The organism is Thermus kawarayensis JCM 12314 (assembly GCF_055393575.1).
Map to the genome: position 1 here is coordinate 57,672 of NZ_AP043756.1, position 207,372 is coordinate 265,043.

Genomic DNA, 207,372 nt, shown 5'->3' on the forward strand with positions numbered 1-207,372 from the left:
GCGTGGGCCTCGCTAAAGCCCGTGCGGCGCTGGAGAAGGGAAAGGAGTTCGCCGGGGTCCACGGGACAAATGTACCTCCTCGCCCCCCCAGTCGTCTAGAAAGGCCCCGGGCCTAGGCCCGGGGCCTCCCAGCCGAGGTACGCAAAGCGCTACACTTCTCCTTCCAGGCCCAACCGGAAAGCCACCTGGTGCCGGAGGGCCTCAAGGTCCCCCCCCCGGCGGGCCACCTCCAGGGCCCGTCGCGCCACCTCCTGGGCATGAGCGGGGTCGTCGGGGCTGAGGAGGGCCATACGGGGGCCCATGCTCATGTAGGCCCCGGGAGGCACATGGGTGATGTCGTGCCCAACCTTCACCAAGCGCACCCGGGTTCCCGTGAACACCGAGTCGCCGGCGATGTAATCGGTGAGGGAAACGTCCTTGAGGTAAGCGTCCACCGCCATGGCCGGGTTGGGCACGAGCCCTTTGCCCCGGGCAGGGTCGCCGGGAATGCGCACCCCGTCAATCTCCACATCGCTGGCCCCGTAGGCCCAGTGGCCGTAGTGCCAGGATACGGCCACGGAACCGGGGGCAATCCCCTGGATGACCTTTACCTTCCCCTCCACCCGGGCTTTGACCCCAGGGGCCACCTCAAACTCCCCGTCAAACCCGGGCGACTGTAGGCGCACCACGTCACCGTCCACAAGGCCCAGGCGTTTGGCGTCCAGGGCATTCAGATAGACCAGGTTCTCGGGGTGGATGGCCAGCTGGCCCACATAATTGGAGGCGGTGCGGGACTGGCCGCCGAAGATTTCCTTGTAGGTGAAGAGGATAAGGGGGTACTCCTCCGGGAAGCGCACCTCGGTACCGTCAAAGTGCATCTGCCGCTGGTAGAAAGGCACGCCGGAGAGCCGCTTGCCGGTAACGGAGTGGAAACCCGAACCGATGGGCTCCACATAGAGGTTAAGCTGGTTGCCCCAGGGGTGGTTGGCAAAGCCGTCCTTGTACTCCTTGCCCGCCGCTTCAAAACGCCCGCCCCTGTTGAGGAGGTAGACCACCCGCCGCCACAGGACCTCATCCCCCACCGCCCTCCTCCAGCGCTCCTCGTCAAAGACCGCCTTGGGCAGATGGCGCCGGGCCTTTCGGAAGAGCTCCATCTCCTCGTCGCTGGCCATAGGCGCCTCGTCTCCTGGCTTATCTCCCGCCGCCAGGTTGGCGATGAGCTTAAGGTACCAGTCCTCGGGCCGGTCCAGAGGCAGGCCGGGGCCAAAGGCATCCTTGCCAAAACCGGAAAGCCCCAAGCGCTTGGCCACGGCGATGACCAGGGCCTCCATGGACAGGGGCATCTCCTCCCCCTCCACCTCCACGATCTCCGTGAGAGGCGCGGCCACAGGTTGGCGGAACTTGCTGATCTTGGTGAGGACCACGGGGCTAGTGCCGATGGGATTCCCCCAACGCTCCAGGTAGGTAAGGTCGGGGAAGATGTAGTCGGCGTACATGCTGGTTTCCCCGATCACCACATCGGTGGCGATGATGAGAGGGAACTTTTCCGTGTCCTGGAGCATCTTGATCTGCAGGTGCCCCGCGGGAGAGGCCAGGGCCGGGGTGCCGTAGTGGAGCCAGAGGATCTTTATGGGGTAAGCGTAGCCAGCGTAAGCGGAGGGGATGACCTCCTGGTAGACGTCATCGGTGTAGGGGAACCAAGGCCGCTTGGCCGGGTAGCCGTCCCGCTTGAAAAGGGTGCTGCTCTCGTAAGGGCCCGAGTCTTCACGGTTCAGCTTGACCCCGAAGGGGGTGAGGGCCCCAGGGTGCATCTTGTCCACGGGGAAGGGTTGGCCCTCCTTGGTTCCGCTCCCGTCCCAAGCGCCACCCCCCTTCACGAGACCGCCCTGGTGGTCCACATTGCCGATCAAGAAATTGAGGATGATGATGGCCTGGGCCGCGTAGTACCCCCAGGTGAACTTGATGGGCCCCCGGTAAAAATCTATGGCGGCCTTCTTTCCGTGGGCGGTGAACTCCCGGGCTAGATCGGCGATGGTCGCCACAGGAAGCCCCGCCTCCTCCGCGTAGAATTCCAAGGAATGGGCGAAGGCCGCCTCCTTAAGGAGCTGGAAGGCGGATTTCACGGGAATGCCCTGGAGGGTGGTATGGACCTCGAGGTCCCCCACCACAGGGTTGACCTCGTCATTGGGATCCAGGGCCACGGGACGCCCTCCCACCAAAGCCACGAACCGGTCCTCGCTGCCAATACCCACCTCGGAGGCCCGCAGGAAGCGCCCATTGTCCGTGCGCACCAGCCACGTGGCATTGGTCCAGGACAACTCGCCGCCCGCCTTGGCCGCAGCCTTGTTGGCGTGGCGAAGGAATTTCTCGTCGTAGCGCTTGTTCTCCAGGATCCACCGGATCATCCCCATGGCCAGGGCCAGGTCCCCCCCCGGGCGGATAGGAATCCACCAGCCCTTGGCCGCCGACTTGTTGAGCCGGGGGTCTATAACCGCGATCTTGAGTTTGCCGTCCACAATAGCCTGGGACACCCGGGGAGAAAGGGGCGTGGGGCCAAAGTTGGCCTCGTTGTAGGTGGTTCCCCAGAAGATAACGAACTCCGCCTGGGTGTAGTCCGGCTTCATGTGGTTGGGGCCCTTCTTCCAGGCGTACTTGCCGTTCTTCTCCGTCCAGGCGGCCAGGGCGTACTTGAAGGCCACGTGGTGGGCCTGCTCGCAGATGGTGGTGTGGCCGTACCAGTTCACCGAGCCCAGGGCCCCAAAGGTGAAGCGCTTGGTGATCATCTCCCGGTCCGGACTGATGCGCCCGCCCAGCAGGACGAACTGGTTGTTCTTGGGGCCCAGGTCGGGATGGTCCGGGTCAATGAGGACATCCAGGTGGTCTTTGTACTTGGCCTTGAACTCCTCCACTGACATCTTCCCCGCCCGGATCTGGGCCACGTCTTCAGCCATAGCCTTGGAAAGGGCGGGGTCCTTGAGAACGAAGACGTCCTTGAAACCGGGCACATACCGGTCCTCGCCGATGTCGGCGAAGAGCCTTCCCCCTTCGGTGATCTCCTTGATGGCTTGCTCAAAGGAAATGGTCTTCCACTTCCCCGAGCCCCTGGGTCCTGCCCGCTTGAGAACCCGCCGCACCCGGTAGGGGTCGTAGAGGGTCTCCACCCCTGCCTGGCCCTTGGGGCAGACAGAGGCGTCCACCTTGGCCGCCTCCACCAGAGGGAGCTCGTAGGGCAGGTGGGGGAAGAGGTTCATGGGGCTGTAGGGGTTGCCGTCTATCTTGGACACCACCCCGTCCTGCACCTTCACCTTGAGGGTGCACTGCGTGTTGCACTGCAGGCAGACGGTGTAGAGAATGTTCTCCGGCTGGCTCAGGAGGTAAGCCCGCTTCTTCAGGGCCTGGGGGTTCCCCCCTTGCGCCAAAGCCTGGAGAACCCGCTCTCCGCTTTTGCCCAGAAGGGCTCCACCTCCTGCCAAAGCGCCCGCCTTCAGCAGGTCGCGTCGATTGACCTTGGTCCTCATCAAGCCACCTCCTTCTTGTTCACCAAGGGCAGGTACCTGTAGCCCAGGTAGAAGAGGGCGATGCCTATGGCTATTACGCCCATTAGCACCTGCCACTCAAAGAGGCTGGGAAAGTACGTGTAGCTGAGCCGATTTATGGCACCGACAGGGTCTTGGTAGCTGTGCTCCAGGCCCCTGAGCTCAGGGGTGATGAGGCCGGGTATGACCAGGTTGAGGCGGATGGCGAAAAAGGTGACCGCCACCAGGAAGGTAGCCAAAGCGATGGCCGCAGGGCTTCTGCGGGTGGCCAGCAGGTAGACGGGAATCACCACCCCCAGAAGGATGTGCACCACCCAGTAGACATACCAGTAAGGACCAAAGAGAACGTAGGTGAGAAGCTTGTATTCGCTGCCCACCCCGTACCACATGGGGATGGAGTACTCAGCCCACTCCAAAAGGAGGTCAAACAGGATGAGGCCTAGGACGATGCGGCCTAAAAACTGTAGAAGCTCGCGCCAATCGGTGTCCTTCTTGGGCCAAAAAGCCGCGGTGATGAAGGTCATCAGGGCCCCGCCGGAGACCAAGGCCCCGGTGAGGAAGAGGATGGGGTAGATGGGGCTGTGCCAGTACTCCCGGGCCACCACCGTGCCAAAGAGGGCCCCCACACCTCCATGGAAGGCGATGGCCAAGGGCACCCCGATGGTGCCCAGGACCCGCAGGATCCGGTCATCTCGCGCCACCTGCTCGGGGGAGAGAGGGACCATGTCCCGCCTCAGGGCGAAGAAAAGCTCCCCTAGAAGGAGCAAGAAGTACGCGGTGTATAGCCACACCATCCAGGCCATCATGGAGTGGAACTGGGGCCTGAGGAACACGTAGTAGAAACGTTCCAGGTGGCCCAGGTCAAACCAGATGGTCATGAGGGCCATGACCAGCGTGATGGCCGCCACATAAAGGGCCAGCTTGGCGATCCTTTCCAATCGGTGCACGCCGAAGACGTACACCAAGCTGGAAAGCAGGAAAGCTCCCGCCGAAAGGCCGATGAAGTAGATGTAGGCCGCCACCCACATGCCCCAAGGCACGTAGGAGGTGTACGCCGCCAGCCTGTGTCCCGTGGTGAAGCGCAGGAGGATCCCTGCCCCACCCACCACGGCCAGGACCAGCCACAGAACCCATAGCACCGGGGTCCAGTTGAAGCTCTTTGTCTGCCTGCTCACCATACCCACCTCCTAGACCTTTAGACCAGGTAATAGACTTTGGGCTCGGTACCCAGCTCTTCCTTCAAGCGCACGGCGTTGTTGCTGGCCAGAAGCTGGGAAACCAAGCTCTCTGGGTCGTTGAGGTCGCCGAAGAAGGTGGCCCGGCCGATGCAGGTGGTCACGCACATGGGAAGCTCCCCTACTTCTAGACGGTGGGCGCAGAAGGTGCACTTGCGGGCGTTTCCCACTGGGCTCTTGGGCACGACCCCCTCCCCGCGGGTCCAGGTCTTGCCGTACTCAAAGTTAGGAAGCTCCTCGTAGGCCTTGGCCGCATCCAGGACCAGCCCTCCAGGAAGTCCCTGAGCAGCCCCGTCCGTCCAGTTCTCCCCAAAGTCAAAGGTGCGCGCCTGATAGGGGCAGGCGGTGATGCAGTAGCGGCAGCCAATGCAAGCGTTGTAATCGATCTCCACGATCCCGTCCTCCCGCTTCCAGGTGGCGCCCACCGGGCACACGGGAACGCATGGGGGGTTTTCGCACTGCATGCAGGGCCGGGGAAGGAACTTGCGGGTCACGTTGGGGTAGGTACCTACCTCGAGGTCGATCACCGGCCGGTAGACCACCCCTGGGGGAAGCTTGTTCTCCATAACGCAAGCCACGGTGCAGGCGTTGCACCCCACACACTTGCGGGTGTCTATCACCATGCCCCACTTCCGCTCGCGCATGGGCTTTTGCAAGGCCCGCTCCAAGTCCTTTTGCATGCGGACAAGAACGTCCTCCTCCGCCTCTCCGCTCACCCGAAAAGGGGGGGCTGGCATCGGCCCGGGTGCTGGCGCTGGGGAAGCGGCCTCGGCCCTCACCTCCGCTCCGCTCAACACCATGCCGGCGAAAACCGCCGAGGCCACTTTCTCTAAAAAGGCCCTCCGGCTTTCCGCGCTCATGCTCACCTCCAAGGAGCAGACTAGGCACCCCACCCCCGCCCCTCATCGGGACTTCTCCCACAACCCTCCGGTCATGTGCCCTAGGGGAAACTCCTACAGAGTATAGGACAAAGGTCCTCCTGCCCTTCCCTATACTGAGGCTGATGCGGCACCTCTGGCTGGCCTGGCTCCTGTTCCTGGCCGCCTGCGCCTTCCCCCCAGAGGCGGGCCCCCTGGAGCCCCTGCCCCAGGTGCGTCCTGAGCCAGAGGGCGCCTTCCGCATAGCGGTGGCGGGCATCTTGTCACCCCGGAGGTCGGCTCCTTACTGGAAACTGGCCAGGGAGCTCTGGCCCGAGGGCGTGGTCCAGGGCCGCAAAACCTATGCGGAGGTGCTGGCCCTTTTGCGGGAGGGCCGGACAGACTTAGCGTTTCTCTGTACCTTGGCTGCGGCCCAATCCGTGAAGGAAGGCTATGGCGAGGTAATCGCCAGGAGTGTGCCCGCTTCCTGGACCCGTTACCGCAGCGTGGTAGTGGTGGGAAAGCAAACCTCCATCCAAGGCCTCGAGGACCTGATGGGGGCCAGGGTGGCCCTGGTGGACCCCCTTTCCAACACCGGGCAGGCCCGCTTCTTCCGCGCCTTGAGGAATCTGGGCTACCGACCCGAGGCCATGTTCCGGCACCTGGTGTACACCTATAGCCACGACCGGGCCATAGAAGCCGTGGTCCGGGGCCTGGTGGAGGCCGCCGCCGTGGACGGGATGGTGCTGGACGCCCTCATGCGGGAAAACCCAGGGTGGCGGGACCGGATACGGGTCATCTGGGAAGGCCCGGAGGATCCTCCCCCACCGGTGGTGGTGCGTAAGGGACTCTCTCTTCAGGCAAAGGCTCAGATTCTTGACCGCCTGCAGGGGGTCGGCGACCGGCTGCTGGCGGTGGGGGTGGCGGGGTTCGCCCCAGCGGGAGATGCCCCCTACCTGGCGTTCTTGCAGGGGTTTTAGCCGTGTTGCGCCGCAAGCTCATCCTTATCTCCGCCTTGGGCATCCTCTTCTTCGGACTAGGCGTAGGCGGTGGTGCTTTTCTTCTGGTCAAAGACAGCCTAGAGCAGGGCCTCGAGGCCCAAGGGCAGGCCCAAGCCGCCCGCACCGCTACCCTTTTAGAAGAAGATCTCCTCCTCAACGACCTCTACGCCGCCTTCCGCAAGCTGGAGGAGCTTTCCAGCGAAGGCGTGCTGGGCTTCGTCTTAAACCCCCAAGGGGAGGTGGTGGTGCACACCTTCCCCGGGGGCTTCCCGGTGGGGCTGAAGGCGTGGAACGGGAGGTTCCGCTTTAAAGGGCAACCTTACCGCCTCTTCCGCTATCCCATCGCAGGCGGGGAGTTGGGCCTCCTGGCCCTGGCCCTTCCGGAAAGGCCCTTGTGGAACAGCCTTCTCCGCTTCGCCGTTCTGGGCTTCTGGTTGGCCTTGGGAATCGGCGGCCTCGCCTTTGTGCTGGTAAGCCGGAGCGCCCGAACCTCCCTTCGGCCCCTAGAGGACATGGTGACCGCCGTCTTCGCCTGGGAAAAGGGCGAGGCGAAACCCTTGCCCCAGGTGGAAGGGGAGCTAGGCGTTTTGGCTAAAGCCCTGGGCGACTACCGCCAGGCCGTGGCCCGGCGGGAAGCGGAGCTTTCCCTCCTCAACCAGGTAGCGGAGGCGGTGAACCAAGGGGGCACCTCTGAGGAGGTACTCCGGCAGGCTCTGGAGGCCTTAGCGCAAAGCGGCTTCTTCCGCTGTGGAGAAGCTTGGCTGGGGGAGCGGGAGGTGGCCCGGGTCCTTTGCCCCTACCCGGAGGGAGAGGCCTGCCCCCTTCGGCGGGCGGGGAACGGTTACCACCTCCTGGAGTTTCCTGGGGCCCGCTTGGTCCTGGTCAGCGAGGCCCCCCAGGCCTTCTTGGAAGCCATCAGGTCCCCGGTAGAGGCTGGGCTTCACCGCGCCCGTTATGCAGAAGCCCTTAAGGAGCGGGCGGAAGAGCGCTCCCGCCTTCTCCAGGCCCTCCTCGAGGCCCAGGAGGCGGAACGGGCCCGCATCGCCCGGGACCTCCACGACCAGGTGGGCCAAGTCCTCACGGGGATTGACCTGGGCCTGAAGGCGGTTAAAGAAGGAAAGCTAGAGGCCATCCCTGCCCTGCAGGAGCTGGTGCGGAGCGCCATTCAAGACGTGCGCCTCCTCTCCCGTTCCCTACGTCCTTCGGCCTTGGACACCCTGGGCTTGGAAGCAGCTCTTAAACGCATGGCCGAGGAATTTACGGAACGCACTGGCATTCAGGTCAACCTCTTTTGCCACCTCCCAGGGCGCCTGCCCGAGGCACACGAAACCGCCCTGTACCGGGTCATCCAGGAGGCGCTCACCAACGTGGCCCGCCATGCGGGAGCCCGGGGGGTTTCGGTGATCCTGCAACAGGAAGGGGACGAGGTGAACCTGGTGGTGGAGGACGACGGCCGGGGCTTTACCCAGGGAGCCCGACCGGGGCTCGGGCTTCTAGGAATGCGGGAACGGGTGGAACTCCTAGGCGGACAGTTTCAGGTGGAGAGCCTCGAGAACCTAGGCACCACCCTCTACGCCCGCATCCCCTTGCGCGAGGTGAGGGCATGACTCGCGTCTTTCTGGTGGATGATCACCCCGTGGTCCGGGCCGGGATCCGCTATCTCCTGCAGGGCCGTGTAGAGGTGGTAGGGGAAGCCGAGTCTGGGACCGAGGCCTTAAGCAGGATCCCCGAGGTAAAACCCGACGTGGTAGTCTTGGACATCGCCTTACCCGACATGGATGGGATTCAGGTGGCAGAGAGACTCTGCGCTCTCCTTCCCAAAGTCCGCCTTCTCGCCCTTTCCATGTACGCCGAGCCCGAGTATGCCGAGCGCTTCCTTCAGGCTGGGGGTTCCGGCTACCTCCCCAAGGATGCGGTGGAGCGGGAGCTGCTGGACGCGGTTCTGGCCGTGGCCCGAGGCGAGCACTACCTGCCCCAGGACCTCTTATACCGCATGATCCAGGCCCAGGCCAACCGCAGGCCCGGACCTGAGGTTCTCACCGAGCGTGAGCTCCACGTGGTTCGCCTCCTGGCCCAGGGGCTTTCCTATAAGGAAATCGCAGCCCACCTAGGCATCTCCGAGAAGACGGTGGCTACCCACCGCGAACGGGCCGGGGAAAAACTGGGCCTGAGGAGCCGGGCTGAGCTGGTGCGCTGGGCCCTGGAGGAAAAACTGGTCTAGATCCCCCGCCCAAGCCTACCTGCGGCCTGGGTGGGACCACCCTATCCTGGCTACGCCAGGATAGGGGCCCCGGCCAAAACCTTCTTGCAGCTTCCTTGGGCGAAAAACTCACGAAAAAGGGTGTTAGAGGCTGTCGTAAAAGGGTGCTATACTTGTGGGGTGGTTCTTCGCAGTGTACTGCGCCCCTAAATTTGGACCACCTCACCGGTCAGTTTAGTCAGGGCTCCCACCCCCTTTCAACAGGCTGTCCACAAAAGCTTCAGGCGTCAGGTACCCTAAGGCCGAGTGCGGACGCTTGCGGTTGTACACCTCAAAGACGAACGCCTCCACCGATGCTCGCGCCTCCTCCAGAGTCCGGTACTCCCGCAGGTCCACCCACTCCTCAAGGTAGCTTCGCTGACCCTTGATGGTCCGGATCAGCCGCTCCGCGTGCCCGTTCTCCCAGGGCCTCCCCGTCCCCGCGTAGCTCAGCCTCACCCCTAGCCCCAAAAGCCGCTCCACATAGGCCCTGGAGGTGTACTGCACCCCCCGGTCCCAATGGTGCACCTCGGGGCATCCCTCCCTAAGGGCCATCTCCAGCGCCGCAAGAGCAAGCCCCTGGGACAGCCTCGGCCCCAGGGCCACCCCCAGGATCTTGCGGGTGTGGAGGTCCATCACCACCGCCAGATAGGCCACCCCCTCCCCCAGGACCACGTAGCTCAGGTCCGCCACCCACACCTGGTGAAAGCCGGTCACCTCAAGCCCAGGCAGGAGGTTCTTCACCCCCTCCGGGAGAAGCTCTTCCGGGAGAGTGGTCCTGGGCTTGAGGGGCTTCCGGGTAAGGAGCAGGCCTTCCCTCCGCATCAGGGAGCGCACCCGCTTCTCCCCCACCCCGAAGCCCTCCCCCCGCAAGAGAGCGGCGAGGCGCCGGTATCCATACCGGGGCCAAGCCCTCGCCAGGGCCCGCAAGCGGCCTCGGAGGACCGCCTCCTCGGGATTGAGACCCTTAGGCCGGTAGTAGAAGGTGCTCCGGGGCACCCCAAGGGCCCGGCACAGCAGGCGGAGGGGGTAGGCTCCCTGGAGGGCCCTCACCAGCTCCCGCCTTTCCTTTGCCGGTAGAGTCCCGAGGCTTTTTTTAGGACCTCCAGCTCCAGGGCCATCTGGCCGACCAAGCGTTCCAGTTCGCGGACGCGGGCCTCTTGTTCTGCGCAGCTATGGGAGAAGGCGGCATGGGCGTTATCCAAGAATTCCCGTTGCCACCTGTAGAGTACGGACTCTGCGACCTCGTGAGCTCGGCAGGCTTCGGCCACGGTCCTTTGACCCGACAAGACCTCCAACACAATTTTTACCTTTTCCTTCGCTGACCACCTGCGCATCTCGCTACCCCTTCAGGATACACCCCTCGGTCTCTCTCTTGGGGTGGTCCAAATTTGGGGCAGCACTTCACTTGTTGGTGAAGCGGCTGGCCAGGGCCGCGTAGCTTCCGTGGAGGGGTTTTACGACAGCCTCTTAGGCCTCCTCAAGCCAGCGGGCGGCCTCCAGGGCGTAGTAGGTGAGGATCCCCTGGGCCCCGGCCCGGCGGAGGGCGAAGAGGCTTTCCAACACCGCCCGCCTCTCCTCCAGCCACCCCTTGAGGGCGGCCGCCTTCAGCATGGCGTACTCCCCGGAGACCTGGTAGGCGAAAAGGGGCTTGGCGAAGCGCCCCTTGAGGGCGGAGAGCACGTCCAGGTAGGGGAGGGCGGGCTTCACCATGAGGAGGTCGGCCCCCTCGAGGTCGTCCAGGGCCGCCTCCCTCAGGGCGTCCCAGAGGCCCGCCCGGGGGTCCATCTGGTAGCCCGAGCGGTCCCCAAAGCTCGGGGCGCTTTGGGCCGCTTCCCGGAAGGGGCCGTAGAAGGCGGAGGCGTACTTCACGGCGTAGGAGAGGATGGGGACGTGGGCAAACCCCTCCCGGTCCAAGGCCTCGCGGATGGCCTTGACCTGCCCGTCCATCATGGCGCTGGGAGCCACCACGTCCGCCCCAGCCTGGGCCTGGGAGAGGGCGGTCTTGGCGAGGAGCTCTAAGGTGGCGTCGTTGTCCACGTAGAAGCCCAGGGGACCCTCCTTCACCACCCCGCAGTGGCCGTGGTCGGTGTACTCGCAGAGGCAGGTGTCGGCCATGACCAGAAGCTCGGGGAGCTCCCGCTTGAGGAGCCCGATGGCCCGCTGCACCACCCCGCCCTCGGCGTAGGCCCCCCTCCCCAGGGGGTCCTTGGCCTCCTGGGGCAGGACGCCGAAGAGGATCACCCCCCCAAGCCCGGCCTTCAGGGCCTCCTCCCCCACCCGGGGAAGCTCGGCGAGGGGGTGGCGGAAGACCCCGGGCATGGAGGGGACCTCCTCCTTCCCCCCTCCCTCCTTTACGAAGAGGGGGAGGATGAGGTGCCTCGGGGAAAGTTCCACCTCGGCCACCAGGGAACGGATCAGGGGGGACCGAAGCCTTCTTGGGCGCTCCATGCCTCCACTATACCCCGGGTGGGGCTTCGCCTGCAGACTTGACCGGTATACCCCAGACTTGACCGTTATACCCCTCTTGGGGTAGACAAGGGGCATGACGCTGCGCGAAGCCTTGTCCCAGATCCCCGACCCCAGGGCCCACAACCGGCGGTATCCTTTGTGGGGTCTCTTGACGCTCATCTTGGTCAGGAGTTTTCACCCCGTATGCATTTCCGATGAGGAACGGACCTCCTGACCGGCCCCCTTGCCAGAAGACCGGTCAGTAAGGTATCCGTGCGAGGTGTCCAATCCCGCATCCACCAGTCTAACCCACTTCACCCAGGCCTACATCTCCGGCCTTCTCCTCAGCCAAAGGAAAAACCCCCACGCCATGTGGGAAGAAGGCCTCCTCCCCTTCACCCCAAGCCGCACCAGCCCCCTCCCCCCACACCGGCCCCCAAATCCAGGGCCTGGGCCAGGTCTACCACACGGGCCGCAAGGCCCCCTCTGGGGCCACCTCTTCCTCTCCCTCACCCTGGTCTACCCCCACAGGGACCCCTACCCCCTGGCCCTCAAGCCCTTCCCCACCCCCGGCATGGGGACGCCCCTCTACCCCCAGAAGACCCCCTCCGAGGCCCCCCTGGATGAGGTCTTTGACCTCCTGGCCCTGGAGCCCGGCCTGGACTTCCCTTCGTGGGCCGGATGCGGAGCCGGGTGAAGGTCCGGCCCCTGGACCCGGAGGCGGGGGAGGTCCTTCCGGTGGGGGAGCTTCTCCTGGCCTACCCTCCCGGGAGGGCCCGCTACTACCGGCGCTTTGGGGCCTACGCCAAGCGGGTGCGGGTGGAGTGGCCCCAGGTGGGGCCGGTGGACCTGGTGCTGGTCTGGGTGGGGCGTGGGGCTGGGTGGCGGGGCTTTGCCCTGGTCTCCACCCTGGCGGGGGGTGTGCAGGAGGTGCTGGAGGCGTGGTTTTGCCGTTGGAAGGCGGAGGTGGTGCATAGGCTTTACAAGCAGAACCTGGGGCAGGGGAGGAGCCAGGCGCGTTCCTTCGCGGCGCAGCTCATGCACGCGGAGCTGGTGGTACGGGCCTTTCACGCCATGAGGGAGGTGCGGTTGGCCTTTCCGGGGATGGCGTGGCGCCACGCGCAGAGGATAGCTGGGGAGAGGCTACTGACCGAGATAAAAGCCACCTCGCCCCCAAGGAGGAAGCTCGGGAAGGGGGGTGAGAGGTAGGGTGAAAACTCCTGTGTAGAGGTCAATGACGGGCCGGCTCGCCGCCTGGCTGCCCAGGGCCTGGCGGAGGAAGAGGACGTGGGCCTTCTCGTCGTCGGCGACCTCGTTGGCCAGGGCCAGGAGGTCCCCCGTAAGCCCCGGAACCGGGCTCGTGCCGTTGAAGCCCGAGGGAAGGACGATCTGGGCGTTGCCCCCCACCTGGCTGAGCTCGCCCAGCCGGCCGGTGGCCGCCAGGTAGAAAAGGCCCTCCAGGTACTCCAGGTTCAGGGCGAAGTTGAGAATGGCCACGTCCAGGTTGGGCTGCTGGGCGGTGGTGGTGCAGGCGGTGACCGCCCCGCCCAAAACCGCCCCCGCCCCCAGGGCCCCGGCCCGCCTCAGGGCCTCCCTGCGGCTCAAGCGCGCCTCCAAAACCGTCTTGCGCATACCTAACCTCCCTCGAGGGGCTTGGGTTTTTCCCCCTCGTCCTTCCGTACGGACCAACCCCCGGGTTCGGATGTGGCGAAGGCCCCGGGGCCTCCCCCGGGGCCTCTCCAAAGTAGGCTCACTTCCGGATAAATCCCGAAACCGCCTTCTGCGCCTCCTCCGGGGTGATGGCCACCTCAAAGGCCCGGTCCGCGGGGGAGCGTGGCCCGGGGAGCTCCTGGTCCCCAAGGAGGATCCGCGAGGCCCGCACTGTGGCCCGGTGGGCCGCCTCGTTCCCCAGGATGGCCCCGGCGGCCTTGAGGACGTCCTTGCTCTGGATGAGAGGCAAGGCTCCGAGGTAGGCCCCCACGAAGGCGTCCTCCAGGGTGTTCAAAAGCCTCAGGATGGCGAGCTGGTTCCGGGGGAGGAACTCCACGGGGTAGACGAAGCTGGGCTTCTCCACCGGCTTCACCCCGAGGGCGCTCAAGGTGTCCCGCAGGGCCTTCACGTGGGCCTCCTCCTGGGTCAGGGCGACCTCGAGGTAGTCCTTCACCAGGCCCTGGAAGCCGCCGAAGAGGCTTTTGGTGTAGGCGTCCGCCGCCAGGTACTCCGCGGTGAGGGCAAGCTGCAGGATGTCCAGGTCCGAAGGCCCCCCGTGGGCCGCCAGGGCCCGGTCCAGAAGGGACCCGGCAAAGGCCGAGGAAAGCCCCGCCGCCGTCAACACCCGCATGAACTGCCTGCGCGCCAAAACTCCTTCCGTCCCCATAGCCACCTCCTATGAGGGGTCTTCCCCCTCACCCTTCCCTACGGCCGGGAGGGCCCCCTTGGATGTGGGGCATCCAGGGAGCCCCTGTCGGCCATAGAGAGGGACAGGATGCCACCTCGGCTCCCCAAGCGCCCGTCCACCCCGACCCCAAAGCCAGCCCAGGCCCTGGGAGGGGGAGGCCTGGCCGCGGCGGGACCCTACCGCCGCTTCCTCCTGGGCCTGACGGGGGTCACCCTGGCGGGAGTCTTGGCCCTGGCCGGGGGCCTCAACCTCCTCCTCCACCGCTATCTGGTGCACTCCAAGGCCAAGGTCACCCAGGAGGCGGTGGTCCTGCACCTCAACCAGGTCTTCCCCCAGTTCCTCTCCCCCCACGCCCTGCACGCCCCCAACCCCTACGGGGGAGGCTGGGACCCCGACCGGCTCCACGCCCTGGTCCGGCTGCACCTGGACCTGTACCACATCATCCGGGCCACCTTCTTCCGGAAGGACGGCACCGTGGCCCTGGCCTACGAGCGGGGGCGGGAAGGAGGGCGGGCTACCCTAGAGGAGGAGAGGGCCATGGCCCGGGCCCAGAAGGGCCCCTGGTTTCGGGAGGAGGGCGTGCGGCTCGGGATGTGGCTGCCGGTGCCCGGCGGCTTTGTTCACCTGGTCCGCGACCTCTCCCCGGAATGGGCCCTCCTGCGCCCGGTCCAGGTGGGGGTGTTGCTTTTGGCCCTGGCCCTGGGGCTGGCCCTCTTCCTCCTCCTCCGGGGCACCTACCTTCGGGCCGAAGGGGCGCTTTCCGCGAGCTACGAGGCCCTCCTCCTGGCCCTGGCCCGGGCCCTCGAGGCCGAGGCCTACGAAACGGAAGGGCACTCGGAGCGGGTGACCGCCTACGCCCTCAGGCTGGGCCGGGCCTTGGGGCTGAGGAGGGAGGCCCTGGAGGACCCCCGCCGCGGGGCCCTCCTCCACGACCTGGGCAAGATCGGCATCCCCGACGCCGTCCTCCGCAAACCCGGCCCCCTCACGGAGGAGGAGCAGGCCCTCATGCGCGCGCACCCCCTCATCGGGGACCGGATTCTGGAAGGCCTGCCCGCCCTTCAGGGCGCCCGGGGGGTGGTGCGCCACCACCACGAGCGCTTTGACGGCCGAGGCTATCCGGAGGGCTTGCAGGGGGAGGAAATCCCCCTCTTGGCCCGGATCTTCGCCGTGGTGGACGCCTACGATGCCATGACCAGCCACCGGCCTCACCGCAGGGCCCTGGACCCGGAGGAGGCCCTGGCGGAGATCGCCCGGGAGGCGGGGCGGCAGTTTGACCCCCGGGTGGTGGCGGCCTTCCTGCGAACCTTCGGCCTCGAGGCCAAGGAAGTGGAATGTGGAACTCGCCCGCAGACGGTTCCTGGCCCTGCTGGCCCTGGGTGGGATCCCGGTGGTCCCTAAGGCCCAGGGAGCCCCGCTAGAGGAGGAGGTGCTCGCCCCGGCCCTCGCCGCGGAGGAGCTGGCCCGGGAGGCCTACCGCCAGGCGGTGGCCGCCCGGCCCTTCCGGGGTCCCCGGGCCGCCTACCTGGAGGCGGCCCTGGCCCAGGAGGAGGAGCACGCACGCCGCCTCCGGGAGGCCCTGGGCCGGCAGCCCGCCCTCCGGTTCCAGCTCCCCGAGGCCTTCCAGAGCCCCATTCTCCTCATCCGCCTCTTGGAAAGCCTCGAGGAGGCCTTCGTGGGCGCCTACCTGGGGGCCCTGCCCCTTCTAGAAGGCGAGGCCTTGCGCCTGGCGGGGGCCATCCTGGGGGTGGAGGCGGGGCACCGTGTCCTGGTGCGCCAGGCCCGCCTGGAGCTCCAGGACCCCCTGCTCCGCCCCCCCTTTCGTGGCCAACGACCGGGCCCTGGAGAGGGCCCTCCCACCCGAGGAGGCCAGGGAGGCCCTTAAGCCTTACCTGCCTTAGGGCTGGGGCAAGCCGAGGATCTCCGTGGGCCTCCGGCTTCCCCCCGGGGGCTCGAAGGGAAACCGCCAGGGCCTTGGCCCCCGGGGGAAGTCGGAAGGTCTTGAGGGGCAGGCGGAAGGTGGAAAGGGGCACGGGCTCCCCCTTCCCCAGACCCCAGCCCTGGTAGACCCGGCCCGAAGGCGGCGGCGCCTTCAGGACCACCAGGGCCTCCCCGTCCCCCCGGACCACCGTCCGGCCCACGGGCGCCCCATCCGGGCCGACCAGGGTGAGGACCCGGGTGGAGGCCTCCCCCAGGGCCAGGGTCCAGGAGAGGCCGAAGTAGGCCCCATAGCCCAGGACCACCAAGAGGAGGGCTGCCGCGGCCGCGAGGAGGGGGCGGCCCCAGGAGGGGCGAACCCTCCGGATCCGGCGGAGGACCCTGGCCTCGAGGCCCTCGGGTAGGGGCTCAGGAGGAAGCCCGGCGGCGAGCTCCGAGGCGGTCTCCAAGAGGGCCTTGGCCTCGGGCCCGAGCTCGGGGTAGCGCTTTAGGGCCTCCTCTACCCGGGCCCGCTCCTCGGGAGTGAGGGCCCCCAGGGCGTAGAGGGGGAGGAGGTCCCGGGCCTCCTCAGGGCTCACGGAGCACCTCCTTGAGCTTGAGAAGAGCCTTCCTCGCCCAGGTCTTCAGGGTGCCCAAGGGAAGGCCGAGAAGCCTCGCCGCCTCCTGGTGGGTGTAGCCCCGGTAGTAAAGCGTCTCCAGCACCCGGCGCTCCTCCGGGGAGAGAGCCTTCAAGGCCCGGTGGAGCCGGGCCCGGTCCAGGTGGGCCTCCTCGTCCAGCCCGGGCCCCGGGAGGTCAAAGGCCTCCTCCTCTTCCGGATCAGGCTCCAGGGGAACGGGCCTCGCGGCACGCCTACGCACCTCGTCCACCGCCGCGTGGTGCCCCAGGGTGAGGAGAAAGGCCCGGGCGCTCCCGCGCCGCGGGTCAAACTCCTTGGCCTTTTCCCAAACCCTTATCATCGCCTCCTGCACCACATCCTCTCCTGCTGCCCCGTCCAAGCCCATCCGCCGGGCCAAGGCCAGGAAACTCCCCGCATAGCGGCGGAAGAGGGTGCGAAAGGCCTCCTCGTCGCCTCGCGCCACCAAAGCCAGGAGGGCTTCGTCGGACAAGGCCTCGGTCGGCAGCTCGGGGCCCATCGCTCCTACCCTAACCATACGCACCGCCTCCCCTTTCGGTTTCGGGGGCGATGGGCCCGGGCAGAGGGAGGTCCCGGGACGGGGCGTAGCCTGGGCCACATCCAGCCCCGGGGTCCAGGCCGTAGGGTAGGGTGGAGCCCTAGAGGGCTCCTAAGGAGGTAGGCGTATGAGGAAGGCGAAAACGCTCGTGCTGGTCTCTTTGGCGGTAGTCCTCGGCCTGGGCCTGGCCCAGATGCTCCAGGTGCGCAAGGCCCCCCCTTCGGCCCCCTACGTGAACGTGAGCGAGGCCCTGAAGGGGGCGCTCCCCAACTTCATCCCCGGCCTCGGCACCCTCTACGTGGACCCCTCCAAGCTCCCCGAGGGGCCCTTCCTGGCCTACGACAAGGCGGGGAACCTGGTGAAGGTGGTCTTCATGGTCCCCCTCAAGAAGCTCAACGAGAGCCAGAAGTACGTGGACATCGGCACCCAGACCCTGAGGGCCCTGGGGATCACCCGCATTGACCACGTGAACCTCATCCCCTCGGGACCCCACCCCGGGGTGAACGAGCCCCACTACCACATTGAGCTGGTCCTGGTCTCCGTGGACCAGGAGCGGAAGGTGCTGGAGGGCGAGCCCTACTAAGGGGCCTTGCGGGAGGGGCGGGGCCCGAGGCCCCGCCCCTTTCCCACGGACCCTAGGCCCGCCCCGGGCCCTGCGGGTAGGATGGTAGGGGAGGGAGCATGAACCTGCAAAGGCTCTTGAAGGAAGCCCAGAAGGCCCAAAAGAAGGCCGCCGAGGTCCAAGAGAGGCTGGAGAGGATGACCGTGGTGGGCTCGGCCCAGGGCCTGGTGGAGGTGGAGGCCAACGGCCACGGCAAGATCCTGGCCTTGAGGCTCAAGCCCGAGGCCCTTAAGGCCTTCCAGGAGGACCTCGAGGGCCTGGAGGACCTCCTCTTGGTGGCCATCCAGGACGCCCAGAGGAAGGCCCACGAGCTCTCGGAAAAGGAGATGGCCCGGGAGCTTGGGGGCGTGGGAGATATGCTGGGAAAGCTCTTCTAGATGAGGTACCCGGAAAGCCTCCTCAAGCTCACCCGGGCCCTTTCCCGCCTGCCCGGCGTCGGTCCCAAGACCGCCCAGAAGCTGGCCCTCTTCCTAGCCTTCCACCGGGAGGAGGCCGAGGAGCTCGAGGCGGCTCTGGCGGGCCTGGAGGGCCTGGGGGTGTGCCGCCTCTGCGGCAACCTGGCGGAAGGACCCCTGTGCCCCATCTGCCAGGACGAAACCCGGGACCCCACCCTCCTCGCCGTGGTGGAGACGGTGGCCGACCTCTACGCCCTGGAGCGAAGCGGGGAGTTTAAGGGACGGTACCACGTCCTGGGCGGGGCCTTGAACCCCCTGGAGGGAGTCGGGCCCAAGGAGCTGAACCTGGAAAGCCTTTGGCCAAGGCTTTCCGAGGCCCAGGAGGTGATCCTCGCCACCTCCATGACCGTGGAGGGGGAGGCCACCGCCCTTTACCTGGCGGAGGAGCTCAAAAAGCGGGGGGTGAAGGCCACCCGCCTGGCCTATGGGCTGCCCGTGGGGGGGAGCCTGGAGTATGTGGATGAGGTCACCCTAGGCCGGGCCCTGGAAGGGAGAAAGCCCCTCTGAGGCCACCCCTTGTAGCCCCCGGCGAGAGCGCCTTTTGCGAAGATGAAGCACCCCGAAACCCTTACCGAAGCCCTCCTCCATGAACTCCTGGACCGGGTGGACGGGGCCTTCGCCGCCGCCTTGGGCACCCTGGAGGGCCTCTTGGTAGAAGGGGTGGGGCGGAAGCGGGTGGACCTGGAGGCGGCCGTGGCGGAGCACGCCGCCCTCCTGCGCCAGGCCCGGGCCGCCTACGCGGGAAGCCTGGGCACCCCCAGGGTGGAGGAGCTTCTGGTGGGGGGGCATCCCGTGGTAGGCTATGCCCGAATGGTGCGCCCTTCAGGCTCCCCCTCCCGGACGGTTTCCTCCCCGCGGGGCCCCACGGACCTCTTCCTTCTCCTCCTTCTAAGCGCCGAGGGCAACCTCGGCCAGGCGCGCTTCCAGGCGGCCAAGGCCGCGGACAAGCTGGCGGAGGTGGCGGGATGGCTTACCTAGAAAGCCTGGCGCCCCTGGGGGTGCGGCGGGCGGTCCTCACGGGGCTGGACGGCCTGGTGATCGAGGCCTTGGGCCGGGGATCGCCCCCCGCCGAGGTCCTGGCGGCGGAGCTCGCCTCCCTGGCGCGCCACATGGCCCCCCTGGCCGAGGCCCTCTCCGGGGAGGTGCGGCGGTTCACCCTGGCCACGGACCAGCAGGAAATTCTGGCCCTGAAGGTGGGGGAGTACATCCTGGGAGCGGTGATTGAGCGGGGCATGGACCGCAAGGCCATCGGCCAGGAGCTTTCCCGCATCGCCCTTAAGGTGCAAGGCCTCTAGGAGGAAAGATGGTGGAGGAAGCCCTCAAGGAACTCAAGGCCACCCGGGGAGTGCGGGTGGCGGCCCTGCTCAGCGAGGACGGCTTCGTGGTGGAGGAGGTTCGCGAGGAGGGGGCCCCCGATCCCGGCCTCCTCTCCGCCCGGGCCGCCACCGTCTTGGGCGCGGCCCAGGCCCTGGCCCAGACCCTGGGCCAGGAAGGCCCGGGTCACGGGCCTGGCCCGTATCTTGGTCACGGGCCTGGCCCGTATCTTGAAGAGGTCATGGTAGAGTACCCGGAAGGGGCGCTTCTTTTGGCGCCCCTCCCTGGGCACCACCTTCTCCTTTTCCTGGACGGGGTGAAAAGCCTAGGCCGGGCGCGGCTCACCCTAAAAAGGGTGCTGCCCAGGCTAGAGGAGGCCCTTAGATGAACGAGATCAAACTAGACATCCAGATAGACAAGGACACCGCCCTAGGCCGTTACACCAACCTGGCCCTCATCGCCCACACCAAGAACGAGTTCATCCTGGACTTCGCCCTGCTCCAGCCCCAAGGCGGGGCCATGGTGGTGAGCCGCGTCATCACCAGCCCCCAGCACGCCAAGGCCCTTCTCCGCAGCCTGGCCGAGAACGTGGCCCGCTACGAGGAGACCTTCGGCCCCATCCCCGAGCCCGTGGCGGAGAACCAGGCCTAAGTACCCCCTAGAGGTTCTCCCTCCACCAGTCCAGATAGGCCCTAAGCCGGGCCAGGCGGCGGTCAGGGCGGCCCGAGCGGGAAAGCTCGTGCCCTTCCTCGGGAACCCGCAGGAAGCGGGCCTTCACCCCCAGGTGGCGCAGGGCCGTGTACCAGGTCTCCCCCTGGTCTATGGGGCAGCGGTGGTCGGCCTCCGAGTGGACCACGAGGGTGGGCGTCCGCACCTGGTGGACAAGGCGCAAGGGGCTCTTCTCCCAGAGGACCTCGGGCCTCTCCCAGGGCTTGGCCCCAAGCTCCAGGTAGGTGAACCGGGGGCCGATGTCGCTGGCCCCGAAGAAGCTGAACCAGTTGCAGATGCTCCGGTCGGTGACCGCCGCCCGGAAGCGCCCGGGGTGGCGGGCGGTGAGCCAGTTCACCATGTACCCCCCGTAGCTCCCCCCCGCCACCCCCACCCGGCCGGGGTCCAGGGGGAAGTGGGCCAGCACGTGGTCCAGGAAGCCCAGGAGGTCCCGCTCGTCCCGCTCCCCCCACTCCCCTTCCAGGAGGGCGAAGTCCTGGCCGTAGCCCGTGGAGCCCCGGGGGTTGCAGAAGGCCACGGCGTAGCCCGCCTGGCGGAAGAGCTGGAGTTCCAGCATGGGCGCGGCCCCGAAGGCGGTGTGGGGCCCTCCGTGGATGTAGAGGATCACCGGGTGGGGGCCCTCCCCCTCCGGGAGGAGGACCCAGCCCGGCACCTCGTGCCCCTCGGGGCTTTTCCAGACGGTGGGGGTGGGTTCGGCCAGGGCGAGGAGGCCCTCGTTGGGGTCGTAGGGGCCCAGGGGCCCCTCGAGGCGGGCCGCATGGGTAAAGCTCTCGGTGAGGAGGAAGACCCCCTTCCCGGTGAGGGCGAAGGAGAGGACGCTTCCCGAAGCTGTCAAGGCCTCCCTTTCCCCGTCCAGGCCCACCCGGTAGAGCCGGGCCACCCCGGCCTCGGTGCGGAGGAGGTAGACGCCATCCCCGCCCCACCTGGGCCCTTGGGTGTGGGCACCGTAGCGCAGGTCGGCGTTGATGGAGTTCTGCAGGCTTCCCTCCAGAAGCACCCGGGCCTTTCCCTCCTTAAGGTGGTAAAGCCTGGCCTCCGTCCCCCCGCCCCGCTCAAAGGCGTGCCCCAGGAAGAAGAGGCCCTCGGGGCTCCACTCCAGGGCGTAAATGGGCCCCACGCCGCCGTAGACCTTCTCCAGGCGCCCCTCCCGGAGGAGGTAGAGGGCATCCCGCCCCTCCATCTGGGCCTCGAGGTCCTCGGGCATGACCAGGTAAAGGCCTTCGGGGGCGTAGACCATCTCCTTGGGGGCGGGGTAGCGGTCCAGGAGGAGGCGCCTTTCCCCCTCCTTCAGGAGGTACAGGGCCACCTTCCCCTCGGGCAGAAGGCCCCTCCCGTCAAACTTGAAGGGCCAGCCTTCAAAAAGGCGGGGAACCCCGGGCCTGGGGGCCTCCTTCAGGGCCAGAAAGGCCACCTCGCCTCCCGGCCCCAGGACGTAGTCCAGAACCCCTGGGGTCTCGGTGAGCCGCTCCGCCTCTCCCCCCCGGAGGTCCAGGCGGAAGAGCTCTTCCCCTTCCCCCACCTTGCGCAGGAAGTAGACGTAAGGGTGGGCGTAGCGGGGCCTTTTGGCCTCCTCCTGGGTGAGGAGGCGCAAGTTCCCGTCAAAGAGGGCCAGGCGGGAGCGGTAGCGGGGCGGGTCCCCCTCTAGAACGTCGGTGAGGAGGAAAAGGGGCAAGCCCTCGGGGCCGGGCACCAGATCGGACAGGAAGCGGAGCTTCCACAAGACCTCGGGTTCCATGCCCCCATAATACTGACCGGTCATTCGCCCCTCGGGGCCTCCGGGGGGGCATCCGGTAAGCTTTCCCTATGGACCGGGACGAGCTGGTGCGGTACCTGGACGCCTACCTGAGGATCCAGGCCTTCCCCCAAGACCCCGCCCAGAACGGCCTCCAGGTGGAGGGGAAAAAGACGGTGCGCAAGGTGGGGGCGGCGGTGGACGCCGGGGAGGCCATCTTCCAAAAGGCCCTGGAGGAGGGGGTGGACTTCCTCCTGGTGCACCACGGCCTCTTCTGGGGCAAGCCCTTTCCCATCGTGGGGCACCACAAGCGCCGCCTGGAGCTCCTGCTTCAGGGGGGGATCAGCCTCTACGCCGCCCACCTGCCCCTGGACGCCCACGAGGAGGTGGGCAACAACTTCGTCCTGGCCCGGGACCTGGGGCTGGTGGACCTCGAGCCCTGGGACGTGGGGGTGCGGGGGCGCTTCCCCATCCCCACCCCCCTCCTCCAGGTGGCGGACCGCCTGGGGCAGCTCACGGGGATGCAGCCCCTGGTGCACCAGGGGGGGGCCGACCGGGTGGAGACGGCGATCCTGGTCTCGGGCTCGGGGGCGGGCCTCCTCCCCAGAGTGGACGCCGACCTCTTCATCACCGGGGAGCCCAAGCACGCCGTCTTCCACGAGACCTTTGAGCGGGGGCTCAACGTGATCTACGCCGGGCATTACGATACGGAGACCTTCGGGGTCAAGGCCCTCGCCGCCCACCTGGAGGCCAGGTTCGGCCTCCCCTGGGTCTTCCTGGACCACCCCACGGGGCTTTGATGAAAGGGGTCTTCCTTACCCTCGAGGGCCTAGACGGAAGCGGCAAGTCCACGCAAGGAAAGCTCCTCGCCCGCTTCCTGGAGGAGAGGGGTCTCAAGGTGCGCCTCACCCGGGAGCCGGGAGGCGGGATAGAGGGGGTGCGTCTCCTCCTGCGAGGGGACCTTTCCCCCGAGGCCGAGTACCTCCTCTTCAGCGCCGACCGGGCGGAGCACGTGCGCAAGGTCCTCCTCCCCGCCCTGGAGGAGGGGGCCTTCGTGGTTTCGGACCGCTACCTGGACTCCAGCCTGGCCTACCAGGGCTTTGGCCGGGGGCTTCCCCTCCCCTGGCTCATGGAGGTGGCCGAGAGGGCCACCCTGGGCCTCAGGCCCCACCTCACCTTCCTCCTGGACCTCCCCCCGGAGGAGGCCCTTAAGCGCATAAGGGGAAAGGCGAAGGACCGCTTTGAAGAGGAGGGGCTGGCCTTCTTCCGGCGGGTGCGGGAAGGGTACCTGTACCTGGCCCAGCTGGAGCCCCATCGCTTCGCGGTGCTGGACGCCACGCGGAGCGTGGAGGAGGTGCAGGGGGAAATCCGGGCCCGCCTGAAGCCCCTCCTGCCATAATGGGCCTATGCGCCTCCTGGCCCTCCTTGCCCTTCTGGGCCTTCTCGCCCTGGCCCAGGGGCTTACCTTTCCCAAGAGCACCCTTTACGTGGAGCAAAGTGGCAAGCGCCACCTCCTCAAGGTGGAGGTGGCCGACACCCCCGAGCGCCAGGCCCAGGGCCTCATGTTCCGCCAGAGCCTGGCCGAGGACGAGGGCATGGTCTTCCTCTTTCCCAGCCCCACCGCCTCCGGGTTCTGGATGAAAAACACCCTCATCCCCCTCTCCATCGCCTTCTTCAACCGGGAAGGGATGGTCCTGCGGATCCTGGACATGGCCCCCTGCAAGGCCGACCCCTGCCCCGTCTACTACCCGGGGGTGGTCTACCAGGGGGCCCTGGAGGTGAACCAGGGCTGGTTCCGGAGGCGGGGCCTCGGCGAGGGCGCCCGGGTAGGCGGGGAGGCCTTGAGGCTTTGGCCCAAATAGTGGAGCGGAACCCCCTCTTTCCCCTGGCCGCCTTCCTCCTCCTCGTTCTTCTCTCCGTCTTTTCCCTTCTGGGCTACCTCCTGGCCTTCCGCAGGCTCCCACCCATCCCCCCCACCACCCCCATCCGGGTGGAGACCCGGGAGGGCACCAAGACCCTGGAGGGCCGCCTGGCCCGCACCCCCGAGGCCTGGGCCCGGGGGCTTGGCCTACGGCAGGAACCCGTGGGCGCCCTCCTCTACCTTTTCCCGGAAGCCACCGACGCCCCCTTCAACACCCAGGGGTACCGCTTCGGGGTGGTGGTGGCCTTTCTGGACGGGGAAGGCCGGGTGTTGCAGGTGGTCCACCTGAGGCCGGGGGAAACGTACACCCCCGGCACCGCCTACCGGGGAGTGCTGGAGGTGCGGGAAGGGCTCCTCTCCCTGCGCCCCGGGGACCGGGTAACCCCCAAGGGGCTGGCCCCTCCTGGGAGAGGCCCCTGAGCCCCCGACCGCAAAACGGCGGCCTCCTGCCTCCGTGCCGCCGCTCGGCAGCGGGGCCTACTCCTTGGCCTCCGACCCCTCGGACTTGCCCCCGTCCTCGGAACCCTTCTTGGCGTAGTCCTTCACGTGCCAGCCTGACCCCTTGAAGACGATGGCGGGCGGGGTGATGACCCGCTTCAAAGGCTCCCCGGTCTCCGGGTGCGCCTTCAAGGGTTCGTCGTGGAATCCCTGCTCAAACTCGTAGTAGTTGCCCGTCTCCAAGCCCTTGTAGACGTAGACCGGCATAGGCTACCCTCCTGGGCCCCATTTTGACACTCCCTTCCCTTGAGTGTCAAGGAAGGGGCGTAGTACCCTCCCTCCGTGGACAAGCCCGCCTTGCGCCGCCTCGCCCTGAAGGTCTGGCGTACCCTGGACCGGGAAGCCCTCTCCCGCCAGGTCCTGGAGGCCCTCCTCCCCTGGCTGGCCAGGGAGGGCTTCCGGGACATCCTCCTTTACCACCCCCTGCCCCACGAGCTGGACCTCACCCCCCTGGTGGAGGCCTACCCCGCCCGCTACTACCTCCCCAAAGTGGCCGGGGAAGGCCTGAGCGTCCACCCCTGGGGTCCCTTGGCGCCGGGACCCTTCGGCCTCGAGGAGCCCACCACCGAGGCCGTGGACCCCGGGGTCTTGGAGCTGGTGGTGGTGCCGGGCCTGGCCTTTGACCGGGAGGGCTTCCGCCTGGGCCACGGCAAGGGGTACTACGACCGGTTTCTGGCCGGGGTGCGGGTCCCCTCCCTGGGGGTGGTGCCCAAGGCCCTTCTCCTGCCCTGCCTTCCCCGGGACCCCTGGGATATCCCCGTGGCCTTCCTGGCCACGGAAGAGGGGGTACGGCGCCCGGGAGCCCCGGGGTGCTAAACTCACCCCATGCGGGGTGCCCTCCTGGACCGGGATGGGGTTCTGCTCCTTTTAGACGAGGAGGCCCTTTACAAGAAGGCCTTGGAGCTTTCCGCCCACGGGGCCGGGCTGGAGAAGAGCCTGGCCGTCCTGAGCAGGGTGATGGGCAGGCTCTTGCGGGCGGTGCGCCACCTGGAGGTGCGCACCCTGGAGGAAGAGGAGGATCTCTGGCAGGACCTGGTCCGGGAAGCGTCCCGGGAGCTGCGGGTGCCCGAGGCACACCTTCTGCCTTGGCGCTACTACCGCTTCATGAAAAAGACCCCCCAAGGGGAGGCCCTCCTCCAGGGGCTCAAGGCCCAGGGGCTTCGGATAGGGGTGCTCTCCAACACCCTGCCGAGCCTGGAGGCAAGCCTGGCCTACCACGGACTGGCCTCCTACGTGGACGGGTTCTTCGCCTCCTGCGCCCTGGGGGTGGCCAAGCCCGACCCCCGGGCCTTCCTCATGGCCCTGGAAGGCCTGGGGCTTTCGCCCCAGGAAACCCTTTACCTAGACGATGACCCCGAGAACGTGGACGCCGCCCGGAGGCTGGGCCTCCGGGCGGAGGTTTACCGGGCTACAGCACGGGAAGCTCGGCCACGGTAGCCACCTCCAGGGAGGGGTTTCCCTGCCTAAAGGCGGCGATCCGTCCCACCACGTGCCCCCCTGCCCGGACCACCACCTTCTCCATGGCCCTCATGGTCTCCCCGCTGGAAACCACATCGGAAACCAGGGTCACCTTCTGGTTGAGAAGCTTCTCGGCGAAGCGGCGGTCCAGCCAGAGCACCTCCCCCACCCCCAGGGTCAGGGTCTGGACCTCCTGGATGATGGGGTCTTCCATGTAGGGACGGCGGCGCCTGCGGGCCACCACGTAGGAGAGGCCCAGGGTCTCCGCCAGCACGTGGGTGAGGGGGATAGGGCTCGTCTCGGTGGTGAAAAGGATCTCGGTATCCGAAGGGACCAGGGGCCTCAAGGCCAAGGCGGCGGCCCGGACCAGCTCAGGGTCCCCCAGAAACTCCACCAAGGGAATGCGCCTTCCCGGCAGGGGCTCGATCAAGGGCACGTGCCGGGTGATGCCGCCGATGGCGATGGGGTAGGTTTCCATAGCCTCCTCCTATTCCGGCTTGAAAAGGGGCAGGTGGCCCAAGGCCACCACGTCCCGGCGAGGGGTACCCTCGGTGAAGACGGCGAGCACCGCCACCACCTCTCCTCCCACGCTCTCAATGAGCTCCCTGAGGCCCGCCAGGGTGGAGCCCGTGGAGACCACGTCGTCCACGATGGCCACCTTCTTGCCCCGGATGAGGGGAACATCCGCCCCGTCCAGCACCAAAAGCTGGGGCTTCCCCGTGGTGATGGAGAGCACCTGGCGGCTTATGGGGTTGATCATGTAGGGCTTCTCCGTTTTGCGGGCCACCACGTAGGGCTTGCCCGTGATGCGGGAGAGGGCGTGGGCCAGGGGAACGGCCTTGACCTCCGGGGTGACCAGGGTTTCCACTTCCGGGGGTAAGCGTTTGGCCAGCTCCTCCGCCGCCGCCTCGGTGAGCTCGGTGTCGCCCAAGAGGTTCAAAAGGGCCACGGCCACATCCGGCCCCACCTGGACGATGGGAAGGTCCCGCTTGACCCCGGCGATCTCCACAGGGTAGGTCCTCACGGGCCCAGTCTATACTGAAGGCATGCTGAGCGCCAAGATTGAAACCCTGGGCGTGGACCCCCAGAACGGGAGCGTGGTGGTCCTGCTCAGGACGGAGAACGACAAGCTTTTGCCCATCGTCATCGGCCCCCTCGAGGCCCACCACATCGTGGTGGCCCTGCAGGGGGAGAAGCCTCCCCGCCCCCTCACCCCCGACCTCCTTCTCTCGGTCATGGAGATGCTCCAGGCCAAGCTGAAGCGGGTGGAGATCATAGACCTAAGAGACGGCACCTTCTACGCCCGTCTCCTCCTGGAGCACCGGGGGATTGAGCTGGAGGTGGACGCCCGCCCCTCCGACGCCATGGCCCTGGCCCTCAGGGCCGGAGCGCCCATTCTGGTGGCGGAGGAGGTGGTGGAAAAAGCCGGGGTGGAGGAAGCGAGCCTCAAGCCCCACGGGGCCGCGGAAGCTTAGGCCTTGCGCCTTCTCGCCCTCCTCCTTCTCCTCTCCCTGGCCCAGGCCCAGCGCCTGGCGGTCCTGGGGGACTGGGGAGCGGACACGGCGGGGCGGGCCCGGGTGGCGGCCCTCCTCCAAAGGGAGCATGCCAGGGAGCCCCTCGCCGCCCTCCTCACGGTGGGGGACAACTTCTACCCCAAGGGCGCCGTGGTGGAGGCCTTCCTGAGGGAGCTACCCCCCGTGCCCCTCTACCCCGCCTTCGGCAACCATGACGCTCCCCACCTGGCGGAACAGCTTCGCCGCTTCCGCCTGGAAAAGCCCTACTACCGCCTGCGCCTTGGGAACCTCGAGGCCTTCTTCCTCTACACCGAGGAGGGCCTTCTCGCTCAGAGGGCCTGGCTGGCCCAGGCGCTCCAGGCCTCCACCGCCCCCTGGAAGGTCCTGGTGCTCCACCGCCCCCTTTACTCCTCGGGGCTCCACGGGGGAAGCCCGGCCCTAAGGAGCCTCCTTAAGCCCCTCCTCCGCCAGCACGGGGTGGCCCTGGTCCTGGCGGGGCACGACCACCACTACGAGCGCCTGGAGGTGGGCTCCACCACCCACCTGGTGGTGGGGGGAGGGGGAGCGGGGCTCTACCCCACCCGGCCCCCCCTCCCCTGGAGCCGGACTCTGGCCGTGGCCCACCACGCCCTCTTCCTGGAAGTCCGCCCGGAAGGCCTTCTGGGCTACGCCCTGGACCCCGAGGGGAGGGCTCTGGACCGCTTCCTCAGGCCCAGCCCCCCATGACGTGCACGTGCACGTGGAAGACCTCCTGGCCCCCCTTCGCCCCCACGTTCACCTGCACCCGGTAGCCCTCGAGGCCCAGCCCCCGCGCCACCCGGTTGGCGGTGCGGAAGAGGGCCCCCAGTTTCCGCTCCCCCTCTTCGCTGTCGGGGTAGTCGGAAAGCCTCTCCACGTGCTCCTTGGGCACCACCAGGACGTGCACGGGGGCCTTGGGCCTTATGTCGTGGAAGGCCACGAAGCCCTCGTCCTCGTAGACCTTCCTGGCGGGAAGCTCCCCGGCGATGATGCGGCAGAACACGCACCCCATGGAAGGCATCCTACCGCACGGGAAGCTCCAGGGGCCCCTTTACCTCCTCCTTCACCCCTTCCACCCGGCCCAGAAGGACGTACCCATCCACCCCCAAAACCCGGGCCCAGACCGTCTCCCCGGGGCGGGCCTCCCCGGAAAGCCGGGCCTCGTAGTAGTCCGGGGTGTGGCCCAGGGCCTCGCCCCCCTGCACCCGCTCCACCAGGACCTCCGCCCGGCTTCCCAGCTTGGGCTTAAGACGCTCCTCCGCCAGCCGCTGGGCCAGGGCGATGAGCTCCTTGGTGCGGCGCTTCCTCACCTCCGGGGGCACCTGGGGCAGGGAGGCCGCCCGGGTCTTGGGCCTCGGGGTGTAGGTGAAGGCGTGGACCCGGGTGGGCCTGAGCTCCTCCAGGAAGGCCAAGGTCTCCTGGTGCTCCTCCTCGGTCTCCGTGGGGAGGCCGGCGATGACGTCCGTGGTGAGGGCGAAGCCGGGGATGAGCTCGTAGGCCCTCTGCACCAGGCCCCGGTAATAGGCCTTGTCGTAGCGGCGGCCCATGAGCCTAAGAAGCCGGTCCGAGCCCGTCTGCAGGGAGAGGTGCAGGTGGGGCCGGACCCCGGGAGCGTAGCGGGCCATCACCTTAAGGAGGTCCTCCCCGGTGTCCTCGGGCTCTATGGAGGAAAGCCGCACCTTGGCCCCCAGGTGGTAGAGGTCCTCCACGAGCCCCGCAAGGCCCTTGGGGTGGCCCTGGTAGCTTCCCAGGCGCACCCCGGTGAGGACGATCTCCTGGATTCCCATGCGGAGGAGAGCCTCGGCCTCCGCCAGGGCCTCCCGGTGGTCCCGGTGGCGCTCCTTGCCCCTTAGCCTGGGGATGATGCAGTAGGCGCACCCCGCCTGGCAACCGTCTTGCACCTTCAGAAAGGCCCGCACCCGGCTATTCAAAAGCCCCCTTTCCCCCGCTCCCCAGAACTCGTTGGGGGGGGTGGTGATGGGGTCGGAAGGCAGGCCGAAGCGCTCCAGGATCACCTTGGGAAGCTCAGCCTTGCGGGCGTTGGGCACCACGGCGTCCGCCCCAAGCTCCTTAAGGGCCTCCGGGGCGAGCTCGGCGTAGCACCCCGTGACCACGATGAAGGCGTGGGGGTTATACCGCCTGGCCCGGCGCACCTCCTTGCGGGTGTCCGCCTCGGCGGTGGTGGTGACGGCGCAGGAGTTGATGACCACCAGGTCCGCCCCCCCGGCCTCCACGGGCACCACCTCGGGCTCGAGGGCCTTTAGGAAGCCCAAAAGGGCCTCGGTCTCCACCTGGTTCACCTTGCACCCCAGGGTGCGGAAGGCCGCGCGCATCCTTCCCATTCTGGTAAGCTTGAGAGGCCCCGTCAACCGTTCAGGCCAGAGTGTGGCCCCCCCCACTTGCCATGAAAACCCAAGGAGTTGTAGCCTCTTGCCATCTAGCCCCAAGATCTGGGGGTATAGGGAGGATTTATGGAGCCAGCCTTCTTTGACGAGCACGCCCAAGCCATTGCCAAGCGCCAGTACCTCCAACCCGGTGACGGGGACATCCTGGGCATGTTCCGCCGGGTGGCCCGGGAGATCGCCCGCCCCGAGCACCCCGAGGAAAGGGCCCACTGGGAGGAGAAGTTCTACGAGCTCATGGCCAGCAAGCGCTTCTCCCCGGGGGGCCGCATCCTCGCCGGGGCGGGCACCCCCCACGGCAACCTCCTCAACTGCTTCGTGCAGGGGGCCACGGGGAACCCCCCGGAGAGCTTTGAGGGCATCATGGAGGTGGCCAAGAAGCTCGCCCTGGTCACCAAGGTGGGCGGGGGGAACGGGGTGAACCTGGACCCCTACCGCTCCAAGGGAGCCGGAAAGCGCCGGGAGGTCCGGGGCGTGGCCTACCTCTCCGCGGAACACCCCGACCTCGAGGACTTCCTCCGGGGCCTCATGCGCCCGCCCATCAACCCCGACGGGCCCAAGGAGGAGATCCGGCTCAAGAACTTCACCCGCGTGGTCTACGGGGAACTCCCCCCAGAGCTAAAGGCCCTGGCGGAAGAGCGGGGGGTGCGGGTGGTGGAGGACCCCCCCGAGGGGCGCATCCTGGTCCCCGACGACATGGGGGGGATCGTGGAGGCGGCCAGGGAGGCGGCGGACCTGGCCCGGCGGGGCCTCACCCCCCACGTGGACTTCTCCCTCCTCCGCCCCGAGGGCGCCCCCATCCGGGGTAGCGGGGGAACGAGCTCGGGACCGGTGAGCTTCCTCTTTGAGATCTTTGACCACTTCCTGGAGTGGGTGGCCTGGGGAGCCGAGGAGGCGGGCCCCGTGGCCACCTTGCGCTACGTGTACGCCCCGGTCCTCCGGGTGGTGCGGCAGGGGGGGACGAGGCGGGGCGCCGGGATGGCCACCCTCTCCATTGAGCACCCGGACCTCCTGGACTTCCTCACCGCCAAAGACCTGGACCGGGAGAAGGCGGAGGGGGACATCTCCACCTTCAACATCTCCGTCCTGGCCACGGACCGCTTCCTGGAGGCCGTGGAGAAGGACGAGCTCTGGCCCGTGACCCCCGTGGAGGTCCCCGGGAAGTACTATCCCTACCCTGTGGAGGGCCCCTACACGGGCAGGCTCCCTCCCCTCCCCGAACGGGAGGACGGGGCCAAGGCCATCCCTCTCTATGGGGGAAAGGTCCCCGCCCGCTGGCTCTGGCACGAGATCGCCTGGCACGCCTGGGCCACGGGGGAGCCCGGGCTCATCTTCGTGGACCGGGTGAACGCGCTCTCGGCCTTGAAGGGTTTAGGGGAACGTTATTGGATTCGTTCCACTAACCCCTGTGGTGAGATCCCGCTCACCGTGGGCGAACCCTGCGACCTGGGGGCCATGAACCTGGCGGCCTACGTGAAGGGCGGGGAGTTCCAGATGGAGGCCTTCCGCCAGGACGTCCACACCGCCATCCGCTTCCTGGACAACGTCCTGGAGGTGAACCAGTTCGCCCTCCCCGATAACGAAATGGCGGCCAAGAAGCTCCGCCGCCTGGGCCTCGGGGTCATGGGCCTCGCCGACGCCCTCATTAAGATGGGCCTCCCCTACGACTCCGAGGAGGCCAGGGAGAAGGTCCACGAGATCATTTCGGCCATGCGGGAGGAGGCCATCCGGGCCTCCGAGGCCCTGGCCGAGGAGAGGGGCGTCTTCCCCCTCTACGCCGAGCACGAGGGCTACTTCAAGGCCCTGGGCGTCCGCCCCCGGAGGAACGTGGCCGTCCTCACCGTGGCCCCCACGGGGACCACCAGCATGCTCATGGGGGTCTCCTCGGGGATCGAGCCCGTCTTCAGCCCCTTCGTCTGGCGCAGGATCGGCGGGGAGTACAAGCCTCTCCTCCACCCCCTCTTCGTGGAGCTCATGGAGGCCTACCCGCCCGCTCCCGGTTTTGAGAAGGACGGGAAGTGGGACTGGGAGAAGATCGTGGAGGAGATCCAGAAGGACGGGCACGGCTCGGTGCAGGGGCTCCCCTTCGTCCCCGAGGCCATCCGCAAGGTCTTCCTCTGCGCCCACGACATCCACCCCCTGGACCACGTGCGCATGCAAGGGGCGGTGCAGCGGGCCTTTGACGCCGAGGGGTATGCCGCCAACTCCTTGTCCAAGTGCATCGCCAAGGGCACCTTAATCCCCACCTCCAAGGGCCTCATCCCCATTGAAGAGATCGCCCCACCCCATCCCGAGGACACCTTCGTCCCGGTGGAAGGCCTTTACACCGCCGAGGGGTACCGGATCACCGCCCACTACTACGCCGGAAAGAAGCGGGGAATCAGGGTCCGGCTAGACAACGGGGCCGAGCTTGTGGGCGCTTGGGAAAGCCACCGCCTCCTCACCCCGGAGGGCTGGCGGCTCATGCGGGAACTGAAGCCGGGGGATGTAGTTCTAGGCAAACTCGTCCCTTCCCACGGGGAAGGCGGGCTCCCCATCCCGGAGGCCAAGGGCCTCTCCTCAAGGACCAACGCCCGCAACCTTCCCTTGCCCGAAAGGATGTCCGAGGACCTTGCCCTCTTCCTCGGGATGCTGGCCGCCGACGGGTCCACGGTGGAGGCCACGGGCTTCGTGGGCATCGCCACCAAGGACCCTGATGTGGAACGGGTCTTCCAAGAGGTGGCGGGCAGGCTGTTCGGCGTGGAACCCAAGTGCACGGTAGACAAGCGCACGGGGGTGCGCAACCTTTACCTCACCTCCCGCCGCCTGGTGCGTTTCGTGGAGGCCCTGATCGGAAAAGGGGCGGCGCAAAAGCGGGTGCCCCCCCAGATCCTCCAGGGAAGCCCTGGGGAGAAGCTGGCTTTCCTCCGGGGCCTCACCCTGGATGGCTATGTTCACGCCAATGTGGGCCTCGTGGTCTACGAGGGCAGGAGCCAACGCTTGGCCTACGGGGCGGCGGAACTCGCCCGCAGCTTCGGTCTTCCCAAGGTCTACCAGGGGCGGAAGAAGGTCCTTGCTCCCAAGGAAACTTACTACGTCCACTCCGTGGCGATTTCCGGACCCCTCCAGGAACTCCTCGAGCCCCTAGAAGCCCACAAGCGGGCCAAGGTGGAGGCCCGGTACAAGGTCTTCGTTCCCCAAGAGGTCCTGGCCACCACCCGCGTGGGAACCCATCACCCGGGATACACCAACTTGAAGTCCGTGCGGCAAAGGAAGGCCCAGGCAGTCTATAACACCACCGCGGAGCGCCTAGGCTGGCCCACGGAGATCCTGGCCCACCGGGTGGTGGAGGTGGAGGAAGTGGGCGAGGTGGAGATGTACGACATCGAGGTGGAGGAGGTCCACCGCTACGTGGTCAACGGCCTTATCTCCCACAATACCATCAACCTCCCCAACCACGCCTCGGTGGAGGACGTGGAGGCCGCCTACCTCGAGGCCTACCGCACGGGGTGCAAGGGGATCACCGTCTACCGGGACGGCTCCCGGGAGTTCCAGGTGCTCACGGTGAAGAAGGACTCCCCGGCGGAGGCCAAGGGAGAGGCCAAACCCCAGGCGAAGGCCGCTTCCCCGTCAGGGGAACACCTTGCGGAAACCCCCAAGGCCCCCGAGCCCCTTAAGCCCCTCCCCGGAAAGCCCGTCCACGAGCGCCCGGGCCGCCTCCTGGGCTTCACGGACATGGTGAAGCTCATGACCCCCGAGGGGCAGAAGCGGAGCTTCCTGGTGACGGTGAACGTCTTGGAGGGAAAGCCCATAGAGGTCATCCTCACCTCCGGCAAGGCCGGGGACGAGGCCAACGCCGACTCCGAGGCCCTGGGCCGGGTGGTGTCCATCGCCCTGCAGTACGGGGTTCCCCCCGAGGCCCTGATCCGGACCCTCCGGGGCATCAACGGGGGCCTCTACGGCACCTACCAGGGGCGGCTCGTCTCCAGCAAGGCGGACCTCATCGCCGTGGCCCTGGAAACCATCCCCCAGGCCCTCAAGGGGGCCCCAGGGGTGGAGGAGGTAGACCTTCCCGCCCTCTCCGGCGGGGGCCTGGCGCTTCCCGGGGCCTCCCCCTGCCCGGTGTGTGGGGAAAAGGCCCTGGTGCGGGAGGAGGGGTGCTGGAAATGCCAGGTCTGCGGCTACTCCAAGTGCGGCTAAACGCCCGCACTTTGGCTTCGCAACTTGGGATGCCCAAGCCGGGGCTGGGGGAGACTTTTTTGGGGCCCCCACCGCGGCTTTCGCCGCGGTGGGGTACTTAGAGGCCCGGGTCCATGGGGGTTAGGGTAAGGGTCAAGATCTGCGGCATCACCCGCCTTCAGGACGCCCTCTTGGCCGAGGAGCTCGGGGCCTATGCCCTGGGCTTTGTCCTCGCCCCGGGCTCCAAGAGGCGGGTGGACCCCAAGGCCGCCCGGGAGGTGGCCTCCGCCCTCGGGCCCTTCACGGTGCGGGTGGGGGTCTTCCGGGACCAGGGGCCCGAGGAGGTCCTCCGGCTGATGGAGGAAGCCCGCCTCCAGGTGGCCCAGCTCCACGGGAGGGAGCCCCCGGAGTGGGCCGAGGCCATCGGGCGTTTCTTCCCCGTCATCAAGGCCTTTCCCCTGGAAGGCCCCGCCCGGCCCGAGTGGGCCCACTACCCCGCCTCGGCCCTCCTCCTGGACGGCCCCACCCCGGGGAGCGGCCAGGCCTACCCTAGGGCCTGGGCCGAACCCCTCCTGGCCCGGGGCCTCCGGGTCATCCTCGCCGGGGGCCTGACCCCGGAAAACGTGGGGGAGGCCCTGGCCTTGAGGCCCTACGCCATAGACCTGGCCAGCGGCGTGGAGGAGGCCCCGGGGGTGAAGAGCGAGGCCAAGCTCAGGGCCCTCTTCCAGAGGCTCTGGGGCCTATGATGGAAGGGTGATGGGCAAGGCTCACCCCTTTTTTCCCCACCTCGAGGCCATGCTGGAGGCGGCCCGGCTGGCCTGGGGCATCCACCACTACTACCTGGAAAAGGGCTTCACCCAGGGGACCAAGTCCGGCCCCACGGACCTGGTGACCCAGGCGGACCAGGAATCCGAGGAGGCCATCAAGGCCCTTCTTCTGGAGCGCTTCCCCGGGGCGGGCTTCCTGGGCGAGGAAGGGGGGGGTGAGGGAAGCGCCGCCTTGCGCTTCATCGTGGACCCCCTGGACGGCACGGTGAACTACGCCCACGGCTTTCCCTTCTACGGGGTCTCCCTGGCCCTGGAGGCCGGGGGGGTTATCCAGGCGGGGGTGGTCATGGACACCGCCCGGGGGGAGACCTTCTACGCCCTGAGGGGCGAGGGGGCCTACCTGGACGGGAGGCCCATCCGGGTCACGGAGAGAAAGGAACTTCTGGGAAGCCTTCTCGCCACGGGCTTTCCCTACGACGTGGCCAAGGACCCGGAAAACCTCACCTACTTCGCCCGGGCCCTGCGGCGGGGGCTTTTGGTGAGGCGCCCGGGGGCGGCCGCCCTGGACCTGGCCTACGTGGCCGCAGGCCGCCTGGAAGGCTTCTGGGAGGTGAAGCTGAACCCCTGGGACGTGGCGGCAGGGTGGCTGTTGGTGGAGGAGGCGGGGGGCAGGGTCACGGACCTGGCGGGGAGGCCCTACACCCTTGGGAACCGCTACATCGTGGCCAGCAACGGCCTGATCCACCAGGCGCTCCTAGAGGCCCTCCTCACCGAGGTAGAATAGGGGCATGGACCTCGAGGCCAAGAAGAAGGCCCTACGCAGCTTCACCTACGGGCTCTACATCCTGACGGCAGGGGACGGGGAGGAAACGGCCGCGGGCACGGTGAACTGGGTCACCCAGGCCTCCTTCGCCCCGCCCCTCCTCGCCCTGGGGGTAAAGCGGGAAAGCCGCCTCCACGCCCTCATAGAGCGCACGGGAAGGCTCGCCCTCATGACCCTGGCCCACGACCAGAAGGCCATTGCCCAGGACTTCTTCAAGCCCACGGTGCGGGAGGGAGACCGGCTCAACGGCCACCCCTTCGTCCCCTCCCCCACCTTCGGCCTTCCCCTCCTCACCGAGCTCCCCTACTGGCTCGAGGCCGAGGTACGCCACCTGTACCCGGGCGGGGACCACAGCCTGGTGGTGGCCGAGGTGGTGGAGGCCGGGGTGCGCTACGAGGCGAGGCCCCTCGTCATGTGGGACACGGGCTGGTTCTACGGGGGCTAAAGCACCGCCACCGCCACCTCCCGCCCCTCGGGCAGGAGGAAGGCGCGGAAGCCGTCGGTGCCGAAGATCACGTAGGGCACCCGCCAGCGGGCCTCCTGGATGTCCGTGGGGCTTGGGAGGGCGGGGCCCTGGGGGTGGGAGTGGTAGATGGCGAGGAGGGAAAGCCCCTCCCGCTCAAGCTCCCTCAAAGCCTTTAGGAGGGCCAGGGGGTCTGCCAGGTAGGCGGTGAGGGGGCTAGGGTGGACGTTGGGCAGGGGGATGACCCGCTCCACCTCCCGCCTGCCCGCCCAGAGCCCCACCCCCTCCCTGGGGGCCTCCCCCTGGAGGTGGGCCTCCGTTTCTTGAAGAAGCCTCCGCGGCAGGTAAAGCACCTGGGACAATCGCCCCCTCCTTGGCCCTATACTATGGGCACCAAGAAGGAGGCACCATGATCCGAACCGTCGCCCTGGTAGGGCACGCAGGCAGCGGCAAAACCACCCTCACCGAAGCCCTTCTTTTCTACACGGGGGCCAAGGAGCGCATGGGCCGGGTGGAGGAAGGCACCACCACCACCGACTACACCCCCGAGGCCAGGCTCCACCGCACCACGGTGCGCACCGGGGTGGCCCCCCTCCGCCACCGGGGCCACCGGGTCTTCCTCCTGGACGCCCCGGGCTACGGGGACTTCGTGGGGGAGATCCGGGGGGCCCTGGAGGCCGCGGACGCCGCCTTGGTAGCCGTGTCCGCGGAGGCCGGGGTGCAGGTGGGCACGGAGAGGGCTTGGACCGTGGCGGAAAGGCTCGGCCTACCCCGGATGGTGGTGGTCACCAAACTGGACAAGGGCGGGGACTACTACGCCCTTCTCCAGGACCTCCGGGACACCCTAGGCCCCATCCTCCCCATAGACCTCCCCCTCTACGAGGGGGGAAGGTGGGTGGGGCTCATAGACGTCTTCCACGGGAAGGCCTACCGCTACCAGGAGGGCAAGGAGGTGGAGGCGGAGGTCCCCGAGGCCGGGAAGGAGGCAGAACGCTTCCGCCAGGAGGTCTTGGAGGCCATCGTGGAGACGGACGAGGGCCTCCTAGAGAAGTACCTAGAGGGGGAGGAGGTAACGGGGGAAGCCCTGGAGAAGGCCTTCCACGAGGCGGTGCGGAAGGGCCTCCTCTACCCGGTGGCCATCGCCTCCGGGGAGACGGGGATCGGGGTCTCGCCCCTGCTGGACCTCATCCTCGAGGCCCTCCCCTCCCCCGAGGAGCGCTTCGGGGAAGGCCCCCCCCTGGCCAAGGTCTTCAAGGTCCAGGTGGACCCCTTCATGGGCCAGGTGGCCTACGTGCGCCTCTACCGGGGGAGGCTCAGGCCCGGGGACAGCCTCCAGAGCGAGGCGGGGCCGGTGCGCCTCCCCCACCTCTACGTGCCCATGGGCAAGGACCTTCTGGAGGTAGAGGAGGCGGAGGCGGGCTACATCCTGGGCCTTCCCAAGGCGGAAAGCCTCCACCGGGGCATGGTCCTCTGGCAGGGGGAAAGGCCGGAAAGCGAGGAGGTGCCCTTCGCCCGCCTGCCCGAGCCCAACGTGCCCGTGGCCCTCCACCCCAAGGGGCGCACCGACGAGGCCAAGCTGGGGGAGGCCTTGCGGAAGCTCCTGGAGGAGGACCCGAGCCTCAGGGTGGAGCGCCAGGAGGAGACCGGGGAGATGCTCCTCTGGGGACACGGGGAGCTCCACCTCACCACCGCCAAGGAGCGCCTAGGGGACTACGGGGTGGAGGTGGAGTTTTCCGTGCCCAAGGTACCCTACCGGGAGACCATCAAGAAGGTGGCCGAGGGCCAGGGCAAGTACAAGAAGCAGACCGGGGGCCACGGCCAGTACGGGGACGTCTGGCTGAGGCTGGAACCCGCCCCCGAGTACGGCTTTGAGTGGCGCATCACCGGCGGGGTCATCCCCAGCAAGTACCAGGAGGCCATTGAGGAAGGCATCCTGGAAGCCGCCAAAAAGGGCGTCCTGGCGGGATTTCCGGTTATGGGCTTTAAGGCCATCGTCTTCAACGGCTCCTACCACGAGGTGGACTCCTCGGACCTCGCCTTCCAGATCGCCGCAAGCCTTGCCTTCAAGAAGGTGATGGCCGAGGCGAACCCGGTGCTTCTGGAGCCCATCTACCAGATCAAGGTCCTCGTTCCCCAGGAGCGGGTGGGGGACATCCTCTCCGACCTCCAGGCCCGGCGGGGGCGGATTCTGGGCATGGAGCAGGAGGGGGCCTTGAGCGCGGTGCGGGCCGAGGTGCCCCTGGCCGAGGTCCTGGAGTACTACAAGACCCTCCCCAGCCTCACCGGGGGGGCGGGGGCCTACACCCTGGAGTTCAGCCACTACGCCGAGGTCCCCCCGCACCTGGCCCAGAAGATCGTCCAGGAAAGGGCCCAGGAGGGCTAGGGTGGGCCTGGCGGGGTTGAGGGAAGCCCTGGAAGAGGCGCTCTTCGGGCAGGAGGAGGCCATAGAGGCCCTCCTGGCCACCTTTCTCGCCGGGGGGCACGCCCTCTTGGAGGGGACGCCGGGCCTGGGCAAGACCCTCCTCGCCGAAAGCTTCGCCAAGGCCAGCGGCCTCTCCTACAAGCGCATCCAGTTCACCCCGGACCTCCTCCCCCAGGACCTCACGGGAAGCGAGATCTTCAAGGAGGGCCGCTTTGAGTTCACAAAAGGCCCCCTCTTCGCCCAGGTGGTCCTGGCGGACGAGATCAACAGGGCGCCCCCCAAGGTGCAGTCGGCCCTCCTCGAGGCCATGCAGGAAAGGGCCGTGACCGTAGGAGGGGTGCGCTATCCCCTGCCCAGGCCCTTCTTCGTCATCGCCACGCAAAACCCCTTGGAGCTGGAGGGCACCTACCCCCTGCCCGAGGCCCAGCTGGACCGCTTCACCGCCAAGATCCCCTTCCGCCCCCCGAGGCGGGAGGTGTGGCTCCGGATCCTCACGGAGGAGCCAAAACCCCCGGGCCCCGTGGAGGTGGACCTCCTAGGGGCCCAGGAGGAGGCCAAGGGGGTGCGGGTGGCCAAGGAGGCCCTCTTGGCCATCACCCACGTGGCCTTCCTCACCGCCGAGGACCGGCGCCTCCGCATGGGCCTCTCCCCCCGGGGGGCCAAGGCCTGGCTCGCCCTGGCCAAGGCCCTCGCCCACCTGCGGGAGAAGCCCTTGGTGGACTGGAAGGAGCTCAAGGACGCCGCCCTCCTCGCCCTGCCCCACCGGCTTTTCCTCACGGAAGAGGCCCTGTACGAAGGGGAAAGCGCCGAGAAGGTGCTGAAGGAGGCCCTAAGAAAAGGAGGGATCCCATGAAGTGGGTGCGGTTTTTCCAGGAGGTGGGCCTGGAGGACGTGCCCCTGGTGGGGGGCAAGAACGCCTCCCTGGGGGAGATGATCCGGGAGCTTGGCCCCCTGGGGGTCAGGGTGCCGGAAGGCTTCGCCACCACCAGCGAGGCCTACCGGTACTTCCTGGCGCACAACGGCCTCACGGAGGCCATGGCCCGGGAGCTAACGGGGCTCAGTCCGGACGACCCCAAGGCCCTGCAAAGGGCGAGCCGCCGCCTTAGGAACCTGATCCTCAAGGGGGAGTACCCGCCGGACCTGAGGGAGGAGATCCTCCTGGCCTACCGCAGGCTTTCCGAGGAAGCGGGGGAGGAGGAGATCCCCGTGGCCGTGCGGAGTAGCGCCACCGCCGAGGACCTTCCCACGGCGAGCTTCGCCGGCCAGCAGGAAAGCTACCTCTACGTGCAGGGGGAGGAGGACCTGCTCCTCCACGTGAAGCGGGCCATGGCGAGCCTCTTCACCGCCCGGGCCATCAGCTACCGGGCCCACATGGGCTTTGACCACCTCAAGGTGGCCCTCTCCGTGGGGGTCCAGCGCATGGTGCGGGCGGACGAGGCCGCAAGCGGGGTCGTCTTCACCCTAGACCCCGACACCGGCCACCGGGGCTTCGTCTACCTCACGGCCATCTACGGCCTGGGGGAGAACATCGTCCAGGGCCGGGTGGTCCCCGACGGCTACTACGTGCACAAGGAGACCTTCCGGCAGGGTTACCGGGCCGTGGTCTACAAAAAGCTGGGCGCCAAGGAGCTCACCCTGGCCTTTGACCCCAGGGAGGGAAGGCTCAAGAACCGCCCCACGCCCCCCTACCTGCGGAACCGGTTCGCCCTGAGGAACGAGGAGGTCCTCCTTCTCGCCGACTGGTCCTTGCGCATAGAGGAGCACTACTCCCGAAAGCGGGGAAGCCCCACCCCCATGGACATTGAGTGGGCCAAGGACGGCCCCACGGGGGAGCTTTTTGTCCTCCAGGCCCGGCCCGAGACCGTGCACTCCCAGAAGACCCCGGTCCTCCGCGTCTTCCGCCTCCTCCAGAGGGGAGAGGTGCTGGCCGAGGGCCTCGCCGTGGGAGAGGCCATCGCCACGGGGAAAGCCCGCATCCTCCAAGACCCCAAGGAGATGGACCGCTTCCAGGAGGGGGAGGTTCTGGTCACCGAGACCACCAATCCCGACTGGGAGCCCATCATGAAGAAGGCGGCGGCCATCGTCACCGAGAGGGGCGGGCGCACCTCCCACGCGGCCATCGTGGCCCGGGAGCTGGGGGTGCCGGCGGTGGTGGGGGCGGTGGGGGCCACCCAAAGCCTCCCCGAGGGGGAAGAGGTCACCGTATCCTGCGCCGAGGGGGAGGTGGGGCGGGTCTACCGGGGAAGGCTTCCCTTTGAGGTGGAGGAGGTCCGCCCCGAGGCCCTGCCCAGGACCAAAACCAAGATCCTGGTCAACGTGGGCACCCCGGAGGAAGCCCTCAAGGCGAGCCTCCTCCCCACGGACGGGGTGGGCCTCCTCAGGATGGAGTTCGTCTTCGCCAGCCACGTCCGCGTCCACCCCCTGGCCCTGACCCGTTTTAAGAGCCTTCCCAAGGAGGTCCGCCGCCAGGTGGAGGAGGCCACCGAGCCCTACGCCGACAAGCGGGCCTACTTCGTGGAGCGCCTAAGCGAGGGCATCGGCCTCATCGCCGCCGCCTTTTACCCGAGGCCGGTGATCCTCCGCTTTTCCGACTTCAAGACCAACGAGTACGCCCGCCTCCTCGGGGGGCACCTCTTTGAGCCCAAGGAGGAGAACCCCATGTTGGGGTGGCGGGGGGCGAGCCGCTACTACCACCCCGACTACAAGGAGGGGTTCCTTCTGGAGGTGGCGGCGGTGAAGCGGGTGCGGGAGGAGATGGGGCTAAAGAACCTCATGGTCATGGTCCCCTTCTGCCGCACCCCGGAGGAGGGGAAGAAGGTGCTCGAGGTCATGGCCGAGGGGGGGCTCAGGCGGGGGGAGGAGGGCCTCGAGGTCTACGTGATGGCGGAGATCCCCTCCAACGTCCTCGAGGCCGAGGCCTTCGCCGAGTTCTTTGACGGGTTCTCCATCGGCTCCAACGACCTCACCCAGCTCGCCCTGGGCCTGGACCGGGACTCCGAGAGGGTGGCCCACCTCTTTGACGAGAGGCGGGAGACGGTGAGGCGCCTTGCGGCCATGCTCATTGAGAAGGCCCACGCCAAGGGGAAGAAGGTGGGCATCTGCGGCCAGGCCCCCTCGGACTACCCCGAGTTCGCCGCCTTTTTGGTGGAAAGGGGGATTGACTCCTTAAGCCTCAACCCCGATGCCCTCCTGCGCACGGTGCGGGAGGTGGCGGAGATGGAAAGGAGGCTCGGGATCGGGTAGCTTCGGGGTGTGGCACGTCCTCGTCCCCCTGGAAAGCCTCTTCATGTACCTGGCGGTCCTGAGCCTCTACGCCTAAGTACCCCGCTCTGGCTTTCGCCAGAGCGGGGGCCCCAAAAGGGCTTCCTTGGGCCTTTAGGTAGAGGCTTACATGCCGCAGAACCGGGGCGCGGGCACCTAGCTTTCTCATGAGAAAGTAAGTACCATGGGGACATGGAACCCCCTCTGATCCTCATCGTGGAGGACGAAAAGGACATCGCCCGCTTCATAGAGCTGGAGCTCCAGGCGGAGGGCTACCGCACCGAGGTGGCCCACGACGGCATCACCGGGCTTTCCCGCTTCCGGGAGGTGAACCCCAACCTGGTGATCCTGGACCTCATGCTTCCCGTCATGGACGGGATTGAGGTGGCCAAGCGCATCCGCAAGACCTCCAACGTGCCCATCCTGATCCTCACCGCCAAGGACCGCGTGGAGGACAAGGTGGCGGGCCTGGACGCCGGGGCCGACGACTACCTGGTGAAGCCCTTCTCCATTGAGGAGCTCCTGGCCCGGGTCAGGGCCCACCTCCGCCGGGTGACCCCGGCCATCACCGGGGAGATCCGGGTGGCGGACCTCATCATCAACCTCGAGGGCCGGGAGGTCTTCCGGGGCGGGCGGCGCATAGAGCTCTCCAACAAGGAGTTTGAGCTCCTGGAACTCCTCGCCAAAAACCCCGGCAAGGTCTTTAGCCGCTACGAGATAGAGGAAAAGGTCTGGCCCGGTTACCAGGGCGGGAGCAACGTGGTGGACGTCTACATCGGCTACCTGCGCAAGAAGCTGGAGGCCGGGGGGGAGCGCCGCCTCATCCACACCGTGCGGGGCGTGGGGTACGTGCTCCGGGAAGACTAACGCCACCCCAGGCCTAGGCCGCCGGTCCCCCCATGACCCTCAGGGCCCGCATCACCCTCCTCACGGCAGGGCTTCTCCTGGTGGCCCTCCTGGCCCTGGGCATCGCCCTGGAAGGCCTTCTTAGAAGCTTCCTCTACCGGAACCTCCGGGGCGAGCTCCTGGAGGCCAGCAACCAGGTGGTGCGCCTCCTCAACCTGGGGGGGCAGGCCCTCCTGGAGGCGGGCCTGCCTCCGAGCCTTTACGCCGAGGTGCAGCTTCTCCCCGAGGAGAACCCCGCCCTTTTGGCCAAGGAAGGGGGAATCAGCCTGCAGAGGAGCCCCGCCCTGGGGCAGGGGCGGCTTCTTTTGGGCGAGGCCCAGTACCGCACCCTCCTGGAAAAGGGCGAGGTCTGGGCCCATGTGGCCCTTCCCCGGGAGGGAAGCCCCTTGCGCCTCCTGGTCTACGCCCGCCGGGTGGAGGTCAACCTCTCCGGGGCGGTGTGGAAGGGAGCGCTCCTGGTGGGCAAGCCCACGGAGGACCTGGAGGCCACCCTAAACCAGTTCGCCCGCATCTACGCTGGCACCGCCCTCCTCGTCCTCCTCCTCTCCCTCCTCCTGGCGAGAGGCCTGGTGGCCCGGGCCCTGGAGCCCCTGGAGTGGGTGGCCCGAAGGGCCGAGGCCATGCCCGAGCGCCCCGAGCCCCTCCCCGAGCCCGAAGGCAGGGACGAGGTGGCCGCCTTGGTCCGGGCCCTGAACGGCATGCTTTCCCGCATGCAAAAGGCCTTTGAGGCCCAGACCCGCTTCCTCCAGGACGCCTCCCACGAGCTCAGGACCCCCGTCACCGCCATCCTGGGGCACGTGGGCTACCTCCTCCGGCGCACCCCCCTCACCGAGGCCCAGCGGGAAAGCCTGGAGATCGTGAGGCGGGAGGCGGAGCGCATGGGGAAGCTGGTCTCAGACCTGCTGGACCTGTCCCAAAGCGGCACCTGGCGCATAGAGCCCGTGCCGGTCAGGGTGCGGGACCTTCTGGAGGAGGTGCGGGAGGAGTTCGCCAGGAGCTTTGAAGGGGAGATCCGCGTGGAGGCCCCGGAGGAGCTCTACGTGCGGGGGGACCCGGACCGGCTTCACCAGGTCATGGCCAACCTGGTCTCCAACGCCCTTAAGGCCGGGGCCAGGCACGTGTGGCTCCGGGCCTTTGACCTGGGGGACAAGGCGGTGGTCCGGGTGGAGGACGACGGGGAGGGCATCCCTGAGGAGCACCTCCCCCACCTCTTTGAGCGCTTCTACCGGGTGGACAAGGCCCGGGACCGCGAGAGGGGCGGGTCGGGCCTCGGCCTCGCCATCGTGAAGGCCATCCTCGAGGCCCACGGGGGAGAGGTCTGGGTGGAAAGCCAGGTGGGCAAGGGCACGGCCTTCAGCTTTTCCCTTCCCGAAGCCGCGCCACCGCCTCCTCCACGCTGATCTCCCCCCGGCGCAGGGCCTCCAGGACCCGCAGGCGGTCCTCCCCCGCCCTTTCCTCCTCGTAGCCCAGGGCCTTGAGGAGGGCGTCCAGCCGGGCCCGCACCGTGGGGTAGGACACCCCCAGGATCCGCTCCACCTCCTTGAGGTTCCCCCGGGTCTTGAGGAAAAGCCGCAGAAAGTCCAGGTGCTCCCGAGAAAGGAGGGCGAACTCGTTCAGGGCGAAGCGCCCGTGCACCTCGGTGCCGCAGGCCGGGCAGAAGAGGGCCTTCACCGCCAAAGGCCCCTCGCAGGCCGGGCAACGCGTAGGAAGGGGCCGGATCACCATAGCCCCACCCTCACCCCCACCCCCTCCCCCTCAAGCTCCAGAAGCACCAGGGGAGGAAGCCTTCTAAAGGCAAAGACCGCCCCCAGGGGCCCCGCCAAGGCGGCCTTCCCCCGAAGAAGGGCCCGGGTCTTGAGGAGGAAGAGGGCAAGGAGGAGGCCCCACTCCAAAGCGAAGAGGGGAAGCGCCAGGAAGAGGGGCCGGGGGAAAGGCCCCCGCACCACCAGGTAGAGGAACCTGGGGCGCAAGGGGGGGAGGCTCGGTCTCACACCACCTCCACCAGGATCTCCACCGGCTTCCCCTCCTCCTCCGCCGCGATCTCCACCAGCTTCCCCTCGGGTACCCCCTCCCGCACCGCCCCGAGGAGGTCCTTGAGGTTCACCCCCCTCCCCGCCAAGGTGGCCTTGGCCCCCTCGGGCAGGAAGCCTTCCAAAAGCTCCGCCAGGGCCAGGGGCAGGTTCACGTGGATGCGCACGGGCTTGCCCTCGTCGTAGGCGTGGACCCGCACCCTGAGGAGCCGGGCAAGCCCCTTGGGCCTCTCCTCGAGGGCCTCCAGGAGGGAAAGCGCCTCCTCCACGCCGATCTCCCCCGACCGAAGCATTTCCAGGACACGCCTCTTCTCTTCCACAAGACCCCCCTTCCACAAGCCGGACGGGCCTGTTGAGGCATAGGCCGATGTCCCGCCCTTTGGGAGGATTGTAAAGCTATCCTTTACATTTTGTCAATCCCCACTTGAGTTTTCTAAAACCCCAGCCTCGAGGGGTGCCGGGAGCCCAGGAAGGGGGCCCCCAGGAAGGCGAAGAGGAGGAGGCCGTACGCCAGAAGGAGAAGCCCGGCCCGGGGAAGCCCCTGAAGCCTCTCCTCCAGGAGGAAGTAAAGGGTGAGGAGAAGCCAGCCCAGGAGGACGGAAACCTCCTTGGGGTCCAAGCTCAAGGGGCTTCCGAAGTAGCCGAAGGCCCAGGCCATGCCGCTCCCCAGGCCGAAGGTGGCAGCCAGGTACCCCACCCGGAGGTACCCCCGCTCCAGGCGGCGCAGGCTCCAAAGGGGGGCGCCCCTCACCGCCTTCTCCGGGGTGCGCCGCAAGCGCAGGTCCTGCAGGGCGCACATCACCCCCGCCCCCACCCCCACGCTCAAGGCCAGGTAGGCCACCAGAAACGCCCCCCCGTGCAGGAGGCTGAGGAAGGGAGAGAGGCCCTCCCCGGGGTGGGGCAGGGCCTTGAGGGCGAAAAGCCCCAAGAGGAGGGAGAGGAGGACCAGGTAGCGCCTCAGGGGGGCAAGCCAGGGCCTCTCCAGAAGGGTCCCCCCCCGCAGGGCGAGAAGCCCCCCAAGGAGGAGGGCAGGCTGGGCGGGCCCGGAAAAGGGCCCCTTGAAGAGGGCATCGGCCAGGGCCGCCCCCAGGTAAAAAAGGGCTCCCCACCCCACCCCTCGAGGCCAAAAAAGCCCCAGGGCCAGGAGGACCACCCCCAGAAGGGCCAGGGGGCTCGCCGGGGTCATGGCCGGGCCCGGGCCTTGAGGGCCAGGATCAGGGGGTGGGCCCGGCGGCCCGCCTCCTTGTGCCAGGTGAGGGGGTCGGCCTCGGGCAGCTCCCGGGCCACCTCGTGGAAAAGCCTCTCCCGCAGGGCCTGGATGGCCTCCCGCACCCGGTGGCCGGCGTACCACTCCAGGTAGTCGGCCAGGGCTTTCTCCACGAGGGCCTCCACCTTGGGAACCTCCCCCTCCCGGGCCTTGCGGTTCTTCTCCACCACCCGCTCCAGGTCGTCCAGGTTGTAAAGGTAGGCGTGGGGCAGGAGGGCCACCCGGGGGTCAATGTTCCGGGGAAGGGCGATGTCCACCAGGAAGATGGGCTTGGGCCTTTTGGGCAGGTCCTCGGGGCCCACCAGGTAGTGGGGAGCCGCCGCCGAGGCCACCACCACGTCCGCCCGCCTCAGCACCTGGGGCAGGGCGGAAAGGGGGTGGGCCTCCCCCCCAAAGCGCTCCGCCAGGACCTTGGCCCTTTCCTCGGTCCGGTTCACCACCAGGACCCGACCCACCCCGTGGGCCTTGAGGTGGGTGAGGAAGAGCTCCGCCATCTCCCCCGCCCCCAAAACGGCCACGGAAAGCCCGTAAAGGTCCCCGTAGACCGCCAGGACCAGGTCCAAGGCGGCGTAGGCCACGCTCACCGCCCCCGCCCCGATCCCGGTCTCGCTCCGGGCCCTCTTGCCCAGGGCGATGGCCGACTGGAAGGCCTTCTCCAGAAGGCTCTCCGTGGCTTCATGCCTCCTGGCCAGGAAAAGCGCCTCCCGCACCTGGCCCAGGATCTGGGCCTCCCCCACCACCAGGGAGTCCAGGCCCGCCGCCACCCGATAGAGGTGGCGCAAGGCCTCCTGGCCCTCCTTCACGTAGAGGTGGCGGGGAGCCACCCCCCGCTCCAGGAGGAGGGCCCGGGCCTTCTCCGGGCTTCCCACCCCGTAGAGCTCCGTGCGGTTGCAGGTGGAAAGGACCACCCCCTTGCCCAGGCGGCGAAGAACGGCGGGGAGGGCCACCACCGGGTCCAAGGCGGCCCGCTCCCGCACCTCCAGGGGGGCGGTCTTGTGGGAAAGGCCCACCAGGTAAAGGGGCAGGGCCATATTCTCCCGAGAGTATACGCCAAGGGGGTGGGGAGGGAAGCCCCTACCCCTCGAGGGCCCGGAGGATGGCCCGGAAGAGGCCCTCCAGTCCCGGCCTTTCCGCCTCCACCATGGGAAAGCCAAGCCGCCTGGCCTCCTGCCCGGTGCTCGGGCCGATGCAGGCCGCCTTGGGGCGGCGATCCGTCCAGCGGGCGTAGGCCCTGGCCCCGCTCGGGCTAAAGAGGGCCACCACCTCCGCCCGCGCCAGGAGGGCCACCTCCTCCGGGGCCAGGGGCCTTTCCCGGGTGGCGTAGACCTCCTCTCGCACCACCTCCACCCCCCGCGCCCTAAGCCCCTCCTCCAGGTCCCGCCCTGCCAGGTCCCCGGCCACGAAGAGGACCCTCCTTGCCTCGGGGAAGCCCTGGGCCAGGTCCCAGGCCGTGGCCCTTTCCGGCACGAAGGCGGGGAAAAGCCCCCCTTCTGCCAAGACCTTCCCCGTGCCCTCCCCCACCGCCGCCACCCGGAGGGAGGGGCGCCCCGCCTCCTCCCAGGCAAGGAGGAGCCTTTTCGCCCCCTCCTTGGAGGTCACGGCCACGAAGTCCCAGCCCTCCCTAAGCCTCTCGGGCAGGAGGGCAAGCCCCGGGAGGTCCACCTGCTCCAAAAGGGCCACCTCCACGGCCTTAAGGCCCAGGGCGGCGAGCCTCTCAAGAAGCGCCCTATCCTTTCCCCTCGTGAGGAGCACCACGGCCCTTGAGCACCTTCTGGAAGAGCTTCATGGCGGCCAGGGCCCGGGGGAAGCCGAGGAAGAGGGCGGACTGCAGGATGGCCTCCCGCACCTCCCTTTCCGTGGCCCCCACCCTCAAGGCACCTTCCAGGTGGGTGGCGAGCTCCTTGGGGCTTCCCAAGGCGATCAAAGCGGTGATGGCGAGAAGCTCCCGCGTCTTCAGGTCCAGACCCGGCCTGGCCAGCACCTCCTCGTAGGCGAAGTCCCGGATGTAGCGGAAAAGGTCCCCGTCCACCTCCTTGAGGGCTTCCTCAATGGCCCCGGCCTTCTCCCCCCAGATGGCCTCCCGGACGCTCATGGCAGAAAGTCTAGCACCGCCTGGAGGCGGGAAAGGGCCTTGGGGTTTTCCCCCAAGGGGTCAAAGAGGAGGGCCTTCATCCCCACGGCCTCCGCCCCCAAGAGGTCCGCCTCCGAGTCCCCCACGTGCACCGCCTCCTCCGGGGAGGCCCCGAGGGCCAAGAGGGCCTCCTGGAAGAGCCTGGGGTCGGGCTTGGCGTAGCCGGAGAGGGCGCTTACCGCCAGGTGGTCAAAGTACCGCCTCAGGCCCACCACCTCCAGAATCTCGGGCAAGGTAGCGTCCCAGTTGGAGACCACGGCCAGGGGGTACCCCTTCGCCTTCAGGGCCTTCAGGGTCTCCTCCGCCCCCGGGGCGAGGGGCCAGAAACGGGGGTCTCGCCAGTGGGCCACAAGCTCTTGGGAGAGGGCCTCGGCGTGGTCCTCGAGGCCCATCCCCACAAAAAGCCTCCGGTGGAACTCCCGCCAAAGCCCGAGGGCCCCTTCCAGGTCCCGGGCCAAGAGGTGGTGGTCCTCGTAGAAGCGGAAGGCCTCGAGGGCCGCCCGCCTGGGGTCCAGCCGGGGCTTAAGCCCCCGCTCCTCCAGGAAGGGCAGCAGCCAGAAGCGCGGGCTTGCCAGGATCAGGGTGTTGCCCACGTCAAAGGTCAGGGCCCGGACCATGGCCTTAGTCTATACCGCTTCTAACCCGGGCCTAATGCCCCTTCGCTATGCTGGTCATAGCGCAAAGGGAGGTGGAAGATGAGAGGATGGCTCTTCGCGGCGGCGATCTTCGCCCTATCGGCCCTGGCCCAGACCTTTGAGGTGGTCTCGGGGGAGGCCCGCTACCGGGTGCGGGAGGAGCTTCTGCAGGTGGGCCTCGCTGACGCCGTGGGCACCACCAAGGCAGTGCGGGGGGAGGTCCGGCTCCAAGGCAGGCGGGTGGGCGGGGAGTTTGCGGTGGACCTGAGGGAGCTCAGAAGCGACCAGGCCCGGCGGGACAACTACCTGCGCCAGAACACCTTGCAGACCGACCGCTTCCCCTTCGCCACCTTCCGCCCCAAGGAGGTCAAGGGCCTTCCCAACCCCTTGCCGCAACGGGGCAAGGTGCCCATCCAGGTGGTGGGGGACCTCACCCTCCGGGAGGCCACGGAGGAGGTGGTCTGGGAGGGAGAGGCCGAGTTTCTGGGCCAGGAGGTGCGGGTCTTTTTGAAAACGGAGTTCCCCTTTGAGAAGTTCCGGCTCGCCCAGCCCCGGGTGCCCATCCTCCTCAGCGTGGAAAACCGCATCCGGCTGGAGGTGGAGCTCCTCTTGAGGCGCAAATGAGACGGCGTGCCTTTCTAGGGATTTTCCTCCTCCCCCTGGCCCGGGGACAAGGGACCTGCGCCCCCACCCCGGCCCTCACCCAAGGCCCCTACTACCTCAGGGAGGTCCCCGAGCGGGAGGATTTGAGGGAGGGGCTTCCCGGGGTGCCTTTGCGCCTCCTTCTCCGGGTGCAGGACCGGGCCTGCAGGCCCCTAAAGGGGGCGCGGGTGGACCTCTGGCACACGGACGCCCTGGGCCGCTACTCGGGGGTGAATGCCCCCGGGGTCTTCTGCCGGGGCTTCCGGCGCACGGACGGGGAGGGAAGGGTGGCCTTCCTCACCCTCTTCCCCGGGTGGTACCCAAGCCGCACCCCCCACCTCCACCTGCGGGTGGAGGCAGAAAATCGGGTTTTCGCCACCCAGCTCTTCTTCTCCGAGGAAGTCCAGCGCCAGGTCTACGCCCTCCCGCCCTACTGGGAAAGGGGGATGCCCCGGGTGAACAACCGCCAAGACGGCCTCTTCCGGGCGGACCTCCTCCTTCCCCTGGAGCGGGAGGGGGAGGGCTTTCGGGGAACCTTCGCCCTCGCCTTACCCGGCTGAGGCTACCCTCCCCCTAGCTCCGCCATCATCCGCCGTAGCGCCTCCTTTAGATCCGGCAAGCTCTGCCGGACCACGGTCCAAAGGATTTCCACGTCCACGGCAAAATACTCGTGCACCACAACGTTGCGCAGGCCGATCACCCGCCGCCACGGAACCTCCGGGTAGCGCTCCCGAATCTCCAGGGGGATTTGCCGGGCCGCTTCGCCGATGACTTCTAGGTTACGGACCACGGCGTCCACGGTGCGGTCATCCTGGGCGAAGCGTTCCGGGGTTAGCCCGGCGGTGTAGCGCTCAATCTTTTCTAAGCTTTCCAATATATCTCGGAGAAGGAGGCGCGCGTCCCGCCTAGACATAGACCAAGTCCTCTTGCACCACCTGCCACAAGTGCGGCTTACGCCGTAAGGCCCCCGCAGTGAGCAGGTCCACCGGAAGCCCCAGTAAGGCTTCCAGGTAATCGCGTAGGTCCACGATCTCCCACCCTAGGGGGCGTTCTAGCGCTACCAGGATGTCCACGTCGCTTAAGGGAGTGGCCTCCCCCCGGGCGTAGGAGCCGAAAATGGCCAGCTCCCCCACGCCGAAGCGTGCCCGAAGCTCCGGCTTGTGTCGGGCCAGGATGCGCCGGATCTCGCCCAGGGTCTTCATGGCCTGCTGCCCCCTAGTGGGGGGAAAACATCCCGCCATCTCAAGTATACACCCCCCACCTAAGCGCCTGCACTTTGGTTTCGCAACATGGGATGCCCAAGCTGGGGCTGGGGGGGACTTTTTTTGGGGGGCCCCACCGCGGCGAAAGCCGCGGGGGGGTACCTAGGCCCCTCCTCCAGGCTTCCTTGGCCAACCCCTGCCCGTTCCCTGGTACCCTAAAGGGCATGATCGCCCGCTACCAGACGCCGGAGATGGCCCGCCTCTGGTCGGAGGAGAGCCGCTACCGGATGTGGGCCCTGGTGGAGGCCTACGCCCTCGAGGCCTGGGAGGCCTTGGGGGAGGTGCCGAAGGGCCTCTCGGGAAGGCTTTTGGGAAAGCTGGAGAAGAGGCCCCTGGACGGGGCCTTCGCCCGGAGGGTGGCCGAGCTGGAGGAGACCACCCGCCACGACCTGGTGGCCTTCACCCGGGCCCTCACCCAGTGGACGGAAGACGAGGAGGTGGGGCGCTACCTCCACCTGGGCCTCACCAGCTCGGACGTGGTGGACACGGCGCAGAACGCCCTCCTGGTGGAGGCCCTGGACCTCATCCTGGAGGAGCTAAAGGGGGTAGAGGAGGCCCTCAAGGCCCTCGCCCTCCGCCACAAGCACACCCCCGCCATCGCCCGCACCCACGGGGTCCACGCCGAGCCCACGAGCTTCGGCCTCCGCTTCCTCTCCTTCCTCGCCGCCTTCCAAAGGGACGAGGAGAGGCTTGGGCGGGCGAAGGGCACCATCGGCGTGGCCATGCTCTCGGGCTCCGTGGGCAACTACGCCCACGTCCCCCCCGAGGTGGAGGCCCACGTGGCCTTTAGGCTCGGCCTCCGCCCCGAGCCCCTCTCCACCCAGGTGGTCCCCCGGGACCGGCACGCCGAGGTCATGGCGGCCCTCGCCATCCTGGGGGGCAACCTGGAGCGGGTGGCGGTGGAGCTAAGGCACCTCCAGCGCACGGAGGTCCTCGAGGTCCAGGAGCCCTTCCAAGAAGGCCAGACGGGAAGCTCCAGCATGCCCCACAAGAAAAACCCCGTGGGCCTGGAGAACCTCACCGGGGTGGCGAGGCTCTTAAGGGGCTACCTAGGGCCCGCCTTGGAGGACATCGCCCTCTGGCACGAGCGGGATATCTCCCATTCCTCGGTGGAGAGGGTCATCCTCCCCGACGCCACCACCCTGGCCCACTACGCCCTGAGGCGGCTCAAGGGGATCCTAAAGGGCCTCGTGGTCTATGAGAAGAACCTGAAGAGGAACCTGGACCTCACCCGGGGCCTCGTCTACTCCCAACAGGTCCTGAACGGCCTCATCGCCCGTGGCCTCTCCCGGGACAGGGCCTACGCCATCGTCCAGCGGAACGCCCTAAGGAGCTGGGAGGAGGAGAAAGGCTTCCTGGAGCTTCTGGAGGAGGACCCCGAGAACCCCCTCAAGGGAGAGGCTCTGAGGGCCCTCTTCAACCCAAAGCCCTTCCTCCGGCACGTGGACGCCATCTACGCCCGGTTCGGGCTCTAGAATGAGGACATGCCCCGTTTTAGCCGGATCACCCACGATCCTCGCCTCTTCGGCGGTAAGGCCACCATCCGGGGGATGCGCCTCACGGTGGCGGCCTTGCTCCGGCGGCTGGCCCACGGAGAACGTCCCGAGGACCTCCTCCGGGACTACCCGGAGCTTACCCCTGAGGACATTCGGGAAGCCTTGGCCTACGCCGCTTGGAGGCTAGAGGAAGAAGAGCACGCTTTGAGCCCGTGAAGATCCTGGTGGACATGAACCTCTCCCCGCGCTGGCGGGAAGCCCTCCAGGCCTCGGGGTACGAAGCCATTTGGTGGCGCGATGTGGGCCCGGAAAACGCCCCCGACGAGGTTCTCTTCGCTTGGGCCAGGGAGCGGGGCTATACGGTCCTCACTGCCGATCTGGACTTCGGCTACCTCCTCTCCCTCACAGGAGAGGAGGGACCTAGCGTGATCCTCCTCCGCCTCCCCTACACAGAACCCCCTGAGGCCCTACCGCAGGTGCTGGAAGTCTTAAGTCGCTTCTCCGAGGCTTTGCAGCGGGGAGCCCTAGCGGTGATCGGCCCCGAAAAAACGCGGCTTCGCCTCCTGCCGCTACAATGAGGGCAAAGGGCCCTGCGCCCCTTTGAGGAGAGGCATGGAAAAGCTTTACGAGGGCAAGGCCAAGGTGCTCTACCGGGAAGGCCCGGACACCTTAAGGGTCTACTTCAAGGACGAGGCCACGGCCTTCAACGCGAAGAAGCGGGGGGTGATCCCCGGCAAGGGCGTGGTGAACAACAAGGTCTCGGCGGCCCTCTTCCGCTACCTCGAGGCCCACGGGGTGAGGACCCACTTCCTGGAGGAGGTCTCCGAGCGGGAGATGCGGGTGAGGCGGGTGGCCATCCTCCCCCTGGAGGTGATCCTGCGCTTTAGGGCGGCGGGGAGCTTCGCCCGGCGCTACGGCCTAAAGGAGGGGACCCCGCTGAAGATGCCCCTTCTGGAGTTCTCCCTCAAAAACGACGCCCTGGGGGACCCCTTGATCTGCGAGAACGCCGTCCTGGCCCTGGAGCTCGCCACGGAGGAGGAGCTGGGTGCGGTGAAGGCCACCACGCTCCGGGTGGGGGAGCTCCTCCAGGCCTTCTTCGCCAAGAGGGGCCTGGAACTCGTGGACTTCAAGCTGGAGTTCGGGAAGGAGGACGGGGAGATCCTCCTCGCCGACGAGATCAGCCCCGACACCATGCGCCTTTGGGACGAAAGGGGGGAGCCTTTGGACAAGGACCGCTTCCGCAAGGACCTAGGCGGCGTGGAGGAGGCCTACCAGGAAGTGCTGAAGAGGGTCCTCTCGGGCCCCCAGTAGGGTAACCTATGCCTCGCTACCAGGCCACCCTTTTGATTGAGCTCAAGGACGGGATCCTGGACCCCCAGGGCCGGGCGGTGGAGGGGGTGCTTCGGGACCTCGGCCACCCGGTGGAGGGGGTGCGGGTGGGGAAGGTGCTGGAGATCGTCTTCCGGGCGGAAAGCCTCCTCGAGGCCGAGGAGAAGGCCAAGGCCTTCGGCCAGCTCCTCGCCAACCCGGTGATGGAGGTCTACGCCTTGGAAAGCCTCAAGGAGCTCCCATGAGGTGGGCCATCGTCCGCTTCCCGGGCGCAAACTGCGACGAGGACGCCCGCTTCGCCCTGGAGAAGGCGGGGGTCCAGGCGGTGTTCGTCTGGCACACGGAGCGGGACCTCCGGGGCTTTGACGGGGTCTTCCTCCCCGGGGGGTTCAGCTACGGGGACTACCTGAGGGCGGGGGCCCTCGCCGCCAAGAGCCCGGTGATGGAGGCCGTGCGCCGCTTCGCCCGGGAGGGGCGGTACGTGGTGGGGGTCTGCAACGGCTTCCAGGTCCTCACCGAGGCGGGGCTCCTGCCGGGGGCTTTGCTCGCCAACCTCAACCTCCACTTCACCTGCAAGGAGGTGGGGGTGCGGGTGGAGCGGGACGACCTCCCCTTCACCCGCCTCTACCGGAAGGGCCAGGTCCTGAGGCTCCCCATCGCCCACGCCGAGGGACGCTACTACGCCGACCCCAAGACCCTGGAGCGCCTGGAAGGGGAAGGCCTCGTGGTCTTCCGCTATGCGCCCCTAAAGGGGGAGGCCGACTACAACCCCAACGGGAGCCTCCACGACATCGCGGGGATCGTGAACGAAGCGGGGAACGTCCTCGGCCTGATGCCCCACCCCGAACGGGCCGTGGACGAGGTCTTGGGGAACACCGACGGGCTTCCCTTCTTCCTGGGGCTCGTCAGGGAGGTGGTCCGATGAAGCCGAAAGCCATCACCTTTGACTTCTGGGGCACCCTCTTCACCGAGGGGGAGGCGTTTTTGGAAAAGGTCATGCCCGCCCGGTACGAGGTCCTTTTGGACGCCCTCTCCGAGGCCGGGCACCCGGCGGAGGAGGCCGAGGTGCGGGAGGCCTACCGCCAGGCCTCCTTGGCCTTTGAGGAGGCCTGGAAGGCGGGGGAGCACATGCCGGTCTACGAGCGGGTGGCCCGCATCTTCGCCCTCCTCGGCGCCCCCCACGACCCGGGCCTCATCGCCCTCACCGCAAGGCGCCTGGAGGAAACCTCCCTCCTCGCCCCCCTCGAGCCCCTCCCCGGGGTGGAGGCCCTGAAGGAGCTCGCCAAGAAGTACCCTCTGGCCCTGGTCTCCGACACCGGCATGACCCCGGGCCGCCTTCTCAGGGAGCACCTCAAGCGGCAGGGCCTGGACGTCTTCCAGGCCTTTAGCTTCTCCGACGAGACCGGCCACGTGAAGCCGAAGCCCGAGGCCTTCCGCGTGGCCCTGGAGGCCCTGGGGGTCGCCCCCGAGGAGGCCCTCCACGTGGGGGACCTGCCCCAGACGGACATCAAGGGGGCCTTCGGGGCGGGCTATCCCTGGGCGGTCCAGTACGTGGGCCTGAGGGAGGTGAACGGGGAGGTGAGGCCCACGGCCAAGGTGAAGGACCACCGGGAGCTTCTCTCCCTCCTCACGTGATGGAAGCCCTAGCCAAGGAGATGGGGATCCCCCCGGAGGAGTACCGGGAGATGGTAAGGCGGCTTGGGCGGGAGCCAGGCAGGGTGGAACTCCTCCTCTTCAAGGTCATGTGGAGCGAGCACTGCGCCTACAAGAACTCCCGCCCTCTCCTAAAGGAGCTTCCCAAGGAGGGGGAAGCGGTCCTCCAGGGCCCGGGGGAGAACGCCGGCGTGGTGCGGGTGGGCGAAGGGTGGGCCGTGGCCTTCAAGATCGAGAGCCACAACCACCCCTCGGCGGTGGAACCCTTCCAGGGGGCGGCCACGGGGGTGGGGGGAATCCTCCGGGACATCATGAGCATGGGGGCCCGCCCCATCGCCCTCCTGGACTCCCTGCGCTTCGGCCCTCCGGAGGACCCCAAAAGCCGCTACCTCCTCAAGGGGGTGGTCTCGGGCATCGCCTTTTACGGCAACGCCATCGGGGTGCCCACGGTGGGCGGGGACCTCTACTTCCACGAGGGCTACCGGGAAAACCCCCTGGTGAACGCCATGTGCCTGGGCCTCCTGAGGGAGGAGCACCTGAAGAAGAGCCGGGCCTCCCTGGGCCGCCCCATCTACTACGCCGGGGCCAAGACGGGCCGGGACGGCATCGGTGGGGCGGCCTTCGCAAGCCGGGAGCTTCGGGAGGAAAAGGAGGAGGACCGCCCGGCGGTGCAGGTGGGGGACCCCTTCCTCGGCAAGCTCCTCATGGAGGCCACCCTCGAGGCCATAGAGCTGGACCTGGTGGAGGGCGTCCAGGACATGGGGGCGGCGGGGCTCACCAGTAGCCTCGCCGAGCTTGCCCACAAGTCGGGCCTCGGGGTGGAGCTTAACCTGGACCTCGTCCCCACCCGGGAAGAGGGGATGCGCCCCGAGGAGCTCCTCCTTTCGGAAAGCCAGGAGCGCATGGTCCTGGTGCCCAGGGAGGGGAAGGAAGGGGCCTTGGAGGAGGTCTTCCGCAGGTGGGGCCTGGACTGCGTGCCCGTGGCCAGGACCATCCCGGAAAGGGTCTTCCGCGTCCTCTTCCGGAAAGAGGTGGTGGCCGAGGTCCCCACCGAGGCCCTGGCCGAGGCCCCCACCTACGTGCGCCTTGGGCGGGAGGACCCGGAGGTGCGGAGGCTCCGGGAAACCCCCCTTCCCCCCCTGGAGGCCGACCCCCGGGAGGCCCTCCTGAGGCTCCTGGCCTCCCCCAACCTGGCGAGCCGGGAGGCGGTCTACGAGCGCTACGACCACCAGGTGGGGACCCGCACCGCCCTCCTCCCCGGCAAGGGGGACGCCGCCGTCCTCTGGATCAAGGGAACCCGCCTGGGCGTGGCCGCCAAGGTGGACCAGAACCCCCGGTATAGCCGCCTCCATCCCCGCCTCGGGGCCATGCACGCCCTGGCGGAGGCCTGCCGGAACGTAAGCGTGGTGGGGGCGAGGCCTTTAGCCTACACCGACGGCCTCAACCTGGCAAGCCCGGAGACCCCCGAGGGCTACCACGAGCTCCAGGAGACCATCGCGGGCCTCAGGGAGGCCAGCGAGGCCCTGGGCATCCCCGTGGTCTCGGGGAACGTCTCCCTCTACAACGAGGCCTCGGGAAGGCGCATCCCCCCCACGGCCATGGTGGGGGTGGTGGGGGTCCTGGAGGTGGACAAGCGGGCGGAGATGGGCTTTAGGCGCCCGGGAGAGGTCCTCCTCCTCCTCGGGGAGGAGGAGGGGGAGCTTGGGGCGAGCGAGGTCCTCTACGTCCTCACGGGCCTCGAGGCGGGCCACCCCCCCAGGCTGGACCTCGGGCGGGAAAAGGCGGTGCAGGAAGCCATCCGGGAGCTCATCCAAAGAGGCCTCACCCGCACCGCCCACAACGTGGCGGAAGGAGGGCTCCTGGTGGCCCTGGCGGAGATGACCTTCCCCTACGGGGTGGGGGCCACGGTGGAGATGCGGGGGGGGAGCCTAAGGGCCCTCTTCGGCGAGGCGCCAAGCCGCATCCTCTTCACCGTGGACAAGACCCGCCTCCAGGAGGCCACGCTTCTTTTGGAGGAGCGGGGCCTTCCCTACCGCATCCTGGGGGAGACCGGGGGGAAGACCCTCACGGTCCTCACCCCCAAGGGGGTGCTAGAGTGGGGCCTGGAGGAACTGCTTTCCGCCTGGAAAGCGCCCCTCAGGGAGGTCTTGGATGGATAAGCCCCAGGAGGAGTGCGGGGTCCTCGGGCTTTGGAGCGAAAGCCCCCTGGACGTGGCGGGGCTTCTGCACCTGGGGCTTCTCGCCCTGCAGCACCGGGGCCAGGAGGCCGCCGGCATGGCCGTCACCGACGGCCGGGAGTTCCTGGTGGAGAAGGACCTAGGCCTGGTGAACCAGGTCTTCACCGAGGAGCGCCTGGGGAGGCTCCGCCTCCCGGAGGTCCACCTGGGCATCGCCCACACCCGCTACTCCACCACGGGCTCCAACCTGCGCATCAACGCCCAGCCCCTCACCGCCCGCACCGCCCACGGGGTCCTGGCCATCGCCCACAACGGCAACTTCGTGAACGCCAAGCCCCTAAGGGACCGTCTCCTCCGGGAGGGGGCCACCTTCCAGAGCACCTCGGACACCGAGGTCATGCTCCTCCTCCTGGCCCGCCTGGGCCACCTCCCCCTCCCCGAGGCCGCTGCCGAGGCCATGCAGGGGCTGGAGGGGGGGTACTCCATCCTCCTCATGGACCGCAAGACCCTCCTCGCCCTCCGGGACCCCCACGGGGTGAGGCCCCTGGTCCTCGGCCGGGCCCCCTGGGGCTACGCCTTCGCCTCCGAGCCCCCGGCCCTAAGCCTCATGGGGGCGGAGTACCTGCGGGAGGTGCGCCCCGGGGAGGTGGTCTGGGTGGAGGAGGGGGAAGTCAAAAGCCTCCAGGTCCTCCCCCCAAGCCCCACCCCTTGCGCCTTTGAGTGGATCTACTTCGCCCGGCCCGACAGCGTCCTGGACGGCACCGAGGCCTACGAGGCCCGGGTGCGGATGGGGGTGGAGCTCTTCCGGGAGGCCCCCGCCGAGGCCGACCTCGTGGTCCCCGTGCCGGACTCGGGCATCGGGGCCGCCGTGGGCTACGCCAAGGCCAGCGGGCTTCCCCTGGAGTTCGGCCTCTACAAGAACCCCTACGCCGGGCGCACCTTCATCCAGCCCACCCAGGAGCTCCGCGACCTGAAGACCAGGCTCAAGCTCTCCCCCACGGGGGCGGTGAAGGGCAAGCGGGTGGTCCTGGTGGACGACTCCATCGTGCGGGGCACCACCAGCCGCCGCATCGTGGGGATGCTGAAGGAGGCGGGGGCCCTCGAGGTCCACTTCCGCGTCAGTAGCCCCCCCATCCGCTTCCCCTGCTACTACGGCATAGACACCGCCGCCCGCAAGGAGCTCATCGCCGCCCAGAAGAGCGTGGAGGAGATCCGGGCCTACATCGGGGCCGACTCCCTGGCCTTCCTCTCCGAGGAGGGGGTGAGGCGGGCCATCGGGGGGCCCGTCTGCCTGGCCTGCTTCAACGGGCGCTACCCCGCCGGGGTTCCCGTGGAAGGGGAGAAGCTGGTCTTGGAGCTTTAGGCCCGCGGCGGGGCGTTTCGCCTCAGGAAAAGGCCAAGCACCAACCCGCCCAGGAAGCCCACCAGCAAAAAGGCGAAGGCGAAGGCCCCGGTGGAGGCCAGGTGCCAGCCGAAGAACCAGTAGCTGCACACCGCATACCGCTCCACCTGGACCCGCACCAGCTCGGGGAGGTCGCGGCTCGTGGTGAAGTTGATGAGGAGGATGGCCAGGAGGAGGACCAAGAGGGTAACGAGGGCCGCCCACTTGAGAACGGTCCAGGCATTCGCCTTCATGGCCTAAGCTTACCAGCCCCTTGGGGTCCAGGGCCTATAATCGGACCATGGTCGGCACGAGCCTAAGGGACGAGGCCCTCTTTGCCCTCATCGCCCTGGAGGAGAAGCGCCAGCGGGAAGGCCTGGAGCTCATCGCCAGCGAGAACTTCGTATCCAAGCAGGTGCGGGAGGCGGTGGGGAGCGTCCTCACCAACAAGTACGCCGAGGGCTACCCCGGGGCCCGGTACTACGGGGGGTGCGAGGTCATTGACCAGGTGGAGTCCCTGGCCATAGAGCGGGCCAAAGGGCTTTTCGGGGCCGCCTGGGCCAACGTCCAGCCCCACTCCGGCTCCCAGGCCAACATGGCCGTCTACATGGCCCTCATGGAGCCCGGGGACACCCTCCTGGGCATGGACCTGGCCGCCGGAGGGCACCTCACCCACGGCTCCCGGGTGAACTTCTCCGGAAAGCTCTACAAGGTGGTCTCCTACGGGGTCCGCCCGGACACGGAACTCATAGACCTGGAGGAGGTGCGCCGCCTGGCCCTGGAGCACCGCCCCAGGGTCATCGTGGCCGGGGCCAGCGCCTACCCCCGCTTCTGGGACTTTAAGGCCTTCCGGGAGATCGCCGAGGAGGTGGGGGCCTATTTGGTGGTGGACATGGCCCACTTCGCCGGGCTCGTGGCGGCCGGGCTCCACCCCAACCCCGTCCCCTTCGCCCACGTGGTCACCAGCACCACCCACAAGACCCTGAGGGGCCCCCGGGGCGGCCTCATCCTCTCCCAGGACCCGGAGCTCGGCAAAAAAATAGACAAGCTCATCTTCCCGGGAATCCAGGGAGGGCCCCTGGAGCACGTCATCGCCGGGAAGGCGGTGGCCTTCTTTGAGGCCATGCAGCCCGAGTTCAAGGAGTATAGCCGTCTGGTGGTGGAAAACGCCAAGCGGCTGGCGGAGGCGCTCGGCAAGAGGGGCTACCGCGTGGTCACCGGAGGAACGGACAACCACCTCTTCCTTTTGGACCTGCGCCCCAAGGACCTCACGGGCAAAGAGGCGGAGGAGCGCCTGGACCGGGTGGGGATCACGGTGAACAAGAACGCCATCCCCTTTGACCCCAAGCCCCCCCGGGTCACCTCGGGGATCCGCATCGGCACCCCGGCCATCACCACCCGGGGCTTCACCCCCGAGGAGATACCCCTCATCGCCGAGCTCATAGACCGGGCCCTCACGGAAGGCCCCTCGGAGGCCCTGAGGGAGGAGGTCCGGCGGCTCGCCCTGGCCCACCCCATGCCCTGAGGCCTCCCCTAAAATAAGGGGGATGCTCCAGCGCCTCGAGGTGAGAAACCTCGCCGTCATCCGGGAGGCCGCCCTGGAGCTCGCCCCGGGCCTCAACGTCCTCACCGGGGAAACCGGGGCAGGAAAGAGCCTCCTGGTGGACGCCCTGGCCCTCCTCCTGGGGGAGAAGCCCGAGGGGAGGGTGGGGCCCTTTGGGGAGAGCCTCCTGGTCACCGCCTTCTTCCAGGGGGAGGGGGAGCGGGTCCTCTCCCGGAGGGTGGGAAGCCGCTCCACCCCCCGGATTGACGGGGAGGTGGTGAGCCTCAAGGAGCTCCAGGAGGAAGGGGAACGGTGGCTCTCCCTCCACGCCCAGCACGCCGCCCTCGCCCTCCTCTCCCCCAGGCGGCAGAGGGAGCTTCTGGACGCCCTCCTGGACCCTGCGCTCCTCGCCCGCTACCAGGAGGCCTACGCCCGCCACCAGGCCCTGAAGGGGGAAAAGGAAGCCCTGGAAGAGGCCTTGAGGGCCAAGGCCGAGCGGGAGGACCTGCTCCGCTTCCAGCTGAAGGAGATCGCCGAGGCCAAGCCCCGCCCGGGGGAGGACGAGGAGCTTCTGCAGGAGGCCAGGAAGCTCCGCCACCTGGAGGCCCTGAGGGAGCGGGCCTCCCGGGCCTACAGCCTCCTGGAGGAGGGGGCCTTGGAACCCCTGGAGGCCGCCCTCAGGGAGGTCAGGGCCGGGGGGCGGTTTGACCGGGCCCTGGAGGCCCTAGCCCAGGACCTGGAGACCGCCCTCCAGGGGGCCCAGGCCGTGGCCCGGGAGCTTGCGGACTACCTGGAGGGCCTGGAGGGGGACCCAGAGCGCCTCCTGGCCCTGGAAGCCCGCCTCTCCCTCCTGGAGCGCCTCAAGCGCAAGTACGGGCCCACCCTGGAGGACGTCCTGGCCCATGGGGAAAGGGCAAGGAGGGAGCTTTCCACCCTGGAGGGCGGGGAGGCCCGGCTTCAGGAGGTGGCCCGGGAGCTGGCCGAGGCCGGAGAGGCCCTCCTCCTCGCCGGGGAGGCCCTAAGGGAAGCCCGGGCCAAGGCGGCGCGGGAGCTTGTGGCGGGGATGGAACGGGAGCTTTCCGAGCTCGGCTTTCCCAAGGCCCGCTTCCAGGTAGACCTCAAGCCCCTCCCGGAGCCGGGGCCCTTTGGCCTCGAGGAGGTGGCCTTCCGCTTCTCCGCCAACCCCCACCTCCCCCCCGCCCCCCTCGCGGCGGCCAGCGGCGGGGAGCTTTCCCGCATCGCCCTGGCCCTGGCCCTCCTCACGGGGGCCGAGGCCCCCACCGTGGTCTTTGACGAGGTGGACACCGGCATCGGCGGGGAGACCGCCTGGAAGGTGGCCGAGCGCCTGGCCCGCCTGGCCCAGACCCGGCAGGTTCTGGTGGTCACCCACCTGCCCCAGATCGCCGCCCGGGCCCACCGCCACCTGAAGGTGGTGAAGGAGGGGGAGGAGGTGCGGGTGGAAGTCCTGGAGGGGGAGGCCAGGGTGCGGGAACTGGCCCGCCTCCTCTCCGGCCAGTACACCGAGGCCGCCCTCTCCCACGCCCGGCTCCTCCTGGAGCGCCCCGGGGTCTAGGGCTGAGCCCAGGATGGGGTGGGCCGCGGGCCTAAAGAAGGCCCTTGACCCCCTGGGCCACGTACTGCACCGCCAAGGCGGCGAGGAGGATGCCCAGGACCCGGGTCACCACGTTGACCCCCGTGCGCCCTAGGGCCCGGCGCACCCGGATGGCCGCCCGCAGGAAGAGGTAGGCCAGGGCCAGGACCAAAAAGGCCGTGAGGAGGACCACCCCCACCCCCAGGGGCACCCGCGTGGCCTCCGCCCCCAGGACCAGCACGCTGGCCAAGGCCCCGGGCCCGGCGATGAGGGGGATGGCCAGGGGAAAGACGGAGATGTCCGCCCGCTCCAAGGCCTCCTTGGCCTCCTCCTCCGTCTCCCGCTCGTGGTGGGCGAAGACCATCTCCGTGGCGATGCGGAAAAGGAGGATACCCCCGGCCACCCGCAGGGCGTCCAGGCTGATGCCCAGGTAGCCCAGAAGCCCCCGGCCGAAAAAGAAGAAGAAGGTGAGAAGCCCCCCCGCCACCAGGACCGCCTTGCGGGCGATGCGGGCCTGCTCCTTGGGGGAGCGGTCCCCGGCTAGGGCCAAAAACACCGGCACCAGGCCCACCGGGTCCATGACCACGAAGAGGGTGAGGAAGGACTTCAGGAAAAACTCGGGCACGGCTCAGGAGGGGGCCAGCCTCGGCCCCAGGCCCTTCCCCGAAAGGAGAAGCCCGCCGAACTCCTCCTCCAAGGCCTTGGCGTCCTCCTCCGTGCGGGCCACCACCAAAATGGTGTCCTCCCCCGCCAGGGTGCCCACGATCTCGTCCCGCTTCAGGCGGTCTATGAGGAGGGCGATGCCCGAGGCGTGCCCCTCGGCGGTCTTGAGCACCAAGAGGTTGCCGCCCCGGTCCACGTCCTTCACGAAGAGGCCCACCTGCCGCTTTAGCTCCTCGTACACGTCCTCGGGAAGCTCCATGGAGGGGAGGGCGTACTTGTGCCGCCCCTTGCCCAAGGCCACCCGGGCCAAGCGGAGCTCGGCGATGTCGCGGCTCACCGTGGCCTGGGTCACCTCAAACCCGAGCTGGCGCAGGCGCTCCACCAGCTCCTTCTGGGTGCTGATCTCCTCCTTGCGCACGATCTCCTGGATGGCGCGGTGCCGCTCCGCCTTGCTGCGCATACCCACCCCTTAGCGCTTAAGCTCCTTGACCAGGTCCAGTATACGTTCGGCCACTTCCCGCTTCCTCATCCGGGGAAGCTCCAGAACCCGCCCGTCCCTGAGGAGGAGGACCACCTGGTTCTCCAGGCTCCCAAAGCCCACCCCCTCCCGGTTGACCCAGTTGAGGACGATGAGGTCCAGGTTCTTGCGCTTTAGCTTCTCCCTGGCCCGCTCCAGACCCTCCCCGGTCTCCATGGCGAAGCCCACCAGGACCCGGCCCTCCTTCTTCTCCCCAAGCTCCTTGAGGATATCGGGGTTCGGCACCAGGCGCAGGACCTTTTCCGCTTCGGCCTTGGGCTCCTTCTCCGCCAGGGTTTTCTCCGGGCGGTAGTCGGCCACCGCCGCCGCCATCACCACGGCCTCCGCCCAGCCGTAGCGGCCGAGGAGGGCCTTTTGCATCTCCAGGGCGCTTTCCACCCGCACCACCTCCACCCCCCAGGGGTCGGGAAGGGAGGTGGGGCCCGAGACCAAGACCACCTCCGCCCCCCGGTCCCGGGCGGCCTCGGCCACGGCGTAGCCCATCCGCCCGGAGGAGGGGTTGGAGATGAAGCGCACGGGGTCCAGATACTCCCGGGTGGGCCCGGCGGAAACCAGGAGGCGGAGGCCCTTCAGGTCCTTGGGGGCGAGGAGGGCGTGGAGGCGCTCCACCAGCTCCTCGGGCTCCAGCATCCGCCCCCACCCCTCCCCCTCCCCCACCGCCGCCAAGGGCCCGTAGGCGGGGCCGAAGAGGGCGTGGCCCAGGGCCTTAAGCCGCTCGGCGTGGGCCTGGACCTGGGGGGAAAGCCACATGGCCTCGTTCATGGCGGGGGCCCAGGCCACCCGCCTGGCCCCGGCGAGCAGGGTGGCGGAGAGGAGGTCGTCGGCCAGGCCCAGGGCGGCCTTGGCCATGGCGTCCGCCGTGGCAGGGGCCACCAGGACCGCCTCCGCCCAGCGGGCGAGCTCTATGTGGAGGGCCCGTCCATCGGGCCGGAACCAGGCCTCCTCCGTGGCCACCTCACCCCCCGCGGCCACCGCCAGGGAAAGGGGGGTGATGAAGGCCAAGGCCCTCTCCGTGGCCAGGACCCGGACCTCGTGCCCTCTCGCCCGGAGGAGGCGGAGGAGGTGGGGGGCCTTGAGGGCCGCCACCCCTCCCGTGACCGCCACCAGCACCCGGGCCACTAGGCCTCCTCTTCCCCCACGGGGTAAAGCTTCTCCATCTCCTTTTGCAGGCGGTCCTCGGGGACCAGCCCCTCCCCGAAGACGAGCCTCCCCACCAGAAGCTCCTTCATGGCCCAGGTGACGGCGTTGGGGTCGTCAAAGAGGCCCTCGAGGGTGCGCATCTTCGGCCTTTCCTCCGGTTCCAAGACGGTGTTCTTGAAGCGATGGCGCAAAAGCTGCTGGGCCCTCTTGGCCACCACCACCGTGAGCCGGTACTTGGAATCCACCATGCCAAAAAGCTTGTCAATCCCCGGTTCCGCCATGGCTCCTCCTAAGAACCTCGTCCAGATCCCTTTCCAGAACCTCGTCCCGCGCCAAGGCCCGCCCGATGGCCTCCTCCATCCGCGCCTGGCGGCGGCGCTCGGCGGTGAGGATGGCCAAGAAGTCGGACACGGCCTCCTCCAGAACGTCGTTCACCACCACGTAGTCAAAGCGGTGGGCGTTCCTCATCTCCCTCTCCGCCTGCTCCAGGCGCTTCCGAATCCTCTCGGGGTCGTCCGTGCCCCGGTAGACCAGGCGCCGCTTCAGCTCGGAGAGGGAAGGGGGCACCAAAAAGATGAGCACGGCCTCGGGCATCCTCTCCTTCACCTGGAGGGCCCCCTGGACCTCAATCTCCAAGAGCACGTCCTCTCCCCTGGCCAGGGCCCGCTCCACCGGGGCCTTAGGGGTGCCGTAGAGGTGCCCCACGTACTCGGCGTGCTCCAGAAACCCCCCCTGGGCGAGGAGGGCCTCAAAGGTGGGCCGGTCCACGAAGTAGTAGTCCACCCCGTGCCGCTCCCCCGGGCGGGGGGGACGGGTGGTCATGGAGATGGAGTAGAAGAGGCGGGTGCGCTCCAGGACCTTGGCCCGCACCGTGCCCTTGCCCACCCCACTGGCCCCGGTCATGACGAAGAGCTGGCCCCGCATACCCCTCACCCCGGGAGGATACCAAAAGCCCCTGGACCCGGCAAGGATTTTTGTGATCTGGGCACATTCTTCCTGTGGTACACTCTGGCCCATGGCCTGGTACGAGGGCGCCTTCTTCTACCAGATCTTCCCCGACCGCTTCTTCCGCTCAGGCCCACCGGGCAGGCCCGCCCCCGCGGGGCCCCTGGAGGCCTGGGAGGCCCCCCCCACCCTCCGGGGCTTCAAGGGGGGGACCCTCTGGGGCGTGGCGGAGAAGATCCCGTACCTTCTGGACCTGGGGGTGGAGGCCCTCTACCTCAACCCCGTCTTCGCCTCCACCGCCAACCACCGCTACCACACCGTGGATTATTTCCAGGTAGATCCCCTCCTGGGAGGCAACGCCGCCCTCCGCCACCTCCTGGAGGTGGCCCACGCCCACGGGATCAGGGTCATCCTGGACGGGGTCTTCAATCACACGGGAAGGGGCTTTTTCGCCTTCCAGCACCTTTTGGAAAACGGGGAGGCGAGCCCGTACCGGGACTGGTACCACGTGAAGGGCTTCCCCCTCAACGCCTACGGCCTCGAGCCCAACTACGAGGCCTGGTGGGGCAACCCCGAGCTTCCCAAGCTCAAGGTGGAAACCCCGGCGGTGCAGGAGTACCTGCTCTCCGTGGCCGAGCACTGGGTGCGCTTCGGAGCCGACGGCTGGCGGCTGGACGTGCCGGGCGAGATCCCGGACCCCGAGTTCTGGCGGGCCTTCCGCCGGCGGGTGAAGGGGGCGAACCCCGAGGCCTACCTGGTGGGGGAGGTCTGGGAAGAAGCCGACTCCTGGCTCCAGGGGGACATGTTTGACGCCACCATGAACTACCCCCTGAGCCGGGCCCTCCTGGGCTTCGTGGGCGGGGAGGCTTTGGACCGGGAGCTTTCCGCCCGCTCAGGCCTGGGGCCCATTGAGCCCCTCCAGGCCCTGGCCTTCAGCCACCGCCTGGAAAACCTCTTCGGCCGCTACCGGGAGGAGGTGGTGCGGGCCCAGATGAACCTCCTCACCTCCCACGACACCCCCCGCCTCCTGAGCCTCCTGCGGGGCAGCGTGGAGCGGGCAAGGCTGGCCTTGGCCCTGCTCTTCCTCCTCCCCGGGAACCCTACGGTCTACTACGGGGAAGAGGTGGGCATGGAAGGGGGCCCCGACCCGGAGAACCGGGGCGGGATGGTCTGGGAGGAGGCCCGCTGGCAAAGGGCCATCCGGGAAACGGTGAGGCGGCTGGCCCGGCTCAGGAAGGAGCACCCCCTCCTGCGCACCGCCCCCTACCGGCGCGTCTACGCCGCGGACGGGCACCTGGCCTTCACCCGGGGGCCCTACCTGGTGGTGGTGAACGCCACCCCCCACCCCTTCCGCCAGGACTTCCCCCTGCACGGGGCCCTGCCCCGGGGGGCCCGGGCGGTGGACCTCCTCTCGGGAAGCCTCTGCACCCCCATGGGGGGGCGCCTTTGCGGCCCCGAGCTTCCCCCTTTTTCCCTAGCGGTCTGGGTGGAGGTTTAGGACCCCTTCAAAGGCGAGGAGCCAGCGCTTCAACCCCTCCTGCCCGGCGAAGCCCCCGAGGCGCCCGTCGGCGTGGATCACCCGGTGGGCCGGCACCAGGAGGAAAAAGGGGCAGGCCCTAAGGGCCGCCCCCACGGCCCGGGGGGCAAGGCCCAGCTCCAGGGCCAGGCTCCCGTAGCTTTCCGTCTTCCCGTAAGGGATGCGCCGCACCCGTTGGTAGAGGGCGGTGCGCCCCGGGGAAAGGCCGGTGTAGTCCAGGGGCAGGTCCAAAAAATCGGGCCTCTCCCCGGCGAAGTAGGCCTCCACCCTTTCCCGCACCGCCCGGGCCAAAGGACCTGCCGCCTCTTCTCCCCGGGGAAAGAGGGCGGGCTCCAGGCGCCGCACCCCCAGGGGGGAGACCTCCAGCCAAAGAGGCCCTAGGGGCGTGGGAATCCACACGGCCTAGCGAAGGGCCCAGGCCGGACCCGGAAGCCCGCCTAGGAGAAGGTCCGAAAGAAAGGTGCCGGGGAAGTAGTGCCCCAGGATCTCCCGGTGGCCGTACCCCGCCTCGGCCATGCCCTTGGCCCCCCACTGGGAAAGCCCCACCCCGTGCCCCGCTCCCCGCCCCAAAGCCTCAAAACCCTGGAACTCCACCAGGGTAGAGGGAAGCCCCAGGAGGCGCAAGAAGCGGCCCGCCTCGAGGCCCCGAAGCTCCACCCCCAGAAGCCGCACCCGCCACACCCGGCCCGAGGGGCTCCGCTCCAGAACCTGGGGGGGGTCCTCCCCCGTGGGGCCGAAGCCCAGGGCCTGGAGCACCCTGGCCGCCTGGGCCCTTTCCACCCGCATCCGCCACAGGCTTTTGGGGCCCTTGGCGTAGGGATCGGGACGGGGGCGCAGGTAGGGCAGGGCCTTGCCGAAGACCTCCTCGCTCCCCGCCGTCATCCCCCCGGAGTCGGCGTGGTAAAGGGCGGAGATGGCCTTCCCCCCGTAGCTCAAGACCTGGCCCCGGGTGGCCGCCACCGCCACCCGGTACCGTTCCCTTTCCGCGGAAAAGCCCAGGTAGACTTGGCAACGCTCCTCCGCGCAAAGGTCATAGGAGGCCCTGGGGTTCAGGCGGCTTACGGCGAAGGTGCGGGCCACCACCGCCTGGGCCTTGAGGGCCTCCAGGGGAAACCCCTCGGGCATCTCCCCGGGCAGGACCCCGAGGAGGTAGTCCTCCAAAGGGACCAGGTTCAGCAAAAGAAGCCTCCCCCCCTCCACCAGGAGGCGCACCCCGCCCCGGTAAGCCCGGCCCTCCAGGGCGAAATAGGGGGCGGGAAGGTCCAGGGAGGGGTAGACCTTCCCCTCCACCACCACCCCCTGGGGCGAGGCCCAGGCCCGCACCTCCCCCTCGGGAAGCTTGAGGACCACCTCCTGGCCTGAAGGGGCCTCCTTCAGGAGGACCCGCAAGGTGAGGTCCTGCTCCTGGCCCGAGGCGGGAAGGAGGGCCCAAATCAGGAGGAGCCCCAACAGGCGCTTCATACTCCTTTGCATCTTACTCCAAAACCAGCACCGCCCGCCCCTCCAAGGGCGCCGCTTTCAGCTTCTCCATGGCATCTTGGTGGCGCAGGGCGTACATGGCGTAGGGGAAGACCCGCTCCTGGGGAAGCCCCAGGGGAAGGAGGTGGCGCTTCAGGCGCTCCAGGTGGCGGAAAAACACCGCATCCCGGGAAAGGCGGGCGCGGAGCACCTTGCGAAGAAGCCGCTCCCCTTCCCCCCGAAGCCGGGCACGGAAACGGCGGAAGGGGCGCTCCAGGGTGGGCTCCAAGGCCCTGGCCCTTTCCGCCAGGGCCTGGGCCTCTTCCAGGAGCCGGGCGAGTTCCTCCTCCACCTGCCGGAAGCCCCCCAGGGTCTCCCGGAGGGCCTCGAGGAAGGCCTCCTCCCCCCGGTCCACCAAGGCCCAGGGGTCCAGGCGGTACCGCTCCAGGATGCGCCGGACAGGGGGCTCCAGCACCACCCCCCGCATCCTCAGGAAGAGGGCGGGCATGGAAAGGCCGTGAAGGGCGTAGACCCGGGAGAGCTCCGCCACGTAGCGGAACTCGTTGGGGCCCACCACAAACCCCGCCGTGGGGAGGACCAAGTCCTGGAACACGGGCCTTAGGCCCGCCGCCGGGGTTAGGCGGGAAGGGTCGGCCCTTAGGACCTCCCGGAGTTCCTTCAGGGTGTAGCGCCGCACCCCATCGGTGAAGGCCCCCTCTTGGTAAAAGAGCAGCCGGCGCTCCTCCGTTTCCAGGAACAGGTTGGTGGCCCCCGGAGGGCGGCCCAAGGGGGGCTTTTCCCCTAGGGCCCTGAGGCGCCGGGCCTCCTGGTTGATGGCCTCGGCGCTGGCCAGGGGGTCGGAGAGCTCCCGCTCCAGGGCCTCCTGGAACAGAGGGGCCAGCTCCTCCGCCATGGGGTCAAAGGGGAGAAGCCCACGCTCCCCCAAAAAGGCCAGGAGGACCCGGGCGAAGAACTCGGAGAGGGTCCCGGCCTCCAGGGCGTAGGCCAGGCGGGGGTCCTCCGCCCAAGGGCCGAGGAAGCCCGCGAGGGCCTTGCGGTGGGGCTCGAAGGGGAAGGCGCCCCGCGGGGCGGGGCGGGAGAGGGAGGGAGAGGGTGCGCACCTCCTCGTCCAAAAGGAGGTGAAGGTGGCGCACCTCCTCCACGTCGTGGTCCTGGGAGGCCACCCAGAAGACTCCGGCCGCCCCCACCCGCTCCGCCAGGCCCAAGGCGGTGTGGGCCTTGTAAAAGGTGAGGGCAGGCCCCCCCAGAAGCCCCGCCTGCTGGCCCGTGACCACCGCCCCCACCTCCAGGCGCTCCAGGGCCCTGAAGGCTTCCTCCGGGGCCCGGAGGCGCTTGAGGTAGGCCCTCAGGGCCTCCGCGAGCCTGGGGTGGCCCTTTCGGCCCAGGCGGAACCTTAGGGCCTCCTCCCCTTGGGGCAGGTTCAAAAGGCGGGCCAGCTGGGCGGGCTCCATGCTTTAGAGCCTAAAGCGCCTCCGCCAGGCGGGCAAGGGCCTTGGGGTCCAGGACCTCCACCCGGCGGTAGCCCAGCTCCACCCAGCCCTCCAAGGCCCACTCCCCCAGGAGCTTGGTCACCGTTTCCCGGGTGGCCCCCACCATGCGGGCCAGGTCCTGGTGGGAGAAGGGGATCTCCCCCCCTTGGGCCAGGCCCAGGAGCAGGCGGGCCAGACGCCCCCCCACGGAGAGGTGGCGCATCTCCCAAAGCCGGGCCTCCGCCGCCTTGAGCCGGGCGTAAAAGGCCTTTAGGAGGAAGGCCTGCACCTCGGGAACGCTTAGAAGGGGAAGGAGGGCCTCCTGGGGGGCGAAGAGGAGCTCGGTGTAGGTGAGGGCCAAGGCCCCCGCCGTGCGCCTTTCCCCCACCAAGGCCTCCTCTCCCAAAAGCCCCCCGGGGCCCACCACCCCCAAGGTGGCGGGCTCCTCCAGGGGACCGGAGCGCTCCAGCCAGACCCACCCTTCCCGCACCAGGTAGAGGCCATCGGCCCGGTCCCCCTCGGCGTAGAGGCGGGCACCCCGCCGCACCCGCAGGGGCTGGAAGGCCCGGAGGGCGGCCTTTTGGGCCTCGAGGGGAAGCTCCTGGAACATGCTCTCAGTCTATAAAGAGGGGCTCGGGGGAAGGGGGGAAAAGCCCCCGGGCCTCGGCCTCGGCGAAGAGCCGCCCCACCGCCCTCTCCCCCTCCTCCCCCACGTCCTGGCTAAAGGCGTTCACGTAGGTGCGCACGTGGGCCCAGATCACCTCCTCGGAAAGCTCCTGGGCGTGGGCCTTGAGGTAGGGAAGGGTCTCCTCCGGGTGGGCCCAGGCGTACTCCAGGCTCCGGCGCACCGCCTGGTCCAGGACCCGGATGCGCTCCCCCCCCAGGTCCCGCCGGGCCAGGATGGCCCCCAGGGGCAGGGGCAGGCCGGTCCCTTCCTCCCACCACTCCCCCAGGTCCACCACCTTGGCCAGGCCGTACTGGGGGTAGGTGAAGCGGCTCTCGTGGATGATCAGGCCGGCCTCCACCTCCCCCTGGGCCACCAGGGGAAGGATCCGGTCGTAGCGCACCTCCACGGGGTGGAAGCCCTGGGCGTAAAGGGAAAGGAGCAGGAAGGCGGTGGTGTTTCGCCCCGGGACCGCCACCCTAAGCCCCTCCAGGGTCCGTAGGGGCCTTCTGGCCACCACCAGGGGCCCCACCCCCCTCCCCAGGGCCCCCCCGCTCCTCAGGGCCACGTACCGGTCCCGCACCCGGCCGTAGGCGGCGTAGGAGAGCTTGGTGAGGGGAAGCCTCCCCTCCAGGGCCCAGCGGTTCAGGGTCTCCACATCCTCCAAAACCGGCACCACGGGAAAGGGGCTTTCCACCCGGCCGTAGGTCAGGGCGTAGAAGATGAAGGTGTCGTTGGGGCAGGGGGAGTAGCCAAGGGTCAGGGCTTCCATAGGCCCTACTGTACCCCCTTTAGGGCCTTCTTGAAGACCTCCGGGGCGAAGGTCTTGAGGGCCCGCAGGAACCCCGTGGCCCCCCGGGCGCGCCCGGGGATGACGTACACGGGCACCCCCAGGCGCTCGGCCTCGAGGCGCACCGGCTCCGAGAGGTCGTGGCCCACGTAGCTGGAGACGATCATGAGGCCATGGGCCTTCTCCAGGCGGCTTTGGATGCGCCTCAGGGCCTCCTTGCCCACCCCGGCGCTGTCGGCGTCGTACCAGTCCACCTTGAGGCCCCGGGCCTCTAAAAAGGGCACCAGGCGGCTCCGGAGCTGGGTGTGCCCCCCCACCACCAGAAGGTGCTCCCCGTGGAAGCGGGGGAGGTCCTCCTCCAGGAGGTCCCCGGGGGACTCGGGCAGGCGGGGCGCCTCTTCCCCCAGGGCCTTCAGGCCCTCCCCCACCGCCTTGAGTTCCTCCAGGTAGAGGGCGAGGCTTTCGTCGTGGGGCTTGAGGAAGAGGAGGCTCCGGAGAAGCTCCCGGGCCAGGGCCAGGTCCTTCTGCCGGTAAAGGGCCACCTCCAGGGCCTTCTGCCAGTACTCCGCCGCCCGGCGCCAGTCCCCCTGGGCCTCGTGGTGCTCGGCCAGATCATAGAGGACCTCCAGGGCCTGGGGATGCTCCTTGAGCTCGGAAAGGAGCAGGGCCTCCGCCTCCTCCGCCCTCCCCGCCCCGTAGAGGGCGGCCAGGTACTGCCCCCGCACGGCCTCGGCCTCGGGGCTTTCCCGGAAGGAGCGGGAGAGGCGGTAGGCCAGGGCCAGAAGCTCCAGGGGAGGGGCCGGGGTGCGGCCCAGGGCCTGGTAGAGCAGGCTAAAGGCGGCCCAGGGCCCCTCCAGCCTCTCCAGAAGGTGCAAAAGCCCCAGGAGGTCCTCCTCGGCCACGGCCTCGAGGCCCGCGTCCCGGGCCCGGGAGAGGAGCTCCCGGGCCAGCACCTCCTCCCCCCCGGCCAAGGCCTCCCGGGCCAGGCGGAAGAGGTAAGGGGCCGGGTAGGCCCGGTGGGCGTGGGCGCGCTTGTGGTCCCCCAGGACCTCCCTTAGAGGACGCCCCAGGATCCGCTTCACCTCGGCCAGGTGGTGGAAGGCCAGGCCCGCCACCTCCCCCTCCCCGTGGCGGGCCGCCTGCTCCAGGAGGTGCAGGGCCTCGGAGAGGCGCCCCTCCCGCTGGCGGAGGATGCCGAGGAGCAAGGAGGCCTCGGGGATCTCCGCCCTGGTCAAGGTCTCGGTGAGGTAGGGCTCCACGGCCTTCAGGTCCTCCCCCCGGTACGCCAAGGGGGTGCGGAGGCGGAGGGCGCTCAAGGCCAGCCCCAAAAACCCCTCGGCCTCGTCCAGGTCGGCAAGCCTTCTGGCGTAGCGCTCGGCCCGGGCGAAGAGCCCTTGGAAAAGGGCCGCCCGAAGCCCAAGCCGGAGCATCTCCCGGGTGAGGAGGCCTGGGGAAAGGTCCTCCACGAACTCCACCCTGCGGCTCACCTCCGCCCACTCCCCTTCCCGGGCGAAGCGGCGCATGCGCTCGGCGATGCGCTCCAGGGCCTCCCGGGTGAAAAGCTCCGCCTCGGGGAGGCCCGACTCCACAAACTGCCTTAGGGCGTCGGCGTACCGCCCCTGGGCCAAATACACCCGGCCCAAGGCCAACCGGTACCGCCCACCCCGAACCGCCAGGGCCTCGAGGCGGGGCTTGGCCCGCTCGTACTCCCCAAGCTCCACCAGGACCAAGGCCCGGAGGTCCTCCGCCTCCTCGGAGAGGGCCCGCCTCAGGGCCTCCTCCGCCTCGGCGTAGCGGGAAAGGGCCAAGAGGGCCCGGCCCCGGAGGTAGGCCGCCTCCCCCGCCGCCTCCTCGGGCAGGCGGGCCAGGACCTCCTTGTGGTTGCCCGCCTCCAAAAGGGCCCGCACCTCCTCCAGGTCTACCCCCCCGGCCAAGACGGGCTCGGGCTCCTCCCAGGGCACCTCCAGGGCCTCCTCTAAGAAGGCCTCCGCCAGGGCCTCGGGCCTGCGGGCCAGGACCAGGAAGTACTCCCCCTCCCCCACCCGCTCCACCTCGGAAAAGCCCAGGCGCCGAAGGCCCTCCTCCACCCCTTCCGGGCTCTTGCCCAAAAAGGGCCCGTGCCCGTAGACGAGAAGCCCCCCCGGGCGGAGGAGGCGGAGGAAAAGGGGGAGGCGCTCGAAAGAAGGCGAAGCGCTTCCAGAAGGCCTCGGGAGCCAGGCGGCTTTCCAAGCCCTGGTCCACGAGCCCCTCAGGGAAGACGGAGAGGAGGAGCAGGGTGTCAAAGGGAGGGAGCGCGGCCTCCTCCGCCCAGCCCAGGTGCCAGACCACCTCCGGCACCCTTTTCTGCCCCACCTCCACCGCCTCCTCCACCCCCTCCAGGGCGTGCCAGGCGAGCTCGGGACGCTTCCTCTGGAGGTAGCCCACCAAGGCCCCGGTGAAGGGGCCCACCTCCAAGACCCTCCCCTCCACCCGGGAAGGCACCTCCTTGGCGTAGAACTCCAGGAAAGGCAGGTGCATGCCGTAGACCAGGGCCTCCCCCTTGGGGACCTTGAGGACCTCGCGGTAGAAACTTCGCACCGCCTCCCGCCCCCCGCCCCCCAGGTAGGCCCGCCAGGCCTTGAGGAGGGGGGCCCGCCGGGCGGGGCTTCCCACCCGCTTGGCGAGCTCGGCCTCAAAGCGCCCCGGGGACACGGGCCCCGAGACGCCGAAGCGCTCCTTCAGGTAAAGCCTTAGCTCCTCGGGCATTTGCCGGGAGTGTACCAAAGGAAAAGGGGGTTGGTAAAGCCCGGGGCGCCTTGGTCCCGCAACACGAAGGCCTTAGCCGAGAACCCTCTTTTGGGGTACTTAAGCCGGTGCGGGGTGCGCCTTCGCCTGGAAGAGGTCGGCGTAGCGCCGCTTGGCCCGCTCCCGGGCCCGGTGGTAGACGTAGGAGGCGAGGAGGGGAAAGGCCAGGGTGGCCTCGGCGAAGACCATCTGGGAAAGGGCGGCGTCCACCTTGCCCCAGCTTTGGGCCTCGCTCAAGGTGGAGCCGGAAAGCCCCCCGTCCCGCTCGTCCGCCACGGTGATCTGGATGGCGTACTTGTGCATCTCCACCCGGTGGCCCAGGACCTCGGCGGCCACCACGATGTCCTGGGCGAAGTTCTTGGGCACCCCACCCCCCAGCATCACGAGCCCCGTGGTGCCCGCCCGAAGCTTGATCTCGGTGAGCTCGCGGAAGTCCGCCACGGAGTCTATGGTCACGTGGGCCTTGGGGTTTTTCACCTGGTGGTATACCAGGCCGAAGCCCGCCGAGGAGTCGGAGAAGGCGGGGACGAAGATGGGCACCCCCTCCTCGTAGGCCGCCCGCACGATGCTCCTCTCCCCCAGGCCCCTCTCCGCCAGGTAGCGGCCCATATGCCAGATGAACTCCCGGCTGGAGTAAGGGCGGGGCTCCAGGCCATCGGCGATCTCGGCCACGGTGTAGTCCGTGTGGCGGAGCTCCTCCTCGTCGATGTAGGTGTCGTAGATGCGGTCAATCCAAAGCCGCCTCAGGGTCTCGTCGTCGGCCCTGGGGTCCCCCTGGTAGTGGCGGTGGCCTAGGGCCTCAAAGAAGTCCTGGTCTACGATGTTGGCCCCCGTGGCCACGATGACGTCCACCAGGCCCTTCTTGATGAGGTCGCGGACGATGAGGCCCTGGCCTGCCGAGACCAGGCTGCCCGCCAGGGTAAGGATGACGCAGGCATCGTCCTCCAGCATCCTGAGGTAGATCTCCGCCGCCCGGTGGAGGTTCCTCGCCTGGAAGGCCGTCTTGCCCATGGCCTCGAGGATGGGCCCGGCGTCAAAGGCCTTGATGTCTATGGGGACCACGGGCGTAGAGAGGAGTTCCTTCTTCTGCATGCTTCTCCCTTCTACGCGGGGTGGGCGTTGGGCGGCTCCCCCCCTTTGGCGCCCCCTGCCTTTTGGGGCAGGACTTTAAGTATACCACCCCCCGGCGATGGGAGGGTAGACCTCCAAAGGACCCTCCACCTCCTCCTCCAGGTCCACCGCCCTATCCCCCACGGCGAGGAGCCAGACCTCCTCCAGGGGGATGCCGAGCTTTTCCAAGGCCTCCCTGGGCGTCCTCGCCTCCACCCGGAGGCGCTCGCCAAAGCGGCGGAGATCCCCGTGCAAGACGACCTCCACGCCACCCTCCACTAAGTGCCTGCGCCCTGGTCCTGCATGAAGGGCCGAGAGCGTCCTTTGGGGGCCCCCACCTTAGTACCCCTCCCGCACCACGTTCAAAAGGGGCTCCCCCCGGAGGTAGCGCCCCACCTGCTGGGCCAAGAAGCGGGCCGCCCGGCGGGCGAAGCCCTCGGAAAGCCCGGCCACATGGGGGGTGATCCCCACCCCCTTGGTCCGCCAGAGGGGGTGGTCCTCCGGCAGGGGCTCGGGGTCGGTGACGTCCAAAAAGGCCCGCACCCTCCCCGCCTCCAGGGCCTCTAGAAGGGCTTCCGTGTCCACCAGAGGGCCCCTCCCCGCGTTCACGAGGAGACCTCCTTCCTTCATCCGGGCGAGGAAGTCCCGGTCCACGATGCCCCGGGTCTCGGGGGTGAGGGGCAGGAGGAGGACCACGGCGTCCGCCTGGGGGAGGAGGTGGGGCAGGTCCTCCCGGGTGTAGACCCCGGGGCGGGGGTGGCGGGCCACGGGGAAAAGCTCCACCCCAAAGGGTTTAAGCCTCTCCGCCACCGCCTTCCCGATGGCCCCGTAGCCCAGGAGGAGGACCTTTCTGCCCTCGAGGTCGGAAAGCCTCCTGGGGGCCCACTTGCCCGCCCTTTGGGCCTCCAGGAAGCCCGGGAGGTCCTTGAGGAGGGCGAGGAGGGCCAGGACCACCCACTCGGCCACCGGGGCGTCGTGGATGCCGGAGCCGTCACAGAGGACCACCCCTTGAGGGACGAGGGGCAGGATCCAGTCCACCCCGGCGGAAAGGGTCTGGACCACCCGGACCTCCACCTCCCCCAAGACCTTCCGCACCACCTCTTCCTGCCCAAAGGGGGGGAGGAAGAAGTCCGCCGTCTTGGGCCAGGGCCCGTCCAGAAAGCGCACCTCCACCTCCTCGGGCAAGAGGGCGAAGACTTCCTCCCTAAGCCTCGGGGCCAAAATCCTCACGGCGCACCTCCATGTACACGTCCTCCCTTCCCTTGGGGCCAGGGCCCAGGCCCACCTCGCGGAACCCCGCCTTCTGGAAGGCCCGCCTCGCCCTCAGGTTGTGGGCGAAGGTGCGGAGCCTCACCCGTTTCAGGCCCAAGGTGGAGAAAGCGTACCCCAGGGCCGCCCGCACCGCCTCGGTACCGTAGCCCTGCCCCCAGCGGTCCTTCCTTCCGATGAGGATGCCCAAGGTGGCCTCCTCCGGGGTGATATCGTAAAGCTCCACCGTGCCCAGGTACTCCCCCTCCTCGTCCAGGATGACGAAGGCCAGGCGGTCCTTCCTGCGGACCTCCGCCTGGACGAAGCGCTTGAAGAGCCAAAGGGGGGAGCGTAAAGGGTTGGAGCCGTTCCACTCCGCCACCTCGGGGTCGCGGAAGGTCTCGTAGAGGCCCTTCCACTCCTCCTCGGAAAGCCCCGCGGAAAAGGGCTTGAGGACCACGCGGCCGAAGCGGGGCCAGTCCACAAGGATAGCCTACTAGGGGTAGAGGCCCCGGAGGGCCCGGGCCTCGAGGACCCGGGTGGCCGCCACCACGTAGGCGGCGGTGCGCAAGGAGATCTTCTTCTCCTGGGCCACCTGCCACACCGCCTCAAAGGCCCCCCGCAACACCCTCTCCAGGCGGGCGTTGATCTCCTCCTCCGTCCAGAAGTAGGAGTTGAAGTCCTGCACCCACTCAAAGTAGCTCACCGTCACGCCCCCGGCGTTGGCGATGACGTCGGGAACCACCAGGACGCCCTTCTCCTGCAGGATATCGTCGGCGGTGGGGGTGGTGGGGCCGTTGGCCCCCTCGGCGACGATCCGGGCCTGGATGCGCCAGGCGTTCTGCTCGGTGATCTGCTTCTCCAAGGCGGCGGGGATGAGGAACTCCGTGGGTATGGCCCAAAACTCGGGGTTGGGCAGGGGCTCGGCCCTGGGGTAGCCCCGCACCCCCCCCATCTCCGCCACGTGGCGCTGCAGGTCGTAAGGGTCAATGCCCGCCTCGTTGTAAACGGTGCCGGTGTGGTCCTGGACGGCGATGACCCGGGCCCCGTGGTCGTGGAAGATGCGGGCGGCGGCGCTCCCCACGTTGCCGAAGCCCTGCAGGGTCACCCGGCTCCCCTCCACGGGAAGACCGATCTTTGCGGCCGCGGCCGCCGCCGTCACGAACACCCCCCGCCCCGTGGCGTCCCGCCGGCCCAGGGACCCCCCCAGGGCGATGGGCTTCCCCGTGACCACCCCGGGCACGGTGCGGCCCACGTTCATGGAGAAGGTGTCCATCATCCAGGCCATCTCCCGCTCCCCGGTGTTCACGTCGGGGGCAGGGATGTCCCGGTCCGGGCCCAAGAGGATGCCGATCTCCGAGGTGTAGCGGCGGGTGAGGCGCTCAAGCTCCCTCACGGAGAGCTTCCTCGGGTCCACCCGCACCCCTCCCTTCCCGCCCCCGTAGGGCAGGCCCACGGCGGCGTTCTTGATGGTCATCCAGGCGGCCAGGGCCATGACCTCGGAAAGGGTCACCTCGGGGTGGAAGCGCACCCCACCCTTGGCGGGCCCGCGGGCGGTGTTGTGGTGGACCCGGTAGCCCTCAAAGTGGGCCACGGTGCCGTCGTCCAGGTGAATGGGCACGTCCACGATGAGGATGCGCTTGGGCCGCTTGAGGCTTTCCGCCAGGGGAGCAAGCCGCCCCAGATAGGGCACCACCCGGTCCACCTGCTCCACGAAGATCTCCCAAGGGCCGCCGTCTCTGCCCAGGTAGGAAAGAGGTTCGCTTCTCATACGCGCTCCTTCACGGATAGACGCCCCTAAGCCGGGTGGCCTCGTTCACCCGCTCCAAGGCCAGGGCCATGGCCCCGGTACGGAGGTCTGCGGAAAGGGCCTCGGCCCTTTGGCACACCTCGGCCACCGCTTTGGCCACGCTCTTGGTGAAGCTCTGGCGCACCTCCTCCTCGCTCCAGAAGAACATGTTGAGGTCCTGCACCCACTCCAGGTAGCTCGCCAGAAGCCCTCCGCCCCCGGTGAGGAGGTCGGGGACCACCCGGACCCCCTTGCCCAGGAGGTAGGCCTCCCCCTCCGGGGTGAGGCCGAAGTTGGCCGCCTCCAGCACCACCCTGGCCCGGACCCGCCTGGCCCTTTCCCCGTCCAAAGCCCCCTCCAGGGCCGCCAACACCAGGTAGTCCACGGGCAGGGCCAGAAGCTCCTCCGGGTCCAGGTCATGGCGGGGAAGGACCCCCGTGGCCTCGTAGTGGGCCAGCACCTCCTCCACGGGGAGCCCCTCCTCCTGGTACATCGCCCCCCGGGAGGTGGAAACCGCCACCACCTTCAGGCCCATCCTCCGGGCGTGGAGGGCGAAGGCGCCGCCCACCTGGCCGAAGCCCTGGACGGCCACCCTAGCGCCCCCCAGGGGAAACCCCCACCTCCGGGCGAGCTCCCCCAGGACCAGGGCCACCCCTAACCCCGCGGCGTCGTCCCGGCCCTCGGTGCCCCCCAGGGCGTGGGGCTTACCCGTCACCACGCCGGGCACCGTGGCCCCCAGGGTCATGGAGTAGGTATCCATGATCCAGGCCATGACCCGTTCGTCGGTCCCCACGTCCGGGCCCAGGATGTCCGTATCGGGGCCGATGAGGTTGACCAGCTCTGCGGTGTAACGGCGCACCAGGCGCTCCAGCTCTCTAGAGGAAAGGAGCCTGGGGTCCACGGCCACCCCCCCGGCCGCCCCGCCGAAGGGCAGGTCGTAGACCGCCGCCTTGAGGGTCATCCAGGCGGCCAGGCCCGCCGTCTGCCCCAGGGTGACGGAGGGGTGGAGGCGCACCCCACCCTTGGCGGGCCCCCGGGCGATGTCGTGCACCACCCGGAAGCCCTGGAAGACCCGTACCTTGCCGTCGTCCATGACCACGGGAAGGGAGACCGTGACCAACCGCTTGGGATGGGTCAGGTACTCCACCGTGGTGGGGTGGAGGGGGGCCACCCTCAAGGTCCGCTCCAGCCGCTCCAAAAAAGCCTCCCAGAGGCCCGGGTCCTCGGGAGGTCGGTAGGCGGGCAGGCTCATAGCATCACCGAAGGGGATTATACCCGCGCCTTGGTTCTGCGACCCGAAGGCCTCTACCTGAAGGCCAGGAAGGCCCTTTTGGGGTACCTAAGAGAGCCTTTCCGCCTCGCGCAAGGCCAGTTCTTCCAAAGCCGCCTTAAAGGGCGAGGGAGGAAGGGGCTTTAAGGCCGCCACCGCCTCTTGGGCCCTCTGCCGGATGCGGGCCTCCACCTCCTCCACCACCCCGCCTTCCCGGGCCAAGGCCCTCAGGCGCTCCAGGTCCCCAGGCTCCCGGCCCCTCCGCCTCAGGATCGCCCGCACCTCGGGGAAGCGTTCCATGAGGAGGAGGGGGATGAGGGTGGCCTTGCCCTCCCTCACGTCCCCCCCCACGGGCTTCCCCAGGGCCTCCGGGGTGCCCATCAGGTCCAGGTAGTCGTCCCGCATCTGGAAGGCCTGGCCGTAAAGGAGGCCGAAGCGGTGCAGGGCCTCCCGAACCCCTGGGGGATCTCCCCGGAGAAGCGCCGGGCCTTCGGTGCAGAGGGCCATCAAGGCGGCGGTCTTGGCGGTGATGATCCTCTCGTAGTTCTCCAGGGAGTAGTCCTCCAAAGCGGCCACCTGGAACTGGAGCACCTCCCCCTCGGAGAGGGTCTTGGCCACCTCGGCGAAGCGCTCCACCAGCTCCATCCGGCCCGTCTTGGCGATGACGTGCAGGAGCCTGGAAAGGAGAAAGTCTCCGGAAAGGACGGAAACGGCGTTCCCGTACTTACGGAAGGCCGCCTCCTTGCCCCGCCTGGTCTCGGCGTCGTCTATGAGGTCGTCGTGGAGGAGGGTGGCGGAGTGGAGGAGCTCCACCGCCAGGGCGAGCTCCATCTCAAAGGGCGCCCCTCCCAAAGCCCTCGAGGCCAGAAACACCAGCCTCGGCCGGATCCGCTTCCCTCCCGCTGTCACCAGGTCCTGGTGGATAAGGCGGACGAAGAGCACGTCGGACTGGACCAGCTGGGAAAGGGCCTCCTCAAACTGGCGGAGGGAGGCCTCGAGGGGACCCAGAACCGTCACGTCCTCCAGTATAAACACCAGGGCCCCGGCCAAGCCGAGGCCCTGGCACGGGAAACCGCCTAAGGCAGGAACCGGACCCTCACGCCATTCGTCCAGGTGTCGCCTCCCGTGTAGTAAACCCTAGCGGTGATTACCCGATCTCCGGAAAGAGCAGGGTCATGGCCCGGAACAGACTGGGTGGTATCCCAGGTATAGATGTAAATCTGGGAACCATCGCCAGCCGTGCTACTCGAGGCATCCCCCACGGGTTGGCCATTGATGTAGATCACCACCCTACTCACGTTCACTCCAGGGGGAAGGGTACCGTTAATGCCAACGGTTACGGTTACGATGGCCCTCTGGGTACCGGGCCCCACCTGGTCTCCATCCTTGGGAGTAGTGATGACAAAAGCCGAACCCACCCTCACGGGGATTGAAGCTTCCGCACGGGATCCCATGCCATCTACCACGACAACCTTCAAGAGATAGTCTCCAGGGGTGACCCGAAGCACATCCCAATCCAGAGAGTATACGTTGCCAGACTGCGAAGGCGCGCCAGCGATCTTGGCCATGGAGTTTTCATCGGCACCGAAGTAAAACTCCACCCTGTCCACCGGGCGATTGGCGCGCACTTCCACTCGAAGGGTAACCAGTCCAGCCACCTCCTGGTTGGGAACGGGATTGATCCAGAAGACACCAGGCTGGTTCGCCACCGTCACCGTGAGGGTGGCCTCCGCGGCGTTCCCCGCAGCGTCCACCGCCCGCGCCTTCAGCGTCACCGGACCATCCGGGTAGCTCAGAGTGTTCCAGCTAAAGGTGAAGGGCGCAGAAGTGGCCCCCCCAAGCTTCGTGGACCCGGCCAAGAACTCCACCTTGGCCACGCCCACGTTGTCCGTGGCCTCCACCTCCAGGGGCACCGTCCCAGAAACCTCCGCCCCGTCCGCCGGCCGCCGCCACACCACCGCAGGCGGCGTCCGGTCCACATTGGCCCGAAGAGCCACTTCCCCCGTGTTTCCCGCCTTATCCTCAGCCTGGACCCTGAGGTCCAAGGAACCGGAGGGTAGGGAAGCCGGGTCCACCGTAAAAGTGTACACATCCCCTGCTCCAGCCTGCTGGGAACTCAGGAGCTGTGTTCCAGCATAAAGCCGTACTTCCCTCATTCCCACGTTGTCCCGGGCCCTGACCCTTAGAGTCAGGGAACCCGCCCCCAGGGTCACGGGTCCGGTGGGCTCTAGAAGCTCCAACTCGGGAGCGATCAGGTCCAGGAGGAAGGTTACAGAAGACGATTCTTCTTCCTTAGAACCAGCCCTGGCCTTGGCCCTCAAGGTGTAGGTTCCTGAAGGAAGGGTATCGGGCAACTGCCCTACCCAGCGCCCGCCCGAGGAAACCAGGGTTATTGAGCCACTTTGAGGCCCGGAGTAACTAACGGTGACCTGGGATACAGTAGCCCCAGAAGCAGACGCCCTCACCTGGACGCGCCGATCCTTGGTCACCGAACTGCTGGTTGGGCTTTCTATGCCCACGGCAAGGGCGATGCTTTCTGAAGAAGCGCTTTGCCCCTGCCAGGTACAGGCGGAAAGAAGGGTAAGTCCCCCTGTCAAAAGCAAGGCTGGCCAAAAAACCTTGGGCCTCATACTTCCCCTCCTTCACTTAAGCGGGTACTTTATCTGGTACTCCTGAACCCAGGAAACCGCTCTTCCGTTCCCAGTTTTCGCGTACCATGTCACCCGGGCCCGCCAGTTGAGAGGAGCTCCTTGATTCAAATGCTCCCTAGCCACGGGCCCATCCAAACTAAAGCGGAAAGGCTGGGACTGTTTGCTCACATAGCGGACCTGGCCCTCCGCTTCCTCCCGCCCCGGGGGGATTTCCACAGCAACGAAACCACTTCCCAAGGAAGCCCCGGCGAAGATCTCGTTCCCGGAGTCGTCCACCACCACGTACTCGTAGCGCTCCAAATACCCCCCAGGCGCCCCTGGAGCCACTTGCACATAGGCGTTGTTGCCAACCACGATGATCTTGCCCTGGTCGTCCACTTCGTAGCCAAGTTGGGGCGGATCCAGAAGTACCCGGTACGGTTGCTGGAAAAACACATCCGAGCAGGCAAAAAGTGCCAGGGCCAAGAAGAAACCCGTGAGGAGCTTAAAACCTTTCATAATCACCCCATCATCTCCTCTCTCCACTTAGGGTTCAGTATAGCAAAGGATAGCCGCGTGAGCCCGGCCAGGAAGTCCACGTTTTCCACCGCCACCTCCTTGGGCACCTCCAGGACCGTGGGGGCAAAGTTGAGGATCCCCTTAATCCCCGCCGCCACCAACCGGTCCGCCGCCTCCTGGGCCGCCTCCCGGGGTACGGTGAGGAGGGCGATCTCTATACGGCCCGGGACCCTCTCGGGAAGGCGGTCCACGTGCTCTATCACCCCTTTGCCCACGGGCCGGCCCACCTTGGCGGGGTCCGCATCAAAAAAGCCCCGCAGCTCAAAACTTTCCCCAAACCCCGGGTAGTCGGCGAGGGCGCTTCCCAAACGGCCCATCCCTACGATGCAAAGCCCCCACCTGCGGTTTAGGCCCAGGATGTGGCGAAGCTCCCGCTTGAGGACGGGGACGGTGTACCCCACCCCTCGGGTGCCGTAGGAGCCGAAGTAGGAGAGGTCCTTCCGCACCTGGAAAGCGGTCACCTGGGCCTCCTCCGCCAGTTGCTCCGAGCTGGTGCGGTGGATGCCCTTGGCCTCCAGTTCCTCCAGGATGCGGAGGTAGGTCACCAGACGGCTAATGGCGGCGCTAGGAACCTTCATCGCACCTCCAAGGCCTGAAGGCCCAGGGCCTCCACGCGGGCCCTGAGGGCCTCCTTTTCCTCTGGGGCCACCGGCCCCACCCGGACCCTGTAGACCCCGTCCTTCACCAGCACCACCGGAAGCCCCGCCTCTTTAAGCCTGCCCGCCAGGGCCAGGGCGTTTTCCTCCTTCTGGAAGGCCCCCACCTGCAGGTACACGCTCCCCCCGGAAGCGGGGGCCGGGGCCTGGCCCCGGTAAACCTGGGCCCCGTAGGCCGAAAGGGCCTGGGCCACCCGCCTGGCCTCGGCCTCGCTGGCGTAGGGGCCCACCACCACCCGGGTGAGGGAACTGCCGGCCTCGAGGCGGGCCGGATAGCCCTTTTGCGCCAGTTCCCGCTCCAGCCGGGCGGCGTTTTCCGGGTTGGCGAAGGCCCCCACCACCACGCGATAGCCCCCGCCCGAGGGCCTGGAAGAGGCGCCTTTGAGGGTTTCCTCCCTGGGCGGGGAGGCCTCCTGGAGCTTGGGTGCGGAGGCCTCCTGGGGCTTAGGCTCCTCCGGGGCCCGGGGCAGGGGCATCACGGTCACCACCGGCTCGGGGGGTTTCACCTCCCTGGGGGCGGGCGGGGGCGAGGCCTGGGCCGGAGGGGGCGAAGGAGGGGCCTGGGGGGTGGGGGAAGAAGCCTGGGGCCGGGCGAAGGGGTTGACCCCGGTGAGGTAGAGGACGATGCCCGCCGCCACCAAGGCGATGAGGAGGAAGATGAGGGCGTCCAGCCAGTTTTCCTTGAGCCAGCGCATCCTACCTCCCAAGAAGGGCCTGGGCCTCCTTAGAGCCCAAGGCGGCGGCCTGCCTGAGGGCGCGCTCCGCTTCCCCCTCCCGGCCCAGGCCCCTCAGGGCCAGGCCCAGGTTGTACCAGGCGGCGGCCTGCTTAGGAGCCCGCCCCAGCACCTCCCTGAGGACCAGCTCCGCCTCGCCGAAGCGCCCCAGGGCCACCAAGGCGGCGGCCAGGTTCACCCCCACCTGGGGGTCCCGCCCGGCCTCGTACAGGGGGCGGAGCACCCCCACCGCCTCCTCCCCCCGGCCCAGCTCCAGGAGGAGGGCGCCCTTAAGGGCCTGGGCCTCGAGGGTGGAAACCCCTTCCAAAAGCCCCAGGGCCTCCTCCCTCTTCCCCAGGGCATAGGCCGCCTGGGCCTTCAGGAAGGCCCCAGGAGGCCCCGCCTCCTCGGCGTAGCGGTAGGCGTTTTTCGCATCGCCTAGGCGCAGGTAGGCCACGGCCAGGGCCTGGGCCACCTCGGGCTCGGGGCTGGAGCGGTAAGCGGCGAGGAGGGGGGCCAGGGCTCCCTTGGCGTCCCCGGCCCGAAGCCTGGACTGGCCCAGGTAGAAAGCGGCCTCCCAGAGGCCGGGGTCCAGCCCGTAGGCCTCCTTCAAGAGGGGCTCGGGGGCTTCGGAGAGGAGGGCCTTGCGGAGGAGAAGCCTAGCCCTGGCCCTCCCCTCCACCTGGGCCAGGCCCCGGTCCAGCTCCCTGAGGGCCCGGGCCTTCAGGCCCTCCTCCGCCAGAATGCGGGCCAGAAGCTCCCAGGCCTCGGCCACCTTGGGGTCTTGGTTCAGGAGCCCGTAGAGGACGGGCACGGCCTCCGCCCGGCTTCCCGCGGCGTAGAGGGCCTGGGCCAGGGCCAGGCGGTAGGCGAGGCTTCGCTCCGGTAGGAGCCCCTTCCTCAAGGCCTCCGCCGCCTCCTTGGCCTTCCCCGCCTGGCCGAGGGCGGCGGCCAGGGCCAGGTAGGCCTCCTCGGTGGGCTTTATGGACACCGCCTTCTGGAAGGCTTCCGCCGCCTCCTGGGGTTTACCCAGCCGCAGGTAGACCTGGCCCAGGTTGAAGTGGCCCTCGTACCGCTCGGGGAAGACCCGGACCATCTGGTCAAAGGCGAAGCGGGCCTCCTCCAGGCGGCCCGCCCGGAAAAGGGCCACCCCCAGGCCCAGGTGGGCCTCGAGGCGGCCGTAGTCCCGAGCCAGAACCTCCTCAAAGGCCAAGGCCGCCTGGGCGTAGTTCCCCGAACGCAAAAGGGCCTCCGCCTCCTCCAGGGAAGCCGCCAGGGCCAGGCCCAGGAGGGAAAGGAGCGCAACCAAGGGTTTCGTCATAGGGGCCTCCCAACCCTTCGTTGCCCCCAGCATAGCACAAAGCCTTTGCTATCCTAGAAAGCGTGGGGCCAGCCGAGGAAAAGCCCCTAAACCTAGACGCCCCCCGCGTCCTGGTGCTCAACGCGGGGTACGAGGTGCTGGGCCTCGCCAGCATCAAGCGGAGCGTGCTCTTGGTGCTTTCGGGAAGCGCGGAGATGCTTTCGGAAAGCGGCCGCTACCTCCACACCCCTTCCACCCGGATTCCCGTGCCCAGCGTCATCCGCCTTAAGCGCCTGGTGCGGCGGGGGCCAAGCCGCATCCCCCTGAACCGCAGGAACGTCCTCCGCCGCGACCGCTACACCTGCCAGTACTGCGGCCGCCAAGGGGGGGAGCTCACCGTGGACCACGTCCTCCCCAAAAGCCGGGGGGGCAAGCACACCTGGGAAAACCTGGTGACGGCCTGCCGGGCCTGCAACCTCAAGAAGGGGGACCGCACCCCCGAGGAAGCGGGGATGCGCCTCCTCAGACCCCCCAAAAGCCCCCGCCTTCCCCTCTTCCTCTCCGACCTCAAGGAGGTCCCCCAGGACTGGGAGCCCTACCTCGAGGCCTTCCTGCGGTAGGCCCCTACCGCCTCACGCTGAGGAGGACCGCCAGGAGGACCAGGCCCGCCCCCAGGTAGCCCAGGGAGGAGAGCACCTCGCGGAAGAAGAGGAAGGCGAAGAGGTTGGCCACCACGGGCTCGAGGGTGGCCAGGACGCTGGCCCGGGTGGCGGGAAGCCGCCTAAGCCCCGCATAGTAGGCCAGGTAAGCCCCGTAGGTGGAAAAGGCTCCCAAGAATACGAGGGCGTAAAGGGCCTTGGCGCTTAAGGGAGCGAACTCCACAAAGGGCAGGAGCCCCAAGGCCCCCACGGGCAGGGCGTAGAGGAAGAGGGTGGGGGTGGCGTAGCGGGGCAGGTAGAGCTTGCCGAAGATGTAGTAAAGGGCGTAGGTGAAGCCGGAAAGGAGGCCGAAAAAGAGGGCGGGCCCAAGGGCCCGCACCTCGCTTCCCCCGCCCAGGCCCATGAGGGCCACCCCCAGGAGGGTGAGGGCCACGGAGAGAAGCCCCAGGGCGTCCAGGGGCTCCCGGAGGACCAGGTGGGAAAGAAGGGCTACCCAGGCGGGAGCGGTGTAGAGGAGGACCGAGGCCAGAGCCGCCCCGCCAAACCCCACCGAAAGCTGGTAGGCCCCGTAAAACAGGGAAACCCCCACCAGGCCGAAAAGGAGCAGGACGGGAAGGTCCCGGGGGGCCACCCGCACCTGGCGCAAGGCGAGGGCGTGGGCGGCGAAAAAGAGCCAGGCGAGCCCCGCCCGAAAGAAGGCCACCGCAAGGGGGGTGAGCCCTTCCCCAAAGGCCAGGCGGCTTACCGGCCCCAGAAGGCCCCAAAGGGAGGCGGCCAGAAAAAGGTAAAGGTAGCCCATGGAAGGCAGTGTATAATCCCCCCGGTGCCCTTATGGAGGTCAAGGCATGAGCGCCCGCACCCTTTTTGCCCTCCTCGTGCTCCTTATCCTCGCCCTCTTCGCCTGGCTCAACTGGGGGGAGATCACCAAGCCCACCTCCCTCTCCCTGGGGCTCACCCGGGTGGAGGCTCCCTTGGGCCTGGTCCTGGGGGTGGCCCTGGTGGTCCTCAGCCTCCTCTACCTGGTCTTCACCATCGGCCTGGAGACGGCGGCCCTTCTGGAGGTCAAGCGCTACGCGCGGGAACTCCTCTATTACAAGAAGCTGGCCGAGGACGCCGAGCAAAGCCGCTACACCGAGCTAAAGCGTTACCTCGAGGCCGAGCTCGCCCGCCTGGCCGAGGCGGAGCGGGAGGAGATCCGGGCCCTGGAAGCCCGGGTGGAGGAGCTTCTGGAGAAGCACGGCAACACCCTGGCCGCCTACATCGGGGAGCTGGAGGACCAGCTTCTTAGGCTTCTCGGCCCCTCGCAAAACGAGAAGGGCTAAGTGCCCGCGCCTCGGCTTTGCGACACGATACCCTTCCTTCCCCCTACCGGCTCGGGGAAGCCTGCCTAGGGGCCCCCATGCTGGCCCAGGCCAGCATGGGGTGGTATGAAGCCCCCGCTCTGGCTTGGGCCTACTCCACCAGCTCCACCAGGGCCAGGGGCGCCCCGTCCCCGCGGCGGCGCTCCGCCAGCTTGAGGACCCGGGTGTACCCCCCGGGGCGGTTATGGTACTTGGGGGCGATCTCGTCAAAGAGCTTGCGCACCAGCTTCACGTCCTGGAGGTCCCTAAGGACCAGCCTGCGGGCGTGGAGGTCCCCCCGCTTGGCCAGGTGGATCAGGTGGTCCACGAAGCCGGTGAGCTCCTTGGCCTTGGGCACGGTGGTGGTGATGCGGCCATGCAGGAGGAGGCTTTTGGCCTGGTTGCGGAAAAGGGCCAGGCGGTGGGAAGAGTGGCGGTTAAGCTTCCTTCCGGACTTTAGATGGCGCATGGTCTCACTCCTTTAGGGTAAAGCCCCGCTTGGCCAAGGCCTCGCGGATCTCCTCGAGGCTCCTTTCTCCGATGCCGGGGATGTTCCTCAGGTCCTTGAGGTTGAGGGCCAGAAGGGCGCGCACGGACTCAATCCCCTCCTCCTTGAGGCTGTGGAGGACCCGGGTGGAAAGGCCCAGCTCCTCCAGGGGGAGGTCCAGCTCCTCCTTCTCCTCCCGCTCCGGCGGAGGCTCGGCCACCGGGAGGGAAGGGGCCGCCTGGGGGCTGGCGAAGTAGGAGAGGTGCTCCTTGAGGATGGCCACGGCCTGGTTCAGGGCCTCGAGGGGGGTGATGGAGCCGTCCGTCCAGATGCGCAGGGTGAGCTTGTCCAGGTCCGTGCGCTGGCCCAGGCGGGTGTCCTCCACCTGGAAGGCCACCCGGCGCACCGGGGAGAAGAGGGCGTCCACGGGGATGGCGTTGATGCGGTCTTTGATGCCGTGGCGCTCGGCGGGCACGTACCCCACCCCCCGGTCCACCCGCACCTCCATGTAAAGCCGCCCCCCCTCCTCCAGGGTGGCGATGTGGAGGTCCGGGTTCAGTATCTCCAGGTCGGCGGAAGGGACGAAGTCGGCGGCCTTCACCGCCTTAGGCCCCTCGGCCCGGAGGACCAGGGTGGCGGTCTGCATCTTGGGGTCCAGGAAGCGGACCACCAGCTCCTTGAGGTTGAGGACGATCTCCACCACGTCCTCCTTCACCCCGGGGATGGTGGAGAACTCGTGGAGGACGTCCTCAATGTAGACGCTGGTGACCGCGGTCCCCGGGATGGAGGAGAGGAGGATGCGCCTCAAGGGGTTTCCCAGGGTGACGCCGAACCCCCGCTCCAGGGGCTCCAGCACGAACTCCCCGTACTCCCGCCCCTGGGTACGCACCGTAAAGACCGGGGCTTTGAGCTTGCTCTCTAACATAGGCCTCCTTACCGGCCAGGGACTACCTGGAGTAGAACTCAATCACCAGCTGCTCGTTCACGGGCAGGGCCAGCTCCTCCCGGTCGGGCAGGCGCAGGAACTTGCCCTTCATCCCCTCCACGTCCAAGGAGAGCCAGGGGCTTACCTTGCGCCCCTTCATGGCCTCGAGGTTCTCCCGGATGAAGGCCAGGTTCCTGCTCCCCTCGGCGATGGCGATCTCGTCCCCGGGCCTCACCCGGTAGGCCGGCAGGTCCACCCGGCGGCCGTTCACCGTGATGTGGCCGTGGCGCACCATCTGCCGGGCCTGGCGGCGGCTTTGCGCGAAGCCCAGGCGGTAGACCACGTTGTCCAGGCGGGACTCCAGAAGGCCCAGGAACACCGTGCCCGTGACCCCCTTCTTGCGGCTCGCCTCCTCAAAGAGGTTGCGGAACTGGGTCTCGGAGATCCCGTAGATGCGGCGAAGCTTTTGCTTCTCCCTGAGGCGGACCGCATAGTCCGAGGGGCGCCGCGTGCGGCGCTGCCCGTGCTGGCCCGGGGGATAGGGGCGGCGCTCCATGGCGCACTTGGGGCTATAGCACCTCTCCCCCTTCAGGTAAAGCTTGACTCCCTCCCGACGGCAAAGGCGGCAAACTGGTCCGATGTAACGACCCATCTTCTCCTACTCCTTACGAGGCCTTGCGGAACTTCTTCTTAGGCCGGCAGCCGTTGTGGGGCACGGGGGTATCGTCCACGATGGACTTCACCTGGAGGCCGGAGGCCTGGAGGGCCCTTATGGCCTGCTCCCGCCCCGCTCCCGTACCCCGGACCACCACGTCCACGCTCTGCATGCCGTAGGCCATGGCCTTCTTGGCGGCGTCCATGGCGGCGAGCTGGGCGGCATAGGGGGTACCCTTGCGGCTCCCCTTGTAGCCGATGACCCCGCCCGAGGACCACGTGATGGGATTGCCGTCGGGATCGGTGATGGTGACGATGGTGTTGTTGTAGGAGGCGTGGATGTAGGCCTTCCCGTTGGCCACCTGCCGTTTGACCTTCTTCTTGGTCGCTTTTCTGGCCATACTCTCCCTCTCGGAGTATCTGCTGGCCCCAAACCGCCTTCAGGGCTTACTTCCTCGGAGCCTTCTTCTTGCCCGCCACGGTCTTGCGGGGACCCTTGCGGGTACGGGCGTTGGTGCGGGTGCGCTGCCCCCGGACGGGAAGCCCCCGACGGTGCCGGAGGCCCCGGTAGCAGCCGATGTCCATCAGGCGCTTGATGTTGGCCGCCACCTCCGCCCTAAGCTCCCCTTCCAGCTTCCAGGTGTTCTCCACGTACTCCCGGAGGCGCACCACCTCCGCCTCCGTGAGGTCCTTCACCCGGGTGGCGGGGTTGATCCCCGTCTTCTCCAAGGCCTCCTGGGCCCGGGCCTTGCCGATGCCGTAGATGTAGGTGAGGGCCACGTCTACCCGCTTGTTCCTGGGAATTTCCACGCCTGCAATCCTCGCCACGTTGCCTCCTTAGCCCTGACGCTGCTTGTGCTTGGGGTTCTCGCAGATCACGTAGACCCGGCCGTGCCGGCGCACCACCTTGCACTTCTCGCAGATCCTCTTGACCGACGCCCGTACCTTCATCGCGCCTCCTACTTGCGATAGACGATCCTTCCCCGCGTGGGGTCGTAGGGGGTGATCTCCACCACCACCCGGTCCCCGGGCAGGATGCGGATGTAGTGCATGCGCATCTTGCCCGAGATGTAGGCCAGGATCTCCGGCCCCGAGTCCAGCTTCACCCGAAAGGTGGTGTTGGGCAAAGCCTCGGTGACCACGCCTTCCGCCCGAATGGTGTCCTTCTCCTTCGCCATACCCCTCCTACCGCGCCCGCACCAGGGGAACCCCGGTGAGAAGCTCCGGGCCTTCCTCCGTCACCAAGACGGTGTTCTCGTAGTGGGCGGCGAGGTTGCCCCTCCCAGCGCTCGCCGTCCAGCCATCTTCCAATATTACCACAGGGGCCGGCCTCAAGGTGACCATGGGCTCGAGGGCCAAGGTCATGCCGGGCCGGATCTTGGGGCCGGTACCGGGCTTGCCGAAGTTGGGAAGCTGAGGGTCCTCGTGGATCTCCCGCCCCACCCCGTGGCCCACGAACTCCCGCACCACCCCGTAACCCCGGCTTTCCAAAAAGGCCTGCACGGCGTGGGCCACATCCCCGATGCGAAAGCCCGGGCGGAGGTACTGCATCCCTTCAAAGAAGGCCGCCTCCGTGTCCCGGATGAGCCTTTCCGCCTCCGGGGAGACCCGGCCCACGGGAAAGGTGCGGGCCATGTCGGCGGCGAAGCCCTGGTAGATGAGGCCCACGTCCACGGAGAGGATGTCCCCCTCTTTCAGGGGCTCCTCCGAAGGGATGCCGTGGACCACCACCTCGTTCACCGAGGTGCACAGGGTGGCGGGGAAGCCGTAGAGGCCCAGGAAGGCGGGCTTGGCCTTGCGCTTCCTTATGGCCTCATGGGCGATCTGGTCCAGCTCCTTGGTGGTGACGCCCGGCGCCACGTGGCGGGCCACCTCCTCCACCACCTCGGTGAGGAGGGCCCCCGCCTCCCGCATGCGCTCAATCTCCCAAGGGCTTTTCAGCTTGATGGCCATCAGATTCCCAAGGCGGCCCGGATGCGGGCGTAGACCTCCTCGGGGGTGCCGAGGCCGTCCACCCGCCGCAGGGCCCCCTTCTTCTCATAGTACTGGACCAAGGGCTCGGTCTTCTCCCGGTAGACCTGGAGGCGCCGCCTTATGGTCTCCTCGTTGTCGTCGGAGCGGCCCTCGAGCCCGGCCCGCCGGAGCATCCTCCGCACCAGCTCCTCCTCGGGCACCTCCACCAGAACCACCCCCAAAAGGCGGGTCCGGGTTTCCTCCAGAAGCCGGTCCAAGGCCTCCGCCTGGGGCAGGGTGCGGGGAAAGCCGTCCAGGACGACCCTTTCCGCCAGCTCCTCCCGTATGAGGGCCAGGATCAGCTCGTCCGGCACCAGGTCTCCCCGGTCCATGATGGGCTTCACCCGCTGGCCCAAGGGGGTCCCCCGGGCCACGTGGTCCCGGAGGATGTCCCCGGTGGAAAGCTTCTTAAAGCCCAGCTCCTCCGCAAGCCTGGCCGCCTGGGTGCCCTTGCCCGCCCCCGGCGGCCCCAAGAAGATCACCGCTTCGCCCATCCTGCCCCCTTAACGCGTGCGGCCGCGGATACGGCCCTTGGAGAGGAACCCCTCGTAGTTCCTCAGCATGAGCTGGCTCTCCACCTGCCGCAGGGTGTCCAGGGCCACCCCCACCACGATGAGGAGGCCGATCCCCGAGAAGGCGATGCTCTTGACCCCGGTGAGGTTCTGGATGATCTGGGGAAGGGCCGCCACCAGGCCCAGGAAGAGGGCCCCCCAGAGGGTGAGGCGGGAGACGATGTGCTCCAGGAACTTCACCGTGGGTTCCCCAGGACGGATCCCCGGGATGAAGCCCCCGTACTCCCGCAAGGACTCGGCGATGCGCTTGGGGTCAAACTGCACCGCGGTGTACACGTAGGTGAAGAGGACGATGAGGGCCACCTCGAGGAGGAGCCCCGAAAGGTGGGTGGGGTTGAAGAAGTTGGCGATGGCCCGGAGGACGGGGTTGTCCTGGAAGGGGGCGGTGAGGAAGATGGGGATCTGCAGGATGGCGGCGGCGAAGACGATGGGGATCACCCCGGCGGCATTGAGCTTGATGGGGATGTAGGTGGCCTGCCCCCCGTAGACCCTCCGGCCCACCACCTTGCGGGCGTACTGCACGGGAATCCGGCGTTCGGCCTGCTGCACCGCGGCCATGCCCGCGAAGGCCAAGACGATGAAGGCCAGGAAGAAGAGGAAGGCCACCAGGTTGATCTCCCCGGTGCGGATGAGGCCCACGGTGCGGAAAAGCTGGGGCAGCCAGTCCACCACGATGCCGGCGAAGATGATCATGCTGGTGCCGTTGCCGATGCCGTACTCGGTGATGCGCTCGGCCATCCAGAGGAGGAGGGCGATGCCCGCCACCTGGGTAACCACCACCACCAGCCAGAAGAAGGGCCCGGGGGACCAGCCGGGAAGGAGGAACCGCCCCCCTTCCGCCCCCAGGAAGGCCGTGGCCAGGAAGAAGCCCTGGAAGGCCCCCAGAGCGACGCCGCCGATACGGGTGTACTGGTTGATGATGCGGCGGCCCTCCTCCCCCTCCTTGGAGAGTTTCTCCAGCGCGGGCACCACCGTGACCAAAAGCTGCATGACGATGGCCGCGGTGATGTAGGGCATGATCCCCAGGGCGAAGATGGAGAAGCGCTCAAAGTTACCCCCGGAGAAGAGGTTGATGATGCCGAACACCCCTCCCTGGGTGGTGCGCAGGAACTCCTGGATCTTGTCCAGGTCCACCCCCGGGGTGGGGATAAAGGCCCCGAGGCGGTAGGCGGCCAGCACCAAGAGGGTGAAGAGGATGCGCTGGCGGAGCTCGGGGATCTGGAGGGCGCTCCGGAAGGCCTTAAGCATCTTAGGCCTCCAGGAGGACGGCCTCGCCGCCTGCGGCCTTCAGCTTCTCCAGGGCGCTCTTGGAGAAGGCGTGGGCCACCACCCTAAGGGCCTTGGCCTCCCCGTCCCCCAAGATCTTGAGCCGATGGCCCTTCTTGAGGAGGCCCGCCCGCACCAGAAGCTCGGGGGTCACCTCCCCCTCAAAGCGGGCCAGATCCCTTAGGTTCACTCCCTGGTACCGGGGGCGCTTGATCTCCCCGGGCACCTGGCCCTGCATGCCCCGCTTGGGCAGGCGCATGAGGGTGGTGGAGCGCCCGCCCTCAAAGCGGCGGGGGTCCTTGAGGCCGCCCGAGCGGGACTTCTGGCCCTTGTGGCCGCGGGTGGCCGTCTTGCCGTGGCCGGAGCCGGGTCCGCGGCCCACCCGCTTGCGCCGCTTGTTGGCCCCGGGGTTGGGCTTGAGGTCCGTAAGCTTCATTCCAACACCTCCACCCGGAGGAGGTGGGCCACCTTGCGGACGTTACCGCGGATGGCCGGGGTGTCCTCCAGGATCCTCTCCCTTTGCAACTTGGTCAGCCCCAAGGCCTTAAGGGCCGCCTTCTGGTCCTTGGGGTAGCCGATGGGGCTCTTCACCAGCTTCACCTTGAGCCTGGCCATCACTCCTCCCCGCCCTTCCTGAGGCGCTTCACGTCCTCCTTGGTCTGGAGCTGCCTTAGGGCCTCCATGGTGGCGTAGGCGATGTTGATGGGGTTGCGGCTCCCCAGCTCCTTGGTGAGGATGTCGGTGACCCCCGCAAGCTCCAGGATGGCCCGGGGCACCGCCCCGGCGATCACCCCGGTGCCGGGGGCCGCGGGCTTGAGGAGGATCTTGGAGGCCCCGTACTCCACCTCAATCTCGTGGGGAATGGTGCCGTTTTGCAGGGGGACCTCCACCAGGTTGCGCCGGGCGTAGTAGCCCGCCTTCTGCACGGCCAGGGGCACCTCCTTGGCCTTGCCCAGACCCAGGCCCACCCGGCCCTGCCGGTCCCCCACCACCACCAAGGCGCCGAAGCGGAAGCGGCGTCCGCCCTGGTAGGTCTTGGCGGTGCGCCGTACCAAGATCATCTTCTCCTCAAAGTCGGTCTCGGGCATGGTCCCTCCTTAGAACTCGAGGCCCCCCTCCCGGGCCCCCTCGGCCAGGGCCTTCACCCGGCCGTGGTACTTGTAAGGGCCGCGGTCAAAGGCCACCTGCTTGATCCCCAGGGCCTTGGCCTTCTCCGCCAAGGCCCGGCCCACCTGGCGGGCCACCTCGGTCTTGTTGCCCTGGAGCTTCAGGGCCAGGCTGGATTCGGCCACCAGGGTCTCGCCCTTCTCGTCGTCAATGATCTGGGCGTAGATGTGCTTGAGGCTCCGGAAGACGGAGAGGCGGAGCCTGCCCGTGCGCTTGATGCGGTTGCGCACCCGGAACTTGCGGCGCTCGTAAGCGGTTAGCCGTGCCATGCTTCCCCCTACTTCTTGGCCCCGGCCTTGCCGGGCTTGAGGCGGACGGGCTCGCCCGCGTAGTAGATGCCCTTCTCGTGGTAAGCGCTGGGCTTCTTCACGGCGCGGATGTCCGCGGCCACCTGGCCCACCCTTTGCTTGTCAATGCCCAGAACCCGGATGCGGGTGGGCTCGGGCACCTCAAAGGTGATGCCCTCCGGGGGCTCCACCACCACCGGGTGGCTAAAGCCCACGGTGAGCTCTAGGGCCCGCCCCACAAGCCGCGCCCGGTAGCCGATGCCCTTGATGAGGAGCTCCTTGGCGTAGCCCTCGGAAACCCCCTTGACGGCGTTGGCGATGAGGGTGCGGGTCAGGCCGTGAAGGCTTTTGTGGCGGCGCTCGTCCGAGGGGCGCTCCACCCGGACGCGGCCCTCCTCCACCACCACCCGCATCTCCGGAGAGACGGGGACCTGGAGCTCACCCTTGGGGCCCCTGACCTTCACGAGCCCCGGGGCCACCTCCACCTGGACCCCCTTGGGAAGGGGAATGGGAAGCCTGCCGATCCTAGACATCACCACACCTCGCAGATGAGCTCGCCGCCCACGCCCAGCCTCCTGGCCTCGCGGTCTGTAAGCACACCCTTGGGCGTGGAGAGGATGGCGATACCCAGGCCCCGGCGCACCCTAGGGATCTCCTTGACCCCCACGTACACCCGGCGGCCTGGCCGGCTGATGCGGCGGATGTGCTTGATGACCTGCTCGGGCCTGGGGTCCACCCCCTGGCGACGGGGCCCGTACTTCAGGTGGATGCGAAGCACGGGCTTGCCGTCCACCTCCACCCGCTCGTAGCCCTTGATGAACCCCTCCCGCGCCAGGATCTTCAGGATCTCCTCCTTAAAGCGCGAGGCGGGCACCTCGGTGCTCTCCTTGTAGACCCGGGTGGCGTTCCTGATCCGGGTCAGCATGTCGGCGATGGGGTCCGTCAGCATTTCCTCTCTCCTTTTACCTCACTCCTGGACCATGCGGTCTCGAGGGAACCCCCCCGACCGGCCACGGCCTACCAGCTGGCCTTCTTCACCCCGGGAAGCTGCCCCTTGTGGGCGAGCTCCCTGAGGCAGAGCCGGCAGAGCCCAAAGTAGCGGTAGACGCTCCTGGCCCTCCCGCAGCGGACACACCGGGTGTAGGCCCGCACCTTGAACTTCGGGGTCCTCTTGGCCTTCTCGATCAGCGCTTTCCTCGCCATGCTCGCCTCACTTGCGGAAGGGGAAGCCCAGAAGCTCCAAGAGGGCCCGGGCCTCCTCGTCGGTCCTGGCGGTGGTCACCACCGCGATGTCCATCCCCCGGAGGGCGTCCACCATATCGTAGGTGATCTCGGGGAAGATGAGCTGCTCCTTGAGGCCCAGGTTGTAGTTGCCCCGGCCGTCAAAGCTCGTGGGGCTGACCCCCCGGAAGTCGCGGATGCGGGGCAGGGCCACGCCGAGGAGCTTCTCCAGGAAGATCCACATGCGGTCGCCGCGGAGGGTAACCCTAAGCCCGATGGGCATGCCCTTGCGGAGCTTGAAGTTGGAGATGGACTTCTTGGCCCGGGTGATGGCGGGCTTCTGCCCGGTGATGAGGGCCAGCTCCTTGGCGGCCTTCTCCAGGATGCGGGCGTCCTCCTTGGCCTCGCCCAGTCCCTGGTTGACCACCACCTTGGACAGCCTGGGCACCTCCCAGATGTTCTGGTACCCGAAGCGGCGGATGAGCTCGGGGCGAACCTCCTCGTAGTACTTCCTCTTCAGGGCAACGTCCAGGGGCATCTTACTCCTCCACGTCTAGGGACCCGCCGCACTTGGCGCAGACCCGGATCTTCCGCCCGTCCTCCAAGAGCTTCTTGCGCACCCGGGTGGGCTTGCCGCAGGCGGGGCAGAGGGGGCGGACCTTGGAGGCGTGTAGGGGCGCCTCCTTCTCAATGAACCCCCCCTGGGGGTACTGCGGGCTCACCCGCACCGCCTTCTTGACGATGTTGACCCCTTCCACGATGACCGCCTGCCTCCTGGGCAGGACCTGCTTCACCTTGCCCACCCGGCCCTTGTACTTCCCGGAGGCCACCAGCACGGTGTCCCCCTTCTTCACGTGCACCTTGGCCCGCATCAGAGCACCTCCGGCGCCAGGGAGACGATCTTCATGAAGCCCTTCTCGCGGAGCTCGCGGGCCACCGGGCCGAAGACCCGGGTGCCTCGAGGCTCCAGCTGGTTGTTGATGATCACCGCGGCGTTGTCGTCAAAGCGGATGGCCGAGCCGTCGGGGCGCTTCACCTCTTTCTTGGTGCGCACCACCACCGCCTTGACCACGTCCCCTTCCTTCACCGCCCCCCGGGGGATGGCCTCCTTGACGCTGGCCACGATCACATCCCCCACGGTGGCGTACTTGGCGTTGGAGCCCTTGAGGACGCGGATGCACATGATCTTCCGGGCCCCGGTGTTGTCGGCCACCTCCAGGTAGGTTTGCGGCTGGATCATGCCTTACCCCCCCGCTTGGAAAGGCTTTGGTAGTTCTGGCGGCGCACCAGGTACTTTTCCACCAGGTCCATCCGCCCGCCCTCCACCAGGCGGAGCACCCTGAAGCGCTTGCGCTTGGAGATGGGGCGGGACTCCACGATCTCCACCACGTCCCCCACCTTGTACCGCTCCTCGGGGTCGTGGGCCAGGTACTTCTTGGAGCGCTTGATCACCTTGCCGTAGAGGGGGTGGGGGAACTGGCGCTCCACCAGGACCGTGACGGTCTTCTGCATCTTGTCGCTCACCACCACCCCGGTCAGGACCTTCTTAGGCATTGGCCCTCCTCTTCTCGTTCAAGACCGTAAGGAGCCTGGCGATCTGGCGCTTGAGGTCCCGGATCTTGTGGTTCTGGGAAAGCTGGCCGATGGAGGCCTGGAAGCGGAGTTCCATGAGCTCTCGCTTCTTCTCCCTCACCAGCTTCTCCAGCTCCACCGGGGAGAGCTTCCGGGCCTCCTCCAGCTGCTTCTTCACCTCACTGAGCTTCATCGTAGGCGTCCCTCCTCACGATCTTGGTCTTGATGGGGAGCTTGTGGCCGGCGATGCGCAGGGCCTCGAGGGCCTGCTCCTCCGTCACCCCCGCCACCTCAAACATCACCCGGCCCGGCTTCACCACGGCCACGTACCCCTCCACGTTGCCCTTGCCCTTACCCATCCGCACCTCCAGGGGCTTCTTGGTGTAGGGCTTGTCGGGGAAGATGCGGATGAAGATCTTCCCCCCGCGGCGGAAGTGGCGCACCATGGCCACACGGGCGGCCTCAATCTGCTGGGAGGTGATCCAGGCGGGCTCCATGGCCACCAGGCCGAAGTCCCCGAAGGCCACGTAATCCCCCCCCTTGGCCGCCCCCTTCATCCGGCCCCGGTGCTGCTTGCGGTACTTCATGCGCCTGGGCATCAGCATGGCCTACTCCTCCTTCTTCACCCGCACGGCGGGGCGACGGCGGCGGGGCCTCTCCTCGGCCTTGGCGCCCTCGAGGCGGGCCTTGGCCTTCTGGCCGCCGATCACCTCACCCAGGAAGACGTACGCCTTGACCCCCAGCACCCCGTAGGTGGTGCGGGCCAAAGCGAAGCCATAGTCTATGTTAGCACGCAGGGTCTGGAGGGGCACCCGGCCCTCGGCGGCCCACTCCGTGCGGGCCTGCTCCGCCCCGCCGATGCGGCCGGAGACGATGACCTTGGCCCCCTTGGCCCCCGCCTCCATCACCCGCTGCACCGCCTGCTTGATGGCCCGGCGCACGGCGAAGCGCCTTTCTATCTGCTCGGCCACCCGCTGGGCCACCAGGGGGGCGGAGAGGTTAGGGTTCTGGATCTCCTGGACGTTCAGGGCCACGTTCTTCCCGGTCATCTTGGCCAGGGCGTCCCGCAGGACCTTGATCTTCTCCCCGCCCCGGCCGATGACCACGCCCGGCTTGGCCACGTGGACGGTCACGGCCACGTTGTCCGCCGCCCGCTCAATGTCAATGCGGGCCAGACCCGCGGGGTAGAGCTCCTTGGTGAGGTAGTTGCGGATCTCCTGGTCCTCCCAGAGGAGGTGGCGGTACTGCTTCTTGCCGGCGTACCAGCGGGACTCCCAGTCCCGGGTGATGCCAAGACGGAACCCGATGGGGTGGATTTTATTTCCCATGCTTCTCCCCCACGATCACCGTGATGTGGCTGGTCCTCTTCTTCATGATGTCCGCCCGGCCCCGGGCCCTGGGAAGGACCCGCTTCAGGGCAGGGCCCTCGTCCACGAAGGCCGCCTTCACGTAAAGCCGGTCCTCCAGCATATCGTGGTTGTTGACGGCGTTGGCGGCGGCGGACTCCAGCACCTTGGCCACGTAGTAGGCCCCCCGCTTGTTGGTGTAGCGCAGGATGTTGCGGGCCTCCTCGAGGCTCTTCCCCCGGATGAGGTCCACCACCAGGCGGACCTTCCTGGGGGCGATGCGCACGTAACGGGCTATGGCTTTCGCTTCCATGGCTACTTCTTCTTGGTGGCCTTGGCCTCTTTGCCGTGCCCCCGGTAGGTGCGGGTGGGCGCGAACTCTCCCAGCTTGTGCCCCACCATGTTCTCGGTGATGTAGACGGGCACGTGCTGCTTGCCGTTGTAGACCGCGATGGTGTGGCCCACCATCTCCGGAACGATGGTGGAGCGGCGGCTCCAGGTCTTGATGAGCCGCTTCTCCCCCTTGGCGTTAAGCTCCAGCACCTTCTCCAGGAGGTGGTCGTCTACAAAAACGCCCTTCTTCAAGCTACGCGGCATGGCTCACCTCACTTCTTCCGCCGGGCGAGGATGAAGCGGCTGGAAGGCTTGCGCCGCTTCCGGGTCTTGAGCCCCTTGGTCTGCCAGCCCCAGGGGGAGGCGGGCGGACGCCCCCTCGGGGCCCGGCCCTCACCGCCGCCGTGGGGGTGGTCCACCGGGTTCATGGCGGCGCCGCGCACGTGGGGCTTGCGGCCAAGCCAGCGGGTGCGGCCGGCCTTCCCCAGGACGATGTTCTTGTGGTCGGCGTTGCCCACCGCCCCGATGGCGGCGTAGCACTCCCCGTGCACCTTGCGGAGCTCCCCCGAGGGCAGGCGAAGGATCACGTAGTCCCCTTCCCGGCCCTGGATCTGGGCGCTGGTGCCGGCGGAGCGGGCGAGTTTGGCCCCCTGCTTGGGCACGAGCTCCACCGCATGCACCACGGTGCCCACGGGGATGAAGCGGAGGGGCAGGGCGTTGCCCACTTGAATGGGGGCGTCGGGCCCCGCCACCACCTGCTGCCCCACCTGGAGGCCCTCGGGGGCGAGGATGTAGCGCTTCTCCCCGTCGGCGTAGTGCAGGAGGGCGATGCGGGCCGAGCGGTTGGGGTCGTATTCAATGGCCGCCACCTTGGCGGGGATGCCCGCCTTGTCCCAGCGCTTGAAGTCCACGATGCGGTAGAGGCGCTTGTGCCCTCCCCCGCGGAAGCGCACGGTGATGCGGCCCTGGTTGTTGCGCCCTCCCGTCTTCTTGAGGGGGACCACCAGGGACTTCTCCGGCTCGGTCTTGGTGATCTCGGAGAAGTCGGCCACCGTCATGAAGCGGCGGCTTGGGGTGTAGGGTTTGAACTTCTTTACTGGCATTGCCGTTCCTCCCTTGCCGGATCAGGGCCGGGCTCCCTTTCCCGGCGGGGTCTAGATGAGGCCCTCCAGGGCCTCAATCCTCTGCCCGGAGGCCACCTGCACGATGGCCTTTTTGCGGCCGGGGCGCTTGCCCAGGTAGCGGCCCAGGCGCTTCTTCTTGCCCCGCACGTGGAGGGTGTTCACCCCCACCACCTTCACCTTGAAGGCCTCCTCCACCGCCTGCTTGATCTCGGTCTTGGTGGCCTTAGGGTGTACCCAGAAGGTGTACTTGCCCTGGGCGAAGCCCGCGTAGGCCTTCTCGGAAAGCACCGGGGCCAGGATCACGTCGTAGGCGGTCTTCATCGCTTACCTCCCAGGCGCTCCTGGAACGCTTCCCAAGCCTTCAGGTCCATCACCAGGCGCTGGGTGCGCAGGATGTCGTAGACGTTAAGCCCCTGGGGGGCCAGGGCGACCACCCAGGGAAGGTTGCGGGCAGCGCGGCGCACCAGCTCGCTTTCCGCCACCAGAAGGACGCTTTCGGAGCCGTCCAGCCCCGCGGCCTTGGCCCAGGCCAAGAACTCCTTGGTCTTGCCGTTCACCCCGGCGAAGTCCTCCACTAAAAGGAGCTTCCCCTCCTTGGCCCGGTCGGCCACGGCCATGGCCAGGCCCGCCTTCCGCACCTTCTTGGGAAGGGTGTAGCTGTAGTCCCGAGGCTTGGGCCCGAAGGCGGTCCCACCCCCCACGAAGATGGGGGCCCCGATGTCCCCGTGGCGGGCCCGCCCGGTGTGCTTCTGAGGGTAGATCTTGCGGCTGGAGTAGGCCACCTCGCCCCGGGTCTTGGTGCTGGCGGTGCCCCGGCGGCGCTTGGCCAGCTGCCAGCGCACCACCTCCCAGAGGAGGTGGGGGTTCACCTCCTGGGGCAGGTCGGCCGCAAGCTCCCGCTTGCCGGCAGAGGAAAGCACAGGTATCTGGTACACAGCCATACCCTCCTTCACTTGGCCACCTTCTTGGCCTCCCGCACCAGCAAGAGGCCCCCGTTGGGCCCGGGGACGGCGCCTTTCACCAAGAGGAGGTTCTCCTCGGGGAGGACGTCCACCACCTCGAGGTTTTGCACCGTAACCCGCTCGGCCCCGTAGCGGCCCGCCATCTTCTTGCCCTTGTAGACGCGGCCTGGGGTCTTGCGGTTGCCGATGGAGCCCGGGTGCCGATGGATCTTGTGGGCCCCGTGGGAGTCGGGACCACCGGCGAAGTTCCAACGCTTCATGACCCCCGCCGTGCCCCGCCCCTTGGAGGTGCCGGTCACGTCCACCCGCTCCCCGGGCTGGAAGATCTCCACGGTGACCACATCGGCCTCGGGATTAAAGCCGCGGATCTCCTTAAGGATGCGCACGGGCTGGACCCCGGCCTTGGCGAAATGCCCCTTCATGGGCCGATTGACCCGCTTGGGCTTCTGGGGAAGGAACCCCAGCTGCACCGCCAAGTAGCCGTCCTTCTCCGGGGTACGGCGCTGCACCACGGGACAGGGCCCCGCCAGGATGACGGTAACGGGGATGGCCCGGTCCTCTTTGTAGATCCGGGTCATGCCCACCTTCACGCCCAGGATGCCCTTCACTTGCCACCTCCCACGGTCTTGATCTCGATCTCCACGCCGGTGGGCAGGTCCAAGGACATGAGGTTCTCTATGGTCTTGCGGTTGGGGTTGAGGATGTCCACCAGGCGGTGGTGGGTACGGAGTTCAAAGTGCTCCCGGGAGTCCTTGTGCTTGAAAGGCCCCCGGATCACGGTGAACCGCCGCACCCGCGTAGGCAAGGGCACGGGCCCTGACACCTGGGCCCCGGAACGCCGGGCGGCCTCCACGATCCTCTGGGCCGAGGCGTCCAAGGTCTTGTGGTCAAAGCCCCGTAGCTTGATGCGGATCTTGGGCATGCCTCACCTCACTCCAGGATCTTGGTGACCACGCCTGCGCCCACGGTGCGGCCGCCTTCCCGGATGGCGAAGCGGAGGCCCTCCTCCAAGGCCACCGGCTTGATGAGCTCCACCGTGAAGGTCACGTTGTCCCCAGGCATCACCATCTCCACCCCCTGGGGCAGCTCCACCACCCCCGTCACGTCCGTGGTCCGAAAGTAAAACTGCGGCCGGTACCCCGTGAAAAACCCCGTGTGCCGGCCCCCCTCCTCCTTCTTCAAAACGTACACCGAGGCCTCAAACTTGGTGTGCGGCGTAATGCTCCCGGGCTTCGCCAACACCTGCCCCCGCTCCACCTCGTCCCGGCCCACACCCCGCAAGAGCACCCCCACGTTGTCCCCAGCTATCCCCTCCTGCAGGGTCTTCCGGTGCATCTCCACCCCGGTGACCACCGTCTTCCGCGTCTCCGGAGCCAGGCCCACAATCTCCACCTCGTCCCCCACCTTCACCTTCCCCCGCTCAATCCGCCCCGTGGCCACCGTCCCGCGCCCGGTAATGGTGAACACGTCCTCCACCGGCATCAAGAACGGCTTGTCCACGTCCCGCACCGGCGTGGGAATGTACTCGTCAATGGCGTCCAAAAGCTCCCAAATCTTGTCCACCCACTCGTTCTCCCCACGCCGGGTCTTCGGGTTCTTGTGCATCTCCTCCAGCGCCAAAAGAGCGCTCCCCCGAATCACCGGCACCTCGTCCCCAGGAAACTCGTACTGGTTCAGGAGGTCCCGCACCTCCATCTCCACCAGGTCCAAAAGCTCCGGGTCGTCCACCATGTCCACCTTGTTCATGAACACCACGATGTACGGCACCCCCACCTGCCGGGCCAAAAGGATGTGCTCCCGGGTCTGCGGCATGGGACCGTCCGCCGCCGACACCACCAAAATGGCCCCGTCCATCTGCGCCGCACCCGTGATCATGTTCTTGATGTAGTCCGCGTGCCCAGGGCAGTCCACGTGGGAGTAGTGCCGCTTCGCCGTCTCGTACTCCACGTGCGCCGTGTTGATGGTGATCCCCCGCGCCCGCTCCTCCGGGGCCTTGTCAATCTCCCCGTAGTCCTTCACCTCCACGTTCGGGTTCTCCGCCGCCGCCACAAAGGTCAAGGCCGCAGTCAGCGTCGTCTTCCCGTGGTCCACGTGCCCAATCGTCCCCACGTTCACGTGAGGCTTCGTCCGAATAAACTCGCCCTTGGCCATCTTCGCTCTCCTTTCAAGCAAGGGGCGGGCCCAGAGGGCCCACCCGCAAAGGATCTACTGGCCCTTGATGAGCTTCTCCTGCACCTGCTTGGGGACCTCCTGGTAGTGGTCAAAGAACATGACGAAGGAGCCCCGTCCCTGGGTCTTGGAGCGCAGGTCGGTGGCGTAACCGAACATCTCCGCCAGGGGCACAAAGGCCCGGATCACCTGGGCGTTGCCCCGGGGCTCCATGCCCAGGATCTGGCCCCGGCGGGCGTTCAGGTCGCCGATGACGTCGCCCATGTACTCCTCGGGGGTGGTGACCTCCACCCGCATGATGGGCTCGAGGATGACCGGGTCCCCCTTCTGCACCGCCTCCTTGATGGCCATGGAGCCGGCGATCTTGAAGGCCATCTCCGAGGAGTCCACCTCGTGGTAGGAGCCGTCGTAGAGGGTGACCTTCACGTCCACCACGGGGAAGCCGATAAGGGGCCCGGACTGCATGGCCTCCTCAATGCCCTTCTGCACCGCGGGGATGTACTCCTTGGGGATCACCCCGCCCACGATGGCGTTCACGAACTCAAAGCCCGAGCCGCGGGGCAGGGGCTCGGCCTTGATCTTCACGTGGCCGTACTGGCCGCGGCCGCCGGTCTGGCGGATGAACTTGCCCTCCACGTCCACCGGCTTAGTGATGGTCTCCCGGTAGGCCACCTGGGGCTTGCCCACGTTGGCGTCCACCTTGAACTCCCGCTTCAGCCGGTCCACGATGATCTCCAGGTGGAGTTCGCCCATCCCACTGATGATGGTCTGGCCGGTCTCGGGGTGGGTGGAGACGCGGAAGGTGGGGTCCTCCTCCGCCAGGCGGGAGAGGGCCTGGGAGAGCTTGTCCTGGTCGGCCTTGGTCTTGGGCTCAATGGCCACGTCAATGACGGGCTCGGGCACCTCAATGGACTCGAGGATCACCCGGGGCGCATCCTCGCCCACCAGGGTGTCCCCGGTGATGGTTTCCTTAAGGCCCACTACCGCCCCAAGATCGCCCGCCCTAAGCTCCTCCACCTCCTCGCGGTGGTTGGCGTGCATGCGGAGAAGCCGGGCCACCCGCTCCTTGCGGCCCTTGGTGGTGTTGTAGACGTAGGACCCCGAGGTGATGGTCCCGGAGTAGACGCGGATGAAGGTCAGGCGGCCCACGTAGGGGTCGGCCATGATCTTGAAGGCCAGGGCCGCCAAGGGACCTTCGGGGTCGGGGTGGATCTCCACCGTTTCCCCTTCGGGGGTGGTGCCGCGGATGGGGGGGATGTCCAGGGGGGAGGGCAGGTAGTCCACCACGGCGTCCAGGAGGAGCTGAACCCCCTTATTTTTGAGAGCAGATCCCAGGAACACAGGGGTGATCTGGATGCCGATGGTGCCCTTGCGGATGGCGGCCACCAGCTCTTCCTCGGTGGGCTCCTCGCCCTCGAGGTATTTGAGCATTACGTTCTCGTCAAAATCGGCGGCCGCCTCAATGAGCTTCTCGTGGTACTCCCGGGCCTGCTCCTGGTACTCCTCGGGGATGGGGATCTCCCGGATGTCCGTGCCCAGGTCGTTGCCGTAGGTATAGGCCTTCATCCGGAGGACATCTATGATCCCCGAGAAGGTATCCTCCCGGCCGATGGGGAGTTGCATCACCACGGGCCTGGCCCCCAGGCGCTCCTGCATGGTGCGGATCACCAGCCAAAGGTCCGCCCCGGTCTTGTCCATCTTGTTGGCGAAGGCGATGCGGGGAACCTTGTACTTCTCCGCCTGGCGCCAGACGGTCTCGGACTGGGGCTCCACCCCCTGGCTGGAGTCAAAGACCACGATGGCCCCGTCCAACACCCGCATGGAGCGCTCCACCTCAATGGTGAAGTCCACGTGGCCCGGGGTATCGATGATGTTGATGCGGTGGTCCTTCCAGAAGCAGGTGGTCACGGCGGCGGTGATGGTGATGCCCCGCTCCCTCTCCTGCTCCATGAAGTCCATGGTGGCCGCACCCTCATGCACCTCGCCGATCTTGTGAATCTTGCCGGTGTAGTAGAGGATGCGCTCGGTGGTGGTGGTCTTGCCGGCGTCAATGTGGGCGGCGATGCCGATGTTGCGGAGCCTTTTTAGGTCGTACTCTACCTTAACCGCCATGGCTTACCACCGGTAGTGAGCGTAGGCGCGGTTGGCCTCGGCCATGCGCTCCACGTCCTCTTTCTTCTTGACCGCCCCGCCCTTGCCCTCCGCGGCGTCCATGAGCTCGTGGGCGATGCGCATCGCCGCCCCGCGCTCGGAGCGGGCGTTGGCCGCCTGCACCAGCCAGCGGAGGGCCAAAGACTGCTGCCTGCGGGGGGAAACCTCCATGGGCACCTGGTAGTTGGCCCCACCCACGCGACGGGAGCGGACCTCCATCCTGGGCTTCACGTTCTCCACCGCCTGTTTGAAGACCTTGAGGGGCTCCTGGCCGGTCTTCTCCTGGATGATGCGGCAGGCATCGTAGAAGATGCGGGCGGCGAGGTTCTTCTTCCCGTCCCGCATGATCTTGTTGATGAAGGCCGACACCACCACGTCCCCGTAGACCAGGTCGGGGTGGAGCTGGCGTACCTCTGCTCTTCTTCTCCGCATACCCTCACCTACTTCTTCTTCGCGGGGGCCGCGCCCTTGGCCTCCTTGGGCTTCTTCGTCCCGTACTTGGAGCGGCTCTTCTTGCGGTCCTTCACCCCCTGGGTGTCGTAGACCCCTCGGACGATGTGGTAACGCACCCCCGGGAGGTCCTTCACACGGCCACCCCGGATGAGGACCACGGAGTGCTCCTGGAGGTTGTGCCCCTCGCCGGGGATGTAGGCGGTGACCTCGTAGCCGGAGGTGAGGCGCACCTTGGCCACCTTGCGAAGCGCCGAGTTGGGCTTCTTGGGGGTCACGGTGCGCACCACGGTGCACACCCCCCGGCGGAAGGGGGAACCCTTCAAGGCCGGAACCTTGCTCTTCTTCTGGACCTTCTCGCGGCCCCTTCGTACGAGCTGATTGATCGTCGGCAGTGCCACCACTCCCTTCTTCTTGGACTTGCCCCCGTGTTCTCAAGATCCGCCCGGGGAAGGATCCTTCCCCGTTTTGCCCACACAGGGCACCGCCCTCAGGACCAGGGGCTGGCCCTGAGGGCCCTCAACTTGCTTAGTCTACAGGCCCAGGCTCCTTTTGGCAAGCCATCGAGTGCTGGCTGAGCTGGCGGAGGGTAAAAGAGGAGGGCGAAAGTGATTAGAGCTCAGGGGCGCCCGAAGGCCATGCCCCAAGGCGGGGGCACTTAGCTCAAAAGCAACCCCCCGCCTCACTTCGGCGGGGGTTTCGCGTCCTGGAGCCGGTGGCCGGATTTGAACCGGCGGCCTACCGCTTACGAGGCGGTTGCTCTACCGCTGAGCTACACCGGCCCGCCCTCCCGAGTTTAGGACAGGGACTCCCGTTTGACAATCGCCTTGACAAGGCGCGGGCTTTTGCTAAACTGAAGCTTGCGCCTAGGGCGCGGCCTGCCGGGATGGTGGAACTGGTAGACACGCCATCTTGAGGGGGTGGTGCCCGCAAGGGCGTGCGGGTTCAAGTCCCGCTCCCGGCACCAAAGGGCCCTTCGGGGCCTTTTTTTATGCGCCTCCTTCTCGCCCGCGCCTTGCAGAGCCTCGAGGACACCCGGGCCCTGGCCCGGGAGGTCCTCCCCCTTCTGCCCCGGGGAGCGGTGGTGGCCCTGGAGGGGCCCCTGGGGGCGGGCAAGACCACCCTGGTCCGCTTCCTGGCGGAGGCCATGGGCTTCCGAGGCCGGGTCACCAGCCCCACCTACACCCTCATCCACACCTATCCCACCCCGGAAGGCCCCCTGGTCCACGCCGACCTCTACCGCTTGCCCAACCCGGGGGAGCTTCTCCCCCAGCTCCTGGCCGCCGGGGAGGAGGCCCGCCTTACCCTGGTGGAGTGGGGGGACCCTAAGGCCCTGGAGGCCGGGTTCCTCCTCCGCCTCACCCCCCAAGGGGAGGCCCGGAAGGCCGAGCTATGGGAGCTCGGCCCCGGCCAGCAAGAGGGCGTCTAAAAGGGCTTCCCGCCCCGCCCTCCCGGCGAAGAGGGCCACCACCTCCCCCTCCCCGTTCACCACGAAGGTCCAGGGCTGGCCTGTCACCCTGAAGCGATTGGCCACCTCGTGGGGTTTGTCCCGGTCGGAGGCCAGGAGGGGGATGAAGCGGGGGTAGGCTTTCATGTAGTTCAGGACCACTTCCTTGGTGTCCTTAGGCTCCCGGCTGATGACGTAAAAAGGGACCTTGGTTTCCTCGGCGACCTTGTGCAACCCGGGAAACTCCGCCCGGCACACGGGGCACCAGCTGGCCCAGAAAACGATGACGGCGGGCTTTTTCATGGTCTTGGGGGTGACGAGGTTTCCCGCGGGGTCCACAAGGGCGAAGTCCGGCAAGCGCTCCCCCAGCCCCACCGCAAAGGCCAGTCCCAGGAGGAGCCCAAGCCCCCAAACCTTGAGCTTCGCCATAACCCCATTCTCCACCCCGTCCCACCAGGGTATGTAAACCCTCTCACCTTGGCCGCCGAAGGCGCTTGAGGTCGTGGTCCGGCCAGATGCCGTCCGCCACCAGGTGGAGCCATTGGGAAAGATAGTAGCCGAGGAGGCCAAAGCCCAGGGCCTCGAGGCTTAAGGAGGGAGGCCTCAGCCTCACCTCCGCCCCCAGGAAGCCCAAGACCCCCTGGGCGAGAAAGCCCACCAGGCCCAGAAGGCCCACCAGATACCCCAGCCGGGTCAAGGGGCCTAGCACCCAGGTGTGGGAAAGCCCCCGGTGGCGGAAGAGCCAGCCATAAGGCCGCCAAAGGACGCCAAGGAGACCCCAGCGCCGCCTAGAACGCACCTCCTTCTCCGCCAGGTCCAGGTCCGGGGAAAGGAGGAAGGTGCCCGCCAGGTAGGCCAGGGCGAAGGCCAGGGCCTCCGGCCTCTCCGGGGAGCCCCCTGAGGCCAGGTAGGCCAGGCTTCCCAAGCCCAGCACCGTAAGGTTGATGGCCTCGTGCACCCGCCCCGAGGGCATGGGACCAGGATACCAGGTGCCCGCGCCTTGGTTCTGCAGCATAAAGGCCCAGGAAAGTCCTTTTGGGGCCCCCGTTGCGCCCTAAGCCGCAACGGGGTACTTAGAAGGCGGGCAGGGGGAAACGCTCCCCGGCGGAAAGCACGTCCACCCGTAACCCCTTGACCCCCCGTCCGGTGTGCTCCGCTCCCTCGGCGTCCACCAAGGTCACCCCGCCGACCCAGACCTCCCCCAGGCCCCTTAGGAGGCGCAAGGCGGTGTTTTCCAGAAGGCCCAGACCCACCAGATCGGGGTTGTCCGCCACCAGGCGGGAAAGGGCCAGGAAGCGCCCCCGCTCCTCCACCTTGGGAAGCAGGGCCAGACCTCGGAGAAGGGCGAGGCCCAAGGCCGCCCGCATCTCCCCTTCCCAGGAGTAAAAGGCCGCCTCTCCCAGAAGCCCCGCCGCCTCTCCCAGGGCCACCACCCCACCCCCTTTGCGGTGCACCTCCCAGAGGGCCTGCAGCACCAGGCTCCCCCGGATGAGGTCTAAAAACTCGGGAAGCCCCTCCGCCGCCAGGAGCACCAGGGGGCTCGCCGCCACCCTTTGGGCCACCTCCGGGTCAAAGGCCTCCTCCCGCCGCCTCAAGTAAAGGACCTGGCCCCGCCTAAGGCCCAGGTCCCGGTAGGCCAGCCGCCAGGCCTCGGCCAAGTCCCTAAGGGGATAGGGCACGAGGAAGAGGGCCTCCCCCCTGGCCTCCTCCAGGAGCCGGGCCTCCACCGGGCGCAAGGCCCCTCGCAGGGGATCGGCGGTGAGCAAGGCGAAGAAACCCTGCCGCATGGCGGACCTCCTATACCCTTAGGGTAACCGCCTCCTCATGAAAGGAAAAGGGCGGTGTGGTAGACTTGGGGTCGTGGCCGCGATGGTATCCCCCCCGGGGGCCTTAGCTAAGGGAAAGCGAAAGGCCATCCTCGAGGCCACCCTAGGGGTTCTCCGGGAAAGTGGGCTTTCCGGCCTGAAGATGGAGGACGTGGCCCGGAAGGCCGAGGTGGGGAAAGGGACCATCTACCTCTACTTCCGCGACAAGAAGGACCTCCTCAAAAGCCTGGTGGAGGAGCGAACCTGGGCCTTCTACCGGGAGGTGGAGGAACTGGTGCGCCTGCGGGCGCCCTTTTTTGTGCGCCTTGAGCGCATCCTGGAGAAGCGCCTGGCCTGGATCGCGGAGTGGAGGGGCCTTTGGGCGGCGGTGGCCCGGGAGGCCATGGAGGATCCCACCCCCTGGCTCAAGGGGCTTCACCAGCACTACCTGGACCTCTTGGAGGCCCTGGTGCGAAGCGGCCAGGAGGAGGGGGCCGTGCGCCCGGAGCTCTCTCCCAAGGCCACGGCCGCAGTGGTGGCGGCCTTGGGGTGCAACCCCCAGCTGGAGGTGGAGGCGTATTTGGAGCACCTCCTCTTGGTGCTCCGGAAAGGAGTCGCGCCGTGAAAGAGTTCCGTCCCGGCGACAAGGTGGTCTTGCCCCCTTATGGGGTGGGCGTGGTGGCCGGCATAGCCCAGCGAAGCGTGAGCGGCGTCAGCCGGGCCTACTACCAGGTGGACTTCCCCGGCTCCCGCTCCAAGGCCTACGTCCCCGTGGAAGCTCCGCAAAGCGTGGGCATGCGCAAAGCCCTAGCCCCCGAGGAGGTCCCCGTGATTCTGGACCTCCTCAAGAACGGGCGGATGCCCCTGCCCAAGCAGTGGGCCGCCCGGCACCGTAAGACCAGCGAGATCCTGGCGGACGGAAACCCCTACCGCATCGCCCAGATGGCCGGGCAGCTAAGGGCCTGGGAGCTGGAGCGGGGCCTGCCCGACCTGGACCGGCAGGCCCTGAGGCGGGCCATCCACCTCCTCGCCGAGGAGGTTTCCCAGACCCTGGAAATCACCCTGCAAGAGGCCAAGCGCCTCTTTGAGGAGGCCTGGGGGGAAGAGCTGAACTAAGTGCCCCGCTCTGGCGCAAGCCAGCATGGGGTCAAAGGAGCAGGCTCCAGGTCCTCCGCTCCATCTCCAAAATGCCCTCCAGGTAGCGGGCCAAAACCCCCGGGTCCAGCCCCTCGGCCATTCCCTGGGCCAGCACCTCCAGGTCAAAGAGCACCGCCTGGAACTCCGGGGCCGCCCAGTGCTCGGAAAGCTCCTGCCAGGGGCCATCTCCCCCCACGTGGGCGTTCCAGGCCTCGAGGAAGAGGCGGTTGAGGAAGTAGAAGAGCACCAGGCGGTAGGGGTAGGCAAGCCCCGCCATCTCCTCCAGAAGGGCCGCGTATTCCCGCCGCACCGGGTGGACGGGAGCCTTGGGGTCCGCCCCTTGGGCCAAAAGCCAGTCCAGCTCCTCCACCGTGGCCAAGAGGGCTTGGACCAGGGGGAAGCGATGGGCCTGGGGGGCCTCGGCGAGGAGGCCCACCTGGTAGCGGTACAGGGCCTCCACAAAGGGGTAGTCCTGCTTCAGCCAAAAGGCGAAGCGCTCCCGGTCCCAGCGGATAGGAAGGGCCTTAAGCGCCTCCAAGGCTTGGTGGTAGTGGGCCTCCACCCTCTGCAAAAGCCCCATGGTTCCCTCCCAAAAACCCCCAGCGGGCGTAGCCCGTGTACCTCAGGGCCTCCACCGCCCTCCTGGCGTGGGCCTCGTCCTCGGCCAGGGCGAAGAAGGCGCTTCCCGAGCCGGAAAGGAGGACGCCCCTCAGCCCCAGGGCCCTTAGCCGCGCCTTGACCTCCCGCAGCTCGGGGTGGAGGCGGAAGGCGGGGCCCTCGAGGCTGTTCCAGTAGGGCGGCTCCTCCCCTCGGGCCAGGGCCTGGAGGATGGCCTCCACCGGAAGCTCGGGGGCGAAGTCGTGGGGCTTCACCTCCCGGTAGACCAAGGGGGTGGGCAGGCGCAGGCCGGGGGCGAAGACCACCACGGGCACGGGCGGCAGGGAAAGGGGCCTGAGGCGCTCCCCCACCCCACGGGCCTCGGCCACCCCTCCCAGGAGGAAGAAGGGCACATCCGCCCCCAGGGAGAGGGCGAGGGCGAAGAGGTCCACCTCCGCCGGGTAAAGCTCCTTCAGGGCCAAAAGCACCTGGGCCGCATCGGAACTGCCCCCGCCCAGGCCCGCCCCTTCGGGAAGGGCCTTCTCCAGGACGAGGCGCACCCCTCCCGGCCAGCCCGCCCGCTCCAGGTAGGCCTCTGCCGCCCGGTAGGCCAGGTTCCTTCGGCCGTAGCGGCCGCGGAAGGCGATCCCCTCGGGGATGGGCTCCAGGTGGAGGCGGTCCCCGAAGGAGAGGGCGGCGAAAAGGGTGTGGAGCTCATGGTAGCCGTCGGGCCTTCTCCCCAGGAGGGAGAGGCCCAGGTTCACCTTGCCTGGGGCGATCCGTTCCATGCTCGGGCCAGGGCCTCCGCCAAGACCAGGTCCTCGGGGTAGGTGATCTTGAAGGCCGTCCTCTCCCCCTCCACCAGGGACACGGGGTAGCCCAGGGCCTGCACCAGCTGGGCGTCGTCGGTGGCGGAAAGCCCCCGCTTACGGGCGTAGGCGTGAGCCTCCCGCAACAGGGCGGTAAAGAAGCCCTGGGGCGTCTGCACCAGGCGCAGGGCCTCCCGGGGCAGGACCGCCCCGTAGGCCTCCCCCTCGGGGCGGATGAGGGTGTCGGGGACGGGAAGCACCGGCACCGCCGCCCCCTGGGCTTGGGCGGCCTTCAGCACCCTTTCCACGAGGTTCCGGCTCACGAAGGGCCGGGCCACGTCGTGGACCAGCACCAGGGAGAGGCTCGCCGCCTCCAGCAGGCGGGCCACCGACTCCTGCCGGGTCCTTCCCCCCTCCATAAAGGCGGCCCGGAGGCCCCGGGGGGGGCTAACCCCGGGGGGCAGGGCCACCAGGACCTCCGCCGCCTCCGAGAATGCGTCCAGGGCCCACTCCAAAAGGGTCCTCCCCCCCACCCGGAGGAAGGCCTTGGGCCCGAGGCCAAGCCGTTCCCCGTGGCCGGCGGCGGGGATGAGGACGGAGACCTCCACCCTCCCATGGTAGCATGGGCCGCGTGAGCGCTTGGGAAGCCCTTCTCCTAGGCATCGTGGAGGGCCTCACGGAGTTCCTGCCCGTCTCCTCCACGGGCCACTTGACCCTCCTCTTCCACCTCCTGGGCCTGCCCGTGGAGACCGACCCCTTCCTCAAGACCTTTCTCATCGCCATCCAGCTGGGGGCCATTCTGGCGGTCCTCCTCCTTTACGGGAGGCGCTTCGCCGTGGACCGGGAGCTTTGGGTGCGCATCGGGGTGGCCTTCCTGCCCACGGCCCTCCTGGGCTTTCTCTTTTATCCCCTCATCAAGGGGGTCATCCTGGGAAAGGACGGGGTGGTGGTCTTCTTCCTCTTCTTCGTGGGCCTGGTCCTGCTCCTCGCCGACCGCCTGGCGGAAAGGGCCAGGTACCGGGACGTGAAGGAGCTTCCCCTCCTCAAGGTGGCCTGGATCGGGGTGTTCCAGGGGCTGGCCGCCCTCTTCCCGGGCACCAGCCGGAGCGGGGCCACCATCCTGGGAGGGCTCCTCCTGAGCCTGGGGCGCAGGGGGGCGGCGGAGTTCAGCTTCCTCCTGGCCCTGCCCACCATGCTGGCGGCGGTGGGGTACGACCTCCTGAAAAGCGCCCCCGGGGTGCCGGAAGGGGGCTGGGAGCTCCTCCTCTTGGGCTTCGCCTCCGCCCTGGTGACCGCCCTGGTGACCGTGCGCTGGATGGTCGCCTTCGTGGAGCGCCTGGGGTTCCGCCCCTTCGCCTACTACCGCATGGTCCTGGCCCTGGTCTACGCCTACTTCTTCCTACGCTAGGGCCAGGGCGCGGTCCAGGGCCTCGAGGAAGGCCCCGTAGAGCTCCTTCCTGGCCCCCTCCCCCATGAGGCCCAGCCGCAGGACCTGCCCCCGGGTGGGGCCGATGCCCCCGGCCACGGCCACCCCTTCGGCGTAAAGGGCCTTCACCAGGCGGTCCGCCTCCACCCCTTCCGGGGGTCGCACCACCAAGACCGTGGGGAGGGGGCTTTCCTTGGGGTAGGGCCGGAAGCCCCGGTCCTCAAGCGCCTCCAGGACCCAGGCGTAGACCTCCCGGGCCCGCCGTTCCCGGGCCTCGAGGCCCTCCTCCAAGGCCAGGTCCAGGGCCTCCAGGAGGGCGTAGTGAAGGAGCACCGGGGTGGTGTGGTGGTAGCCTCCCCGCTCCCAGTGTTCGGCGACGCGGGCGAGGTCCAGATACCAGCCCCGCCTCCCGGTGAAGGCCCGGCGGCCCTCGGCCGAGAGGGCGATGGGGGCCAGTCCCGGAGGGGCGGAAAGGCACTTCTGGCTTCCGGTGAAGGCGTAGTCCACCCCCATCCTGCGCATGGAAAAGGGAAGCATGCCCAGGGTGGTGACGGCGTCCAGAAAGAACAGGGCCCCGGCCTCCTTGACCAGGGCCCCCACGGCCTCCGCAGGGTTCAACACCCCGGTGGAGGTCTCCCCGTGGACCAGGGCCACCATGCGGTAGCGCCTCCTTCTAAGCTCCTTGGCCACCGCCTCCGGGTCCACGGGCTCCCCTGGGGGGAAGTCCAGGACGGTGGGCTCGAGGCCGTGGAGGGCGGCCATCTCGGCCACCCGTTGGGAGAAGGCCCCGTTCACCAGGACCAGCACCGGGCCCCGGTCCAGGTTGGCGAGCCCCGCTTCCATGCCCAGGCTCCCCGAACCCGCCAAGACGGCCAGCAAGGCCCCCTCGCCGGGGTCAAAAAGCCTTCGCAAGCGTTCCTGGATGGCGCGGTTGACCTTGAGCACCTCGGGGTCCAAGTGCCCCCGCATGGGGCGGAGGAGGGCCCTCTGCACGCGCTCGGGAATGGGGGTGGGTCCTGGGGTGAGCAAGAGCATCCTGAGCCTCCCTAAAAGCCGAGGCCCCCGCGGGCAAACCCGGGGGGCCCTTCCCGAAGGAAGGGGCCCCCTAGCGGATAGCTCGCAGGAGCCTCATTGAAGGGCACTTTAGCAAAACCCCTTCCCCTTGTAAAGTGCTAGGTGGATGAAGGACTACTACGCCATCCTGGGGGTAAGCCGGGAAGCCACCCAGGAGGAGATCAAGAAGGCCTACCGCAGGCTCGCCCTCCAGTACCACCCCGACAAAAACCCCGGGGACAAAGCAGCGGAGGAGCGCTTTAAGGAGATCAACGAGGCCTACGCCGTCCTCTCCGACCCCGAGAAGCGAGCCCAGTACGACCGGGGGCTTTTAGGGGAAGGAGGCTTCCAGGCCGAGGACCTCTTTGACCTCTTCGCCCAGGTCTTCGGCTTCCGTTCCCCGGGCCGCCCGGCCCCCCGGGGGGAGGACCTGGAGGTCCAGGTGGAGGTGGAGCTCCGAGACCTCCTCCAGGGCAAGGAGGCGGAGGTGGCCTATAGCCGCCTGGTCCCCTGTGAGGCCTGCCAGGGCCAAGGGGGCAAGCGGGTGGCCTGCCCCACCTGCGGGGGCCGGGGGGTGGTGGAAACCTACCAGCGGGGCCTCTTCGGCACCTTCGTGAGCCGCACCCCCTGCCCCCATTGCAAGGGCCAGGGCTTCCTCCTGGCGGAGGCCTGCCCCGTCTGCCGGGGCCGGGGCCGGGTACCTAGGGAGGAAAGGGTGCGGGTACGGATTCCCCCGGGCATGGACGAGGGCCACCTTCTGCGGGTACCGGGCTACGGCAACCTGGGACCGGGAGGCCCCGGGGACCTCTACGTGCGGCTTTCCGTCCTCCCTCACCCCCACCTGGAGCGGGAAGGCCCCCACCTGGTCTACCGCCTGAAGCTCGGCCTGGCCCAGGCCGCCCTGGGGGCCCGGGTGGAGGTGCCCGGGCTCTCCGGCCCCATCCCCCTGGACATCCCCCCGGGCACGGGCCACGGAGAGGTCTTTGAGCTTCCCGGGGAGGGCCTTCCCTACCCCGGAGGGCGGGGGGCCCTGCGGGTGGTGGTGGAGCTTTCCGTGCCCAAGAAGCTCTCCCCCAAGGCCAAGGAGCTCCTCCGGGCCTACGCCCAGGAGGTGGGCGAGGAGGTGGCCCCCGAGGGCTTCTGGGAGAAGCTCAAGGGGCTCTTCCGCAGATAGCCCCTTTCGTGGTAAAGTGAGATATTCCGGGTCGCTTTAGGGTGGCCCCTTGGGTCTAAAGCAACCCCTCAAGCCCCGGATACGGGCCTTCAGGCCCGGAAAAAGAAGGAGCGGTATGCAGAAGGGTCGGGTCAAGTGGTTCAACGCGGAGAAGGGCTACGGCTTCATTGAGCGCGAGGGGGACACGGACGTTTTTGTCCACTTCAGCGCCATCAACGCCAAGGGGTTCCGCACCCTGAACGAGGGCGACATCGTCACCTTTGACGTGGAGCCGGGCAAGAACGGCAAGGGCCCCCAGGCGGTGAACGTCACCGTGGTGGAGCCGGCCCGCAAGTAAAGGCCTCTGGAAGCCGCCCCGGGTTTCCCCGGGGCGGTTTCCCATCACCCCTTTCTCAGGAAGGGGAGGGTAGGATAACCGGGATGCGGGCCCTCAGTCTCAGCCTCAGGCCGGCCTCACCGGAGGACGCCCCCGTGCTCCACGGCCTTTTCCTGAAAAGCCCCGGCTACTTCGCCCTGATCGGCATGGAGCCTCCTACCCTCGAGGACGTCCTCCAGGACCTGCACACCCTCACCAAGGACCCCCGCCGCCGGGCCTTCCTCCTCTTCCTGGAGGAAGAAGCGGTGGGCTATCTGGACTACAAACTCCACTACCCCGAGGCCAGGGACGCCACCCTAAGCCTCCTCCTCATCCGGGAGGACCACCAGGGCCAGGGGCTCGGGCAGCGGGCCCTGAGGCACCTGCTGGACCACCTGGTGGGGGTGGAGCGGCTCTACGCCGTGGTCTACGGCCACAACCCCCGGGCCAAGGCCTTCTTCCGGTCCCAGGGGTTCCGCCACGTGAAGGACGGGGGGCCAACCCTTAGCTGGTACGTGCGGGAGCTTTGATACCGCTCCACCCCGAAGGGCTACTCCAGGCCCGCCAGCTTGCGGTTTTTCTCAATGTAGAACTTCCACTGCTCGGGTACGTCCTCCTCGGGGAAGATGGCGTTCACCGGGCAGGCGGGCACGCAGGCCCCGCAGTCAATGCACTCCTCGGGGTGGATGTAGAACTGGTCCCCCCCGTCGTAGATGCACTCCACCGGGCAGACTTCCACGCAGGACTGGTCCTTCACGCCGATGCAGGGTTCGCAGATCACGTGCGGCATCTTCCACCTCCTGAGCCACCGCTCCCCCCTATTTTAGGGCACCCCTCCTCTTGTCAAGCCCTCTAGCGGGCTAAACCCCCAGGTACCGGAAAAAGGCCTCCCGAGGGATAGCCCCCAGCACCTCCTCGCCCCGGACCACCAGGACCAAGGACTGGCGGAGGAAGAGGGGATAAAGCTCGCTCGCCGCCACCTCCGCCTCCACGCTGGGCACCTCCTCCAGGGGAAGGATGTGGTCGGCGAGGCCCAGGACCCCCACCGGCCTCCCCTCCTGTTCCAGAAGGGCCACCCCGCGGCCCTCGTAGGCCTCGAGGGCCCCCGTCCGGGGAAGGGGCCGGGCCAGGCGCCAAGCCGGGGTGGGCCCGAAAAGCCCGGCGGTGAGGAGGGTAAGGCAGGGCACCCGCACCGCCCGGCTGGCCACGGCCAGGGCGAAGGAGAAGGCGAGGAGGAAGACGAGCCCCTCCAGGAGCCCAAAGAAGTTAAACCCGCCCCACCCCAGCCGCCCCGTCCCCCCCAGGAGGTAGTGGGCCATCAAAGAGAAGAGAAGCCCCAGGACCAAGGCGGCCAGGTAGGCGAAAAGCCCGGCCAGGCGAAGCTCCTTCACCGTGCGCATGGGCTTAGCTTACCAGGTCCTCCTCCCGGTCCACGTCCACCCCCACCTCGGGGTAGGGGGTGGGGAGGGCCCTGGCCTCCACCCCCAAAAGGCGCCTGGCCCGCGCCTCCAGGTCCCCTAGGGAAAGCCGCCCCAAGAGGAGCTTCAGGAGGATGTCCCAGCCGATGCGCCGGGCCAGGGCCAGGGGCCTCTTCCGGAGGGCCACCACCTCCTTGGCCAGGGGCAGGGCCTGGAAAAAGAGGGCCTTGTCCAGGAGGAGGAGGTTCCCCCCGGTGAAGGTGCCTTCCCTCAGGCGGGCGTAGGTGCGGCGGTTCCCGGGAAAGCGGGCCTCCACTCGCTCCTTGGGCACGATGGGGTAGACCAGGGCCGCCTCCGGGGCGTTTTCCAGCACGAAGCGCACCGCTTCCGCCCTCAGGTGGGGGATGTCGGCGGTGGCCACCAGGACCTTCCCCGCCACGTGGTCCAGGGCGGCCTCGAGGTTGCCGAGGAGGCTCCCCCGGTCGGGGAGGGTAAGCCGGGGAGGGGGGAAAGCCCCGGGTTCTCCCCCACGTAGATCACCGCAAGCCCCGCCTCCTCCAGGGCCTCCAGGACCCATTCCGCCATGGGCCTTCCCCGGTAGGGCACCAGGGCCTTGTTCCTCACCCCGTACTTCCTTGCCCAGGGCTCCTCGCCCCCGGCCAAGACGATGGCCTCCATCCCACCCATCCTACCGGAAAGGGGCACCCCGCCCCGGCCGGGGCAGGGTGCCCCTAGAGCCTTAAAGGGGCCTCAAGGTGAAGCGGAGGGTCTGGCTTCCGCTCACCCGCACCGTCTGCACCAGGGTGCGGTAGCCCTTGGCCACCAGGGTGAGCTCGTGCTCGCCCAAGGGCACCTCCAGGCGGAGGTAACCCCCCTTGGCCACCCCCACCTCCTCCCCGTCCAGGAAGACCCGGGCCTCCACGTTCAGGTAAAGTTCCAACACCGCCCGCACCGGGACGAGCTCCACGTAAAGGCGCACGCTCTCCCCGGGGCGCACCTCCACCTGGGCCCGGTACTCGGCGTGGCCCGGGGCCACCACCCGCACCTCGTGCAGCCCGGCCTCGAGGCTCACCCTAAGGGGGGCCCGCCCCAGGAAGCGCCCGTCCACGTACACCTCGGCCCCGGATGGGGTGGAGGCCACGCTTAAGGTCCCCTGCCGAGGCTCGGGGGAAAGCTGGGCGAAAAGCTGCACCCGCTCCCCCGGTCTGGGGTTCACCGTGGCCCGGTAAGGTTGGTAGCCGGCGAGCCTGACCTCCACCTCGTGCCGCCCTGGGTTCACGGAAAGGGCCAGGGGGGTGCGGCCCTGGAGGCGGCCGTCCAGGTAGACCTCCGCCCCTTGGGGCCTGGAGTCCACCACCAAGGTGGCCGCGGCCGGCGGCGCCACGCGGCCCACGAAGTACCGGGCCACGTCCGTGACCCAGTCCTTATCCGGCACGGGCTCTATCACGATGGAGAGGGCCCGGGCCAGGCCCTCCGCCCCCTGGACCCGCACCCGGTTCCCCTCCACGTCCAGGATCTCCCCCAGGGAGAGGGGGCGCCGGCTGGCCACGGCCAGGATCCGGTCCTCCCCCTCGGGTCCGGTCACGGTGTAGCGGTAGCGGGCCCCTTCCGGGGGGAAGCGGCGGGTCTCCCCCGCCCGAAGGAAGTTGTCCCGCTCGTAGGCGTTGGGCAGGATGGGGTCTATGCGGCCATCGGCGTTGATGTTGAAGAGATAGACGTAGGCGTCTCGGTTGACGTTCACGTAGATGAAGATGGGCTCACCCGGTTGGTAGACAGCGCCTCCCCACTTGCCGGGGTCCTTGTCCACCCAGACCCTCACCTTTAGGTCCGTGGGTACCGGGTTGACGATGATTCCCTGAGGGCTGAGCTGCTGGGCCAGGGTGAGGCCCAGGCCCAAAGCCGCCACGAGGAGTTTCCGCATCTCCCTCACCTCCGCCTTCAGGCTAAGCCCAAGGTGTGAAAACCCTGAGGGAAAAAGGCCAAGGCCTCTTAAGGCTCGGCGTAGGCCCCAAGGGCGCGGAAGCGGCGGTAGCGGTCCTGGTAAAGCTCCTCCGGGGAAAGCCCCTTGAGCTCCTCCAGGGTCTGGAGGAGGGCCTCCTTGATGTTCCGGATGGCCCCCTCCGGGTCCTTGTGGGCCCCGCCCTCGGGCTCGGGGACGATGGCGTCCACCACCCCCTGGGCCAGCAGGTCCTGGGCGGTGAGCTTCAGGGCCTCGGCGGCCTTGGGGGCCTCCTTGGCGTCCCGCCAGAGGATGGCGGCGCAGGACTCCGGGCTGATGACCGAGTACCAGGCGTTCTCCAGGATGAGGACCCGGTTGGCCACGGCGATGGCCAAGGCCCCGCCGCTTCCCCCCTCCCCCAGGATGAGGGCGATGGCGGGGACCCTAAGGCGGCTCATGCGCTGGAGGCTCTGGGCGATGACCCAGGCCTGCCCCCTTTCCTCGGCGGAGACCCCGGGATAGGCCCCCGGGGTGTCAATGAAGCTGAGGAAGGGGTAGCCGAAGCGGTCCGCCAGGTCCATGAGGCGCATGGCCTTGCGGTACCCCTCGGGGTGGGGCATGCCGAAGTTGCGCTGGAGGTTCTCCTTGGTGTCCCGCCCCTTCTGATGCCCCACCACCACCACCTTCTGCCCCTCCAGGTAGGCGAGCCCCCCCACCATGGCGGGGTCGTCGGCGAAGGCCCGGTCCCCGTGGAGCTCTATGAAGTCCTGGAAGGCCCTCTCCAGGACGTCCAGGGTGGTGGGCCTTCCGGGAGCGCGGGCGAGCTGGACCCGCTGCCAGGGGGTGAGGTTCCCGTAGGTTTCCTTCTTGAGCCGGTCCAGGCGCTCTTCCAGGAGGCGGATCTCGGCCTCGAGGTCCACCCCCGTGGCCTGGGCCGTCTCCTTTAGCTCTTGGATGCGCTTTTCCAGCTCCAGGATGGGCTTTTCAAACTCCAGGGGCATAGGCCACTCCCGGGTGCAGGTGCCGGAGCACCCGAACCAGCTCGTCCCTGAGCTTCCTGCGGTGGGTAACCCGGTCCACCATGCCGTGCTTCAGGAGGAACTCCGAGCGCTGGAAGCCCTCGGGGAGCTCCTGCCGGATGGTCTGGCGGATGACCCTAGGACCGGCGAAGCCGATCAGGGCCCCGGGCTCGGCGAAGATCACGTCGGCCAGGGCGGCGAAGCTCGCCGTCACCCCCCCGGTGGTGGGGTCGGTGAGGATGGAAACGTAGGGCAGGCGTCTGGCCCAAAGGAGGTCCAGGCTCATCACCGTCTTGGCCATCTGCATGAGGGAAAGGGCGGCCTCCTGCATCCTCGCCCCTCCCGAGGCGGCCACGATGACCAGGGCCCGCCCCTCCTCCGCCGCCCTCTCCGCCCCCCGGGCGATCTCCTCCCCCACCACGCTCCCCATGGAGCCCCCGGCGAAGGCGTAGTCCATCACCAGGAGGACCGAGGGCACCCCCCCGATCCGGCAGGTGCCCCCCAGGATGGCGTCGGGCCTGCCCGTCTCCTCCTGGTAGGCCTTAAGCCTTTCCCCATAGGGCTTGGTGTCCACGAAGCCCAAGGGGTCCAGGGGCCGAAGCCCCGTGGTCTCCTGGAAGGTGCCGGGGTCGGCCAGCATCTCCACCCGTTCCCGGGCGGGCATGCGGTGGTGGTGGCCGCACTTGGGGCAGACGTAGAGGTTTTCCCGAAGCTCCTTCTTGTAGAGCTGGGCCCCGCAGGCCTCGCACCGGGTCCAGAGCTCGGGAACGTCCCGCCCTTCCCCTTGGGGCCGCTTTCTCCTAAAGAGCCTTTCCAGGGCCATCACGCCTCCTTGGGGGCCTCGAGGGCCTTGTGCTCCCCGGCCACGCTCTGCCCCACGAAGACCGCCCCGGCTTCCACGTCCAGGGCCTGGGCCCGGAGGGTCCCGGTGAAGCGGGCGGTTTTGGACAGGGAGACCTTCTCCGCCACCAGGTCCGCCCGCACCTCGCCGTGGATGTGGACCGCCTTGGCCTCCACCTTGGCCCCCTCCACCCGGCCCGTGGGGCCCACCTCCAGCTCCCCCTCCACCAGGACCGAGCCCTGCACCCTCCCGTCTATGCGCACCTGGCCCCTGGCCTTGAGGTCTCCCAGGACCTCGGTGTCGGGGCCCAGGTAGGTCAAGGCCTCGGCTTGCTTGCGCCTCAGCATGCGCCCCATTCTATCGGGTGGCCAGGTAGGGGCGGGGGTCCACCGCCACCCCCTGCCGGTAGACGGAGTAGTGGAGGTGGGGACCGGTGGAGCGGCCCGTGGAGCCCACGTAGCCCAGGACCTGGCCCCGCTCCACCCTCTGGCCGGGGCGCACGGCGGCGCGGGAGAGGTGGCCGTAAAGGGTCTGGTAGCCCTGGGCGTGGTCCAGAAGCACCGCCAGGCCGTAGGCCCCCATCCACCCCACCCGGGCCACCACCCCGCTTCCCGTGGCGTAGACCGGGGCGCCGTAGAGAGCGGAGAAGTCCAGGCCGTCGTGGAATTCCCACCCGGGGCCGAAGGGGTTTTTGCGCACCCCGAAGAAGGAGGTCACCCCCCGGTGCCCCCGGAGGGGAAGCCCCAGGGGAAGGCTCTCTTCTATCTCCAGGGTGCGCTCCAGGGCGGGGGTCACTTCGGCGAGCTGGTTCTTCAGGTCCAGGAGGGTGGCCTCCACCTCGGTCCAGGCCGCCATGGCCCCGCCCCCTTTGGCCCCCTCCCGGTAGCGGACGGGGGTGGCGTTGATGGGGGAAAGCCCCGCCCGGCGGCGGAGCTCCTCTGATGGCCTTCTTGAGGGCCTCCAGCTCCCTTTTGGTCCGCTCCGCCTCCTGGGAAAGGGCCCCGTTCTTGGCCCGCTCGGCCTCGAGGGCCAAGGAGAGGCGCCTGGCCTCCTGGGAAAGGGCGTGGAGCCTGGCCTCCAGGGCCCGGACCTCCCGGGCCCGGTGCCAGAGGTAGAGGTTGGCCCCGCTCCAGAGGAGTAGGGCCGCCAGGAGGGCCAAAAGCGCCCAGCCCGGCAGGGTCCAGGCCCGGCTTCCCCCGCCGCTTTTGGCCAGGAGGAGGGTGTACCGGGCAGGCCGCTTCCTTTTCATCGGGGGGGAGTATACCACCCGGGAAGCCCGGGGCCAACCCCGAGGCCTTTAGACCACCTCCAGGATCAAGGGGGCGGGCCGGGCCTCGGGCCCCAGGGCGTAGGCCGCCTTGAGCTGGGCCAGGGCCTCCTCCAGGCCCCGCCCCCGGTGGTAGACCAGGGCCAGGGCCTCCCCCTCTTCCACCCGGTCCCCAGGCTTCTTGAGAAGCCGCACCCCCACCCCGTGGTCCACGGCCTCCCCCTTCCGCCTCCGCCCCCCGCCCAAGAGGAGGACGGCAAGGCCCACCCGGTAGGCGTCCACCTCCCGCACCACGCCCTCCTCCTCGGCGAGAAGGGGTAGCTCCTCGGCGAGGGGGAGGAGGGAGAAGTCCTCCACCACCCTGGGGTCCCCCCCCTGGGCCTCGAGGAAGGCGCGGAACTTCTCCAGGGCGGCCCCGCTCTCCAGGGCCCTCCGGGCCAGGGCGGGGTCCAGGCCCTCGAGCTTTAGGGCCTCCTCCGCCAGGGCGAGGGCCACCTCTAGGAGGTCCCCGGGGCCCTCCCCCTGGAGGGCCCGGATGGCCTCCCGCACCTCCAGGGCGTTCCCCACCGCCTGCCCCAGGGGGGCCTCCATGGAGGTGAGGAGGGCCCTAACCCGCCTTCCCGCCCCCCGGCCGATGCCCACCATGGTCTCCGCCAGGAGGCGGGCCTCCTCCAGGGTCTTCATGAAGGCCCCCTTGCCCACCTTCACGTCCAAGACGATGCTCCTGGCCCCGGCGGCCAGCTTTTTGCTCATGATGGAGCTGGCGATTAAGGGGACGCTCTCCACGGTGGCGGTCACGTCCCGGAGGGCGTAGAGCCGCCCGTCCAGGGGGGCGAGGTCCGGGCTCTGGGCGGCGATGACGAGGCCTATTTTCCGGGCCCTTTCCAGAAACTCCGCCTCCGTCATCTCCCCCCGCCAGCCCGGAACCGACTCCAGCTTGTCAATGGTCCCCCCGGTGTGGGCCAGGCCCCGGCCCGACATCTTGGCGAAGGTGCACCCGCTGGCGGCCAGCACGGGCCCCACCACCAGGCTCACCTTGTCCCCCACGCCTCCTGAGGAGTGCTTGTCCACGGGGTGCGGCAGGCCGGAGAGGTCCAGGACCTTGCCCGAGCGGGCCATGGTCTCGGTGAGCCAGAGGGTCTCCTCGGGGTCCAGGCCCTGCAAAAAGGCCGCCATGAGCCAGGCGGAGACCTGGTAGTCAGCCACCTCGTCCCTTAGGTAGCCCAGGAGGAAGGCCTCGAGGTCCTCCCGGCGGTGCTTCCTCCCGTCCCGCTTCTCCCGGATGAAGGCCACAGGGTTCATGGGCCCATGCTACGCTAAGGGCGTGGCCACCCGGTACCGGTTCGGCCTGGAGGAGTACGAGGAGCGCTTCCGCGGGGTACGGAACGTGGAGCTTCTAAAGGGGGAGGTCTACCGGATGAGCCCCATCGGCCCCAAGCATGCCTGGAGCGTGGCCCGTCTAACCCGGCTTTTCACGGAGGCCCTGGGGGACCGGGCTGTGGTCTGGCCCCAGAACCCCATCCGCCTCCCCCCCCACTCCGAGCCCCAGCCCGACCTCGCCCTCCTCCGCCCCAGGGATTATGGCGAAACCCTCCCCACCCCCGAGGACATCCTCCTCCTCCTGGAGGTGGCGGAAACCAGCCTGGACCACGACCAGGGCCAAAAGCTTCCCCTCTACGCCGAGGCGGGTATCCCCGAGGTGTGGCTCCTGGACCTCAAGGCAAACCGCCTCCACGTCTACCGGACGCCCAAGGCCGGGGTGTACACGGAGCACCGCATCCTCCTACCCGGGGAGGAGGCCGAGCCCCTGGCCTTCCCTGGGGTGCGGATCCCCTGGAGCTAAGCCCGTCCCACAGAGCCGAAAAGCTCCATGCGGCTTTTCACCACCCCCTTCACCGCCTCCCGGGCGGGGCCCAGGTACTTCCTGGGGTCAAACTCCTTGGGGTGCCTCCCCAGGGTCTCCCGGATGAGGGCGGTGAAGGCCAGGCGGAGGTCAGTGTCGGTGTTGATCTTGGCGATACCCAAGGAGATGGCCTTCCTGATGTCCTCGGGGTGGATGCCCGCGGCCTCCCCCATCTCGCCGCCTGCGGCCCGGAAGCGCTCCACGAGCTCCTGCGGCACGGCGCTCGCCCCGTGGAGGACGAGGGGGGCAGGAACGAGGGCGGCGATCCTCTCCAGCCGGGGGTGGTCAATGAAGGGCCTTCCCTTCCCCTTGTAGGCCCCGTGGCTCGTGCCGATGGCCACCGCCAGGTAGTCGGCACCGGTGCGCTCCATGAAGACCCGGGCCTCCTCGGGGTTGGTGAGGAGGGCGTCCTTCTCGTCCACGGCCACGTGCTCCTCAATGCCCGCAAGCCGCCCAAGCTCCGCCTCCACCGTGACCCCCACGGCGTGGGCCGCCTCCACCACGCGCCTCGTCTCCCGGACGTTCGCCTCGAAGTCCTCGTGGGACTTGTCAATCATGACGCTGGTGAAGCCCTCCCTGAGGGCCTTGAGGACGCTCTCGTAGCTGGAGCCGTGGTCCAGGTGCACGGCCACGGGCACCCGGGCCTCCTTGGCCATCTCCACCACCATGCGGGTGAGGGCCCTTCCCCCGTACTTCATGGCCCCCTCGGAAAGGGCGAGGATCACGGGGCTCCTCAGCTCCTCGGCGGCCTCGAGGATGGCCTGGGTGAACTCCATGTTGTTGGTGTTGAAAGCCCCCACCCCGTAGCCCTCCGCCCGCGCCTTCTTCAGGATTTCCAGACCAGTGACCAGCATAAGCGCCTCCGGCCCGATTATACCCATCCCCTTATGGAAGCGTGGAAAACCCCTTCCTAAGTGCCCGCGCCTTGGTCCTGCCCCTACCCCAAGGCCCGGGAAAGCCCTTTTGGGGTACTCAGTAGGCCTGCCCCGTGGCCTTGGTGAGGAGAAGCCGGAACTCGTGGGGGCTGGTGGCGGCGGAGAGGGCGTCCTCCAGGGAGATGAGGCCCTGGGTGTAGAGCTCCACCAGGTGCTGGTCAAAGGTGCGCATCCCGTGGAGGGAGCCCTCCATCATGGCCTCCTTGATCTGGGGGGTCTTGTCCTCGTCCTTGATGAGCTCCCGCACGAAGGGGGTGGCGATGAGGACCTCCAGGGCCAAGACCCGCCCCTGCCCGTCCGCCCGGGGAAGAAGCCGCTGGGAGAGGATGCCGAGAAGGGACTCGGCGAGGAGGATGCGCACCTGCTGGTGCTCGTGCAAGGGGAAGAACTCAATGACGCGGTTGATGGTGCGCCAGGCGTCCAGGGTGTGCAGGGTGGAGAGGACCAGGTGGCCCGTCTGGGCCGCCATGAGGGCGGCCTCCACCGTCTCCTTGTCCCGCATCTCCCCGATGAGGATCACGTCGGGGTCCTGGCGCATGGCGTACTTGACCCCGGAGTAGAAGCTGTCCGTGTCCAGGCCCACCTCCCGCTGCACCACCAGGCTCTTCTTGTGCCGGTGCAGAAACTCTATGGGGTCCTCAATGGTGATGATGTTCTTGGCGTAGTGAAGGTTGATGTGGTCAATGAGGGCGGCCAGGGTGGTGCTCTTACCCGAACCCGTGGGCCCCGTGACCAGGATGAGGCCCCGCTCCTTGGCCGCGAGGCCTTCCATCACCTCCCGGGGAAGGCCCAGGGCCTCAAAGCTGGGGATGACCTCGGCCACCACCCGCATCACCAGGCCGAAGCTTCCCCGCTGCCTCAGGAGGTTGCAACGGAAGCGGGCCACCCCGGGGATGGTGTAGGCGAAGTCCATCTCCTTGCGGTACTCCATCTCCTCCCACTGCTCCGGGGTGAGGAGGGCCCGGGCGATGGCCTCCGTGTCCTTGGGGGTGAGGGGGCGGTTGCCGAAGGGCCTTAGCTTCCCATCCACCCGGACCACCGGCGGGGCCCCCGCCTGCAGGTGGATGTCCGAGGCCCGGGCCTGGACCATGGCCTTGAGCATCTCCACAAGGCTTTGCCTGCCTTCCTGGGGTTGGGCCTCGCTCATGGGTAGACCTCCAGGTTGTTGATGAGCCGCACCTCGGGGAACCTCCCGGCCACCAACCCCCTCGCCCCCGCGACCCAGTGGGAGAGGGGAAGGAGGGTCTCGGGGTGGACGATGGCCAGGTAGTCCTTGCGGAACTCGGGCACCTCCCCAAGGACCTCTTCCCCCGCCCCCAGGGCCTCGGCCACGCTCCCGCCCCTCCTCGCCACCTCCCGCATGGCCGAAAGGGCCCGGTAAAGGACCGGGGCCTTCTTGCGGGTCTCAGGGGAAAGGTAGACGTTGCGGCTGGAAAGGGCCAGGCCGTCCTCCTCCCGCACCGTGGGCACCCCCACCACCTCCAGGGGAAAGCCCAAGTCCCGGGCCATCTTCCGAACCACGAGGAGCTGCTGGTAGTCCTTCTCCCCGAAGTAGGCCCTCTTGGGCCCCACCAGGAGGAAAAGCCTCGCCACCACCGTGGCCACCCCCTGGAAGTGGCCCGGGCGCACCTCCCCTTCCCAGAGGGCGGTGAGGGGGCCTTCCACCTGGACCCGGGTGGAAAAGCTTTTCGGATACATCTCCTCCACGCCCGGGGCGAAGAGGAGGTCCACGCCCGCTTCCTCCAGGAGGACCTGGTCCCGCGCGAGGTCCCGGGGATAGCGGTGGTAATCCTCCCCGGGACCAAACTGCAGGGGGTTCACGAAAATGGAAACCGCCACAAAGAGGTTTTCCCGGCGGGCCCGCTCCACCAGGGCGAGATGCCCGCGGTGGAGGTAGCCCATGGTGGGGACGAAGCCCACCCCTTCCTCGGGAAGGGCCTCCCTTAGCTCGGCCACGGTGCGGACCACCTTCACGGGCCCCAGTATACTTTCCCCCGTGGGGAAGAAGAAGCGCGAGGCAAAGCTGAAGAAGAAGGCCCTAAGGGAGTGGGAGGCCCGGCGGCCCAAAACCTTGCGCGAGGCCCTCCGCTACTTCCCCGGGGTCTTCCTGCGCACCGCCTTGGTGATGATGGGGGCGGTGGCCCTTCTCCTGCTTTTGGGCGCCCTGGGGGTTGGGCTTGCGGAAAGCTTCTGGTTCCAGCTTCTGGTCTACCTGGGGTTCTACCTGACCTTTCAGCGCTTCATCATGGGGCCCTTGGCCCCTCCCCGGGTGAAGTAGTTAGACCCTGTCGGCGTCGGCCCAGAAGCCCTCGAGGTCGTAGTAGGCCCGGGCCTCGGGGGTCATGAGGTGGACCACCACCTCGCCGTAGTCCAGCACCACCCAGCGGGGGCTTTGCCCCTCCGTGGGCCGGGGGCGGAGCCCCTCCTCCTCCAGCTTCTCCTGCAGATGCCGCTCCAGGGCCTGAAGGTGGGGGGTGCTGGTGGCGCTGGCCAGGACGAAATAGTCCAGGCTCTGGGAGACCTTGCGCAGGTCCAAGGCCACCACGTCCTCCGCCTTCTTTTCCCAAAGGAGATCCTTGATGTGCCCCACGAGATCCAACGCCTCCTTGGTCTTCACCATCTAAGCTCATTGTAGCAGGTCCGGCCCCAGCTCCACCACCACGCCCTCCAGGGGCCGGTGGGGGGCGAGGAGGGGCAGGTGGAAGAGGTCGGCGAAGTAGGCCCCGGCCTCGGGGTCTTGGGCGTAGACGGCGCTCTTGGCCACCTGGGCGGCCTCCTCCTCGGCCACGATCCCCTCCCGGGCCAGGAAAAGCCGGGCCCAGGCCAGGAGCCCGGGCTCCCCCCTGAGGCGCACGGCCACCGGGGGGGGCGAAGAAGGAGGGGCCGCGCCGAAGAAGGCGGAGAGGAAGCGTCCCTTGGCCTCCTCGTCCACGTAGAGGAAGGTCCCTGGGCCCTCCCGGGTGGGCAGGGTGGCCAGGGCCAGCTTAAGCCCCCGCACCGCAGGCAGGTGGGCGAGGAGTTCCTCGAGGGTGAGGTCGGTGTCCAGCTCCCCCCAGGCCTCCCGCAGGGCCAGGGCGAGGGCGGGCCAGGTCCTGGGATCCTGCGCCCTCTTCAGGACCTGGCCCACCACCTCCTTGATCCGGTCCAGCCGGGCGTAGTCTCCCAGGGCATCGTGGCGGAAGCGCATGTACTTCACCGCCTCCTCGCCCGAGAGGCGGAGGGGGCCTGCAGGGAAGTCTATGTGGAGCTTGGCCGCCCGGTCGGTGTAGCGCATGGGCCTTTCCAGGTAGACCTCCACCCCTCCCACGGCGTCCACCACCCGGGCCACGCTGGCCAGGGTGAGGATCAGGTGCCTTTCCGCCACCAAGCCCGTGGCCTCCTCCACCGCCCGCTTCAGAAGCTCGGGCCCGCCCCGCCCGTAGGCGGCGTTGATCTTGCCGCCCACCAGGGGGCTGTAGAGGTCCCGGGGGATGGCCACCCCCCTCACCTCCCCTCCCTCCAGGCGGAGGTAGAGGATGGTATCCGTACGGCTCCCGGGGCCGCAAGGGGTGTGGTAGCCGCAGTACTCTACGTCCCGGGCGGCCACCACCACCCCCATCTCCGGCAAGGGGCCAAGCCGCACCGGGCGGACCTCCTCCCGGGAAGGCGCGCGGGGCCAGGAGAGCACCCCCCCCAGGGCGAAGAGGGCCAGGGCCAGGAGAAGGAAGGAAGGCCTAGGGCGCATCCCGCAGGCTGCGGTAAACCGAGAGGGTCCTGGGGTGGATGGGAATCCCCTTGGCGGCCAGGTAGTTCACCTTGTTCTCCACCGCCCGGCGGTAGGCCTGGAGAAGCTCCCCGGAAAGGGCGAGCTCCCGGATCTCCCCGTTCACCCCCCTTCCCGGCTCGGAGATGTCGGCGATGTAGAGGGCCATGCCCAGGCCGTTTTCCGGGTCCACCCCGAAGACGTGGCCCTCCACGGCCTCCAGCACCTCCCGGTCCTCCACCCCCCAGGCCTGGGCCAGCCTGCGGGCCGCCCGGCCGTGGAGGGCCAGGGGATGGGCCCTTTCCACCTCGTTCTCCGGGGGGGCCAGCCGCTTTAGCTCCTCCTCGGGGAGGTCCCGGGCGGCGTCGTGGAGAAGGCCGGCCAGGTAGGCCCGCTCCCCATCCAGGCCGTTTTTCTCGGCGATCTCCCTGGCCAAGGCCGCCACCCGGAGGATGTGCTCCAGGCGCTCCGGGCGCACCAGGGCCTTGACCTTCTCCAGAAGCTCAGCGGTAGAGACCGTGCTTTTCAAGGTACACCTCCACGGGGCGGGGAACCCAGTAGCGGACGCTCAGGCCCTCCTTGAGGCGCCTGCGGATCTCGGTGCTGGAGATGCCCACCTCGGGCACCCGGAGGGGCACCACGGGCACGGGCATCCCTTCCAAGGGGTAACCGGGGCGGGCCACGGCCACCAGGGTGGCGAGCTCGGGGAGCCTTCGCCCCTCCTTCCAGGTGAGGACGTCCCGGTAGGCGTCCGCCCCGGTGATGAAGAAGAGCTCGTCCCTTGGGAAGAGCCTTCGGGCCTCCTCCAGGGTGTCCACGGTGTAGCTTGGCCCCGGGCGGTCCAGCTCCAGCCTCGAGGCTGCGAAGCGCCCGTCCTCCCCCGTGGCCAGGAGGACCATCTCGTAGCGGGCCTCCGGAGGGGCCACCGGGGTCTTGTGGGGGGGCCGGGCGGCCACCACGAAGAGCACCCGGTCCAGGCCCAGGGCGCTGGCCGCCTCGCTGGCGGCGATGAGGTGCCCCAGGTGGATGGGGTCAAAGCTCCCACCAAAGAGGCCCAGGCGCACCTACCCCTCCGGGATGTACTCAAACTCCAGCCCGGCCACCCGCACCACGTCCCCCGCCCGCACCCCCCTGGCCCTGAGGGCGGCCTCCACCCCGTGGCGCCTGAACACCTCCTGGAGGTACCCCGCGGCCTCCAGGAGATCCCCCTTGAGGCGCCTGAGGTAGCGCTCCACCTCGGGGGCCCGTACCTCAAACACCCCCTCCTCCAAGGGCACCACCTCCACCCCTGCCTTCACCTCGGTCCGGGGCGCGGGCTTGGGGAGCTCGGGGGCGGGGGTGGCCTGCACCAGGTTCCAAAGGACCTCCTTTAGCCCGGGAAGCCCTTCCCCGGTGAGGGCGCTTACCGGGACCACCGGAAGCCCCTCCCGGGCCAGCTCGGCCACCCTGGCCTTGACCTCCTCCGGCGAAAGGAGGTCCACCTTGTTGAGGGCCACCAGGCTCGGCCGCAGGAGAAGCCCCCGGTCGTAGGCCCCCACCTCCTGCCGGAGGGTGCGCAGGGCGAGGAGGGGCTCCTCCGTAGCGTCCAGAACGTAAAGGAGGACCCGGGTGCGGGCGATGTGGCGCAGAAACTCCAGGCCCAGGCCCCTCCCCTGGCTTGCCCCCTCAATGATCCCCGGGATGTCCGCCAGGGTGAAGCGCCCCTCCTCGGAGACCTCCACCACCCCCAGGTTGGGGCTTAGGGTGGTGAAGGGGTAGGGGGCGATCTTGGGGTGGGCCCGGGTGGTGGCGGCGAGGAGGCTGGACTTGCCGGCGTTGGGGTAGCCCACCAGGCCCACGTCAGCGATGAGCATGAGCTCCAGGCGAAGCCGCCTTTTCTCCCCCTCCTCCCCCGCCTCGGCGAAGCGGGGGGCCTGGCGGGTGGGGGTCACGAAGTGGGCGTTCCCCCGCCCCCCCTCCCCGCCCCGGGCCACCAGGACCACCTGGCCCTCCTCGGTGAGGTCGGCCAGGAGCTCCCCGGTGTCGGCGTCAAAGACCCGGGTGCCTCGAGGCACCTCAATGTACAGGTCCTCCCCGGCGCGGCCGTGCTGGCCGCTTCCCTTGCCGTGCTCCCCGTCTTTGGCCTTGTAGGTGCGCTTAGAAAGCCCGGAAAGGGAGTCCACGCTCCCCCGGGCCCTGAGGTAGACGTTCCCTCCCCGCCCCCCGTCGCCCCCGTCCGGCCCCCCCTTGGGCACGAACTTCTCGCGGCGGAAGGAAACGGCGCCGTCGCCACCCCGGCCGGCGGCGACGGTGATATGGAGAACGTCCTGAAAGGCCAAGGCCCCTTAGCTCAAGGGGCGCACGTGCACGTAGCGGCCTAGGCGCCCCTTGTCCTGGAACTCCACCACCCCGTCCACCAGGGCGAAGAGGGTGAAGTCCCGGCCCATGCCCACATTCTTACCCGGCTTGAAGCGGGTCCCCCGCTGGCGGACCAGGATGTGGCCCGCCCGCACCACCTGACCGCCAAACCGCTTCACCCCCAGGCGCTTGGACTGGGAGTCGCGGCCGTTTTTCGTGGAACCAAGTCCCTTTTTATGCGCCATGGCTCACCCCTGGATCTCCTTGATGAGGATCTCGGTGTAGGGCTGGCGGTGCCCCTTCTTGCGGCGGTACTGCACCTTAGCCTTGAACTTGGCGATGGTGACCTTTTTGCCCTTGCCGTGTACCAGGACCTCGGCCACCACCTTGGCCCCCTCCACGTAAGGCGTTCCCACCGCCGTCTTCTCGCCCCCCAGGAGAAGGACGGGAAGCTCCACCTGGCTCCCGGGCTCGGCCGCCAGCTTCTCCACCCTCAGCCTCAAGCCAGGCTCCACCCGGTATTGTTTCCCACCCGTCTTGACAATCGCGAACATGGCCTCCCCTTTGGGGCCCTCGGGCCCTACCGGTCTTTCACTATACCCAACCCTTGGGCCTCCTGCAAGCCGAAGCCCCCCTTGCGGGGGGCTTTCCTGGTGGAGCCGAGGGGATTCGAACCCCTGACCTCCTCAATGCCATTGAGGCGCGCTCCCAACTGCGCCACGGCCCCAGGCAACGCCTATGGTACCGGGGGGAGGACTTCTTGTCAACGGGGCCAGAGGCCGATGAGGAGGGCCAAGAGGGCGAAGACCGCCCCCAGGATGACGGTGAGGCGGTAAAGCCCCCCCGTGACCCCCCGGGCGGAGAAGAGGTCGGCTGACCCCCCCATGAGGTCCCCCGCCCCCTGCTTGGGCTCCTGCGCCAGGACCAGGTAGACCAAAAGCCCCGCCACGCCGAGGTAAAGGAGGATGACCAGGGTGTAGAGGAAGTCCATACCCTTCCCACTCTAGCGCGAAAAGGCCAGGGTGTCCACCTGGCAAGATGGAGGCATGGAACTGGCCGAGATCCACGCCGCCTTCCACCGCATCGCCCCCTACACCCACCGCACCCCCCTCCTCACCTCGCGCCTCCTGGACGAGCTTTTGGGCAAGCGCCTCCTCCTCAAGGCCGAACACCTGCAGAAGACCGGGAGCTTCAAGGCCCGGGGGGCGCTTTCCAAGGCCCTCACCCTGGAAGGCCCCAAGGGACTCCTCGCCGTCTCCAGCGGGAACCACGCCCAGGGGGTGGCCTACGCCGCCAGGATCCTCGGGGTGAAGGCCCTAGTGGTCATGCCCGAGGAGGCGAGCCCCTACAAGAAGGCCTGCGCCAGGGCCTACGGGGCGGAGGTGGTGGACCAAGGGGTGACGGCAAAGAACCGGGAGGAGGTGGCCCGGGCCCTACGGGAGGAGACGGGGTACGCCCTGATCCACCCCTTTGACGACCCCCTGGTGGTGGCCGGGCAGGGGACGGCGGGCCTGGAGCTCATGGCCCAGGCGGGGCGGATGGGGATCTTCCCCGGGGCCGTCCTGGCTCCTGTGGGGGGCGGGGGGCTCCTGGCCGGGGTGGCCACGGCGGTGAAGGCCCTCTCCCCCAGGACCCTGGTTTACGGCGTGGAGCCGGAGGCTGCGGACGACGCCAAAAGGAGCCTGGAAGCGGGGAGGATCGTGCGGCTTCCCGAAGCCCCCAAGACCCGGGCCGATGGGGTGAGGACCTTGGGCCTGGGGCAGCACACCTTTCCCATCCTGCGGGAGAGGGTGGACGGAATCCTCACGGTGAGCGAGGAGGCCATCCTCGAGGCCGAGCGCCTCCTCTTCACCCGCACCAAGCAGGTGGTGGAGCCCACCGGGGCCCTGCCCTTGGCCGCCCTTCTGGAGCACGGCAAGGGGCTCCCCAGGACCCTCGTCCTCCTCCTCTCCGGGGGCAACCGGGACTTCTCTCCCTAGGGGGGTGGGGTAAGCTTACCCCGTGATCGTTAAGGACACCCTACTGCCCATAGAGGAAGTGGCGGCCAAACTGGGCTTAAGCCGGGAGAGGCTTTACCCCTACGGCCCCCACATGGCCAAGGTCCTGGGAGAGCCCCCGAAGGCCAGGGGGCGGCTCATCCTGGTCACCGCCATCACCCCCACCCCGGCGGGCGAGGGCAAGACCACCACGGCCATCGGCCTGGTGGACGCCCTGTGGCGCCTGGGGAAGCGGGCGGCCCTGGCCCTGCGGGAGCCCTCCTTAGGCCCCGTCTTCGGGGTTAAAGGGGGGGCCACGGGGGGCGGAAGGGCCCGTGTGGAGCCCCGGCACGAGATCAACCTCCACTTCACCGGGGACTTCCACGCCGTAACCAGCGCCGTGAACCTTCTAAACGCCCTCCTGGACAACCACCTGCACCAAGGGAACGCCCTGGGGATTGACCCCAGGCGCATAGAGCTCAAGCGGGCCATAGACATGAACGACCGCGCCCTAAGGCACATCGTCCTGGGCCTGGGGGGCAAGGCCCACGGGGTGCCCCGGGAAGGGGGCTTTGAGCTCACCGTGGCCAGCGAGGTGATGGCCCTCATGAGCCTGGCCCGGGACTTCCGGGACCTGAAGGAGCGCCTGGGGCGGATGCGGGTGGGCTTCACCTACGAGGGCAAGCCGGTCTACGCCAAGGACCTCATGGCGGTAGGAGCCATGGCCGCCCTCCTGCGGCAGGCCTTCCTCCCCAACCTGGTGCAGACCGCCGAGGGCAACCCGGCCTTCGTCCACATGGGGCCCTTCGGCAACATCGCCCACGGCACCAACTCCCTGAGGGCGAGCCTTTTCGCCCTGGGTCTTGCGGACTACGTGGTGCAGGAGGCGGGCTTCGCCACGGACCTGGGGATGGAGAAGTTCATGAACGTGGTGGCCCGGACCACGGGCCTCGTGCCCGAGGCGGTGGTCCTGGTGGCCACCATAAGGGCCCTCCGCTACCACGGGGGGCAGGACGCCTACGAGATGCCGGACCTCGAGGCGGTGCGGCGGGGCCTGGCCAACCTGGAAAAGCATGCGGAAAACGTCCGGCTTTTCGGCTACACGCCCGTGGTGGCCCTCAACCGCTTCCCCAGCGATACCCCGGAGGAGATCGCCCTGGTGCGGGCCTTCGCCGAGGAAAGGGGCCTCCCCTTCGCCCTAAGCGAGGTCTACGCCAGGGGAGGGGAGGGGGGGATGGCCCTCGCCGAGAGGGTCCTGGAGGCCCTGGCCCTGCCCCACGCCTACCGGCCCCTCTACCCCCTCGAGGCGCCCCTGGAGGAAAAGGTGGCCGCCATCGCCACCCAGGTCTACGGAGCCTCCGGCGTGGAGTGGAGCGAGGAGGCCAAAAGGGCCCTGAAGGCGGCCAAGAAGGAGGGGTGCGAGGGCCTACCCGTGGTGATGGCCAAGGCGGCCACCTCCCTCTCCGACAACCCCAAGCTCCGGGGCCGCCCCCAGGGCTTCACCGTGCGGGTCACGGACCTCCGGTGCCGCTTGGGGGCGGGCTTCGTGGTGGTCTACATGGGCGGGATTGAAACCCTCCCCGGCCTGCCCAAGGTGCCCCAGGCCCTGGGCATTGACGTGGACGAGGAGGGGAACATCCAGGGGATGGACTACTAAATCCCGTGCTGGTCCGGCCGCTGCTTTTCCACGGGAAGCCCCGTGGCCCCGTGGAAGGCCTCCACCTCCTCCAGGAAGCGGCGGAAGAGGTAGAGGGCATCGTGGGGCCCGGGGGCGGCCTCGGGGTGGTACTGGACGGAGAAGACGGGGTAGCGGGCGTGGGCCATGCCCTCCAGGGTGCCGTCGTTGAGGTTGACGTGGGTGGGGCGGAACTCCTTGAGGGAGTCTATGTCCACGGCGTAGCCGTGGTTCTGGCTGGTGATCTCCACCTTCCCCGTCTGCAGGTTCTTCACCGGGTGGTTCGCCCCCCGGTGGCCGAACTTCATCTTGAAGGTCCGCCCACCCGCCGCCAAGGCCAAAAGCTGGTGTCCCAGGCAGATGCCGAAGGTGGGCAGAAGCCCCATGAGCTTCCAGATGGTCTCGTGGGCGTAGCGGGGCATGGTGGGGTCGCCGGGGCCGTTGGAGATGAGGAGGCCGTGGGGCTCTAAGGCCATGATCTGGTGGGCCGGGGTCTTCCCGGGGACCACCAGGATCTCAAAGCCGAGGGCGGCCAGGTTCTCCACGATGGCGTGCTTGATGCCGAAGTCCATGACCACGATGCGCCGCCCGCTCTTTAAGGTGGGCCAGGCGTAGGGCAAGGGGGTGGAGACCTCTGGGGTCATGTCCCGGCCGTCAATGTCCGTCCAGCTCTTGGCCTCCTGGCGCAAGGCCGCAAGCTCCTCCTGGGTGAAGGCGTGGTCGGGGGCGCCAAATAGGCCCGCGTGGGCGATGACCCCCTTTAAAACCCCCCCTTCCCGGATCTTCCGCACCAGGGCCCTGGTGTCTATGCCCTCAATCCCCACCACCCCGTAGAACCCCATGAACTCTCCCAGCGTCTGCTGGGCCCGGGGGTTGGAGGCCACGCGGCTGAACTCCTTGGCCACGAAGCCCCTCACCCAGGGGCGGTTGGACTGCATGTCGTAGACGTTCACCCCGTAGTTGCCCTGGTGGGGGTAAGTCATGACCACGATCTGGCCGTGGTAGCTGGGGTCGGTCATGATCTCCTGGTAGCCGGTCTGGGCGGTGTTGAAGACCACCTCCCCCACCGTCTTCCCCCGGGCGCCGAAGGCGTAGCCGTGGTAGACGGTGCCGTCCTCCAAGACCAAAACGGCGCGCTCCTTCACTCCGGCCATTCCTCCTCCAGGTAGCGGGTTAGGGTGCCCATCCCGTCCATTCTAGCCCCCCAGGGAAAACTCCTTGATGACCGCGATCTCCCGGCAGTTCTCGTAGAAGGGGCAGGCGTTGCACTCGCTCCACACCTTGGGAGGGAGGGCTTCCCGCGTGGTCACCCGGTAGCCTAGGCCCCGGAAGAAGTTCACCTGGAGGGTCCAGGCGAAGACCCGGGGAAGCCCCAGGTCCCGGGCCTCCCTCTCCGCCCCCAGGACCAGCCAGCGCCCGAGGCCCTGCCCCTGGCGCCCGGGGTGCACGGCAAGGCCCCGGATCTCGGCCAGGTCCCGCCAGAGGACGTGCAGGGCCACGGTGCCCACGATGTGGCCGTCCTCGTCCTCGAGGACCAGGAAGTCCCGGATGTTCTCGTAGAGGTGGCTGTGGCTCCGCACCAGCATCAGGCCCTTTTCCGCCCAGTAGCGGATGAGCCAGTAGATGGCGTCCACGTCGCCCAGCCTGGCCCTCCTCAGCTCCACCCCCGCCTGGCGCCGCACCTCCGGCAGGGCCACCGTGGCCAGGGGAAGGCCCGCCTCAATCAAGGCCCACCTCCTTCTTGGCCTCCTCTAGCCTCTCCCGCACCGCCATGGGGGCCGTCCCCCCGTAGGAGCGGCGGCGGTGGAGGGCGGTCTCCAGCCGGAGGAGGGGGAGGGCGTCCTCGGCGAAGAGGGGGTGGTGGGCCCTTAGCTCCTCCAGGGTGAGGTCCTTCAGGGCCCGCCCCTCCTCCACAAGCCTTCTCACCAGCCTCCCCACCACGTGGTGGGCCTCCCGGAAGGGAAGGCCCTTCTCCGCCAGGTAGTCCGCGAGCTCCGTGGCTAGGGCAAAGCCCCCCTCCGCCGCCCGCCACATCCTCTCCCGCTTCCACTTAAGCCCCGGGAGCAGGGCGGAAAGGAGCCTGAGGCTATCCCGGTAGGTGGCCAGGGCGTCCAGGAGGGGCTCCTTGTCCTCCTGGAGGTCCTTGTTGTAGGCGAGGGGGAGGCCCTTCACCACGGTGGAAAGCCCCACCAGGGCCCCCAGGACCCTCCCCGCCTTGGCCCGGACGAGCTCCAGGATATCCGGGTTCTTCTTCTGGGGCATGATGGAAGACCCGGTGGCGAAGGCGTCGGGGATCTCCACGAAGCCGAACTCCTCGGTGCTAAAGAGGATGAGCTCCTCGGCGAGGCGGGAGAGGTGGAGCATGCCGATGTTTAGGGCGGAGAGGACCTCCAGGGCGAAGTCCCTCGAGGCCACCGCATCCAGGGAGTTCCGCATGGGGGCCCGGAAGCCAAGCTCCCTTGCGGTGAAGTGGCGGTCTATGGGAAAGCCCGTCCCCGCCAGGGCCGCCGCCCCCAAGGGGCTTTCGTTGAGGCGCTCCCTGGCGTCCCTCAGCCTTCCCCCATCCCGCCCCAGCATCTCGTAGTAGGCCAGGAACCAGTGGGCGAGGAGGACGGGCTGGGCCCGTTGCAGGTGGGTGTAGCCGGGGAGGACGTGAGGGGGGTCCAGGTGCTTCTCCGCCTCCCGCACCAGGACCCGCCGGAGCTCAAGGAGAAGGGTCAGGAGCTCGTCTATGGCCCCCCGGAGGAAGAGCCTCAAGTCGGTGGCCACCTGGTCGTTGCGGCTACGGGCGGTGTGGAGCTTGCCCCCCGGGGGGCCGGTGAGCTCCGTGAGGCGGGCCTCGAGGTTCATGTGCACGTCCTCAAGCTCCTCCCGCCAGGGGAAAGTGCCCGCCTCTATCTCCTCCTCTATCCGGTCCAGGCCCCGGAGGATGGCCTCTAGCTCCTCCTCGGTGAGAAGGCCCACCTCCTTAAGCATCCGGGCGTGGACCCGGTTCTGCCAGAGGTCCTCCCGCCAAAGGGCCCGGTCAAAGGGAAGGGAGGCGTTGAACCGGGCCGCGAGGGCATCAGGCCCCTCCCCAAAGCGCCCGCCCCAGGTCCTATGCGCCATGGCCCTTCCTCTCCGCCAAGGCCCTCACCCGAAGGCGCAGGGCCTGGATCTTGATGAAGCCCTCGGCGTCCTTCTGGTCGTAACCCCCCGCCTCGTCAAAGGAGACCAGGTCCTTGAGGTAAAGGCTTTTCTCGGCCTTCCTCCCCACCACGTAGACGTTGCCCTTGTAGAGCTTGAGCCGGGCCACCCCGGTCACCGCCTTCGCCACGTGGTCAAAGTAGGCCTGGAGAGCCTCCCTCTCCGGGGCGTACCAGAAGCCGTAGTAGACGAGCTCGGCGTACTTGGGGGAGAGCAGGTCCCTTTGGTGTAGGACCTCGCGGTCCAGGGTGAGGCTTTCCACCGCCCGCCTGGCGTGGTAGAGGATCGTCCCCCCCGGGGTCTCGTAGACTCCCCGGGACTTCATGCCCACGAAGCGGTTCTCCACCAGGTCCACCCGGCCCACCCCGTGCCGCCCCCCGATCCCGTTGAGTTCTTGCAGGAGGGCCGCCGGGGAAAGCCTCTTCCCGTTCACCGCCAGGGGGTCGCCCTCATGAAACTCCACCTCCACGTACTCCGGAGCGTCGGGGGCCTCCTCGGGGTCTTGGGTCATGCGGAACATCCCCTCAGGGGGCTCGGCCCAGGGGTCCTCCAGGACCCCCCCCTCGTAGGAAATATGCAGGAGGTTGGCGTCCATGGAGTAGGGCTTCTCCTGGGTCACGGGCACGGGGATGCCGTGGGCCTCGGCGTAGGCGATCATCTCCTTTCGGCCCTGGAAGCGCCACTCCCGCCAGGGGGCGATCACCTGGATGTCGGGCTTCAGGGCGTAGGCGGTGAGCTCAAAGCGCACCTGGTCGTTCCCCTTCCCCGTGGCCCCGTGGGCGATGGCCTCCGCTCCCTCCTCCTCGGCGATCCGCACCAGGTGCTTGGCGATTAAAGGCCTGGCGATGGCGGTGCCGAGGAGGTAGTAGCCCTCATACACCGCCCCCGCCCGCATCATGGGGAAGACGAAGTCCCGGACGAACTCCTCCTTGAGGTCCAAAGCGATGGCCTTGGAGGCCCCGGTTCTCAGGGCCTTTTCCCGGGCCTCCTCCACCTCCTCCCCCTGGCCGATGTCCGCGGTGAAGGCGATGACCTCGGCCCCATAGGTCTCCTTGAGCCACTTGAGGATGATGCTGGTGTCCAGTCCGCCGGAGTAGGCCAAGACGATCTTCATGTCCCTCCCAGTCTACCCCCGAAGGGGGCGTGCATAAGTATACAACCCTGCCCCCTTGACAGGCCAGAGGGTCCAAGATAGAATTTGGCCGAAAAGAAAGTGAGGAGGTAGCGCTTATGAAAAAAGGCAGTGTAGGCTTTAGGAGCACCCTTCCCGGGCTCCAGCACAGGAGCGCCAGAGGAGGTGGGACATGAAGCGCTGGCAGTGGCTTATGGCGGCTTTAGGGGTGGTCTTGGCCGCCTGCGGCCAGGCACCTTCCGACACCACCAAACCCACCGTCGTACTCACCCAGCCCGTGGACCGGCAGACCCTCAACACGCCCAGCGTGACCGTTCAGGGTACGGCCCAGGACAACGTGGGGGTTACCCGCATCACCTACCAGCTCAACGGGGGGCCGGAGCAGGGAGTGTCCATCACCCCGGGGCGTAGCGTTTCCTTCAGCTTCCAAGTCACCCTGAACCCGGGGGCCAGCACCCTTCAGGTCAACGCCTATGATGCGGCGGGGAACAAGGGGATGGCCTCGGTCGCGGTGGTCTTCGGCACCAGCACCCTCACCGGCCTGGTGGTGGACAACAACGCCGGGGCCCCAGTAGGCGGAAGCACGGTAACCGTGGATGGGCTACCCGCCGCAACCGTGACCGACAGCAACGGCGCCTTCACCCTTTACCTTCCCCCGGGAACCTACCACCTGAACTTCGCCAAGCCGGGCTATGCCGGTAGCCGCATAGAGAACCTCCTCCTCCAGGGGAACCTGGGCCCCATCCAGGTGATCCAGAAACAGGCCGCAAACCCGAGCCTCCCCACCGCCCCGCCCCAGCTCACCGTCACCACCGGGGCCGGAGGGTGCGGCAACCTTCCCGCAGGGCAGGACTTCTCCACGGTGACCCAGGCCCAGGGGTGCGTCCCCTTCCGCATCCAGGCCCAGGCCCAGGGCGCGGGCAACATGATCCGCTACATCTACGCGGCCCTGGGGAAAACCCCCGGCTCGGGCTTCCTCACCAGCCCGCGCTTCCTCTGGACCGCCGACATTGGCGGCCCGGACACTGGAAACCAGACCCTTTCGGGAGCCAGCGTGGCTGGCATCAGCGGCCCCACCACCTTTGAGGTGGTGGTCTACGATGTGAACGAAAACCGGACCCACCGCCTCTACTACCTGAACTTCAGCCAGAGCTTCGCAAACCCCGCCGTTACTCCGGTTAGCAACTTCCAGGTCCTCGCCGTCACCCTGGCCCAGGCCATCGGCTTCTACGGGACGCCCAAGCCGGCGGTGCTCCGCCTGCCGGGCACGGAGGAGGTGCGGCTGGAAGGGGCCCCAAGCCCGGATAGCACCCTCTGGGTACAGCTCTCCTGGGCATACAGCGGTACTAACCCCGACCGCTTTGAGGTCTACCGCTCCCTTGACGGGCAAAACTTCACCAAGATCGCCACCCTCAGGGGGGCCGCCCGGTCCTACAACGACGCCAGCCCCGAGCTCAGGGTAGGCCAGCGGGTCTACTACCGGGTGGATGCGGTGGGCCAGAACGTGGCCCAGGGCCCCGTGCTCGCCACCACGCCCCTGGACCGCTTCACCGTACACCTACTGAGCCCGGCCAAGTACGCCACCGGGGTCTCGGTCACCCCTACCCTCTCCTGGAGCGTAAGCCAGAAGGTGGGGGACCTCCGCCTCTTCGCCCCCTTCCTCCTGGACTACCCCCAGCAGGGCGAGTTCTTCATCTGGGCGCCTTACAGCCTCCACAACGGCCTCCTGTTCAGCGACCAGACCCTCACGGTGAACGGCAACACCTACAGCGTGGCCTACAACCAGGACGGCTCCGCCGTTTTGCCCCGCCTCGAGGCCTTCCACAGCTACTCCTTTGACCTCTCAGCGGCGGCGGTGGGCCTGGACCCCAGCAACCCGAGCCGGATAGAGGCCATCTCCATCGCCCAGGACCTCTGGAACGTGTTCCTTCCCCTCCAGGCCTGCAACTTTGGCGGCCCGGTCTGCACCGGGGAGTGGAACGAGTTCGTGACCGGAGATGGGAGCTACTAGTATGCGGAAGGTTCTAACCAGCCTCTTCATCGGCCTGGCCGGCCTTCTGGCCGCCTGCGGCAACCTGGGCCAGCGGGCCTCGGAAGGTCCGGCCCCCCTCAACCCCGCCCTGGCCACCCCCCCCGAGCGGCAACTCGTGGTGGGCTACCGGGACGAGGGGAACCTCGAGACGGTGTCCCGCCTCCTTAGGGCGCGGGTGATCGCCACCCTGCCCGAGCTCAAGGCCGCCCTTCTGGAACTCCCCTCGGGACTTGACCAGGCCGAGGCCGCCCGGCGCATCCTGGGCCTGGCCCGGTACGCCGAGCCCAACCGCTTTGACCGAAGCCCCATCCCCCTGCCCAACCCCAGGACTGCCGCTCAGGGGATCGCCCCCCAGGCGGCCTTCAACGACCCCCTCCTCCCCCAACAGTGGTGGATCCCCAAGATCGGGGCCCCGGCAGCCTGGGACCAGGGCGGGGTGGGCCGGGGGGTGACCATCGGCATCGTGGACACCGACTTTGACCGCAGCCACCCTGACCTCTGCGACCAGCCTGCCCGCACCCGGTGTCTCCCCGGGTTCAACGCCTTCACCCTCCAGGCCTTCGCCCCCACTGCCCCCTTCCAGGGGCAGCAAAGCCGCGACACCCACGGCTCGGGCTCCGCCGGGATGGCTGCGGCCCTCTCCAACAACGGGCAGTACGTGGCGGGGGTGGCCGGGGGCAACGGCAACCCGAGCACCGCCGCCCGCCTCAGGCCCCTGGTCATCTTTGGAGGGCAGAACGGAGGGTACGCGGGGGACTTCGGGGTGGCCCAAGCCCTGGTCTGGGCGGTGGACCACGGGGTGGACGTGCTCAACAACTCCTGGGGCGGGGGAGGGTACAGCTACCTCCTCAAGGAGGCCTTTGACTACGCCCTTCTCCACGGGGTCATCGTGGTGGCCTCCGCGGGCAACGATTACCGCGATGCCTACCACCTCCCCTCCGGCCTTCCCGGGCTCATCGCCGTGGCCGCCACCAACCCCTACGACGAGAAGACGGGCTTTTCCACCTACGGTCCTTGGGTGGACCTCTCGGCCCCGGGCGAGGACGTCCTCACCACCTTTGTCAACCTGGGGACGGGCACCTGGCTTTTCGGCGGCACCTCGGCGGCGGGGCCGGTGGTGGCCGGCTCGGCCGCGGTGGTCCTCCAGGTGCTCAGGGATAACGGGCTCAACCCCACCCCCTACCAGGTGCTCCGGATCCTCCAACAGACAGCCGACCCCGTGCAGGGGCCCGCGGATGTGGTCGCCGGAATGGGGGCGGGCCGGGTCAACGTGGGCCGGGCGGTTCAGATGGCCCGGGGCCTGCAAAGCCCGAGCCAGCTCCCCCCTCCCGGGAGCCAGATCGGGATCCTGGTGCTCAACAAAGGCTCCGACGCCCGCCTCGGCCTAGGGGGCCTGGTCACCACCGACCTCCTCCCCTCCGTCCCCTTCAGCAACGTCACCCTGGTCCACCAAAGCGGCAAGCAGATGTACGCCCAAACCAGCCCCGCGGGCCCGGCCCTCTTCCTGGAAAGCCCCCCGGGCCAGTACCAGGTGCTGGTGGGCGGGCCGAGCCAGATCTTCCTGGGGGGCAGCGAGGACCCCGTCCAGGGAGCGGTGAGCGTCCTCCCCGGGGGGGAAGCCCTCGCGGTACTAAGGCAGCAGGCGGACCCCTACGAGGTCACCCACGAGGTCACCCCGGGGAACCCGCCAGCCCGGAACGATACGTTCCAGACGGCCACAGACCTTGCCCAGTTCTTCGGACCTCTCCCCCCGTCCTTCACCCTGAGCGCCGCCTTTGACTCCAACAACCTGGCCCAGTTCGGCCTGTCCCAAGGGGGCCCGGACGTGGACGTTTACGCGATTCCCCTCCAGGGAGGGCAAACCCTGGATTTGCAGGCGGCAAGCCGCCTGGTGGGGGGCCTGGGCACGGTGAAGCTCACCCTTCTCGCCCCGGACGGGACCACCACGCTCCAAAGCGCCCAGGAAAGCCCCACGAGCCCCGCCCAAATCTCCTACCAAGCCTCCCAAACGGGCACCTACTACCTAAAGCTCGAGGAGACCAACGGCCAGCAGGGCCTAGGCTACTTCTACCGGATCGGCGTAGGCCTAAACGCCACCCCGCCGGCCTTCTAAGGGGACCCCGCTCCCCCCTCCTGGCGCGCGCCAGGAGGGGGTTTTATACCACCCCGTGCTGGCTTGCGCCGGCACGGGGTGCAAACAAGGGTACTAGAGGTGAATCGGCCGCTGCCACGCCCCCAGGGCCGCCTCCTTGAGGATCTCGGAGAGGGAGGGGTGGGCGTGGGGGGCGCGGCCCACGTCCTCGGCGCTCGCCTTGAAGAAGATGGCCAAGGCGGCCTCGGCCAGAACATCCCCCACCCTGGCCCCGATCCCGTGGACCCCCAGGATCCGGTCCGTCTTGGCGTGGGCCAGGACCTTAACAAACCCTTCCGTCTCCCCCATGGCCCGGGCGCGGCCCGAGGCGGAGTAGGGGAACTTCCCCACCTTGTAGGGGATGCCCTTCTCCTTCAGCTCCTCCTCGGTATAGCCCACGGAGGCCACCTCGGGATGGGTATAGACCACGCTGGGGATGGCCTGGTAGTCCACGTGGCCGAACCCCCTCGCCATGTGCTCCACGGCGGCGATCCCCTCCTCACTGGCCTTGTGGGCCAGCATGGGCCCCCGCACCACGTCCCCTATGGCGTAGATGTGGGGGACGTGGGTCCTTAAGTGCTCGTCCACGGGGATCCGGCCCTTTTCGTCGGGGGCAAGCCCGGCGTTTTCCAGGGCGAGCCCCTCGGTGTAGGGCCTCCGGCCCACGGCCAGCAAAACCCGGTCCGCCTCCAGGACCTCGCCCCCTTCAAGCTCCACCCGCGCCCCCTTTCCCTGGGGAAGCACGGCGGTGACCCGCACCCCGGTGCGGATGGCGAGGCCCTGCTTCTTGAAGACCTTCTCCGCCGCCCGGGAGACCTCGAGGTCCATGGTGGGGAGGATGCGGTCCATGTACTCCAGAAGGGTGACCTCCGCCCCCAGGCGGTGCCAGACCACCCCGAGCTCGAGGCCCACCACCCCGCCCCCCACCACGACAAGCCTCTCTGGCACCTCGGGGAAGGCGAGGGCCTCGGTGGAGGTCACCACCCTTTCGTAGTCCACCTGGGCCCAGGGGGGGATGAGGGGGGCGCTCCCCGTGGCGATGAGGATGTAGCGGGCCTCCAGCTCCTCCCCCGTCTCCTCCACCAGGACCTTGCGGTCCGAGAGGAAGCGGGCCCTGCCCAGGTGGCGGGCGATGCCGTTTTTCTTGAAGAGGAACTCCACCCCCTGGGTGTTGGCCTGGACCACCTTGTCCTTGTGGGCCATGAGGGCAGGAAGGTCCAGCTCCACCCCCTTCACCCTGGCCCCGAGGAGGCCCTTCTTGGCCTCGTAGATGCGCTCGGTGGTCTCCAGGAGGGCCTTGGAGGGGATGCACCCCACCCGAAGGCAGGTCCCCCCTAGGGCCTTCTCCTTCTCCACCACCCCCACCCTCATCCCCAGCTGGGCCGCCCGGATGGCGGCCACGTACCCGCCGGGCCCGGCTCCGATCACCAGGAGGTCGTACACCCTACACCTCCAGAAGGAGCCTCACGGGGTTCTCAATGAGCTCCTTCACCCGGCGGAGGAAGGTCACCGCCTCCCGCCCGTCCACCATGCGGTGGTCGTAGGAGAGGGCCAGGTACATCATGGGCCGGACCACCACCTGGCCCTCCCGGGCCACGGGGCGCTCCTGGATGGCGTGCATGCCCAGGATCCCCACCTGGGGCGGGTTGAGGAGGGGGGTGGAGTTCAGGGAGCCGTAGATCCCCCCGTTGGTGATGGTGAAGGTGCCTCCCGTGAGCTCCTCGGGCCTGAGCTTCTTGGTGCGGGCCCGTTCGGCGAAGTCGGCGATCTGCCTTTCTATCTCGGCGAAGGAGAGGCGGTCGGCGTCCCGGATCACCGGCACCACCAGCCCCTCGCCCCCGCCCACGGCGATGCCGATGTCGTAGTAGCGGTGGTAGACGATGTGGTTCTCGCGGATCTCGGCGTTGAGCTCGGGGATCTCCTTGAGGGCCTGGACCACGGCCTTGACGAAGAAGCTCATGAAGCCGAGCTTCACCCCGTGCTTCCTCTGGAAGGCCTCCCCGAGCTCCTTCCTCAGGGCGATCACCGCCGACATGTCCGCCTCGTTGAAGGTGGTGAGCATGGCCGTGGTCTGGCGGGCCAGGAGAAGCCTCTCGGCGATGCGGCGGCGCAGGGGGGTCATGGGGACCACCTCGTCCACCCGCCAGGGCCTGTCGGCGGGGGCGGGAGGGGGGGCAGGGGGAGGTGGGGCGGGCTCGGCAGGCCTTGAGGGAGCTTCCCGCTCCTCCAGGTGGTGCATCACGTCCTCCTTAAGGACCCGCCCGCCTAGGCCGGTACCCTGGACCTCCTCCGGGGAAACCCCTTTCTCCTGCATGAGGCGGAGGGCGGCGGGCATGGCAAGAGGCTCCGGGGAGGGCTCCTTGGGGGCTTCGGCGGGCGCCTTGGCCTCCACCCTCCCCTCCTCCAGGAGGGCGATGGCCTCCCCCACCCGGGCGGTCTCCCCGGTCCTCTTCAGGATCTGCTTCAGGGTCCCCGCAAAGGGGGCGGGGAGCTCCAGGGTGGCCTTGTCGGTGATGAGCTCCACCAGGGGCTCGTCCGCCTGGAAGGTCTCCCCTTCCCGCTTCAGCCAAGCGCCGACCTCCACTTCCACGATGCTTTCGCCCACGGAGGGCACCTTGAGTTCCTGCACGCTGACCTCCCTCACCTAAAGGCCTCTTCCAATAGCTCTTCCTGCTCCAGTTTGTGGACCTTGGAGGAGCCCACGGCAGGGCTTGGGGACTCGGGCCGGGCCACCACGGAGAAGGGGTGGCCGTAGACCTCCCCGCAGAAGCGGGCGGAGAGGTACCACCAGGCCCCCTGGTTCACCGGCTCCTCCTGCACAAAGACCACGGGGACCTTCCTGGGGTAGAAGCCCAGGGCCTCCTGAAGCTCCGCCTCGGGGAAGGGGTAGAGGAGTTCCAGCCTCAGGAGGGCCACGTCCTCGGCCTGGAGCTCCCGCCGCTTTTGCAGGAGGTCGTAGTAGACCTTGCCCGAGGTGAGGAGAACCTTCCTCGCCCCCTTGACCCTCTCGGGGATGACCTTCTGGAAGCGGCCCCCGGCCAGCTCCTCCAGGGTGGAGACCACCTCGGGGTGGCGGAGGAGGCTTTTGGGGGTCATGACGATGAGGGGCTTGCGGATCCGCCGCTTCACCTGGCGGCGGAGGAGGTGGAAGAACTGGGCGGGGGTGGTGGGGTAGGCCACCTGGAGGTTGTCCTTGGCGCCGAGCTGGAGGAAGCGCTCCAGCCTCGCCGAGGAGTGCTCGGGGCCCTGGCCCTCGAGGCCGTGGGGCAGGAGGAGGACGAGCCCCGAGAGGCGGTTCCACTTGGCCTCGGCGCTGGCCAGGAACTGGTCAATGTAGACCTGGGCCACGTTGACGAAGTCCCCGAACTGGGCCTCCCAGAGGACGAGGCCCTCGGGGTAGTCCAGGCTGTAGCCGTACTCAAACCCCAAGGCCCCGGCCTCGGAAAGGGGCGAGTTCCAGATCTCCACCTCCGCCTGGCCCTCGGCCAGGTGCTGGAGGGGGATGTAGGGCTTCCCGGTCTGGTAGTCGTAGAGGGCGGCGTGGCGCTGGGTGAAGGTGCCCCTTAGGGCGTCCTGGCCCGTGAGGCGCACCCTATGCCCCTCCACCGCCAGGGTGGCGAAGGCCAGGGCCTCGGCCGCCGCCCAGTCCACGGGACGCTTTTCCTCGGCCATCTCCAGGCGGGCCTCGAGGAAGCGCTTGAGCTTGGGGTGGACCTGGAAGCCCTCAGGGGGCGTGGCCAGGCGCACCAGGAGGTTCCTCAAGGCCTCCTTGGGCACCCGGGTGTCCGCCTCGGGCACCAGGTGGTCGGGCCCACCCGCATACCCCTGCCAGAGGCCGGAAAGCCCGTGGGGCACCACGGGGCCGGGCTCGGCCTTCACCCGGGCGAACTCGCTCTCCAGCCGCTCCAGGTAGGCCTCCTGCCAGGCCTTGAGCTCCGCCTCCGAGACCACCCCTTCCGCCAGGAGGCCCTCGGCGTAGACCCGCCAGGGCTCGGGGCGCCTGGCGATGAGGGCGTACATGTCCGGTTGGGTGAAGGTGGGCTCGTCCGTCTCGTTGTGCCCCCGGCGGCGGTAACCCACCAGGTCTATGACCACGTCCTTGCCGTAGCGGCTCCGGTACTCCAGGGCCAGGGAGAGGACGAAGAGCAGCGCGTCCAGGGCCTCGGCGTTCACGTGGAAGATGGGGGCCCCCACCATCTTGGCGATGTCCGTGGGGTAGCGGCAGGAGGTGTACTCCGAGGGCAGGGTGGTGAAGCCCAGCTGGTTGTTGGCCACCACGTGGAGGGTACCCCCCACCCGGTAGCCGGGAAGCCCGGAGAGGTTCAGGGTCTCCTGGACGATGCCCTCGCCGATGAAGGCCGAGTCCCCGTGGACCAGGATGGCCAGGCCCCGCCGCCTCTTGTGGTCGCCGAAGCGGTCCTGCTTGGCGCGAAGCCTTCCCAGGGTCACGGGGTTCACGAACTCCAGGTGGCTCGGGTTGAAGTTCAGGGAAACGTGGACCGGGCCAAAGGGGGTTTCCTGGTCGCTGGAGAAGCCCAGGTGGTACTTCACGTCCCCCGCGTAGCCCTCGGGGAAGATCTCCTCAAACTCGCGGAAGATGCGCTCAAAGGGCTTCCCCACCACGTGGGCCAGGACGTTGAGCCGCCCCCGGTGGGCCATCCCCAGCACCACCTCCCTCACCCCGTGCCTGGCCGCTTCCCAGACCGCCTCCTTGAGGAGGGGGATGAGGCTTTCCAGGCCCTCCACGCTGAAGGTCTTGGCCCCCAGGTACTTGCGCTGGAGGAAGGCCTCAAAGAGGCTGGCCTGCATGAGGCTTTCCAGGACCCGCCTGCGCACCTCGGGGGCGGGCTTGGGCCAGGAAGCCTCCAGGCGGGCGAGAAGCCAGTCCCTCTCCTCGGGCTCCACGTGGGCGAGCTCAAAGCCCACCGGGCCCAGGTAGGTGGCCTCGAGGCGCTCAAGAAGCGCCCCTAAGGTGGGGGCCCCGAAGAGGGGGGGAAGGGGCCTCCCCAGGTCTTGAGGGGAGAGGCCGTGGGCCTCCAGGGAAAGCGTCCTAGGCCTCGGCCTCTCCCGCCCCAGGGGGTCTATGCGGGCCGCCAGGTGCCCGAACTCCCGGTAGGCCTGGCGCAGGGCCTCCACCTTGAGGAGGAAGGCCGCATCCACCGCCTCGGCCGGGAGGGGCGGTTCTCGTCGCCCGTCCTCCAGGGAAAGGGCGGAAAAGTAGCGCCGCCACTCCTCCGGCAGGGAAAAGGGATCCTCCAGGTAGGTTCGGTAGAGGGCCTCCAGGTAACCTTGGCTTTCCAGCGTGAGCTCCATGCCTCGCCTCCCGGGGGCGATACACCCCTCCATCTACGCTACACCAAAAACCGGTGTGGGGGCGCTCCCCCCTTACAATGGGGCCATGATCCTCAAGGAGCGACAAGACGGGGTCCTGGTCCTCACCCTCAACCGGCCCGAAAGGCTCAACGCCCTCACCGGCGAGCTCCTGGACGCCCTCCACGCCGCCCTAAAGGAGGCCAGCGAGGACCGGGAGGTGCGCGCCCTCCTCCTCACGGGGGCCGGAAGGGCCTTCTCCGCCGGGCAGGACCTTCTGGAGTTCGGGGAGGAAAAGCCCGACTACGAGGCCCACCTCCGCCGCTACAACCGGGTGGTGGAGGCCTTGAGCGGCCTGGAGAAGCCCCTGGTGGTGGCGGTGAACGGCCCCGCGGCCGGGGCGGGGATGAGCCTCGCCCTCTGGGGGGACCTGCGCCTGGCGGCAAAGGAGGCGAGCTTCACCACGGCCTTCGTAAGGATCGGCCTCGTCCCCGACTCGGGCCTAAGCTTCCTCCTCCCCCGCCTGGTGGGCCTGGCCAAGGCCCAGGAGCTCCTTCTCCTCTCCCCCAGGCTCTCCGCCGAGGAGGCCTTGGCCCTGGGGCTCGTGCACCGGGTGGTGCCCGCGGAAAAGCTCATGGAGGAGGCCCTCTCCCTGGCCCAAGAGCTCGCCCAGGGCCCCACCCGGGCCTACGCCCTCACCAAGAAGCTCCTTTTGGAGACCTACCGCCTCTCCCTCACCGAGGCCCTGGCCCTGGAGGCCATCCTCCAAGGGCAGGCAGGGAGGACCCAGGACCACGAGGAGGGGGTGCGGGCCTTCCGGGAGAAGCGCCCGCCCCGCTTCCAAGGGCGATGATCCGCTACCTCCAGGGCCGGGTCCTCAGGAAGGGGGAAGAGGGCTTTCTCCTCCTGGTGGGGGGGGTGGGCTTCCTGGTCCAGGCCCCAAGCCCCTTCCTGCAGGCCTTGCGGGAAGGGGAGGAGGTGGGGGTCCACACCCACCTCCAGGTGCGGGAGGATGGGCTTTTCCTCTACGGGTTCCCCGAGGAGGAAAGCCTCGCCCTTTTTAAGCTCCTCCTTTCGGTGAGCGGGGTGGGGCCCAAGGTGGCCCTCGCCCTCCTCTCCGCCCTCTCCCCCAAGCTCCTCGCCCGGGCCCTGGCGGAGGGGGACACCCGCCTCCTCACCTCGGCCAGCGGGGTGGGAAAGAGGCTCGCCGAGCGCATCGCCCTGGAACTCAAGGGCAAGGTGCCCCCCCACCTCCTCACCGGGGAGAAGGTGGAGAGCGAGGCCGCCCTGGAAGCGGTGATGGCCCTGGCCGCCTTGGGGTTCAAGGAGGGGCAGGCCCGGGCGGTGGTCTTGGACCTCCTGCGCCGAAACCCAAAGGCCAAGGCCCAGGAGCTCATCAAGGAGGCCTTGAAGCGGCTCCGCTGAGAAGGGGCAGGACCAGCCGGGCCACCAGGCCGGAGGGCGCGTGGGGAAGGAGCTCCAGCCTCCCCCCGTGGGCCTCGGCCACCTTTTTGGCCACGGAAAGGCCGAGCCCCTCGCCGGGCCTAGGCGAGGCCCTAAAGAAAGGCCTCCCCGCCTCCCTTAGGGCCTCCTCCGGCATCCCTGGCCCCTCGTCCTTCACCTCCAGCGCCACCTCCTCCCCCACCCTAAGCCTGAGCTCTACCCCCTTCCCCTCCCCGTGGAGGAAGGCGTTTTGCAGGAGGTTCCGGAGGGCCTGGGAAAGAAGAAGGGGGTTTCCCCGGTAGGGAAAGGTTTCCGGACCCCGGTAAGGAACGCCGAAGCCCTCCGCCGCCTCCCGGGCCAGGGCGGCCAGGTCCAGGTCCACCCGCTCCACCCGCCCCTCCCGGGCGAGGACGAGGAGGGCCTCCACCAGGCGCTTCATGCGGAGAAGCTCCTCCTCCAGGGCCGAAAGGGCCTCCTCCCGGGGGAGGTAGCCCGCCTTGGCCGCCTCCACCTGGGCCAAAGCCGCTGCCACCGGCGTCCTGAGCTCGTGGGCCGCGTCCCGGGTGAAGCGCCTTTCCCGCTCCAGGAAGGCCTCGAGGCGCTCCAGCATGTGGTTGAAGGCCTCCGCCAAGGCCTTGAGCTCCCCCCCGCCCTCCGGGGGCACCCGGTGGGAAAGGTCCTGGGACTCGGCCACCCGCCGGGCCACCCGGGTGAGGTGGGCGAGGGGCCTCAGGGCGGCCCCGGCGAGGCGGGAAGCCAGAAGGGAGAAGAGCAGGGTGAGGGCCGCCCCCACCCCGAAGAGGGCCAGGCGGAAGCGGGCGAGGGCCAAGAGGGCCTCCGGCTCGTAGCGGGCCACGGCCAGGAGGCCGCCCGGCACCTCCAGCACCCGCACCCGCCACCCCTCCCACCAGTAGGCCCCGGGCGGGCGCTCGGGGAAGCCGGGGAAGTTGGGGCTTTGCGTCCTGGCCTCCCCTTGAACCAGGCGGAAGGCGAACTCCCCCCTGGGGCTTGGCCGCCCTTCGGAGAGGGTCCGCACGTAGAAGAGGAGGGAACGGTCCAGGTCGGCCTCGAGGAGGCCCTTGAAGGCCAGGTAGCTCAAGGCCCCCTGGAAGAGGAGGGCAAGCCCGATGGAGAGGGCGAAGAAGAGGGCAAGCCGCGTCCTAAGGCTCATTCCCAAGCCGGTACCCCCCGGGCACGGTGCGCACCACCTCCGGGAAAAGCTTCTGCCGGAGGTAGTGCACGTAAACCTTCACCGCCCCCACCTTCTCCGGGTCGCCGAAGACCCGCTCCGCCAGCTCCTCCGGGGCAAAGACCCGGCCCGGATGGAGGAGGAGCTCTTCCAAGAGGGCGAACTCCTTCAGGGAGAGGTCCACCCGCCGGCCCTCCAGGTAGACCCCCCGCCCCGCCAGGTCCACCTCCAAGGGCCCCAAACGCACCCGGGAGGCCTTCACCTCCGAGGCCCGGCGCAGGAGGGCCCGCACCCGGGCCAAAAGCTCCTCCAGGTGGAAGGGCTTCACCAGGTAGTCGTCCCCGCCCAGGTCCAGGCCCTGGACGCGGTCCTCCAGGGCGTCCCGGGCGGTGAGGAAGAGGATGGGCCCCTTGTAGCCCGCCTCCCGCACCTCCCGGGCGAAGCGGAAGCCCCCGTCAGGGTCCTCGGGGAGGCGCACGTCCAGGACCATGAGGTGGGGCTCCAACTCCAGGAAGAGCTCCCGGGCCTCCTCCAGGCCCTTCGCCCAGCGCACCCCGTAGCCTTGGGCCACGAGGGCCCGGGCCACCGCCTGGCCCAGGCGGGGCTCGTCCTCCAAGAGGAGCACCTGCACCCCTTAAGTATTGCCCTAGGCGGTTAGGGCCGGGTTACCCCAGGGGAACCCCCTCGCTAACGTCCACCTAACCGCCCGGCCTTACCCTCCCTTCCATGGGCCGGTACGGGGCCAGGTGGGAAGGGGTCCTGGGCAGCTTTCTGGAGGTGCAGCTCCTCGCCCCCCCTTGGCGGGCCCAGAAGGCCTTCCAGGCGGTTTTGCGGGAGGTGGAAAGGCTGGAAGGGATCCTGAGCCGCCACCGGGAAAGCGAGCTCACCCGGCTGGTGCGCCAAGGAGGCGGCCGCCCAAGCCCGGAGATGCGGGAGGTGCTCCTTGCTGCCAAGAGGCTCCAGGAGGCCACGGGCGGGGCCTTCCACCCGGCGCCAAGGGAGGGGGGAGAGGCCCTGCGGTTCCTGGAGGAGGAGGTGGAGGTCCTCGCCCCCCTGGACCTGGACGGCCTGGCCAAGGGCTACATCGCCGACAAGGCCGCCGAGGCCGCCCTTAAGGCGGGGGCCAGGGCCGCCCTGGTGAACCTGGGCGGGGACCTTGCCCGGAGGGGCCCCGGGCGCGCCGAGGTCCTGGTGGAGGACCCCCTGGGCCCCGACAACGCCCGCCCCGCCTTCCGCCTTTGCCTGGAGGAAGGAGGGGTGGCCACCAGCGGGGTGCGCCACCAGGGAAGCCACCTCCTGGACCCCCGCACCGGGAGGCCCGCCTTCGGCCTCCAGGCCACGGTGCTGGCCCCTTCCGCCCTCTTGGCGGACGGCCTCGCCAAGGCCCTCTTCGTCCTGGGGGAGGCGGCCTGGCCTTTGCTTCGGGCCTTTGGCGCCAAGGGGGTCCTCTTTAGCCCCGCTGGCCCCGTGGAAGGCCCATAAGGAGGGAAGGATGCTCAAGCGCTACTACAGCCGGAGAAGCTTTCTCAGGGTGGTCTCGGGAACCCTGGCCCTGGGCCTCGCCCGGGCCCAGGCGGGGAAGCCCTGGCCCCAGGGGTTCCAGCTCCAGGTGGCCTTCGCCTACCAGGGCGGGGGCTTCCGCTACCGGGCCCCCTACGTGGCGGCCTACGTGGAGGACGAGCGGGGCAACCTGGTGAGGACCCTGGCCCTCTTCCTCATGCCGGGGAAGGGGGAGAGGTGGTGGGACGCCCTAAGGCGCTACTACCTTTTAGGGGACCTGCAGGCCATGCGCACCCTCTCCGGCCCCACCCGCCCCCCAGGGCGGTACACGGTGGCCTGGGACGGCAAGGACGAGAGGGGAAGGCCCGTGCCCCAGGGCCCCTACTACGTCTGCGTGGAGTACGCCCGGGAGCACGGTCCCTACGAGCTTTTCCGGGAAAAGGTGGAACTTTTGGACAAGCCCTTCCAGCGGGCCTACTCCCTTAAGGGGGAGCTCCAGGAGGTGGCCCTTGACTACGGCCGGAAAGCCTAGGCCCAGGGCCCATCCCTGGCGGAGTCGGCTTTACACCCTAAGCCGCACCCTGCACCTTTACCTCTCCCTCCTCGCCTTCCTCACCCTTCTCTTCTTCGCCGTCACCGGCCTCACCCTGAACCACCCGGAGTGGTTCGGGGAGGGAAGCCCGAGGAAGTCTTCCGGCACCCTGCCCGGGGCCCCCTATGGGGAGGGAAAGGGCCTGGACTGGCTCCGCCTGGCGGAGGACCTGCGGGCCTTGGGCCTTAGGGGGCAGGTGGCGGACCACGGGGAAAGCGGCGGGGAGGCCTGGATCTCCTTCCGGGCCCCAGGCTACGCCGCCGACGCCCAGGTGGACCCCCAAACGGGGGCCTACCGGCTGGTGGTGACGGAACACGGCCTGGTGGCCCTCCTCAACGACCTGCACAAGGGAAGGGACACAAGGGGGGGCTGGAAGGTCTTCCTGGACCTCTCCGCCCTCTTCCTGGCCCTGGTGAGCCTCACGGGACTTCTTCTGGGAGTGATCCTCCCCAAGACCCGGAAGGCCGCCCTCCTCACCCTGGGGGTGGGCGCCCTGGGCTTTGTCGCCTTGGCCTTATGGGCCTCCCTTTAGGGGCCCGAAGGGGGCTTCCCTACCCCAGGTCGTCCAGGGCTTCCCGGAAGCCTCGAGGCACCCCCAGGTACCCCCCCTCCTCCACGGCCAGGGGGAAGAGGGCCTCCAGGGGGCCTTCCACCAGGGCCACCTGCCGCCCGGAAAGGAGGCGGGCCCCCACCGGAGGGGAAGCCTCCAGGCCAAAGGGGAAGACCGCCAGGGCCCCTTCCCCCGGCCCACCCTCCCCCCGGTCCAGGAAGAGGCCCACGGGCTCCAAAAAGCCCAGCATCCGGGCCCGGTGCATCTCCCGGCGCAGGGCCTGAAGGGCCTTGGGGTCCTGGGCTCCCTGCCAAAGGAGGAGGTCCGCCTCGGCGGAAAAGCCCACCAGGCTGTAGGCGGCGAGAAACCCTCCCTTGGCCTGCCAGCGGGCAAGGAGAAGGGAAAGCTCCTCCTTCAGGTGCTCCTGGTGCTCGGCCTCGAGGCGGCGGAACTCGGGGAGGAGGCGGAAAAGCCCAAGGGCCCAGAAACGCTCCATACCCCTAGCTTACGCCCAGGAAGCGGGCGAGGGCCTCCTCGCCCAGGTACCTGCCCACGAAGAAGGGCCCAAACTCGCCGTAGCGCGCCGAGACCTCGTCAAAGCGCATCTCGTAAACGATCTTCTTGAACTGGATGGGGTCTTCGCTGAAGAGGTCCACCCCCCATTCCCAGTCGTCCAGGCCCTGGGCCCCGCTGATGACCTGCAGGACCTTGCCCTGGTACTTCCTGCCCGTCTCCCCGTGGGCCTTCATGAGCCGGGCCCGCTCCTTGGCGGGGAGCAGGTACCAGTTGTCCCCTCCCTGGCGCTTCTTGTTCATGGGGTAGAAGCAAACGTACCCCCCCTTGGGCACCACGGGGGTGAGGCGGGGCTTGACGTAGGGGGACTCGGGGTCCAGGGGCTTCTCCTGGCTTCCCAGCTCCACCACCGAGTAGAAGCCGTAGGCGGGGAGGAGGTACTGGGCGAAAAGGCTCCCGTTGAGGGCCCTTTCCAGCTCCAGAAGCTGGTCCAGGGTTTCCCGGAGGTTGAGGAAGAGGAGGTCCGCCTTCTGGGTCACCACCTGGTAGACGCCGAAGGACCCCTGCCCCGCCTCCTCCGCCTTTCGCCACTGGGCCATGAGGTCCAAAAGCTCTTCCCAGGCCGCCCGGCGTTCCTCCGAGGGGGCCTTTCGCCAACGGGGGAAGTCCAAACGGCGGAAGTCGTGGAGGACGTGCCAGCCCTCCAGGGTGTAGGTGGGCTCAGGCAGGTGGCCTTCCATACCCCTCACTATAAGGCCCGGGGGCCTTGGGTATAGTGCTCCCATGGCGCCTTGGCTCCAAGCCCTCCTCGCCCTCCTGGTGGCCTGGCTCCTGGGCCGGTACGGGGCCAGACTCCTCGCCGCCTTGGGCCGCCTCACCCCCACGGACAAGGACGACCGCTTCTTCCGCGCCCTGGGCCTCCTCTGGTGGGGGGTGGTCCTCCTCCTTCTGGGGAGCTACCTGGCCCACGCCCTGGGCCTCCCCCACGAGCCCTTCCGCTCCTGGGGAAAGGGGATGGCCGCCTGGCTTGGGGAAAGGGGGCTTTCCGCCCTGTCCATCCTGGCCCTCGCCTTCCTGGGCTACCGCCTCATCCCCATCCTCCTCCGGGGGCTTCCCTCCCCCGAAGGGGTCCACACCCGGGAGGCCGTGCGGCGGCGCACCCTGAAGGTGGTGTCCGAGTCGGTCCTCAAGGGGGCGGTCCTCCTCCTGGGGGGGCTTCTGCTCCTCTCCAACCTAGGCCTGAACGTCACCGCCCTCCTGGCGGGGGCGGGGGTGGCGGGCCTCGCCCTAAGCTTCGCCGCGCAAAACCTCCTCCGGGACTTCATCAACGGCTTTTTCATCCTCCTGGAGGACCAGTACGGGGTGGGGGACATCGTCCAGATAGGCGGGGTGGGGGGACAGGTGGAGCGCTTCACCCTGAGGCTCACCGTGCTCCGGGACCTGGAGGGCCGGGTCCACTTCATCCCCAACTCCGAGGTGCGCCAGGTGACCGTCCTCACCCAGGAGTGGAGCCGGGCGGTGGTGGACGTGGGGGTGGCCTACAAGGAGGACCTGGACCGGGTTTTGCAGGTCTTCCGGGACGAGGTGGCGCGCTTCTCCCAGGACCCCGAGTGGCAGGACCGCTTCACCGCTTCCCCGGAGGTCCTGGGCGTCCAGAACCTGGCGGACTCCGCGGTGGTCATCCGGGTCCTCTTCAACACCAAGCCCGCAGAGCAGTGGGCCGTGGCCCGGGAGTTCCGCCGCCGCATCAAGAACCGCCTGGACCGGGAGGGCATAGAGATCCCCTACCCCCACCTCAAGCTCTACCTGGGGGAGGCGCTCCGGCTGGAAAGGGGGTAGGCTAAAGGGGATGCGGGACATCCACGGGGAGATCCTGGAGGCCCTCCGCCCCCACCTGGGGCCCCGGGCCCATGCGGTGCTGGACGAGGGGCTGAAGCGCCTGGGCAAGCGCCCCTCCGAGCTCACCCCCAAGGACGGGGAGACCCTGCTCAAGGGCCTCGTCTTCCGCGAGCTCCAGGCCCGCCTGAGCCCAGGGGAGGCCAGGCGGGTGGTGGAGGAGGTCCTCTCCCGCCTCAAGGAAGAAGCCCCCGGCCTCGAGGCCCTGGAGGAGGCCCTTAAGCGCTTCGGCCTCTACGTGGACTGGCCGGAGGTGGCCCGCTTCCGGGCCCTTCTAAACCGCCTCCGCCAAGAGCCCGACCCCAGGCTCTTCCGCGAGGCCCAGGGGCTTTTGGAGGCCCTGGAGGAGAAGCTGGAGGAGGCCCTCCTGCGCCAGGCCAAGGACCTGGCCTACTTGGAAGAGAGCCTGGAAAGGGTCCGGCACCTGGGGGGGCCCAAGGTGCGCAGGCTGGAAAGCCTGGTGGACATGGTGCGCCAGGCCCAGGCCGAGGGCCTCCTGGTCCAGGCGGAGGTGGAGCGGGCCAGGAGGCTGGCCCTGGACCTGCGCAAGCTCCTGGAGTCCAGCGTGGCCCGGGCCCCCACCCTGCCGGAGATGGTCTTTGAAACGGCGGAGGAGGCTCCCAAGCACCCCACGGATGTCTTCCTCACCGTGGAGGAGGCGGGGGAGCTGGAAGGGGAGCTGGTCATAGACCTCGAGGCCCTCCCCGAGGAGGCCGCCCAGCGGCTCCAGGCCCTGGAGGTGGAGGAGGAAAGGCGGAAGCTGGAGGGGCTCCTCTCCCGCTACGCCCCGCTCCTGGAGCAGTCCACGGTGAGCCCCCTCCTTTCCGAGGTGGAGGCCCTCCTTGAGGCGGGAAGGCCCGCCGGGGAAAAGCTTCTTCTCCTGGAGAAGGCCTTCCAGGAGGCCGAGGCCGACCTGAGGGCGGAAAGGCGGGCCAGGCTCATCCAGCTTTCCGAGGCCCTCCGGGCCCTTCCCCTCCCCCAGGAGGCCAAGGCCCCCCTGGAAAACGCCCTGGGGCTGGCGGAGGAGACCCTGAGGGAGGGGGGCCTCCCCGACCTCCTTCCCCTGGAAGGGGAGCTTCGGCGCCTGGAGGAAGAGGCCAGGCGCTTGGAGGAGGAGGCCAGGCGCCTGGAAGGGGAGCGGGAGGCCCTGCGGCAAGAGCTTAAGGAGCGGGGCGGGGCCTTCCTCCCTCTCCTAAAAGAGCTCCAGAGCCTTTCCCCGGAGGCCCTTCCCGAAAGGCTTCCCGAGCTGAAGGCCCGCTACGCCGCCCTCCTCAAGGCCCAGGGGGAGGAGGCGGCCCTAAAGGCCAAGATGGCGGAAGCGGCCCAGGCCCTGGAGGCCCTGAGGGGGGAGGCCCAGCGCCTTGGCCTGGAAGGGCTATGGGCCGAGGCGGAAAGGGCCCTCCAAGAGGGGAACCTTCAGGGCCTCGAGGCCCTGCGGAAGGCCTTGGGAGAGGCCAGGGCCCAGGCCAGAGAGCTGGCCCTGGAGGAGCTCGCCCGCCTCCAGACCCTGGCGGAGCGCTTCCGGGGCTTCGGGGGGAGGGGCTCCTACGGGCCATTGAGGAGGAGAAGGCCAAGCCCGAGCCCAACCCCGCCCCCATCGCCCGGGCCCTCCAGGCTCTGAAGAGGCGGCTGGAGGCCAAGCGGGAGGAGCTTCTCACCCGCCTCACCGCCTTTTTCCAGACCTACGCCCGCCTCCAGGGCTTCCAGAGCGATACCGGCCGCCGCCTCAGGCCCCTTCTTTCCGTGCTGCAAAGGGCCAAGGAAAAGCTTCCCCGCCTGGGGCCCAAGGGGCTTCTCCAGGTGGAAGGCACCCTGGCCCAGGCGGAAGCCCTCCTCAAGGAGCTGGAGAAGGAGGCGGAGGCGGCCAAGGCCGTGCTCCAGGAACTCGGGGGGGCGGACCTGGAGGCCCTCCTGGGGGCCTTGGACGGAGGCCCCCCTACCCCCCAGGGCCTGGACCGCCTCCGCCTGCCCGGGGTGGAGGCTTTAGGCCACCTGGAGGAAGGGGAGCTCCCCCTTCCCAAGGAGCCCCTCCTCCGGCTCAAGGAGGCCCTGGACCGCCTGGACGAGGCCCTCGCCCAAAGGCGGGGCCCCGCGGCCTTGGTCTTCGGGGAAAAGGCCCTGGTCCTCGCCCCCTTTAGGGGAAAGACCCTGGTGGCCCTCCTGGAACGGTCGGCCCTTTCGGCCTTCCTCCTGGAGCTCTCCTGAAGGGGATTGGGCGGGTGCTACACTAAAGGTAGTGGTCGTCCGCGAAGCCCTTTGGGAAAACCTGATGGCGCACCTCTCCTACCTGTCCCCCGAGGAGCGGGAGAGGGTCCATAGGGCCTACCTCTTCGCCGAGGAGGCCCACCGGGGCCAGCTGCGAAGAAGCGGGGAGCCCTACATCACCCACCCCGTGGCCGTGGCGGCCATCCTGGCCTCCTTGCACATGGACGCCGACACCCTGGCCGCGGGCCTCCTCCACGACACCATAGAGGACTGCGGGGTCTCCGGGGAGGAGCTGGAACGGCGCTTCGGCCCCACCGTGCGCCGTCTGGTGGAGGGGGAGACCAAGGTCAGCAAGCTCTACAAGCTGGCCAACCTCGAGGGCGAGGAGAAAAGGGCCGAGGACCTCCGCCAGATGTTCATCGCCATGGCGGAGGACGTGCGCATCATCATCGTCAAGCTGGCGGACCGCCTGCACAACCTCCGCACCCTGGAGCACATGCCCCCCGAGAAGCAAAGGCGCATCGCCCAGGAAACCCTGGAGATCTACGCCCCCCTGGCCCACCGCCTGGGCATGGACCAGATCAAGTGGGAGCTGGAGGACCTCTCCTTCCGCTACCTCCACCCGGAGGCCTACCAGGGGCTCCTCTCCCGCCTCCAGGAGACCCAGGAGGCCCGGGAACGCCTGGTGCGCCGGGCCACGGCCATCCTGGAGGAGGCCCTGAGGCGGGACGAGCTCCTGCAGACCCAGCTCAAGGGCTTTGAGGTCACGGGCCGCCCCAAGCACCTCTACTCCATCTGGAAGAAGATGGAGCGGGAGGGCAAGGCCCTGGAGCAGATCTACGACCTCCTGGCGGTGCGGGTGGTCCTGGACCCCAAGCCAAGCCCCAAAGAGGAGGACGTGAGGGAAAAGCAGGTCTGCTACCACGTCCTGGGCCTGGTCCACGCCCTCTGGCAGCCCATCCCCGGCCGGGTGAAGGACTACATCGCCGTGCCCAAGCCCAACGGCTACCAGAGCCTCCACACCACGGTCATCGCCCTGGAGGGCCTGCCCTTGGAGGTGCAGATCCGCACCCAGAAGATGCACCGGGTGGCGGAGTACGGCATCGCCGCCCACTGGCTCTACAAGGAGGGCCTCACCGATCCCGAGGAGCTCAAAAGGCGGGTCTCCTGGCTCAGGAACATCCAGGAGTGGCAGCAGGAGTTCTCTAGCTCCCGGGAGTTCGTGGAGGCGGTGACCCGGGACCTTCTGGGGGGGAGGGTCTTCGTCTTCACCCCCAAGGGAAGGATCATCAACCTCCCCAAGGGGGCCACCCCCGTGGACTTCGCCTACCACATCCACACCGAGGTGGGGCACCACATGGTGGGGGCCAAGGTGAACGGGCGCATCGTCCCCCTCTCCTACGAGCTCCAGAACGGGGAGATCGTGGAGATCCTCACCGCCAAGAACGCCCACCCCTCCAAGGGCTGGCTGGAGTTCGCCAAGACCCGCACCGCCAAGAGCAAGATCCGCCAGTACTTCCGCGCCCAGGAGCGCCAGGAGACCCTGGAAAGGGGCCAAAAGCTCCTGGAGCGCTACCTCAAGCGCAAGGGCCTCCCAAGACCCGCAGACAGCCAGCTGGAGGAGGCGGCCAAGCGCCTGGGCCTCACCCCTTCCCCCGAAGAGCTCTACCTGGCCTTGGCCCTGAACCGCATCACCCCCCGGCAGGTGGCGGAAAAGCTCTACCCCAAGGCCCTCCTCAAGCCGGAGAAGCCCAAGGCCACCCCCAAGAACCAGTGGGGCATCCGCCTGGAGCAGGACCTGGAGGCTCCCATCCGCCTGGCCTCCTGCTGCGAGCCCATGAAGGGGGACAGCATCCTGGGTTTCGTCACCCGGGGCCGGGGGGTGACGGTGCACCGGGCGGACTGCCCCAACCTCCGCCGCCTCCTCCAGGGCCCCGAGGCCGACCGGGTCCTGGGGGCCTACTGGGAAGGGGTGGGGGGGAAGGTGGCCACCCTGGAGGTCTTGGCCCAGGACCGGGCCGGGCTCCTCCGGGACGTGATGCAGGTGGTGGCCGAGGCGGGGAAAAGCGCCCTGGGCTCCGAGACCCGCATCCTGGGCCCCTTGGCCCGCATCCGCCTCCGCCTTACGGTGCAGGACGGGGAACGGGAGGCCTTAGTGGAGGCCCTGAGGGGGGTTAGAAGCGTCCAAGAGGTGCGCTGGGTGTAGCCCCCTGCCTGGGTTCTGCGACGCGAAGGCCTCTATCTAAAGGCCTAGGAAAGCCCTTTTGGGGCCTTAAAGAAGGCGCACCCAGACCTCCCGGGTCCTGGGGCCGTCGTACTCCGCCAGGAACACCTGCTGCCACCGCCCGAGGACCAGGCGCCCTCCCTCCGCCGGCAAGAGGAGAAACGGCCCGGTGAGGAGGCTTTTCAGGTGGGCGTGGGTGTTGCCCTCGGCGTGGCGGTCCTTGGGGTGGACACGGGGAACAAGCTCCGCAAGCCGCGCCAAAAGGTCGTGGGCCACGTCGGGGTCGGCCCCCTCCTGCACGGTAAGGCCGCAGGTGGTGTGGGGCACGAAGAGGTAGACCAGGCCGGTGTGCCCTTCCAGAATCCCTTCCACCGCCTGGGTGAGGTTCACCAGGCCCTCTTTGGGGGTGCGGACATAGATCTTCTTCATCAGGAAAGGCGGGAGGTGCGCAGGAAAAAGCGCTTTTCCACCGGGAAGGGGCGGTCCAGGTCGCCGAACTCGGCCTCGGCCCAGGCCCAAAGCCTGGACATGGCCCTTTCGTGGACCTCCTGGGGCACGGCGTGGGTGAAGGAGTAAAGCCTTTCCTGCAGGGCCTCGAGGGCCTCCCGGGGGGTACGCTCCTCCCGCCAGGCCACCACCTCCCGGGTCTTGGGCCTGAGGCCCAGGCGCCTTAAGGCCTCCTCCACCTCCGCAAGCCGCCTGCCGTGGGTCCCCCGGACCACGGGAAACCCCTCCTCGGCCACCAGGGCCTGCCACTTCTCCTGGAGACGACACTCGGCCTCCGCCTCCACCCGGTCCCACCCCTCCAGGAGGACCCCCCCTGGCTTCAAGACCCGCAGGGCCTCGGCCAGGGCCCTGGGCCAGTCGGGGAGGAGGTGCCACAGGTGGACCACGATCACGGCGTGGACGCTCTCGTCGGGCAGGGGGATCTCCCGGGCATCCGAAAGGAGAAGGCGCACCTTGCGCATGACCCCGGCGGCCTTTTGCCGGAAGACCTCCAGCATGGCGGGGTCGGCGTCCAAGGCGATGTACCGGTAACCCCGGGCGATGAGGGGGAGGGCGATGCGCCCCGTGCCCACGCCGAGCTCCAGGAAAACCGGCTCCTCCCCCCGGGTCTGGAGGGCGTGGCTCAGGGCCGTGGCGATCCGCCCGGCCACCTCGGGCGGGTAGGCCCGGAGGCGGTCGTAGGCGTAGGCCACCCGGGTGAGGGCGTTGGACATCTCCCCCCTTATTGTACGGGGTATACTCCCAGGCATGAAGGGACTCATCCTGGCCGCAGGCCGCGGCACCCGGCTTCGCCCCCTCACCCACACCCGGCCCAAGCCGGTGATCCGGGTGGCGGGGCGGCCCATCATCCACTACGCCGTGGACAACCTCTTGGCCGCCGGGGTGGAGGAGATCGGGGTGGTGGTCTCCCCGGAGACGGAAAAGGACCTCCGCGAAGCCCTAGGAGGCTACCCGGTGCGCTACATCCTCCAGGAGGAGCCCCAGGGCCTGGCCCACGCCGTGGCCGTGGCCCGGGAGTTTTTGGGAAGCAGCCCCTTTGTGCTCTACCTGGGGGACAACCTCTTCCAGAAGGGCATCGGCCGCTTCCTCCAAGCCTTCCGGGAAGGGGTGAGCGCCGTCTTGGCCCTGGCGCGGGTGGAAAATCCCCGGCAGTTCGGCGTGGCGGTGATGGAGGGGGAAAGGATCCTCCGCCTTCTGGAAAAGCCAAAGGACCCCCCCTCGGACCTGGCGGTGGCGGGGGTCTACGTCCTCGGCCCGGAGATCTGGGAAAGCATAGAGGGCCTCAAGCCCTCGGCCCGGGGGGAGTACGAGATCACCGACGCCATCCAGGGCCTCATTGACCGGGGGAAGCGGGTGGTGGGGGTGGAGGTGGAGGGCTGGTGGAAGGACACCGGCCGCCCCACCGACCTTCTGGACGCCAACCGCCTCCTCCTGGAGGAGCTTTCCCCCCGGGTGGAAGGGGAGGTGGAGGCGAGCCAGCTCACGGGCCGGGTGGTGGTGGAGAAGGGGGCGAGGGTGGTGAAGAGCACGGTGATCGGCCCCGCCTTCATCGGGGAGGGGGCGGTGGTGGAGGGGGCCTACATCGGTCCCTTCACCTCCTTGGGGCCGGGGGTGCGGGTGGTGCGCTCGGAGGTGGAGTACTCCCTCCTGGAGGACCACGCCGTCCTCGAGGACGTGGCCTTGCGCCTGCAGGAGAGCATCCTGGGGGTGGGGGCCCAGGTGAAAAGCCGCCACGGCCTTCCCCGGGCCCACCGGCTCATCCTCGGGGACCTCTCCCAGGTGGAACTGGCCTGATGCCGGGGCTTCTCGCCCTCCTCACCGAGGCCTGCCAGAGCGGCGAGGCCCTGGCCGGGGCCTTGGGGGTGAGCCGGGCCGCCATCTCCAAGGAGGCGAGGAGGCTCCTCTCCGAGGGCTATCCCGTAGAGGTCTCCCGCCAAGGCTACCGCATCCTACCGGGCACCCCCCTCCCCCACCTCTTCCGGCCCCAGGGCCGCCTGGGAAGGCCTTACCGCTACCTGGGCCGGGTGGGGAGCACCCAGGACGTCCTCCGGGCCTGGGCGGAGGAAGGGGCCCCGGAAGGGGCCCTGGTCCTGGCGGAGGTGCAGGAAAGGGGGCGGGGTAGGCGGGGCAGGCGGTGGGAAAGCCGCCTGGGAGCGAGCCTCACCTTCTCCCTCCTCCTGAGGCCGGGCCTTCCCCTTCCCGCCCTGGGGCTCCTTCCCCTCCTCTCTGGCCTCGCCCTCTTTGAGGCGGTGGGGGTGGGGGGGCTCAAGTGGCCCAACGACCTCCTCGCCCCGGACGGCAGGAAGCTCGCCGGGGTGCTCCTGGAGGCCAAGGCCGAGGGCGAGGAGGTGGCCTACGCCCTCCTGGGGGTGGGGGTCAACGTGGCCTGGGCCCCGAAAGGAGCGGCCTTTCTCCGGGAGTTCGGCCCCTTTTCCCGGCGGGAGGTGCTGGAGGGGTTCCTCCTCAAGCTGGAAGCCCTCCTCCCCCTCCTGGAAACCCCCGAGGCCCTTCTCCTCCGCTACCGCCAGGCCTCCTACACCCTGGGCCGCCCCGTGCGGGTGCGCACGGCGCGGGGCGTAGTGGAGGGCGTGGCCGAGGAGGTCCTCCCCGACGGGAGCCTCCTGGTGGGGGGGGCGCGGGTGGGAGCGGGAGAGGTGGAGCTTCTGCCCCTTGTTGAGTAAGCCAGGCTTAGATTTTCCTCACCGTTTCTGCTAGGATGGGGGTAGGTATGTTCGCCCGCATCTTCACCAAGGAAGAGGCGGATGCCCTCCTGCCCGAGATCCACCGGGTCCTGGAGGAGATGCGCCAGAACCGCAAGGAGCTCCAGGAGGCCCAGAGGCGGCTTGCGGAGGCCCGGGGGATTGAGCGGAGAGCCCTGGAGGAGGAGGCCCGCTTCCTCCTGGGAGCCCTGGAGGCCGACGCCCGCTACCTGGCCTCCCTGGGGGTCTTCCTCAAGGACCTGGACCGGGGCTTGGTGGACTTCCCCGCCCGCGTTGGGGGCGAAGTGGTCTTCCTCTGCTGGCAGGAAGGGGAACCCGAGGTGGCCCACTACCATCCCCTCTCCGGGGGCTTCAAGGAGCGCAGGCCCTTGAAGGAGGAAAGCCCTACCCCTCCCCAGGAGGCCCGCCCCGGCGAAAGGCGGACAGGCGTTTAAGGTCCTCCCGCGCGAGGTCGTCCCGCCCCGCCAGGGACTCCAGGTGGTGCTTAAGCTCGTGGAGGAGGGTTTCCCACACCTCGCCCTCCCAGTCAAACCCCTCCCCCGCCACCTCCAGGAAGGAGCCGTAGTAGAGGGCGATGTGCCGCCCGAGGCCTTCAAATCCCCCAAAGGCCGAGGGCGGCCCCGGGTCCAGGTACTCCCCCAGGCGCCACACCCCCTCAAGCCCTGGCTCGGGCCTGGCCTCGGGGAGGACGTGCACCCCCTGGAGGCCTCTTTTGAAGTCCTCGGGGATCTCCTCCCAAAGCCTTTCCACCAGCTTCACAAAGGCCTTGTAGGTCATGGCCGGTGGTAGGGGTGCCCCGCCCTCAAGGTCAGGACGCGGTAGAGCTGCTCCATGAGGACGAGGAGGGCCAGCTCGTGCTGGAGGGTTAGGGGGGAGAGGGCGAGGAGGAGGTCGGCCTCCCGCCGCACCGCCTGGGGATGCCCCTCCGCCCCCCCCACCAGGAAGGCCACCCGCTCCCCCTCAAAGCCCCGGAAGAGGCGGGACAACTCCTCCGTGGAAAAAAGCCTTCCCCGCTCGTCCAGGACCACCTTGTAGTGGCCCTGGGCCCGGGAGAGCAGCTCCTCGGGCCGCTTCACAAAAAGAAGTTCCAAGGGGGCGTACCGCCCGATGCGCCGGGCGTACTCCTCCACACCCAAAGCGGCGTAGGCCAGCCTGGGCCTTCCCACCGCCACCACCCGCAGGCGCACAGCCCCATGCTAACGCGGGACCACAAAGGGGGTATACTCGGGGCGAAGGGAAAGTGGGCCCGACCCCCACCCCGAAGAGCCCAAGGCCCTTACCCAGGGCGGGCTTTCCGGCGCCAAAAGCGCCCAAGGAGGTGCCTCATGGTCAAGGACACCCACCGGTTTCAGCCCTTCACCCCCGAGCCCATAAGGCTCCTGGGGGAAAAGGGGGAGTGGCTGGGGGACTTTCCCCTGGACCTCGAGGAGGACAAGCTAAGAAGGCTCTACCGGGACATGCTGGCGGCCCGGATGCTGGACGAGCGCTACACCATCCTCATCCGCACGGGCAAGACCAGCTTCATCGCCCCCGCCGCCGGGCACGAGGCGGCCCAGGTGGCCATCGCCCACGCCATAAGGCGGGGCTTTGACTGGGTCTTCCCCTACTACCGGGACCACGGCCTGGCTTTGGCCCTGGGGATCCCCCCCAAGGAGCTCTTCGGCCAGATGCTGGCCACGAGGGCCGACCCCAACAAGGGCCGCCAGATGCCCGAGCACCCCGGCTCCAAGGCCCTCAACTACTTCACCGTGGCTAGCCCCATCGCCTCCCACGTGCCCCCGGCCGCCGGGGCCGCCATCAGCATGAAGCTCTTGCGCACGGGGCAGGTGGCGGTCTGCACCTTCGGGGACGGGGCCACCAGCGAAGGGGACTGGTACGCCGGGATCAACTTCGCCGCCGTGCAGGGGGCCCCGGCGGTCTTCATCGCCGAGAACAACCTCTACGCCATCAGCGTGGACTACCGCCACCAGACCCATAGCCCCACCCTGGCCGACAAGGCCCACGCCTTCGGCATCCCCGGCTACCTGGTGGACGGGATGGACGTGCTGGCCAGCTACTACGTGGTGAAGGAGGCGGTGGAGCGGGCCCGCAGGGGCGAGGGCCCGAGCCTGGTGGAGCTACGGGTCTACCGCTATGGCCCCCACTCCTCCGCCGACGACGACACCCGCTACCGGCCCAAGGAAGAGGTGGAGTTCTGGCGCAAGAAGGACCCCATCCTCCGCTTCCAGGGCTTCCTGGAGGCCCAAGGCCTGTGGAACCTGGAGTGGGAAGAAGACCTCAAGGAGGAGATCCGCGCTGAGCTGGAACGCGCCCTCGAGGAGGCGGAGAAGGCCGGGCCCGTGCCCCCGGAGTGGATGTTGGAGGACGTCCTCTCGGAGAAGCCCTGGCACCTCCTTCGCCAGGAAGCCCTCCTCAAGGAGGAACTTTAGGAGGTGGGTATGGCCCTCATGACCATGGTGCAGGCCCTGAACCGGGCCCTGGACGAGGAGATGGCCAAGGACCCCCGGGTGGTGGTCCTGGGGGAGGACGTGGGGAAGCGGGGCGGGGTCTTTCTGGTGACGGAGGGGCTTCTCCAGAAGTACGGACCCGACCGGGTCCTGGACACCCCCCTCTCCGAGGCGGCCATCGTGGGAGCCGCCCTGGGCATGGCCGCCCACGGCCTGAGGCCCGTGGCCGAGATCCAGTTCGCCGACTACATCTTCCCGGGCTTTGACCAGCTGGTAAGCCAGGTGGCCAAGCTCCGCTACCGCTCCGGCGCCCAGTTCACCGCCCCCTTGGTGGTGCGCATGCCCTCGGGGGGCGGGGTGAAGGGTGGGCACCACCACTCCCAAAGCCCCGAGGCCCACTTCGTCCACACCGCCGGGCTCAAGGTGGTGGCCGTCTCCACACCCTACGACGCCAAGGGGCTCCTGAAGGCCGCCATCCGAGACGAGGACCCCGTGGTCTTCCTGGAGCCCAAGAGGCTCTACCGCTCGGTGAAGGAGGAGGTGCCCGAGGAGGACTACACCCTTCCCCTGGGCAAGGCCGCCCTGAGGCGCGAGGGGAAGGACCTCACCCTCATCGGCTACGGCACGGTGATGCCCGAGGTCATGCAGGCGGCGGAGGAACTGGAGAAGGCCGGGGTCTCCGCCGAGGTCCTGGACCTAAGGAGCCTCATGCCCTGGGACTACGAGGCGGTGATGAACTCCGTGGCCAAGACGGGCAGGGTCGTCCTGGTCTCCGACGCCCCCCGCCACGCAAGCTTCCTGAGCGAGGTGGCGGCCACCATCGCCGAGGACATCCTGGACATGCTCCTCGCCCCGCCCCTCCGGGCCACGGGGTTTGACACCCCCTACCCCTACGCCCAGGACAAGCTCTACCTGCCCACGGTGACCCGCATCCTGGGAGCCGCCAAGCGGGCGCTAGACTACTGATATGCCGAGGGAAATCATCTTCTTGGTGGAAGAGGCGGAAGAGGGGGGGTTCGTGGCCCGGGCCTTAGGAGAAGCCATCTTCACGGAGGGAGAAACCTGGGAGAAGCTCGAGGAGATGGTGCGGGACGCGGTGCGGTGTCACTTTGGCGAAGAAACCCCCCCGATCATCCGCCTGCACTTCGTCCGCGAGGAGGTCTTGGTCCCGTGAAGCTTCCCCGCGACCTCACCGGGGAGGAACTCGTCCAAAAACTGGCCCACCTGGACTACCAGGTAGAACGGCAAACGGGAAGCCGCGTGCGCATGCTCTGGAAAGGAACACGCCGTCACCATACCCCTGCACCGGCCGCTGAAGGTAGGTACTTTGGCCGGAATCCTGAGGGCGGTGGCGGAGGCCCGCGGCGTAGACCGCAAGGCCCTTGAGCGCCTTTTGGACCTATAGAGGAGGAGTATGCCCAAGGAAATCCTCATGCCCGAGCTCGCCGAAAGCGTGGTGGAAGGCGAGATCCTCAAGTGGCTGGTGGAGGAAGGAGACTACCTGAAGAAGGACCAGCCCTTCGTGGAGGTCATGACCGACAAGGTCACGGTGGAGCTGCCCTCCCCTTACGAGGGGGTGCTCCTGAAGAAGCTGGCCAAGGAGGGGGAGGTGGTGAAGGTCCACGCCCCCATCGCCCTCCTCGCCGAGCCCGGGGAGGCGGTGGAGGGCGTGAAGGAAGCCCCTCCGGTCCAGGCGGTGGAGGAGCGCTCCATCGTGGAACCCGGCCTTCCCGCCAAGGAGGAGAAGGAGGACCTCTCCCTCTTCAAGCCGGACACCACCCAGGTGGCGGTGAAAAACCCCTTCCTCGCCGAAAAGCCCAAGGGGGAAACCAGGCCTCCGGGCCGGGTTCTGGCGGTGCCCGCCGCCAGGAAGCTCGCCCGGGAGCTGGGGATCCCCATTGAGGAGGTGCCGGGCTCGGGGCCTTTGGGAAGGATCAGGGTGGAGGACGTGCGGGCCTACGCCGAGGGGAAGAAGGCCCAGGCGGCTCCTCCTCTCAAGGCCGAGGGAGCGCCCCAGGCTCTTCCTTCCGGCTTCCCGCCCCCGCCCAGGTACGCCCCGCCCAAGGGCTATGAGCACCTGGAGGAGCGGGTGCCCCTTAGGGGCATCCGCCGCACCATCGCCCAGGGGCTCTGGCAGAGCCACCTCTACACGGTGCGCACCCTGAACGTGGACGAGGCCGACCTCACGGAGCTCGTCCACCTGCGCGAGCGCCTAAAGCCCGAGGCCGAGGCCCAAGGGGTCAGGCTCACCTACCTGCCCTTCATCGTCAAGGCCGTGGTGCGGGCCCTGAAGAGGTTCCCCGCCCTCAACGCCAGCCTGGACGAGGAGAGACAGGAGATCGTCTACAAGCGCTACTACCACATCGGCATCGCCGTGGCCACGGAACGGGGCCTCATCGTCCCCGTGCTGAAGGACGCGGACCGGAAGAGCGTCTTGGAGCTCGCCCGGGAGATCGCCGAGCTTTCCCAGAAGGCCCGGGAGGGGAGGCTCGCTCCGGAAGAGGTTTCGGGGTCCACCTTCACCCTCACCAACATCGGCTCCGTGGGGGCCACCCTGAGCTTCCCCATCATCAACCTCCCCGAGGCCGCCATCCTGGGGGTGCACTCCATCAGGAAGCGGCCCTGGGTCATGCCCGATGGCTCCATAAAGGCGCGGGACATCATGTTCCTCTCCCTCTCCTTTGACCACCGCCTGGTGGATGGGGCGGAGGCGGCCATGTTCACCCGGGAGGTCATCAGGCTCCTGGAAAACCCCGACCTGCTCCTTCTGGAAATGTAGGATGACCCCTATGGAATACGACCTCATCGTCATCGGCACGGGCCCGGGCGGCTACCACGCCGCCATAAGGGCGGCGCAGCTTGGCCTCAAGGTGCTGGCGGTGGAGGCCGCCGAGGTGGGCGGGGTCTGCCTCAACGTGGGGTGCATCCCCACCAAGGCCCTCCTCCACGCCGCCGAGACCCTGCACCACCTGAAGGTGGCCGAGGGCTTTGGCCTAAAGGCCAAGCCGGAGCTGGACCTGGGGAGGCTTGGGGCCTGGCGGGACCAGGTGGTGAAGAAGCTCACCGGCGGGGTGGCGGGCCTCCTCAAGGGCAACAAGGTGGACCTCCTCCGGGGCTTCGCCCGCTTCACCGGCCCCAAGGAGATAGAGGTGGAGGGGAAGCGCTACGGGGCCAAGGCCTTCATCGTGGCCACGGGGAGCGAGCCCATAGAGCTCAAGGGCTTCCCCTTCGGCGAGGACATCTGGGACTCCACCCGGGCCCTGAAGGTGGAGGGGGGCGTTCCCAGGAGGCTTCTGGTCATCGGCGGGGGGGCGGTGGGCCTCGAGCTCGGCCAGATCTACCACCGCCTGGGCTCCCAGGTCACCCTCATTGAGTACATGCCGGAGATCCTCCCCCAAGGGGACCCCGAGACCGCGGGCCTCCTAAGGCGCGCCCTGGAGAAGGAGGGGGTCAGGGTCCGCACCAAGACCAAGGCCGTGGGCTACGAGAAGAAGGAGGACGGCCTCCACGTGCGCCTCGAGCCTGCGGAGGGCGGCGGGGGCGAGGTGGTGGTAGTGGACAAGGTCCTGGTGGCCGTGGGCCGGAGGCCCCGCACGGAGGGCCTGGGCCTGGAGAAGGCCGGGGTCAAGGTGGACGAGAAGGGCTTCATCCAGGTGAACGCCCGGATGGAGACGGGCACCCCCGGGGTCTACGCCATCGGCGACGTGGCCCGCCCGCCCCTCCTCGCCCACAAGGCCATGAAGGAGGGGCTGGTGGCCGCGGAGAACGCCGCGGGCAAGGACAGCGCCTTTGACTACCAGATCCCCAGCGTGGTCTACACCTCCCCCGAGTGGGCCGGGGTGGGCCTCACGGAGGAGGAGGCGAAGCGGGCGGGCTACAAGGTGAAGGTGGGGAAGTTCCCCCTCACCGCCAGTGGCCGGGCCCTCACCCTGGGCGGGGCCGAGGGGATGGTCAAGGTGGTGGGGGACGAGGAGACGGACCTCCTCCTCGGGGTCTTCATCGTGGGCCCCCAGGCGGGGGAGCTCATCGCCGAGGCCGCCTTGGCCCTGGAGATGGGGGCCACGCTCACCGACCTCGCCCTCACCGTCCACCCCCACCCCACCCTCTCCGAGGGGCTCATGGAGGCGGCGGAGGCCTTCCACAAGCAGGCCATTCACATCCTGAACCGCTAGAGGAGGCCCAAAAACCCGTAAAGCCCCGCCCCCAGAAAGACGGCGAGGCCGAGGTTTCCCGTAAGGCGTGCGCCCAGGTAGGTACCAAGAAGGGCCAAGAGGACGCGGAGCCACTCGGGAGAGGGGGGCGGGCCGAAGGTGGAAACCAGAAAAAGGGCCACCACCAAGGCGGGCCCCGACTGGCCCGCCCTTAGACCTTTTTCCGCCCGCCAGGGCAGGAACCGGAGGAAAAAGGTGCCCAGGGCCAGAAGGAGAAGGGCCAAGATCATGGACGCCTCCTTTCGCCAAATCCCTCTCCAAGAAGCCCGATGACCCCTGCTAGGAAGAGGCCCCAGGCCGTCTGGCCCAGGAGGTGAGAGCCCAGGGCCACCCCGCCCGCCAGCAGGGCCACGGGGTTCTTTAAATGGGGCATGGCCAGGAGGAAGAAAAGGGCGGGAAGGGCGAAGGAAAGGGCCTCCCCCAAACCCGGAAAGGCCAAGAGCCCCTGGGCCCCCAAGACCCCCAAGGCGGTGCCCAGGTTCCAGGAGAGGTAGGCGCCGAGGCCCAAGCCCAGGAAGTAGCCCCGCCTTTCCCCCGGGGGAAGGCCCGGGAGGGCCCTCAAAGCCACGGCGAAGACCTCGTCGGTGAGGAAGAAGGCCTCCAGGGGACCTCCCTTCAGGTAGGGCCTTAAGGCGGGGCCGTAGAAGGCGTGGCGCAGGTTGAGAAGAAGGCCCAAAAGGGCCGCCAACAAGGGCGGCACTCCCTGGGCCAAAAGCCCCACCAGGGCGAACTGGCTGGCCCCGGCGAAGACCAGGAGGGAGGTGAGCTGGACCCAAAGGGGACCGAGCCCCGCTTGGGCCCCTAAAGCGCCGAAGGCCACGGCCACGGGGAAATAGCCCAAGGCGATGGGCCAGGCCGCTTGCAGACCCTGCCTCATCTGGACCTCCTGAGGAGGAAGAGGTGGGTCCCCCCGTCCCAAGGACCGCTCCCGTGGGTAGCGAACAGGCGGTGGTGGCGCTCTAGTTCAAAGCCCACGGCAAAGGCCAGCTCCAAAAAGCGGCGGGGATGGGTCTTTGTCTCCACCTCGTAGTCCAGCCCGGCCAAAAGGGCCTGAAGCTCCAGCCGAGCAAAGGCAGCGAAGGGGTCGGAGCGTGTTTCAAGGTCTTGCTCAGCCTCCTCGGCCAATGCCCTAAGGCCTCGGGACTCTCCTTGTAGGGCTAGCAGGCGTAAAGCCCAAAGGGCCTCCGTTTCCTCTAAGGGGAAGGGGAGCAGGTAGGCCGTGTGGTGCAGCACCAGGTTCCGGGCCCGCTCCTTTCGGGTGGTGAAGGGGCTCAAAAATTCGTCCGCCACTGCCAAAAGGCCCCCAGGGGGCAGGAGCCGGTAAGCCTTCTCTAAGAAGCGCCACGTGGACATGTGGTGGCTGGCCCCCACGCAGACGATCAAAGGAAAGGTTTCCTCCAAATCCAAAAGGGTGAAATCCTCAGGCAACACCCCCACGCCTGGGACCAACTGGGCCAAGGCCTGCCTCGAGGCCGGGCTGGGTTCCACCGCCACCGGCTCCAGATGGGGCAACAGCTCCAAGAGCAGGAGAAGATGATGCCTAGGCCCCGTGCCCACGTCCAAAAACCTTCCCCTCTCCAGGCCCACGGCCTGCAACCCATAGGCCAGAAGAAGGGGCTGCCTGGCGTAGCCGGGATGGAGGAGTTCCACCCGGGCGTAGAGGTCCACGGAGACGCGACTTTCCCAATTCTCTTCCTTCGACGAACCCGCAGGAGGCCGCACGGTTTGGAAGAGAAGGGGGACCGGGTCGGCCACTTCCCCCTTAAGGAGCAACCCCTCCCAAGCCAGGGTCCGCAGAAGGAGGCTTGGGCTTTGCCCATAGGACCTCAGATCTTCTGCCGGGACATGGAGGAGGGCCAAGGCCTCGCCCAAAAGCCCCTGGGCCTCGAGGCGGGGTAAGGGGGCCAAAGGGAGGCTAAAGAGGTAGGTGCGGTTCGCGCCCCAACGAACAAAAACCCCCTCCTGAAACCCCGGGGCAAGCCAGCGACCCTCCAAGACTAACCCTCCTACCCCCAAGCTCACCTCCCGTAGGGCCAGGGAGGCTTTCTCCGGGCTCCCGGCCTCCCCTTTGGGCCGGGGAAGCAAGGGGTAGTGCAGAAAGACCAGAAGGCTGGCCCCCTCTTCGCTGGCGTACACATGGGGTTCATCCCCGGAGAACTCCACCTCCTCTCCCGGCCCCACCTCCCTGCCCGGAGGCGGTCCCACCCGGGCCCTGCCCTTTAAACCAATGACCCGCTCGCGGAGGCCAGGCTCGTGTGCCTCCGCCCAACGCACGGAACGGGGTAGGAGGTCCATGCGGTATACCTCCAACCGCTCCCCTGCCCGCCCCCGGGTTTGTTCAACAAGCTGAACCATCACACCTTCATCCCCCACGGAACGGGCCTGGACCAGCTCGCCAAAAGGCACTTCCAGGGCCTGAGCCAAGGCCCAAAGGGTGGCCAAGGTAGGGTTAGCGCGTCCCGCTTCCAAGGCGTGAAGAAGCGATTTCGCCACCCCGGCCTTGGCCGCCAAGCCAGAAAGGGTGAGCCCCCGCGCCTGGCGCAGGCGACGGAGGTTTTGTCCCACTTCGTAGGACAACTCGTTCTCCATATTGAACAGAGTAAGTGGAGGTTACCCGCAGGTCAACCCTCCCCCGGCGCCTTCACCCCAGGGGATGGCCCTCAAGGGCCCCCTAGACCTGTCTGCCAGCAGGTCCGACACCCGGGACGCCTTTCCACGCCCCCAAGCCCCGGGAATCCCCAACGAGGACCTTTGACCAGCAACCTCAGCGGATCTCTGCCCCGCCCCAGCGCTCTAAAAGCCTCAGGGCCTCCACGTGGTCGGCATCCGGGCCCAGCTCCCGCTTGGCCATCTCGTAGACCTCCCGCGTGAGGCGGAGGAGGGGGCTTGGGGCTTTCTCCCCGTCCAGAACCCCCATGGCGATGCCCAGGTCCTTCACCAGAAGCCCCAGGGCGAAGGTCTTGGGGAAGGCCCGGGTGAGGACCCTTTGGGGGATGAGGTTCTCCGTGGCGTTGGAGCGGCCCGAGGAGGCGTTGATGACCTCGAGGGCCTTCTCCGCCGAAACCCCCTGCTTCACCAGGGCCAAAAGCCCCTCCCCCGCCGCCCAAAGGTTCACGGCGAGGAGGGCGTTGTTGACGGCCTTCACCGCGTGCCCCGCCCCCACGGGGCCCACGTGGACCACCTTCTTGGCGTAGGCCAGGTAGGGCTTCACCCGCTCCACCGCCTCCTCGGGCCCCCCCAGCATCACCGTGAGGGTGCCCGCCTCGGCCCCCGAGGTGCCCCCCGAGACGGGGGCGTCCAGGTAGGTGACGCCCTTCTCCCTTAGGCGTTCGGCGAGCCTCCGGCTCGCCTCCGGCTCCCCGCTCGTGGCGTCCACCCAGTAGGTGCCCTCTAGGAGGTAGGGGAAGAGGGCCTCGGCCACCTCGTAGACCTCCCGGGTGGTGGGGAGGCAGGTGAAGATCACCCGGGCCTCGGCCGCCCGCTCCAGGGGCACGGCCTCGGAGCCGAAGGCCTCCTGGTGCCTTAGAGCCTTGGCAAAGGTCCGGTTCCAGACCAGGGTGGGAAACCGCCGCGCCAGGTGCCCCGCCATGGGGTAGCCCATGGCCCCAAGACCGAGGAAGGCCACCTTTTCCATGTTCCCTTTTTACCAGAGACGAAGGGCTTTGGCGAGGCCCCGAAGGAGAAGGAAGAAGAGGAGGCTAAAACCCATGGCCACGGCCAAGAAGACGAAAAACCCCACCCCGAAACCCCCCCCAAAGACCATCTGCCGAAGCCATAGCCCCGCGGGGAAGGCCAAGGCCCAGGTGAGGAGGAGGTTTTGCCAGGTGGGGCGGCGGTAGGTGCCGAGGAAGGGGCTTAGGAGCACCCAGACGAAGAGGACAGGAAGGACATTCCGGGCAAGCCCCGCGAAGCTTAGGGGCTGGCCGTGGGAAAGGAGCCCCACCCCGGCGAAGAGGAGGAGGGCGAGGAGGTCCAGGAGGAAAAGGGCCGTCTTTCGGCTCATCTTTGGGTGGCCTCCAGGAAGACCCGGTCCGCCCGGTAGGAACTCCGCACCAAAGGCCCGGCGAAGACCTCCCTAAAGCCCAGGGCGTACCCCCAGGCCTCGTACCTCTGGAAGTCCTCGGGGGGGACGTAGCGGACCACGGGCAGGTGGGCGGGGGTGGGCCTCAGGTACTGGCCCAGGGTGAGGATGTCCACCCCCGCGGCCCGCAGGTCCCGCATGGCCTCGAGGAGCTCCTCCTCCGTCTCCCCAAGCCCCAGCATGAGGCTAGACTTGGTGAGGATGTCGGGCCGGACCCGCTTGGCGTGGGCGAGAACCTTTAGGGTCTGCTCGTACCCCGCCCGGGGGTCCCGGACCTTAGGGGTGAGGCGGCGCACCGTCTCCAGGTTCTGGGCGTAGACCTCGGGGTTCGCCGCGAGGACCGTCTCCACCGCCTCCAGGTCCCCCTGGAAGTCGGGGGTCAGGGCCTCCACCAAAACCCCGGGGGCCCTCTCCTTGATGGCCCTGATGGTGGCGGCGAAGTGGGCGGCGCCCCCATCGGGAAGGTCATCCCGGTCCACGCTGGTTAAGACCACGTACCGCACCCCCATGCGGGCGATGGCCTCGGCCACCCTCTTGGGCTCCTCCGGGTCCACGAGGCCCCTGGGGTTCCCGGTGTGGACGGCGCAGAACTTGCAGGCCCGGGTGCAGATGTCCCCCAGGATCATCACCGTGAGGGTCCCGTGGGTCCAGCACTCGCCCACGTTGGGGCAGAGGGCCTCCTGGCAGACGGTGTGGAGCCTAAGCTCCTGCACCATGGCCTTCAGGGCCTGGTAGCGGGTGCCCGTGTGCAGGGGGGCCTTGATCCAGGCGGGCTTGTGCCGGTCCACGGGCTCGGGCCGGGCCTGGGCCAGGCCCCGCTTCACCACCTTGAGCTCCACCACCTCCCCCGTGGGGGAGAGAAACTCCACCGTTTCAAACTTGGGCTTCATGCCCTTCCCTCCTCACCGGTTCCATGCCGAAGACCTCGGCGAAGGCCCGCACCACCCGCTCCTTGGCCTCCTCCATGGGCACCCTCCGGCCCAAAAGCTTCTCCAAGGAGGTGACCCCCTTCCCCTTGAGGCCGCAGGGGATGATGACGGTGAAGTCGTTGAGGTCGGTGTTGACGTTGAGGGCGAAGCCGTGGAAGCTTACCCCCTCCTTCACCGCCACCCCGATGGCGCAGAGCTTGTCCTCCCCCACCCAGACCCCGGCGTACCCCGGGGTGGGGTAGGCGGGGATGCCGTAGCCCGCCGCCACCCGGACGATGGCCTCCTCAATCTGCCGGAGGAAGCGGCGCACCTCCCGCCCCACGGGGAAGATGGGGTAGCCCACCAGCTGCCCGGGGCCATGGTAGGTCACGTCCCCACCCCGCTCCACCCAGTAGAGCTCAAAGCCCTGCTCACGGTACCAGCTTTCGGGGAAAAGCAGGTTCTCCCCCGTGGCCTTGCGGCCCAGGGTGATGACCCGGGGGTGCTCCAGGAGGAGGAGGGTGGGCGGCCGCCTCCCCTCCGCCACCTCCCGGTGTACCGCCTTCTGGTACGCCCAGGCCTCCCCGTAAGGCAGAAGGCCGAGGTCCTCCACCAGAAACTCCACGCCCTAAGCATACAAGAGCCCGGTGGGCTACGGGGTGAGCCCGGGAAGCCTCTCCCTAGGCTCCGAGGAAGCGGGCGATGAGCCGGTCCCGCAAGGAGGTGGGGAGAAGCCGCAAAAGAAGGGTCTCCCGGGCCCGGGCGGGGTGCGCCACCAGGTAGCGGGCCTTGGGGCTTGGGCTCTCCAGGGCCCTGAGGACCGCCTCCGCCACCCTCTCCGGGGGAAGACCCCTTTGGGCGTTGCGCTCGGCGAGCCCCCGGGCCACCTCCAAATAGCGGCCGTAGACCCCCTCGGTCCCGGGGGGCGGGGGCTCGAGGTAGCCCTCCGCCCGCCTCAAGGAGCGCTCCCAGATGGGGGTGGCCACGGAGCCGGGCTCCACGAGGACCACCCTGACCCCGAAGGGGAGGAGCTCCACCCGGAGGGCGTCCGCCAGGGCCTCGAGGGCGAACTTGCTGGCGGCGTAAGGCCCCATGAGGGGCAGGGCCACGAGGCCGGAGACCGAGCCCATGAGGACCACCCGGCCCCGGGAGGCCCTAAGGAGGGGGAGGAGGGCCTTTACCGTGGCGAAGGCCCCGAGGACGTTCACCTCCAAGGCCTCCCGGAAGGCGGAGACCGGCACCAGCTCCAAAGGCCCCGCCACGGCGAGGCCGGCGTTGGCCACGAGGCCATAAAGCCCCCCTTCCCCCTCCAGCCGCCCCCTGGCCCGGAGGAGGTCCTCCTCCCGGGTCACGTCCAAAAGAAGGGGCTCCACCCCTTCTTGGCGGAGGCGCATCGCATCCTCCTCCCGGCGCACGCCCCCGTAGACCCGGAAACCCTTGGCCGCAAGAAGCCGGGCCGTGGCCAGGCCGATGCCGCTCCCCGCCCCCGTGACCAGGACCGCCCTTCCCATTTGGACCCAGTTTACCTCCCTCCCCCAGGGGTGGTACAATCCCGGCCAAACCCTTGGGGAGGTGCGGATGATCGGACGAAGGGTGCAGCAGCGGATCTACCTGGAAGGCCTCATGGGCAGGCGCCCTCCCCTCCCCGTGCGCCCGGACGCCCTCGAGGCGGAAGCCCAAAAGCGCATGTCCCCGGAGGCCTTCGCCTACGTGGCGGGCGGGGCTGGCCTGGAGTGGACCATGGAGGCCAACCGGGAGGCCTTCCGCCGCCTCCGCCTCCTCCCCCGGATGCTCCGGGGGGCCAAGCCGCCTGGCCTCCGGGTAGAGCTCCTGGGAAGGGCCTGGGCCGCTCCCCTCTTCCTCTGCCCCATCGGGGTTTTGGAGCTCGCCCACCCCGAGGCCGAGCTCGCCGCCGTAAGGGCCGCCGCCAAGAGGGGCCTCCCCTTCATGGTTTCCAACCAGGCCTCCTACCCCCTGGAGCAGGTGGTGGAGGCGGCCCGGAAAGCGAACCCGGAGGCTCTGGTCTTCTTCCAGCTCTACCACTCCACGGACCCCAATGTGGTGGAAAGCTTCCTCCGCCGGGCGGAAAAGGCGGGGTGCGCCGGGGTAGTGCTCACCGTGGACACGGTCCAGCTGGGATGGCGCCCCCGGGACCTGGAACTCGGCCACCTTCCTTTTTTGAAGGGGCAGGGCCTCGCCGTCTACCTCACGGACCCCGCCTTCCTCAAGGCCCTGGAGGAGCCCATAGAAGGCGCCGCCCTTAGGCCCAGGCCTACGCGGGTCCTCCTCCAGAACCTCCTCGCCCTGAGGCAAGCGGGAAGGCGCTTTGGATTGGGCCTTTCCCAGATGCAGAAGGCGGTGCGCCGTTTCGTGGCCACCTACTCTTATCCGGAACTCTCCTGGGAGGAGGTGCGGCGGGTGCGGGAAAGCACCGCCTTGCCCCTCCTCCTCAAGGGGCTCCTCCACCCGGAGGATGCCGCCCGGGCCGTGGAGCTCGGCGTGGACGGGGTCTACGTTTCCAACCACGGGGGAAGGCAGGTGGACGGAAGCCTGGCCGCCCTGCATGCGCTTCCCCACGTGGTCCGGGCGGTGGAGGACAGGGTGCCCGTCCTCATGGACAGCGGGGTCCGCACCGGGGCCGACGCCGTTAAGGCCCTGGCCCTGGGCGCCCAGGCGGTGGGCCTCGGACGCCCCTACGCCTACGCCCTGGCCCTGGGCGGGGAGGAAGGGGTGGGGGCGCTTCTGGACCACTTTTTGGCGGAGCTGGAGCTCACCCTGTCCCTCTCGGGGGTGGGAAGCCTGGAAGAGCTCGGGCCCCACCTCCTCGCCAAGGAAACCCCCCGCCCTGGGGAGGCGGGGAGCGGCCTGCCGGGTCCTCGCCTACTGGGCCACCACGCTCACCTTGAGCTGGATGGGCACCTCGGGGTGGGGCTTGTAGGGCACCACGTACTCCCCAAGCTCCTTGATGGGCTTGGAAAGCTGGAGGCGCTTGGGGTCCAGGGTGATGCCGTGCTGGCGGGCCAAGGCCTCGGCGATGTCCTTGGCGGTGACGGAGCCGTAGATCTTGTTCTCCCCCGCCCGCACCGGGATGGTGAGGGTGAGGTTCTCCAGGATCTCCTTAAGCCGCTCGGCCTCGGCCTTCCGCTCCGCCAGGCGCTTGGCCTGGGCGCGGATCTTGGCCTCGAGGGCCTTGAGGTTGCTCTCGGTGGCCAAGACCGCCAGGCCCCGGGGCAGGAGGTAGTTCCTGGCGTAGCCCGGCCTCACGTCCACCACCTGGCCCACGTCGCCTAGGTTCTCCAGGGGTTCCAAGAGGATGACCTTCACCGTTCACCCCCTACTTGCGCACCAGCTTTTCCGTGAAGGGCAGAAGCCCCAGGATCCTGGCCCGCTTGATGGTCTTGGCCAGGATGCGCTGCTCCTTGGCGGAAAGCCCCGTGCGGCGGCGGGGAAGGATCTTCCCCGTTTCCGAGAGGAACCGCTTGAGCACCTCCACGTTCCGGTAGTCCCTCAGGTCAAACTCCCCCAGGGTGGCCTTCACCTTGGCCCTCCTGGAGGGGCGCTTTTGCGCCTCCTTCTTGGGTTTGGCGTCCTTCGCGTTCAAAACGGCAAATCCTCCTCCGGCGGGAAGTCTTCCAGTCCTTCGTCTATGTCCACCCCACCCGTCTGGACAGATTGGGGCCTGCTTCCGCCGGCTTGGGCAGGCCCACGGGTGGGTCGCTCCAGCCTGAGGGCTTCCACACGGGTCTGGAAGCGCCTCTCCCCGCTGGAGCTGGTCCAGGAGTCGTTCACCAAACGGCCGATGACCAAAAGCCCGTCGCCCTTCTTAAGCTCCCCGGCCCACTCGGCGAGCTCCCTCCAGGCCTGAACCTCTACGAAGTGGGTCTTCTCCTCCCCGGTGCGCAAGCGGCGCTCGTTCACCGCCAGGCCCAGGCGCACCACCGCCGTCCCCTGGGGGGTGTAGCGGAGGTCGGGGTCGCGGGTGAGGTTGCCCATGAGGAGGACCTGGTTCAGGGCGCGGCGAAGCCTGGGCTGGCCCCGGGCATCCTCCACGGTCTCCCGGTGGCGGGCTTCCAGGGGGTCAATGAACTCTCCCCGCACCTGGAGCTCACTCCGCTTCTCCCCGTCCCTCTCCCACTGGCGGTACTCCAGCCGCCCCTCCACGAAGAGGGGCTGGCCCTTCTCCAGAACATCCCCCCACATCTCCGCCTGGCGGCCCAGGAGGCGCACCCGGTGGTACCAGGGGACCTCCCTCTCCTGGCCGGACTCGTCCAGAAGAAGGTCCTGGCCCGCGAGGCTAAGGTCCAAGACGGCCAGCCCCCCCTGGGTGTAGCGCATGTCCGGGCGGGCGGTGAGGGTGCCGATGAGGAATACTTGGTTCAGGCCTCTGGCCATGAGAACAGTTTACGCCTTGGAGAGGAAGGGCTCGGCGGCCTTGACCACCATGACCCGGCGCACGTTGTCGCGGATGCGAAGCTCCCGGGCCAGGTCGTTCACCCGGTCTTCGGGCATCTCCACCTGGTAGAAGAGGAAGTAGCCTTGGGCGTCCTTGGCGATGGGGTAGGCCAGGCGGCGCATCCCCCACTCCTCCACCTTCCCCACCCTGGCCCCGTGGGCCTCGAGGGCCTTGGCGACGATCTCCTTTTCCAAGGCGAGCTGGGTCTGGTCCAGGTTGGGGTTCAGGACGATGTTCACCTCGTACTTGCGCATCTCCACCTCCCTTCCGGGCCCGGCAGGCCGCACGAAAAGGGATTATACCCCTTTCCCCTCCCCAAGAAAAGACCCAGGGGGCCCCAGAGGGCCCCCACCTGGCTCCGCGGGCAGGACTCGAACCTGCGACCAACCGGTTAACAGCCGGCCGCTCTACCTGCTGAGCTACCGCGGACCGACCGCAGAGAGCACTATACCAAAGGCCCCAGGAAGCGTCAAGAAGCCCCCTGCGGTGGGGCCACTCATCCCGCTTTCCTTCGCCCTGCCGGCCCGGGGAAGCCCGCCTAGGGGCCCCCATGCTGGCCTGGGCCAGCATGGGGTGGTATACCCCGTTGCGGCGGAAGCCGCAACGGGGGCCCCAAAGAGCGCGCCTTGGGCAGAAGGCGTGGGCACTTAGAGCTTCTTCAAGGTCTGGGTCAGCTCGGTGAGGACCTTCTGGGCGTCCCCGTAGAGCATGCGGGTGTTGTCGGCGTAGAAGAGCTCGTTTTCCACCCCGGCGAAGCCCTTGCCCTGCCCGCGCTTGATGACGATGACGTTCTTGGCCTTGTCCACGTCCAGGATGGGCATGCCGTAAAGGGGGCTTCCCGGGCGGCGGGCAGCCGGGTTCACCACGTCGTTAGCCCCGATGACCACGGCCACGTCCACGGTGGGGAACTCGGGGTTGATCTCCTCCAGGTCCTTGAGCTTGTCGTAGTCCACCCCCGCCTCCGCCAGGAGGACGTTCATGTGCCCGGGCATGCGCCCGGCCACCGGGTGGATGGCGAACTTCACCTCCACCCCGCGGGCCTCGAGGAGGTCCGCCAGCTCCTTCACCTTGTGCTGGGCCTGGGAAAGGGCCATGCCGTAGCCCGGCACGAAGACCACCTTGCTGGCGTAGGCCAGCATGACGGCGGCGTCCTCCACGTCAATGGGCTTGAGGCTCCCCTTGACCTCGGAAGCCTCCTGCTCCACCCCAAAGCCCCCCACCAGCACGCTCCAGACCGAGCGGTTCATGGCCCTCGCCATGAGCACCGTGAGGAGGGTGCCCGCCGCCCCCACCAGGGTGCCCGCCACCATGAGGGCGGGGTTGCCCACAGCGAAGCCCTCAAAGCCCACGGCCATCCCCGTGAAGGCGTTGTAGAAGGAGATGGCCACGGGCATGTCCCCGCCGCCGATGGGAAGGGTCATGAGGATGCCGAAGGCCAAGGCCAGGAGGAAGAAGAGGACGATGCTGGGCGTGGCGTCGTTCCAAAGGAGGGAAAGCCCCAAGAGGAAGGTCGCGGCCAGGAGCAGGGCGTTCGCCACCTTCTGCCCGGGGAAGAGGATGGGGCGGCTTCTCATGATCCCCTGGAGCTTGGCGAAGGCGATGAGGCTTCCCGTGAAGGCCACGCTGCCGATCAGCCCTCCCAGGATGGCCAGGGCCATGAGCCCCTGGTTTTCAAAGGCCCCCTTCAAAAGCTCCACGGCGGCAATGGTGGCGGCGGCCCCACCCCCCATGCCGTTGTAGATGGCCACCATCTGGGGCATGTCCGTCATGGCCACCTTCACGGCCGCCCACCAGGCCACCGCCGAGCCCAGGAGAACGGCCAGGAGCAAGAGGGCGAAGTTCCCCATCCCGGGCCAGAAGAAGGTGGCCAGCACGGCCAGGACCATGCCCCATCCCGCCCAGACGATGCCGCTTTTTGCGGTGGTGGGGTGGGCCATGCGCTTCAGGCCCACGATGAAGAGAATGGCCACCACGAAGTAGGCCGCCTGGATGAGGTCCATCACTGACCACCCCCCTTGCCGGGCTTCTTCTCAAACATCTCTAGCATGCGCACCGTGACGGCGTAACCGCCCGCGGCGTTGGCCGCTCCCAGGATCACCCCCAGGAAGCCGATCACCTTCTCCAGTCCGGTTTCCGCGTGGCCCAAGACCACCATGGCCCCCACCACCACCACCCCGTGGATGAAGTTGGAACCCGACATCAAGGGGGTGTGGAGGATGACGGGCACCCGGGTGATGAGCTCGTAGCCCAAAAAGGCGGTGAGCACGAAGATGTAAAGCGCAGACCAGAAGCCAAACTCCATCACGCACCTCCCAGAAGGGCCTTGGTGGGCCCGTGCAGGACCTCGCCCTCCTTCATGAGGAGGGCAGCCCGGACGATCTCGTCCTCCCACTGGGGAGCGAACTCGCCTTTCTCCACAAGGAGGCTGGAAAGGTTCAAAAGGTTCTTGGCGTACATCTCCGAGGCATGTACCGCAAGCTCGCTGGGGAGGTTCAGGGGGCCATAGACCCGCACCCCCCGGACCTCCACCACCTCCCCCGGCTGGGTGAGGACGCAGTTGCCCCCCGACTCGGCGGCCAGGTCCACCACCACCGTGCCGGGCTTGAGCCTCTCCACCATGTCCTCGGTGAGGAGGATGGGAGCCCGGCGGCCCGGCACCTGGGCCGTGGTGATGAGGACGTCCATCCCCGCCACCTGCTCCCGCAGGGCCTCGTGCTGGATGCGCTTTTCCTCCTCGGTGAGCTCGCGGGCGTAGCCCCCCTCCCCTTCGGCGCTGATGGGAAGCTCAATGGGCTTGGCCCCAAGGGAGAGGGCCTGCTCCAAGGCCGCCTTCCGCACGTCGTAAGCGAAGACCTGGGCCCCTAAGCGCTTGGCGGTGGCGATGGCCATGAGCCCCGCCACCCCCACCCCCATGACCATCACCTTGGCGGGGCGGATGGTGCCCGCCGCCGTGGTGAGCATGGGGAAGAACCGGGGGGAAAGCCTCGCCGCGTGGATGGCCGCCAGGTACCCCGCCACCGTGGCCTGGCTGGACAGGGCGTCCATGCTCTGGGCCCGGGTGATGCGGGGGATGAGCTCCATGGCGATCACCGTGGCCTTTTTGGCGGCCAAAGCCCTCACCAGCTCCACGTTCTTGTGGGCCTGCACAAAGCCCACCACGATGGCCCCGGGCTCCAAGGCCTGAATCAGGTCCTCCGAAGGGGGCTGGACGGTGAAGAGGAGGTTGGCGCCCTTTAGGAGCTCTCCTCGCTCCGCAAGCTCGGCCCCGGCCTCCCGGTAGAGGGCATCGGGGTAGTAGGCCCCCTCCCCCGCCCCCCTTTCCACCCGCACCCTGGCCCCCTGCTTGACCAGGCGGGCCACCACCTCGGGCACCAGGGCCACCCTGCGCTCTCCCGGTGCCCTCTCCTTAGGAACGGCGATGGTCACCATAGGACCTCCTTCCGCGCCAGTATACCAGCGGCTCCACGGGCATTTGCCCCTGGGGGATGGACCTGACCCACTGGTCACTTCCCCGGTCCTGTGGCAGAATGCCGCCATGCGGCCCTCCGGCCTAAAGATCGCCGCCGTGCTCCTTCTCGGCATCCTGGCCATCAGCTTCGGCAGCATCCTGGTGCGCCTGGCCCTGGCCGCCTCGGGGGACAAAAGCCTGGCCTTCAGCCTGGTGATGAGCGCAGGGCGGATGGGCCTGGCCGCCCTCCTCCTGGCCCCGGGCTGGGGAAGGCCCTTGGGGAACCGGGCCGGGCTTCCCTGGGCGGTGGGGGCGGGGGTCTTCCTCGCCCTCCACTTCTCCTTCTGGATCACCTCCTTGTCCTACACCTCCGTGGCGGCGAGCACCGCCCTCGTCACCACCAACCCCATCTGGATCACCCTCCTGGGCTGGCTTTTCTTCCGGGAAAGGCCCTCCTTCCTCACCCTCCTGGGGGTAGGGGTGGCCCTCCTGGGAGGGCTTTTCATCGGCCTGGGGGATGCGGGAGGAGGCGGGGGCACCAACCCCCTTCTGGGGGACGCCCTGGCGGTGCTGGGGGCGTGGGCCGCCTCGCTGTACCTCCTCCTGGGGCGGGAGGCGCAAAGGCGGGGGCTTTCCCTCCTGGAGTACGTGCGGGTGGCCTACAGCGCCGCAGCCCTCCTCCTCCTGCCCCTGCCCTACCTCTTCGGCGGGGGGTACGGGGGGTACCCCTGGCCCGTTTACCTGTACCTGTTCCTGATGGCCCTCCTACCCCAGCTTGTGGGCCACACCAGCTTCAACTGGGCCACCCGGCACATCCCCCCGGTCCTGGTGACCCTGGCCATCCTCTTTGAGCCGGTGGGGGCCAGCCTCCTCGCCTTCCTCCTCTTCGGGGAGCTTCCCGGGGTGAAGGTGCTCCTGGGGGCCTTGGTGCTCCTTCTGGGCGTGGCCCTGACGGTCCTGGGGGGTAGGCGGTGATCCCCGTGGCCCTGGCCGCCCTGCTCTGGGGCCTGGGAGGGGCCTTGGCCGGGCGGTTCATGCGGGAGATTCCCCCGGAGGTGCTCATCCCCTTGCGCTTCCTCTTGAGCTTCCTCCTCCTTCTGCCCCTCGTCCTCCTCCACCCTCCCCTGCCTCCGGAAAGGCCCCGCCTCCTCCGGGTAGGGCTTGCCCTTTCCGGGGCCCAGGCCTTCTACTACCTGGCCATCCACGCCACCACGGTGGCCACGGGGATCTTCCTCCAGTACCTGGCCCCCGCCCTCCTCACCCTCCACGCCCTCTTCCGGGGGGAAAGGCTCCCCTTTAGGGCCCTTCTGGGGGTGGCCTTGGCTCTTCTCGGGGCCTACGTGCTGGTGGTGGGCGGGCAGGGCCTTTCGGGAAGCCCCTCAGGGGTGGCCTTTGGCCTCCTCTCCGCCCTCTCCTTCGCCCTCTACGCCGTCTTCTCCCACGGCCTAAAGACCCCGCCCCTGGTGAGCCTCGGGGTGGCCACGGGGGTGGGGAGCCTTCTTTCCCTGCCCTTCCTCGCCTTCCATCTGGAAAAGGCCCTGGCCCTTACCCCGGGGCAGTGGGGCGCGGTGCTCTACCTGGTCACCCTGGGCACGGTGGCGCCCTTCGGCCTTTTCCTCCTCGGGGTGAGGACCCTGCCCGCCCGCACCGCCACCCTGGTGGCCATGCTGGAGCCCGTGGCCGGGGCCCTCTTCGCCTGGCCCTTGGCGGGGGAGGCTTTGCGCCTCGAGGCCCTCCTGGGGGGGCTTATGATTCTCCTGGGCGTGGCTCTCAACCGGAGGTGACATGGCGGCACGGGTGTTTTTCCTCTTCGCCTTAGGCTACTTCCTTTCCTATTTTTACCGCTCGGCTAATGCGGTGCTCTCCAAGGACCTTTCCCAGGAGCTTGGGCTCGGTCCGGGGGAGCTGGGCTTCATGACGAGCCTCTTCTACCTGGCCTTCGCGGCGGTGCAACTGCCCCTGGGAAGCCTCCTGGACCGGCTGGGGCCCAGGTGGGTCACCCCGGCCCTCCTCCTGGTGGCGGCCCTGGGGAGCGTGGTCTTTGGCCTGGCGCCAAGCTTCGCCGTCTTGGCCCTGGGACGAGCCTTGATCGGGGTGGGGATGGCCGCGGCCCTCATGGGTTCCCTAAAGGCCTTCAGCCTGTGGTTCCCCAAGAACTACGCCACGGTCTCCACCCTCCTCGTGGGGCTAGGGGCCACGGGGGGACTGATGGCCGCCACGCCCCTCGCCCTCCTCAAGGAAGCCTTGGGCTGGAGGGGGGTCTTCCTCCTGGGGGCCTTGGTGGTGGCCCTAGTGGCCCTGGCCCTCTACCTGGGGGTGCGGAACGCCCCGCCCGGGGTGGCCTGGCCCAAGGACGGGGGCCCGGGGGGCCTGGGGGAGGTCCTCCGCAACGGGAGGCTTCTCCGGGTGGCCTTCCTGGCCTTCGCCTTCGCCGGGGGCTTTTTGGCCCTGCAGACCCTTTGGGCCGGGGCCTACGCCTACGCCCTGGGCCTCACCGCCTTTCAGGTGGGGAACCTCCTCTTCCTCTACTCGGGGATGGCGGTCTTGGGCTTCCTCGTCTCCGGGTACCTGGCGGACCGCTTGGGGACGGCCCGGGTCCTCCTCCTCTCGGCCCTCCTCTTCGCCCTGGGCCTCCTTCTCCTCCTCCTCAAGCTCCTGGCCCCCGCCTACGCCCTTTTGGGCTTCTTCGGGGCCTTCAACATCCTCACCCTTACCCAGGCCCGGGAGCTGGTGGCGGGCCACCTGGTGGGCCGGGGCACCACCCTGGTGAACCTCTTCGGCATCGGGGGCACCTTCCTCCTGCAGTGGGGCGTTGGCGTGGCGGTGGAGGCCTTGGGGTACGGCCTCGCCTTCGGCGGGCTCCTCGCCCTCCTTCTCCTGGCCCTCGCCCTGTACCTGCCCCTACTTCGTCGGTGATAAACTCCTTCCATGCTGGCCCAGGTGCGGAGCTACGCCCTTTTCGGCCTGGACGCGGTTCCCGTCACCGTGGAGGTGGACGTAAGCCCCGGGCTTCCGAGCTACGCCCTGGTGGGCCTGCCCGACAAGGCGGTGGAGGAGAGCCGGGAGAGGGTCCGCTCGGCCCTAAAGAACGCCGGCTTCCCCTACCCCCAGGCCCGGGTGGTGGTGAACCTGGCCCCGGCGGAGCTCAGGAAGGAGGGGAGCCAGTTTGACCTCCCCATCGCCCTGGGCCTCCTGGCCGCCCAGGGGGTGGTGCCCCTCGAGGCCCTCTCGCCCTTCGCCCTGGCGGGGGAGCTGGGGCTGGACGGAAGCCTGAGGCCCGTCCCGGGGGCGGTGAACCTGGCCCTGGGGGCTCTGGCGGAGGGCAAGAAGCTCCTCCTTCCTTCGGAGAGCGCCAAGGAGGCGGCCCTGGTGGAGGGGGTGGAGGTGTACGGGGCGCGGCACCTCGAGGAGGCGGTGGCCTTCCTCAAGGGGGAGGAACCCCTGGAAAAGTCCCGGCCCGAGGACCCCTTGGAGGCCCTGGAGATTCTGGACCTCCGGGACGTCAAGGGCCAGGCCAAGGCCAAGCGCGCCCTGGAGATCGCCGCCGCCGGGTACCACCACCTCCTCATGGTGGGAAGCCCGGGCTCGGGGAAGACCATGCTGGCCAGACGCCTCCCCTTCCTCCTCCCCCCTCTCCTTCGGGAGGCCGCCTTGGAGGTGACCCGCATCCACTCGGCGGCGGGGCAGCCCGTGCGGGGCCTCCTGAAGAACCCTCCCTTCCGCGCCCCCCACCACACGGTGAGCTACGCCGGGCTCATCGGGGGCGGGGCCATCCCCAAGCCCGGGGAGGTCTCCCTGGCCCACCGGGGGGTGCTCTTTTTGGACGAGTTCCCCGAGTTCTCCCGGGACGCCCTCGAGGCCCTGCGCCAGCCCCTGGAGGACGGGGTGGTGACCATCGCCCGGGCCCGGGCGAGCCTCACCTTTCCCGCCCGCTTCCTCCTGGTGGCGGCCATGAACCCCTGCCCCTGCGGCTGGTACGGGGACCCCGAGCGCCCTTGCACCTGCACCCCGTCCATGCGCCAGCGCTATGCGGGCCGCATCTCCGGGCCCCTTCTGGACCGCTTTGACCTGGTGGTGGAGGTCCCCCGCCTCACCCCCCTGGAACTCGCCCGCGCGCCCGAAGGGGAAAGCACCGAGGTGGTGCGGGAGCGGGTGCTGAAGGCCCGGGAGAGGATGCTCGCCCGCCAGGGCCGCCCCAACGGGGAGCTTTCCGGAAGGGCCCTGAGGGAGGTGCGCCTCACCCCCGGGGCCGAGGCCCTCCTGCAGGCCGCCGCCAAGAAGATGCTCCTCTCCGCCCGCTCCTACGACCGCCTCCTCCGGGTGGCCCGCACCGTGGCCGACCTCCAGGGGACGGAAAGGGTGGAGGAGGCCCACGTGGCGGAAGCCCTGGCCTACCGAAAGACCCTCTAGACCAAGGACCGAAGCCAGGGCACCAGGGCCTCGGCGGCGGCCAGGTTGGTCACCAAGGGCACCCCGTGCACGTTGCACACCCGCACCAGGGCCTGGATGTCGGGCTCGTGGGGCTTGGCGGTGAGGGGGTCCTGGAGGAAGATCACCGCCAACACCCGGCCCTCCGCTACCTGGGCCCCGATCTGCAAATCCCCTCCCAAGGGCCCCGAAAGCACCCTTTTCACCCCAAGCCCCGTGGCCTCCTCTATGCGCCCCCCCGTGGTGCCCGTGGCGAGGAGGGGAAAGCGGGAAAGCAGCTCCCGGTGCCGCTGGCAAAAGGCCACCATCTCCTCCTTCTTGGCATCGTGGGCGATGAGGGCCAAAAACCTCATGGGGGCATTGTACGCTTGAGGTATGGACTACGCGCCCGACCTGGAGTTTCTGGAAAGGCTCCTCTACGCCTCGGGGCCCTCGGGCTTTGAGGAGGAGGCGGCCGAGGTCTTCCTGGAAAGGGCCCGCTCCTTCGCCCAGGTGGAACGGGACCGGCACGGCAACGCCTACGCCCGCATCCACCCCGGGGGGAGGCCCAAGGTCCTCCTCCTGGGCCACCTGGACGAGATCGGGGTGATCGTGAGCCACGTGGAGGAGAAGGGCTTCCTCCGCTTAAAGCCCCTCGGGGGGTGGGACCCGCAGGTGCTGGTGGGCCAGCGCCTGCGCTTTTCGGGGAAGCGGGGCCCCGTCCTCGGCGTGGTGGGCCGGAAGGCCATCCACGTGCTGAAGGAAGAGGAGCGCAAGAAGGCGGTGGAGCTCTCCGAGCTCTTCGCCGACCTCGGGGCGGGGAGCCGGGAGGAGGCCCTGGCCCACCTCGAGGTGGGGGCGGTGGGGGTCCTGGACCAGCCCCCCCGGTGGCTTCTCGGGGAGAGGCTAATCTCCAAGGCCCTAGACAACCGCCTGGGGGCCTTCGTGGTCCTCGAGGCCCTCCGCCTCCTGAAGGGGAAGACCCCCGCCGAGGTGGTGGCGGTGGGCACCGTGCAGGAGGAGATCGGGGCCTACGGGGCCAGGACCGCCGCCTTCCGGGAGAACCCGGACCTGGCGGTGGTGGTGGACGTGACCCACGACAGCGCCACCCCCGGCATGGACAAGGCCCAGGTGGGGGAGGCGGAGCTGGGCCGGGGGGTGGTCCTGGACATCGGCCCCTTCGTGGACAAAGGCGTCTTCCGGGGCCTGAAGGAGGCGGCGGAGCGGGAGGGCATCCCCTACACCCTCCACGCCCACGGGCGCTGGTCCGGCACCGACGCCGACGAGGTGGCCAAGGTGCGGGAGGGGATTCCCACGGGGATCCTCTCCATCCCCCTGCGCTACATGCACTCCCCCGTGGAGATGGTGGACCTAAAGGACGTCAAGCTGGCGGTGCGCCTCCTCGCCGCCTTTGTGGCGGGGGTGTAGCCGTGCTCACCTTCAAGGAGGCCCAAGAAAGGGTGGACGCCTGGATCTCCTCATTCCAGGAGGGCTACTTCCCTCCCCTCCTCATGCTCGCCCGCCTCACGGAAGAGCTCGGGGAGGTGGCCCGGGTCCTGGCCCACCGCCACGGCAAGAAGCCCAAACCGGGGGAGGAGGAGGGGGACCTGGCCATGGAGCTCGCCGACCTCCTCTTCGTCCTCATCTCCCTGGCCAACCGGGAGGGGATTGACCTGGAGGAGGCCTTCCTCAAGGCCATGGAGAAGTACCACTCCCGGGATAGGGGGCGCTGGACCCAGAAGGGGTGATCCCCACCTGGGGGCCCTCCCCCTTAGAATGGGCCCGTGGGAGATCCCCTCCTCGAGGCCCGGGGGCTTCACAAGCGCTTCGGCGCCCTGGAGGCGGTCAAGGGCGTGAGCCTCGCCCTGCGCCCGGGGGAGATCCTGGCCTTTCTGGGCAAGAACGGGGCGGGCAAGACCACCACGGTGAAGATGCTTGCGGGCCTCCTCCTCCCCGACCAGGGGGAGGTGCGCCTCCTGGGGAAGGACCCCGCTCGGGACCCCTGGGCCCTCCGCCACCTGGGGGCGGTGCTGGAGGGCAACCGCAACGTCTACTGGCGCCTCACCCCTTTGGAAAACCTGGTCTACTTCGGGGTGGCCCGGGGGCTCTCCCTGGGGGCGGCCCGCAGGCGGGCCCTGGTCCTCCTGGAGGAATACGGCCTTTGGGAGAAGGCCCGGGTGGAGGTGCGCCACCTCTCCCGCGGGATGCAGCAGAAGCTCGCCCTCCTCCAGGCCCTGGTCCACGACCCCGAGGTGCTCCTCCTGGACGAGCCCACCCTGGGCCTGGACGTGGAGACCGCCCTCCTGGTCCAGGAAAAGGTGCGGGCCCTGGCCAGGGGGGGCAAGGCCGTCCTCCTCACCACCCACCAGCTTTCCGTGGCCGAGGCCCTGGCCGACCGCGTGGCCATCATCCACCGGGGAAGCCTGGTGTTGGAGGGGGAAAAGCAGGCCCTGCTTTCCCGCTTCGCCGGGGAGCACTACGTCCTGGAGCTGGAGGTCCCCCCGCCCGCCGAGGTCCTGGGCCGCCTCCGGGCCCTCGGCGTGGAAGGGGAGGGGCCTTTTCTCTTCCGGGGGGACGGGGAGGCGCTTTGGCGGGTTCTGGAGGCGGTGAGGCCCCTTCCCCTGAGGCGGGTGGCCAAGGCCGAGGCGGACCTCCTGGAGGTCTTCTTGAAGGCGGTGGCCCGTGCTTGAGCTTCTCCTGGCGGAGTTCTGGCGAAGCCTCCTCACCCTGCGCCGCTACCCCCTGGAGCTCGTGGGGGCGGTGGTGACCCTAAGCCTCCTCTTCTACCTCCTCTTCCTGGGGGCCCGCTTTTTGGCGGGACCAGGCGCGGAGTTTGGGGGGAGGCTCGAGGCCGTGCTGGCGGGCTATCTCCTTTGGACCTTTACCCTTTCCTCCTACAACAGCCTCTCCTTCGGCCTCATGGAAGAGGCCCAGACGGGCACCCTGGAGCAGGTCTTCCTCACCCCCTACGGCCCCATCCCCCTGTTCCTGGTCCGCAACGTGGCGGGCCTCCTCGCCCAGGGCCTCCTGGTCCTCCTGGTGGCCCTGACGCTCATGGCCCTCACCGGGGCCCGCCTGGCCTTCACCCCGGGAGGGGTCCTGCCCTTTTTGGTCGTGGTCCTGGGGGGGTACGGCCTGGGCTTCGCCATGGCCTCCCTGGCCCTCCTCTTCAAGCGGGTGGGGCAGGTTTTGGGGCTCTCCCAGTTCCTGCTCCTCTTCCTCCTGCAGGCGCCGGGGAGCGGGGTGTTCCTCTTCCTGCCCCTGGCCCCGGGGGCGGCCCTGGCCCGCAGGATGCTGGCGGAGGGGGCTCCCCTGGAAGCCTGGAGCCTGGGGCTGGCCTTCCTGAATAGCCTCGCCTACCTCCTCCTGGGGCTTTGGCTCTTCCGGATGGCGGTGGGCCGGGCCAAGCGGCTCGGGCTTCTCCACGGGTACTGAGCGGGGGCTTCGCCCACCCGGGCCGCGCGGGGCCCCCTTAGAGGCCGTAGAGGGCGGTAAACTTCCGCTCCAGGTAATCCAGGAAAGGGCGCTCGCTGGGAGGAGCGCCGGTAACCCGCTCCAGCAGGGCACGGGGCCTATACCGGCTCCCCTCGGCGTGGATCTTCGCGCGGGACCAGTCCAGGAAGGGCCGGAACTCCCCCCGGGCGAAGAGGGGCTCCAGGGGGCCGAGCTCGGCCTCGGCCTTCCGGAAGAACTGGGCGGCGTAGAGGTTGCCCAGGGTGTAGGTGGGGAAGTAGCCGAAAAGCCCCCCGGACCAGTGCACGTCCTGCATGACCCCGTCCTTGTAGTCCTTGGGGGCCACCCCCAGATAGGCCCGGTACTTCTCCTCCCAGGCCCCGGGGAGGTCCTCCAGGGAAAGCTCCCCGCGGAAGAGGGCGAGCTCCAGCTCCAGGCGCACCAGGATGTGGAGGTTGTAGGTGACCTCGTCCGCCTCCACCCGGATGAGGGAGGGCTCCACGGCGTTGATAGCGAGGTGGAAGTCCTCCAGGCGCACGTCCTCTAGGCTCGGGAAGACCTCCTTGGCCCTTGGGAAAAAGCGCTCCCAGAACCCCAAGGAGCGGCCCACCAGGTTCTCCCAGGTGCGGCTCTGGGACTCGTGGATGCCCAGGGAGACCGCCTCCCCCCTGGGGGTGCCCCAGTGCTCCTTGGGCAGGCCCTGCTCGTAGAGGGCGTGGCCCATCTCGTGGAGGGTGCCGAAGATGCCGGCGTTGAAGAAGTCCTCGTAGTAGCGGGTGGTGATGCGCACGTCCCCGGGGCCGATGGGGATCTCAAAGGGGTGGGCGGTGGGGTCCAGGCGTCCGGCCTCGAGGTCGTACCCGCAGGCCCCAAGGAGCTCTAGGGCGAAGGTCCGCTGGGCCTCCACCGGGTAGGGGCGGTGGAGGAGGGAGGTGTCGGGCCTCCTAGGACTTCCTAAGATCCGGTCCAAGAGCCCCCGCAGGCCCTCCCGGAGCTCGCCGAAGAGGGGGAGGAGCTCTCTCGCCCGCATCCCGGGCTCGTACCCGTCCAGAAGGGCATCGTAAAGCTCGCCATAGGGAGGGTCCCCGGGGGCCGGGGGGAGGCCGTAAAGGATCTCCGCCTTCTCCTTGGTGAGGGCATAGACCCGCCCCAGATAGGGCAGGAAGCCCTGCCAGTCGTTCTTGGGCCTGGCCTCCTCCCAGAAGCTCTCGCTCTCGCTCTCCGCCTGGGCAAGCTCCACCGCAAGCCTTTCCGGGATGGCCCGCATCCGCTCGTAAGCCTGGCGCCACTCCCGGACGTTCACCGCCGCATCGGAGAAGGGGTCCCGCACCAAAGCGCTCCCCTCCACCGCCGCAAGCCACTCCCCCACCCGGGGGTCGGTCATGCGCTGGTGGAGGAGGCGGGCCAGGGCGGCCATCTGCCGGGCCCGGTGCTCGTGCCCCTTCCTGGGGATCATGGTGCGCTGGTCCCAGGCGGCCAGGGCCCCCAAAGAGGCCAGGTAGGCGGTCTCCCTTTGGAACTCCAAGAGGTTTTGGTAAGCGGTTTCCGGCGTCACGGGGCCATCCTACACCCAAACCCTCCAAAGCTCTGTGAAAACCGGGCCACCCCGTAAAATGCCCCCATGTGGCCCTTTTTCGCCCTGGTCTTAGGCCTCGTGGTGGGCTCCTTCCTCAACGTGGTCATCCACCGCTTGCCCCGGGGAGAGTCCCCGGTCTTCCCCCCTTCCCACTGCCCCCACTGCGGCCACCGCCTAGGACCCTTAGACCTCGTCCCGGTGCTCTCCTACCTCTTCCTAAGGGGGAGGTGCCGCTACTGCCAAGCCCCCATCTCCCCCCGTTACCCCCTGGTGGAGGCCCTGACCGGCGGGCTTTTCCTCCTCACCGCCCTCTTCTACCCCCCGGGGGCGGAGGCCCTCCTGGTCTTCCTCTTCCTGGCCCTCCTCGTGGCCCTCTCCTTCATTGACGCGGACACCTTTGAGCTTCCCGACCCCCTCACCTACGGCCTCCTCTTCCTGGGGCTCCTCTCGGCCTGGCTCCTCGCCTTCCCCCTCCCCTTCGGGGAAAGCCTGGACGGAAGCCTCCTCGCCGCCGGGGGGCTTGGCCTGGTGGCGGGGTACGGGAACCTCTTCCTGAGGCGGTTTAGGGAGGGGCGGGCCGAGGTTCCCGTGGGGCCCCACCAGGTGCACATGGCGGCCCTCTTCGGGGCGCTTTTGGGCCCCGGGGTGGGGATGGCCCTGGCCTTCCTCGCCTGGGCCCTTTCCGCCCGTACCGGGCGGGCCGTGGTCCTTCCCGACCGGCTCACCCTGCCCCTTTTGCCCCTCGCCTTCCTCCTTGCCCCCGCCCTAGGCCTGGACTTCCTGGAAAGCCTTAAGGGAAGCCTCCTCGCCGCCGGGGGGCTCGCCCTCGCCGGGGGGCTTTACTGGGCCTTCCGCCCCCTCCCCGAGGAGGAAGAAGAGGAACCCGTGGCCATGGGCTACGGGGACGTGAAGCTCCTTGGGGCTTTGGGGGCTTGGCTTGGGCCCTACGCCTTCCTGGCCCTCTTCCTGGGGGTCTTCGCCGGGGCCCTTTTGGGCCTCCTCTTCCGCCAAAGGAAACTCCCCTTCGGCCCCTACCTGGCCCTCGGGGGGGTGGTGGCCTTCTTCTTCGGGGAGGCCATCTGGAAAGGCTACCTCCGCCTGTTTGGGCTTTGAACGCATGGGGGGAGAACCTGGGTGCTAGCCTGAAAGCATGCGGGAAGCAGGAAAGCCCGCTTTCCACGGAGGACAGCATGGGACGTTCTGCAAAAGTGCTGCTCGTAGCGCTTGGCCTTTTAGCCCTAGGTCTTGCCGCCTATCTCTGGGCCTCCCCATACCGCTTCCTGCGCGCCCTGCAGGGGGCCATCCTGGAAGGGGACCGGGCGCGGCTTGAGCGGATGGTGGACTTCCCCCGGGTCCGGGAGGGGCTGAAGTCTCAGATTCAGGCCCAGCTCCTCAAAGAAGCGGGCCAGGCGGGGGAACAAAACCCCTTCGCCGGACTGGCCTACCTTCTCGTGGCTGGGATGGTAGACCCCTTGGTGGACGCCCTGATTTCCCCCGAGGGCCTGGCCGCCCTGGGCACCGGGGTTGAGCCAGGACAAGCCTCCAAGGAGGAGGTGAAGAGCTGGCGCCTCCGATACGTGGACTTCCGCACGGCCTACGTCCACCACCCCAAGGACCCCCAAAGCCGCCTCTACCTGGAAAGGCAAGGACTTTTCGGCTGGAAGGTGGTGCGGATGGAGCTTCCCATGGAGTAGAAAGGGTATCCTGCCCTCATGGACCTCACGCCCGTCCTGGCGAAAAGGCGAAGCGTCCGCCGCTTCAAGCCCGTGCCCATCCCCGAGGAGGACCTGGAGAAACTCCTCTTCGCCCTCCAGCGGGCCCCCACGGACGCGAGCGCCCAGCTCTACTCGGCGATCCGAGTGCGGGATCCAAGGCTTAGGGACGAGGTGGCCCGGCTCTCCGGGGACCAGGAGCACATCAGGCAGGCGGCGGAGTTCTTCCTCTTCCTGGCGGACATCCACCGCCTGGAGCGCCTCCTCGCCCACCGGGGGCAAAGGATGGCCTTCTGGCCCAGGACCGCCCTCCACTTCGCCCTCCTGGACGCCGGGCTCGCCGGGGCCTACCTCGCCCTCACCGCCGAGGCCCTGGGCTACGGGGTCTGCTTCATCGGCGGGGTCTTGAACGGGGTGGAGGCCCTCGCGGACCTCCTTGGGCTTCCCCCGGGGGTCCTCCCCGTGGCGGGCCTGGCCGTGGGGGTGCCCGACGAGGAGGGCCCCCCTAGGCCAAGGCTTCCCCGAAGGCTCGTGGTCCACGAGGACCGGTACCGCCCCTACACCGAGGAAGACCTGGAGGAGGCCTACCGGGCCATGGCCCCCTACAGCCGGGTGGGGGACTGGAACCGGGTCTTAAGGCGCTACTTCGCCCAAGGGGGCACCATGGAGGCCAGGGAAAGGCCCTACGGCCGCACCCTCGCCCGACAGGGGTTTGACCCGGACCTGCCCCCGGGGGCCCCCTTCTACTCCCTGGGGGCCCTCCTGGAGGAGGCTCTGGAAGGGGCCCGGGGGGTGCTCTTCCGCAAGGGGGAGGCTTGGCTCGAGGAAGAGGCCCGGGCCTTCCGGGGGGAGGGAAACCCGGGGGAAGCCCTCCTCACCGCCCTGAAGAAGGCCCGGGGAGAGGTGCCGGACTGGCCATGACCCGCCGCGCCCCCCGGTAGACCTTCTGGTAGAAGGGCGCCTCGAGGCTCTCAATCACCACCCGGCTCCCGTAACTAGAGGCGTGGGCGAAGACCCCCCGGCCCAGGTAGATCCCCACGTGGTCCACCTCCCTCCCGCCGAAGCTGAAGAAGACCAGGTCCCCAGGGCGGAGCGCCTCCACCGGAGAGAAGGCCTGGTACTGCTCCTTCGTGGTCCTGGGCAGGGCCACCCCCAGCTCGGCGTAGACCTGGGCCACGAAGGCCGAGCAGTCCAGGGCGAGAGGGGAGTTCGTCCCGTACTTGTAGGGCACGCCCAGATAGCGGAGCACGGCCCGGAAGAGGGGGCTTTCCGGGTCGTAGTCCTCAGGAGGAGGGGAAGCCTCGGGGGAAGGCCCCGGCGGGGTGGGCGGGACGCTCTCGCCCTCGGCCTGGGCCCCGGGGAGGAGGAGCCTCTGGCCCACCTTAAGTTCCGCCGAGGCGAGGCCGTTTAGACGCATGAGTTCCTCCACCGTGGTGCCGTAGCGCCGGGCCAGGGAGAAGAGGGTGTCCCCCGGGGCCACCACGTGCACCCGGGCCCTCTCGGGAAGCTTGAGCACCTGCCCGGGCTGGATGAGGAAGCTTTCCAGGCCGTTTAGGCGCATGAGCTCCTCCACCGTGGCGCCGTAGCGCCGGGCGATGGAAAAGAGGGTGTCCCCGGGGGCCACAGTGTGGGTGGGCTGGGCCAGGGCACCGGGAAGGGACCAAAGCAGCAAAAGAAGCTTCCTCCAGGGCATGGTCCCATTCTACGAAGAAGCCCTAGGCGGTTTGTCCGCACCCAGGACCTCCCCTCTCCCCCTGTCCTGATCCCTTGGCCCAAGAGAGGACCTTTCCTTGGCATCACCCCTGAGGAGTCTCCCCAGCTTGGCCCCCGGGCCAAGGTGTGCTACAATCCCTCAAGGCGGGGGCCGTTAGCTCAACTGGCAGAGCACCGGTCTCCAAAACCGGGGGTTGGAGGTTTGAGTCCTTCACGGCCCGCCAGATGGCCCCTTTAGGGGCCTTTTCCTTATGAAGGAGTACCAGGTCCTCATCGTGGGGGCGGGGTTCTCGGGGGCCGAGGCCGCTTACCGCCTGGCCCAAGGGGGAGTGCGGGTGGGCCTCCTCACCCAGAGCCTGGACGCGGTGATGATGCCCTTCCTGCCCCCAAAGCCCCCCTTTCCCAAAGGAAGCCTCCTGGAACGGGCCTACGACCCGAAGGACGAGCGGGTCTGGGCCTTCCACGCCCGGGCCAAGTACCTTCTGGAGGCCGAGAGGAACCTCCACCTCTTCCAGGCCACGGCCACGGGGCTCCTCCTGGAAGGAGGGCGGGCGGCGGGGGTAAGGACCTGGGAAGGCCCCCCCGCCCGGGCCCAGCGGGTGGTGCTGGCGGTGGGAAGCTTCCTCGGGGCGAGGCTTTACGTGGGCGAGGTGGAGGAGGAAGCCGGGCGGCTTTCCGAGGCCAGCTACCCGGACCTTCTGGAGGACCTTATGTCCCTGGGCTTCCGCTTCGTGGAGCGGGAGAGGGAAGTGCCGGAAACCCCCACCACCCCCGGCTACCGGGTCCGGTACCTGGCCTTCCACCCGGAGGAGTGGGAGGAAGAACGCTTCAGGCTCAAGCGCCTGGAGGGGCTTTACGCCGTGGGCCTATGCGTCCGGGAAGGGGACTACGCCCTCATGAGCGAGGAGGGGAAGCGCCTGGCGGAGCACCTTCTCCATGAGCTTGGGTAGGGGCCTTTCCCGGGGGTCCTCCCCTTCCCCTTCCCAGAGGGCCCCGTGGACCTCCACCAGGAGCCTCCGGTGGGTGAGGGCGTGGCGCACCACGCCCAGGAGGCGGGACCTTACCCCGAAGGCCGCCTCCCTCATGGGGAGCTCCCCCGGGGGAAAGAGAGGCACGCCGTAGAGCCCCCGGAAACGCCCCTCGAGCCTTTCCAGGTACACCCCCTTCCGCCCGAGGAGGACGAGGGCGACGAGCCTTTCCTCCCTCACCCGGCGCTCCCGGGGCCGGGGGTAGCGCCCAGGGTCCTCCCGGCCCCGGCAGAAAGCCTTTAGGGGGCAGGTCTGGCAAAGGGGCTTCCGGGGCAGGCAGACCGTGGCCCCAAGCTCCATGAGGGCCTGGTTCCAGGCCCCGGGGTCCACGCCCCCGGGGAGAAGGCTTTGGGCGAGGGCGAAGAGGCCCTTCTCCTTGGGGCGTTCCAGGGCGAAGAGGCGGGAGAGGACCCGGCGCACGTTCCCGTCCACCGCCGCCACCCGCTCGCCAAAGGCCATGGAGGCCACCGCCGCCGCCGTGTAGGGGCCGAGGCCGGGAAGCCCCTTAAGCTCGGCGAAGCTTTGGGGCAGGGCCTCCACCCTTTGGGCGAGGCGGTGGAGATGCTCCGCCCTGCGGTAGTAGCCCGCCCCCTGCCAGGCCTTGAGCACCTCCTCCAGGGAAGCTTCCCGGAGCATCTTTAAGGTGGGAAATAGATCCAGGAAGCGGTGGTAATAGGGAATGGCCTGCTCCACTCGGGTCTGCTGCAGGAGGACCTCGGAGACCAGGATGCGGTAGGGGTCCTTCTCCCCCCGCCAGGGGAGGGGGCGGGCGTGCTCCCGGTACCAGGCGAGGAGGGCTTCCTGCCAGGCTTCCACGCTAGAGGAAGGTGGGGCCAAGGAAGAGGCGCCTGTGCTCCACCATGAGGCAGCGGTCGGTCACCACGGGAATCCCCGCCTCTTCCAGGGCCTTCTCAAACTCCGGGTTCTGGATTCCCGACTGGAGCCAGACCAGGCCAGGCCTTAGGGCCAGGACCTCCTCCAGGTGGCCCAGGAGGGCGGAGGAAGGCCGGAAAACGTCCAGGATGTCCACGGGCTCCTTCAGGTCCAGGAGGCTTGCCACCACCTTCTCCCCGAAAAGCGCCTCCCCTTGGAACCTGGGGTTCACGGGCAAAAGGCGGTAGCCCTGCTCACGGAGGTACTTGGGCACGTAGTGGGCAGGGCGGGAGGGGTCCTTGTGGGCCCCGAGGACGGCGATGGTCCTGGCCTGCTGCAAAAAGCGCTTTAACTCCCGGTCCTGCATCAGCGCACCCTCCCCTCCAGAACCCTGGCCACCCTCTGGGCCTCGAGGAAGCTTAGGCGCGGGGGAAGGCCCTTGAGATAGGGCACCACTTCCTCCGGCTTCAGCACGGGAAGCTGGCCCACCCGACGACCTTCCAAGCGCCCGCTCACGAAGACCAAAAGGGGCTCCACCTCCACGCCCAGAAGCTCCCGCAACTTGTGGGCCTGGCGCCAGGCCTGGCGAACCAGGTCGTCCCGGCGCTCCCCTCGAACCCAGAGCCTCCGAGGGTCCGCCCGGATGGAGCCCGTGTAGTTCTTCACCTCCACGTTGAAGACCCCGGCGGGCCCCACCACCACGTGGTCGGCGTTCTCTCCACCTAGGTCCACATCGTGGAACACCCGCCAGGTGGAGGGGAGACCCTCGAGGACCTGGCCCACCCGGGCCTCCCCCAGGTAGCCCCGGGCCTTGGCCACCACCTCGCGCTCCACTTCCTTGTCCTGAAGCAGGCGCACCACGGCCAAGAAGGCCAGGGGAAGGGCCAAGGCCCCCATCCAGGGAGCGAAGAGTGTAACGAGGAGCCAGACTGCAAGACCGAAGCCCAAGAGGACGAGGGCGATCCGTCCCAGCCTTCGGGCGAGGGTCTTCCCTGCGCTTCCCACCCTGCGCGCCATAAGGGCCTCCTAAGGACGGTAGTCCAAAGGCCTCAGGTAGAACTCCCCTATGGCCGTGGAGGAAAGGAGGGCCACCGTGGGGAGGGCCCTCTTCCAGTGGGTGCGGTTCACCCCCTCCTTCACCCGCCTAAGCTCCTCCTCGGTGAAGCCCAGGCCCAGGATATAGGCGTCGGAGTAGCCCTTGAGGTAGTGTTCCAGGATAACGTCGGCCCGCAGGTAGCGCACCCCCAAGTCGGCCTCGTCCGTCTGGCCGGGGATGAGGTCGGCGGTGGGGGGCTTCTTCACCACGGCCTCCGGCACGCCCAGGTGCTCGGCAAGCCGCCAGACCTGGGTCTTGTAGAGGTCCCCCAGGGGGTTCACGGGGGGGGTGTCGTCCCCGTGCCAGGTGAAGTAGCCGAAAAGCCTCTCGGTCTTGTTCCCCGTGCCCAGGGGAAGGGCCTGGTAAGCCTGGGACTTGTCAAAGAGAACCATCATCCGTGCCCGGGCCATGACGTTCCCCTTGCGGTGGGGGGTGATGTCCGGGGTGAGGGCGGCGTAGGCCTCCACCATGGGGGTGATGTCCACCTCCTCCAGAGCCACCCCGAAGGTCTCGGCCACCAGGTGGGCGTGCTCCCGGGAGGTGGGGCTGCTCTCCCGGTAGGGGAGGAAGAGGGCGTGGACCCTCCCCGCCCCCAAGGCCCGCACCGCCAAGGCCAGGGTGGTGGCGGAGTCCACCCCACCGGAGACCGCCACAATGGCCTTCTCGTAGCCGCGCCAAGAGAGTTCCTCCTGGAGGAAACGGGTGAGGAAGTCGGCCACCAGGGGCCAGTTGAGTTCCAGGAACTCTCTCGCCTTGGGTGCCTCAACGATTCGCATCCCGCCTCCCTAAGACCCGCTCCAGGTCGGGAAGGAGAAGGGGCAGGCCCGCCTCGAGGTCGGAAAGAAGGGGGCTATCGTAGCGCACCGGGGGGATCCTTTCCCGGTCCAGATGGAAGAGGAGGGCCGCCTCCTCAAAGAGGGGGGCCTCGGCCAGGACCCTCCCGTCCGGCCCCACCACCAGGCTCCCCCCGCTCATCCCCTTCCCTCCCTCAAAGCCCACCAGGCTCGCCACCACCACGTAAAGCCCGTGCTCCGCCGCCACCGCCTGGGCGAGGGTGCGCCAGCGGGCCACGTTCTCGGGAAGGGGCCCCTGGAAACCTCTGGCCGGGCTCGCCGCGGGCACGTAGATGACCTCTGCCCCGTCCAAGGCAGCGATGGTGGCAGTGACCGAGTGCCAGAAGTCCTCGCAGATGAGGAGGGCCGCCCGGCCAAACCGGGTGGGGAAGGCCTCCACCCGCCTGCCCCGGGCCAGGTAGCGCTCCTCGTCAAAGACCCCGTAGGTGGGGAGGAAGACCTTGCGGTGCACGTGGACCACGCGGTGGGGAAGCTCCAGGTAGGCGGCGCTGTTGTAATAGGCCCCCTCGTCCCGCTCGTAGAACCCCACCACCACGTCCAAGATCCCCTCCCAGGAGAGCCTCCGGTGCATCTCCGAGAAAAGCTCCAAAAGCTCAAACCGGGTGAGGGCGAGCTCCCTCACCCCTCCTTGCAGGAAGTAGCCGGTGAGGGCCGCCTCGGGGAGGACCACCACCTGGGGGGCATGGGAGCGGAGGGCCTCGAGGTGGGCCTTCAGCCGGTCCAGGCTCTCCCTAAGCCGGCTCTTCTCCGGCCGGAACTGAAGAAGGGCGTGGAGCACCTCTTCCATCACGCCTCCTCCGGAAGGTAAAGGCGGGGGTTGGCCCCGGGGAAGGGGTTGTCCCGGGCCTCGAGGGCCCTTAGCTCCTCCGGGGACACCCCTTTGAGGAGGTGGAAAAAGGCCCGGGCGTGCTCCTCGTAACGCTCCTTGGCGTAGGCCTCCGCCTGCCCCGTGTCTATGAGGAAGGGCCAGTCGGAGGCCTCCAGGAGGAGAAGCTCCCGCATGGCCTGCTGCAGTACGCCGGGAGGGAGTACCCCCTGCCGCGCCGCCTCCCGCATGGCGGCCTCCGCCCGGTAGACGGTGCGCCAGTAGTCCAGGGTCTTCTCGTTGAGCCAGACCCCATGATCCCCGCCCCGGCCCCAGGAGCCCTCGGGAAGCGCAGTCCGCACCGCGGGGCCCTGCACCGCCTCCCTGGCGGTCACGGGCCTCACCTTGGGGCTTCTTGCGAGAAGCCTCAGGACGGCCTCGAGCCAGGCCACCCCCTCGTACCACCAGTGGCCGAAAAGCTCGGCATCGTAGGGGGAAAGGATGACCCCGTGGGGGTGCCCCTCGGCGAGGCGCTCCAGGAGGCCCAGGAAGTGGCGGGCGTGCTCCTCGGCCTTGGCGAAGGCCGCCTCGGGGTCATAAGGGGCCTTGGCGGCCAGGTCCGCCTGCCGGTGGGTCACCCGCCAGTGGTGGAGGCCGGAAAGGGGGTCCTTGCGGTGAAACTCCCGGTAGAGCCCCTCCCCGGGGTAGCCATGGTGGGCGCTCCACACCTGGAGGGCGGTCTCCTGATTGCGGGCGAGGACCCTGAGGCCCGACTCCAGCTCGTAGACGTAGTAGGTGGCCTCTTTGCTCTCCACGGGGCCCAGGGAGGCCTCGCCGTAAGGGGAGAGGGGCCTTCCCCCCTGCACCAGATGGGCGTCCACGAAGGTGTAGCGGATCCCGGCCCGCATCAAAAGCTCGTCCACCCCGGCCCTAAGCCCCTCGGGGGGGCCCTCCACCGGGGGCTTCCAAGGCCCCTTGGGGCGGTAGGCCATCTCGGGAAGCCAGAAGCCCGTGGGGTCCTTGGCGAAGTGGCGGCGGTAGGTGGCCACCCCGGTCTTGATCTGGGCCCAGAGGGCCTCGTCGTAGCCCAAAAGGGGGGAGTAACCATGGGTGGCGTTGGAGGTGAGGAGCTCCACCTGCCCCCGCTCCTGGGCCCGCCGGAAGAAGGCCGGGAGGTCCCCCCCCAGGTGGTGGAAGTGGTCCAGGGTGAGTTCAAAGAAGGCCACCTGGTGGCGGGCGCTCTTTTCCAGCTCCGTGCCCTGGTAGCGCAGGTAGTCCCCCTGGGCCCGCGAGAGGCGGTCCTTGGCGTAGGCCAGAAAGCCCTCCTTCACCTGGGCGTCGGCGAGCTGCTCCGCCAGGATGGGGGTAATCCCCAGGGTAAAGCGGGCCTCCACGCCCTCCGCCCAAAGCCGTTCCAGCATGCGGGCCAGGGGCAGGTAGGTCTCGGCCATGGCCTCGTAGAGGGTTTCCTCCCCAAAGGGCCACTTCCCGTGGGCCCGCACGTAGGGAAGGTGGGCGTGGAGGACCAGGGCGAAACGCGCCATGGCCTTAGCGTACCACGGTGCCTTCCCCGGAAAGCGCCCGCCTTATGGGGTTTTCCACCCGGGCGTCGGCGAAGACCACCCGCTTCACCCCGCCCTTCACCGCCTCCACCGCCCCCATGACCTTGCGCTTCATCCGCCCCTGGGCCAGGGCTAGGTACTCCGGGTCCTCCACCCTGTCCACGGGGATCTCCCGCACCAAGGAGGCCTCGTCCGGGTAGCGGGCGAGGAGGCCGGGGACGTTGGAGAGGTAGACCAAGGCCTCGGCCCGGTAGACCCGGGCGAGGAGGGAGGCGATCTGGTCCCCATCGGTGTTGATGGCCTCGTTCTCGTAGCTTAGGGCGGGCGGGGTCAGCACGGGGAGGTAGCCCGCCTGAAGGAGGAGGTCCAGAAGGGCCTTGTTCACCTCCTCCACCGTGCCGGTGTAGTCCCCGCGGTGGATCTTGACCTTGCCGTCCTCCACGTACTTGACCGCGGTCTTCCGCCTGCCCAGGAGAAGCCTCCCGTCCAGGCCGGAAAGGCCGATGGCGTTGGCCCCCTCCCTCTGAAGGAGCTCCACCAGGCGCTTGTTCACCAGGCCGCAGTAGACCATCTCAAAGATCTCCAGGGTCCTGCGGTCCGTGAGGCGGCTCACCTGCCCCCCGGGGTGGGTGAGGAAGCGGGGCGGGTGGCCCAGGGCCTCCGCCACCTTGTTGGTTTCAGCGCTCCCCCCGTGGACCAAAAGGAGCCTCACCCCCTCCTTCCACAAGGAGGCCGCGTCCCTGGCCACAGCCTCGTAGTTGATCCCCTCGGCGCCTCCCACCTTAACCACGATCACAAGCTCACCTCCCACGTCCGGAGCCCCGCCAGCATGGGGTGGCCTTAGGGGTGGAGCCCCGGGAAGTCCAGCCCCAGGGTCTCGGGCCAGCCCATGCGCAGGTTCAGGGCCTGGAGGGCGTGGCCGGCGGTGCCCTTCACCAGGTTGTCTATGGCCACCATGACCACGAGCCTCCCCGTGTCCTCCTCCAGCTCAAAGCCGATGTCGGCGTAGTTGGTGCCCTGCACGAACCGGGGGTCGGGGTAGCGGTGGATGCCCTTCTTCTGCTTGACGATGCGGACGAAGGGCTCGCCCCCGTAGGCCTCCCGGTAGGCCTGCCACACGTCCCTCTCGCTCCAGCCGTCCTGGAGGAAGGTCTGGGCGGTCATGAGGATCCCCCGCACCCGGTCGGTGGCGATGGCGGTGAGGTGGACCTCGGGGCGGCCCGGGAGGTTCTCCACCACCTCGGCGGTGTGGCGGTGGCCCGTGGGCTTGTAGACCCGGATGGACCCCGCCCGCTCGGGGTGGTGGCTCGCCGGGCTGGCCTCGGCCCCAGCCGCCGAGGTGGAGATGAGGAGGGTGACGAAGATGGGAGTGGGCTTCAGGACCCCGGCCTTAAGGAGGGGGTAGAGGCCGAGGAGGGTGGCCGTGGCGTTGCACCCGGCCCCGGCCATCCAGTCCGCCCCCCTCAGGGCCTCCCGGTAGAGCTCGGGCACGGCGTAGACGAAGCGGCCGAGGAGGTCGGGCCGGGGATGCTCCCCGTAGTACCTGCGGTAAAGCCCCGGGTCCTTCAGGCGGAAGTCGGCGGAAAGGTCCAGGAGGATGGGGGCGAGGGCGGCGTAGCGCTCAAACTCCCGGGCGAAGACCCCGTGGGGCAGGGCCAGGACCAGGATGTCCACAGGCTCCAGCTTCTCCGGGGGGACGAACTTAAGGTTCGTGCGCCCTCGGAGGTTGGGGTGGACGAAGTGCACGGGCTCGCCCGCGAAGCGCCTCGAGGTCACCTGCTTCACCTCCAGATAGGGGTGGGAAAGGGCGAGCCTGAGGAACTCCCCCCCGGCGTACCCCGAGGCCCCCACGATGGAGAGGGTTTTCTTATCGGTCATGGAGCCACCTCCTAAGCTCCGCCACCAAGTGTTCCACCGCTTCCCGTAACGTCATGAGGCCAGGCTCCACGCGTAGTTGAGGATCTCCCCCGGGATGTCCACCCCGGTGGTGTGCACCGAGTTCTTGAACTCCATGGTGTGGTTCACCTCGTTGACCAAAAGCCCCCTCTCCGACTCAAAGAGGTCAATGGCCACCACCCCGCCCCCCACGGCCTTGGCCGCCCGCACGGCAAGCTCGGCCATCTCCTCGGTGAGGGGGCAGTTCTCCGCCTGCCCGCCCCGGGCGGTGTTGGTGATCCAGTGCTGGCTCCGCCGGTAAATGGCGGCGATGGCCCTATCCCCCACCACGAAGACCCTTATGTCCCGCCCGGGCTTCCTCACGTACTCCTGCAGGTAAAGGAGCTGGTGCTGGAAGCCCCCCAGGACCTCCTTGTGCTCCAGGATGGCCTCCGCCGCCTCCCGGTCGGTGATCTTGGCGAGGAGGCGGCCCCAGCTCCCGATGACCGGCTTCAAGACCACCGGGTAGCCCCAGGCCTCCATGAGCCTAAGGGCCTCCTCGGCCTCGGTGAGGAGGGCGGTCTTGGGCTGGGGAAGGCCCGCCCTCGAGAGGGCCACGCTGGTGGCCCACTTGTCCCCGCAGGTCTCTATGACCTCCGGCCGGTTCACCACGGGGATGCCCAGAGCGGTGAGGTAACGGGCCACGGCCAGGCCCCGGGACTGGCTCACGCACCGCTCTAGGGCCACCGTGACCCCTTCCAGCTCCTTGGGCCTTTCCCCCAAGACCATGGGGAGGGCGGGGACGTACACCTTCTTGTAGGGAAGGCCCAGGGCCTCGGCCCGCTCAAAGAGCATGCGCTCGTCGGGGCGGATGCGGTCGTAAAGGATGGCCAGCATCTAGCCTCCCGAAAAGCCCCACCTAGGGCCCCGCTCTGGCCTTCGCCAGAGCGGGGTGCTTAAGCCGGCGTGGGGTGGTATCACTCTCCCCAGTCCTCCGCCTCCTCGGGGGCGGGCTCGAGCCTCAAGGGGTCCAAGGCCACCACCTCGAGCTCGGCCCCACAGTCCTCGCAGACCACGAGCTCGCCAAGCTCCGGGTTCTCCAGCCGAAGCTCCGCACCGCACTCAGGACAGGTGGCTACCATTCCTCATCCTCCTCCACATCGCTCCAGTCGGGGACGAAGCGGAAGCCGCACTCGGGGCACTCCACCTCCTGGCCCTGGTCCTCCTCGGAAACCTCAAAGGTGTGGCCGCAACGGGGGCAGTCCACGAAGAAACCCTCCAGGCCCTCCTCCGTCACCTCCACCTCCAAGGGGTCCAGGGAGACCACCTCCAGAAAGGCCCCGCAGGCCTCGCACTCCAGCACGTCCCCCACCTCCAGGGTTTCCAGGTCCTCCGCCAGCACCAGGCTGGCCTCGCCGCACACCGGGCAGACGATCTCCAGGTCCTCCATGACTAGAGTCTACTCCCCCGGGAAGCGCCCGTGCTTCTTGTAGTAGTCCAGGAGGGAGCCCTCCTTGAGCGCCTCCAGGAGGAAGGGAGGCGGGGGCTTGAGTTGGAAACGCGCCTCGCCCCGCAAAAGAACCCCCCTCTCCAGGTCCAGCTCCACCTCGTCGCCGTCCTCTAGCGCATCCACCACCTCCTCTGACTCAAAAGGGACGATCCCCAGGTTCACCAGGTTGCGGAAGAAGATGCGGGCGTAGCTTTTGGCGATGACGGCCCGGATGCCCAGGCGCTTTAGGGCCTCGGGGGCGTACTCCCGGCTGGAGCCAAGCCCGGCGTTCCGCCCGAAGACCAGGAGGTCCCCGGGGCGCACCTCCTCCGCGAAGCCGGGCCGCAGGTGGGCGAAGGCGTACAGGTGGAACCGGTCCTCCCCCACCATGAAGGGGGCGTACTTTCCGGGAAGGATGTCGTCGGTGTTCACGTGGTCGCCGAACTTAAAGACCCTAGGCATGGGCTTCCTCCAGTTCCTCGGGGGTGGTGAGGTACCCCGCCACGGCGCTGGCCGCCGCCACCCGGGGGCTCGCCAGGTAGATCTCGGCGTCCGGGGCCCCCATGCGCCCCCGGAAGTTGCGGTTGGAGGTGGAGACGCACACCTCCCCCGGGGCCAAAACCCCCATGTGCCGCCCCATGCAGGGGCCGCACCCAGGGGTCCCCAGGGTGGCCCCGGCCTCCAGGAGGGTGAGGAGGGTGCCGTCCCTGGCCGCCTCCTCCAGGACCTGGGAGCTTGCGGGGACCACCAAAAGCCGCACCCACGGGGCCACCTTCCTTCCCCTAAGCACCTCGGCCGCCGCCCTCAAGTCCTCTATGCGCCCGTTGGTACAGGTGCCGATGAAGACCTGGTCCACCCGCCTCCCCTTGACCTCGGCCACCTCGTGGACGTTGTCCACGTAGAAGGGCACGGAGACCCGGGGGGTGAGGGCGGAGAGGTCTATCTCCACCTCCTTGGCGTAGGTGGCCTCGGGGTCGGGGTAGAACCACTCGGGCACCCGGTACATCTCCAGGACCTCCCCGCTCGGCACCACGAGCCCCGCCTTGGCCCCCGCTTCCACCGTGAGGTTGGCCAGGGTCATGCGCTCGCCCCGCGTGAAGGCCTCCGCCCCGTCCAGGAGGTGGATCTCCACCGCCATGTAGGTGGCCCCCTCGGCGGTGAGGAGGCGGACCATCTCCAGGGCGGCGTCCTTGGCCGTGGCCCCCTTGGGGAGCCTCCCCCGGAAGACCACCTTCACGCTCTCGGGCACCCTAAGCCAGGTGCGGCCGCTGGCCGCCGCCAAGGCGATGTCCGTGGCCCCCATCCCCGTGCCGAAGGCCCCCACCGCCCCGTAGGTGGTGGAGTGGGAGTCCGAGCCCACCACCACCCAGCCCGGCTGGGCCAGGCCCTCCTCTATGAGGACCTGGTGGCACACCCCCCGGCCCACGTCAAAGATGCGGATGCCGTGGCGCCTGCCCCACTCCCGGATCTCCTTCTGGGCCTTGGCCACCTCCAGGTTCGCCGCCGGGGCCACGTGGTCAATGACGATGGAAACCCTCTCCGGGTAGCGGGGGGTGGCGTTTAGGTACTCCAGGCGCTTGAAGAAGCTCCCGGCGATGGAGTCCACCACCATCACCTGGTCCACCTCCACCACCACGAGCTCCCCCGCCCGCACGGGCCTTCCCACCTTGTGGGAGAGGATCTTTTCCGCCAGGGTCTGGGGCATCTTCACCCTCCTTCTCTGCTTTCTATAATGAGGCCATGGGCCGGTATTGGATTCGGGTCTACCCCGATCCCGAGGAGCCCGGGGTTTGGCTCGCCGAGGTCCCCGCGGTACCCGGGGTACGCTCGGACGGGGACACGCGGGAAGAGGCTATCAGAAACGTCCGTGAAGCCCTCGAGGCCATGCTGGAAGCCCTCCGGGCAAGAAACCTCCCCATCCCTGAACCCGACGAAGAGTGGGTGGAAATCCACGTAAATGCCGCCTAGACCTGAAGAAGTGGTGCGCAAG

General features: G+C 68.4%; 243 protein-coding genes, 5 tRNA genes and 9 pseudogenes (2 of these 257 running past the window's edge). 93 read left to right on the forward strand and 164 right to left on the reverse strand.

The genetic code is table 11. The features are described from left to right. The 4 genes from ACZ5RK_RS00545 to ACZ5RK_RS00560 all read right to left on the reverse strand — a co-directional run. On the reverse strand, window positions 1–62 hold the 5' end (the start) of the coding sequence (locus ACZ5RK_RS00545) for a protoglobin domain-containing protein (RefSeq protein ID WP_054647041.1). Its footprint begins 490 nt before the window's first position; only the first 62 of its 552 coding nucleotides appear in the window; the start codon lies at window positions 60–62; its stop codon lies beyond the left edge, outside the window. Window positions 63–149: 87 nt separating this feature from the next. After that, window positions 150–3,497 (reverse strand): molybdopterin-dependent oxidoreductase, encoded by a 3,348-nt coding sequence (locus ACZ5RK_RS00550; RefSeq protein WP_464909282.1) that lies wholly within the window; start codon window positions 3,495–3,497, stop codon window positions 150–152. Beyond that, the gene (gene nrfD, locus ACZ5RK_RS00555) at window positions 3,497–4,693 is read right to left on the reverse strand and encodes an NrfD/PsrC family molybdoenzyme membrane anchor subunit (RefSeq protein WP_464909283.1); all 1,197 of its coding nucleotides are present in this window, start codon (window positions 4,691–4,693) and stop codon (window positions 3,497–3,499) included. The genes ACZ5RK_RS00550 and nrfD overlap by 1 nt, the downstream gene beginning before the upstream one ends. A 17-nt stretch (window positions 4,694–4,710) precedes the next feature. Beyond that, window positions 4,711–5,430 (reverse strand): 4Fe-4S dicluster domain-containing protein, encoded by a 720-nt coding sequence (locus ACZ5RK_RS00560; RefSeq protein WP_464909284.1) that lies wholly within the window; start codon window positions 5,428–5,430, stop codon window positions 4,711–4,713. A gap of 323 nt (window positions 5,431–5,753) precedes the next feature. On the opposite strand from ACZ5RK_RS00560, the gene ACZ5RK_RS00565 reads away from it, so the two are divergent. The 3 genes from ACZ5RK_RS00565 to ACZ5RK_RS00575 are packed head-to-tail and all read left to right on the forward strand — an operon-like array spanning window position 5,754 to window position 8,829. Beyond that, a complete protein-coding gene (locus tag ACZ5RK_RS00565; protein WP_464909285.1) occupies window positions 5,754–6,587 on the forward strand; it encodes a PhnD/SsuA/transferrin family substrate-binding protein in 834 nt (277 codons plus the stop codon). Window positions 6,588–6,589: 2 nt separating this feature from the next. Next, entirely contained in the window at window positions 6,590–8,215 is a 1,626-nt protein-coding gene (locus ACZ5RK_RS00570; protein ID WP_464909286.1) for a sensor histidine kinase, read from the forward strand. Then, a complete protein-coding gene (locus ACZ5RK_RS00575) occupies window positions 8,212–8,829 on the forward strand; it encodes a response regulator transcription factor (protein WP_464909287.1) in 618 nt (205 codons plus the stop codon). Before ACZ5RK_RS00570 ends, ACZ5RK_RS00575 begins: the two co-directional genes overlap by 4 nt. 213 nt (window positions 8,830–9,042) lie before the next feature. On the opposite strand, the gene ACZ5RK_RS00580 is transcribed toward ACZ5RK_RS00575, so the two are convergent. Together ACZ5RK_RS00580 and hemB are read right to left on the reverse strand one after the other, a co-directional pair. Next, window positions 9,043–10,184, reverse strand: a protein-coding gene (locus tag ACZ5RK_RS00580; RefSeq protein ID WP_464909288.1) for an IS3 family transposase whose coding sequence is annotated in 2 segments (ribosomal slippage) — window positions 9,043–9,947 and window positions 9,947–10,184 — 1,143 coding nt in all. Because the reading frame shifts where the segments join, the coding sequence is not laid out codon by codon here. Between the two features lie 133 nt (window positions 10,185–10,317). Beyond that, the gene (hemB, locus tag ACZ5RK_RS00585; protein WP_464909289.1) at window positions 10,318–11,298 is read right to left on the reverse strand and encodes a porphobilinogen synthase; all 981 of its coding nucleotides are present in this window, start codon (window positions 11,296–11,298) and stop codon (window positions 10,318–10,320) included. 280 nt (window positions 11,299–11,578) lie between these two features. Here hemB and ACZ5RK_RS00590 point away from each other — a divergent pair, with 280 nt between their 5' ends. Both ACZ5RK_RS00590 and ACZ5RK_RS00595 read left to right on the forward strand, forming a co-directional pair. Continuing rightward, entirely contained in the window at window positions 11,579–11,995 is a 417-nt protein-coding gene (locus tag ACZ5RK_RS00590; RefSeq protein WP_464909290.1) for a hypothetical protein, read from the forward strand. Continuing rightward, window positions 11,992–12,507 (forward strand): hypothetical protein, encoded by a 516-nt coding sequence (locus ACZ5RK_RS00595; RefSeq protein ID WP_464909291.1) that lies wholly within the window; start codon window positions 11,992–11,994, stop codon window positions 12,505–12,507. The genes ACZ5RK_RS00590 and ACZ5RK_RS00595 overlap by 4 nt, the downstream gene beginning before the upstream one ends. On the opposite strand, the gene ACZ5RK_RS00600 is transcribed toward ACZ5RK_RS00595, so the two are convergent. Both ACZ5RK_RS00600 and ACZ5RK_RS00605 read right to left on the reverse strand, forming a co-directional pair. Then, window positions 12,442–12,930 (reverse strand): ferritin-like domain-containing protein, encoded by a 489-nt coding sequence (locus ACZ5RK_RS00600; protein WP_464909292.1) that lies wholly within the window; start codon window positions 12,928–12,930, stop codon window positions 12,442–12,444. The genes ACZ5RK_RS00595 and ACZ5RK_RS00600 overlap by 66 nt on opposite strands. 118 nt (window positions 12,931–13,048) lie before the next feature. Continuing rightward, window positions 13,049–13,675 carry a ferritin-like domain-containing protein gene (locus ACZ5RK_RS00605; RefSeq protein WP_464909293.1) on the reverse strand — a complete coding sequence of 209 codons (627 nt, stop codon included), beginning with the start codon at window positions 13,673–13,675 and terminating at the stop codon, window positions 13,049–13,051. A gap of 108 nt (window positions 13,676–13,783) precedes the next feature. Between ACZ5RK_RS00605 and ACZ5RK_RS00610 the strand changes: the two genes are divergently transcribed. After that, window positions 13,784–15,094, forward strand: coding sequence for an HD-GYP domain-containing protein (locus ACZ5RK_RS00610; protein WP_464909294.1), 1,311 nt, complete (start codon window positions 13,784–13,786; stop codon window positions 15,092–15,094). Between the two features lie 28 nt (window positions 15,095–15,122). Further along, window positions 15,123–15,578, forward strand: coding sequence for a ferritin-like domain-containing protein (locus ACZ5RK_RS00615; protein ID WP_464909295.1), 456 nt, complete (start codon window positions 15,123–15,125; stop codon window positions 15,576–15,578). A 106-nt stretch (window positions 15,579–15,684) separates the two neighbouring features. Here the strand turns inward: ACZ5RK_RS00615 and ACZ5RK_RS00620 are convergent. Further along, window positions 15,685–16,209, reverse strand: a pseudogene (locus ACZ5RK_RS00620) (anti-sigma factor); the annotation flags it as partial. Continuing rightward, on the reverse strand, window positions 16,199–16,765 hold the full coding sequence (locus ACZ5RK_RS00625) for a sigma-70 family RNA polymerase sigma factor (RefSeq protein WP_464909296.1): 567 nt from the start codon (window positions 16,763–16,765) through the stop codon (window positions 16,199–16,201). The gene ACZ5RK_RS00625 and the pseudogene ACZ5RK_RS00620, both read right to left, overlap by 11 nt. A gap of 166 nt (window positions 16,766–16,931) precedes the next feature. Between ACZ5RK_RS00625 and ACZ5RK_RS00630 the strand changes: the two genes are divergently transcribed. From ACZ5RK_RS00630 to ACZ5RK_RS00660, 7 genes are all read left to right on the forward strand, one after another. Further along, window positions 16,932–17,387 carry a DUF5602 domain-containing protein gene (locus tag ACZ5RK_RS00630; protein ID WP_054647663.1) on the forward strand — a complete coding sequence of 152 codons (456 nt, stop codon included), beginning with the start codon at window positions 16,932–16,934 and terminating at the stop codon, window positions 17,385–17,387. Between the two features lie 98 nt (window positions 17,388–17,485). Next, the gene (locus ACZ5RK_RS00635; protein WP_054647662.1) at window positions 17,486–17,803 is read left to right on the forward strand and encodes a YbaB/EbfC family nucleoid-associated protein; all 318 of its coding nucleotides are present in this window, start codon (window positions 17,486–17,488) and stop codon (window positions 17,801–17,803) included. Continuing rightward, entirely contained in the window at window positions 17,804–18,388 is a 585-nt protein-coding gene (recR, locus tag ACZ5RK_RS00640; RefSeq protein ID WP_464909297.1) for a recombination mediator RecR, read from the forward strand. A gap of 42 nt (window positions 18,389–18,430) precedes the next feature. Continuing rightward, a complete protein-coding gene (locus ACZ5RK_RS00645) occupies window positions 18,431–18,859 on the forward strand; it encodes a hypothetical protein (RefSeq protein WP_464909298.1) in 429 nt (142 codons plus the stop codon). Further along, window positions 18,847–19,176 (forward strand): roadblock/LC7 domain-containing protein, encoded by a 330-nt coding sequence (locus ACZ5RK_RS00650; RefSeq protein ID WP_464909299.1) that lies wholly within the window; start codon window positions 18,847–18,849, stop codon window positions 19,174–19,176. The genes ACZ5RK_RS00645 and ACZ5RK_RS00650 overlap by 13 nt, the downstream gene beginning before the upstream one ends. An 11-nt stretch (window positions 19,177–19,187) precedes the next feature. Then, a complete protein-coding gene (locus ACZ5RK_RS00655) occupies window positions 19,188–19,583 on the forward strand; it encodes a roadblock/LC7 domain-containing protein (RefSeq protein WP_464910093.1) in 396 nt (131 codons plus the stop codon). After that, window positions 19,580–19,846 carry a DUF3467 domain-containing protein gene (locus tag ACZ5RK_RS00660; protein WP_464909300.1) on the forward strand — a complete coding sequence of 89 codons (267 nt, stop codon included), beginning with the start codon at window positions 19,580–19,582 and terminating at the stop codon, window positions 19,844–19,846. The genes ACZ5RK_RS00655 and ACZ5RK_RS00660 overlap by 4 nt, the downstream gene beginning before the upstream one ends. A 7-nt stretch (window positions 19,847–19,853) precedes the next feature. Here the strand turns inward: ACZ5RK_RS00660 and ACZ5RK_RS00665 are convergent, their stop codons facing one another. Further along, entirely contained in the window at window positions 19,854–21,659 is a 1,806-nt protein-coding gene (locus tag ACZ5RK_RS00665; RefSeq protein ID WP_464909301.1) for a S9 family peptidase, read from the reverse strand. 68 nt (window positions 21,660–21,727) lie between these two features. Here ACZ5RK_RS00665 and ACZ5RK_RS00670 point away from each other — a divergent pair, with 68 nt between their 5' ends. The 4 genes from ACZ5RK_RS00670 to ACZ5RK_RS00685 are packed head-to-tail and all read left to right on the forward strand — an operon-like array spanning window position 21,728 to window position 23,997. Next, window positions 21,728–22,456 carry a Nif3-like dinuclear metal center hexameric protein gene (locus ACZ5RK_RS00670; protein WP_054647643.1) on the forward strand — a complete coding sequence of 243 codons (729 nt, stop codon included), beginning with the start codon at window positions 21,728–21,730 and terminating at the stop codon, window positions 22,454–22,456. Next, window positions 22,456–23,055, forward strand: a complete 600-nt coding sequence (gene tmk, locus ACZ5RK_RS00675; RefSeq protein WP_054647642.1) for a dTMP kinase — start codon at window positions 22,456–22,458, stop codon at window positions 23,053–23,055. The genes ACZ5RK_RS00670 and tmk overlap by 1 nt, the downstream gene beginning before the upstream one ends. A 7-nt stretch (window positions 23,056–23,062) precedes the next feature. Further along, entirely contained in the window at window positions 23,063–23,518 is a 456-nt protein-coding gene (locus ACZ5RK_RS00680) for a DUF192 domain-containing protein (protein WP_464909302.1), read from the forward strand. Then, window positions 23,518–23,997, forward strand: coding sequence for a DUF192 domain-containing protein (locus ACZ5RK_RS00685; RefSeq protein ID WP_464909303.1), 480 nt, complete (start codon window positions 23,518–23,520; stop codon window positions 23,995–23,997). The genes ACZ5RK_RS00680 and ACZ5RK_RS00685 overlap by 1 nt, the downstream gene beginning before the upstream one ends. A gap of 57 nt (window positions 23,998–24,054) precedes the next feature. Here ACZ5RK_RS00685 and ACZ5RK_RS00690 read toward each other — a convergent pair whose 3' ends face one another. Continuing rightward, the gene (locus tag ACZ5RK_RS00690) at window positions 24,055–24,282 is read right to left on the reverse strand and encodes an FmdB family zinc ribbon protein (protein WP_054647561.1); all 228 of its coding nucleotides are present in this window, start codon (window positions 24,280–24,282) and stop codon (window positions 24,055–24,057) included. Between the two features lie 75 nt (window positions 24,283–24,357). Here ACZ5RK_RS00690 and ACZ5RK_RS00695 point away from each other — a divergent pair, with 75 nt between their 5' ends. Continuing rightward, window positions 24,358–24,891, forward strand: coding sequence for a 5-formyltetrahydrofolate cyclo-ligase (locus ACZ5RK_RS00695; RefSeq protein ID WP_464909304.1), 534 nt, complete (start codon window positions 24,358–24,360; stop codon window positions 24,889–24,891). Window positions 24,892–24,900: 9 nt separating this feature from the next. Further along, complete coding sequence (locus ACZ5RK_RS00700) at window positions 24,901–25,512, forward strand: HAD family hydrolase (protein ID WP_054647562.1); 612 nt, start codon at window positions 24,901–24,903, stop codon at window positions 25,510–25,512. Here ACZ5RK_RS00700 and ACZ5RK_RS00705 read toward each other — a convergent pair. Both ACZ5RK_RS00705 and ACZ5RK_RS00710 read right to left on the reverse strand, forming a co-directional pair. Beyond that, window positions 25,484–26,011 (reverse strand): adenine phosphoribosyltransferase, encoded by a 528-nt coding sequence (locus ACZ5RK_RS00705; protein ID WP_464909305.1) that lies wholly within the window; start codon window positions 26,009–26,011, stop codon window positions 25,484–25,486. The genes ACZ5RK_RS00700 and ACZ5RK_RS00705 overlap by 29 nt on opposite strands. 9 nt (window positions 26,012–26,020) lie before the next feature. Further along, window positions 26,021–26,557: a phosphoribosyltransferase family protein gene (locus ACZ5RK_RS00710; RefSeq protein WP_464909306.1), complete on the reverse strand. Its 537-nt coding sequence runs from the start codon at window positions 26,555–26,557 to the stop codon at window positions 26,021–26,023. A 22-nt stretch (window positions 26,558–26,579) separates the two neighbouring features. Between ACZ5RK_RS00710 and ACZ5RK_RS00715 the strand changes: the two genes are divergently transcribed. Further along, window positions 26,580–27,008, forward strand: a complete 429-nt coding sequence (locus tag ACZ5RK_RS00715) for a bifunctional nuclease family protein (RefSeq protein WP_054647564.1) — start codon at window positions 26,580–26,582, stop codon at window positions 27,006–27,008. Window positions 27,009–27,011: 3 nt separating this feature from the next. Next, on the forward strand, window positions 27,012–27,773 hold the full coding sequence (locus ACZ5RK_RS00720) for a metallophosphoesterase (protein ID WP_464909307.1): 762 nt from the start codon (window positions 27,012–27,014) through the stop codon (window positions 27,771–27,773). Here ACZ5RK_RS00720 and ACZ5RK_RS00725 read toward each other — a convergent pair. Then, window positions 27,754–28,077, reverse strand: a complete 324-nt coding sequence (locus ACZ5RK_RS00725) for a histidine triad nucleotide-binding protein (RefSeq protein WP_054647339.1) — start codon at window positions 28,075–28,077, stop codon at window positions 27,754–27,756. The two genes, ACZ5RK_RS00720 and ACZ5RK_RS00725, sit on opposite strands and share 20 nt — an antisense overlap. 10 nt (window positions 28,078–28,087) lie before the next feature. Then, window positions 28,088–29,398: a MiaB/RimO family radical SAM methylthiotransferase gene (locus tag ACZ5RK_RS00730; RefSeq protein WP_464909308.1), complete on the reverse strand. Its 1,311-nt coding sequence runs from the start codon at window positions 29,396–29,398 to the stop codon at window positions 28,088–28,090. A 138-nt stretch (window positions 29,399–29,536) separates the two neighbouring features. Between ACZ5RK_RS00730 and ACZ5RK_RS00735 the strand changes: the two genes are divergently transcribed. From ACZ5RK_RS00735 to ACZ5RK_RS00750, 4 genes are all read left to right on the forward strand, one after another. Beyond that, a complete protein-coding gene (locus tag ACZ5RK_RS00735) occupies window positions 29,537–33,646 on the forward strand; it encodes an adenosylcobalamin-dependent ribonucleoside-diphosphate reductase (RefSeq protein ID WP_464909309.1) in 4,110 nt (1,369 codons plus the stop codon). A gap of 113 nt (window positions 33,647–33,759) precedes the next feature. Further along, window positions 33,760–34,371, forward strand: a complete 612-nt coding sequence (locus tag ACZ5RK_RS00740) for a phosphoribosylanthranilate isomerase (protein WP_464909310.1) — start codon at window positions 33,760–33,762, stop codon at window positions 34,369–34,371. 7 nt (window positions 34,372–34,378) lie between these two features. Beyond that, a complete protein-coding gene (locus ACZ5RK_RS00745) occupies window positions 34,379–35,176 on the forward strand; it encodes an inositol monophosphatase family protein (RefSeq protein WP_464909311.1) in 798 nt (265 codons plus the stop codon). Between the two features lie 4 nt (window positions 35,177–35,180). After that, complete coding sequence (locus tag ACZ5RK_RS00750; protein WP_464909312.1) at window positions 35,181–35,660, forward strand: flavin reductase family protein; 480 nt, start codon at window positions 35,181–35,183, stop codon at window positions 35,658–35,660. Here ACZ5RK_RS00750 and ACZ5RK_RS00755 read toward each other — a convergent pair. Next, window positions 35,657–36,031, reverse strand: a complete 375-nt coding sequence (locus ACZ5RK_RS00755) for a M67 family metallopeptidase (protein WP_464909313.1) — start codon at window positions 36,029–36,031, stop codon at window positions 35,657–35,659. The two genes, ACZ5RK_RS00750 and ACZ5RK_RS00755, sit on opposite strands and share 4 nt — an antisense overlap. A 56-nt stretch (window positions 36,032–36,087) precedes the next feature. On the opposite strand from ACZ5RK_RS00755, the gene fusA (ACZ5RK_RS00760) reads away from it, so the two are divergent. The 5 genes from fusA (ACZ5RK_RS00760) (at window position 36,088) to ACZ5RK_RS00780 (ending at window position 43,667) form a co-directional block, all read left to right on the forward strand. Beyond that, entirely contained in the window at window positions 36,088–38,061 is a 1,974-nt protein-coding gene (fusA, locus tag ACZ5RK_RS00760) for an elongation factor G (RefSeq protein ID WP_464909314.1), read from the forward strand. 1 nt (window position 38,062) lies between these two features. Beyond that, the gene (locus ACZ5RK_RS00765) at window positions 38,063–38,953 is read left to right on the forward strand and encodes an AAA family ATPase (protein WP_054647536.1); all 891 of its coding nucleotides are present in this window, start codon (window positions 38,063–38,065) and stop codon (window positions 38,951–38,953) included. Continuing rightward, window positions 38,950–41,343: a phosphoenolpyruvate synthase gene (ppsA, locus tag ACZ5RK_RS00770; RefSeq protein WP_464909315.1), complete on the forward strand. Its 2,394-nt coding sequence runs from the start codon at window positions 38,950–38,952 to the stop codon at window positions 41,341–41,343. Before ACZ5RK_RS00765 ends, ppsA begins: the two co-directional genes overlap by 4 nt. Before the next feature lie 210 nt (window positions 41,344–41,553). Further along, on the forward strand, window positions 41,554–42,228 hold the full coding sequence (locus ACZ5RK_RS00775) for a response regulator transcription factor (protein ID WP_054647584.1): 675 nt from the start codon (window positions 41,554–41,556) through the stop codon (window positions 42,226–42,228). A gap of 32 nt (window positions 42,229–42,260) precedes the next feature. Next, on the forward strand, window positions 42,261–43,667 hold the full coding sequence (locus ACZ5RK_RS00780; RefSeq protein WP_464909316.1) for a sensor histidine kinase: 1,407 nt from the start codon (window positions 42,261–42,263) through the stop codon (window positions 43,665–43,667). Here the strand turns inward: ACZ5RK_RS00780 and ACZ5RK_RS00785 are convergent. The 8 genes from ACZ5RK_RS00785 to ACZ5RK_RS00820 all read right to left on the reverse strand — a co-directional run bounded on the left by ACZ5RK_RS00785 (window position 43,621) and on the right by ACZ5RK_RS00820 (window position 48,312). After that, on the reverse strand, window positions 43,621–43,992 hold the full coding sequence (locus ACZ5RK_RS00785) for a DUF2089 family protein (RefSeq protein WP_464909317.1): 372 nt from the start codon (window positions 43,990–43,992) through the stop codon (window positions 43,621–43,623). The genes ACZ5RK_RS00780 and ACZ5RK_RS00785 overlap by 47 nt on opposite strands. Further along, window positions 43,986–44,258 (reverse strand): hypothetical protein, encoded by a 273-nt coding sequence (locus ACZ5RK_RS00790; protein WP_464909318.1) that lies wholly within the window; start codon window positions 44,256–44,258, stop codon window positions 43,986–43,988. Before ACZ5RK_RS00790 ends, ACZ5RK_RS00785 begins: the two co-directional genes overlap by 7 nt. Next, the gene (locus ACZ5RK_RS00795) at window positions 44,255–44,617 is read right to left on the reverse strand and encodes an SHOCT-like domain-containing protein (protein WP_054647891.1); all 363 of its coding nucleotides are present in this window, start codon (window positions 44,615–44,617) and stop codon (window positions 44,255–44,257) included. Before ACZ5RK_RS00795 ends, ACZ5RK_RS00790 begins: the two co-directional genes overlap by 4 nt. A gap of 113 nt (window positions 44,618–44,730) precedes the next feature. Further along, on the reverse strand, window positions 44,731–45,483 hold the full coding sequence (ccsA, locus tag ACZ5RK_RS00800; protein WP_464909319.1) for a cytochrome c biogenesis protein CcsA: 753 nt from the start codon (window positions 45,481–45,483) through the stop codon (window positions 44,731–44,733). Continuing rightward, entirely contained in the window at window positions 45,480–46,595 is a 1,116-nt protein-coding gene (gene hemA / locus ACZ5RK_RS00805; RefSeq protein WP_464909320.1) for a glutamyl-tRNA reductase, read from the reverse strand. The genes ccsA and hemA overlap by 4 nt, the downstream gene beginning before the upstream one ends. A 43-nt stretch (window positions 46,596–46,638) precedes the next feature. Next, the gene (locus ACZ5RK_RS00810; protein ID WP_464909321.1) at window positions 46,639–47,319 is read right to left on the reverse strand and encodes a uroporphyrinogen-III synthase; all 681 of its coding nucleotides are present in this window, start codon (window positions 47,317–47,319) and stop codon (window positions 46,639–46,641) included. Beyond that, window positions 47,291–47,656: a carboxymuconolactone decarboxylase family protein gene (locus ACZ5RK_RS00815; protein WP_054647257.1), complete on the reverse strand. Its 366-nt coding sequence runs from the start codon at window positions 47,654–47,656 to the stop codon at window positions 47,291–47,293. Before ACZ5RK_RS00815 ends, ACZ5RK_RS00810 begins: the two co-directional genes overlap by 29 nt. Then, window positions 47,653–48,312 carry an HAD family hydrolase gene (locus ACZ5RK_RS00820; protein ID WP_054647256.1) on the reverse strand — a complete coding sequence of 220 codons (660 nt, stop codon included), beginning with the start codon at window positions 48,310–48,312 and terminating at the stop codon, window positions 47,653–47,655. Before ACZ5RK_RS00820 ends, ACZ5RK_RS00815 begins: the two co-directional genes overlap by 4 nt. Before the next feature lie 78 nt (window positions 48,313–48,390). On the opposite strand from ACZ5RK_RS00820, the gene ACZ5RK_RS00825 reads away from it, so the two are divergent. Further along, complete coding sequence (locus tag ACZ5RK_RS00825; RefSeq protein ID WP_054647255.1) at window positions 48,391–48,954, forward strand: YceI family protein; 564 nt, start codon at window positions 48,391–48,393, stop codon at window positions 48,952–48,954. Then, window positions 48,951–49,532, forward strand: coding sequence for an intradiol ring-cleavage dioxygenase (locus tag ACZ5RK_RS00830; protein WP_464909322.1), 582 nt, complete (start codon window positions 48,951–48,953; stop codon window positions 49,530–49,532). The genes ACZ5RK_RS00825 and ACZ5RK_RS00830 overlap by 4 nt, the downstream gene beginning before the upstream one ends. A 2-nt stretch (window positions 49,533–49,534) precedes the next feature. On the opposite strand, the gene ACZ5RK_RS00835 is transcribed toward ACZ5RK_RS00830, so the two are convergent. Together ACZ5RK_RS00835 and ACZ5RK_RS00840 are read right to left on the reverse strand one after the other, a co-directional pair. Next, window positions 49,535–49,885 carry a HepT-like ribonuclease domain-containing protein gene (locus tag ACZ5RK_RS00835; RefSeq protein WP_054647254.1) on the reverse strand — a complete coding sequence of 117 codons (351 nt, stop codon included), beginning with the start codon at window positions 49,883–49,885 and terminating at the stop codon, window positions 49,535–49,537. Further along, entirely contained in the window at window positions 49,878–50,174 is a 297-nt protein-coding gene (locus ACZ5RK_RS00840) for a nucleotidyltransferase family protein (protein WP_054647253.1), read from the reverse strand. The genes ACZ5RK_RS00835 and ACZ5RK_RS00840 overlap by 8 nt, the downstream gene beginning before the upstream one ends. A gap of 224 nt (window positions 50,175–50,398) precedes the next feature. On the opposite strand from ACZ5RK_RS00840, the gene purB reads away from it, so the two are divergent. The 9 genes from purB to purF are packed head-to-tail and all read left to right on the forward strand — an operon-like array spanning window position 50,399 to window position 58,252. Next, complete coding sequence (gene purB, locus ACZ5RK_RS00845) at window positions 50,399–51,709, forward strand: adenylosuccinate lyase (protein WP_464909323.1); 1,311 nt, start codon at window positions 50,399–50,401, stop codon at window positions 51,707–51,709. A 9-nt stretch (window positions 51,710–51,718) separates the two neighbouring features. Then, window positions 51,719–51,946 (forward strand): DUF433 domain-containing protein, encoded by a 228-nt coding sequence (locus tag ACZ5RK_RS00850; protein ID WP_054647252.1) that lies wholly within the window; start codon window positions 51,719–51,721, stop codon window positions 51,944–51,946. Continuing rightward, entirely contained in the window at window positions 51,943–52,308 is a 366-nt protein-coding gene (locus ACZ5RK_RS00855; protein ID WP_464909324.1) for a DUF5615 family PIN-like protein, read from the forward strand. Before ACZ5RK_RS00850 ends, ACZ5RK_RS00855 begins: the two co-directional genes overlap by 4 nt. 34 nt (window positions 52,309–52,342) lie before the next feature. Continuing rightward, on the forward strand, window positions 52,343–53,041 hold the full coding sequence (gene purC / locus ACZ5RK_RS00860) for a phosphoribosylaminoimidazolesuccinocarboxamide synthase (RefSeq protein ID WP_464909325.1): 699 nt from the start codon (window positions 52,343–52,345) through the stop codon (window positions 53,039–53,041). An 8-nt stretch (window positions 53,042–53,049) separates the two neighbouring features. Next, window positions 53,050–53,304, forward strand: coding sequence for a phosphoribosylformylglycinamidine synthase subunit PurS (gene purS / locus ACZ5RK_RS00865; RefSeq protein ID WP_054647250.1), 255 nt, complete (start codon window positions 53,050–53,052; stop codon window positions 53,302–53,304). Then, the gene (purQ, locus tag ACZ5RK_RS00870; RefSeq protein WP_464909326.1) at window positions 53,301–53,984 is read left to right on the forward strand and encodes a phosphoribosylformylglycinamidine synthase subunit PurQ; all 684 of its coding nucleotides are present in this window, start codon (window positions 53,301–53,303) and stop codon (window positions 53,982–53,984) included. Before purS ends, purQ begins: the two co-directional genes overlap by 4 nt. Continuing rightward, window positions 53,981–54,694: an HAD family hydrolase gene (locus tag ACZ5RK_RS00875; RefSeq protein ID WP_464909327.1), complete on the forward strand. Its 714-nt coding sequence runs from the start codon at window positions 53,981–53,983 to the stop codon at window positions 54,692–54,694. Before purQ ends, ACZ5RK_RS00875 begins: the two co-directional genes overlap by 4 nt. Further along, complete coding sequence (purL, locus tag ACZ5RK_RS00880; protein ID WP_464909328.1) at window positions 54,694–56,871, forward strand: phosphoribosylformylglycinamidine synthase subunit PurL; 2,178 nt, start codon at window positions 54,694–54,696, stop codon at window positions 56,869–56,871. Before ACZ5RK_RS00875 ends, purL begins: the two co-directional genes overlap by 1 nt. Further along, window positions 56,864–58,252, forward strand: a complete 1,389-nt coding sequence (purF, locus tag ACZ5RK_RS00885; RefSeq protein WP_464909329.1) for an amidophosphoribosyltransferase — start codon at window positions 56,864–56,866, stop codon at window positions 58,250–58,252. Before purL ends, purF begins: the two co-directional genes overlap by 8 nt. Here the strand turns inward: purF and ACZ5RK_RS00890 are convergent. Further along, window positions 58,249–58,524 (reverse strand): hypothetical protein, encoded by a 276-nt coding sequence (locus tag ACZ5RK_RS00890; protein WP_054647450.1) that lies wholly within the window; start codon window positions 58,522–58,524, stop codon window positions 58,249–58,251. The genes purF and ACZ5RK_RS00890 overlap by 4 nt on opposite strands. Before the next feature lie 47 nt (window positions 58,525–58,571). On the opposite strand from ACZ5RK_RS00890, the gene glyA reads away from it, so the two are divergent. Together glyA and ACZ5RK_RS00900 are read left to right on the forward strand one after the other, a co-directional pair. Then, window positions 58,572–59,795 (forward strand): serine hydroxymethyltransferase, encoded by a 1,224-nt coding sequence (gene glyA, locus ACZ5RK_RS00895; RefSeq protein WP_464909330.1) that lies wholly within the window; start codon window positions 58,572–58,574, stop codon window positions 59,793–59,795. A 22-nt stretch (window positions 59,796–59,817) separates the two neighbouring features. Next, the gene (locus ACZ5RK_RS00900; RefSeq protein ID WP_464909331.1) at window positions 59,818–61,386 is read left to right on the forward strand and encodes a DNA repair protein RecN; all 1,569 of its coding nucleotides are present in this window, start codon (window positions 59,818–59,820) and stop codon (window positions 61,384–61,386) included. A 31-nt stretch (window positions 61,387–61,417) separates the two neighbouring features. Here the strand turns inward: ACZ5RK_RS00900 and ACZ5RK_RS00905 are convergent, their stop codons facing one another. From ACZ5RK_RS00905 to gmk, 5 genes are read right to left on the reverse strand one after another with little or no spacing between them, the layout of a single operon-like run. Then, window positions 61,418–62,029, reverse strand: a complete 612-nt coding sequence (locus ACZ5RK_RS00905; protein WP_464909332.1) for a MarC family protein — start codon at window positions 62,027–62,029, stop codon at window positions 61,418–61,420. Between the two features lie 3 nt (window positions 62,030–62,032). Further along, on the reverse strand, window positions 62,033–62,527 hold the full coding sequence (gene argR / locus ACZ5RK_RS00910) for an arginine repressor (RefSeq protein WP_054647791.1): 495 nt from the start codon (window positions 62,525–62,527) through the stop codon (window positions 62,033–62,035). Between the two features lie 9 nt (window positions 62,528–62,536). Next, window positions 62,537–63,724, reverse strand: a complete 1,188-nt coding sequence (gene coaBC / locus ACZ5RK_RS00915) for a bifunctional phosphopantothenoylcysteine decarboxylase/phosphopantothenate--cysteine ligase CoaBC (RefSeq protein WP_464909333.1) — start codon at window positions 63,722–63,724, stop codon at window positions 62,537–62,539. Further along, complete coding sequence (gene rpoZ, locus ACZ5RK_RS00920) at window positions 63,724–64,026, reverse strand: DNA-directed RNA polymerase subunit omega (protein ID WP_054647735.1); 303 nt, start codon at window positions 64,024–64,026, stop codon at window positions 63,724–63,726. The genes coaBC and rpoZ overlap by 1 nt, the downstream gene beginning before the upstream one ends. Beyond that, a complete protein-coding gene (gene gmk, locus ACZ5RK_RS00925; protein WP_054647734.1) occupies window positions 64,007–64,669 on the reverse strand; it encodes a guanylate kinase in 663 nt (220 codons plus the stop codon). The genes rpoZ and gmk overlap by 20 nt, the downstream gene beginning before the upstream one ends. 91 nt (window positions 64,670–64,760) lie before the next feature. Between gmk and ACZ5RK_RS00930 the strand changes: the two genes are divergently transcribed. After that, window positions 64,761–66,188, forward strand: a complete 1,428-nt coding sequence (locus tag ACZ5RK_RS00930) for a glycoside hydrolase family 13 protein (RefSeq protein ID WP_464909334.1) — start codon at window positions 64,761–64,763, stop codon at window positions 66,186–66,188. Here the strand turns inward: ACZ5RK_RS00930 and ACZ5RK_RS00935 are convergent. From ACZ5RK_RS00935 to ACZ5RK_RS01020, 18 genes and pseudogenes are all read right to left on the reverse strand, one after another. Then, entirely contained in the window at window positions 66,165–66,626 is a 462-nt protein-coding gene (locus ACZ5RK_RS00935) for a methylated-DNA--[protein]-cysteine S-methyltransferase (protein ID WP_464909335.1), read from the reverse strand. The two genes, ACZ5RK_RS00930 and ACZ5RK_RS00935, sit on opposite strands and share 24 nt — an antisense overlap. A gap of 3 nt (window positions 66,627–66,629) precedes the next feature. Next, on the reverse strand, window positions 66,630–67,688 hold the full coding sequence (locus ACZ5RK_RS00940) for a SpoIID/LytB domain-containing protein (RefSeq protein ID WP_464909336.1): 1,059 nt from the start codon (window positions 67,686–67,688) through the stop codon (window positions 66,630–66,632). Window positions 67,689–67,701: 13 nt separating this feature from the next. Next, window positions 67,702–69,157 (reverse strand): annotated as a pseudogene (gene bshC, locus ACZ5RK_RS00945) (bacillithiol biosynthesis cysteine-adding enzyme BshC). A 10-nt stretch (window positions 69,158–69,167) separates the two neighbouring features. After that, window positions 69,168–69,785 carry a Crp/Fnr family transcriptional regulator gene (locus tag ACZ5RK_RS00950; RefSeq protein ID WP_464909337.1) on the reverse strand — a complete coding sequence of 206 codons (618 nt, stop codon included), beginning with the start codon at window positions 69,783–69,785 and terminating at the stop codon, window positions 69,168–69,170. Window positions 69,786–69,789: 4 nt separating this feature from the next. Continuing rightward, window positions 69,790–70,611: a menaquinone biosynthesis family protein gene (locus tag ACZ5RK_RS00955; RefSeq protein ID WP_464909338.1), complete on the reverse strand. Its 822-nt coding sequence runs from the start codon at window positions 70,609–70,611 to the stop codon at window positions 69,790–69,792. Window positions 70,612–70,616: 5 nt separating this feature from the next. Beyond that, window positions 70,617–73,374 (reverse strand): annotated as a pseudogene (locus ACZ5RK_RS00960) (tetratricopeptide repeat protein). Window positions 73,375–73,473: 99 nt separating this feature from the next. Continuing rightward, window positions 73,474–74,505 (reverse strand): 1,9-bis(guanidino)-5-aza-nonane synthase, encoded by a 1,032-nt coding sequence (locus ACZ5RK_RS00965; protein WP_054647424.1) that lies wholly within the window; start codon window positions 74,503–74,505, stop codon window positions 73,474–73,476. An 11-nt stretch (window positions 74,506–74,516) separates the two neighbouring features. Continuing rightward, window positions 74,517–74,790 (reverse strand): annotated as a pseudogene (locus ACZ5RK_RS00970) (hypothetical protein). A gap of 72 nt (window positions 74,791–74,862) precedes the next feature. Next, window positions 74,863–75,753, reverse strand: a complete 891-nt coding sequence (locus tag ACZ5RK_RS00975; protein WP_464909339.1) for a 2-hydroxyacid dehydrogenase — start codon at window positions 75,751–75,753, stop codon at window positions 74,863–74,865. Next, window positions 75,728–76,255, reverse strand: coding sequence for a GNAT family N-acetyltransferase (locus ACZ5RK_RS00980; RefSeq protein ID WP_464909340.1), 528 nt, complete (start codon window positions 76,253–76,255; stop codon window positions 75,728–75,730). Before ACZ5RK_RS00980 ends, ACZ5RK_RS00975 begins: the two co-directional genes overlap by 26 nt. Before the next feature lie 12 nt (window positions 76,256–76,267). After that, window positions 76,268–77,542 (reverse strand): Glu/Leu/Phe/Val family dehydrogenase, encoded by a 1,275-nt coding sequence (locus tag ACZ5RK_RS00985; RefSeq protein WP_464909341.1) that lies wholly within the window; start codon window positions 77,540–77,542, stop codon window positions 76,268–76,270. A gap of 10 nt (window positions 77,543–77,552) precedes the next feature. Beyond that, window positions 77,553–78,812, reverse strand: coding sequence for a Glu/Leu/Phe/Val family dehydrogenase (locus ACZ5RK_RS00990; RefSeq protein ID WP_464909342.1), 1,260 nt, complete (start codon window positions 78,810–78,812; stop codon window positions 77,553–77,555). Window positions 78,813–78,899: 87 nt separating this feature from the next. Beyond that, on the reverse strand, window positions 78,900–79,838 hold the full coding sequence (locus ACZ5RK_RS00995) for a polyprenyl synthetase family protein (protein WP_464910094.1): 939 nt from the start codon (window positions 79,836–79,838) through the stop codon (window positions 78,900–78,902). A gap of 68 nt (window positions 79,839–79,906) precedes the next feature. Then, on the reverse strand, window positions 79,907–81,151 hold the full coding sequence (locus ACZ5RK_RS01000; protein WP_464909343.1) for an Ig-like domain-containing protein: 1,245 nt from the start codon (window positions 81,149–81,151) through the stop codon (window positions 79,907–79,909). A 321-nt stretch (window positions 81,152–81,472) separates the two neighbouring features. Next, window positions 81,473–81,979: a hypothetical protein gene (locus ACZ5RK_RS01005; protein WP_464910095.1), complete on the reverse strand. Its 507-nt coding sequence runs from the start codon at window positions 81,977–81,979 to the stop codon at window positions 81,473–81,475. A 2-nt stretch (window positions 81,980–81,981) separates the two neighbouring features. Beyond that, complete coding sequence (locus ACZ5RK_RS01010; protein WP_464909344.1) at window positions 81,982–82,617, reverse strand: redox-sensing transcriptional repressor Rex; 636 nt, start codon at window positions 82,615–82,617, stop codon at window positions 81,982–81,984. Then, entirely contained in the window at window positions 82,614–83,390 is a 777-nt protein-coding gene (locus ACZ5RK_RS01015) for an SPOR domain-containing protein (protein ID WP_464909345.1), read from the reverse strand. The genes ACZ5RK_RS01010 and ACZ5RK_RS01015 overlap by 4 nt, the downstream gene beginning before the upstream one ends. A 1-nt stretch (window position 83,391) precedes the next feature. After that, window positions 83,392–84,729 (reverse strand): tetratricopeptide repeat protein, encoded by a 1,338-nt coding sequence (locus tag ACZ5RK_RS01020; protein WP_464909346.1) that lies wholly within the window; start codon window positions 84,727–84,729, stop codon window positions 83,392–83,394. A 62-nt stretch (window positions 84,730–84,791) separates the two neighbouring features. Here ACZ5RK_RS01020 and ACZ5RK_RS01025 point away from each other — a divergent pair, with 62 nt between their 5' ends. After that, a complete protein-coding gene (locus ACZ5RK_RS01025) occupies window positions 84,792–85,328 on the forward strand; it encodes an HNH endonuclease (RefSeq protein ID WP_464909347.1) in 537 nt (178 codons plus the stop codon). Between the two features lie 4 nt (window positions 85,329–85,332). On the opposite strand, the gene ACZ5RK_RS01030 is transcribed toward ACZ5RK_RS01025, so the two are convergent. Beyond that, the gene (locus ACZ5RK_RS01030; RefSeq protein ID WP_464909348.1) at window positions 85,333–86,166 is read right to left on the reverse strand and encodes a DMT family transporter; all 834 of its coding nucleotides are present in this window, start codon (window positions 86,164–86,166) and stop codon (window positions 85,333–85,335) included. A gap of 46 nt (window positions 86,167–86,212) precedes the next feature. Here ACZ5RK_RS01030 and ACZ5RK_RS01035 point away from each other — a divergent pair, with 46 nt between their 5' ends. Continuing rightward, complete coding sequence (locus tag ACZ5RK_RS01035; RefSeq protein ID WP_464909349.1) at window positions 86,213–86,689, forward strand: DNA cytosine methyltransferase; 477 nt, start codon at window positions 86,213–86,215, stop codon at window positions 86,687–86,689. A 130-nt stretch (window positions 86,690–86,819) separates the two neighbouring features. On the opposite strand, the gene rplQ is transcribed toward ACZ5RK_RS01035, so the two are convergent. The 36 genes from rplQ to ACZ5RK_RS01215 all read right to left on the reverse strand — a co-directional run bounded on the left by rplQ (window position 86,820) and on the right by ACZ5RK_RS01215 (window position 106,188). Further along, the gene (rplQ, locus tag ACZ5RK_RS01040) at window positions 86,820–87,176 is read right to left on the reverse strand and encodes a 50S ribosomal protein L17 (RefSeq protein WP_054647177.1); all 357 of its coding nucleotides are present in this window, start codon (window positions 87,174–87,176) and stop codon (window positions 86,820–86,822) included. 4 nt (window positions 87,177–87,180) lie between these two features. Continuing rightward, entirely contained in the window at window positions 87,181–88,119 is a 939-nt protein-coding gene (locus ACZ5RK_RS01045) for a DNA-directed RNA polymerase subunit alpha (RefSeq protein ID WP_464909350.1), read from the reverse strand. A 22-nt stretch (window positions 88,120–88,141) separates the two neighbouring features. After that, entirely contained in the window at window positions 88,142–88,771 is a 630-nt protein-coding gene (rpsD, locus tag ACZ5RK_RS01050) for a 30S ribosomal protein S4 (protein WP_464909351.1), read from the reverse strand. A 13-nt stretch (window positions 88,772–88,784) separates the two neighbouring features. Next, window positions 88,785–89,174, reverse strand: a complete 390-nt coding sequence (gene rpsK / locus ACZ5RK_RS01055) for a 30S ribosomal protein S11 (protein WP_054637953.1) — start codon at window positions 89,172–89,174, stop codon at window positions 88,785–88,787. A 46-nt stretch (window positions 89,175–89,220) separates the two neighbouring features. Then, complete coding sequence (rpsM, locus tag ACZ5RK_RS01060; protein WP_464909352.1) at window positions 89,221–89,601, reverse strand: 30S ribosomal protein S13; 381 nt, start codon at window positions 89,599–89,601, stop codon at window positions 89,221–89,223. A gap of 9 nt (window positions 89,602–89,610) precedes the next feature. Further along, window positions 89,611–89,724: a 50S ribosomal protein L36 gene (gene rpmJ, locus ACZ5RK_RS01065; RefSeq protein WP_022797793.1), complete on the reverse strand. Its 114-nt coding sequence runs from the start codon at window positions 89,722–89,724 to the stop codon at window positions 89,611–89,613. An 8-nt stretch (window positions 89,725–89,732) separates the two neighbouring features. Beyond that, window positions 89,733–89,951: a translation initiation factor IF-1 gene (gene infA, locus ACZ5RK_RS01070; RefSeq protein ID WP_003043942.1), complete on the reverse strand. Its 219-nt coding sequence runs from the start codon at window positions 89,949–89,951 to the stop codon at window positions 89,733–89,735. Window positions 89,952–89,958: 7 nt separating this feature from the next. Next, window positions 89,959–90,726, reverse strand: coding sequence for a type I methionyl aminopeptidase (gene map / locus ACZ5RK_RS01075; protein WP_054647181.1), 768 nt, complete (start codon window positions 90,724–90,726; stop codon window positions 89,959–89,961). Then, window positions 90,726–91,280, reverse strand: a complete 555-nt coding sequence (locus tag ACZ5RK_RS01080) for an adenylate kinase (protein ID WP_054647182.1) — start codon at window positions 91,278–91,280, stop codon at window positions 90,726–90,728. The genes map and ACZ5RK_RS01080 overlap by 1 nt, the downstream gene beginning before the upstream one ends. 9 nt (window positions 91,281–91,289) lie before the next feature. Next, a complete protein-coding gene (gene secY / locus ACZ5RK_RS01085; RefSeq protein WP_054647183.1) occupies window positions 91,290–92,606 on the reverse strand; it encodes a preprotein translocase subunit SecY in 1,317 nt (438 codons plus the stop codon). A gap of 1 nt (window position 92,607) precedes the next feature. Beyond that, the gene (gene rplO / locus ACZ5RK_RS01090; protein ID WP_464909353.1) at window positions 92,608–93,060 is read right to left on the reverse strand and encodes a 50S ribosomal protein L15; all 453 of its coding nucleotides are present in this window, start codon (window positions 93,058–93,060) and stop codon (window positions 92,608–92,610) included. Continuing rightward, the gene (rpmD, locus tag ACZ5RK_RS01095; RefSeq protein ID WP_054647510.1) at window positions 93,057–93,239 is read right to left on the reverse strand and encodes a 50S ribosomal protein L30; all 183 of its coding nucleotides are present in this window, start codon (window positions 93,237–93,239) and stop codon (window positions 93,057–93,059) included. Before rpmD ends, rplO begins: the two co-directional genes overlap by 4 nt. After that, window positions 93,239–93,712 (reverse strand): 30S ribosomal protein S5, encoded by a 474-nt coding sequence (rpsE, locus tag ACZ5RK_RS01100; protein WP_054637955.1) that lies wholly within the window; start codon window positions 93,710–93,712, stop codon window positions 93,239–93,241. Before rpsE ends, rpmD begins: the two co-directional genes overlap by 1 nt. Window positions 93,713–93,721: 9 nt before the next feature. Further along, window positions 93,722–94,060, reverse strand: coding sequence for a 50S ribosomal protein L18 (rplR, locus tag ACZ5RK_RS01105; protein ID WP_464909354.1), 339 nt, complete (start codon window positions 94,058–94,060; stop codon window positions 93,722–93,724). An 8-nt stretch (window positions 94,061–94,068) separates the two neighbouring features. Further along, entirely contained in the window at window positions 94,069–94,611 is a 543-nt protein-coding gene (gene rplF / locus ACZ5RK_RS01110) for a 50S ribosomal protein L6 (RefSeq protein ID WP_464909355.1), read from the reverse strand. Further along, a complete protein-coding gene (rpsH, locus tag ACZ5RK_RS01115; protein WP_054647505.1) occupies window positions 94,611–95,027 on the reverse strand; it encodes a 30S ribosomal protein S8 in 417 nt (138 codons plus the stop codon). The genes rplF and rpsH overlap by 1 nt, the downstream gene beginning before the upstream one ends. A 68-nt stretch (window positions 95,028–95,095) precedes the next feature. Next, window positions 95,096–95,281, reverse strand: a complete 186-nt coding sequence (locus ACZ5RK_RS01120; RefSeq protein ID WP_018111303.1) for a type Z 30S ribosomal protein S14 — start codon at window positions 95,279–95,281, stop codon at window positions 95,096–95,098. A gap of 7 nt (window positions 95,282–95,288) precedes the next feature. After that, window positions 95,289–95,837: a 50S ribosomal protein L5 gene (gene rplE, locus ACZ5RK_RS01125; protein ID WP_464909356.1), complete on the reverse strand. Its 549-nt coding sequence runs from the start codon at window positions 95,835–95,837 to the stop codon at window positions 95,289–95,291. A 1-nt stretch (window position 95,838) separates the two neighbouring features. Further along, entirely contained in the window at window positions 95,839–96,171 is a 333-nt protein-coding gene (rplX, locus tag ACZ5RK_RS01130) for a 50S ribosomal protein L24 (protein ID WP_054647507.1), read from the reverse strand. Beyond that, on the reverse strand, window positions 96,171–96,539 hold the full coding sequence (gene rplN / locus ACZ5RK_RS01135) for a 50S ribosomal protein L14 (protein ID WP_003043914.1): 369 nt from the start codon (window positions 96,537–96,539) through the stop codon (window positions 96,171–96,173). Before rplN ends, rplX begins: the two co-directional genes overlap by 1 nt. Continuing rightward, window positions 96,536–96,853 carry a 30S ribosomal protein S17 gene (rpsQ, locus tag ACZ5RK_RS01140; RefSeq protein ID WP_054647509.1) on the reverse strand — a complete coding sequence of 106 codons (318 nt, stop codon included), beginning with the start codon at window positions 96,851–96,853 and terminating at the stop codon, window positions 96,536–96,538. Before rpsQ ends, rplN begins: the two co-directional genes overlap by 4 nt. Further along, window positions 96,846–97,064 (reverse strand): 50S ribosomal protein L29, encoded by a 219-nt coding sequence (gene rpmC, locus ACZ5RK_RS01145; protein ID WP_464909357.1) that lies wholly within the window; start codon window positions 97,062–97,064, stop codon window positions 96,846–96,848. Before rpmC ends, rpsQ begins: the two co-directional genes overlap by 8 nt. Further along, window positions 97,051–97,476, reverse strand: coding sequence for a 50S ribosomal protein L16 (rplP, locus tag ACZ5RK_RS01150; RefSeq protein ID WP_015718102.1), 426 nt, complete (start codon window positions 97,474–97,476; stop codon window positions 97,051–97,053). Before rplP ends, rpmC begins: the two co-directional genes overlap by 14 nt. Before the next feature lie 3 nt (window positions 97,477–97,479). Next, window positions 97,480–98,199, reverse strand: a complete 720-nt coding sequence (gene rpsC / locus ACZ5RK_RS01155; protein WP_464909358.1) for a 30S ribosomal protein S3 — start codon at window positions 98,197–98,199, stop codon at window positions 97,480–97,482. Then, window positions 98,189–98,530, reverse strand: coding sequence for a 50S ribosomal protein L22 (gene rplV, locus ACZ5RK_RS01160; protein WP_054647868.1), 342 nt, complete (start codon window positions 98,528–98,530; stop codon window positions 98,189–98,191). The genes rpsC and rplV overlap by 11 nt, the downstream gene beginning before the upstream one ends. Before the next feature lie 2 nt (window positions 98,531–98,532). Further along, complete coding sequence (rpsS, locus tag ACZ5RK_RS01165; RefSeq protein WP_011173711.1) at window positions 98,533–98,814, reverse strand: 30S ribosomal protein S19; 282 nt, start codon at window positions 98,812–98,814, stop codon at window positions 98,533–98,535. An 8-nt stretch (window positions 98,815–98,822) separates the two neighbouring features. Further along, complete coding sequence (gene rplB / locus ACZ5RK_RS01170) at window positions 98,823–99,653, reverse strand: 50S ribosomal protein L2 (RefSeq protein ID WP_464909359.1); 831 nt, start codon at window positions 99,651–99,653, stop codon at window positions 98,823–98,825. A 51-nt stretch (window positions 99,654–99,704) separates the two neighbouring features. After that, window positions 99,705–99,995 carry a 50S ribosomal protein L23 gene (locus tag ACZ5RK_RS01175; protein WP_054647669.1) on the reverse strand — a complete coding sequence of 97 codons (291 nt, stop codon included), beginning with the start codon at window positions 99,993–99,995 and terminating at the stop codon, window positions 99,705–99,707. Continuing rightward, complete coding sequence (gene rplD / locus ACZ5RK_RS01180; RefSeq protein WP_054647668.1) at window positions 99,992–100,615, reverse strand: 50S ribosomal protein L4; 624 nt, start codon at window positions 100,613–100,615, stop codon at window positions 99,992–99,994. The genes ACZ5RK_RS01175 and rplD overlap by 4 nt, the downstream gene beginning before the upstream one ends. Before the next feature lie 8 nt (window positions 100,616–100,623). Continuing rightward, on the reverse strand, window positions 100,624–101,244 hold the full coding sequence (gene rplC / locus ACZ5RK_RS01185) for a 50S ribosomal protein L3 (protein WP_347242104.1): 621 nt from the start codon (window positions 101,242–101,244) through the stop codon (window positions 100,624–100,626). Then, the gene (gene rpsJ, locus ACZ5RK_RS01190; protein ID WP_054647667.1) at window positions 101,241–101,558 is read right to left on the reverse strand and encodes a 30S ribosomal protein S10; all 318 of its coding nucleotides are present in this window, start codon (window positions 101,556–101,558) and stop codon (window positions 101,241–101,243) included. Before rpsJ ends, rplC begins: the two co-directional genes overlap by 4 nt. A gap of 8 nt (window positions 101,559–101,566) precedes the next feature. Next, window positions 101,567–102,787, reverse strand: a complete 1,221-nt coding sequence (gene tuf / locus ACZ5RK_RS01195) for an elongation factor Tu (RefSeq protein ID WP_464909360.1) — start codon at window positions 102,785–102,787, stop codon at window positions 101,567–101,569. A 54-nt stretch (window positions 102,788–102,841) separates the two neighbouring features. Beyond that, window positions 102,842–104,917, reverse strand: coding sequence for an elongation factor G (gene fusA, locus ACZ5RK_RS01200; protein ID WP_464909361.1), 2,076 nt, complete (start codon window positions 104,915–104,917; stop codon window positions 102,842–102,844). Between the two features lie 3 nt (window positions 104,918–104,920). Further along, window positions 104,921–105,388: a 30S ribosomal protein S7 gene (gene rpsG / locus ACZ5RK_RS01205; protein ID WP_054647261.1), complete on the reverse strand. Its 468-nt coding sequence runs from the start codon at window positions 105,386–105,388 to the stop codon at window positions 104,921–104,923. Window positions 105,389–105,396: 8 nt separating this feature from the next. Continuing rightward, window positions 105,397–105,810, reverse strand: coding sequence for a 30S ribosomal protein S12 (gene rpsL / locus ACZ5RK_RS01210; protein WP_428715442.1), 414 nt, complete (start codon window positions 105,808–105,810; stop codon window positions 105,397–105,399). Between the two features lie 303 nt (window positions 105,811–106,113). Next, window positions 106,114–106,188, reverse strand: a tRNA-Thr gene (locus tag ACZ5RK_RS01215). A 98-nt stretch (window positions 106,189–106,286) separates the two neighbouring features. Here ACZ5RK_RS01215 and ACZ5RK_RS01220 point away from each other — a divergent pair. Further along, window positions 106,287–106,373, forward strand: a tRNA-Leu gene (locus tag ACZ5RK_RS01220). Between the two features lie 24 nt (window positions 106,374–106,397). Then, window positions 106,398–106,835: a tRNA (adenosine(37)-N6)-threonylcarbamoyltransferase complex ATPase subunit type 1 TsaE gene (tsaE, locus tag ACZ5RK_RS01225; RefSeq protein WP_464909362.1), complete on the forward strand. Its 438-nt coding sequence runs from the start codon at window positions 106,398–106,400 to the stop codon at window positions 106,833–106,835. Here tsaE and ACZ5RK_RS01230 read toward each other — a convergent pair. The 3 genes from ACZ5RK_RS01230 to ACZ5RK_RS01240 form a co-directional block, all read right to left on the reverse strand. Beyond that, entirely contained in the window at window positions 106,797–107,282 is a 486-nt protein-coding gene (locus tag ACZ5RK_RS01230) for a TlpA family protein disulfide reductase (RefSeq protein ID WP_464909363.1), read from the reverse strand. The two genes, tsaE and ACZ5RK_RS01230, sit on opposite strands and share 39 nt — an antisense overlap. Window positions 107,283–107,325: 43 nt before the next feature. Continuing rightward, window positions 107,326–107,826 carry a metal-binding protein gene (locus tag ACZ5RK_RS01235; protein ID WP_464909364.1) on the reverse strand — a complete coding sequence of 167 codons (501 nt, stop codon included), beginning with the start codon at window positions 107,824–107,826 and terminating at the stop codon, window positions 107,326–107,328. A gap of 100 nt (window positions 107,827–107,926) precedes the next feature. After that, window positions 107,927–108,640, reverse strand: coding sequence for a hypothetical protein (locus ACZ5RK_RS01240; protein ID WP_054647264.1), 714 nt, complete (start codon window positions 108,638–108,640; stop codon window positions 107,927–107,929). Window positions 108,641–108,722: 82 nt separating this feature from the next. On the opposite strand from ACZ5RK_RS01240, the gene ACZ5RK_RS01245 reads away from it, so the two are divergent. Next, on the forward strand, window positions 108,723–109,283 hold the full coding sequence (locus tag ACZ5RK_RS01245) for a TetR/AcrR family transcriptional regulator (RefSeq protein WP_464910096.1): 561 nt from the start codon (window positions 108,723–108,725) through the stop codon (window positions 109,281–109,283). Continuing rightward, entirely contained in the window at window positions 109,280–109,774 is a 495-nt protein-coding gene (locus tag ACZ5RK_RS01250; RefSeq protein WP_054637984.1) for a CarD family transcriptional regulator, read from the forward strand. Before ACZ5RK_RS01245 ends, ACZ5RK_RS01250 begins: the two co-directional genes overlap by 4 nt. A 31-nt stretch (window positions 109,775–109,805) precedes the next feature. On the opposite strand, the gene ACZ5RK_RS01255 is transcribed toward ACZ5RK_RS01250, so the two are convergent. The 3 genes from ACZ5RK_RS01255 to ispD are packed head-to-tail and all read right to left on the reverse strand — an operon-like array spanning window position 109,806 to window position 111,809. Then, window positions 109,806–110,375, reverse strand: coding sequence for a hypothetical protein (locus ACZ5RK_RS01255; protein ID WP_464909365.1), 570 nt, complete (start codon window positions 110,373–110,375; stop codon window positions 109,806–109,808). Continuing rightward, complete coding sequence (gene ispE, locus ACZ5RK_RS01260; RefSeq protein WP_464909366.1) at window positions 110,320–111,180, reverse strand: 4-(cytidine 5'-diphospho)-2-C-methyl-D-erythritol kinase; 861 nt, start codon at window positions 111,178–111,180, stop codon at window positions 110,320–110,322. The genes ACZ5RK_RS01255 and ispE overlap by 56 nt, the downstream gene beginning before the upstream one ends. Continuing rightward, entirely contained in the window at window positions 111,153–111,809 is a 657-nt protein-coding gene (gene ispD / locus ACZ5RK_RS01265; RefSeq protein WP_464909367.1) for a 2-C-methyl-D-erythritol 4-phosphate cytidylyltransferase, read from the reverse strand. The genes ispE and ispD overlap by 28 nt, the downstream gene beginning before the upstream one ends. Before the next feature lie 14 nt (window positions 111,810–111,823). Between ispD and ACZ5RK_RS01270 the strand changes: the two genes are divergently transcribed. Then, on the forward strand, window positions 111,824–112,609 hold the full coding sequence (locus ACZ5RK_RS01270) for an undecaprenyl-diphosphate phosphatase (protein WP_464909368.1): 786 nt from the start codon (window positions 111,824–111,826) through the stop codon (window positions 112,607–112,609). On the opposite strand, the gene ACZ5RK_RS01275 is transcribed toward ACZ5RK_RS01270, so the two are convergent. Beyond that, window positions 112,601–113,662 (reverse strand): aminotransferase class V-fold PLP-dependent enzyme, encoded by a 1,062-nt coding sequence (locus ACZ5RK_RS01275; protein WP_464909369.1) that lies wholly within the window; start codon window positions 113,660–113,662, stop codon window positions 112,601–112,603. The genes ACZ5RK_RS01270 and ACZ5RK_RS01275 overlap by 9 nt on opposite strands. Before the next feature lie 145 nt (window positions 113,663–113,807). Between ACZ5RK_RS01275 and ACZ5RK_RS01280 the strand changes: the two genes are divergently transcribed. The 3 genes from ACZ5RK_RS01280 (at window position 113,808) to ACZ5RK_RS01290 (ending at window position 115,739) form a co-directional block, all read left to right on the forward strand. Then, complete coding sequence (locus ACZ5RK_RS01280; protein ID WP_464909370.1) at window positions 113,808–114,854, forward strand: DnaJ C-terminal domain-containing protein; 1,047 nt, start codon at window positions 113,808–113,810, stop codon at window positions 114,852–114,854. Window positions 114,855–114,969: 115 nt separating this feature from the next. Continuing rightward, entirely contained in the window at window positions 114,970–115,191 is a 222-nt protein-coding gene (locus ACZ5RK_RS01285; RefSeq protein WP_038064636.1) for a cold-shock protein, read from the forward strand. Window positions 115,192–115,274: 83 nt separating this feature from the next. Continuing rightward, window positions 115,275–115,739: a GNAT family N-acetyltransferase gene (locus ACZ5RK_RS01290; RefSeq protein ID WP_054647404.1), complete on the forward strand. Its 465-nt coding sequence runs from the start codon at window positions 115,275–115,277 to the stop codon at window positions 115,737–115,739. 20 nt (window positions 115,740–115,759) lie between these two features. Here ACZ5RK_RS01290 and ACZ5RK_RS01295 read toward each other — a convergent pair whose 3' ends face one another. The 9 genes and pseudogenes from ACZ5RK_RS01295 to ACZ5RK_RS01335 form a co-directional block, all read right to left on the reverse strand. Next, window positions 115,760–115,999, reverse strand: coding sequence for a ferredoxin (locus ACZ5RK_RS01295; RefSeq protein ID WP_054647405.1), 240 nt, complete (start codon window positions 115,997–115,999; stop codon window positions 115,760–115,762). A gap of 70 nt (window positions 116,000–116,069) precedes the next feature. Then, the gene (locus ACZ5RK_RS01300) at window positions 116,070–116,609 is read right to left on the reverse strand and encodes a hypothetical protein (RefSeq protein ID WP_464909371.1); all 540 of its coding nucleotides are present in this window, start codon (window positions 116,607–116,609) and stop codon (window positions 116,070–116,072) included. Window positions 116,610–116,613: 4 nt separating this feature from the next. After that, window positions 116,614–117,305: pseudogene (locus ACZ5RK_RS01305) on the reverse strand (NTP transferase domain-containing protein). 61 nt (window positions 117,306–117,366) lie between these two features. Further along, on the reverse strand, window positions 117,367–118,548 hold the full coding sequence (locus ACZ5RK_RS01310; protein WP_054647402.1) for a PEGA domain-containing protein: 1,182 nt from the start codon (window positions 118,546–118,548) through the stop codon (window positions 117,367–117,369). Between the two features lie 68 nt (window positions 118,549–118,616). Then, entirely contained in the window at window positions 118,617–119,567 is a 951-nt protein-coding gene (locus ACZ5RK_RS01315) for an acetyl-CoA carboxylase carboxyltransferase subunit alpha (RefSeq protein WP_054647401.1), read from the reverse strand. Beyond that, entirely contained in the window at window positions 119,551–120,408 is an 858-nt protein-coding gene (gene accD / locus ACZ5RK_RS01320; protein ID WP_464909372.1) for an acetyl-CoA carboxylase, carboxyltransferase subunit beta, read from the reverse strand. The genes ACZ5RK_RS01315 and accD overlap by 17 nt, the downstream gene beginning before the upstream one ends. Further along, window positions 120,408–120,782 (reverse strand): bactofilin family protein, encoded by a 375-nt coding sequence (locus tag ACZ5RK_RS01325; protein ID WP_464909373.1) that lies wholly within the window; start codon window positions 120,780–120,782, stop codon window positions 120,408–120,410. The genes accD and ACZ5RK_RS01325 overlap by 1 nt, the downstream gene beginning before the upstream one ends. A gap of 1 nt (window position 120,783) precedes the next feature. Next, window positions 120,784–121,675 (reverse strand): annotated as a pseudogene (locus ACZ5RK_RS01330) (M23 family metallopeptidase). 48 nt (window positions 121,676–121,723) lie between these two features. After that, entirely contained in the window at window positions 121,724–122,995 is a 1,272-nt protein-coding gene (locus tag ACZ5RK_RS01335) for a thymidine phosphorylase (protein ID WP_464909374.1), read from the reverse strand. A gap of 22 nt (window positions 122,996–123,017) precedes the next feature. Here ACZ5RK_RS01335 and ACZ5RK_RS01340 point away from each other — a divergent pair, with 22 nt between their 5' ends. After that, complete coding sequence (locus ACZ5RK_RS01340; protein WP_464909375.1) at window positions 123,018–123,536, forward strand: Uma2 family endonuclease; 519 nt, start codon at window positions 123,018–123,020, stop codon at window positions 123,534–123,536. Here ACZ5RK_RS01340 and fba read toward each other — a convergent pair. The 3 genes from fba to panC all read right to left on the reverse strand — a co-directional run bounded on the left by fba (window position 123,533) and on the right by panC (window position 126,505). Further along, on the reverse strand, window positions 123,533–124,450 hold the full coding sequence (gene fba, locus ACZ5RK_RS01345; RefSeq protein ID WP_464909376.1) for a class II fructose-1,6-bisphosphate aldolase: 918 nt from the start codon (window positions 124,448–124,450) through the stop codon (window positions 123,533–123,535). The genes ACZ5RK_RS01340 and fba overlap by 4 nt on opposite strands. A gap of 118 nt (window positions 124,451–124,568) precedes the next feature. After that, window positions 124,569–125,678, reverse strand: coding sequence for a type IV pilus twitching motility protein PilT (locus ACZ5RK_RS01350; protein ID WP_464909377.1), 1,110 nt, complete (start codon window positions 125,676–125,678; stop codon window positions 124,569–124,571). Beyond that, window positions 125,675–126,505: a pantoate--beta-alanine ligase gene (panC, locus tag ACZ5RK_RS01355; protein WP_464909378.1), complete on the reverse strand. Its 831-nt coding sequence runs from the start codon at window positions 126,503–126,505 to the stop codon at window positions 125,675–125,677. Before panC ends, ACZ5RK_RS01350 begins: the two co-directional genes overlap by 4 nt. Window positions 126,506–126,527: 22 nt before the next feature. Here panC and ACZ5RK_RS01360 point away from each other — a divergent pair, with 22 nt between their 5' ends. After that, window positions 126,528–126,809 carry a hypothetical protein gene (locus tag ACZ5RK_RS01360; RefSeq protein ID WP_464909379.1) on the forward strand — a complete coding sequence of 94 codons (282 nt, stop codon included), beginning with the start codon at window positions 126,528–126,530 and terminating at the stop codon, window positions 126,807–126,809. Here ACZ5RK_RS01360 and rsfS read toward each other — a convergent pair whose 3' ends face one another. The 9 genes from rsfS to secG all read right to left on the reverse strand — a co-directional run bounded on the left by rsfS (window position 126,810) and on the right by secG (window position 131,601). Further along, window positions 126,810–127,151 (reverse strand): ribosome silencing factor, encoded by a 342-nt coding sequence (gene rsfS / locus ACZ5RK_RS01365; RefSeq protein ID WP_054647368.1) that lies wholly within the window; start codon window positions 127,149–127,151, stop codon window positions 126,810–126,812. A gap of 6 nt (window positions 127,152–127,157) precedes the next feature. Continuing rightward, window positions 127,158–128,255, reverse strand: coding sequence for an LCP family protein (locus tag ACZ5RK_RS01370; RefSeq protein WP_464909380.1), 1,098 nt, complete (start codon window positions 128,253–128,255; stop codon window positions 127,158–127,160). Then, on the reverse strand, window positions 128,245–128,802 hold the full coding sequence (gene yqeK, locus ACZ5RK_RS01375) for a bis(5'-nucleosyl)-tetraphosphatase (symmetrical) YqeK (protein ID WP_054647367.1): 558 nt from the start codon (window positions 128,800–128,802) through the stop codon (window positions 128,245–128,247). Before yqeK ends, ACZ5RK_RS01370 begins: the two co-directional genes overlap by 11 nt. Further along, entirely contained in the window at window positions 128,777–129,337 is a 561-nt protein-coding gene (nadD, locus tag ACZ5RK_RS01380; protein ID WP_464909381.1) for a nicotinate-nucleotide adenylyltransferase, read from the reverse strand. The genes yqeK and nadD overlap by 26 nt, the downstream gene beginning before the upstream one ends. Next, window positions 129,338–130,591, reverse strand: a complete 1,254-nt coding sequence (gene obgE, locus ACZ5RK_RS01385; RefSeq protein WP_464909382.1) for a GTPase ObgE — start codon at window positions 130,589–130,591, stop codon at window positions 129,338–129,340. A 6-nt stretch (window positions 130,592–130,597) separates the two neighbouring features. Beyond that, entirely contained in the window at window positions 130,598–130,855 is a 258-nt protein-coding gene (gene rpmA / locus ACZ5RK_RS01390; RefSeq protein ID WP_054638771.1) for a 50S ribosomal protein L27, read from the reverse strand. Between the two features lie 3 nt (window positions 130,856–130,858). Next, window positions 130,859–131,164, reverse strand: coding sequence for a 50S ribosomal protein L21 (rplU, locus tag ACZ5RK_RS01395; protein ID WP_054647824.1), 306 nt, complete (start codon window positions 131,162–131,164; stop codon window positions 130,859–130,861). 97 nt (window positions 131,165–131,261) lie between these two features. Beyond that, window positions 131,262–131,337, reverse strand: a tRNA-Ala gene (locus tag ACZ5RK_RS01400). 36 nt (window positions 131,338–131,373) lie between these two features. Beyond that, a complete protein-coding gene (gene secG, locus ACZ5RK_RS01405; protein WP_054647823.1) occupies window positions 131,374–131,601 on the reverse strand; it encodes a preprotein translocase subunit SecG in 228 nt (75 codons plus the stop codon). Window positions 131,602–131,656: 55 nt separating this feature from the next. Between secG and ACZ5RK_RS01410 the strand changes: the two genes are divergently transcribed. After that, window positions 131,657–132,589: a threonine/serine dehydratase gene (locus ACZ5RK_RS01410; protein ID WP_464909383.1), complete on the forward strand. Its 933-nt coding sequence runs from the start codon at window positions 131,657–131,659 to the stop codon at window positions 132,587–132,589. A 22-nt stretch (window positions 132,590–132,611) separates the two neighbouring features. Beyond that, window positions 132,612–134,243, forward strand: a complete 1,632-nt coding sequence (locus ACZ5RK_RS01415; protein ID WP_464909384.1) for a formate--tetrahydrofolate ligase — start codon at window positions 132,612–132,614, stop codon at window positions 134,241–134,243. Here ACZ5RK_RS01415 and carA read toward each other — a convergent pair. From carA to ACZ5RK_RS01435, 4 genes are read right to left on the reverse strand one after another with little or no spacing between them, the layout of a single operon-like run. Continuing rightward, complete coding sequence (gene carA / locus ACZ5RK_RS01420; protein WP_464909385.1) at window positions 134,240–135,415, reverse strand: glutamine-hydrolyzing carbamoyl-phosphate synthase small subunit; 1,176 nt, start codon at window positions 135,413–135,415, stop codon at window positions 134,240–134,242. The genes ACZ5RK_RS01415 and carA overlap by 4 nt on opposite strands. A gap of 42 nt (window positions 135,416–135,457) precedes the next feature. Then, entirely contained in the window at window positions 135,458–135,988 is a 531-nt protein-coding gene (locus ACZ5RK_RS01425; RefSeq protein ID WP_464909386.1) for an N-acetyltransferase, read from the reverse strand. Further along, window positions 135,981–137,369, reverse strand: a complete 1,389-nt coding sequence (argH, locus tag ACZ5RK_RS01430) for an argininosuccinate lyase (protein WP_464909387.1) — start codon at window positions 137,367–137,369, stop codon at window positions 135,981–135,983. The genes ACZ5RK_RS01425 and argH overlap by 8 nt, the downstream gene beginning before the upstream one ends. Next, window positions 137,359–138,561 (reverse strand): argininosuccinate synthase, encoded by a 1,203-nt coding sequence (locus ACZ5RK_RS01435; RefSeq protein ID WP_054647215.1) that lies wholly within the window; start codon window positions 138,559–138,561, stop codon window positions 137,359–137,361. Before ACZ5RK_RS01435 ends, argH begins: the two co-directional genes overlap by 11 nt. Before the next feature lie 190 nt (window positions 138,562–138,751). Between ACZ5RK_RS01435 and ACZ5RK_RS01440 the strand changes: the two genes are divergently transcribed. Next, the gene (locus ACZ5RK_RS01440) at window positions 138,752–140,590 is read left to right on the forward strand and encodes a carboxypeptidase regulatory-like domain-containing protein (RefSeq protein WP_464909388.1); all 1,839 of its coding nucleotides are present in this window, start codon (window positions 138,752–138,754) and stop codon (window positions 140,588–140,590) included. A 1-nt stretch (window position 140,591) separates the two neighbouring features. Further along, entirely contained in the window at window positions 140,592–142,724 is a 2,133-nt protein-coding gene (locus tag ACZ5RK_RS01445; protein WP_464909389.1) for a S8 family serine peptidase, read from the forward strand. Window positions 142,725–142,817: 93 nt separating this feature from the next. Here the strand turns inward: ACZ5RK_RS01445 and lpdA (ACZ5RK_RS01450) are convergent, their stop codons facing one another. The 3 genes from lpdA (ACZ5RK_RS01450) to ACZ5RK_RS01460 are packed head-to-tail and all read right to left on the reverse strand — an operon-like array spanning window position 142,818 to window position 148,055. Next, the gene (gene lpdA, locus ACZ5RK_RS01450; RefSeq protein ID WP_464909390.1) at window positions 142,818–144,185 is read right to left on the reverse strand and encodes a dihydrolipoyl dehydrogenase; all 1,368 of its coding nucleotides are present in this window, start codon (window positions 144,183–144,185) and stop codon (window positions 142,818–142,820) included. A 1-nt stretch (window position 144,186) separates the two neighbouring features. Further along, entirely contained in the window at window positions 144,187–145,371 is a 1,185-nt protein-coding gene (odhB, locus tag ACZ5RK_RS01455) for a 2-oxoglutarate dehydrogenase complex dihydrolipoyllysine-residue succinyltransferase (protein ID WP_464910097.1), read from the reverse strand. A gap of 11 nt (window positions 145,372–145,382) precedes the next feature. Then, complete coding sequence (locus tag ACZ5RK_RS01460; RefSeq protein ID WP_464909391.1) at window positions 145,383–148,055, reverse strand: 2-oxoglutarate dehydrogenase E1 component; 2,673 nt, start codon at window positions 148,053–148,055, stop codon at window positions 145,383–145,385. Between the two features lie 85 nt (window positions 148,056–148,140). Here ACZ5RK_RS01460 and ACZ5RK_RS01465 point away from each other — a divergent pair, with 85 nt between their 5' ends. Both ACZ5RK_RS01465 and ruvA read left to right on the forward strand, forming a co-directional pair. Beyond that, window positions 148,141–148,905 (forward strand): enoyl-CoA hydratase/isomerase family protein, encoded by a 765-nt coding sequence (locus ACZ5RK_RS01465; RefSeq protein WP_464909392.1) that lies wholly within the window; start codon window positions 148,141–148,143, stop codon window positions 148,903–148,905. Then, window positions 148,902–149,477: a Holliday junction branch migration protein RuvA gene (ruvA, locus tag ACZ5RK_RS01470; RefSeq protein WP_464909393.1), complete on the forward strand. Its 576-nt coding sequence runs from the start codon at window positions 148,902–148,904 to the stop codon at window positions 149,475–149,477. The genes ACZ5RK_RS01465 and ruvA overlap by 4 nt, the downstream gene beginning before the upstream one ends. Here the strand turns inward: ruvA and ACZ5RK_RS01475 are convergent. Both ACZ5RK_RS01475 and ACZ5RK_RS01480 read right to left on the reverse strand, forming a co-directional pair. Then, entirely contained in the window at window positions 149,449–150,666 is a 1,218-nt protein-coding gene (locus ACZ5RK_RS01475; RefSeq protein ID WP_464909394.1) for a sensor histidine kinase, read from the reverse strand. The two genes, ruvA and ACZ5RK_RS01475, sit on opposite strands and share 29 nt — an antisense overlap. Then, complete coding sequence (locus ACZ5RK_RS01480) at window positions 150,656–151,315, reverse strand: response regulator transcription factor (protein ID WP_464909395.1); 660 nt, start codon at window positions 151,313–151,315, stop codon at window positions 150,656–150,658. The genes ACZ5RK_RS01475 and ACZ5RK_RS01480 overlap by 11 nt, the downstream gene beginning before the upstream one ends. 95 nt (window positions 151,316–151,410) lie before the next feature. On the opposite strand from ACZ5RK_RS01480, the gene ACZ5RK_RS01485 reads away from it, so the two are divergent. The 3 genes from ACZ5RK_RS01485 to ACZ5RK_RS01495 are packed head-to-tail and all read left to right on the forward strand — an operon-like array spanning window position 151,411 to window position 153,308. Continuing rightward, on the forward strand, window positions 151,411–152,166 hold the full coding sequence (locus ACZ5RK_RS01485; RefSeq protein ID WP_464909396.1) for an FAD:protein FMN transferase: 756 nt from the start codon (window positions 151,411–151,413) through the stop codon (window positions 152,164–152,166). 10 nt (window positions 152,167–152,176) lie between these two features. Further along, window positions 152,177–152,716, forward strand: coding sequence for a DUF2271 domain-containing protein (locus ACZ5RK_RS01490; protein WP_464909397.1), 540 nt, complete (start codon window positions 152,177–152,179; stop codon window positions 152,714–152,716). Continuing rightward, window positions 152,694–153,308, forward strand: a complete 615-nt coding sequence (locus ACZ5RK_RS01495) for a PepSY-associated TM helix domain-containing protein (RefSeq protein WP_054647837.1) — start codon at window positions 152,694–152,696, stop codon at window positions 153,306–153,308. The genes ACZ5RK_RS01490 and ACZ5RK_RS01495 overlap by 23 nt, the downstream gene beginning before the upstream one ends. Window positions 153,309–153,327: 19 nt before the next feature. Here ACZ5RK_RS01495 and ACZ5RK_RS01500 read toward each other — a convergent pair whose 3' ends face one another. Next, complete coding sequence (locus ACZ5RK_RS01500; RefSeq protein WP_464909398.1) at window positions 153,328–153,822, reverse strand: chlorite dismutase family protein; 495 nt, start codon at window positions 153,820–153,822, stop codon at window positions 153,328–153,330. A gap of 4 nt (window positions 153,823–153,826) precedes the next feature. Then, a complete protein-coding gene (gene hemQ, locus ACZ5RK_RS01505) occupies window positions 153,827–154,579 on the reverse strand; it encodes a hydrogen peroxide-dependent heme synthase (RefSeq protein WP_464909399.1) in 753 nt (250 codons plus the stop codon). 43 nt (window positions 154,580–154,622) lie between these two features. On the opposite strand from hemQ, the gene ACZ5RK_RS01510 reads away from it, so the two are divergent. The 3 genes and pseudogenes from ACZ5RK_RS01510 to ACZ5RK_RS01520 all read left to right on the forward strand — a co-directional run bounded on the left by ACZ5RK_RS01510 (window position 154,623) and on the right by ACZ5RK_RS01520 (window position 160,146). After that, window positions 154,623–155,678 (forward strand): mechanosensitive ion channel family protein, encoded by a 1,056-nt coding sequence (locus ACZ5RK_RS01510; RefSeq protein ID WP_464909400.1) that lies wholly within the window; start codon window positions 154,623–154,625, stop codon window positions 155,676–155,678. Between the two features lie 10 nt (window positions 155,679–155,688). Further along, window positions 155,689–157,940, forward strand: a pseudogene (locus ACZ5RK_RS01515) (hypothetical protein). 64 nt (window positions 157,941–158,004) lie between these two features. Continuing rightward, window positions 158,005–160,146 (forward strand): RelA/SpoT family protein, encoded by a 2,142-nt coding sequence (locus ACZ5RK_RS01520; protein ID WP_464910098.1) that lies wholly within the window; start codon window positions 158,005–158,007, stop codon window positions 160,144–160,146. A 66-nt stretch (window positions 160,147–160,212) separates the two neighbouring features. On the opposite strand, the gene ACZ5RK_RS01525 is transcribed toward ACZ5RK_RS01520, so the two are convergent. Together ACZ5RK_RS01525 and ACZ5RK_RS01530 are read right to left on the reverse strand one after the other, a co-directional pair. After that, the gene (locus tag ACZ5RK_RS01525) at window positions 160,213–160,593 is read right to left on the reverse strand and encodes a secondary thiamine-phosphate synthase enzyme YjbQ (RefSeq protein WP_054647515.1); all 381 of its coding nucleotides are present in this window, start codon (window positions 160,591–160,593) and stop codon (window positions 160,213–160,215) included. Beyond that, a complete protein-coding gene (locus tag ACZ5RK_RS01530) occupies window positions 160,593–161,384 on the reverse strand; it encodes a class I SAM-dependent methyltransferase (RefSeq protein ID WP_054647514.1) in 792 nt (263 codons plus the stop codon). Before ACZ5RK_RS01530 ends, ACZ5RK_RS01525 begins: the two co-directional genes overlap by 1 nt. Before the next feature lie 34 nt (window positions 161,385–161,418). Between ACZ5RK_RS01530 and ACZ5RK_RS01535 the strand changes: the two genes are divergently transcribed. The 3 genes from ACZ5RK_RS01535 to ACZ5RK_RS01545 are packed head-to-tail and all read left to right on the forward strand — an operon-like array spanning window position 161,419 to window position 163,825. Continuing rightward, a complete protein-coding gene (locus tag ACZ5RK_RS01535; protein WP_464909401.1) occupies window positions 161,419–162,465 on the forward strand; it encodes a glucose-1-phosphate thymidylyltransferase in 1,047 nt (348 codons plus the stop codon). Continuing rightward, window positions 162,465–163,352 (forward strand): biotin--[acetyl-CoA-carboxylase] ligase, encoded by an 888-nt coding sequence (locus ACZ5RK_RS01540; RefSeq protein ID WP_464909402.1) that lies wholly within the window; start codon window positions 162,465–162,467, stop codon window positions 163,350–163,352. Before ACZ5RK_RS01535 ends, ACZ5RK_RS01540 begins: the two co-directional genes overlap by 1 nt. 47 nt (window positions 163,353–163,399) lie before the next feature. After that, window positions 163,400–163,825, forward strand: a complete 426-nt coding sequence (locus ACZ5RK_RS01545) for a DUF2203 family protein (protein ID WP_464909403.1) — start codon at window positions 163,400–163,402, stop codon at window positions 163,823–163,825. Here the strand turns inward: ACZ5RK_RS01545 and ACZ5RK_RS01550 are convergent. Both ACZ5RK_RS01550 and ACZ5RK_RS01555 read right to left on the reverse strand, forming a co-directional pair. After that, complete coding sequence (locus ACZ5RK_RS01550) at window positions 163,776–164,168, reverse strand: metallopeptidase family protein (protein ID WP_054647894.1); 393 nt, start codon at window positions 164,166–164,168, stop codon at window positions 163,776–163,778. The two genes, ACZ5RK_RS01545 and ACZ5RK_RS01550, sit on opposite strands and share 50 nt — an antisense overlap. Then, window positions 164,165–164,578: a 23S rRNA (pseudouridine(1915)-N(3))-methyltransferase RlmH gene (locus ACZ5RK_RS01555; RefSeq protein ID WP_464909404.1), complete on the reverse strand. Its 414-nt coding sequence runs from the start codon at window positions 164,576–164,578 to the stop codon at window positions 164,165–164,167. The genes ACZ5RK_RS01550 and ACZ5RK_RS01555 overlap by 4 nt, the downstream gene beginning before the upstream one ends. Window positions 164,579–164,716: 138 nt before the next feature. On the opposite strand from ACZ5RK_RS01555, the gene ACZ5RK_RS01560 reads away from it, so the two are divergent. The 5 genes from ACZ5RK_RS01560 (at window position 164,717) to lpdA (ACZ5RK_RS01580) (ending at window position 170,010) form a co-directional block, all read left to right on the forward strand. Beyond that, complete coding sequence (locus ACZ5RK_RS01560; RefSeq protein WP_464909405.1) at window positions 164,717–165,820, forward strand: thiamine pyrophosphate-dependent dehydrogenase E1 component subunit alpha; 1,104 nt, start codon at window positions 164,717–164,719, stop codon at window positions 165,818–165,820. 9 nt (window positions 165,821–165,829) lie between these two features. After that, complete coding sequence (locus tag ACZ5RK_RS01565) at window positions 165,830–166,804, forward strand: alpha-ketoacid dehydrogenase subunit beta (RefSeq protein WP_464909406.1); 975 nt, start codon at window positions 165,830–165,832, stop codon at window positions 166,802–166,804. A gap of 1 nt (window position 166,805) precedes the next feature. Next, window positions 166,806–167,012: a 2-oxoisovalerate dehydrogenase gene (locus ACZ5RK_RS01570; protein ID WP_464909407.1), complete on the forward strand. Its 207-nt coding sequence runs from the start codon at window positions 166,806–166,808 to the stop codon at window positions 167,010–167,012. Between the two features lie 240 nt (window positions 167,013–167,252). Beyond that, on the forward strand, window positions 167,253–168,617 hold the full coding sequence (locus tag ACZ5RK_RS01575) for a dihydrolipoamide acetyltransferase family protein (protein ID WP_464909408.1): 1,365 nt from the start codon (window positions 167,253–167,255) through the stop codon (window positions 168,615–168,617). A gap of 1 nt (window position 168,618) precedes the next feature. Continuing rightward, window positions 168,619–170,010 (forward strand): dihydrolipoyl dehydrogenase, encoded by a 1,392-nt coding sequence (gene lpdA, locus ACZ5RK_RS01580; protein ID WP_464909409.1) that lies wholly within the window; start codon window positions 168,619–168,621, stop codon window positions 170,008–170,010. Here lpdA (ACZ5RK_RS01580) and ACZ5RK_RS01585 read toward each other — a convergent pair. The 9 genes and pseudogenes from ACZ5RK_RS01585 to ACZ5RK_RS01625 all read right to left on the reverse strand — a co-directional run bounded on the left by ACZ5RK_RS01585 (window position 170,007) and on the right by ACZ5RK_RS01625 (window position 176,549). Further along, window positions 170,007–170,279 (reverse strand): branched-chain amino acid transport, encoded by a 273-nt coding sequence (locus ACZ5RK_RS01585; RefSeq protein ID WP_464909410.1) that lies wholly within the window; start codon window positions 170,277–170,279, stop codon window positions 170,007–170,009. The two genes, lpdA (ACZ5RK_RS01580) and ACZ5RK_RS01585, sit on opposite strands and share 4 nt — an antisense overlap. Further along, entirely contained in the window at window positions 170,276–170,926 is a 651-nt protein-coding gene (locus ACZ5RK_RS01590) for an AzlC family ABC transporter permease (protein WP_464909411.1), read from the reverse strand. The genes ACZ5RK_RS01585 and ACZ5RK_RS01590 overlap by 4 nt, the downstream gene beginning before the upstream one ends. Beyond that, a complete protein-coding gene (locus tag ACZ5RK_RS01595) occupies window positions 170,923–172,344 on the reverse strand; it encodes a class I SAM-dependent methyltransferase (RefSeq protein WP_464910099.1) in 1,422 nt (473 codons plus the stop codon). Before ACZ5RK_RS01595 ends, ACZ5RK_RS01590 begins: the two co-directional genes overlap by 4 nt. Window positions 172,345–172,494: 150 nt before the next feature. Further along, window positions 172,495–172,638, reverse strand: a pseudogene (locus ACZ5RK_RS01600) (helix-turn-helix domain-containing protein); the annotation flags it as partial. A gap of 175 nt (window positions 172,639–172,813) precedes the next feature. Beyond that, window positions 172,814–173,683, reverse strand: a complete 870-nt coding sequence (locus ACZ5RK_RS01605) for an NAD(P)-dependent oxidoreductase (protein ID WP_464909412.1) — start codon at window positions 173,681–173,683, stop codon at window positions 172,814–172,816. Between the two features lie 9 nt (window positions 173,684–173,692). Beyond that, window positions 173,693–174,052 (reverse strand): DUF3054 domain-containing protein, encoded by a 360-nt coding sequence (locus tag ACZ5RK_RS01610; protein WP_464909413.1) that lies wholly within the window; start codon window positions 174,050–174,052, stop codon window positions 173,693–173,695. After that, the gene (lipA, locus tag ACZ5RK_RS01615) at window positions 174,049–175,020 is read right to left on the reverse strand and encodes a lipoyl synthase (protein WP_464909414.1); all 972 of its coding nucleotides are present in this window, start codon (window positions 175,018–175,020) and stop codon (window positions 174,049–174,051) included. Before lipA ends, ACZ5RK_RS01610 begins: the two co-directional genes overlap by 4 nt. Next, window positions 175,004–175,663: a lipoyl(octanoyl) transferase LipB gene (gene lipB / locus ACZ5RK_RS01620; RefSeq protein ID WP_054647053.1), complete on the reverse strand. Its 660-nt coding sequence runs from the start codon at window positions 175,661–175,663 to the stop codon at window positions 175,004–175,006. Before lipB ends, lipA begins: the two co-directional genes overlap by 17 nt. Before the next feature lie 55 nt (window positions 175,664–175,718). Next, window positions 175,719–176,549, reverse strand: coding sequence for an SDR family oxidoreductase (locus tag ACZ5RK_RS01625; RefSeq protein ID WP_464909415.1), 831 nt, complete (start codon window positions 176,547–176,549; stop codon window positions 175,719–175,721). A gap of 175 nt (window positions 176,550–176,724) precedes the next feature. Here ACZ5RK_RS01625 and ACZ5RK_RS01630 point away from each other — a divergent pair. Next, window positions 176,725–177,807, forward strand: a pseudogene (locus ACZ5RK_RS01630) (alpha-hydroxy-acid oxidizing protein); the annotation flags it as partial. A gap of 111 nt (window positions 177,808–177,918) precedes the next feature. Here the strand turns inward: ACZ5RK_RS01630 and rplI are convergent. The 8 genes from rplI to ACZ5RK_RS01670 all read right to left on the reverse strand — a co-directional run bounded on the left by rplI (window position 177,919) and on the right by ACZ5RK_RS01670 (window position 182,920). After that, window positions 177,919–178,362, reverse strand: coding sequence for a 50S ribosomal protein L9 (gene rplI, locus ACZ5RK_RS01635; protein WP_054647453.1), 444 nt, complete (start codon window positions 178,360–178,362; stop codon window positions 177,919–177,921). A gap of 10 nt (window positions 178,363–178,372) precedes the next feature. After that, window positions 178,373–178,639, reverse strand: a complete 267-nt coding sequence (gene rpsR, locus ACZ5RK_RS01640) for a 30S ribosomal protein S18 (protein WP_054647452.1) — start codon at window positions 178,637–178,639, stop codon at window positions 178,373–178,375. Next, window positions 178,636–179,430: a single-stranded DNA-binding protein gene (locus ACZ5RK_RS01645; protein WP_464909416.1), complete on the reverse strand. Its 795-nt coding sequence runs from the start codon at window positions 179,428–179,430 to the stop codon at window positions 178,636–178,638. The genes rpsR and ACZ5RK_RS01645 overlap by 4 nt, the downstream gene beginning before the upstream one ends. 9 nt (window positions 179,431–179,439) lie before the next feature. Beyond that, window positions 179,440–179,745, reverse strand: coding sequence for a 30S ribosomal protein S6 (gene rpsF / locus ACZ5RK_RS01650; RefSeq protein ID WP_054647455.1), 306 nt, complete (start codon window positions 179,743–179,745; stop codon window positions 179,440–179,442). Between the two features lie 99 nt (window positions 179,746–179,844). Next, window positions 179,845–179,920: transfer RNA gene (locus tag ACZ5RK_RS01655), tRNA-Asn, on the reverse strand. 218 nt (window positions 179,921–180,138) lie between these two features. Next, entirely contained in the window at window positions 180,139–181,491 is a 1,353-nt protein-coding gene (locus ACZ5RK_RS01660; protein WP_464909417.1) for an NAD(P)(+) transhydrogenase (Re/Si-specific) subunit beta, read from the reverse strand. After that, window positions 181,491–181,793 carry a proton-translocating transhydrogenase family protein gene (locus ACZ5RK_RS01665; RefSeq protein ID WP_464909418.1) on the reverse strand — a complete coding sequence of 101 codons (303 nt, stop codon included), beginning with the start codon at window positions 181,791–181,793 and terminating at the stop codon, window positions 181,491–181,493. The genes ACZ5RK_RS01660 and ACZ5RK_RS01665 overlap by 1 nt, the downstream gene beginning before the upstream one ends. Continuing rightward, the gene (locus ACZ5RK_RS01670; protein ID WP_464909419.1) at window positions 181,793–182,920 is read right to left on the reverse strand and encodes a Re/Si-specific NAD(P)(+) transhydrogenase subunit alpha; all 1,128 of its coding nucleotides are present in this window, start codon (window positions 182,918–182,920) and stop codon (window positions 181,793–181,795) included. Before ACZ5RK_RS01670 ends, ACZ5RK_RS01665 begins: the two co-directional genes overlap by 1 nt. A gap of 106 nt (window positions 182,921–183,026) precedes the next feature. On the opposite strand from ACZ5RK_RS01670, the gene ACZ5RK_RS01675 reads away from it, so the two are divergent. From ACZ5RK_RS01675 to ACZ5RK_RS01690, 4 genes are read left to right on the forward strand one after another with little or no spacing between them, the layout of a single operon-like run. Next, window positions 183,027–183,914, forward strand: a complete 888-nt coding sequence (locus ACZ5RK_RS01675) for a DMT family transporter (RefSeq protein ID WP_464909420.1) — start codon at window positions 183,027–183,029, stop codon at window positions 183,912–183,914. Beyond that, window positions 183,911–184,723, forward strand: coding sequence for an EamA family transporter (locus ACZ5RK_RS01680; protein ID WP_464909421.1), 813 nt, complete (start codon window positions 183,911–183,913; stop codon window positions 184,721–184,723). Before ACZ5RK_RS01675 ends, ACZ5RK_RS01680 begins: the two co-directional genes overlap by 4 nt. Window position 184,724: 1 nt before the next feature. Continuing rightward, window positions 184,725–185,855, forward strand: a complete 1,131-nt coding sequence (locus ACZ5RK_RS01685) for an MFS transporter (RefSeq protein WP_464909422.1) — start codon at window positions 184,725–184,727, stop codon at window positions 185,853–185,855. Between the two features lie 12 nt (window positions 185,856–185,867). Continuing rightward, a complete protein-coding gene (locus ACZ5RK_RS01690; protein ID WP_464909423.1) occupies window positions 185,868–187,349 on the forward strand; it encodes a YifB family Mg chelatase-like AAA ATPase in 1,482 nt (493 codons plus the stop codon). Here ACZ5RK_RS01690 and mgsA read toward each other — a convergent pair. Then, window positions 187,346–187,720 carry a methylglyoxal synthase gene (mgsA, locus tag ACZ5RK_RS01695; protein WP_054647007.1) on the reverse strand — a complete coding sequence of 125 codons (375 nt, stop codon included), beginning with the start codon at window positions 187,718–187,720 and terminating at the stop codon, window positions 187,346–187,348. The two genes, ACZ5RK_RS01690 and mgsA, sit on opposite strands and share 4 nt — an antisense overlap. 22 nt (window positions 187,721–187,742) lie before the next feature. Between mgsA and ACZ5RK_RS01700 the strand changes: the two genes are divergently transcribed. Genes ACZ5RK_RS01700 through ACZ5RK_RS01715 form a run of 4 tightly spaced genes read left to right on the forward strand, consistent with a single transcriptional unit; the run spans window position 187,743 to window position 190,781 of the window. After that, on the forward strand, window positions 187,743–188,774 hold the full coding sequence (locus tag ACZ5RK_RS01700; protein ID WP_464909424.1) for a M42 family metallopeptidase: 1,032 nt from the start codon (window positions 187,743–187,745) through the stop codon (window positions 188,772–188,774). 2 nt (window positions 188,775–188,776) lie between these two features. Further along, window positions 188,777–189,094, forward strand: a complete 318-nt coding sequence (locus ACZ5RK_RS01705) for a nucleotide pyrophosphohydrolase (RefSeq protein ID WP_054647006.1) — start codon at window positions 188,777–188,779, stop codon at window positions 189,092–189,094. Between the two features lie 36 nt (window positions 189,095–189,130). Continuing rightward, window positions 189,131–190,036, forward strand: coding sequence for an ABC transporter ATP-binding protein (locus ACZ5RK_RS01710; RefSeq protein WP_464909425.1), 906 nt, complete (start codon window positions 189,131–189,133; stop codon window positions 190,034–190,036). Next, the gene (locus tag ACZ5RK_RS01715; RefSeq protein WP_464909426.1) at window positions 190,029–190,781 is read left to right on the forward strand and encodes an ABC transporter permease; all 753 of its coding nucleotides are present in this window, start codon (window positions 190,029–190,031) and stop codon (window positions 190,779–190,781) included. The genes ACZ5RK_RS01710 and ACZ5RK_RS01715 overlap by 8 nt, the downstream gene beginning before the upstream one ends. 37 nt (window positions 190,782–190,818) lie before the next feature. Here the strand turns inward: ACZ5RK_RS01715 and ACZ5RK_RS01720 are convergent, their stop codons facing one another. Further along, the gene (locus tag ACZ5RK_RS01720; protein ID WP_054647005.1) at window positions 190,819–192,354 is read right to left on the reverse strand and encodes a carboxypeptidase M32; all 1,536 of its coding nucleotides are present in this window, start codon (window positions 192,352–192,354) and stop codon (window positions 190,819–190,821) included. Between the two features lie 66 nt (window positions 192,355–192,420). On the opposite strand from ACZ5RK_RS01720, the gene ACZ5RK_RS01725 reads away from it, so the two are divergent. The 3 genes from ACZ5RK_RS01725 (at window position 192,421) to ACZ5RK_RS01735 (ending at window position 195,008) form a co-directional block, all read left to right on the forward strand. After that, a complete protein-coding gene (locus ACZ5RK_RS01725; protein ID WP_464909427.1) occupies window positions 192,421–193,488 on the forward strand; it encodes a prepilin peptidase in 1,068 nt (355 codons plus the stop codon). A 77-nt stretch (window positions 193,489–193,565) separates the two neighbouring features. Next, window positions 193,566–194,069, forward strand: a complete 504-nt coding sequence (locus tag ACZ5RK_RS01730) for a DUF2939 domain-containing protein (protein WP_464909428.1) — start codon at window positions 193,566–193,568, stop codon at window positions 194,067–194,069. A gap of 18 nt (window positions 194,070–194,087) precedes the next feature. Beyond that, window positions 194,088–195,008: a nitroreductase family protein gene (locus tag ACZ5RK_RS01735; RefSeq protein ID WP_464909429.1), complete on the forward strand. Its 921-nt coding sequence runs from the start codon at window positions 194,088–194,090 to the stop codon at window positions 195,006–195,008. On the opposite strand, the gene ACZ5RK_RS01740 is transcribed toward ACZ5RK_RS01735, so the two are convergent. Then, entirely contained in the window at window positions 194,962–195,780 is an 819-nt protein-coding gene (locus ACZ5RK_RS01740) for a C40 family peptidase (protein ID WP_464909430.1), read from the reverse strand. The two genes, ACZ5RK_RS01735 and ACZ5RK_RS01740, sit on opposite strands and share 47 nt — an antisense overlap. A gap of 168 nt (window positions 195,781–195,948) precedes the next feature. Here ACZ5RK_RS01740 and ACZ5RK_RS01745 point away from each other — a divergent pair. Beyond that, window positions 195,949–196,024: transfer RNA gene (locus ACZ5RK_RS01745), tRNA-Trp, on the forward strand. Window positions 196,025–196,051: 27 nt separating this feature from the next. Next, on the forward strand, window positions 196,052–196,750 hold the full coding sequence (locus tag ACZ5RK_RS01750; RefSeq protein WP_464909431.1) for an FAD-dependent oxidoreductase: 699 nt from the start codon (window positions 196,052–196,054) through the stop codon (window positions 196,748–196,750). On the opposite strand, the gene mutY is transcribed toward ACZ5RK_RS01750, so the two are convergent. The 13 genes from mutY to ACZ5RK_RS01815 form a co-directional block, all read right to left on the reverse strand. Then, the gene (mutY, locus tag ACZ5RK_RS01755; RefSeq protein ID WP_464909432.1) at window positions 196,667–197,644 is read right to left on the reverse strand and encodes an A/G-specific adenine glycosylase MutY; all 978 of its coding nucleotides are present in this window, start codon (window positions 197,642–197,644) and stop codon (window positions 196,667–196,669) included. The two genes, ACZ5RK_RS01750 and mutY, sit on opposite strands and share 84 nt — an antisense overlap. A 1-nt stretch (window position 197,645) precedes the next feature. After that, window positions 197,646–198,068 carry a CoA-binding protein gene (locus tag ACZ5RK_RS01760; protein ID WP_464909433.1) on the reverse strand — a complete coding sequence of 141 codons (423 nt, stop codon included), beginning with the start codon at window positions 198,066–198,068 and terminating at the stop codon, window positions 197,646–197,648. Then, complete coding sequence (locus ACZ5RK_RS01765; protein ID WP_464909434.1) at window positions 198,068–198,718, reverse strand: nuclease-related domain-containing protein; 651 nt, start codon at window positions 198,716–198,718, stop codon at window positions 198,068–198,070. The genes ACZ5RK_RS01760 and ACZ5RK_RS01765 overlap by 1 nt, the downstream gene beginning before the upstream one ends. 9 nt (window positions 198,719–198,727) lie before the next feature. Continuing rightward, window positions 198,728–199,573 carry an NAD+ synthase gene (locus ACZ5RK_RS01770; RefSeq protein WP_464909435.1) on the reverse strand — a complete coding sequence of 282 codons (846 nt, stop codon included), beginning with the start codon at window positions 199,571–199,573 and terminating at the stop codon, window positions 198,728–198,730. After that, window positions 199,560–200,438, reverse strand: a complete 879-nt coding sequence (locus ACZ5RK_RS01775; RefSeq protein ID WP_054647008.1) for a nitrilase-related carbon-nitrogen hydrolase — start codon at window positions 200,436–200,438, stop codon at window positions 199,560–199,562. Before ACZ5RK_RS01775 ends, ACZ5RK_RS01770 begins: the two co-directional genes overlap by 14 nt. Further along, window positions 200,438–202,000 carry a 1,4-alpha-glucan branching protein gene (locus ACZ5RK_RS01780; protein WP_464909436.1) on the reverse strand — a complete coding sequence of 521 codons (1,563 nt, stop codon included), beginning with the start codon at window positions 201,998–202,000 and terminating at the stop codon, window positions 200,438–200,440. The genes ACZ5RK_RS01775 and ACZ5RK_RS01780 overlap by 1 nt, the downstream gene beginning before the upstream one ends. A 4-nt stretch (window positions 202,001–202,004) precedes the next feature. After that, window positions 202,005–202,814: a [LysW]-aminoadipate kinase gene (locus ACZ5RK_RS01785; RefSeq protein ID WP_464909437.1), complete on the reverse strand. Its 810-nt coding sequence runs from the start codon at window positions 202,812–202,814 to the stop codon at window positions 202,005–202,007. A gap of 44 nt (window positions 202,815–202,858) precedes the next feature. Beyond that, window positions 202,859–203,896 carry an N-acetyl-gamma-glutamyl-phosphate reductase gene (argC, locus tag ACZ5RK_RS01790; protein ID WP_464909438.1) on the reverse strand — a complete coding sequence of 346 codons (1,038 nt, stop codon included), beginning with the start codon at window positions 203,894–203,896 and terminating at the stop codon, window positions 202,859–202,861. 51 nt (window positions 203,897–203,947) lie between these two features. Beyond that, window positions 203,948–204,790 carry a lysine biosynthesis protein LysX gene (gene lysX, locus ACZ5RK_RS01795; protein ID WP_464909439.1) on the reverse strand — a complete coding sequence of 281 codons (843 nt, stop codon included), beginning with the start codon at window positions 204,788–204,790 and terminating at the stop codon, window positions 203,948–203,950. An 80-nt stretch (window positions 204,791–204,870) separates the two neighbouring features. Next, the gene (gene lysW / locus ACZ5RK_RS01800) at window positions 204,871–205,035 is read right to left on the reverse strand and encodes a lysine biosynthesis protein LysW (protein ID WP_054647631.1); all 165 of its coding nucleotides are present in this window, start codon (window positions 205,033–205,035) and stop codon (window positions 204,871–204,873) included. Then, a complete protein-coding gene (locus ACZ5RK_RS01805) occupies window positions 205,029–205,343 on the reverse strand; it encodes a TFIIB-type zinc ribbon-containing protein (protein WP_054647630.1) in 315 nt (104 codons plus the stop codon). The genes lysW and ACZ5RK_RS01805 overlap by 7 nt, the downstream gene beginning before the upstream one ends. A gap of 9 nt (window positions 205,344–205,352) precedes the next feature. Further along, window positions 205,353–205,844, reverse strand: coding sequence for a LeuD/DmdB family oxidoreductase small subunit (locus ACZ5RK_RS01810; protein ID WP_054647629.1), 492 nt, complete (start codon window positions 205,842–205,844; stop codon window positions 205,353–205,355). Continuing rightward, on the reverse strand, window positions 205,837–207,087 hold the full coding sequence (locus tag ACZ5RK_RS01815; RefSeq protein ID WP_464909440.1) for a 3-isopropylmalate dehydratase large subunit: 1,251 nt from the start codon (window positions 207,085–207,087) through the stop codon (window positions 205,837–205,839). Before ACZ5RK_RS01815 ends, ACZ5RK_RS01810 begins: the two co-directional genes overlap by 8 nt. Before the next feature lie 35 nt (window positions 207,088–207,122). Here ACZ5RK_RS01815 and ACZ5RK_RS01820 point away from each other — a divergent pair, with 35 nt between their 5' ends. After that, complete coding sequence (locus tag ACZ5RK_RS01820; protein ID WP_054647784.1) at window positions 207,123–207,350, forward strand: type II toxin-antitoxin system HicB family antitoxin; 228 nt, start codon at window positions 207,123–207,125, stop codon at window positions 207,348–207,350. Beyond that, window positions 207,340–207,372 carry the 5' end (the start) of a type II toxin-antitoxin system HicA family toxin gene (locus tag ACZ5RK_RS01825; protein ID WP_024119512.1) on the forward strand. It continues 174 nt past the right edge of the window, so only the first 33 of its 207 coding nucleotides appear in the window; its start codon is at window positions 207,340–207,342; its stop codon lies beyond the right edge, outside the window. Before ACZ5RK_RS01820 ends, ACZ5RK_RS01825 begins: the two co-directional genes overlap by 11 nt.

What these genes read in the sequence shown, in the direction of transcription:
- ACZ5RK_RS00550 (WP_464909282.1), bottom strand. Translation starts at nt 3,497, where the DNA reads ATGAGGACCAAGGTCAATCGACGCGACCTGCTGAAGGCGGGCGCTTTG.
- nrfD (WP_464909283.1), bottom strand. Translation starts at nt 4,693, where the DNA reads ATGGTGAGCAGGCAGACAAAGAGCTTCAACTGGACCCCGGTGCTATGG.
- ACZ5RK_RS00560 (WP_464909284.1), bottom strand. Translation starts at nt 5,430, where the DNA reads ATGCAAAAGGACTTGGAGCGGGCCTTGCAAAAGCCCATGCGCGAGCGG.
- ACZ5RK_RS00565 (WP_464909285.1), top strand. Translation starts at nt 5,754, where the DNA reads ATGCGGCACCTCTGGCTGGCCTGGCTCCTGTTCCTGGCCGCCTGCGCC.
- ACZ5RK_RS00575 (WP_464909287.1), top strand. Translation starts at nt 8,212, where the DNA reads ATGACTCGCGTCTTTCTGGTGGATGATCACCCCGTGGTCCGGGCCGGG.
- hemB (WP_464909289.1), bottom strand. Translation starts at nt 11,298, where the DNA reads ATGGAGCGCCCAAGAAGGCTTCGGTCCCCCCTGATCCGTTCCCTGGTG.
- ACZ5RK_RS00600 (WP_464909292.1), bottom strand. Translation starts at nt 12,930, where the DNA reads ATGCGCAAGACGGTTTTGGAGGCGCGCTTGAGCCGCAGGGAGGCCCTG.
- ACZ5RK_RS00605 (WP_464909293.1), bottom strand. Translation starts at nt 13,675, where the DNA reads ATGGGGACGGAAGGAGTTTTGGCGCGCAGGCAGTTCATGCGGGTGTTG.
- ACZ5RK_RS00610 (WP_464909294.1), top strand. Translation starts at nt 13,784, where the DNA reads ATGCCACCTCGGCTCCCCAAGCGCCCGTCCACCCCGACCCCAAAGCCA.
- ACZ5RK_RS00625 (WP_464909296.1), bottom strand. Translation starts at nt 16,765, where the DNA reads ATGGGCCCCGAGCTGCCGACCGAGGCCTTGTCCGACGAAGCCCTCCTG.
- ACZ5RK_RS00630 (WP_054647663.1), top strand. Translation starts at nt 16,932, where the DNA reads ATGAGGAAGGCGAAAACGCTCGTGCTGGTCTCTTTGGCGGTAGTCCTC.
- ACZ5RK_RS00635 (WP_054647662.1), top strand. Translation starts at nt 17,486, where the DNA reads ATGAACCTGCAAAGGCTCTTGAAGGAAGCCCAGAAGGCCCAAAAGAAG.
- recR (WP_464909297.1), top strand. Translation starts at nt 17,804, where the DNA reads ATGAGGTACCCGGAAAGCCTCCTCAAGCTCACCCGGGCCCTTTCCCGC.
- ACZ5RK_RS00645 (WP_464909298.1), top strand. Translation starts at nt 18,431, where the DNA reads ATGAAGCACCCCGAAACCCTTACCGAAGCCCTCCTCCATGAACTCCTG.
- ACZ5RK_RS00650 (WP_464909299.1), top strand. Translation starts at nt 18,847, where the DNA reads ATGGCTTACCTAGAAAGCCTGGCGCCCCTGGGGGTGCGGCGGGCGGTC.
- ACZ5RK_RS00660 (WP_464909300.1), top strand. Translation starts at nt 19,580, where the DNA reads ATGAACGAGATCAAACTAGACATCCAGATAGACAAGGACACCGCCCTA.
- ACZ5RK_RS00665 (WP_464909301.1), bottom strand. Translation starts at nt 21,659, where the DNA reads ATGGAACCCGAGGTCTTGTGGAAGCTCCGCTTCCTGTCCGATCTGGTG.
- ACZ5RK_RS00670 (WP_054647643.1), top strand. Translation starts at nt 21,728, where the DNA reads ATGGACCGGGACGAGCTGGTGCGGTACCTGGACGCCTACCTGAGGATC.
- tmk (WP_054647642.1), top strand. Translation starts at nt 22,456, where the DNA reads ATGAAAGGGGTCTTCCTTACCCTCGAGGGCCTAGACGGAAGCGGCAAG.
- ACZ5RK_RS00680 (WP_464909302.1), top strand. Translation starts at nt 23,063, where the DNA reads ATGCGCCTCCTGGCCCTCCTTGCCCTTCTGGGCCTTCTCGCCCTGGCC.
- ACZ5RK_RS00690 (WP_054647561.1), bottom strand. Translation starts at nt 24,282, where the DNA reads ATGCCGGTCTACGTCTACAAGGGCTTGGAGACGGGCAACTACTACGAG.
- ACZ5RK_RS00700 (WP_054647562.1), top strand. Translation starts at nt 24,901, where the DNA reads ATGCGGGGTGCCCTCCTGGACCGGGATGGGGTTCTGCTCCTTTTAGAC.
- ACZ5RK_RS00705 (WP_464909305.1), bottom strand. Translation starts at nt 26,011, where the DNA reads ATGGAAACCTACCCCATCGCCATCGGCGGCATCACCCGGCACGTGCCC.
- ACZ5RK_RS00715 (WP_054647564.1), top strand. Translation starts at nt 26,580, where the DNA reads ATGCTGAGCGCCAAGATTGAAACCCTGGGCGTGGACCCCCAGAACGGG.
- ACZ5RK_RS00725 (WP_054647339.1), bottom strand. Translation starts at nt 28,077, where the DNA reads ATGGGGTGCGTGTTCTGCCGCATCATCGCCGGGGAGCTTCCCGCCAGG.
- ACZ5RK_RS00730 (WP_464909308.1), bottom strand. Translation starts at nt 29,398, where the DNA reads ATGCGCGCGGCCTTCCGCACCCTGGGGTGCAAGGTGAACCAGGTGGAG.
- ACZ5RK_RS00735 (WP_464909309.1), top strand. Translation starts at nt 29,537, where the DNA reads ATGGAGCCAGCCTTCTTTGACGAGCACGCCCAAGCCATTGCCAAGCGC.
- ACZ5RK_RS00740 (WP_464909310.1), top strand. Translation starts at nt 33,760, where the DNA reads ATGGGGGTTAGGGTAAGGGTCAAGATCTGCGGCATCACCCGCCTTCAG.
- ACZ5RK_RS00750 (WP_464909312.1), top strand. Translation starts at nt 35,181, where the DNA reads ATGGACCTCGAGGCCAAGAAGAAGGCCCTACGCAGCTTCACCTACGGG.
- fusA (WP_464909314.1), top strand. Translation starts at nt 36,088, where the DNA reads ATGATCCGAACCGTCGCCCTGGTAGGGCACGCAGGCAGCGGCAAAACC.
- ppsA (WP_464909315.1), top strand. Translation starts at nt 38,950, where the DNA reads ATGAAGTGGGTGCGGTTTTTCCAGGAGGTGGGCCTGGAGGACGTGCCC.
- ACZ5RK_RS00775 (WP_054647584.1), top strand. Translation starts at nt 41,554, where the DNA reads ATGGAACCCCCTCTGATCCTCATCGTGGAGGACGAAAAGGACATCGCC.
- ACZ5RK_RS00780 (WP_464909316.1), top strand. Translation starts at nt 42,261, where the DNA reads ATGACCCTCAGGGCCCGCATCACCCTCCTCACGGCAGGGCTTCTCCTG.
- ACZ5RK_RS00785 (WP_464909317.1), bottom strand. Translation starts at nt 43,992, where the DNA reads ATGGTGATCCGGCCCCTTCCTACGCGTTGCCCGGCCTGCGAGGGGCCT.
- ccsA (WP_464909319.1), bottom strand. Translation starts at nt 45,483, where the DNA reads ATGACCCCGGCGAGCCCCCTGGCCCTTCTGGGGGTGGTCCTCCTGGCC.
- hemA (WP_464909320.1), bottom strand. Translation starts at nt 46,595, where the DNA reads ATGGCCCTGCCCCTTTACCTGGTGGGCCTTTCCCACAAGACCGCCCCC.
- ACZ5RK_RS00815 (WP_054647257.1), bottom strand. Translation starts at nt 47,656, where the DNA reads ATGAGCGTCCGGGAGGCCATCTGGGGGGAGAAGGCCGGGGCCATTGAG.
- ACZ5RK_RS00820 (WP_054647256.1), bottom strand. Translation starts at nt 48,312, where the DNA reads ATGGTCCGGGCCCTGACCTTTGACGTGGGCAACACCCTGATCCTGGCA.
- ACZ5RK_RS00825 (WP_054647255.1), top strand. Translation starts at nt 48,391, where the DNA reads ATGAGAGGATGGCTCTTCGCGGCGGCGATCTTCGCCCTATCGGCCCTG.
- ACZ5RK_RS00830 (WP_464909322.1), top strand. Translation starts at nt 48,951, where the DNA reads ATGAGACGGCGTGCCTTTCTAGGGATTTTCCTCCTCCCCCTGGCCCGG.
- ACZ5RK_RS00835 (WP_054647254.1), bottom strand. Translation starts at nt 49,885, where the DNA reads ATGTCTAGGCGGGACGCGCGCCTCCTTCTCCGAGATATATTGGAAAGC.
- ACZ5RK_RS00840 (WP_054647253.1), bottom strand. Translation starts at nt 50,174, where the DNA reads ATGAAGACCCTGGGCGAGATCCGGCGCATCCTGGCCCGACACAAGCCG.
- purB (WP_464909323.1), top strand. Translation starts at nt 50,399, where the DNA reads ATGATCGCCCGCTACCAGACGCCGGAGATGGCCCGCCTCTGGTCGGAG.
- ACZ5RK_RS00850 (WP_054647252.1), top strand. Translation starts at nt 51,719, where the DNA reads ATGCCCCGTTTTAGCCGGATCACCCACGATCCTCGCCTCTTCGGCGGT.
- purC (WP_464909325.1), top strand. Translation starts at nt 52,343, where the DNA reads ATGGAAAAGCTTTACGAGGGCAAGGCCAAGGTGCTCTACCGGGAAGGC.
- purS (WP_054647250.1), top strand. Translation starts at nt 53,050, where the DNA reads ATGCCTCGCTACCAGGCCACCCTTTTGATTGAGCTCAAGGACGGGATC.
- purQ (WP_464909326.1), top strand. Translation starts at nt 53,301, where the DNA reads ATGAGGTGGGCCATCGTCCGCTTCCCGGGCGCAAACTGCGACGAGGAC.
- ACZ5RK_RS00875 (WP_464909327.1), top strand. Translation starts at nt 53,981, where the DNA reads ATGAAGCCGAAAGCCATCACCTTTGACTTCTGGGGCACCCTCTTCACC.
- purL (WP_464909328.1), top strand. Translation starts at nt 54,694, where the DNA reads ATGGAAGCCCTAGCCAAGGAGATGGGGATCCCCCCGGAGGAGTACCGG.
- purF (WP_464909329.1), top strand. Translation starts at nt 56,864, where the DNA reads ATGGATAAGCCCCAGGAGGAGTGCGGGGTCCTCGGGCTTTGGAGCGAA.
- ACZ5RK_RS00890 (WP_054647450.1), bottom strand. Translation starts at nt 58,524, where the DNA reads ATGAAGGCGAATGCCTGGACCGTTCTCAAGTGGGCGGCCCTCGTTACC.
- glyA (WP_464909330.1), top strand. Translation starts at nt 58,572, where the DNA reads ATGGTCGGCACGAGCCTAAGGGACGAGGCCCTCTTTGCCCTCATCGCC.
- ACZ5RK_RS00900 (WP_464909331.1), top strand. Translation starts at nt 59,818, where the DNA reads ATGCTCCAGCGCCTCGAGGTGAGAAACCTCGCCGTCATCCGGGAGGCC.
- argR (WP_054647791.1), bottom strand. Translation starts at nt 62,527, where the DNA reads ATGCGCAGCAAGGCGGAGCGGCACCGCGCCATCCAGGAGATCGTGCGC.
- rpoZ (WP_054647735.1), bottom strand. Translation starts at nt 64,026, where the DNA reads ATGGCGGAACCGGGGATTGACAAGCTTTTTGGCATGGTGGATTCCAAG.
- gmk (WP_054647734.1), bottom strand. Translation starts at nt 64,669, where the DNA reads ATGCGGGGCCAGCTCTTCGTCATGACCGGGGCCAGTGGGGTGGGCAAG.
- ACZ5RK_RS00930 (WP_464909334.1), top strand. Translation starts at nt 64,761, where the DNA reads ATGGCCTGGTACGAGGGCGCCTTCTTCTACCAGATCTTCCCCGACCGC.
- ACZ5RK_RS00940 (WP_464909336.1), bottom strand. Translation starts at nt 67,688, where the DNA reads ATGAAGCGCCTGTTGGGGCTCCTCCTGATTTGGGCCCTCCTTCCCGCC.
- ACZ5RK_RS00950 (WP_464909337.1), bottom strand. Translation starts at nt 69,785, where the DNA reads ATGTTCCAGGAGCTTCCCCTCGAGGCCCAAAAGGCCGCCCTCCGGGCC.
- ACZ5RK_RS00955 (WP_464909338.1), bottom strand. Translation starts at nt 70,611, where the DNA reads ATGGAAGCCCTGACCCTTGGCTACTCCCCCTGCCCCAACGACACCTTC.
- ACZ5RK_RS00965 (WP_054647424.1), bottom strand. Translation starts at nt 74,505, where the DNA reads ATGCAGAAGAAGGAACTCCTCTCTACGCCCGTGGTCCCCATAGACATC.
- ACZ5RK_RS00985 (WP_464909341.1), bottom strand. Translation starts at nt 77,542, where the DNA reads ATGAGAAGCGAACCTCTTTCCTACCTGGGCAGAGACGGCGGCCCTTGG.
- ACZ5RK_RS00990 (WP_464909342.1), bottom strand. Translation starts at nt 78,812, where the DNA reads ATGAGCCTGCCCGCCTACCGACCTCCCGAGGACCCGGGCCTCTGGGAG.
- ACZ5RK_RS01005 (WP_464910095.1), bottom strand. Translation starts at nt 81,979, where the DNA reads ATGAAAGGTTTTAAGCTCCTCACGGGTTTCTTCTTGGCCCTGGCACTT.
- ACZ5RK_RS01010 (WP_464909344.1), bottom strand. Translation starts at nt 82,617, where the DNA reads ATGAAGGTTCCTAGCGCCGCCATTAGCCGTCTGGTGACCTACCTCCGC.
- ACZ5RK_RS01015 (WP_464909345.1), bottom strand. Translation starts at nt 83,390, where the DNA reads ATGCGCTGGCTCAAGGAAAACTGGCTGGACGCCCTCATCTTCCTCCTC.
- ACZ5RK_RS01020 (WP_464909346.1), bottom strand. Translation starts at nt 84,729, where the DNA reads ATGACGAAACCCTTGGTTGCGCTCCTTTCCCTCCTGGGCCTGGCCCTG.
- ACZ5RK_RS01030 (WP_464909348.1), bottom strand. Translation starts at nt 86,166, where the DNA reads ATGGGCTACCTTTACCTTTTTCTGGCCGCCTCCCTTTGGGGCCTTCTG.
- ACZ5RK_RS01035 (WP_464909349.1), top strand. Translation starts at nt 86,213, where the DNA reads ATGAGCGCCCGCACCCTTTTTGCCCTCCTCGTGCTCCTTATCCTCGCC.
- rplQ (WP_054647177.1), bottom strand. Translation starts at nt 87,176, where the DNA reads ATGCGCCATCTAAAGTCCGGAAGGAAGCTTAACCGCCACTCTTCCCAC.
- ACZ5RK_RS01045 (WP_464909350.1), bottom strand. Translation starts at nt 88,119, where the DNA reads ATGTTAGAGAGCAAGCTCAAAGCCCCGGTCTTTACGGTGCGTACCCAG.
- rpsD (WP_464909351.1), bottom strand. Translation starts at nt 88,771, where the DNA reads ATGGGTCGTTACATCGGACCAGTTTGCCGCCTTTGCCGTCGGGAGGGA.
- rpsK (WP_054637953.1), bottom strand. Translation starts at nt 89,174, where the DNA reads ATGGCCAGAAAAGCGACCAAGAAGAAGGTCAAACGGCAGGTGGCCAAC.
- rpmJ (WP_022797793.1), bottom strand. Translation starts at nt 89,724, where the DNA reads ATGAAGGTACGGGCGTCGGTCAAGAGGATCTGCGAGAAGTGCAAGGTG.
- infA (WP_003043942.1), bottom strand. Translation starts at nt 89,951, where the DNA reads ATGGCGAAGGAGAAGGACACCATTCGGGCGGAAGGCGTGGTCACCGAG.
- map (WP_054647181.1), bottom strand. Translation starts at nt 90,726, where the DNA reads ATGGCCATCAAGCTGAAAAGCCCTTGGGAGATTGAGCGCATGCGGGAG.
- ACZ5RK_RS01080 (WP_054647182.1), bottom strand. Translation starts at nt 91,280, where the DNA reads ATGGGCGAAGCGGTGATCTTCTTGGGGCCGCCGGGGGCGGGCAAGGGC.
- secY (WP_054647183.1), bottom strand. Translation starts at nt 92,606, where the DNA reads ATGCTTAAGGCCTTCCGGAGCGCCCTCCAGATCCCCGAGCTCCGCCAG.
- rplO (WP_464909353.1), bottom strand. Translation starts at nt 93,060, where the DNA reads ATGAAGCTTACGGACCTCAAGCCCAACCCCGGGGCCAACAAGCGGCGC.
- rpmD (WP_054647510.1), bottom strand. Translation starts at nt 93,239, where the DNA reads ATGGCCAGGCTCAAGGTGAAGCTGGTGAAGAGCCCCATCGGCTACCCC.
- rpsE (WP_054637955.1), bottom strand. Translation starts at nt 93,712, where the DNA reads ATGCCCGAGACCGACTTTGAGGAGAAGATGATCTTGGTACGGCGCACC.
- rplR (WP_464909354.1), bottom strand. Translation starts at nt 94,060, where the DNA reads ATGGCACGGCTAACCGCTTACGAGCGCCGCAAGTTCCGGGTGCGCAAC.
- rplF (WP_464909355.1), bottom strand. Translation starts at nt 94,611, where the DNA reads ATGTCTAGGATCGGCAGGCTTCCCATTCCCCTTCCCAAGGGGGTCCAG.
- rpsH (WP_054647505.1), bottom strand. Translation starts at nt 95,027, where the DNA reads ATGCTGACGGACCCCATCGCCGACATGCTGACCCGGATCAGGAACGCC.
- ACZ5RK_RS01120 (WP_018111303.1), bottom strand. Translation starts at nt 95,281, where the DNA reads ATGGCGAGGAAAGCGCTGATCGAGAAGGCCAAGAGGACCCCGAAGTTC.
- rplE (WP_464909356.1), bottom strand. Translation starts at nt 95,837, where the DNA reads ATGCCCCTGGACGTTGCCCTGAAGAGGAAGTACTACGAGGAGGTTCGC.
- rplX (WP_054647507.1), bottom strand. Translation starts at nt 96,171, where the DNA reads ATGCGGGCCAAGGTGCACGTGAAGAAGGGGGACACCGTGCTGGTGGCC.
- rplN (WP_003043914.1), bottom strand. Translation starts at nt 96,539, where the DNA reads ATGATCCAGCCGCAAACCTACCTGGAGGTGGCCGACAACACCGGGGCC.
- rpsQ (WP_054647509.1), bottom strand. Translation starts at nt 96,853, where the DNA reads ATGCCTAAGAAGGTCCTGACCGGGGTGGTGGTGAGCGACAAGATGCAG.
- rpmC (WP_464909357.1), bottom strand. Translation starts at nt 97,064, where the DNA reads ATGAAGCTCAGTGAGGTGAAGAAGCAGCTGGAGGAGGCCCGGAAGCTC.
- rplP (WP_015718102.1), bottom strand. Translation starts at nt 97,476, where the DNA reads ATGCTGATGCCCAGGCGCATGAAGTACCGCAAGCAGCACCGGGGCCGG.
- rpsC (WP_464909358.1), bottom strand. Translation starts at nt 98,199, where the DNA reads ATGGGAAATAAAATCCACCCCATCGGGTTCCGTCTTGGCATCACCCGG.
- rplV (WP_054647868.1), bottom strand. Translation starts at nt 98,530, where the DNA reads ATGGAAGCGAAAGCCATAGCCCGTTACGTGCGCATCGCCCCCAGGAAG.
- rpsS (WP_011173711.1), bottom strand. Translation starts at nt 98,814, where the DNA reads ATGCCGCGTAGCTTGAAGAAGGGCGTTTTTGTAGACGACCACCTCCTG.
- rplB (WP_464909359.1), bottom strand. Translation starts at nt 99,653, where the DNA reads ATGCCAGTAAAGAAGTTCAAACCCTACACCCCAAGCCGCCGCTTCATG.
- ACZ5RK_RS01175 (WP_054647669.1), bottom strand. Translation starts at nt 99,995, where the DNA reads ATGAAGACCGCCTACGACGTGATCCTGGCCCCGGTGCTTTCCGAGAAG.
- rplD (WP_054647668.1), bottom strand. Translation starts at nt 100,615, where the DNA reads ATGGCTGTGTACCAGATACCTGTGCTTTCCTCTGCCGGCAAGCGGGAG.
- rpsJ (WP_054647667.1), bottom strand. Translation starts at nt 101,558, where the DNA reads ATGCCCAAGATCCGCATCAAGCTACGGGGCTTTGACCACAAGACCTTG.
- tuf (WP_464909360.1), bottom strand. Translation starts at nt 102,787, where the DNA reads ATGGCCAAGGGCGAGTTTATTCGGACGAAGCCTCACGTGAACGTGGGG.
- fusA (WP_464909361.1), bottom strand. Translation starts at nt 104,917, where the DNA reads ATGGCGGTTAAGGTAGAGTACGACCTAAAAAGGCTCCGCAACATCGGC.
- rpsG (WP_054647261.1), bottom strand. Translation starts at nt 105,388, where the DNA reads ATGCGGAGAAGAAGAGCAGAGGTACGCCAGCTCCACCCCGACCTGGTC.
- tsaE (WP_464909362.1), top strand. Translation starts at nt 106,398, where the DNA reads ATGCGCCTCCTTCTCGCCCGCGCCTTGCAGAGCCTCGAGGACACCCGG.
- ACZ5RK_RS01230 (WP_464909363.1), bottom strand. Translation starts at nt 107,282, where the DNA reads ATGGCGAAGCTCAAGGTTTGGGGGCTTGGGCTCCTCCTGGGACTGGCC.
- ACZ5RK_RS01235 (WP_464909364.1), bottom strand. Translation starts at nt 107,826, where the DNA reads ATGCCCTCGGGGCGGGTGCACGAGGCCATCAACCTTACGGTGCTGGGC.
- ACZ5RK_RS01240 (WP_054647264.1), bottom strand. Translation starts at nt 108,640, where the DNA reads ATGCGGCAGGGTTTCTTCGCCTTGCTCACCGCCGATCCCCTGCGAGGG.
- ACZ5RK_RS01245 (WP_464910096.1), top strand. Translation starts at nt 108,723, where the DNA reads ATGGTATCCCCCCCGGGGGCCTTAGCTAAGGGAAAGCGAAAGGCCATC.
- ACZ5RK_RS01255 (WP_464909365.1), bottom strand. Translation starts at nt 110,375, where the DNA reads ATGGGGCTTTTGCAGAGGGTGGAGGCCCACTACCACCAAGCCTTGGAG.
- ispE (WP_464909366.1), bottom strand. Translation starts at nt 111,180, where the DNA reads ATGGAACGGATCGCCCCAGGCAAGGTGAACCTGGGCCTCTCCCTCCTG.
- ACZ5RK_RS01270 (WP_464909368.1), top strand. Translation starts at nt 111,824, where the DNA reads ATGGGCCGCGTGAGCGCTTGGGAAGCCCTTCTCCTAGGCATCGTGGAG.
- ACZ5RK_RS01275 (WP_464909369.1), bottom strand. Translation starts at nt 113,662, where the DNA reads ATGCTCTTGCTCACCCCAGGACCCACCCCCATTCCCGAGCGCGTGCAG.
- ACZ5RK_RS01280 (WP_464909370.1), top strand. Translation starts at nt 113,808, where the DNA reads ATGAAGGACTACTACGCCATCCTGGGGGTAAGCCGGGAAGCCACCCAG.
- ACZ5RK_RS01285 (WP_038064636.1), top strand. Translation starts at nt 114,970, where the DNA reads ATGCAGAAGGGTCGGGTCAAGTGGTTCAACGCGGAGAAGGGCTACGGC.
- ACZ5RK_RS01290 (WP_054647404.1), top strand. Translation starts at nt 115,275, where the DNA reads ATGCGGGCCCTCAGTCTCAGCCTCAGGCCGGCCTCACCGGAGGACGCC.
- ACZ5RK_RS01295 (WP_054647405.1), bottom strand. Translation starts at nt 115,999, where the DNA reads ATGCCGCACGTGATCTGCGAACCCTGCATCGGCGTGAAGGACCAGTCC.
- ACZ5RK_RS01300 (WP_464909371.1), bottom strand. Translation starts at nt 116,609, where the DNA reads ATGCGCACGGTGAAGGAGCTTCGCCTGGCCGGGCTTTTCGCCTACCTG.
- ACZ5RK_RS01310 (WP_054647402.1), bottom strand. Translation starts at nt 118,548, where the DNA reads ATGCGGAAACTCCTCGTGGCGGCTTTGGGCCTGGGCCTCACCCTGGCC.
- ACZ5RK_RS01315 (WP_054647401.1), bottom strand. Translation starts at nt 119,567, where the DNA reads ATGCCCCTGGAGTTTGAAAAGCCCATCCTGGAGCTGGAAAAGCGCATC.
- accD (WP_464909372.1), bottom strand. Translation starts at nt 120,408, where the DNA reads ATGGCCCTGGAAAGGCTCTTTAGGAGAAAGCGGCCCCAAGGGGAAGGG.
- ACZ5RK_RS01325 (WP_464909373.1), bottom strand. Translation starts at nt 120,782, where the DNA reads ATGGGGCGCATGCTGAGGCGCAAGCAAGCCGAGGCCTTGACCTACCTG.
- ACZ5RK_RS01335 (WP_464909374.1), bottom strand. Translation starts at nt 122,995, where the DNA reads ATGAACCCTGTGGCCTTCATCCGGGAGAAGCGGGACGGGAGGAAGCAC.
- fba (WP_464909376.1), bottom strand. Translation starts at nt 124,450, where the DNA reads ATGCTGGTCACTGGTCTGGAAATCCTGAAGAAGGCGCGGGCGGAGGGC.
- ACZ5RK_RS01350 (WP_464909377.1), bottom strand. Translation starts at nt 125,678, where the DNA reads ATGAGCGAGGCCCAACCCCAGGAAGGCAGGCAAAGCCTTGTGGAGATG.
- rsfS (WP_054647368.1), bottom strand. Translation starts at nt 127,151, where the DNA reads ATGGTGAAGACCAAGGAGGCGTTGGATCTCGTGGGGCACATCAAGGAT.
- ACZ5RK_RS01370 (WP_464909380.1), bottom strand. Translation starts at nt 128,255, where the DNA reads ATGCGCCCTAGGCCTTCCTTCCTTCTCCTGGCCCTGGCCCTCTTCGCC.
- rpmA (WP_054638771.1), bottom strand. Translation starts at nt 130,855, where the DNA reads ATGGCGCATAAAAAGGGACTTGGTTCCACGAAAAACGGCCGCGACTCC.
- rplU (WP_054647824.1), bottom strand. Translation starts at nt 131,164, where the DNA reads ATGTTCGCGATTGTCAAGACGGGTGGGAAACAATACCGGGTGGAGCCT.
- secG (WP_054647823.1), bottom strand. Translation starts at nt 131,601, where the DNA reads ATGGACTTCCTCTACACCCTGGTCATCCTCCTTTACCTCGGCGTGGCG.
- ACZ5RK_RS01410 (WP_464909383.1), top strand. Translation starts at nt 131,657, where the DNA reads ATGGAACTGGCCGAGATCCACGCCGCCTTCCACCGCATCGCCCCCTAC.
- carA (WP_464909385.1), bottom strand. Translation starts at nt 135,415, where the DNA reads ATGGCCGGAGTGAAGGAGCGCGCCGTTTTGGTCTTGGAGGACGGCACC.
- argH (WP_464909387.1), bottom strand. Translation starts at nt 137,369, where the DNA reads ATGGCGCATAGGACCTGGGGCGGGCGCTTTGGGGAGGGGCCTGATGCC.
- ACZ5RK_RS01435 (WP_054647215.1), bottom strand. Translation starts at nt 138,561, where the DNA reads ATGAAGATCGTCTTGGCCTACTCCGGCGGACTGGACACCAGCATCATC.
- ACZ5RK_RS01440 (WP_464909388.1), top strand. Translation starts at nt 138,752, where the DNA reads ATGAAGCGCTGGCAGTGGCTTATGGCGGCTTTAGGGGTGGTCTTGGCC.
- ACZ5RK_RS01445 (WP_464909389.1), top strand. Translation starts at nt 140,592, where the DNA reads ATGCGGAAGGTTCTAACCAGCCTCTTCATCGGCCTGGCCGGCCTTCTG.
- ACZ5RK_RS01460 (WP_464909391.1), bottom strand. Translation starts at nt 148,055, where the DNA reads ATGGAGCTCACGCTGGAAAGCCAAGGTTACCTGGAGGCCCTCTACCGA.
- ACZ5RK_RS01465 (WP_464909392.1), top strand. Translation starts at nt 148,141, where the DNA reads ATGATCCTCAAGGAGCGACAAGACGGGGTCCTGGTCCTCACCCTCAAC.
- ruvA (WP_464909393.1), top strand. Translation starts at nt 148,902, where the DNA reads ATGATCCGCTACCTCCAGGGCCGGGTCCTCAGGAAGGGGGAAGAGGGC.
- ACZ5RK_RS01475 (WP_464909394.1), bottom strand. Translation starts at nt 150,666, where the DNA reads ATGAGCCTTAGGACGCGGCTTGCCCTCTTCTTCGCCCTCTCCATCGGG.
- ACZ5RK_RS01485 (WP_464909396.1), top strand. Translation starts at nt 151,411, where the DNA reads ATGGGCCGGTACGGGGCCAGGTGGGAAGGGGTCCTGGGCAGCTTTCTG.
- ACZ5RK_RS01490 (WP_464909397.1), top strand. Translation starts at nt 152,177, where the DNA reads ATGCTCAAGCGCTACTACAGCCGGAGAAGCTTTCTCAGGGTGGTCTCG.
- ACZ5RK_RS01500 (WP_464909398.1), bottom strand. Translation starts at nt 153,822, where the DNA reads ATGGAGCGTTTCTGGGCCCTTGGGCTTTTCCGCCTCCTCCCCGAGTTC.
- hemQ (WP_464909399.1), bottom strand. Translation starts at nt 154,579, where the DNA reads ATGGAAGGCCACCTGCCTGAGCCCACCTACACCCTGGAGGGCTGGCAC.
- ACZ5RK_RS01510 (WP_464909400.1), top strand. Translation starts at nt 154,623, where the DNA reads ATGGCGCCTTGGCTCCAAGCCCTCCTCGCCCTCCTGGTGGCCTGGCTC.
- ACZ5RK_RS01520 (WP_464910098.1), top strand. Translation starts at nt 158,005, where the DNA reads ATGGCGCACCTCTCCTACCTGTCCCCCGAGGAGCGGGAGAGGGTCCAT.
- ACZ5RK_RS01525 (WP_054647515.1), bottom strand. Translation starts at nt 160,593, where the DNA reads ATGAAGAAGATCTATGTCCGCACCCCCAAAGAGGGCCTGGTGAACCTC.
- ACZ5RK_RS01530 (WP_054647514.1), bottom strand. Translation starts at nt 161,384, where the DNA reads ATGTCCAACGCCCTCACCCGGGTGGCCTACGCCTACGACCGCCTCCGG.
- ACZ5RK_RS01535 (WP_464909401.1), top strand. Translation starts at nt 161,419, where the DNA reads ATGAAGGGACTCATCCTGGCCGCAGGCCGCGGCACCCGGCTTCGCCCC.
- ACZ5RK_RS01540 (WP_464909402.1), top strand. Translation starts at nt 162,465, where the DNA reads ATGCCGGGGCTTCTCGCCCTCCTCACCGAGGCCTGCCAGAGCGGCGAG.
- ACZ5RK_RS01545 (WP_464909403.1), top strand. Translation starts at nt 163,400, where the DNA reads ATGTTCGCCCGCATCTTCACCAAGGAAGAGGCGGATGCCCTCCTGCCC.
- ACZ5RK_RS01550 (WP_054647894.1), bottom strand. Translation starts at nt 164,168, where the DNA reads ATGACCTACAAGGCCTTTGTGAAGCTGGTGGAAAGGCTTTGGGAGGAG.
- ACZ5RK_RS01560 (WP_464909405.1), top strand. Translation starts at nt 164,717, where the DNA reads ATGGTCAAGGACACCCACCGGTTTCAGCCCTTCACCCCCGAGCCCATA.
- ACZ5RK_RS01565 (WP_464909406.1), top strand. Translation starts at nt 165,830, where the DNA reads ATGGCCCTCATGACCATGGTGCAGGCCCTGAACCGGGCCCTGGACGAG.
- ACZ5RK_RS01570 (WP_464909407.1), top strand. Translation starts at nt 166,806, where the DNA reads ATGCCGAGGGAAATCATCTTCTTGGTGGAAGAGGCGGAAGAGGGGGGG.
- ACZ5RK_RS01575 (WP_464909408.1), top strand. Translation starts at nt 167,253, where the DNA reads ATGCCCAAGGAAATCCTCATGCCCGAGCTCGCCGAAAGCGTGGTGGAA.
- lpdA (WP_464909409.1), top strand. Translation starts at nt 168,619, where the DNA reads ATGACCCCTATGGAATACGACCTCATCGTCATCGGCACGGGCCCGGGC.
- ACZ5RK_RS01585 (WP_464909410.1), bottom strand. Translation starts at nt 170,279, where the DNA reads ATGATCTTGGCCCTTCTCCTTCTGGCCCTGGGCACCTTTTTCCTCCGG.
- ACZ5RK_RS01590 (WP_464909411.1), bottom strand. Translation starts at nt 170,926, where the DNA reads ATGAGGCAGGGTCTGCAAGCGGCCTGGCCCATCGCCTTGGGCTATTTC.
- ACZ5RK_RS01595 (WP_464910099.1), bottom strand. Translation starts at nt 172,344, where the DNA reads ATGGACCTCCTACCCCGTTCCGTGCGTTGGGCGGAGGCACACGAGCCT.
- ACZ5RK_RS01605 (WP_464909412.1), bottom strand. Translation starts at nt 173,683, where the DNA reads ATGGAAAAGGTGGCCTTCCTCGGTCTTGGGGCCATGGGCTACCCCATG.
- ACZ5RK_RS01610 (WP_464909413.1), bottom strand. Translation starts at nt 174,052, where the DNA reads ATGAGCCGAAAGACGGCCCTTTTCCTCCTGGACCTCCTCGCCCTCCTC.
- lipA (WP_464909414.1), bottom strand. Translation starts at nt 175,020, where the DNA reads ATGAAGCCCAAGTTTGAAACGGTGGAGTTTCTCTCCCCCACGGGGGAG.
- ACZ5RK_RS01625 (WP_464909415.1), bottom strand. Translation starts at nt 176,549, where the DNA reads ATGGGAAGGGCGGTCCTGGTCACGGGGGCGGGGAGCGGCATCGGCCTG.
- ACZ5RK_RS01645 (WP_464909416.1), bottom strand. Translation starts at nt 179,430, where the DNA reads ATGGCCAGAGGCCTGAACCAAGTATTCCTCATCGGCACCCTCACCGCC.
- rpsF (WP_054647455.1), bottom strand. Translation starts at nt 179,745, where the DNA reads ATGCGCAAGTACGAGGTGAACATCGTCCTGAACCCCAACCTGGACCAG.
- ACZ5RK_RS01660 (WP_464909417.1), bottom strand. Translation starts at nt 181,491, where the DNA reads ATGGACCTCATCCAGGCGGCCTACTTCGTGGTGGCCATTCTCTTCATC.
- ACZ5RK_RS01665 (WP_464909418.1), bottom strand. Translation starts at nt 181,793, where the DNA reads ATGGAGTTTGGCTTCTGGTCTGCGCTTTACATCTTCGTGCTCACCGCC.
- ACZ5RK_RS01670 (WP_464909419.1), bottom strand. Translation starts at nt 182,920, where the DNA reads ATGGTGACCATCGCCGTTCCTAAGGAGAGGGCACCGGGAGAGCGCAGG.
- ACZ5RK_RS01675 (WP_464909420.1), top strand. Translation starts at nt 183,027, where the DNA reads ATGCGGCCCTCCGGCCTAAAGATCGCCGCCGTGCTCCTTCTCGGCATC.
- ACZ5RK_RS01685 (WP_464909422.1), top strand. Translation starts at nt 184,725, where the DNA reads ATGGCGGCACGGGTGTTTTTCCTCTTCGCCTTAGGCTACTTCCTTTCC.
- ACZ5RK_RS01690 (WP_464909423.1), top strand. Translation starts at nt 185,868, where the DNA reads ATGCTGGCCCAGGTGCGGAGCTACGCCCTTTTCGGCCTGGACGCGGTT.
- mgsA (WP_054647007.1), bottom strand. Translation starts at nt 187,720, where the DNA reads ATGAGGTTTTTGGCCCTCATCGCCCACGATGCCAAGAAGGAGGAGATG.
- ACZ5RK_RS01700 (WP_464909424.1), top strand. Translation starts at nt 187,743, where the DNA reads ATGGACTACGCGCCCGACCTGGAGTTTCTGGAAAGGCTCCTCTACGCC.
- ACZ5RK_RS01725 (WP_464909427.1), top strand. Translation starts at nt 192,421, where the DNA reads ATGTGGCCCTTTTTCGCCCTGGTCTTAGGCCTCGTGGTGGGCTCCTTC.
- ACZ5RK_RS01730 (WP_464909428.1), top strand. Translation starts at nt 193,566, where the DNA reads ATGGGACGTTCTGCAAAAGTGCTGCTCGTAGCGCTTGGCCTTTTAGCC.
- ACZ5RK_RS01735 (WP_464909429.1), top strand. Translation starts at nt 194,088, where the DNA reads ATGGACCTCACGCCCGTCCTGGCGAAAAGGCGAAGCGTCCGCCGCTTC.
- ACZ5RK_RS01740 (WP_464909430.1), bottom strand. Translation starts at nt 195,780, where the DNA reads ATGCCCTGGAGGAAGCTTCTTTTGCTGCTTTGGTCCCTTCCCGGTGCC.
- ACZ5RK_RS01750 (WP_464909431.1), top strand. Translation starts at nt 196,052, where the DNA reads ATGAAGGAGTACCAGGTCCTCATCGTGGGGGCGGGGTTCTCGGGGGCC.
- ACZ5RK_RS01760 (WP_464909433.1), bottom strand. Translation starts at nt 198,068, where the DNA reads ATGCAGGACCGGGAGTTAAAGCGCTTTTTGCAGCAGGCCAGGACCATC.
- ACZ5RK_RS01765 (WP_464909434.1), bottom strand. Translation starts at nt 198,718, where the DNA reads ATGGCGCGCAGGGTGGGAAGCGCAGGGAAGACCCTCGCCCGAAGGCTG.
- ACZ5RK_RS01770 (WP_464909435.1), bottom strand. Translation starts at nt 199,573, where the DNA reads ATGCGAATCGTTGAGGCACCCAAGGCGAGAGAGTTCCTGGAACTCAAC.
- ACZ5RK_RS01775 (WP_054647008.1), bottom strand. Translation starts at nt 200,438, where the DNA reads ATGGAAGAGGTGCTCCACGCCCTTCTTCAGTTCCGGCCGGAGAAGAGC.
- ACZ5RK_RS01780 (WP_464909436.1), bottom strand. Translation starts at nt 202,000, where the DNA reads ATGGCGCGTTTCGCCCTGGTCCTCCACGCCCACCTTCCCTACGTGCGG.
- argC (WP_464909438.1), bottom strand. Translation starts at nt 203,896, where the DNA reads ATGACCGATAAGAAAACCCTCTCCATCGTGGGGGCCTCGGGGTACGCC.
- lysX (WP_464909439.1), bottom strand. Translation starts at nt 204,790, where the DNA reads ATGCTGGCCATCCTTTACGACCGCATCCGCCCCGACGAGCGCATGCTC.
- lysW (WP_054647631.1), bottom strand. Translation starts at nt 205,035, where the DNA reads ATGGTAGCCACCTGTCCTGAGTGCGGTGCGGAGCTTCGGCTGGAGAAC.
- ACZ5RK_RS01805 (WP_054647630.1), bottom strand. Translation starts at nt 205,343, where the DNA reads ATGGAGGACCTGGAGATCGTCTGCCCGGTGTGCGGCGAGGCCAGCCTG.
- ACZ5RK_RS01810 (WP_054647629.1), bottom strand. Translation starts at nt 205,844, where the DNA reads ATGCCTAGGGTCTTTAAGTTCGGCGACCACGTGAACACCGACGACATC.
- ACZ5RK_RS01815 (WP_464909440.1), bottom strand. Translation starts at nt 207,087, where the DNA reads ATGCCCCAGACCCTGGCGGAAAAGATCCTCTCCCACAAGGTGGGAAGG.
- ACZ5RK_RS01820 (WP_054647784.1), top strand. Translation starts at nt 207,123, where the DNA reads ATGGGCCGGTATTGGATTCGGGTCTACCCCGATCCCGAGGAGCCCGGG.